166 protein-coding genes, 1 tRNA gene, 1 other RNA gene, 1 pseudogene and 1 other annotated feature (1 of these 170 only partly in view) are annotated in these 163,211 nt (G+C 41.7%); of the genes and pseudogenes, 34 read left to right on the top strand and 135 right to left on the bottom strand.

Annotated features, from left to right (window positions below; translation table 11 throughout):
* Positions 1-346 precede the first annotated feature (346 nt).
* The 4 genes from copZ to AMR95_RS03615 form a co-directional block, all read right to left on the bottom strand.
* A complete protein-coding gene (gene copZ / locus AMR95_RS03630) occupies positions 347-553 on the bottom strand; it encodes a copper chaperone CopZ (protein WP_024423475.1) in 207 nt (68 codons plus the stop codon).
* A gap of 72 nt (positions 554-625) precedes the next feature.
* Entirely contained in the window at positions 626-931 is a 306-nt protein-coding gene (locus AMR95_RS03625; RefSeq protein ID WP_012011272.1) for a metal-sensing transcriptional repressor, read from the bottom strand.
* Positions 932-1,032: 101 nt separating this feature from the next.
* Positions 1,033-1,488 carry a DUF6376 family protein gene (locus AMR95_RS03620; RefSeq protein ID WP_058837615.1) on the bottom strand — a complete coding sequence of 152 codons (456 nt, stop codon included), beginning with the start codon at positions 1,486-1,488 and terminating at the stop codon, positions 1,033-1,035.
* A 256-nt stretch (positions 1,489-1,744) separates the two neighbouring features.
* Complete coding sequence (locus AMR95_RS03615) at positions 1,745-3,346, bottom strand: histidine kinase N-terminal 7TM domain-containing diguanylate cyclase (protein WP_047202777.1); 1,602 nt, start codon at positions 3,344-3,346, stop codon at positions 1,745-1,747.
* A gap of 239 nt (positions 3,347-3,585) precedes the next feature.
* Here AMR95_RS03615 and AMR95_RS03610 point away from each other — a divergent pair, with 239 nt between their 5' ends.
* Positions 3,586-3,825, top strand: a complete 240-nt coding sequence (locus AMR95_RS03610) for a hypothetical protein (RefSeq protein WP_058837614.1) — start codon at positions 3,586-3,588, stop codon at positions 3,823-3,825.
* Between the two features lie 91 nt (positions 3,826-3,916).
* Here the strand turns inward: AMR95_RS03610 and AMR95_RS03605 are convergent, their stop codons facing one another.
* From AMR95_RS03605 to AMR95_RS03570, 9 genes are all read right to left on the bottom strand, one after another.
* Positions 3,917-4,486: a hypothetical protein gene (locus tag AMR95_RS03605; RefSeq protein WP_039181445.1), complete on the bottom strand. Its 570-nt coding sequence runs from the start codon at positions 4,484-4,486 to the stop codon at positions 3,917-3,919.
* A gap of 7 nt (positions 4,487-4,493) precedes the next feature.
* On the bottom strand, positions 4,494-4,967 hold the full coding sequence (locus tag AMR95_RS03600; RefSeq protein ID WP_039181448.1) for a hypothetical protein: 474 nt from the start codon (positions 4,965-4,967) through the stop codon (positions 4,494-4,496).
* A 297-nt stretch (positions 4,968-5,264) separates the two neighbouring features.
* Positions 5,265-5,628: a transfer-messenger RNA gene (gene ssrA / locus AMR95_RS18725) on the bottom strand.
* A 173-nt stretch (positions 5,629-5,801) separates the two neighbouring features.
* A complete protein-coding gene (gene smpB / locus AMR95_RS03595; RefSeq protein WP_012011279.1) occupies positions 5,802-6,272 on the bottom strand; it encodes an SsrA-binding protein SmpB in 471 nt (156 codons plus the stop codon).
* Between the two features lie 139 nt (positions 6,273-6,411).
* Positions 6,412-8,754 (bottom strand): ribonuclease R, encoded by a 2,343-nt coding sequence (gene rnr, locus AMR95_RS03590; protein WP_058837613.1) that lies wholly within the window; start codon positions 8,752-8,754, stop codon positions 6,412-6,414.
* A 19-nt stretch (positions 8,755-8,773) separates the two neighbouring features.
* On the bottom strand, positions 8,774-9,520 hold the full coding sequence (locus AMR95_RS03585) for an alpha/beta hydrolase (protein WP_058837612.1): 747 nt from the start codon (positions 9,518-9,520) through the stop codon (positions 8,774-8,776).
* Between the two features lie 124 nt (positions 9,521-9,644).
* Positions 9,645-9,878 (bottom strand): preprotein translocase subunit SecG, encoded by a 234-nt coding sequence (gene secG / locus AMR95_RS03580; RefSeq protein ID WP_003212746.1) that lies wholly within the window; start codon positions 9,876-9,878, stop codon positions 9,645-9,647.
* A 186-nt stretch (positions 9,879-10,064) separates the two neighbouring features.
* Positions 10,065-10,355 (bottom strand): AbrB/MazE/SpoVT family DNA-binding domain-containing protein, encoded by a 291-nt coding sequence (locus AMR95_RS03575; protein WP_039181465.1) that lies wholly within the window; start codon positions 10,353-10,355, stop codon positions 10,065-10,067.
* Between the two features lie 29 nt (positions 10,356-10,384).
* Positions 10,385-10,618, bottom strand: a complete 234-nt coding sequence (locus AMR95_RS03570) for a helix-turn-helix domain-containing protein (RefSeq protein WP_024719830.1) — start codon at positions 10,616-10,618, stop codon at positions 10,385-10,387.
* Between the two features lie 154 nt (positions 10,619-10,772).
* Here AMR95_RS03570 and AMR95_RS03565 point away from each other — a divergent pair, with 154 nt between their 5' ends.
* The 3 genes from AMR95_RS03565 (at position 10,773) to AMR95_RS03555 (ending at position 12,111) form a co-directional block, all read left to right on the top strand.
* Entirely contained in the window at positions 10,773-11,177 is a 405-nt protein-coding gene (locus AMR95_RS03565; protein ID WP_034660010.1) for a helix-turn-helix domain-containing protein, read from the top strand.
* A 130-nt stretch (positions 11,178-11,307) separates the two neighbouring features.
* Complete coding sequence (locus AMR95_RS03560) at positions 11,308-11,709, top strand: helix-turn-helix domain-containing protein (RefSeq protein ID WP_039181476.1); 402 nt, start codon at positions 11,308-11,310, stop codon at positions 11,707-11,709.
* A gap of 81 nt (positions 11,710-11,790) precedes the next feature.
* Positions 11,791-12,111: a winged helix-turn-helix transcriptional regulator gene (locus AMR95_RS03555; RefSeq protein ID WP_024423485.1), complete on the top strand. Its 321-nt coding sequence runs from the start codon at positions 11,791-11,793 to the stop codon at positions 12,109-12,111.
* 80 nt (positions 12,112-12,191) lie between these two features.
* Here the strand turns inward: AMR95_RS03555 and AMR95_RS03550 are convergent, their stop codons facing one another.
* Genes AMR95_RS03550 through AMR95_RS03535 form a run of 4 tightly spaced genes read right to left on the bottom strand, consistent with a single transcriptional unit; the run spans position 12,192 to position 15,649 of the window.
* A complete protein-coding gene (locus AMR95_RS03550; protein ID WP_058837611.1) occupies positions 12,192-12,881 on the bottom strand; it encodes an ABC transporter permease in 690 nt (229 codons plus the stop codon).
* Positions 12,882-12,902: 21 nt separating this feature from the next.
* A complete protein-coding gene (locus tag AMR95_RS03545) occupies positions 12,903-13,820 on the bottom strand; it encodes an osmoprotectant ABC transporter substrate-binding protein (protein WP_058837610.1) in 918 nt (305 codons plus the stop codon).
* A gap of 13 nt (positions 13,821-13,833) precedes the next feature.
* Positions 13,834-14,487, bottom strand: coding sequence for an ABC transporter permease (locus AMR95_RS03540; protein ID WP_025094045.1), 654 nt, complete (start codon positions 14,485-14,487; stop codon positions 13,834-13,836).
* 13 nt (positions 14,488-14,500) lie between these two features.
* Positions 14,501-15,649 (bottom strand): betaine/proline/choline family ABC transporter ATP-binding protein, encoded by a 1,149-nt coding sequence (locus AMR95_RS03535; RefSeq protein ID WP_039181485.1) that lies wholly within the window; start codon positions 15,647-15,649, stop codon positions 14,501-14,503.
* A 268-nt stretch (positions 15,650-15,917) separates the two neighbouring features.
* On the opposite strand from AMR95_RS03535, the gene AMR95_RS03530 reads away from it, so the two are divergent.
* On the top strand, positions 15,918-16,454 hold the full coding sequence (locus AMR95_RS03530; protein WP_024426065.1) for a GbsR/MarR family transcriptional regulator: 537 nt from the start codon (positions 15,918-15,920) through the stop codon (positions 16,452-16,454).
* Positions 16,455-16,509: 55 nt separating this feature from the next.
* Here AMR95_RS03530 and AMR95_RS03525 read toward each other — a convergent pair whose 3' ends face one another.
* The gene (locus AMR95_RS03525) at positions 16,510-17,142 is read right to left on the bottom strand and encodes a MarC family protein (RefSeq protein ID WP_058837609.1); all 633 of its coding nucleotides are present in this window, start codon (positions 17,140-17,142) and stop codon (positions 16,510-16,512) included.
* 111 nt (positions 17,143-17,253) lie between these two features.
* On the opposite strand from AMR95_RS03525, the gene AMR95_RS03520 reads away from it, so the two are divergent.
* A complete protein-coding gene (locus AMR95_RS03520) occupies positions 17,254-17,724 on the top strand; it encodes a hypothetical protein (protein WP_058837608.1) in 471 nt (156 codons plus the stop codon).
* 14 nt (positions 17,725-17,738) lie between these two features.
* The gene (locus tag AMR95_RS03515; protein WP_058837607.1) at positions 17,739-18,203 is read left to right on the top strand and encodes a GNAT family N-acetyltransferase; all 465 of its coding nucleotides are present in this window, start codon (positions 17,739-17,741) and stop codon (positions 18,201-18,203) included.
* A 22-nt stretch (positions 18,204-18,225) separates the two neighbouring features.
* Here the strand turns inward: AMR95_RS03515 and AMR95_RS03510 are convergent, their stop codons facing one another.
* The 13 genes from AMR95_RS03510 to AMR95_RS03445 all read right to left on the bottom strand — a co-directional run bounded on the left by AMR95_RS03510 (position 18,226) and on the right by AMR95_RS03445 (position 31,708).
* Positions 18,226-18,507: a hypothetical protein gene (locus AMR95_RS03510; protein WP_039181498.1), complete on the bottom strand. Its 282-nt coding sequence runs from the start codon at positions 18,505-18,507 to the stop codon at positions 18,226-18,228.
* Entirely contained in the window at positions 18,504-18,872 is a 369-nt protein-coding gene (locus tag AMR95_RS03505) for a hypothetical protein (protein WP_058837606.1), read from the bottom strand. The genes AMR95_RS03510 and AMR95_RS03505 overlap by 4 nt, the downstream gene beginning before the upstream one ends.
* Positions 18,869-20,266, bottom strand: coding sequence for a hypothetical protein (locus AMR95_RS03500; RefSeq protein WP_058837605.1), 1,398 nt, complete (start codon positions 20,264-20,266; stop codon positions 18,869-18,871). Before AMR95_RS03500 ends, AMR95_RS03505 begins: the two co-directional genes overlap by 4 nt.
* Entirely contained in the window at positions 20,238-21,005 is a 768-nt protein-coding gene (locus tag AMR95_RS03495) for an ATP-binding cassette domain-containing protein (RefSeq protein ID WP_047202985.1), read from the bottom strand. Before AMR95_RS03495 ends, AMR95_RS03500 begins: the two co-directional genes overlap by 29 nt.
* A gap of 58 nt (positions 21,006-21,063) precedes the next feature.
* Positions 21,064-21,333 (bottom strand): hypothetical protein, encoded by a 270-nt coding sequence (locus AMR95_RS03490; protein WP_058837604.1) that lies wholly within the window; start codon positions 21,331-21,333, stop codon positions 21,064-21,066.
* A gap of 242 nt (positions 21,334-21,575) precedes the next feature.
* On the bottom strand, positions 21,576-22,868 hold the full coding sequence (gene eno, locus AMR95_RS03485) for a phosphopyruvate hydratase (RefSeq protein ID WP_003212752.1): 1,293 nt from the start codon (positions 22,866-22,868) through the stop codon (positions 21,576-21,578).
* A gap of 30 nt (positions 22,869-22,898) precedes the next feature.
* Positions 22,899-24,434, bottom strand: a complete 1,536-nt coding sequence (gpmI, locus tag AMR95_RS03480; RefSeq protein ID WP_039181511.1) for a 2,3-bisphosphoglycerate-independent phosphoglycerate mutase — start codon at positions 24,432-24,434, stop codon at positions 22,899-22,901.
* Positions 24,427-25,188, bottom strand: a complete 762-nt coding sequence (gene tpiA, locus AMR95_RS03475) for a triose-phosphate isomerase (RefSeq protein WP_017359213.1) — start codon at positions 25,186-25,188, stop codon at positions 24,427-24,429. The genes gpmI and tpiA overlap by 8 nt, the downstream gene beginning before the upstream one ends.
* A gap of 30 nt (positions 25,189-25,218) precedes the next feature.
* On the bottom strand, positions 25,219-26,403 hold the full coding sequence (locus tag AMR95_RS03470) for a phosphoglycerate kinase (RefSeq protein ID WP_024426073.1): 1,185 nt from the start codon (positions 26,401-26,403) through the stop codon (positions 25,219-25,221).
* Positions 26,404-26,616: 213 nt separating this feature from the next.
* On the bottom strand, positions 26,617-27,624 hold the full coding sequence (gene gap, locus AMR95_RS03465) for a type I glyceraldehyde-3-phosphate dehydrogenase (RefSeq protein ID WP_012011304.1): 1,008 nt from the start codon (positions 27,622-27,624) through the stop codon (positions 26,617-26,619).
* Positions 27,625-27,655: 31 nt separating this feature from the next.
* Positions 27,656-28,693: a sugar-binding transcriptional regulator gene (locus AMR95_RS03460; protein ID WP_039181517.1), complete on the bottom strand. Its 1,038-nt coding sequence runs from the start codon at positions 28,691-28,693 to the stop codon at positions 27,656-27,658.
* A 309-nt stretch (positions 28,694-29,002) separates the two neighbouring features.
* Entirely contained in the window at positions 29,003-30,376 is a 1,374-nt protein-coding gene (locus AMR95_RS03450) for an amino acid permease (protein WP_058837626.1), read from the bottom strand.
* A 138-nt stretch (positions 30,377-30,514) separates the two neighbouring features.
* Entirely contained in the window at positions 30,515-31,708 is a 1,194-nt protein-coding gene (locus tag AMR95_RS03445; protein ID WP_039181526.1) for an ornithine--oxo-acid transaminase, read from the bottom strand.
* Between the two features lie 209 nt (positions 31,709-31,917).
* On the opposite strand from AMR95_RS03445, the gene AMR95_RS03440 reads away from it, so the two are divergent.
* Entirely contained in the window at positions 31,918-33,360 is a 1,443-nt protein-coding gene (locus tag AMR95_RS03440) for a sigma-54 interaction domain-containing protein (protein ID WP_058837602.1), read from the top strand.
* Positions 33,361-33,387: 27 nt separating this feature from the next.
* Here AMR95_RS03440 and AMR95_RS03435 read toward each other — a convergent pair whose 3' ends face one another.
* Both AMR95_RS03435 and rpoN read right to left on the bottom strand, forming a co-directional pair.
* Positions 33,388-34,125, bottom strand: coding sequence for a FadR/GntR family transcriptional regulator (locus AMR95_RS03435; RefSeq protein WP_058837601.1), 738 nt, complete (start codon positions 34,123-34,125; stop codon positions 33,388-33,390).
* Positions 34,126-34,297: 172 nt separating this feature from the next.
* Positions 34,298-35,596 carry an RNA polymerase factor sigma-54 gene (gene rpoN / locus AMR95_RS03430; RefSeq protein ID WP_058837600.1) on the bottom strand — a complete coding sequence of 433 codons (1,299 nt, stop codon included), beginning with the start codon at positions 35,594-35,596 and terminating at the stop codon, positions 34,298-34,300.
* Positions 35,597-35,666: 70 nt separating this feature from the next.
* Here rpoN and yvfG point away from each other — a divergent pair, with 70 nt between their 5' ends.
* A complete protein-coding gene (yvfG, locus tag AMR95_RS03425; protein ID WP_024423509.1) occupies positions 35,667-35,882 on the top strand; it encodes a protein YvfG in 216 nt (71 codons plus the stop codon).
* 21 nt (positions 35,883-35,903) lie between these two features.
* Here yvfG and AMR95_RS03420 read toward each other — a convergent pair whose 3' ends face one another.
* The 19 genes from AMR95_RS03420 to AMR95_RS03330 form a co-directional block, all read right to left on the bottom strand.
* Positions 35,904-37,229, bottom strand: a complete 1,326-nt coding sequence (locus AMR95_RS03420) for an MATE family efflux transporter (protein WP_058837599.1) — start codon at positions 37,227-37,229, stop codon at positions 35,904-35,906.
* Positions 37,230-37,289: 60 nt separating this feature from the next.
* Entirely contained in the window at positions 37,290-38,105 is an 816-nt protein-coding gene (gene nikE, locus AMR95_RS03415) for a nickel import ATP-binding protein NikE (protein ID WP_039181539.1), read from the bottom strand.
* Positions 38,106-38,118: 13 nt separating this feature from the next.
* Positions 38,119-38,934 (bottom strand): nickel import ATP-binding protein NikD, encoded by an 816-nt coding sequence (nikD, locus tag AMR95_RS03410; protein WP_180272444.1) that lies wholly within the window; start codon positions 38,932-38,934, stop codon positions 38,119-38,121.
* A 4-nt stretch (positions 38,935-38,938) separates the two neighbouring features.
* Positions 38,939-39,772 carry a nickel ABC transporter permease subunit NikC gene (gene nikC / locus AMR95_RS03405; RefSeq protein WP_039181542.1) on the bottom strand — a complete coding sequence of 278 codons (834 nt, stop codon included), beginning with the start codon at positions 39,770-39,772 and terminating at the stop codon, positions 38,939-38,941.
* Positions 39,769-40,713: a nickel ABC transporter permease subunit NikB gene (gene nikB / locus AMR95_RS03400; RefSeq protein ID WP_039181545.1), complete on the bottom strand. Its 945-nt coding sequence runs from the start codon at positions 40,711-40,713 to the stop codon at positions 39,769-39,771. The genes nikC and nikB overlap by 4 nt, the downstream gene beginning before the upstream one ends.
* An 18-nt stretch (positions 40,714-40,731) precedes the next feature.
* Positions 40,732-42,354: a nickel ABC transporter substrate-binding protein gene (nikA, locus tag AMR95_RS03395; RefSeq protein WP_058837598.1), complete on the bottom strand. Its 1,623-nt coding sequence runs from the start codon at positions 42,352-42,354 to the stop codon at positions 40,732-40,734.
* Positions 42,355-42,503: 149 nt separating this feature from the next.
* Complete coding sequence (locus AMR95_RS03390) at positions 42,504-43,682, bottom strand: DegT/DnrJ/EryC1/StrS family aminotransferase (RefSeq protein ID WP_058837597.1); 1,179 nt, start codon at positions 43,680-43,682, stop codon at positions 42,504-42,506.
* On the bottom strand, positions 43,682-44,368 hold the full coding sequence (locus AMR95_RS03385; RefSeq protein WP_058837596.1) for an acetyltransferase: 687 nt from the start codon (positions 44,366-44,368) through the stop codon (positions 43,682-43,684). The genes AMR95_RS03390 and AMR95_RS03385 overlap by 1 nt, the downstream gene beginning before the upstream one ends.
* Positions 44,331-44,924 (bottom strand): sugar transferase, encoded by a 594-nt coding sequence (locus AMR95_RS03380; protein WP_082672200.1) that lies wholly within the window; start codon positions 44,922-44,924, stop codon positions 44,331-44,333. Before AMR95_RS03380 ends, AMR95_RS03385 begins: the two co-directional genes overlap by 38 nt.
* 20 nt (positions 44,925-44,944) lie before the next feature.
* A complete protein-coding gene (locus AMR95_RS03375) occupies positions 44,945-46,459 on the bottom strand; it encodes an MATE family efflux transporter (protein WP_058837595.1) in 1,515 nt (504 codons plus the stop codon).
* Between the two features lie 28 nt (positions 46,460-46,487).
* Positions 46,488-47,510: a polysaccharide pyruvyl transferase family protein gene (locus AMR95_RS03370; protein ID WP_231746862.1), complete on the bottom strand. Its 1,023-nt coding sequence runs from the start codon at positions 47,508-47,510 to the stop codon at positions 46,488-46,490.
* 11 nt (positions 47,511-47,521) lie between these two features.
* Positions 47,522-48,544: a glycosyltransferase family 2 protein gene (locus AMR95_RS03365; protein WP_058837593.1), complete on the bottom strand. Its 1,023-nt coding sequence runs from the start codon at positions 48,542-48,544 to the stop codon at positions 47,522-47,524.
* A gap of 27 nt (positions 48,545-48,571) precedes the next feature.
* A complete protein-coding gene (locus AMR95_RS03360; protein ID WP_058837592.1) occupies positions 48,572-49,675 on the bottom strand; it encodes an EpsG family protein in 1,104 nt (367 codons plus the stop codon).
* 14 nt (positions 49,676-49,689) lie between these two features.
* Entirely contained in the window at positions 49,690-50,820 is a 1,131-nt protein-coding gene (locus tag AMR95_RS03355) for a glycosyltransferase family 1 protein (RefSeq protein WP_058837591.1), read from the bottom strand.
* Positions 50,813-51,652: a glycosyltransferase family 2 protein gene (locus tag AMR95_RS03350; protein WP_058837590.1), complete on the bottom strand. Its 840-nt coding sequence runs from the start codon at positions 51,650-51,652 to the stop codon at positions 50,813-50,815. The genes AMR95_RS03355 and AMR95_RS03350 overlap by 8 nt, the downstream gene beginning before the upstream one ends.
* The gene (locus AMR95_RS03345) at positions 51,645-52,793 is read right to left on the bottom strand and encodes a glycosyltransferase family 4 protein (protein ID WP_058837589.1); all 1,149 of its coding nucleotides are present in this window, start codon (positions 52,791-52,793) and stop codon (positions 51,645-51,647) included. The genes AMR95_RS03350 and AMR95_RS03345 overlap by 8 nt, the downstream gene beginning before the upstream one ends.
* Positions 52,759-54,633 carry a polysaccharide biosynthesis protein gene (locus tag AMR95_RS03340; RefSeq protein ID WP_058837588.1) on the bottom strand — a complete coding sequence of 625 codons (1,875 nt, stop codon included), beginning with the start codon at positions 54,631-54,633 and terminating at the stop codon, positions 52,759-52,761. Before AMR95_RS03340 ends, AMR95_RS03345 begins: the two co-directional genes overlap by 35 nt.
* 165 nt (positions 54,634-54,798) lie before the next feature.
* A complete protein-coding gene (locus AMR95_RS03335) occupies positions 54,799-55,482 on the bottom strand; it encodes a CpsD/CapB family tyrosine-protein kinase (RefSeq protein ID WP_024423527.1) in 684 nt (227 codons plus the stop codon).
* Positions 55,472-56,203 (bottom strand): YveK family protein, encoded by a 732-nt coding sequence (locus AMR95_RS03330; protein ID WP_024423528.1) that lies wholly within the window; start codon positions 56,201-56,203, stop codon positions 55,472-55,474. Before AMR95_RS03330 ends, AMR95_RS03335 begins: the two co-directional genes overlap by 11 nt.
* Positions 56,204-56,460: 257 nt before the next feature.
* Between AMR95_RS03330 and slrR the strand changes: the two genes are divergently transcribed.
* The gene (gene slrR / locus AMR95_RS03325; RefSeq protein ID WP_058837587.1) at positions 56,461-56,931 is read left to right on the top strand and encodes an HTH-type transcriptional regulator SlrR; all 471 of its coding nucleotides are present in this window, start codon (positions 56,461-56,463) and stop codon (positions 56,929-56,931) included.
* 86 nt (positions 56,932-57,017) lie between these two features.
* On the opposite strand, the gene AMR95_RS03320 is transcribed toward slrR, so the two are convergent.
* The 4 genes from AMR95_RS03320 to AMR95_RS03305 form a co-directional block, all read right to left on the bottom strand.
* The gene (locus tag AMR95_RS03320; protein ID WP_024423530.1) at positions 57,018-57,242 is read right to left on the bottom strand and encodes a phage holin; all 225 of its coding nucleotides are present in this window, start codon (positions 57,240-57,242) and stop codon (positions 57,018-57,020) included.
* 144 nt (positions 57,243-57,386) lie between these two features.
* Complete coding sequence (locus AMR95_RS03315) at positions 57,387-58,286, bottom strand: iron-hydroxamate ABC transporter substrate-binding protein (RefSeq protein WP_058837624.1); 900 nt, start codon at positions 58,284-58,286, stop codon at positions 57,387-57,389.
* Between the two features lie 17 nt (positions 58,287-58,303).
* On the bottom strand, positions 58,304-59,305 hold the full coding sequence (locus AMR95_RS03310) for a FecCD family ABC transporter permease (protein WP_039181585.1): 1,002 nt from the start codon (positions 59,303-59,305) through the stop codon (positions 58,304-58,306).
* Positions 59,302-60,330 (bottom strand): FecCD family ABC transporter permease, encoded by a 1,029-nt coding sequence (locus AMR95_RS03305; protein WP_197412107.1) that lies wholly within the window; start codon positions 60,328-60,330, stop codon positions 59,302-59,304. Before AMR95_RS03305 ends, AMR95_RS03310 begins: the two co-directional genes overlap by 4 nt.
* A gap of 323 nt (positions 60,331-60,653) precedes the next feature.
* Here AMR95_RS03305 and AMR95_RS03300 point away from each other — a divergent pair, with 323 nt between their 5' ends.
* Positions 60,654-62,063 (top strand): polysaccharide deacetylase family protein, encoded by a 1,410-nt coding sequence (locus AMR95_RS03300; RefSeq protein ID WP_058837586.1) that lies wholly within the window; start codon positions 60,654-60,656, stop codon positions 62,061-62,063.
* Positions 62,064-62,078: 15 nt separating this feature from the next.
* Here AMR95_RS03300 and abc-f read toward each other — a convergent pair whose 3' ends face one another.
* The 8 genes from abc-f to AMR95_RS03260 form a co-directional block, all read right to left on the bottom strand.
* Positions 62,079-63,638 carry a ribosomal protection-like ABC-F family protein gene (abc-f, locus tag AMR95_RS03295; RefSeq protein ID WP_197412108.1) on the bottom strand — a complete coding sequence of 520 codons (1,560 nt, stop codon included), beginning with the start codon at positions 63,636-63,638 and terminating at the stop codon, positions 62,079-62,081.
* 332 nt (positions 63,639-63,970) lie between these two features.
* On the bottom strand, positions 63,971-64,741 hold the full coding sequence (locus AMR95_RS03290; protein ID WP_058837584.1) for an ABC transporter ATP-binding protein: 771 nt from the start codon (positions 64,739-64,741) through the stop codon (positions 63,971-63,973).
* Positions 64,735-65,553 (bottom strand): ABC transporter ATP-binding protein, encoded by an 819-nt coding sequence (locus AMR95_RS03285; RefSeq protein ID WP_058837583.1) that lies wholly within the window; start codon positions 65,551-65,553, stop codon positions 64,735-64,737. Before AMR95_RS03285 ends, AMR95_RS03290 begins: the two co-directional genes overlap by 7 nt.
* Entirely contained in the window at positions 65,516-66,403 is an 888-nt protein-coding gene (opp1C, locus tag AMR95_RS03280; RefSeq protein WP_058837622.1) for a nickel/cobalt ABC transporter permease, read from the bottom strand. Before opp1C ends, AMR95_RS03285 begins: the two co-directional genes overlap by 38 nt.
* Before the next feature lie 5 nt (positions 66,404-66,408).
* Positions 66,409-67,338 (bottom strand): nickel/cobalt ABC transporter permease, encoded by a 930-nt coding sequence (gene opp1B / locus AMR95_RS03275; RefSeq protein ID WP_058837582.1) that lies wholly within the window; start codon positions 67,336-67,338, stop codon positions 66,409-66,411.
* 14 nt (positions 67,339-67,352) lie between these two features.
* Positions 67,353-68,996, bottom strand: a complete 1,644-nt coding sequence (gene nikA, locus AMR95_RS03270) for a nickel ABC transporter substrate-binding protein (RefSeq protein ID WP_058837581.1) — start codon at positions 68,994-68,996, stop codon at positions 67,353-67,355.
* A gap of 320 nt (positions 68,997-69,316) precedes the next feature.
* Positions 69,317-70,486 (bottom strand): macrolide family glycosyltransferase, encoded by a 1,170-nt coding sequence (locus tag AMR95_RS03265; RefSeq protein ID WP_058837580.1) that lies wholly within the window; start codon positions 70,484-70,486, stop codon positions 69,317-69,319.
* 242 nt (positions 70,487-70,728) lie between these two features.
* The gene (locus AMR95_RS03260; RefSeq protein ID WP_058837579.1) at positions 70,729-71,280 is read right to left on the bottom strand and encodes a hypothetical protein; all 552 of its coding nucleotides are present in this window, start codon (positions 71,278-71,280) and stop codon (positions 70,729-70,731) included.
* A 100-nt stretch (positions 71,281-71,380) separates the two neighbouring features.
* On the opposite strand from AMR95_RS03260, the gene AMR95_RS03255 reads away from it, so the two are divergent.
* On the top strand, positions 71,381-71,563 hold the full coding sequence (locus AMR95_RS03255; protein WP_012011344.1) for a hypothetical protein: 183 nt from the start codon (positions 71,381-71,383) through the stop codon (positions 71,561-71,563).
* 218 nt (positions 71,564-71,781) lie between these two features.
* Here the strand turns inward: AMR95_RS03255 and AMR95_RS03250 are convergent.
* Positions 71,782-71,857, bottom strand: a tRNA-Arg gene (locus tag AMR95_RS03250).
* A 253-nt stretch (positions 71,858-72,110) separates the two neighbouring features.
* On the opposite strand from AMR95_RS03250, the gene clpP reads away from it, so the two are divergent.
* Positions 72,111-72,707: an ATP-dependent Clp endopeptidase proteolytic subunit ClpP gene (gene clpP, locus AMR95_RS03245; RefSeq protein ID WP_007500118.1), complete on the top strand. Its 597-nt coding sequence runs from the start codon at positions 72,111-72,113 to the stop codon at positions 72,705-72,707.
* A gap of 58 nt (positions 72,708-72,765) precedes the next feature.
* On the opposite strand, the gene AMR95_RS03240 is transcribed toward clpP, so the two are convergent.
* Positions 72,766-73,344 carry a TIGR00730 family Rossman fold protein gene (locus AMR95_RS03240; RefSeq protein ID WP_058837621.1) on the bottom strand — a complete coding sequence of 193 codons (579 nt, stop codon included), beginning with the start codon at positions 73,342-73,344 and terminating at the stop codon, positions 72,766-72,768.
* 133 nt (positions 73,345-73,477) lie between these two features.
* Between AMR95_RS03240 and AMR95_RS03235 the strand changes: the two genes are divergently transcribed.
* Complete coding sequence (locus AMR95_RS03235; protein WP_058837578.1) at positions 73,478-73,819, top strand: MazG nucleotide pyrophosphohydrolase domain-containing protein; 342 nt, start codon at positions 73,478-73,480, stop codon at positions 73,817-73,819.
* A 27-nt stretch (positions 73,820-73,846) separates the two neighbouring features.
* Here the strand turns inward: AMR95_RS03235 and AMR95_RS03230 are convergent, their stop codons facing one another.
* Positions 73,847-75,469: a SulP family inorganic anion transporter gene (locus tag AMR95_RS03230; protein WP_047203861.1), complete on the bottom strand. Its 1,623-nt coding sequence runs from the start codon at positions 75,467-75,469 to the stop codon at positions 73,847-73,849.
* 37 nt (positions 75,470-75,506) lie between these two features.
* Positions 75,507-76,088 (bottom strand): beta-class carbonic anhydrase, encoded by a 582-nt coding sequence (locus AMR95_RS03225; protein WP_047203875.1) that lies wholly within the window; start codon positions 76,086-76,088, stop codon positions 75,507-75,509.
* A 552-nt stretch (positions 76,089-76,640) separates the two neighbouring features.
* On the opposite strand from AMR95_RS03225, the gene AMR95_RS03220 reads away from it, so the two are divergent.
* Together AMR95_RS03220 and AMR95_RS03215 are read left to right on the top strand one after the other, a co-directional pair.
* Positions 76,641-77,618, top strand: a complete 978-nt coding sequence (locus tag AMR95_RS03220; RefSeq protein ID WP_058837577.1) for a 2-hydroxyacid dehydrogenase — start codon at positions 76,641-76,643, stop codon at positions 77,616-77,618.
* A gap of 345 nt (positions 77,619-77,963) precedes the next feature.
* A pseudogene (locus tag AMR95_RS03215) lies at positions 77,964-78,290 on the top strand (ribonuclease); the annotation flags it as partial.
* Positions 78,291-78,340: 50 nt separating this feature from the next.
* Here the strand turns inward: AMR95_RS03215 and AMR95_RS03210 are convergent.
* From AMR95_RS03210 to AMR95_RS03130, 17 genes are all read right to left on the bottom strand, one after another.
* Complete coding sequence (locus AMR95_RS03210; protein ID WP_058837576.1) at positions 78,341-79,084, bottom strand: arylamine N-acetyltransferase family protein; 744 nt, start codon at positions 79,082-79,084, stop codon at positions 78,341-78,343.
* A 37-nt stretch (positions 79,085-79,121) separates the two neighbouring features.
* Positions 79,122-79,379 (bottom strand): HPr family phosphocarrier protein, encoded by a 258-nt coding sequence (locus AMR95_RS03205; protein ID WP_024423549.1) that lies wholly within the window; start codon positions 79,377-79,379, stop codon positions 79,122-79,124.
* Positions 79,380-79,405: 26 nt separating this feature from the next.
* Positions 79,406-80,356 (bottom strand): DNA-binding protein WhiA, encoded by a 951-nt coding sequence (gene whiA, locus AMR95_RS03200; protein ID WP_024423550.1) that lies wholly within the window; start codon positions 80,354-80,356, stop codon positions 79,406-79,408.
* A gap of 17 nt (positions 80,357-80,373) precedes the next feature.
* Positions 80,374-81,333 carry a gluconeogenesis factor YvcK family protein gene (locus AMR95_RS03195; RefSeq protein WP_034281026.1) on the bottom strand — a complete coding sequence of 320 codons (960 nt, stop codon included), beginning with the start codon at positions 81,331-81,333 and terminating at the stop codon, positions 80,374-80,376.
* On the bottom strand, positions 81,334-82,221 hold the full coding sequence (gene rapZ, locus AMR95_RS03190) for an RNase adapter RapZ (protein WP_039183329.1): 888 nt from the start codon (positions 82,219-82,221) through the stop codon (positions 81,334-81,336).
* Between the two features lie 39 nt (positions 82,222-82,260).
* Positions 82,261-82,725 (bottom strand): 8-oxo-dGTP diphosphatase, encoded by a 465-nt coding sequence (locus AMR95_RS03185; protein ID WP_024423553.1) that lies wholly within the window; start codon positions 82,723-82,725, stop codon positions 82,261-82,263.
* 357 nt (positions 82,726-83,082) lie between these two features.
* Positions 83,083-84,033 carry a thioredoxin-disulfide reductase gene (gene trxB, locus AMR95_RS03180; protein WP_039183330.1) on the bottom strand — a complete coding sequence of 317 codons (951 nt, stop codon included), beginning with the start codon at positions 84,031-84,033 and terminating at the stop codon, positions 83,083-83,085.
* Between the two features lie 234 nt (positions 84,034-84,267).
* Complete coding sequence (locus tag AMR95_RS03175) at positions 84,268-85,662, bottom strand: C40 family peptidase (RefSeq protein ID WP_058837575.1); 1,395 nt, start codon at positions 85,660-85,662, stop codon at positions 84,268-84,270.
* A 363-nt stretch (positions 85,663-86,025) separates the two neighbouring features.
* Positions 86,026-87,486, bottom strand: coding sequence for a tetratricopeptide repeat protein (locus AMR95_RS03170; RefSeq protein ID WP_058837574.1), 1,461 nt, complete (start codon positions 87,484-87,486; stop codon positions 86,026-86,028).
* A 131-nt stretch (positions 87,487-87,617) separates the two neighbouring features.
* Positions 87,618-88,247, bottom strand: a complete 630-nt coding sequence (hisIE, locus tag AMR95_RS03165; protein ID WP_058837573.1) for a bifunctional phosphoribosyl-AMP cyclohydrolase/phosphoribosyl-ATP diphosphatase HisIE — start codon at positions 88,245-88,247, stop codon at positions 87,618-87,620.
* Positions 88,244-89,002: an imidazole glycerol phosphate synthase subunit HisF gene (gene hisF, locus AMR95_RS03160; protein ID WP_047201833.1), complete on the bottom strand. Its 759-nt coding sequence runs from the start codon at positions 89,000-89,002 to the stop codon at positions 88,244-88,246. The genes hisIE and hisF overlap by 4 nt, the downstream gene beginning before the upstream one ends.
* Positions 88,999-89,736 (bottom strand): 1-(5-phosphoribosyl)-5-[(5-phosphoribosylamino)methylideneamino]imidazole-4-carboxamide isomerase, encoded by a 738-nt coding sequence (gene hisA / locus AMR95_RS03155; RefSeq protein ID WP_058837572.1) that lies wholly within the window; start codon positions 89,734-89,736, stop codon positions 88,999-89,001. Before hisA ends, hisF begins: the two co-directional genes overlap by 4 nt.
* The gene (gene hisH / locus AMR95_RS03150) at positions 89,733-90,371 is read right to left on the bottom strand and encodes an imidazole glycerol phosphate synthase subunit HisH (RefSeq protein WP_058837571.1); all 639 of its coding nucleotides are present in this window, start codon (positions 90,369-90,371) and stop codon (positions 89,733-89,735) included. Before hisH ends, hisA begins: the two co-directional genes overlap by 4 nt.
* Entirely contained in the window at positions 90,371-90,955 is a 585-nt protein-coding gene (gene hisB / locus AMR95_RS03145) for an imidazoleglycerol-phosphate dehydratase HisB (RefSeq protein WP_024423560.1), read from the bottom strand. Before hisB ends, hisH begins: the two co-directional genes overlap by 1 nt.
* Positions 90,955-92,241, bottom strand: coding sequence for a histidinol dehydrogenase (gene hisD, locus AMR95_RS03140; RefSeq protein WP_058837570.1), 1,287 nt, complete (start codon positions 92,239-92,241; stop codon positions 90,955-90,957). Before hisD ends, hisB begins: the two co-directional genes overlap by 1 nt.
* Positions 92,238-92,885 (bottom strand): ATP phosphoribosyltransferase, encoded by a 648-nt coding sequence (gene hisG / locus AMR95_RS03135; protein WP_058837569.1) that lies wholly within the window; start codon positions 92,883-92,885, stop codon positions 92,238-92,240. The genes hisD and hisG overlap by 4 nt, the downstream gene beginning before the upstream one ends.
* Positions 92,878-94,053: an ATP phosphoribosyltransferase regulatory subunit gene (locus AMR95_RS03130; RefSeq protein ID WP_058837568.1), complete on the bottom strand. Its 1,176-nt coding sequence runs from the start codon at positions 94,051-94,053 to the stop codon at positions 92,878-92,880. The genes hisG and AMR95_RS03130 overlap by 8 nt, the downstream gene beginning before the upstream one ends.
* Positions 94,054-94,286: 233 nt before the next feature.
* Between AMR95_RS03130 and AMR95_RS03125 the strand changes: the two genes are divergently transcribed.
* A complete protein-coding gene (locus AMR95_RS03125) occupies positions 94,287-95,078 on the top strand; it encodes a C39 family peptidase (protein WP_058837567.1) in 792 nt (263 codons plus the stop codon).
* Positions 95,079-95,118: 40 nt separating this feature from the next.
* On the opposite strand, the gene AMR95_RS03120 is transcribed toward AMR95_RS03125, so the two are convergent.
* From AMR95_RS03120 to hprK, 8 genes are all read right to left on the bottom strand, one after another.
* Positions 95,119-95,751 (bottom strand): DsbA family protein, encoded by a 633-nt coding sequence (locus AMR95_RS03120; RefSeq protein ID WP_058837566.1) that lies wholly within the window; start codon positions 95,749-95,751, stop codon positions 95,119-95,121.
* A gap of 45 nt (positions 95,752-95,796) precedes the next feature.
* Entirely contained in the window at positions 95,797-96,438 is a 642-nt protein-coding gene (locus AMR95_RS03115) for an NAD(P)-dependent oxidoreductase (protein ID WP_058837565.1), read from the bottom strand.
* Between the two features lie 87 nt (positions 96,439-96,525).
* Positions 96,526-96,954, bottom strand: coding sequence for an Rrf2 family transcriptional regulator (locus tag AMR95_RS03110; RefSeq protein WP_024423567.1), 429 nt, complete (start codon positions 96,952-96,954; stop codon positions 96,526-96,528).
* A 69-nt stretch (positions 96,955-97,023) separates the two neighbouring features.
* Positions 97,024-97,542, bottom strand: a complete 519-nt coding sequence (locus AMR95_RS03105) for an acyltransferase (RefSeq protein ID WP_058837564.1) — start codon at positions 97,540-97,542, stop codon at positions 97,024-97,026.
* A gap of 1 nt (position 97,543) precedes the next feature.
* Positions 97,544-98,194: a pyrophosphatase PpaX gene (ppaX, locus tag AMR95_RS03100; RefSeq protein WP_058837563.1), complete on the bottom strand. Its 651-nt coding sequence runs from the start codon at positions 98,192-98,194 to the stop codon at positions 97,544-97,546.
* Entirely contained in the window at positions 98,191-99,135 is a 945-nt protein-coding gene (locus tag AMR95_RS03095; RefSeq protein ID WP_039181688.1) for a nucleoside recognition domain-containing protein, read from the bottom strand. The genes ppaX and AMR95_RS03095 overlap by 4 nt, the downstream gene beginning before the upstream one ends.
* Positions 99,136-99,154: 19 nt before the next feature.
* Positions 99,155-99,979 carry a prolipoprotein diacylglyceryl transferase gene (gene lgt / locus AMR95_RS03090; RefSeq protein ID WP_039181691.1) on the bottom strand — a complete coding sequence of 275 codons (825 nt, stop codon included), beginning with the start codon at positions 99,977-99,979 and terminating at the stop codon, positions 99,155-99,157.
* A gap of 11 nt (positions 99,980-99,990) precedes the next feature.
* Positions 99,991-100,923 carry an HPr(Ser) kinase/phosphatase gene (gene hprK, locus AMR95_RS03085; protein WP_024423572.1) on the bottom strand — a complete coding sequence of 311 codons (933 nt, stop codon included), beginning with the start codon at positions 100,921-100,923 and terminating at the stop codon, positions 99,991-99,993.
* A gap of 177 nt (positions 100,924-101,100) precedes the next feature.
* On the opposite strand from hprK, the gene nagA reads away from it, so the two are divergent.
* The 3 genes from nagA to AMR95_RS03070 are packed head-to-tail and all read left to right on the top strand — an operon-like array spanning position 101,101 to position 103,760.
* Positions 101,101-102,291, top strand: a complete 1,191-nt coding sequence (nagA, locus tag AMR95_RS03080; RefSeq protein WP_058837562.1) for an N-acetylglucosamine-6-phosphate deacetylase — start codon at positions 101,101-101,103, stop codon at positions 102,289-102,291.
* On the top strand, positions 102,291-103,016 hold the full coding sequence (nagB, locus tag AMR95_RS03075; protein ID WP_058837561.1) for a glucosamine-6-phosphate deaminase: 726 nt from the start codon (positions 102,291-102,293) through the stop codon (positions 103,014-103,016). Before nagA ends, nagB begins: the two co-directional genes overlap by 1 nt.
* A gap of 18 nt (positions 103,017-103,034) precedes the next feature.
* On the top strand, positions 103,035-103,760 hold the full coding sequence (locus tag AMR95_RS03070) for a GntR family transcriptional regulator (RefSeq protein WP_058837560.1): 726 nt from the start codon (positions 103,035-103,037) through the stop codon (positions 103,758-103,760).
* A 30-nt stretch (positions 103,761-103,790) separates the two neighbouring features.
* Here the strand turns inward: AMR95_RS03070 and AMR95_RS03065 are convergent, their stop codons facing one another.
* From AMR95_RS03065 to AMR95_RS03045, 5 genes are all read right to left on the bottom strand, one after another.
* Positions 103,791-107,645: a metallophosphoesterase gene (locus tag AMR95_RS03065; protein ID WP_058837559.1), complete on the bottom strand. Its 3,855-nt coding sequence runs from the start codon at positions 107,643-107,645 to the stop codon at positions 103,791-103,793.
* Between the two features lie 94 nt (positions 107,646-107,739).
* Positions 107,740-108,126, bottom strand: coding sequence for a phage holin family protein (locus AMR95_RS03060; protein WP_024423577.1), 387 nt, complete (start codon positions 108,124-108,126; stop codon positions 107,740-107,742).
* Positions 108,127-108,321 (bottom strand): PspC domain-containing protein, encoded by a 195-nt coding sequence (locus AMR95_RS03055; protein ID WP_024423578.1) that lies wholly within the window; start codon positions 108,319-108,321, stop codon positions 108,127-108,129.
* Positions 108,322-108,327: 6 nt separating this feature from the next.
* Positions 108,328-109,419 carry a DUF4097 family beta strand repeat-containing protein gene (locus tag AMR95_RS03050; RefSeq protein ID WP_058837558.1) on the bottom strand — a complete coding sequence of 364 codons (1,092 nt, stop codon included), beginning with the start codon at positions 109,417-109,419 and terminating at the stop codon, positions 108,328-108,330.
* 11 nt (positions 109,420-109,430) lie between these two features.
* Positions 109,431-109,766: a membrane protein gene (locus AMR95_RS03045; protein WP_041088094.1), complete on the bottom strand. Its 336-nt coding sequence runs from the start codon at positions 109,764-109,766 to the stop codon at positions 109,431-109,433.
* 197 nt (positions 109,767-109,963) lie between these two features.
* Here AMR95_RS03045 and AMR95_RS03040 point away from each other — a divergent pair, with 197 nt between their 5' ends.
* Entirely contained in the window at positions 109,964-110,194 is a 231-nt protein-coding gene (locus tag AMR95_RS03040; RefSeq protein ID WP_034281058.1) for a hypothetical protein, read from the top strand.
* Positions 110,195-110,228: 34 nt separating this feature from the next.
* On the opposite strand, the gene uvrA is transcribed toward AMR95_RS03040, so the two are convergent.
* From uvrA to AMR95_RS03025, 3 genes are all read right to left on the bottom strand, one after another.
* A complete protein-coding gene (gene uvrA, locus AMR95_RS03035) occupies positions 110,229-113,105 on the bottom strand; it encodes an excinuclease ABC subunit UvrA (protein ID WP_058837557.1) in 2,877 nt (958 codons plus the stop codon).
* Between the two features lie 7 nt (positions 113,106-113,112).
* Positions 113,113-115,098, bottom strand: coding sequence for an excinuclease ABC subunit UvrB (uvrB, locus tag AMR95_RS03030; protein ID WP_058837556.1), 1,986 nt, complete (start codon positions 115,096-115,098; stop codon positions 113,113-113,115).
* Between the two features lie 279 nt (positions 115,099-115,377).
* A complete protein-coding gene (locus AMR95_RS03025; RefSeq protein ID WP_025093987.1) occupies positions 115,378-115,623 on the bottom strand; it encodes a CsbA family protein in 246 nt (81 codons plus the stop codon).
* 280 nt (positions 115,624-115,903) lie between these two features.
* Here AMR95_RS03025 and AMR95_RS03015 point away from each other — a divergent pair, with 280 nt between their 5' ends.
* The 8 genes from AMR95_RS03015 (at position 115,904) to AMR95_RS02980 (ending at position 127,163) form a co-directional block, all read left to right on the top strand.
* The gene (locus tag AMR95_RS03015; RefSeq protein WP_058837555.1) at positions 115,904-118,435 is read left to right on the top strand and encodes a PEP/pyruvate-binding domain-containing protein; all 2,532 of its coding nucleotides are present in this window, start codon (positions 115,904-115,906) and stop codon (positions 118,433-118,435) included.
* An 80-nt stretch (positions 118,436-118,515) separates the two neighbouring features.
* Positions 118,516-119,088, top strand: coding sequence for a TetR/AcrR family transcriptional regulator (locus tag AMR95_RS03010; protein ID WP_058837554.1), 573 nt, complete (start codon positions 118,516-118,518; stop codon positions 119,086-119,088).
* 40 nt (positions 119,089-119,128) lie between these two features.
* Positions 119,129-120,463 carry an MFS transporter gene (locus AMR95_RS03005; RefSeq protein WP_058837553.1) on the top strand — a complete coding sequence of 445 codons (1,335 nt, stop codon included), beginning with the start codon at positions 119,129-119,131 and terminating at the stop codon, positions 120,461-120,463.
* A 277-nt stretch (positions 120,464-120,740) separates the two neighbouring features.
* Positions 120,741-121,724 (top strand): hypothetical protein, encoded by a 984-nt coding sequence (locus tag AMR95_RS03000; protein ID WP_058837552.1) that lies wholly within the window; start codon positions 120,741-120,743, stop codon positions 121,722-121,724.
* Entirely contained in the window at positions 121,721-122,407 is a 687-nt protein-coding gene (locus tag AMR95_RS02995) for a response regulator transcription factor (RefSeq protein WP_058837551.1), read from the top strand. The genes AMR95_RS03000 and AMR95_RS02995 overlap by 4 nt, the downstream gene beginning before the upstream one ends.
* Positions 122,404-123,819 carry a sensor histidine kinase gene (locus AMR95_RS02990; protein ID WP_058837550.1) on the top strand — a complete coding sequence of 472 codons (1,416 nt, stop codon included), beginning with the start codon at positions 122,404-122,406 and terminating at the stop codon, positions 123,817-123,819. The genes AMR95_RS02995 and AMR95_RS02990 overlap by 4 nt, the downstream gene beginning before the upstream one ends.
* A gap of 205 nt (positions 123,820-124,024) precedes the next feature.
* On the top strand, positions 124,025-126,139 hold the full coding sequence (locus AMR95_RS02985) for an ArnT family glycosyltransferase (protein ID WP_058837549.1): 2,115 nt from the start codon (positions 124,025-124,027) through the stop codon (positions 126,137-126,139).
* A 31-nt stretch (positions 126,140-126,170) separates the two neighbouring features.
* Complete coding sequence (locus AMR95_RS02980; RefSeq protein ID WP_058837548.1) at positions 126,171-127,163, top strand: glycosyltransferase family 2 protein; 993 nt, start codon at positions 126,171-126,173, stop codon at positions 127,161-127,163.
* A 44-nt stretch (positions 127,164-127,207) separates the two neighbouring features.
* On the opposite strand, the gene AMR95_RS02975 is transcribed toward AMR95_RS02980, so the two are convergent.
* Together AMR95_RS02975 and AMR95_RS02970 are read right to left on the bottom strand one after the other, a co-directional pair.
* Positions 127,208-128,557 (bottom strand): amino acid permease, encoded by a 1,350-nt coding sequence (locus tag AMR95_RS02975; RefSeq protein ID WP_047201859.1) that lies wholly within the window; start codon positions 128,555-128,557, stop codon positions 127,208-127,210.
* 74 nt (positions 128,558-128,631) lie between these two features.
* Positions 128,632-128,856, bottom strand: a binding site (T-box leader).
* An 89-nt stretch (positions 128,857-128,945) separates the two neighbouring features.
* Positions 128,946-129,620 carry an NAD(P)H-dependent oxidoreductase gene (locus AMR95_RS02970; protein WP_039181741.1) on the bottom strand — a complete coding sequence of 225 codons (675 nt, stop codon included), beginning with the start codon at positions 129,618-129,620 and terminating at the stop codon, positions 128,946-128,948.
* A gap of 228 nt (positions 129,621-129,848) precedes the next feature.
* On the opposite strand from AMR95_RS02970, the gene AMR95_RS02965 reads away from it, so the two are divergent.
* Complete coding sequence (locus tag AMR95_RS02965) at positions 129,849-130,214, top strand: winged helix-turn-helix transcriptional regulator (protein ID WP_024423595.1); 366 nt, start codon at positions 129,849-129,851, stop codon at positions 130,212-130,214.
* Between the two features lie 9 nt (positions 130,215-130,223).
* Here AMR95_RS02965 and AMR95_RS02960 read toward each other — a convergent pair whose 3' ends face one another.
* The 3 genes from AMR95_RS02960 to ctpB all read right to left on the bottom strand — a co-directional run bounded on the left by AMR95_RS02960 (position 130,224) and on the right by ctpB (position 133,626).
* Positions 130,224-131,411, bottom strand: a complete 1,188-nt coding sequence (locus AMR95_RS02960; RefSeq protein ID WP_024426241.1) for a PDZ domain-containing protein — start codon at positions 131,409-131,411, stop codon at positions 130,224-130,226.
* A 68-nt stretch (positions 131,412-131,479) separates the two neighbouring features.
* Positions 131,480-131,833, bottom strand: coding sequence for a swarming motility protein SwrAA (locus AMR95_RS02955; RefSeq protein ID WP_003212923.1), 354 nt, complete (start codon positions 131,831-131,833; stop codon positions 131,480-131,482).
* Positions 131,834-132,177: 344 nt separating this feature from the next.
* Positions 132,178-133,626, bottom strand: a complete 1,449-nt coding sequence (gene ctpB, locus AMR95_RS02950) for a carboxy-terminal processing protease CtpB (protein WP_039181746.1) — start codon at positions 133,624-133,626, stop codon at positions 132,178-132,180.
* Between the two features lie 153 nt (positions 133,627-133,779).
* On the opposite strand from ctpB, the gene AMR95_RS02945 reads away from it, so the two are divergent.
* On the top strand, positions 133,780-134,520 hold the full coding sequence (locus tag AMR95_RS02945; RefSeq protein WP_024423598.1) for a sulfite exporter TauE/SafE family protein: 741 nt from the start codon (positions 133,780-133,782) through the stop codon (positions 134,518-134,520).
* 49 nt (positions 134,521-134,569) lie between these two features.
* Here the strand turns inward: AMR95_RS02945 and AMR95_RS02940 are convergent, their stop codons facing one another.
* The 5 genes from AMR95_RS02940 to AMR95_RS02920 all read right to left on the bottom strand — a co-directional run bounded on the left by AMR95_RS02940 (position 134,570) and on the right by AMR95_RS02920 (position 139,122).
* Positions 134,570-135,832, bottom strand: a complete 1,263-nt coding sequence (locus AMR95_RS02940; RefSeq protein ID WP_039181752.1) for a murein hydrolase activator EnvC family protein — start codon at positions 135,830-135,832, stop codon at positions 134,570-134,572.
* A gap of 110 nt (positions 135,833-135,942) precedes the next feature.
* On the bottom strand, positions 135,943-136,833 hold the full coding sequence (ftsX, locus tag AMR95_RS02935; protein ID WP_039181755.1) for a permease-like cell division protein FtsX: 891 nt from the start codon (positions 136,831-136,833) through the stop codon (positions 135,943-135,945).
* Positions 136,826-137,512, bottom strand: coding sequence for a cell division ATP-binding protein FtsE (ftsE, locus tag AMR95_RS02930; protein WP_024423601.1), 687 nt, complete (start codon positions 137,510-137,512; stop codon positions 136,826-136,828). The genes ftsX and ftsE overlap by 8 nt, the downstream gene beginning before the upstream one ends.
* 383 nt (positions 137,513-137,895) lie before the next feature.
* Positions 137,896-138,225 carry a cytochrome c551 gene (gene cccB / locus AMR95_RS02925; protein WP_058837547.1) on the bottom strand — a complete coding sequence of 110 codons (330 nt, stop codon included), beginning with the start codon at positions 138,223-138,225 and terminating at the stop codon, positions 137,896-137,898.
* A 48-nt stretch (positions 138,226-138,273) separates the two neighbouring features.
* The gene (locus AMR95_RS02920) at positions 138,274-139,122 is read right to left on the bottom strand and encodes a YitT family protein (RefSeq protein WP_047201865.1); all 849 of its coding nucleotides are present in this window, start codon (positions 139,120-139,122) and stop codon (positions 138,274-138,276) included.
* Positions 139,123-139,311: 189 nt separating this feature from the next.
* Here AMR95_RS02920 and AMR95_RS02915 point away from each other — a divergent pair, with 189 nt between their 5' ends.
* Complete coding sequence (locus AMR95_RS02915) at positions 139,312-140,046, top strand: alpha/beta family hydrolase (protein ID WP_058837546.1); 735 nt, start codon at positions 139,312-139,314, stop codon at positions 140,044-140,046.
* 16 nt (positions 140,047-140,062) lie between these two features.
* Here AMR95_RS02915 and AMR95_RS02910 read toward each other — a convergent pair whose 3' ends face one another.
* The 24 genes from AMR95_RS02910 to AMR95_RS02795 form a co-directional block, all read right to left on the bottom strand.
* On the bottom strand, positions 140,063-141,856 hold the full coding sequence (locus AMR95_RS02910; protein ID WP_058837545.1) for a M3 family oligoendopeptidase: 1,794 nt from the start codon (positions 141,854-141,856) through the stop codon (positions 140,063-140,065).
* A gap of 124 nt (positions 141,857-141,980) precedes the next feature.
* Positions 141,981-143,082 (bottom strand): peptide chain release factor 2 gene (gene prfB, locus AMR95_RS02905; protein WP_098677688.1). Its coding sequence is split into 2 segments (ribosomal slippage): positions 141,981-143,009 and positions 143,011-143,082, totalling 1,101 coding nucleotides; the frame shifts between segments, so codons are not numbered across the junction.
* Positions 143,083-143,149: 67 nt separating this feature from the next.
* The gene (gene secA, locus AMR95_RS02900) at positions 143,150-145,675 is read right to left on the bottom strand and encodes a preprotein translocase subunit SecA (RefSeq protein ID WP_034281086.1); all 2,526 of its coding nucleotides are present in this window, start codon (positions 145,673-145,675) and stop codon (positions 143,150-143,152) included.
* 198 nt (positions 145,676-145,873) lie between these two features.
* Positions 145,874-146,437 (bottom strand): ribosome hibernation-promoting factor, HPF/YfiA family, encoded by a 564-nt coding sequence (gene hpf / locus AMR95_RS02895; RefSeq protein ID WP_024423608.1) that lies wholly within the window; start codon positions 146,435-146,437, stop codon positions 145,874-145,876.
* 188 nt (positions 146,438-146,625) lie between these two features.
* Positions 146,626-148,311 (bottom strand): methyl-accepting chemotaxis protein, encoded by a 1,686-nt coding sequence (locus tag AMR95_RS02890; protein WP_047201869.1) that lies wholly within the window; start codon positions 148,309-148,311, stop codon positions 146,626-146,628.
* A 33-nt stretch (positions 148,312-148,344) separates the two neighbouring features.
* Positions 148,345-148,725: a hypothetical protein gene (locus AMR95_RS02885; protein ID WP_039181775.1), complete on the bottom strand. Its 381-nt coding sequence runs from the start codon at positions 148,723-148,725 to the stop codon at positions 148,345-148,347.
* A gap of 13 nt (positions 148,726-148,738) precedes the next feature.
* Entirely contained in the window at positions 148,739-149,080 is a 342-nt protein-coding gene (gene fliT, locus AMR95_RS02880; RefSeq protein WP_058837544.1) for a flagella biosynthesis regulatory protein FliT, read from the bottom strand.
* Positions 149,077-149,481 carry a flagellar export chaperone FliS gene (fliS, locus tag AMR95_RS02875; protein WP_058837543.1) on the bottom strand — a complete coding sequence of 135 codons (405 nt, stop codon included), beginning with the start codon at positions 149,479-149,481 and terminating at the stop codon, positions 149,077-149,079. The genes fliT and fliS overlap by 4 nt, the downstream gene beginning before the upstream one ends.
* Before the next feature lie 17 nt (positions 149,482-149,498).
* The gene (locus tag AMR95_RS02870; protein WP_058837542.1) at positions 149,499-151,028 is read right to left on the bottom strand and encodes a flagellar hook-associated protein 2; all 1,530 of its coding nucleotides are present in this window, start codon (positions 151,026-151,028) and stop codon (positions 149,499-149,501) included.
* 20 nt (positions 151,029-151,048) lie between these two features.
* Positions 151,049-151,390: a flagellar protein FlaG gene (flaG, locus tag AMR95_RS02865; protein ID WP_039181788.1), complete on the bottom strand. Its 342-nt coding sequence runs from the start codon at positions 151,388-151,390 to the stop codon at positions 151,049-151,051.
* A 161-nt stretch (positions 151,391-151,551) separates the two neighbouring features.
* The gene (csrA, locus tag AMR95_RS02860) at positions 151,552-151,776 is read right to left on the bottom strand and encodes a carbon storage regulator CsrA (RefSeq protein WP_008360181.1); all 225 of its coding nucleotides are present in this window, start codon (positions 151,774-151,776) and stop codon (positions 151,552-151,554) included.
* Positions 151,770-152,204: a flagellar assembly protein FliW gene (gene fliW, locus AMR95_RS02855; RefSeq protein WP_041088051.1), complete on the bottom strand. Its 435-nt coding sequence runs from the start codon at positions 152,202-152,204 to the stop codon at positions 151,770-151,772. Before fliW ends, csrA begins: the two co-directional genes overlap by 7 nt.
* Positions 152,205-152,232: 28 nt before the next feature.
* Positions 152,233-152,811, bottom strand: a complete 579-nt coding sequence (locus AMR95_RS02850; RefSeq protein ID WP_058837541.1) for a DUF6470 family protein — start codon at positions 152,809-152,811, stop codon at positions 152,233-152,235.
* Positions 152,812-152,857: 46 nt separating this feature from the next.
* Entirely contained in the window at positions 152,858-153,766 is a 909-nt protein-coding gene (gene flgL, locus AMR95_RS02845; protein ID WP_058837540.1) for a flagellar hook-associated protein FlgL, read from the bottom strand.
* A 9-nt stretch (positions 153,767-153,775) separates the two neighbouring features.
* Entirely contained in the window at positions 153,776-155,296 is a 1,521-nt protein-coding gene (gene flgK, locus AMR95_RS02840) for a flagellar hook-associated protein FlgK (RefSeq protein WP_058837539.1), read from the bottom strand.
* 15 nt (positions 155,297-155,311) lie between these two features.
* Positions 155,312-155,794 (bottom strand): flagellar protein FlgN, encoded by a 483-nt coding sequence (locus AMR95_RS02835; RefSeq protein ID WP_024423619.1) that lies wholly within the window; start codon positions 155,792-155,794, stop codon positions 155,312-155,314.
* Positions 155,795-155,812: 18 nt separating this feature from the next.
* A complete protein-coding gene (gene flgM, locus AMR95_RS02830; protein ID WP_024423620.1) occupies positions 155,813-156,076 on the bottom strand; it encodes a flagellar biosynthesis anti-sigma factor FlgM in 264 nt (87 codons plus the stop codon).
* Between the two features lie 79 nt (positions 156,077-156,155).
* Positions 156,156-156,575 carry a TIGR03826 family flagellar region protein gene (locus AMR95_RS02825; protein ID WP_039181808.1) on the bottom strand — a complete coding sequence of 140 codons (420 nt, stop codon included), beginning with the start codon at positions 156,573-156,575 and terminating at the stop codon, positions 156,156-156,158.
* A 56-nt stretch (positions 156,576-156,631) separates the two neighbouring features.
* Positions 156,632-157,288, bottom strand: a complete 657-nt coding sequence (locus AMR95_RS02820; protein WP_231746861.1) for a ComF family protein — start codon at positions 157,286-157,288, stop codon at positions 156,632-156,634.
* A gap of 26 nt (positions 157,289-157,314) precedes the next feature.
* Positions 157,315-157,608 carry a late competence development ComFB family protein gene (locus AMR95_RS02815; RefSeq protein WP_058837538.1) on the bottom strand — a complete coding sequence of 98 codons (294 nt, stop codon included), beginning with the start codon at positions 157,606-157,608 and terminating at the stop codon, positions 157,315-157,317.
* Between the two features lie 49 nt (positions 157,609-157,657).
* Positions 157,658-159,055 (bottom strand): DEAD/DEAH box helicase, encoded by a 1,398-nt coding sequence (locus tag AMR95_RS02810; RefSeq protein ID WP_269434996.1) that lies wholly within the window; start codon positions 159,053-159,055, stop codon positions 157,658-157,660.
* Between the two features lie 120 nt (positions 159,056-159,175).
* The gene (locus AMR95_RS02805; RefSeq protein WP_058837536.1) at positions 159,176-160,018 is read right to left on the bottom strand and encodes a DegV family protein; all 843 of its coding nucleotides are present in this window, start codon (positions 160,016-160,018) and stop codon (positions 159,176-159,178) included.
* Between the two features lie 216 nt (positions 160,019-160,234).
* Positions 160,235-160,924 carry a two-component system response regulator DegU gene (gene degU / locus AMR95_RS02800; RefSeq protein ID WP_008348273.1) on the bottom strand — a complete coding sequence of 230 codons (690 nt, stop codon included), beginning with the start codon at positions 160,922-160,924 and terminating at the stop codon, positions 160,235-160,237.
* Positions 160,925-160,988: 64 nt separating this feature from the next.
* Positions 160,989-162,164: a sensor histidine kinase gene (locus AMR95_RS02795; protein ID WP_003213166.1), complete on the bottom strand. Its 1,176-nt coding sequence runs from the start codon at positions 162,162-162,164 to the stop codon at positions 160,989-160,991.
* A 221-nt stretch (positions 162,165-162,385) separates the two neighbouring features.
* On the opposite strand from AMR95_RS02795, the gene AMR95_RS02790 reads away from it, so the two are divergent.
* Together AMR95_RS02790 and AMR95_RS02785 are read left to right on the top strand one after the other, a co-directional pair.
* Entirely contained in the window at positions 162,386-163,054 is a 669-nt protein-coding gene (locus tag AMR95_RS02790) for a YigZ family protein (RefSeq protein WP_012011434.1), read from the top strand.
* A protein-coding gene (locus AMR95_RS02785; protein ID WP_058837535.1) for an LCP family protein crosses the window boundary here: on the top strand, positions 163,039-163,211 show its 5' end (the start). The gene runs 919 nt beyond the window's last position; 173 of the gene's 1,092 nt are visible here — the first part of the coding sequence; its start codon is at positions 163,039-163,041; the stop codon falls past the right edge of the window. The genes AMR95_RS02790 and AMR95_RS02785 overlap by 16 nt, the downstream gene beginning before the upstream one ends.

The following is a 163,211-nucleotide window of genomic DNA, read 5'->3' as shown; positions in this document are numbered from 1 at the left end:
AGGAACAGCCGACTTGAAAACTTTTGGTCTTGGAATCGGTCTATTCTTAGTAGGTATTTTGCTTTATCCATTCATGTCAAAAGGATTTGCCAAAGGAACGGTATAAGAAAGACGTTTCTCCATTTCTGGAGACGTATCAGATTGTGACAAAGGGTTAAAATGATCTTTATTTTACCCCTTTGTCTTCCTTCTTTTCAGCGTGATAGAAAACCTTTGCAGTCTAGAAAGGACGAGTACCGGCGCGGAGCGAATTTGACATTCGTGAGCACCGGCACGCAGGACTGACAACGAATGCAAGGGTTTGTCTACACGCTGAGACGTGCTGTCATGCAGCACGTATGTTCATTTATACGACATCATATCCCTGTTCTTCAATCACATCAGAGATACGGTGTAATGTGACTTGATCCGGGTGAAATGAAACCTCCACCTGTCCTTTGTCTAAATGGACTTTCACAGATTCAACACCTGCTAATTCTCCTACATTTCCTTCGACTGCTTTCACGCAATGTCCACAAGACATGCCCTGCACTTGAAGTGTTGCTTGTTCCACTTCTCATCGCCTCCATCAATCATTTTCTACAACTTACTATACCCTAGTAGGGTATCAATGTAAACATAAATGCTACGATTTTGTCAGTTTCGTAAAGACCGTCATTAACTCTTCAATGGCTTCATCCCCATTGCCGCTCTTGATAGCATCTGCTACGCAATGATGTGTATGCTTTTCCATCAAATGCAGACTGACTTTTTTCAAAGCCGCATTGACTGCGGAAATTTGATTCACAACATCTATACAGTAACGATCGTTTTCAATCATTTGCTGAATCCCGCGAACTTGTCCTTCCACTCGTTTCAAACGATTGATCAATTGATCTTTTTCCTTCTCGGCTCTTGGCGAAGCCATATGTCGTTCTTCATGTTCTGTCATGTGTGATCACCTTTTTTCTATTATGACTTGTCATTACTTAAATTAAAGCATATCTCCACCGGAAAAGGCAAAGATATGCGGCATATAAAGCTATGTTTGTCCTAATTTGTTAATTGTTCGATATCCTGCAAAAGATTGACGGATTGTTGAAGCTGTTTCATCAATCCCTGCTGATCCTCCAGTATGGAGGCAGCATCGATATCGCCTGCTTTCAATTGCTGTAAATACGTTTGGATTTCCTCTGACAGCACTTTATTTTTTTCAATGATTTGTGCATGCAGGTCTTCTGCCATTTTTGGCGCTGTGACTTCATTAAAATCTTGAATATCTGCCTTCAATGATTCAAGCTGCTGCGTTAATTCTGCTTTTTTGGCGGCATTTTGCACAGCTTCTTCAGCGAGTTTTGGAAAGTCCTCTGTAAATTGCTGAATGTCTGTCACATAGTCATTTGCCTCAGTGACATATGTCGTTGTATCGTTGACCTGATCAAGCAAGCCGGAGCACCCGCTTAATACAAGCGTTCCGGAAAATAGGAAAGCCAGCACATATTTTTTCAAGATCGATCATCCTTTCATCTGTAGGATTAAAAGCATCATTTGTTCCGCTTCTCTATCACACAGATGCAAAAAGACCTTAAAAATAGCCAGACCTTTGCCTCATGTGTGATAGGCAAAGGTCTGGCTAACATTGTTCATGCCGGAATGGCCGAGAAACAACGAATGTTTCTGTAATGACGACCAGACCGTAAAAGCTACTCCCCTTTAGGAAACCGTTCAAATGTTATGTTTATCATATCGAATGTCGGGACAACAGTCAATTCGGGAGATCCTGCTCTTGATACAGCACATGACCCTTTCCAGTTGATGCATAAATCCGGTTCCGTCCTTGGCGTTTTGACATATACAAGGCCTGATCTGCTTCAAATAGAAGCGTTTCCAGTACACAAGGATCATTGGCTGTATGAGCAATTCCAAAGCTCGCTGTCACTCGCACTTTTTCCTCATCATTCTGAAAGAAACTTGTTTCAAACGAATGTCTGATTTGTTCCGCAATATGACAGGCCTCTTTAAATGACTGATGCGGCAGACAAATGGCAAACTCTTCTCCCCCGTATCGTCCAAATAAATCATCCATTTGTAAATGCTGCTGACAAATAGCAACAACATGACGCAGCGCTTCGTCCCCAATATGATGTCCGTGTGTGTCATTAATTTGTTTAAAGAAATCAATATCAAACAGCATAACCGCCGTATCCTGCGCATCCTCTTCCAAAATCAGCTGCGTTCGTTCGATGAAAGAAGAACGATTGAAAATATTCGTCAAACCATCGATATACGCACGACGTTCCAGCTCTTCCTGCAGCAAACGCTGCTCTGTTACATCACTGATCACTATTTGCCTGCCCTCGATCTCTCCTCTTTTATTAAATAGAGACGAAGCGGTCAGGTGATAATAGCAGGACTGGTCTTTTTCCTTTTTCCACATTAGATCATATTGCGAATGATCCTGCGGAGAGCGCAGCCACTGAATGAACGCTGAATCTTTGATGATTCCAGAGAAAATATCGTCGACTTTATAGCCAATTCCCTTTTTATTCGCAAGTGTCGGAATGATCGATGCTGCAGCGGGGTTGTAATCAATGAGTGTCCGATATCGATCTAAAATCAGAACCCCTTCAGACATATGCTCAAACACACGCTCCATTGCAATGGGAGAGATTTTAAAGAGCTGGAACGACATAATCGCCCATAAATAGAGTGCGTTAGTCAGAAACATCACCACAGGGACCGGATCAATATGAAAAGGAGTGACGCCTAATAAATAGATAAAAGAAGTCATAATGGGTAATAACATTCCCACTAACAGTATCAGAATCTGCTTTAAATATTCTTTTTTTGTGACACGTAAAAACCAAACCAGCATAAAAATAGCGAGCATCGAACAGCCAAACGTATAAACGCCATGGATGATATACCAATAGCCAATCGTAAAATCAGCCAATAAAAAACCATCTACTGGATTTATCGTGATGTCTCGATAAAAGAGCGAATGTAAAGAGTTGGTGAACACCAAAATGGTTGTGAGAGTTGGAATCAATAAGATGAGAAGCACGCGGCGCTTTGTGAAATATTGATGGAATCCCGTAAATTGCAGCACAATCAGCAGACTGAGCGGTGCGATAAACGGAAGACCTATGTATTGAAAACAAACCCAGAACATGATTTCTCCAGGGGTACGAGCCAATAATTCAAACGTATGCCCAAAGATATAAATCGCAGTTGCTCCAGACATGTACATAAACAATTGACAGCCAATATACCGATGGCGGTTTGCATGAGCAATGATTGATAATATCACGGACAGAATGCCAGAAACACTCATGATCACAATAAAATGTAAAACAATCGAATCCATGTAAACGCCCCAATTTCAGTCATTTAGAACTAGTCTAATCTTACTATATATGAGGAAGTCTCAAATGGGAAGATGTGATTTTGAATTGGTTGGAGGTTTTTTGTAAAATTTCAGGCGTTACCTGTTCGTGCCCCCTTATATTTTCACTACTTTTTGCTTAATTTGAGGGAGAAGTATGTTGCGCCCAGAAAAATATATGTACAATGTGGGGATCAATGGAGAGGAGACTCGAAAGGCATATGACTTTTTGGATCATCATGATGGGGCTGTTTATGCTGATTCTTTTGGAAAAACCGTTTGAAAAGAGAAGTTCTGGATTATTATTTTTGATCAGTTACTTGCTGCTGATTGCGATTTATGTGATTCAGACAACATTTGTGGAACTTGTGTCAGATGAATTTTTGATGATGTTTGCGGTGGTTGTCGTATTTCCTTTGTTTGTTCGGTTGGTGGTGTCTTCTATGAGAAAGGGTACATAAGAAAAGAGATGCCAGATATGGCATCTCTTTTTCTGTTGTGATCCAAGTTCGGTGTATCTCCCTTAAAAAGTTCCAGCATCATTTTTTAAAATCAAGATTTTGATTTGTCTTTTGGTGTATCTTTAGCTTTCTCATCTTCAATTTTACTAACTTCTGTTTTTGCAAGAACCATCTCTTCTAATGCTTTCTTCATTCTAGAATCTATGAAATTCAAATCATCATCAACGACCTTATCTTGCTTTGTAACCTTTATGATATCTTTGAAAACCGGTTCTAATTTGTCATCTGTTTTTACTAAGTAACTATTTACTTTTTTATACGTATCAGGAACTTTGTTTTCGTTTTCTTTGGCTTCGCTAAGTAATTCTCGCAGGCTATCAATTTTCTTCTCAAGTTCACTAGCCCATTCTTTATCATAAACATTATCCATTGGAACTAATGAAAAAAAGAAAGGCATAATTCTATCTTCAAAACGTTTTAAATACCCCTTATACCATGCAGCATATTCTTTATCGGTCATCTTTTCAATTTTTTCTTGTTTTGCCGGCGTTTTATTTGACGATGAACCGTTTGCTGCTTCATTTTTACCGCATGCTGTGCTCATCATCAATGTAAATACTAGAAGAAATACTGAAATCATTGTCCTTTTATTTGTCTTCATGTGTGAATTACTCCTTATCCTTTGAGACTTTTTCTACTTCGTCATCGGCTTTGGCTGTTTGATCGTATGCTTTGTCGAGACTTTTCGAAATGTTATCCAATGATTCAAGATCAAGATTTTCAAGTGCTTTCGGTGTTTCTTCTACGGCATATTGATATCCTTTGTTTGCTTTTAGCAAATACTCATGTGCTTTTTTATAAGCACCAGGAACGTTTTTCTTTTCATTACCCTCATCAATGACTTTTTGTACATCAAAAAGTGACTTCTCGACAGATCCAAGCCATTCATCATTACCTGCATCAATGGCCACCATCTTTTTAGCAAACACGAGCATTGTGTCTTCGATATCACTTCTGTAGTTCTCATACCACTCGGCATATTCTTTTTCTGCTTTTTGGTTGCTGCACGCTGTACCGAATACCATCAGCACAGCAAGCATGATCATCGTTGCGAATAGTGATTTAGTCTTTACTTTGTTCACTAAGATAAACTCCTTCTGCATTCCTGCTGTTATTTTCAAGCTTTAAATTTAATGAAATTGCCACTTGTATATGGTGTAACATTCCTACATTTCATCGGTTAAATAGTAGTTATATTTAGCTATTCATTCAATTTATTAGTAAATAGATCCTCATTTGGCTTTTCTGTTAAAAAATTATAAAAAGCATAAAAAAAGACGCTATCAATAGCGTCTTCTTGTATTTAATCTCAATTTTCATGTTGCCAGTCACGCATCAAGAGCTTTCAAACCCTTGATACGACTGCATTCTAAAAGTTTTGATGGAGACGGTGGGAGTCGAACCCACGTCCAGAGACATCGATTACTTAAGCGTCTACGAGCGTAGTCAACATATTTACGTGTTCACTCATCCTCATGCCTGCTGACGGGCGCTTGGAGAGCTAGTCTGATGGATCTCTTCTTACGTCCTCAGACGGAAACGTAAGCGTAGCCTACTTCATTGGGCTCCTCACAGACACATAGGCGATGTCAGGAAGAGCTCGCTGCGCTTATTAGGCAGCTAGTGCTAAGTTTTGGTTAAAACTTTTAGTTTTGCCAGTTACATTTAAGTGCGTGTTAACGAGATCGCCTCTCGGCTCGCAGCCTAAGCTCGAACCATCCCTGTCGAATCCGTAACGTCCCCTTGTAAAAGGGATATACGGGATGGAAGTTCAGCTTCACTGCTTCCGTATATAACTATTATAACAATCTCATCGCTCGAAACAACTGGTGGTTTCTGTCAAAACAGCGATGATTGTTTTCTGCATAACATATTGTAGCATAATGCTTCCGCTCTCAGCAAGCCATCTGCTCAGGCTAGAATTGCTTTTGACGATCGCGGAAGGCACGTTCGATTTCACGTTTTGCATCTTTTTTCTTCAGATCTTCACGTTTATCGTATTTCTTCTTCCCTTTCCCAATTCCAATTAACACTTTGGCAAAGCCATTTTTCAAATATAGTTTCAGAGGCACAAGTGAGTAGCCTTCTTCCTTTGTCGCACCAATCAATTTGCTGATTTGCTTGCGATGAAGCAGCAGCTTTCTTGTTCTCAGCGGATCATGGTTATAACGGTTCCCCTGTTCGTATGGGCTCACGTGCATGTTGTGAAGAAACACTTCTCCTCGCTCGATTTTGGCAAAGGAATCTTTTAAATTCACTTTTCCAGCACGAATCGATTTGATTTCAGTTCCTTGTAATACAAGGCCGGCTTCGTAAGTTTCTTCTATAAAGTAATCATGATTTGCTTTTTTGTTTTGGGAAACAACCTTTCCCTCTCCCTTTGGCATTGGCGTACACCCTCCTTTTGACACAGACACGGTCCAAATCGTACGGATTATTTTATCAAACAATCCACCTTTCGACAATGCTGACGCCATGTGGTCAAAAAGCAAATAGAGCGTGATGCCCTATTTGCTTTTTGGCACGTTACTTTTTCTTTTTCCGTTTTTGTTTCGGTGCGTTTTCAAATACACGTTTTTTCTTTTTCTTCTTCTTACGGCTTGTGAACCAGTCACTTCCGCTTTTATCCTCTTTGCCTTTTTCCCCAGAGGCTTTTTGACCTCCACGCCCTTTTTTCGCTGGTGGATCTGTCCGTTTTTTGAACTTGAAATCTTTTGGTGATTTACGGCGAGTGCCCTTCATACCGACGATTTCAAAATCAATCGAGTGCTCATCTTTATTGACATTCACGACTTTGACAGTGATTTCATCACCGATACGGTAGACATTTCCTGTCCGTTCACCGATCATGGCAAAGTGCTGCTCATCAAAGCGATAATAGTCGTCAGTCATGTAGCTGACATGGACAAGACCTTCTATCGTATTTGGCAGTTCAACGAATAGTCCGAAGTTCGTCACGGAACTAATCATGCCATCAAACTCTTCACCGATTTTATCTAGCATAAACTCTGCCTTCTTCAGATCATCTGTTTCACGCTCTGCATCGACTGAGCGGCGCTCCATCGTAGATGCATGATCTGCGATTTCAGGCAGCAGCTGGCCCCACTTTTCTAAGGTCGCTTCATCTGTCTTTTTCTGAATCAAATAGGTTCTAATCAGTCTATGCACGATTAAATCCGGGTAACGTCGGATCGGTGATGTGAAATGTGTATAGAATTCCGTTGATAATCCAAAATGGCCAATGCTTTCTGGATCATACTTCGCCTGTTTCATAGAGCGAAGCATCACAGTTTGAATGACGACTTCTTCTGGTTGATCCCTGACAGCATCGAGGACACTTTGAAGTGCGCGCGGGTGAATATTCGTTGACGTTCCTTTTACAATGTAACCAAACGTCGTCACGAACTCTAAAAAGCGCTGAAGTTTCTCAGGATTTGGTTCTTCGTGAATTCGGTAAATGAACGGAACATTCATCCAGTGGAAATGCTCTGCAACCGTTTCGTTTGCAACAAGCATGAATTCTTCAATTAATTTCTCTGCAACGGAACGCTCACGAATGACAACGTCTTTCGCTGCTCCTTCATCATCTACAAGTACTTTTGCTTCCTTGAAATCAAAGTCTACAGCTCCGCGCTCCATTCGTTTGTCACGTAGAATCTCTGCAAGCTTCTCCATCTCTTGGAACATCGGAACAAGCGGCTCATATTTGTTTAGAAGCTCTTCGTCTTGGTCGACTAAAATCTTATTTACATCGGTATAGGTCATTCTCTCTGTCGTTTTGATCACACTTTGGAAAATCTCGTGTTTGACGACTTTCCCGTTACGATCAATGACCATTTCACAAGACAGGGTGAGACGATCGACCTTGGGATTCAATGAACAAATACCGTTTGACAAACGATGCGGAATCATCGGAATGACGCGATCGACGAGATACACACTCGTTCCACGTTCATAAGCTTCCTGATCAATCGGCGAATTCTCTGTGACATAATGAGAAACGTCTGCAATGTGCACGCCGAGCTTATATTTGCCATCCTCCAGCTTTTGCACAGTTACGGCATCATCTAAGTCCTTCGCATCTGCACCGTCAATTGTCACGATCGTTTCATTGCGCAGATCACGTCTGCCTTCAAGGTCCTTTTCATCAATCGTTTCCGGTGTGTCCGCTGCCTGCTGAAGCGCTTCTTCTGGGAATTCACCTGGCAGACCGTGCTTATGAATGATCGACAAAATATCAATGCCAGGGTCATTTTTATGACCAAGAATTTCAGTCACTTCGCCCTCTGCACTCATTCTTCCTTCAGGGTAGCTTGTCAGCGTCACAACGACTTTATGACCTTCGACCGCTCCGTTTTTAGCGGATTTCGGAATGAAGATATCGTTTGTGATTTTTTTATCATCAGGAATGACAAAGCCAAAGCTTTTCGTTTCAGTATAGGTACCGACAACCGTCTGAGTATTACGCTCCAGAATGCGGATGACAGTTCCTTCTTTTTTCGTGCCGTTTGATTTGTGGCTGACACGAACCATGACAGTATCGCCATTCATCGCTGTGCCTAACTCATTTGGGGGAATGAAAATATCATCCTGTCCAAACTCTTCTGGCGTCACAAATGCAAATCCTTTTGCATGAGCAGACAGCTTTCCTTTTACTAAATTCATTTTTTCTGGTACACCGTAACGGTCGCTGCGCGTGCGAACGATGAGTCCTTGATCTTCCAGCGTCACAAGTGCTTTGACGAGCTCTTTATAATCATCAGGATTGGTAATCTCCATCATGACTTCCAGCTCTTGAACTGTTAACGGTTTATACGCTTCTTCTTTCATAAAAGCGAGTAATTCATCCATAAATTCTTCTTTTTGCACACTCTAACCCCCTATATATTTAAATTGACCAATCAAGTGATTCTAAGAATGCATAGACATCCTGATGAACCTTCTCCCGCTCTTTATCAAGCGTGATGACATGGCCTGATTCTTCATACCATTTCAGATGCTTATCATCTGTCTCTACTTCGTTATAAATGATATTCGCACTGTCTGTATTAATCATATGATCGTGACGTGCCTGCACAACAAAAGTAGGTGAATAGATCATGTCGACATTGTTTCTGACATCTGCAATCAGTTCTTGCAGGCTCTTGAGAGTATCCATTGGTGTCTTCTTGAACGCTTCCATTTCTTGTTCAATTTGATTCTCTGACTTACCCTCAAATTTCTTATAGTTACGGGCATAATCTAGTACACCCTGGTACATGACTTCTTCACTTTTTATGTACATAGGTGCACACATAGGTACAATTCCCTTTACAGGTACAGTGTAACCTAATTTCAATGAAAAAACTCCTCCGAGGGATAGTCCGCAAACCGCAATCTCCTCATAGCCCTCATCTTTTAAGAATTGATAGCCTTCTTCTACATCTTTCCACCAGTCAGACGGGCCTGTATGAACAAGCTCTTCTGGCGGCACACCGTGACCTTTATATTGAGGTGCATGGCATGTATATCCTCTTTCGTTCAAATAACGACCAAGCATTCGAACATCGGCTGTATTCCCAGTAAAACCGTGAAGAAGAAGCACCGCCTTTTCTCCACCTTTAAACGTAAATGGTTTTGGTGTAACAACTTTCATGATGTGACTTCCTTTCCTTCTGATATGGTTTATATTTTCCACTTGTATGTATGAAACAAACACAAAAGAGTGCTGATAATAAAAAAAGGTCTGAAAAAAGATCAGACCTTCTGTTACTCGCGCTTTACACGCCTAAATATGCCAATGCAAGTGTTAAGATGAAGAAAAGCACTGACAAAATAACCGTTAATCGGTGAAGAATCAAGTCAAGGCCTCTCGCTTTTTGTTTACCGAAAAGCTGCTCGGCTCCACCTGAAATAGCGCCTGACAGTCCAGCACTTTTACTTGATTGTAGTAATACAACGATGATAAGTGCGATACTGACAATTACGAGTAATGTGATAACAAATGCGTGCATGAAAACACCTCCAGACAAACTGGTACACATAACTTTATTTTACATGAAAACAAGGTGCATGTCACGAAACATCAAAATAAAGATTTCCTATATATTGTCGACTTGATTCGTTATTTTGATACAATTTCGTTCCAAAGTGCTGGCTGCAGCATTTTTATATGCAATTTTTCGGTTAAAAACTCATTTTTAATGAGTTGCTTCTTCCTTCAATAGCTGTTTTAATTCTTCTAACAAACGTTCAGCTCCTTCAGGACTCAGCATCACGCTTCCATTTCCATAGCTTTTGTTGTACTTCGTCACTTGTCCCGTTAGCAGGCAGCTCTTATCTGCATCATATTTTTTCAGCATAATGGTTTGATCTTCAATGAAAATTTCTAACAGCTGCTCTTCTTTAATATTGAGTACCTTGCGCATTTCTGACGGCAGAACAATTCTGCCGAGAGAATCAATGTGTCTGACCATCCCAGTCCTTTTCAATGACATTTCCTCCTTGATGATGATATCAATCATTGACTTTTGTCAACATTTTCATAGTAAAATAGATCTTCAAATTTTTTATCAAAGTAATGAATCATTTTGCCAATGACAAGCTGTCCTGGTTTCCGGTGACCATTTAATACCCTGCTAAGAGTGGCAGGAGAGATGCCAATTTCATCAGCGAGCTGATTTAAAGACATATCGTTCTCGATCATATACTGCATGACAAAAGCCCGCCTGATCTGAATCTTTTCGACCATCATTACAACCTCCTATGGAATCAATATGTACAACATGTAAGGCTCTCACATCAAGCAGATCCATTAACTTATGTCAACACTTTTACCCCTCCGCTATTCCCTTTGGTCAATGATCATACTAAAATAAGTCATATACTGAAATGTGAGGTTCGATGTCATGAATCACTTTGGTGAACAATTACGCATTTTAAGAGAAAATAGAAAAATGTCGGTCAATCAACTTGCCATGTATTCAGGTGTAAGCGCTGCTGGTATTTCTCGTATTGAAAATGGAAAGCGCGGTGTGCCAAAGCCTTTAACCATAAAAAAATTAGCACACGCCTTGAAGGTGCCTTATGAGGATTTAATGCTGCTTGCCGGTCATATTGAACAGGAACAAGTTCATGAAATGAAACCGAAATATGAGTCCATGTTAAAAATCTATCAAACGGCGCTTCAAAAGGATGTAGAACATCTTCCCATTTTTGACGGGGACAAATGGGAAAGGCTCTCCGCACAAGACATCAGCCAGCTGAATGAATACTTTCTCACGCTCATCAACCAAAAAAAGGCGAACAAATAGCGGGGCATAAACCTAATGTACATCCACCATTAACTAATGTCAATATTTTCATGGTATGCTTATTGCCAATAGTCAACAAATCAAGTAAAATAGACATATCGAATCTATAACCATGTGAGGTTTTGCGTTGATGAACTTTGGTGCATATTTAAGAGCATTACGTGAAGAAAAGAAGCTGTCAGTGAACCAATTAGCGATGTATTCTGAGGTCAGCGCTGCCGGTATTTCTCGTATTGAAAACGGGAAACGCGGCATTCCGAAACCTCCTACGATTAAAAAGCTAGCTGGTGCGTTAAAGGTACCTTATGAAGACATGATGCAGGCTGCGGGCTATATTGAGGAAGTCTCTCCTGTCCATCAGATCAAGGAAGAGGATCTGGCTTTATCCAAAATAAAGGAAGCCGCAGCGAAATATGAACTTGATGATCTCGAAATATTTGATGGTGACATATGGTCGACCCTTTCGAAAAAAGAAATAGAGGACCTCAACCGCTATTTGTTATTTATGTTAAACAGCCGATCATCCTCATAAATGTTTTCATCATTAACAAGCTTTTTACGCCGATTTATGACAGATTTACGGTATAATGGGTTCAGATTGGAGTGAAGGAAGATGAATCAATCTGACATGTGCCCGCGGTTTGAAAAAGCAGTTGAGTTATTGAGCAAACGCTGGGTGGCACTGATTGTTTTTCAGCTTCTCTCAGGTCAGCAGCGCTTTAGTGAAATTGAGGCAGCCCTGACAAATTTAAGCGGTAGAGTATTATCTGAGAGATTAAAAGAGCTGGAGGCAGCAGGTATTGTAAAACGGGAGGTTTTTGCTGAAACACCCGTGCGCATTGAGTATTCTTTAACAGATATGGGGCGTTCACTTGCACCCGTTTTTGAAGAAATTGCGAAGTGGTCCTCTGAATGGATCACGCTTGAATCATAAAATACATGCATGTGAACTGCCTGATCATCATAAAACAACCTCCCTTACAGATGTAAGGGAGGTTTTGTCTTTTCAACCGCTTAAGCAGATGTGATGTTTTTTTCAGCTAACGCTTTTCTTTCTTTTTTCTTGTTTGTCGGGCTTAAATAGCGTTCGAGCCAGCCCATGACAAGGTCAGCAACGATAGCCATGAGTGCAGTTGGAATCGCACCTGCTAAAATGATGGCTGTTCCGTTTGTGGCGTTTGATCCTCTGATGATGATATCACCAAGACCTCCCGCGCCCACAAATGTTCCAATCGCTGTAATACCGATGGCGATGACCAGTGCGGTTCTTAAACCTGCCATAATGACTGATAAAGCAAGCGGTAATTCAACCATTCTCAGCACTTGCCATTTCGTCATGCCCATCGCTTTACCTGATTCTAAATAGGCATGTTCAATGCTGACAATGCCTGTGTATGTGTTTCGGACGATCGGCAGAAGCGAATACAGAAAGAGTGATAGGATGACTGTATTTGCGCCAAGTCCTAATACAAGCATCAACACGGAAAGCATCGCTAATGCCGGTATCGTTTGAATGACGTTGGTAATGGCGAAGACCCAATTGCTCAGCTTGCGGTAATGCGCCACAAAGATGCCTACTGGAATCCCGACAATCGCCGCAAACAACACCCCATATGCCGACATGAGAAAATGCCGATAAAATTCTTCTAACACATATGACCCGTTCTGCTGATAATACGTCCATAATTGCTGCAGTGTGTCCATCAGCCGTGACACCTCCCCATCTTACTCAAAGTAATTGTGCTTTTTCAGGAAATTCTTTGCAACGGTTGCTGGTTCTTGAAGCTCGCCGTCGACTTGGTAGTTCAGCTCTTGCATTTGTTCTGTATCGATTTTTCCGATCAGCCTGTTGATTACCTTATTAAGCCCTGGATTTTCTTTTAAAACTTTCTCCGGGACTACTGGCGATGCATCGTAAGGCGGGAAGAACCGCTTATCATCTTTTAAGATTTTAAGGTTATAGGCCTTGATTCGTCCATCTGTAGAATAGGCAAGCACAATATCCATTTTTTCATTTTTTAATGCATCATAGACTAAACCAATTTGCATCGGATATGTGCTGCCAAATTTTATTCCGTATGTTTTCACAAATCCTTCATAGCCGTCGCCTTTCTTTTTGAGCCATACGTTATCGACACCAAAACGGTAATTGTTCGCATTCTTTTTTAAATCAGAAACCGTTTCTATCTTGTTTTTCTTCGCCATCTTCTGCGTCACGGCAAAGGCATACGTATTATCAAATCCATAAGAATCAAACCATTTGTAATCATATCGTTTCTTAAATTCTTTTTGGACGATCTCCATCGCACGCTCTGGGTCTTTTTCTGCATCCATTCCAAGCGTACTTGTTAAATCCGTGCCTGAATATCTTGTGGCAGAGATGTCAACGTCTCCGTTTTCCATTGCTTTCTGCTGCACAGTGTTGGAACCTAGGTTTTTCACAATGGTCGTCTTTTTATCTGTGTAATGTTCAATCATATCGCCAACCATATAGGCCATAATTTCTGATTCGGTAAAGTTTTGTGCTCCGATTCGCAGCGTGCCCCCTGAGGAGCCGGCTAGTCCAGGAAGTGAACAGCCGCTTATCAATAGCAAGCATCCGGCAAGCAGTGCACTGATCCATTTTGTTTTTCGATTCTTCACATAAGCCAACTCCTTATGAAACTTCCTTCAATCCTTTTAAGCCTTCTGGTGTTACTTTTTTCTCCAGCTTCATTAATGATAGGTCGATGATGACTGCTAAAATCGTGACTGGGATCGCACCCGCAATAATAAATTCAGGCTGATACAGCTGAAGTCCAATCAAAATGTAGTCACCTAGACCGCCTCCACCGATAAAGGCTGCAAGTGTTGTCCAGCCAATCAAATAAATCGTTGACGTTCTGACACCTGCCATAATGACCGGTACAGCAAGCGGGAGTTCAACAAGACGAATTTGTTCCCATGTTGTCATCCCGATTCCTTTACCGGATTCAAGCAAGTTTTTGTTCACACCTTGGACCCCGGCATACGTATTTCTTAAAATAGGTAAAACCGAATAGAAAAAGAGAGCAACGATTGCAGGTATTTTCCCAACCCCCAAAATAGGAATAAAAAAGGCAAGAATCGCCAAACTAGGGAGTGTTTGAAAGATATTCACGATACCGATGATAAAGCCTGCGCCTCGTTTCATTCGTGTGAGAACCACACCTAAAGGAACGGCAACGATAATACCAAGCACAACAGCAATTAAGGAAATATATAAATGCTCCCACATTTTTGTGAGGAGTTCCCCACCATTTTTCTCTAGAAAGTCGATGATTTGATCCATGTGTACACCTCCCTTAATTCATTTCAGTGACAGCCGCCGGCGTATCGTCTCCCCAAATGGAGTCGTACACAACATCTACAAGACTTGCACGTGTCACAATGCCTTTTAAGTGCCCTTCTGCATCCACAACCGGTACATATTTAATGCCGCGTATTAAGATTTTCCGGACAGTGTCTCTTAGAAGTGCGCCTTCTTGTACGGTATAGAACTCTGTATTTAAAATATCACCAACGAAAGCTGCTTTTCTGCGGTTCGCATCGATTGTTTCAATGTCGATATAGCCTTTTAGCACATGATGTTCATCTACTACAAGCAAGGAATCGACCCGCTTTTCTCTCATGATGTAGATGGCATCTGTTAATGTTTTTTCAACTGTAATGGTGACTGGTGACGTGTTCATCATTTGTTCTACACGTTCCATGTTCGGATTTGATTGAAGCAGACGTTCTTTTCCAATGAATTCTTCTACGAATTCATTGGCAGGGTTCCGCAGAATATCGTCAGGCGTACCTACTTGAACAATCTCTCCATCTTTTAAAATCACAATTCGATCAGCTAGTTTAATGGCTTCGTCCATGTCATGTGTGACGAATACGATGGTTTTATTTAACGTTTTTTGCAGTTTCTTAAATTCTTCCTGCAATGAATCTCGTGTGATTGGATCAAGTGCTCCGAATGGTTCATCCATGAGGATCAGAGGGGGTTCCGCTGCTAGTGCGCGAAGAACACCGATGCGCTGCTGCTGTCCTCCGCTGAGTTCATGAGGGTAGCGTTCTAAATATTCTGGTCCCATGTCGACAAGCTTCAGCAGTTCACGTGCCCGTTCTTTTCGTTTTTCTTCCGGCCATTTTAACAGCTTTGGAACAAGTGAAATGTTTTGTGCGATGGTCATATGGGGGAACAGTCCAATTTGCTGAATCACATAGCCAATTTCTCTTCTTAATTGAACTGGATCTTTTTTCATAATATTTTCTCCCTCGATGAAGATGTTTCCTGAGGAAGGTTCGATGAGTCGGTTGATCATCTTCATGGTTGTTGTCTTACCACAGCCACTAGGTCCAATAAAACAAATAAATTCTCCTTTTGCTATTTCTAAATCAATATTTTTGACAGCTTTTTTTCCGCCTTTATACGTCTTAGATACATTCTCTAGTTTCAGCAAATGAGACACCTCCATTAGTCGGATTAATATTTTCAGAAAATTTACACCTTATTTATTATAGTGCAAACTTTATAAAATAAAAAGTTTATGATGTGTTTGTATTGCATAACATTTATTTAAAATTTTCAGTTAACGTCCTGCTAGATAGAGATCTCTCCTTTTTCCTCCAAATTACGAGCAAATACTCAATATTTATTGTTTTCATCAACAAACAGGTATATGATATATTGTGTTACAAATTGTCAGTCGTGAAGGGATGAATCGGGGAGTGGACAAGCAAGCGTTAGGCGCCATTCAAAAAGCACAGGATCATTATATTGAAAAAGCTGCCGAGAACATGAATGCCTTTGGTCTTTCTTCTACAGTAGGTAGAGTGCTTGGTATCATTCACATGAACCGTAAACCAATGACGCTTGGAGAGCTATCAGAGGCGACAGGCATGAGCAAAACGAGAATGAGTCAAGTCGTTCGAGAAATGCTCGATTTGAATATTGCGGAAAAGGTTTATGAAAAAGGAATACGTAAAGATCTTTATGACGTTGAGCAAGATCAATACCAAACGTTTATTTCCTTGTTTGCAGCCAATTGGTCCCGAGTTGTCAGCAAAAACCGCAAAGCACATAAGAAAACGTGCAAGGAATTGCTGGAATTGCTTGAACAGGACGACCTGCCAGAAGAGACAGAGGATAAAATCAATCTGCTTCTTTCAGAAATCAAGGAAAGTCTTGATTACTATGATTGGATTAGCCGCTTAATTGAATTCTTTGAGAGTGAAGAAGTATTTAAGCATGTGCCGAAACCTTAAAAAAAGCTGTTTTATTTTACATCATTGTAGAAAAAAACAGCTTTTTTATATACACTTATGACATAAACATCGGAAACATCCCTTTTAAGCCCGCACCAATCATTTCAACTGCCACTACAGCAAGAATTAATCCCATTAAGCGCGTCACGACATTCATCTCTGTTTTCCCCATTTTTCGCATAATGAAACTTGAATAATGAAAAGCATAAAAGGTCATCGCCAGTACGATGACAATGCCGATTAAAATCGCAAACATGTGAAGCATCACTTGACTTCCCGGGGTTAAGCTCATCACTGTAGCGATTGTACCGGGACCAGCGATGATCGGGATCGCAAGCGGCGTAACAGATACATCAGCCTTTTCTTTGCTTTCTGCCTTTTCCTCAGAATGAGGGTTTTGGACATGTGACTCCTTTGCATTCAGCAAATTGTAAGCGATACCAAAAATGAAAATACCTCCGGCGATGCGGAGTGCATGAATATCGATCCCAAACAATTTGAAAATGAGCCTCCCTGCCAATAGAAAGGCAACCAAAATAATGAAAGAGACCACAATGGCTTTTTTGGCTGTTTGGGAGCGTTCTTTCTCTGTATATCCTTCAGTTAAGGTGATAAAAAGAGGCACGTTTCCAATAGGGTTTGATACAGCAAATAATGAGACCACGACATGAATCATAAAGGAAATCAACAGACACCCTCCTTTTTTCATAGTGTCTGCCAATCTGATGTGAATATTCCCTTAGGATGTTAAAACCTGTATATATTTAACCGATGATAATAAAGGTTTAAAGAAAGGGGAATGACACATGAAGAAACGATCACCATCATCCTTTTATGTGCTGTGGTTTTAGGAGCAGCCGGCTGGATTGTTTGGCAGCAGCAGTCCATCAAAGCAGCAGAGGAAAAACATCAGCAAGAAAGCAAAACGAACACTGAGCAGCTTTCGAAGTTAAAATCAAATCAAGCAGATATGAAGCATAAAAACGAAGATCAAAAAAAGAAACTGTCTACCATCACGAAAAAGCTCAAAAAAGAAAAGAAAGCCTATCAAAAAGAAGTCCAACAGCGTAAAGCGCTTGAGGCAAAAATCGACCAGCTTCAAAAAGAGCTGACAGCAGCGAAAGCCACTGCTCAAGCGAATAAGCAGACTTCACAGACTCCAAGGAAAACAACTGTCAAAAAAGACCCAAATGTCACCCACAATCATCCCTCACAATGGGTACAGGATCAATATGATTGGGGTGTGAAACAAGGATATATTAAAGAATAGAAAGGATGAAAAACATGATACAAATTCGGCCATTGTCAGGTGATCATTCTGTCCCTATGGATCTTTTACTCTTAGCTGATCCTTCAAAGGAAAAGGTACTTGAATATGTGCAATCCGGTTCTTGTTATGCCGCTTATCATGAACAGGACGTGATTGGTATCTATGTGCTTTTATCTCTGTCTCAGCAGACAGTCGAAATTATCAACGTCGCCGTGAAGGAATCATGGCAAGGAAAAGGAATTGGAAAGCAGCTGATCCGCCATGCCATTGCTGAAGCGAAAGCCTCCGGCTTTCACACGATTGAAATCGGCACAGGTAACTCGAGTATCCAGCAGCTAGCACTTTATCAGAAATGCGGCTTCCGCATGACATCTATTGACCACGATTTCTTTCTTAAGCATTATGATGAACCGATTTTTGAAAATGGCATTCAGTGTATGGATATGGTACGGCTCTCACTCACTTTGCAAGCAGACTGATGTTTTGTTCCGTCTGCTTTTTTTATGTTCTACGCTTTTTCACCACATGCTTCACATATTGAATGAAAAAATAGAGCACGGCGCCAGCTAAAAAGCAGACCACACATCCAAAGAGCGTCGCCTCTGAACTGAATTGATACTCTTCAATTTTCATGATATAAAATGGCATGCCAAACATTGATGGACTTGATTCAACATGATTGACCTCTAGCAGCAGTAAAAAAACAGGGGTCATAAACACAGCAAACACATACAGCATCGCAAGTGTTAAACCGCTGGAAAACGAATGAAATACTTTAATCATCTCTTTCTCTCCTTCATCTCTTTTAAACTGGCTGTGATATTTTTCCCGTCTGGGCAAGCTGGATGCAGCATCACCGTATTTAGTAAAGAAAAAAACAGCAGTTGATGACTTACCGGATGTTTCCATATCATAAAAAGCACAATCGAACAAAGCACCGGAAAGAGCGGGCCTGCAAGTGCCACCATCATATTGAAGCTCGGCCGGACAAATTTCTCATGGACGACCGCCACATGCTTCCAATCAATCGTTATCACAAAATCAAAGAGCGGTCTTTTTTCAATTTTGTTACATACCAACACCATCATCATATGACCAAGTTCATGTATCAGCACAACCGCTAGGAAACTACACACAAGCTCTATCATCGCAAGACAGGCCTCTTTAACATGACCGCATATATACAGCTAAAAAATGCAAGTGAACCTAACAGATAGACGGTGGCGAGAAGATACACATCTGTTGAAAGCCACTTCAATAAAAGCATATCGATGAAGCTGAATACAGCAATCATCATTACGATGACAAACAGTTTATTAAACTCACTGATCTTCACGATAAATCCGGTACAGGCCGCCATGGCAGTGATCAACAAAATGGACAAACTTGCAAGGACGTGGCCTTCACTTTCAATGCCTATCACTATAGATGCAAACCCAATAAACACAAAATATATCAACAAATTAATAGCGTAATAAAATAAAATTCTCGACAACAAATAAGCGCCCTTTGATGTATTTAACATAAAGATGGCCCTTTGATTCATATGATATTCTCTGCCAATCATCAGCGGAAGCATGATCAATATTTCCTTTAACGCATACTGCACGATAAAGGCATACAGCCAGCCGATTTCTACCGGTGTAAAAACAAAAGGCAGCCCCGCCGTCAAACAAACGAGAAATAAAAACAAAATGCCCTGTTCTTTAAAAACAGATGAACGGCTGAAATAGACCAATTCCTGCCGCAGGTGCGTCAGAAAGGAAGATTTCGTTCTGATTTTCTTATAAGAAAACGACTTCACCTCTGTTTTCAGCTGCAAAAACATCCAATGGACATAAGAAGCCGCTACCCCCTTCAGCCATAGCCAGCCTGCGCTTAAAAGGATCATTAGAAATATGAGATAGACTGGTGGCCATACGCGGATCATCTCCATTGCTTTTTGCAAAAGGAGAAACACCAATAGATTCAGCACCGCAAAGCCAAGCGTTTGCAGCAGCAAATGCTCTTTTGTTTTTGATATGAAATGGCTCACAGCAATCCGCATTAACACCCAAGAAGCAAGCGCAAGCAGCGCCAGTACACAGCAAGTCATGCACACAACCGTTATCCAATACAGAGATGGCGTAACACCGCTGATCAAAAGGCCTAATACAATCGGTAAAAAAAGCAGTCCAACCACGAGGAAACAAAAGAGCATCGGAAAGAAATATACACAAAGGACAAATGGCACACTTTGTATCGCACTATTCAAAAAGTAGAATTGATATTCCTGGCGCTTTAATTTATTGCGGGATAACACAATGCCTACGCTTAAAAGTAAAAGCGTCATTTTCATCAATTGGAGGTATAGAGCAGCAGGCTCGCTTTCTCCTGCCTGCATGAAAAAGCGCAGGCTGATAACGACGTATATCGCATACATGAGCAAGAAAAAAGCCACGGCTGCGAGAAGCTGTATAGGGTACTTTTTTGCAAGCTGTTTTCCTTTTGCTGTCAGCATCCCCCATTCTATTTTATGAAGAACGTGTCGTGTCCAGATCATTGAGTAACCTCTCCACCTGCATATAGTAATCTCGATTCACTTCTTTATAAATCTCTTCAAGTGCCTGATGAGGAAATGTCTGATTCGTTTCTTGGCGGGACATATCCAGCTTGACGTCACCATTTCTCAAGATCATGAGATGGTCATAAAGCGTATCACCAAAACTCAAATGATGGGTTGAAATGAGAATGCCAGCGCCTTGCTCTCTCAGCTTCATGAGCACCTTTTTTAAGATGATCATCATATCTGGATCAAGTCCGTTCGTTGGCTCATCAAACACATAATAATCACATGGCCTGAGGAGCTGGGAAATGATCTGCGTTTTCTTTTGATTGCCATGAGACAGCTGAGCGATAGGCTGATCCATATACGACCCCAGCTCAAACAGATCAATAAACGTCTCTTCCCGTGTGACATCTTGCTCATTTGGCAGCTGAAGTAATTGAAAGTATTCCCTCGGCGATAAATAATCGAACAACGAATGGTCATCAGGAATATAGGAAACATGTTTTTTCAATAAGGAGATATGTTCTGAGGATTGAAGGTTCAGCTGTTTACCATGTAAAGTGACGCATCCTATAAATGGCGTCAGCCCAAACATGGATTGGATCATCGTTGTCTTTCCCGCACCATTATGCCCCAAAAGCAGTAGCATCTGCCCTTTCTCGACACTTATTTGAATATTGCGGAGAGAGAAGGTGCGGCTATATGTTTTTTCTTTTAATTGTAATGTCAGCATCATATCCCTCCGTTTGATTCAGATAGAACAGATGACCTTGCATCTGTTCTCATCCCTGTTAATAACCACACTGGATTTTAACGTACATGCCTAATAATTTGAACTCTCCTAAAAATTTCGAGCCCTGTCCAAATGTCTTGCATGCCCAAATCAATGCTCCAAGTGAAATAATGCCCAATATAGCGGCAAGGACATAAATCCAAAATGCGTTTTTCTGTACATTCTTAGAAGTTAGAATTCGTTGCTTCCTTTCATCATATGCCGCCAATAGGTGAAGAACATACATATACACACCTACTGGAAAACGAAGGCCAAAAGGATTCAGCATCTCATCACCCCCTAATATATGTAAAATGATACCACCCCCTTACAGAAAGCATAAGTTCATTTCAGATCATATTTTTAGACGAATTTTCATGATTTAGTGCTTATAAATGAAGGGGATGTTGACTTCTTCTCTAACTGAAGGAGGAGGTTTTACAGAAATAGGATAAGTCAAATGAATTAGCCAACAAAAAAAACGCTGCGTCCCGCTCTCATAAAAGAGTGGAACGCAGCGCATAGCTGACATTATTTATTCAAGTTATAGAATGTTGCAATGCCGTGATATTGTGCTGTTTCAGCCAATTGATCTTCGATGCGAAGTAATTGGTTGTATTTCGCCACACGGTCCGTACGAGACGGAGCACCTGTTTTGATTTGTCCAGCGTTTGTTGCAACAGCGATGTCTGCAATTGTGCTGTCTTCAGTTTCACCAGAACGGTGAGAAATAACAGCTGTGTATCCTGCGCGTTTTGCCATTTCGATTGCATCAAATGTTTCAGTTAATGTACCGATTTGGTTTACTTTGATCAGGATTGAGTTACCAACGCCGTTTTTGATTCCTTCAGAAAGCTTCTTCGTATTTGTAACGAACAAGTCGTCTCCTACTAACTGAACCTTGCTGCCAAGGCGCTCAGTTAATAGTTTGTGACCTTCCCAGTCGTTTTCATCAAGGCCGTCTTCGATAGAGATGATTGGGTATTTCGATACCATATCTTCATACCAGTCAACCATTTCAGCAGATGTTTTCACAACACCTTCGCCTGATAAATGATATTTACCGTCTTCTTTGTTGTAGAACTCAGAAGATGCAGCATCCATTGCAAGTTTCACTTCTTCACCTGGTTTGAAGCCAGCTTTTTCGATCGCTTCAACGATTGTTTGAAGTGCTTCTTCGTTAGAACCAAGGTTTGGAGCGAATCCACCTTCGTCACCTACAGCTGTGTTTAAGCCTTTTGCGCTTAATACAGATTTCAGGCTATGGAAGATTTGAGCGCCCATGCGAAGTGCTTCACGGAAGTTTGGAGCACCTACAGGCATAATCATGAATTCTTGAATGTCTACGTTGTTATCCGCATGCTCTCCACCGTTGACGATGTTCATCATCGGTACTGGAAGCGTTTTGGAGTTGAATCCACCAAGGTATTGATAAAGTGGAATTTGTAAGAAATCAGCAGCCGCACGTGCTACAGCGATAGATACGCCAAGGATTGCGTTTGCGCCTAATTTCCCTTTGTTTTCTGTTCCGTCAAGTTCGATTAACATTTTGTCGATCGCTACTTGTTCTGTTACATCAAAGCCTAAAAGCTCTGGTGCAATGATTTCGTTTACGTTGTTTACAGCTGTCAGAACACCTTTTCCAAGGTAACGGTCTTTGTCTCCGTCACGTAGTTCTACTGCTTCATATTCACCAGTAGAAGCACCACTTGGAACAAGCGCACGGCCAAAGCCGCCAGATTCTGTGTAAACTTCTACTTCAACTGTTGGGTTACCGCGAGAGTCTAATACTTCGCGTGCATATACGTCAACAATGTATGGCATTTTTAATTTCTCTCCTTTTGAATCAATTTGTTATTTTTGAATCAATGATGTTCCTGTCATCTCTTTTGGTTTTTCAAGACCAAGTAAGTCTAAAAGCGTTGGAGATAGATCGGCTAAAATGCCGCCTTCTCTAAGCGTCGCACCTTTTTTCGTCACGATGACTGGCACAGGATTCGTTGTATGTGCAGTATGCGGCTTTCCTTCTTCGGTAATTAGCACGTCTGCGTTACCGTGGTCTGCCGTGATGATGGCATGTCCGCCTTTTGCCAGGATTGCGTCGACTACAGCTCCTAAACACTCATCTACTGCTTCAATAGCTTTGATTGTTGGCTCAAGCATACCTGAATGACCAACCATATCCGGGTTAGCAAAGTTCAGAATGATCGCATCATGCTTGTCAGCATTGATGTCTGCAACAAGTGCATCCTTTACCTCATAAGCGCTCATTTCTGGCTTAAGGTCATAGGTTGCCACATCTGGTGAATTGATTAAGATGCGGTCTTCACCAGGAAATTCTTCTTCACGGCCACCGCTCATAAAGAACGTCACGTGAGGATATTTCTCTGTTTCAGCAATCCGCAGCTGTTTCAATCCGTTTTGAGCAAGCACTTCTCCTACTGTGTTATCCAAATTCACTGGTTTGAAGGCAACATAGCCGTCAACCGTTTCACTGAAGTGTGTGAAGCAAACGAAGTGTAAATTCTTCGGATGAGCTTCTCCGCGGTCAAACGAGCGGAAATCTGCATTTGTGAAAGTGTTCGAGATTTGGATGGCACGGTCTGGACGGAAGTTATAGAAAATCACAGAGTCACCGTCGTTTACTTTGGCAACCGGCTCACCATTTTCTCTCGTAATGACAGATGGAATAACGAATTCATCGTAGATTCCATTTTCATAGGAGTCATCAACGACATCATAGATGTTTTGATAACTTGGGCCTTCACCATACGCCATCGCGCGGTACGCTTTCTCCACACGATCCCAGCGTTTGTCACGGTCCATTGAGTAATAGCGTCCAGAAAGTGTTGCCACTTCACCGACACCGATTTCTTTGATTTGTTCTTCCAGCTGTTTTAAGTACACTTTAGCTGTCTTCTGACCAACGTCACGTCCGTCCAAGAAGCCATGAATGTATACTTTTGTTAAGCCTTCTTTTTTCGCCAGCTTCAGCAGGGCAAAAAGATGCTGGATGTGACTGTGCACACCGCCGTCTGACAAGAGACCAAATAAATGAAGCGCCTTGTCATTCTCTTTTGCATAAGTCATTGCATCTAGGAACGTTTCGTTTTTCTCAAATTCCCCATCACGAATGGCAACATTCACTCTTGTTAAGCTTTGATACACAATGCGTCCTGCACCGATGTTCAAATGTCCCACTTCAGAGTTCCCCATTTGACCTTCCGGGAGACCTACTGCCTCACCTGAAGCTGTTAAGGTTTGATGCGGAAATTCGTTCCAGTAGCGGTCAAAGTTCGGTTTTTTTGCTTGTGCGACAGCGTTACCGACTGTTTCGCCTCTTAAACCGAACCCGTCTAAGATGATTAATGCTGCTGGTTTCTTACTCATATTGACCTTCCTCCAATAATTGAACGAAAGACTGAGGTTCTAAGCTTGCGCCGCCTACCAAAGCACCGTCAATATCGGATTCTGCCATATATTCTTTAATATTTGCCGGCTTCACGCTTCCGCCATATTGAATGCGAAGGCTGTCTGCCGCTTCTTGACCAAATTCGCTTGCAACGGTTTGGCGGATGTGTGCGCAAACATCGTTTGCATCTTTCGCTGTAGAAGATTTTCCTGTACCGATAGCCCAGATTGGCTCATAGGCAATCACAGATTCAGCCACTTGCTGCTTCGTTAAACCAGCTAGTGCTTTCTTCACTTGATCAGCGACAAGTTCATTTGTTTTGCCAGCTTCACGCTCTTCAAGCGTTTCACCTACACAAATAATTGGAACGATGCCATGCTTGAATGCAGCATGTGCTTTTTTGTTCACTGTTTCATCTGTTTCTGCAAAGAATTCACGGCGCTCTGAATGCCCAATCACTGAATAGCCAATGCCTAGATCTTTTAGAGCAGCAGGGCTGATTTCACCAGTGAATGCACCATTTTCTTCAAAGTGCATGTTTTGTGCACCAATTTTAAGGTCTGTTCCGTTTGAAAGGCTGTTTAGCTTTTCAAGGAAAAGAGCTGGCGCACAGACAATGGATTCCACTTTGTCAGGAGATGGAATAGATGACTTAACTTCTTCAACGAAGCTGACTGCTTCGCCAAGTGTTTTGTTCATTTTCCAGTTCCCAGCTATAATTGGTTTTCTCATGATTGACACTTCCTTATAGCAGTTTTGGTCTTATTTATCGTTTAATGCAGTAACACCAGGAAGTTCTTTGCCTTCCATAAATTCAAGTGAAGCGCCGCCGCCTGTAGAAATATGGCTCATCTGATCGGCAAGACCAAATTTCTCAACAGCTGCTGCTGAATCTCCACCGCCAATGACAGAATATGTATCTTTTGCTTCTGCCAGTGCTTCTGCGATAGCTTTTGTTCCTTTAGCGAATGCATCGATTTCAAATACACCCATTGGCCCGTTCCAGACAACAAGTTTGCTGTTTTTAATAACGTCAGCATACTTTTCTCTTGTCTCTGTTCCAATATCAAGTGCTTCTAGATCACTTGGAATTTCAGAGATTGGCACAATGCTTGTATTCGCATCATTTGAAAAGTCGTCGGCTACCAGAACATCTGTTGGAATCAGGAAGTTCACGCCTTTTTCTTTTGCACGGTCCATAAAGGATTTCGCTAAATCGACTTTGTCTTCTTCTAATAGAGATTTCCCTACCTCGTGGCCAAGTGCTTTCACAAATGTGTAAGCAAGTCCGCCGCCGATGATGAGGTTGTCTACTTTATCAAGAAGACTTTCAATCACACCGATTTTATCCTTTACTTTTGCGCCGCCGATAATCGCTGTAAATGGGCGATCAGGATTTGAAATGGCTTTTCCTAACACCTCAAGCTCTTTTTGCATGAGGAAGCCTGAAACAGCCGGAAGATAAGCTGCAATACCTGCTGTCGATGCATGTGCACGGTGTGCAGCACCGAACGCATCATTGACATACACATCGGCTAAATCAGCAAATGCTTTTGATAATTCAGGATCGTTCTTTTCTTCACCAGGATAGAAACGAACGTTTTCAAGCACTAGCACATCTCCTTCTTTTAAGTCAGAGATTTGCTTTTTCACGTTGTCGCCGTAAGCTTCATCTGCTTTTTTCACTTCTTTTCCAAGAAGCTCTTGCAGACGTTTTGCCACAGGTGTCAGACGCAGTTCTTCAGTAACTTGACCCTTCGGACGACCCAAATGACTAGCTAGCAGTACCTTTGCGCCTTGTCCTGTTAAATACTCAATCGTTGGTAATGCTGCGCGGATACGAGTATCATCCGTCACTTCTCCGTCCTTCATTGGAACGTTAAAATCTACGCGGCAGAACACAACTTTACCTTTTACGTCAATGTCTTTTACTGATTTCTTATTCATGCTCGTCAGGAGATCCTCCTTTATTCTGGTTTCCTTACGCATTGGACAAGACTCTCTTTATCCTTTTCCCATTTTGCCCTCATCAAAACGAGAAATCGTGCAGAACGGATAAAAACAGAGAAAAAGGGAAAGGGATGCTTCCCCTTCCCTTGTCCGTCTTCATTATATCGTGTCTCTAGGAAAGAACCAAGTGAGTTCCTTCAGTGTGAGAAATTAAAGACCTTGTTTTGCAATGTAAGCTGCAAGGTCAACAACGCGGTGAGAATATCCGCTCTCGTTATCGTACCAAGAGATCACTTTCACCATGCTGCCTTCCATCACCATTGTAGAAAGAGCATCGATTGTTGAAGAGTTTGCATTACCATTGTAGTCACCAGATACTAATGGCTCTTCACTGTAGCCAAGGATTCCATTAAGTTCTCCTTCAGCTGCTTCTTTAAGTGCTGCATTTACGTCTTCAGCAGTTACATCTTGGTTTAATTCAGCAACAAGGTCAACTAAAGAAACGTTAGGTGTTGGAACACGCATAGCGCCACCGTTTAATTTACCTTTAAGTTCAGGCAATACAAGTGAAACAGCTTTCGCAGCACCTGTAGAAGTTGGGATGATGTTTTCCGCAGCTGCACGAGCACGACGGTAGTCTTTGTGCGGAAGGTCAAGAATTTGCTGGTCATTTGTGTATGAGTGAACAGTTGTCATCATACCGCGTTTGATACCAAATTTATCGTTAAGTACTTTTGCAAATGGTGCTAAGCAGTTTGTCGTACAAGATGCATTAGAGATGACATCGTGGCTAGCTGCATCGTATTTGTCTTCGTTTACACCCATAACGATTGTGATATCTTCTTCGTTAGCAGGAGCAGAGATGATGACTTTTTTAGCTCCAGCTTCTAAGTGTTTCGCAGCGTCTGCACGTTTTGTGAAGAATCCAGTAGATTCAACAACGATTTCTACGCCTTGTTTACCCCAGCTTAATTTCGCAGGGTCACGCTCAGCTGATACTTCGATTGTTTTACCGTTCACTACTAAGTTTGTACCGTCTACAGAAACCTCTGCATCTAGTTTTCCGTGAACAGAGTCATATTGTAAAAGGTGTGCAAGCATGTTAGCATCTGTTAGATCGTTAACCGCTACTACCTCAACTTCAGGATTATTTAATGCTGCACGAAATACGTTACGTCCAATACGTCCAAATCCGTTAATACCGACTTTTACTGCCATGATGTTTCCTCCTTTTATAGGTCACAATGTTTTATATTGAGGGATCAATTGACTCCCTTAATAACTCTTTTGCGGCTCCTTCGTCTGTGACGAGAACCGTTCGGCGTGGTTTTTTGAAATAAGCTTCAATCGCCCCCGCCTTTGATGATCCACCTGCAACAGCAATGATGTGTGGAATGCTTTCTAGATCATCTAGCTGCATGCCGACGGAGTGCACTTTGTGTACGACCTCACCATCACGATTAAAGTAATAGCCAAAGGCCTCTGTCACTGCGTCATGCTCATCAATCTTTTTTAAATCTTCAGCTGGTGTATTTCGTCTCATCGCCATTGTTTTTGCTTCACCAATACCATGAATGAGCATCGTGGACGATTTAATCGTTTGAAGCACTTCTTTGACGGACGGCTCTTCAATAATGGAAGAGTAAGCACCTTCTGACAGCTGTCCTGGAACAAACAGCAGTTTGTAAGTACCGGAAGCTTTTTCAGCCATGTGGGCACAAATGGTGTTTGCCTGATTTTTTACATTCTCCCCAAGACCGCCTCTCGCAGGGACAAACATCATATCGCGGTTTTTGGCATCAGGGGTCATCATTTCGGCAACGGCTTCCATCGTCGTTCCGCCAGTGACGGCGACGATATTATTTCCAGTAAACCTTTTTTTCATACATTGGACAGCAGCTCTTCCCATTTCTTGCTTCACCCACGGGGATTCGTCACTGTCACCAGAAACGATAATGACTTCTTCCAGGCCTAACTTTCTCTTTAGTGTATTTTCCAAAAAGGTTAAACCTAAAACGTCCTTCATCATTCCTTCAAGCATTTCAAGCAAAGCGTGACCCTCACTCGTCAGCATCATGCCGCTCGTTTTGACATCCAGCAGATTTTGTTCTTTTAGAAACTGAACTTCAGCACGTAAGATGCGCTCACTGAGACCAAGACTCGTCGCAAGACTTCTGCGGCCAATTGGTTCAGCTAATCTGATGTACTGCAAAATGTCGTAGCGTTTTTGCATAACAATGAGAAGATCTGGCAATAATTTTTTTTGAGCTTCCAATAAACGATTCATGGCTAACGACCCTTTCTTTTCACGTTGGACTAAAAACGTCCCACTGTGACAAAAAACGTCCCGCCACAGCCAAAAAAAATCAATCCCTGCTTTCTTTAATTATTTTAACAGGATAATCTTGCATTTTCAACTCTTAGAAACACATTTAGACAAAAAATAGACACATTTTCACCGAAAGCCTGCTTGTCATCAAGGTTCTTGCGATGATATTTCTTTTCAAAATATTTATTTCCCTTTATATAGAATGAATACACGATTGAAAATGTGCATGCTGGTGATATCAGCATGCACATTTTTTTCAGGACCTGCTTATGTTTTTGTGATGGTTCCAAACTGTTTTGCCTCTTCCTTCGGTTTGATTTTAAGATAATAAATGATGTAGCAGGCGGCCATGAACGGGATTCCGCAATAAAGGCCGATCCGCTGATCCTCGATAAAAAATAAGCTGATGAGGACGATGCCAAATGCGATAAAGCCTGCTAATGGAACAAATGGATAGAGCGGTGTTCGGAAGACGAGATCCTTTACATCTCCGCCCTCCTTTATGAATTGTTTTCTAAAGAAATACTGAGACAAGCAAATGGACATCCACACCACAACAAGGACCATACCAGAAATCGAAATGAGCCACACATACACCGTTTTTGGTGCTACAACACTTGTAAGCAGAGATAGTGCAGATACACCCATTGTCACCAATAATGCATTGATCGGAATTTTACGCTTGGACAGTTTTTTCGTAAAGTTGGGTCCTTTTCCGTCTTTCGAGAGCGCCCAGAGCATACGTGATGATGCATATAACCCAGAGTTTGCTACAGATAAGACGGCTGTGATGATGATAAAATTCATGATATCTGCAGCATATGGTATGCCGACCTTGTCCAGCACGACGACAAACGGACTGTCGACGGTGCCTGCTGTCTGCCACGGAAGAAGAGCGGCCAGAACCGCAATGGATAAAACGAAGAAGACCATCGTTCTCCAAATAATATTTCGTATAGATCGCGGCAATGTTTTTTCAGGGCTTTCACTCTCTCCTGCGGCAATCCCTACAAGTTCTGTTCCTTGAAAGGAGAAATTGACCGTGACCATGGTTAATAAAATAGCAAAAACACCGTTAGGAAATAGTCCGCCATGATCCGTCAAATGACGAAATAGAGGGGCTGGTTCTCCATCTTTCAGATGAATCATTCCGAAAATTGCGCCAATTCCAATGATAATAAATAATAGGATGGCAGCGACCTTAATGGCTGAAAACCAAAACTCGGTTTCAGCGAAGCTGCGAGCTGAGATGGCATTCACGGCAAATAAAATCACACTAAATGCAAGACACCACAGCCAAACAGGGATATCTGGGAACCACCTTTGGAGCAAAATGCCTGCTGACGTAAACTCCAGTCCAATTGTACATGCCCAACTAAACCAATAAAGCCAGCCGATCATAAAGCCTGTGGACGGGCCTATATATTTGGTTGCATACTCTTGAAAGGAACCCGCTGTCGGCATCGCCACTGCTAATTCTCCAAGACAGAGCATCACCAAATACATTAACAATCCGCCAATGATAAAGGAGAGAATGGCTCCCCCGGGTCCAGCCTGATGGATAATGAGTCCTGATCCAAGGAAAAGACCAGTACCAATGACGCCGCCTAAGGCAATCATAAAGAGATGCCTGCTTTTCATGGAACGTTCTAGTTCATTATGCTGTTCTTGCTTCAAATCCGCTTCCCCACTTTCACTCTTCTATTCATCATCCTTTGACAAAATTCGCTGTTCGTGGAAAGAGAAAGGGAGAAAGTGATGGTTCTCCCCCTTTGACATTTATGCTTGAAATAATGCTTCAATATGACCAATCGCCCAGTCTAAATCTTCTTTAGAAATAGTGAGAGGCGGTGCAAAGCGGATGACGGTCTCATGGGTTTCCTTACATAACAGTCCTGCTTGTTTCAGCTTCTCACAATAAGGTCTCGCAGCCTCTGTCAGCTCCATGCCGATAAATAATCCGCGGCCGCGCACTTCCTTGATAACAGGACTTTGAATGCGAGACAGTTTGTCTTTTAAGTATTCGCCAAGCTCCATAGAACGCGCTGCAAGGTTTTCGTCGATTAAGACATCTAGTGCAGCCAGCGACACCGCACACGCAAGAGGATTGCCGCCAAAGGTAGAGCCGTGAGACCCAGGGTTAAACACGCCTAATATATCGCGGTTTGCTACTACACACGAGATTGGGAATACACCGCCGCCTAAAGCTTTCCCAAGAATCAGCATATCTGGCTCAATGTCTTCCCAGTCGCATGCAAACATCTTGCCTGTTCGCGCTAATCCGACCTGAATTTCATCTGCAATGAACAGCACATGTTCCTGTTCACAAAGCGCCTTCGCTTCCTTCAAGAAGCCCTCTGGCGGCATGACAATTCCCGCTTCCCCTTGAATAGGCTCAATCAGAAAAGCCGCTGTTTGTGGTGTGATGGCTTCACGTAACGCTTCAATATCTCCGTAAGGAATCAGTTTGATGCCTGGAAGCATTGGACCGAAACCTCTTTGATATTCTGCTTCAGAAGAAAGGGAAACAGCCGTCATTGTTCTGCCATGGAAATTTCCGACGCACGCAATGATTTCTGCGCGATTGTCTTCGATTCCCTTGACGTCATAGCCCCAGCGTCGTGCTGCTTTTACAGCTGTTTCTACAGCCTCAGCTCCAGTATTCATAGGGAGTGCCATCTCTTTATTCGTCAGTTGACAAATTTTCTCATACCATGGTCCAAGCTGATCATTGTGAAAAGCTCTTGAAGTCAGTGTCACACGGTCTGCCTGTTTTTTGAGCGCCTCAATAATGCGGGGATGGCGATGGCCTTGGTTCACTGCGGAATACGCACTCAGCATATCCATATATCGATTGCCTTCAGGGTCTGTCACCCAAACTCCTTCAGCCTCTGAAATCACAATTGGCAGCGGATGATAGTTTGCCGCACCGTATTGTTCCGTTTGTTGAATCAATTCATTTGTCTGTGTCATCGTCTATTCCTCCTTCTATAAGCTAGCCTTTTTTAAATTAGGTTCATCTACACACATATGATATGCAAGGATCGTGCCAACTTTCTGCCTGCATCATGGCGATGATTGAGCAGGTTATTTGTGCAAAATATCTTTGCGCATGCCAAATTTTTTAGAGGAAACCGCAAAATTTTTCATGTAAAATAGAGGTAACGTCTGGAGGTGTAGCAATGAAAGAAGATTCATATACTGCAAAGCTGATAAATGAGATTGATTTGTATAAGCAAATGCTCGATTTAATAGATGTCGGTGTTCATGCAATTGACGAGAATGGCAATACTGTTGTTTATAATAAAAAAATGATGGAGATTGAGTCTTTGAAACGCTCTGATGTTCTCCATAAAAATGTATTAGACCTCTTCGTCTTCCAAGACGAAATGCACAGTACGCTCGTCCAAGCACTGCGAACTGGGAAACAAACCGTTCATGCAAAGCAGACGTATCATAATTACAACGGAAAAGAAATCACAACGATTAATCATACATACCCGCTCGTTCGAGATGGCCTCATCCAAGGAGCGGTTGAAATTTCGAATGATGTGACCAAGCTGGAGCGGCTGATTCACCACAATATGAAGAAAAAAGGAAGCACGCGCTTTACCTTTGATTCCATTATTGGACAAAGCCCTGCGTTTTTAGAGGTGATTGAGCATGCAAAACGAGCAACACGCACCTCTTCCTATGTGCTCATTGTGGGAGAAACAGGAACAGGAAAAGAACTATTTGCTCAAAGCATTCATAACGGCAGCAGCCGGTCATCTGGACCATTTATTACCCAGAATTGCGCGGCACTGCCTGATAATCTCATTGAAAGTCTGCTCTTTGGTACACAAAAAGGGGCTTTTACCGGCGCAACTGATCAGCCCGGTTTATTTGAACAGGCGCAGGGTGGTACACTTCTGCTTGATGAGATCAACTCATTAAATCCTGGTCTTCAAGCAAAACTGCTGCGCGTATTACAGGAGAAGCGGGTGAGAAGGTTAGGCAGCACAAAAGAAATCGCCGTTGATGTAAGAGTCATTGCTAATATGAATGAGGACCCTGTGGATGCTATCGCAGGCGGACGCATGCGCAAGGATTTATTTTATCGGTTAGGTATTGTCACCTTATTTATTCCACCGCTTTCTGAGCGAAAAGAAGATATTCCTACGTTTGTCAGTCATTTTATTCAAAAATATAATGAGCTGTTTCAAATGGAGGTGAAGGCGGCTGACGAAGAGGTACTAGCCCTTTTTCAAGCGTATGATTGGCCGGGGAATGTACGGGAACTGGAGCATGTGATTGAAGCGGGAATGAATATGATGATGGATGAGGATTACTTAAGCATGCATCACCTTCCGTATCATTTTAGATTTAAGCACGGGGAAGGTCGTCCTGCAGCGCAATTACAGACGAATCCTTTGCAGCATACCACAGCAGCTGACACGTTTATTTATACAAGCCCAGAACATACGACTGATTTTCAAACCCAAATGGAACGATTCGAAAAACAATACATCGTCCATTACTTAGAAAAAATGGACGATAATATTTCACAGACTGCAAAGATATTGGGCATGAGCAGGCAAAGTCTGCAATATCGCATGAAGAAACTGCATATTTCTCGGTCATAATAGAGCTGTGCCCTCATTCGGCACAGCTTACTGTGGTTCTGACTGTCCTGCCGGTTCTTGACTCACATCACTCAGCAGTTTTTCTACATTTTTTAAATGCGTGAGCATCGCTCTTTCTGCTTCTTCTGGCTGTCTTGCCATAACAGCTTTGTAAATGTGTTCATGTTCTTTGTAAAGCTGCCGAATGGAGGCTTTCCTTGAAAACAAGACGACTTTTCTCGTTTCCCGCATTGTTTCTACCAGCAAGGTGGAGACCTGATTCATTAACGCCTTTAATAAATCATTCTTTGAGGCTTTGGCTAAAGCAAGATGGAAGGAGAGGTCTGCCTCTTCACCAATTTCTTTATGTGCTTCTGCGAGTTTCATTTGTTCGAGTGCCTCACGCAGCTGATGAAGGTCATCGTCCGTTCGCAAAAGCGCTGCCTTTTTGACAGCACCCGTCTCAATAATGGTTCTTAATTCAAGGAGCTGCGTGATATCATGCTGCTTCATCAAAAATGCAGGAGACAGACTAAATGTGAGCTGCTCAGGATCGAACTGCTTCACATACGTGCCTTCCCCTTGCTTCATCTCTATTAATCCGATCGCTTTAAGAGCAGACAGTGCCTCTCTTACAGCGGAACGGCTGACTTGAAAGCTTTCTGAGAGCGCTTGAACCGAATCTAATTTTTCCCCTGGAAGAAGCTCACCTGTACGAATGGATTCAATTAATGCATCCGCAATTTCTTCATATATTTTTTTCGTTTTGATTTGTTTATATTTCAATTGGTCTCACCTCATCACTGTTGTCTATCCCTATCGGCTCATGCCCTATCTTATACTTTACCCCAAAATTTCAGATCACACGTCTCCCCTCTTTAATTTTCAAGAAATCTTCGAGCTGCCTTGCTTTCAACAAAAAAAGAAGCACGAGCCATGTTCTGGCAAGTACTTCTTTTTAATCGTAGCGCTTCCTCAGCGTTGAGGCTGGAAGATTCATTTGTTCGCGATATTTTGCAATGGTTCTGCGCGACACGCGGATGCCAAAGGTTTGCTGAAGCAGCGTCATGATTTGCTGATCTGAATACGGTTTTTTCTTATTTTCCGTTTGAATGAGCTCTGCAATGTGCGTTTTGACTGTGTAGCTGGACGCCTCTTCTAGCGAATGCCCTTCTAATTTTGCTTGGAAAAATTGTTTCATTTCCATGAGACCATAAGGGGTTTGCACCATTTTCCCTTTTACAGTACGGCTGACTGTTGACTCATGGACTTGCAGTATATCTGCGATCCGCTTCATGGTAAGCGGTTTCATTTTATGTTTCCCTGTTAGGAAAAAATCCGTCTGATGTGAGATAATCTCACGAACGACATGAGTCATCGTTTGCTTTCTTTGCCTCAGCGCTTGGACAAGCCAATTGTACTGCTGCTCTTTTTCCTTTAAATACGTGTATGCTTCGTGCCGCTTTTGGTCTTGAATCATGGCGAAGTAGCCTTCATTCATTTCAACGTCTGGAAAAGCGCGCTGATTTAGCTCAAATGTGATGTGATCCTGCACCACAGTAATCGTCACATCAGGCTCGATATACACATGCTCTTCATCAGATGAGAAATGAAGGCCTGGTCTTGGTTCAAGCTGAGACACTTCATCTTGTACCGCTTGGAGTGTTTTCATTGAAACACCTGTTTTCGCCGCAATTTCCTTCCAAGCCTTTCTGGCAAAAAGAAAGAAATGCTCTTCGATGATCAGCTCGGCTTCATACCAGCGCTCCCTTTTTCTTCTCAGCTGCAGGAGGATGCATTCCTGCAATGATCTTGCGCCAATCCCGGCAGGCTCTAGTGATTGCAGCTGATGAAGGACGGCTTCTACTTCTTCAGCTGGCACCTTTAAGACAGCTGCCATTGTGTCGATCGGTTCATTTAGATAGCCATTGGAATCAATGGACTCAATCATAAAATGAAAGATTCTTTGATTCTTTTCACTTAAATTCAAATCAATCGCCTGTCTTTTTAAAAACATTTGCAGGCTTTCTTTTTGATGCGTTCGATACGGCTCTGTCATTCGATCTTGTGATTTTTTATGATAAACTGGTTGATAGCTGTCCGTGTCTTTCCGCTCAATCAGAGGGTTCTCAAGCGCTAACTGGTCAAGATACTCGCCGAGCTCTGCGCAATTCAGCTGCAGCAGCGTAATGGCCTGCCTGAGTTCTTGTGTGAGCACCTGCTTTAATACCTGTTCTTGTTGCAGTTTAAGGCTCATTGTCTCCCCTCCCTCTCATCATTTTACATGAAGATTGACGGACCGTATATACGAAATAGGAGTGATTTCTATGTCTGAACTTTTTTCCGTTCCATACTTTGTCGACAACTTGAAACAGCACATCGCCATGAACCAAAATGAAGACAAAGTTCATGCGATGAATGCCTATTACCGCTCAGTGGTGTCAACGCTTGTTCAAGACCAGCTGACCAAAAATGCGGTTGTATTGAAGCGAATTCAGCATCTTGATGAAGCCTATCAAAAGGTGAAAAAAGAAAGCGAATGAACGAAAAAGAACACCCTTTTGTCAAGATGACAAAGGGTGTTTATCATATGCAAAAAGCTTCTGATCCAGCCTCGATTTATACATCATTAAAAAGCCAGACCGCCCTACAGTATAGATGATAAAGGCAAACCATAGGCCATGATTGTGCCAAATGGGCGTGACCACGGTTTGAACTACGATAAACAAAATCATTGCAAACAGCATCGAATTTCTAACAGGGGCAATTTCTGTCGCACCTGTAAATACGCCGTAAATGACCAAACCGAAGCAAGCCGCAAACGGATAAAGTACAAGCCAGTCTGCATAGCGTAATGTCACGTCAAGCAGCTGAGGGAGATTTGTAAAAAGGCTCAATATCGGCTCTTTTAATAGAAAATAAACCGCCGCAATGACACATGCCATAACAAGTGCCCACTGCCTTGAAAGGGTTAAAGTTTTTTCATAAAGAGAACGGTCATTTGCACCAACTGACCGCCCAACAAGGATGCTGGAAGCATTGGCAAAACCATCGAACAAATAAGCCATGATGTAGTGAATTTGAAATAAGATGGCATTAGCAGCCAGCAGCTCCGTACCAAAAGAAGCCCCTTTTGCCGTAAACATGTTGATGACCACTAGCAGACAGATCGTCCGGATAAACAAATCTTTATTCACATGAAACATTTTCTGCATTGCGTGAGTATCCATGATTTTCTTAATGGAAGGCATCTGGAATCCGTTTGACGAATGCTTCATGATGATCCATGCCCCTAACACAAAAGCGGTTAATTCAGACATCAATGTCGCAGCCGCAACTCCTTTGACTGCAAACGAAAACACATGAACAAGCAGAAATGCAAGCGCCATATTCATGACATTGATCAAGATTTGTAAAGAAAGGGCTTCTTTCATTTTTGCCATCCCCATCAGCCAGCCCAATATGACATAATTCATTAAAGTAAAAGGCGCTCCCCAAATGCGAATATGAAAATAGTCTGCGGCAAATTGACGGACATCAGCATCAGGAGAGATCACTAGAAAAGCAGATTGAATAATCGGCCATTGCAGGGCAATAAAACAAAGTCCGACGATGATGGCGACGAAAAAAGGTCTTAGAAAAGCAAGAACACCCTGCTCCTCATTCTGCGCCCCGTTTGCCTGGGCGGCAAAAGCAGATGTACTTACCCGCAAAAAACCAAACAGCCAATATAATGTACTGAAAATGAGACTGCCGACCGCAACGCCTCCAATATAAGCAGGATTTGCGAGCTGACCGACAACCGCTGTATCAACAGCTCCAAGTAAAGGAGTGGTCATCGTTGAAATCGTTAAAGGAATGGCCAAAGCTAAATACGCTCGATGGTTCACGACGCCACCTGCCTTTCATGAAAAATAGCCTCTTCTCAAAGAGGCATTGATAATAAAGCTTTACCGAACCGGTCTGCCAATCGTTCGTGACAAAGGATGGTCTGCGAGCATTGCATCTCTCATTTTCCGCACCGCTTCCTCTTCTGATGAAAAGAATTCTTCCTTTGATTGAAATTGGGCGACAAGCTTTCCTTGATCAAGAATCGCCAATTGATCACTTAAGTGATAGGCTGCTGTCATATCATGTGTAATAAATAAGTAAGCCACACCCAGCTCCTTCTTTAATTCTACTAATAAATCTAAAATGACAGCCTGTGTGACCATGTCTAAGCTGCTGACAGATTCATCAAGTACAATGAGCTTTGGCTGGAGCAATAAAGCTCTAGCAATGTTGATCCTTTGCAGCTGGCCGCCGCTGAATTGGTGCGGATATTTAGACAAATCTTTTTCACTGAGCCCGACTCTTTCCAACCAATGAATCAGCACGTTTTTACGTTCCTTTCGGCTCATGGTTTCATAGTTTTCAAGCGGTTCAGATAAAATTTGTTCAACTGTCCATCTTGGATTTACCGCCGAATAGGAATCCTGAAATACCGCTTGCACATGCCTGCGAAAATGCTTACGTGTTTGCTGATCTGCACGATAAACATCCTGACCTTCAAAAAGAACCTGTCCAGCTCTTGGTTTCTCTAAACCAAGTATGATGCGGCCAAGTGTACTTTTTCCTGCACCGCTTTGTCCCAGCAGTCCAAGGCAAGTGCCTTCTTCAATGTTCAAATCGACGCTTTTCAGGACAGGGGCTGCGCCTTTATTTCTCATTAGAAACGACCGGCTGTTGTATGCATGACTGACTGCTTTCACTTCTAATAAATGCAAGGGCCTTCTCACCTCAAATCGGGCAAACAGCTGGGATAGATGGACGAGCTGCTAATAGTTTTTTTGTATAATCATGCTTTGGTTGTTCAAAAAGTTCAAGAACTCCTGCCTTTTCCACAATTTCTCCTTGTTTCATGACGACAACTTGATCTGCCATTTCAGCAATGACACCAAGATCGTGGGTAATGAGTAAAATGGCCGTTCCATAGTTATGACGAATTTGGTTCAGATGCTGAAGCACCCGTTTCTGATTGTGTACATCTAAAGCAGTTGTCGGCTCATCTGCAATGATGAGGGGCGGGTGCATACAGGCAGCCATGGCGATCATGACACGCTGCAGCATCCCTCCGCTTAATTCAAAGGGGTATTTGTTGAACAGTTCGTCTGGCTGCGGCAGATTCATTTGCGCTAAAGCATCCATTGCCTGTGCTCGTGCCTTCTTTTTACTAACAGCAGAATGCCGGCGGATGGTTTCAACCAGCTGATGGCCGATTGTCCATACCGGCGTAAAACTGTTCATTGGATTTTGCATAATATATGAGATGTCTTTGCCTCGAATGGACCGCATATTCTTTTCACTTATACCGATCAATTCTCGTCCCTGTAATGTGATACTGCCAGTGACTTCAGTTGTTTTTCGATCAAGCATACGTAAGATCGACATACTTGTAACTGTTTTCCCGCAGCCGCTCTCACCAATTAATCCAAGGATTTGACCGCGCTCTACTTCAAACGATACTTCTTGAATAAGAGGGGTTGTCCCTTGAGGTGTTTTCGTATGCACATGCAGGTTCTCTATTTGTAAAATGGGCTCTTGCACATTGATCATTCCTTTACACACGGCGTTTGATACCATATTTCTCTGAAAGGGCTTCTCCTAGTAAATTAAACAGAATCACCACAGTCATGATCACAAGACCCGGGTACAGCATCAATTGAGGATTCGTTTGAATATACGATTTCCCTTCATGAATCATTGCTCCCCATTCAGGCATAGGAGGCTGAACCCCTAATCCGAGGAAAGACATCGCAGAAATGTCCATAATCGCCCAGCCCATTTCGAGTGTTCCAATGACTGCTAATGGCGGCAGGACATTGGGAATCATATGCTTTCTCATGATGTTCCAGTGCGAGGTCCCACTGATTTTTGCAGCTGCAATAAAGTTCTGTTCTTTTAAACTGAGCACCATCCCTCGGAAGACGCGGGCATAATACACCCATTGCACAAGCATCAAAGCAAGTACGACTTGAGAAAGTCCCGGACCGAAAATGCCGACTAACCCAAGGATCAGCACCAGGTTTGGAAATGCCATGACACCGTCACAGATTCTCATCAAAACATGATCAATCCAGCCGCCTTTGTATCCTGAAAACAGGCCGACAATTAAACCAATGAATAACGAAGAAAGAAAGATTAATAACGCACAGCCGAGCGAAACACGCGCACCATATAAAATACGAGATAAATTGCACCGCCCTAATTGATCTGTTCCAAGAGGATACTCCCACGAAGATCCCTTTAGCTTCATCGCTAGATTGACAGCTGCCGGATCATGCGGGGCGATCCATGGCGCACATATTGTCACAATCAGCAGGAGACCGAGCAGCAGAGCGCAGATCGAGATCATCTTTTGATGAGAGAAGAGATGTTTTACTTTTGTCATCATTGCTGGCGGCCTTCCTTTCTAGAAATACGAGGGTCAATGATCAATTGAATCAAGTCAACCATCAAACTGCTCAAGATAAAAATACAGGCTGACATGAGGACATAAAATTGAATGACTGGCAAATCACGGTTAAAGATCGCTTCAATAAAAAAGCGGCCAAACCCCGGCCATGAGAAAACGGCCTCTACAATAATGGTTCCGGTTAACAGCTTGCCGAGGTTCACCCCAAGTCCGGTCAGCATCGGCGATATCGCGATTCTGAACACATGCTTGAACATGATCGATTGTTCCTTCAATCCTCTCATTCTCGCATATTGAACGAAAGGTTCTTGAAGCGCCTCACTCACACTTGAACGTAACAGCCTTGTATACGTAGCAATTAAAGGGACTGCCAGTGTGATCGACGGCAGGATGAGATGCGCCCATGTTCCGACCCCTTCAACTGGTAAAAGGTCGAGCTTCACTGAAAAAAAGAAGATGAGCAAATACCCCAAAACAAACGTTGGGATAGATGCTCCTAAGAAAGAAATGAGCCGGCTCACATGATCAACGGCACCATTTTTCCTCATGCCGCTGAAAAAGCCGAGCGGAATGCTGACACAAATAGCGATCAGCAGACTGGTCAGTGCCAATTGAATCGTCGCCGGTATTCGATACATCACCTCATCAACGACAGGCTGATTGGACATATACGACCGGCCGAAATCAAGATGAATGACTTTTTCAATGGTATGAAGATATTGCATATAAAATGGCTCATCTAAGCCAAATTCACTTCGTTTTTGCGCTAATATTTCATCCGTAGGCTGGATATGAGCCGCTGCTAAATATGCCTCAGCCGGGTCAACTGGCGAAAGGTGAATCATACCAGTTGTGAGCAGTGTGGCTAATAAAAATACAGGAATAATTGATAGCAATCGTTTGACGATATAGCGGCCCATTTCCTTACCTTCCTTCTGTTACTTCAGCTTAATGCCTGTGAAAGGTTGTTCATCACGATTCGCAGGGAATTCAAAGTCTTTCACAGCTTTTTGATAAACGGCTGTCTTTTTAAAATAAGAGATTGGCACAATTGCCCCTTGATCCTGTAAAGAGGATAAGACAGACGAATACAGTGCTTTACGTTTCTTTTCATTTGTTGTTGATGGAATTTCCGTCATTTCTTTGATCAGCTTTTCCTTATTTGGGTAGGCTGAAATGGCTTCTTTGAATCCAAATCCATCTGATGAGAGAACGTTCATAAACGTATGCGGATCATACGGCGCTCCGTAGTTGCTAAAGAAGTTCATATCAAACTTATTGGCTTTAAAGCGCTGAACCTGTGTGGCCAAATCCACACCCTCAAGCTTGACGCCGACACCAACGGCTGCCCATTCGGCTTGCAGCGTTTCTGCCATCGCTTTTTGAATCGATTCTGCCGAGTCATACATCATGCTGAACTCAAGCTTTTTCCCATCTTTTTCACGAACGGATTTTCCTTTTGGAAGTGTCCAGCCCGCTTCATCCAGCAATGCTTTGGCTTTATCCACATCATATTTGAAAGACTTCACCTGAATGTTTGACGTATACGGCATGTTTGTCGGCAAGATGTGATCTGCTTCATCCTCTAAACCAGAAGTGACCCCTTCTACCATTGATTTTTTATTGAAGGCATATTGAAGGGCATGACGCACTTTCTCATCTGACAGCTGATCCACTTTTGTGTTCATGACAAGCTGTCTCGTTGCAACAGGCTCTGACATTTTCGTTTCATACTTGCCGCTTGCCTCTAGCTGTTTGTAGGAATCAAGGCTAATGGTTCCTTCTCCGTAAAGTAGATCCACATCACCTTTTTCAAATGCCATGACTCTCGTTTCCGCATCTGGGATAACCTTTACCTTGATTTCTTTTACCTTTGGTTTTTCTCCCCAATAATGATCGTTTCGTTCGAAAATAGCATAATCATCTTTCTTATATGTTTTTAAAATCCAAGGGCCTGTCCCCACTGGTTTTTCAATTCCTTTTGACGTATCTCCGTTTTTAGGGAAGCCTGCTTCACCTAAGAAACGAACTGGACGAACAACGGCTAATTCTTGAACAGTTGGATAATATGGTGCTGTTAATGTGAGTTTAAATGTCTTTTTATCAACGGCTTCTGTCTTTTTGATTTTCTTAATGACACCTAACCAGCTATGTAAATCTTTATTTTTTAAAATCGTATCAAAGTTCTTTTTAACAATATCCGCATTAAATTCAGAGCCATCTGAGAATGTTACTCCGTCTCTTAAATGGAACGTATACACCTTGCCATCCTTTGAAACATCCCATGATTTCGCTAATTCTGGTTTCAGCTTTCCATTCTTTTGATAGCTCACCAACGGCTCATAAATCATTGATTGTGCAAACAATTGTGATGGGTTGTATACGTGTGGATTCATTTCACCAATATCTCTTGGCCACGCCATAGTGATCATGTCAGGGTGATCCTTGTTTCCATCCGCTCCATTGTTTGTTTGAGAGCATCCTACTAATAAAAAGAAAATAAGCAGGAAGGGTAACACAGTATTTATTTTAATTTTAGGGAAATAATTCCAAATAGTCATAAGTTGCTCCTCCTAATTGATGCTGATAATCATTTTCATTTTAAGGAGGAAGGGAGCCCTTGTCAATATCATATTTGAAACGAAATGACAATACTTATTCCTAATTATTCCACAAAATGAGGAATTTGATAGAAAGAGAGGAAGGCTGCTTACGAATGAGCAGCCTGTGAAGAGGTAAATGTTTTTTCTCGCAGCATGTCATGAAGTATATGGATGATACGCTCCTGATCTGCATCTGTCATGCTCGTTCCAGACGGGAGACAAAGCCCCCTCTCAAATAACAGCTCGGATACAGGCGTCCCTTTTTCCGCAGTATAAAAAGGGCAATGACGAAAGAGCGGCTGCTGGTGTAGCGGCTTCCATACATGCCTTGCTTCGATTTGTTCTTTTTCTAAAGCAAGAATGATATCTGCTGGAGACAATTTTGTATCACGATCAATGGTCAATGCCGTCAGCCAGCGGTTGGATTTCGTTTCTTGATATTCTGGCATCAAATGAAGACCATCCGCTTCTGATAAAGCGTCCTGATAACGCTGGAAAATGCGGCGCTTTTGATCAACACGCTCGTCCAGCACTTCCATTTGAGCAATCCCGACCCCTGCTAAGAGGTTGCTCATGCGATAGTTGTAGCCCATCTCTTGATGCTCATAGTGCATGGCTTGTTCTCTGGCCTGTGACGCAAGAAAGCGGCATCGTTCAATCGCAGCTTCATCATCACTCACAAGCATTCCGCCCCCTGATGTTGTAATGATTTTATTTCCATTAAAAGAATAGATACCGAACCTGCCCATTGAGCCGCTTTTTCTTCCTTTATACAGCGCACCTAACGATTCAGCCGCATCCTCAATGACGGGTACATCATATGCTTCACACAAAGTCATGATCTCGTCCATTTTTGCACTTTGCCCATATAAATGGACGACAATGACCGCGCGAGGTTTTTTCCCAAGACGTTTTGTTTCAACAAAGGCTTTCTCTAAAGCGAGCGGGCACATATTCCACGTCTCCCTTTCAGAATCAATAAAAACGGGCGCCGCTTGTTCATATAAAATCGGATTTGCCGTTGCAACAAACGTGAGGGTGGAACAAAAGACAATGTCTTCTTTTTGTACACCTATCAGCTTTAAAGCAAGGTGAATCGCCGCTGTTCCTGAGGATAAAGCCGCGCCTGTCTTCACTCCTGCATAGTCCGCTACTGTCTGCTCAAATTCATTCACAAGCGGTCCAAGCGGCGCAATCCAGTTGCTCTTGAAGGCTTCCTCTATTTTGAGATACTCTTTTCCGCTCATATGCGGAGGAGATAAGTAAATTCGCTTCTTTTCTTTCATCACTTTCCACCTTCTTTCCGATCTTTGATTTCCATTGCAGGAATTCCTACCGCAACCTTCTGATCATGTATATCTCTTGTCACTGCTGCTCCAGCGCCAATGACCGTCCAGCTTCCAATCGTTGTACCCGGTGTCACGACGGCACCTGCCCCAATATGGGCACCCTCCCGCACGGAAACACCGCCAGTCAGAACCGCGCCTGGTGACAGGTGCACAAACGATTCGAGTATGCAGTCATGCTCCACGATAGATCCTGTATTCATAATCGCATGCTCACCGATGGCTGCATCCGCTTGTACCACTGCCCTTGCCATCACAACAGTCCCCCTTCCAATGACAGCTGACGGACTTATGACCGCCTCTGGATGAATGAGTGTGGCGTACGCTGTGTTTTCAAATGAGAGGCGTTCCTTCATGAGCTGTCTGATCTCATTTTGTCCGATCGCAATCAGCCATTTCATATGTGGCATGGTCTTTCTCAGCTGCTCACTCATGTATATCGGTCCATACAAAATCCCGCTTTGAGTGACCACCTCTTCAAATTGATCATCTAACACCGCACATAATGAGTAATCGGAATGTGCAAAAATGAGATCTTGGATGACTTTGCTATGTCCTCCAGCCCCAATTAAACCAATGGTTTGCTTCTTACATATCGGTTCCTTTGAATTTTTCAGCTGTGGCATGATCCGGCTGCTGCACCCCCTCTGTTTTCATGACTTTCAGCAAGGTCATCCATAGAATTTTCATATCGAGCCAAAACGATTGATGCTCGACATACCAAAGGTCATAGGTGAATTTCTCCTCCCAGGAAAGCGTGTTTCGGCCGTTCACCTGTGCCCATCCTGTTATGCCGGGCTTTACAAGATGACGCCTTGCTTGTTCCTCTGTATACATAGGCAAATACTCCATCAAAAGCGGTCTTGGCCCGACGAGACTGAGCTCTCCTTTGAGTACATTGACAAGCTGCGGCAATTCATCAAGACTAAGCTTTCGAATCAAGGCGCCGGTTTTTGTTAAACGCAGATGATCTGGCAGCAGCTGCCCATGTTCGTCGCGTTCATCGGTCATTGTCCGAAATTTATAGAGCATAAAAGGCCTGCCATACAGACCAGGCCGCTTCTGCCGAAACACCACAGGCGTTCCAATTTTCCATCTAATCAGTCCATAGATGAGAAGAAAAAGAAGACTGCCTGCGATGAGCAGCGTCAATGCCACCATCACATCGATCATTCTTTTCATCATTGCATCTCCTTTTCATATTAGCGGGAGACCGCATGTTTTACCTTACGCATCAGCTGCATCCGCTCTCGTTTCGTTCCTGCAAACAGGTACAAGTAGCCCATATAGAGAATGAAACAAAGCCCGCCAATACAAAACAGCTCCCACCATGAAGTCACGTTATATACCGCTTGAATTCCTGCGCAGACGCCCCAAATAAATAGCGCTCCTGCAAGCGGAACCAGCGTATGCTTGTAAAAGATGGTGCGTTTCTGATTCGTGATGCTAGCCGTATAAAATGGCAGAAACACAATATTTTTGATCAATAAAACCATTGCCCCCGCGGATGCAATGCCATATAAACCGAGCTGCAGCATATGAGTCAATCCATAGGCAAAAAGCACATTAGACACACCTAATATAAGGGTGACAACCGCAGGAACTTTAAAACGATTAAACACGGTTGGCACATATGTGAGCGGTAAAAACATCAAGGTCAAACATAAATAAGCCGCATGAATCATGAGAAGCCATTTCAGCTCCTCAAAAGCAGGGCCAAGCCATAGAAGCATGAGCGGACCAGCGAGACCTCCTAAAAGCGCGGCTGGGAACGCAACAAATAAGCCGCTCCACTTAATAGCATTTGCAGCATATTGAATAAGTCCCTCTTTGTCCTGATTCGAATAAAATTTCGTAATTGTTGGTGCAAACACAACGGCCAGTGTCCCTGCCAGTGTGCGTAATAATAATGGAAACTGTAAAATCGCCGCATATTTGCCTGTCGCTTCAGCTCCAATGAGCAAGTTGGTCATCAATAAATCAATTTGTAAAAACAACAAAATCCCCATTTGCTCAAATGAATGCCAGACCCCTGACCGAACAAGAGTGAGACTAGACGATAATGAGACATGCCGCCACTTAAACGAAAACCAAGGGATGAGTTTCTTAAAATAATAGATACCGATCCCCATAGCCGCTAAGCTTCCAATGACGGCCGCAAGTGGAATATGCCAAATGGCTGGTGTCGTCCATGTAAACAGGATGACAATCATCAGTGCTCTCAGAAACATTTGAATTGCCTGTCCAACACTTGATACATAGAGCTTATTCGCATAAAACGGTGCAGCCCCAATGCCAGACATGACGAAATTGAGCATAAATAAAAGACCCCCTAAAATAAAGGCGGTCTGTGTGTCTTTTGCGAGATGATCGGGCACATGAAGCCACTCAACCAGCTGATGAGATATGAAAAGACAAAGCAAAAAGAGACTAATAGATAGTAAAAACGAACTGACGAAATAGGAAGCGAGATAGCGCTGCGCCTTCTCCATCTCTCCTTTATGAGCCGCCACAGAAAAAAAACGCACAACAACCGCACTTAACGAAGCGGTAATGACCGATAAATAGTTGATCATATTTTGCGTCAGATGGATTAAGCCGAATGCTTCCACTCCAAGCGTATGAACAATATAAGGTGTTAAACAAACAGACATGAGCATCATCAGGACAAATGTGATTAAGTTCGCACTGGCATTATAAAGAAATGCTCGATTCATTGTGCTTTCACGCAGCGTTTAAGAGCCCTCATCCAGCTTCCTCTCCCTTTTGACCACTTGTTTTCATCAGCTGATGAACGGCCTCTTTCACAGCGGTCTCATTTGGTTCTTTTAAAAGGGTCATAAACGGAAGGTGAGCCACCCATTCAAATCCTTCCATTACCTTATGATCAAACGATCTCAGGACAACACACGGTGTATGAGTGATCGCACAAAAGATCATGCCATGCAGACGATCTGTCACGACGACCTGTGCTTGTTTTAACTCCGTCCATAAAGCCGTTAATTCATCTAAGCGAGTTGTTCGATCGACCCGTCTGCCAATTGTCGTTGTGATTAAACCGACTTGATCATATGTCTCTTGAATATACTGCTGTAGCTGTTGGCGCTCCTCCTTTGTGAGATATGCTTCTTGATCCTCACGCAGACAAAGCAAAACCCCTTCACGTGTTTCATCCTTTGATGATTCGTCTAATGACAGCACCATATCAGGCTGTTTCCACACATCTTGATCAGGAAAATGCTGCTTCATCCATTCATAGGTTGTTTGATCTCTTGCCATGAGGAGCAGTCTTGGGTGCTGCTTATACGTGTGTATGGCGCGTCGCTCCTCCCGTTTCCCTTTCTTTGTTTCTGTAAAATGAACAGTAGCAGGCAGCTGGATCATGGGATAGGACTTGAAGGTCTTGATGATAAATTGTCTCGTCCATTCTTCGTACCGGTATAAATCCCCCATATTGCCCCCACCGATCATACAGACGATGTCTTCTGGGTGCCGGCTGCGCTTTAGCGGACGGGCAAGGCGATAGATCTCTTTCATGTCCACTTCTATGATGTCATAGGCTGGAAAGTGTTTCTTTAAAAAACAATAACTCGCATAGGCAATCGCATGATCCCCCAAATTATCATGTCCCGGCAGCAGCGTGAGAATGATTTTCTTCTGATGACTCAGCTCTGGCAGCCTTTGGCGGCTCAGTCTATACTCAAGCGGATATTTGACCTTTAAGAGCAGCCACTCTGCGACGTTCGCCTTCAATTGCTGCAATGTCAATCCCATCACCCCTATTTCCTTGTCTGATATTCGATCCATTTTTGATAGCTAGAAGCCGCAGCAGAAAGCGGATAAATCAATCGGCACTTAGCAAGAAATAAAATCATACGCTTTCGAACTGTGAGCTTCGATGGTTCCACTTGTTTAACGGCATGCTGGAAAGCATCGTGTGTCACCATTTCCCGCATGTGATCAAGCTTTTCCCGAATGGAGAGGTCATTTTGGCTCTTCCATTCGTTGAGCATACAATGAAGCGTATGATTGACGATAAAAAAGTCTAATGCTTTCTCATACAGAGAGATGTCATCATACTCTTTTAAAAACGAGTGCTGTGCATGATAATAGGTCAGTCCATGATGAAAATACTGCTTCTGATATCGCTGCACAATAGATGACAGATGAACCCTGTAGTAATAAAGGGGCTCATGAACAAAAGCGATGCTGCGTGATAAAGAAAAACAGCGCAGCGTCACATATTGATCTTCAATGTTCTCAAGCTCCCCCCGCAGCGGAAATCGAATGTGATGTTCTTCCATAAAGGCACGCCGATACAGCTTATTCCATGAGAATCCAGTCAAGTCTCCGTGTAATAACGCTTTGATTAAATCCGTTTTTTCGGCTGACCGCTTCTCTAACAGCGTTGTTGGTATCGTTCGCTTTGACTGTTCAAATTGAATCCAATATTCACTCACAACAAGATCTGCCCCGGTCATTTCGGCTTTTTCGTACATGGCTTCACAGTAATGAGGAGCGAGAATATCATCTGAATCCACAAAGGCGAGGTACGTCCCTTTCGCTTCCTCGATGCCCCGGTTTCTCACAGCGCCTAACCCTTGATTGGATTGATGGATTACCCGGAAACGCTCATCACGCTCAGCAAATGCTTCAAGCCATTCACCGCTGCGGTCGGTCGATCCATCATTGATAAGAATGACTTCTATATCGGAAAAGCTTTGATCTGCAATTGATTGAAGACATTGCTCCACATATTGACTCGTATTGTAAACTGCGACCAATAGACTGATAGCTGGCATTACAGCATGCCCCACCTTTCTTCAAATCTATTTATTAAATATCGTTCTATACGGCAAAACCGAAGAATCGAACGGCATCAGCATGATGCTGTACAGAATATAGCAAACAGCAATCCCTACATACATAAACACATTAGACCGCTGATCAAAAATGCGTGTGAAATATGGCAGTAAAATGAGCTGATACAAGCCAAAGTAAATATGAAATCTTGCATAAATGACATCTTTCGTTGCAAGGATGCCAAACAAGAAACCAAGCAAACAAAAATTCACAATGTAATCACTCTCAGGTGTCAGCTCACGAAGTCGTTTTCGATAAAAGAAAGCGAGCAGAAGCGGCAAAATCAAGACACCGATTTTTGTCACATTCATTCCATTCGTATTCGTTGTGAGCCATTCCTCGTAATGACCATATGAACTTCCTTGCAGCATCACGACAAACACTGAGACAAAACGGTCATAAAGCGCGGTTAAGCCTAAGAAAATCAGGCATAAGAACAGCATCATCCAAGACCAAGCCTTTGTCCTCACAATAAAATACACAGGAATCATGATGAGAGCCGATGAATGAAACAATGAACATACAAGGACGAGAGGAAAATACAATTTCCACTGACCATTGATCACCAACCGGATGGCATAAAAAAGAATCGCTGCCACCATATACTGACGCATGCCATTAAATGACGCATAATAATGAAAGGTCCCAAGAAAAAGCAGCATACTGAGCTCAAATGGACGGCCATATTGAATAAGCGTCTTGATAATAAAAAAATAAGTAATGGCTCCGACTGAGATATACATGATTTGCGGATCATGAGTCAGTTGATTAAGCATCCATAAAATAAACGTAAACCCTGGATCCGTTGCGGCTTTATCCACACCGAATCCAAATATATGCCAAGGCTTTTCATAGTTAATGGAGAACTCATACATCTGTCCATATGTGACAAAATCGGTTCCTACTTTATACCGAATACCAGACACGATACAAAGAAACAAAAACGGAAAAAACACAAGAAGCTTGTTAGGCCGCCATCCGCTTTGAATGGTATCATCACGTCTGCCGTAAAATGCGGCAAAGCTCGACCATAAATAGACCATGATCATGTTCACCAAATAAACCGCCATCTGCCATTCCTTCCTTACAGTCCATATAGATTCATCACACGTGTAATATTCTGTTTCACATCAAATCCTCTTTGTTCAAGCTGTGAGGTAATGGTCTCTTGAAGAGGAGGTTCTGCATGATATGCTTCAAGCACCGCCTTCATCCATTCATGCGCGGAATCTCGCAGCGACATCCTTTTCACAAGCCCGCAGCCTAAATCTACTTCCTCTGTAATATGATCTGAAATCACACAAGGCAGCCCAGATGCCTGTGCTTCCACTAATACAAGCGGAAGACCTTCAAACAAGGAAGGCATCACAAAAACATCAAATGCTTTCATATACTGTGGAACGTCTGATACGACGCCTGTAAAGACAATGTCCTCCATCAGGCCTGCCTTCTCCGCATACGATTCGACTACTTGCTTCAGCGGTCCATCTCCTACGAGGACAAGCTGAAATGAAACGCCTTGCTTCTTTAAGGTCTGGGCCAGCTCCATAAAAAAAACATGATTTTTTTGCTCATGGAACCGCCCAATATGACCGATGATCATGTTTTTTTCGCGAAGATAGAGCTGCTTTTTGATCTCCGCCTTTTCGTCTGGATCAGGCTGAAAAAAAAGGGATAAATCAATCCCATTTGGCAGCACCTCAACTTGCCCGTTCTGCATTTTTTTCTGTCCAAATAAAAAGACTCCGGCATCCTCGCCGCATGCAACAAGCTGTGTAGAGAATGCAAAGATCAGCTGGCGAAACCCTTTGAGCATCATATGATCCAGCCAGTTTGGCGACTGCTTCCACGCTGTATTATGCGAATGGCAAATGCGCACCTTCACACCCGCTAGTTTTGCAGCAAGTGCGGAGAAGCCTGTCTGAAAATCCGTATGTGCATGCACGGCCTGATAGGGTCCTGTTTGCCTAATTGTCTTTGTCAATGTTTTCACAAAAGCAACCGGAGAGGACGCCCCAATACTCGGGACATAAAAGATGCGTCCCCCAAGCTCGCGAATTTCCTCATCATAATCACAGACGTCCTGCCGGTGGGTAATGAAATCAAATTGAAGGACATTCCTGTCGAGTGCACGATAAATGTTCATAATCATCGTTTCAGCTCCGCCGCGGTTCATCCCGCCCACAATATGAAGCACGCGCTTTGGCTCACTCATCCCGAACAGCCCTCCTCTTCAGCATAGACGACGCCAGCTTCCGGCGATGATAAAGCTTCATGACCTTCGGTGACAAGCAGGCACGGACCACCGGTTTTAGAGCAAATAAATAGTCAAGCGGCGATAGCTTTAATAGCCAGCATGCTTTCAAAACGAGCCAGGCATTATCCATCGAATATCGAAACTTTCGCCGCTGAAAGGCTGCTTCATCCTCTCTCACAAGATATAACGGCTCTTGTAAATTAAAGCCTTTCCTCCCAGCAGCAAAAAAGCGGATCCAAAGATCGATATCTTCCATCCGCCTTGTTGTTTTCACAGAGCGATATCCATTTAAAGCTTTGTAAGCAGAAGCCCTCATCATAATGGTCCCATGACAAAAAGGAGTCCCTCTTGCCATCACCTTCCGATCAGGCTCTGAAACAAGTGCCCGTACACCCTTTGTTCCCGTTTCATCAAAAACCGTCATCGCCGTACCGACCACATCGTATTCAGGATATGTATCGAGGAAATGAACCTGTTTTTCTAAACGAACAGGCACCGATAGATCATCGCCATCCTGCCTTGCAATCAACTCTCCCCTCGCTTCAGCCAGACAGCGATTGAGACTGGCAGCGAGCCTTTGATTTTCTTGATTACGGATCAGGCGAATTCTTTCAGGATCTCGTTTTGTATAAGACAGCACCTTCTCATAAGTGCCATCTGTTGATGCGTCATCACATATGATGAGCTCCCAGTTTTCATATGTTTGATGAAGAATGGATTCAATACTTTCTTCTACTGTCTCTTGGCAATTGTAGACGCCCATGATAATTGACACCTTTGGTTTACGCATGCTGTATCACCTTCTCTGCTTGATCCATATAAATTGTATAAATTTCTTCCATTGCACTGACCGTCTGCTCCTGTGCAAATGCATGAGCGATAGAGCGTCCCGCTTTTCCCATGAGAAGCAGCTGATCCTTTTTGTCATAGAGCTGCTGCAAGTAATCAGCTAAACCATTCACATCCTGCGGTTTAACTAAAAAACCATTGACGCCATGTTTGACAAGCTCACAATGCCCTCTATTCTCCGTTGCAATCACGGGTTTTTCTGCCGACATCGCTTCAAGCAGGTTCATGCCGAGCCCTTCTCTCAAGCTGGTGGAAACACACACATCGCTCAAATGCATCCATTCCTCCATTTGTTTGCAAAACCCAGCAAAGTGAACATGCTTTTCAAGCTGGAGCTGGCGGGTAAGCTTTTCATAGTTTGGTCTCATTGTCCCTTCCCCGGCAAACACGATCTTTATATTTGGTATTTTCCTAGACAGTTGTGCACATGCTTTGATGAGCATTCCTTGATTTTTATTCATGTTTAATTCGCCAGCACACAGTACGATAAAATCTTCCGCAGAAAAGCCGTAGGCTGCGCGGAGACGCTGTTTCTCTTTTTCATCAACTGGTGCGAACCGTTTCATATCCACACCCATACCGGGCACATAATAAACAGATGTCCGCTCTTTTGATAGACGGTCTGCTCTTTTAAAATCCTCCCCATTAATGGTGATCAGTGCGTCTGTATAGCGGGCAAGAAATCTCTCAATTGGATAATAGAGCAGCCAGTTTTGAAGCGGCGCCCCCTGCCAAAAGTGAAAGCCATGTGCCGTGTAAAGAACCTTCGTTCCTTTTTTGCGCGCGCCCTTGGCTGCAAGCCTGCCAATGACACTTCCCATTGGTGTGTGGCAATGGATGAAATCATAGTGCTCTTTCGCTAACAGCTTCTTCAGTTCTACATACGCAAGCCGGTTGCGGACATGAAAAGGAGAGCGCTGAATTGGAATCGAGTGAGCTTGATTCACATAGGGCAGCTCAAGCTGGCCATTTGCCGCTGTATGCACTTCCCATCCTTTTTCCTGAAACCACCGGAAATATGGAAGATGAAAGGCCTTAAAGTGATAATCAACCGTTGCGCAAAACAAGACTTTTTTCTTCATTGGCAAGCGGCTCCTCCTCTCGTTTCATCTGTTCGGACAACATATCATGCGACTCAATGGCCGCAAATAATGCTTGTCTCATTTGCTCTTCACTCATCATGTCAAATTCATGGATAAAGCGGTTCAGCACATATGGGTCACCATCCAGCGCATGGCCGATATGAATTTTCGGGAAGATTTGTTCCTGTGCTTTTTCATGCTGGTTCAGTAGTTCTTCGTACATTTTCTCCCCAGGACGAATGCCTGTGAAAGTGATCGGAATCTGGTCTGTGGTGTAGCCTGAGAGGTGAATGAGGTTTTCTGCGAGGTCTACGATTTTCACTGGCTCCCCCATATCTAAAACAAAAATCTGTCTTCCTTCTGCCAGTGCACCTGCCTGAATCACAAGCCTTGATGCTTCTGGGATGGTCATAAAATATCTTGTCATGGCTGGGTGCGTGACTGTCACCGGCCCGCCTTGCTCGATTTGTTTCTTAAAAATAGGGATGACGCTCCCTCTGCTTCCAAGTACATTTCCAAATCGAACGGCGACAAATTTTGTTTCGCTGCTTGCCCCCATTTGCATAATCAGCATTTCAGCAAACCGCTTAGTGGCTCCCATCACATTGGCAGGGTTGACTGCTTTGTCAGATGAGATGAGGACGAATGTTTCAATGCGGTGCTCGTGTGCGGCTTCCGCGACATTTTTTGTGCCGATAATATTGTTTTTCACAGCTTCTTTCGGACTGATCTCCATGAGCGGAACATGCTTATGTGCCGCAGCATGATAAATCATATCCGGTTGAAACTGACCAACGATTTCACTCATTTTCTGTTTATCTTGAATATCCGCAATTTGTGGATAGAGTCTGATGCTGTCTCCATATAATTCTTTCAGCTCTAGTAAAATAGAATGAATGCTAAATTCTCCATGTCCCACAAGTACAATCGCTTGAGGAGCAAACACACAAATTTGACGGCAGATTTCTGACCCAATTGATCCGCCTGCCCCTGTGACCATGATCGTTTTTCCTTTTAAATGAGCAGATAGACGGCTCGTATCTAATTGAATCGGTTCTCTCCCTAGTAAATCCTCTGGCTGTACATCCCGTAATTGATTCAGCGCATGGGTTCCTTTTAAAATCTGCTCCATTTCCGGCATGATCTGTGTTTTGACTCCAGTCGCTACACATTCCTTATACAGCCCTTTTAAGGTGTGGCTGCTTTTAGATGGAATGGCAATGATGATCTTCTGAATATCCATCATCACGACAGCTGTTTGAATTTGTTCTTTTCCTCCTATGACAGGCAGACCCATAATTTCAAGCCTATGTTTCGTCTTGTCATCATCGATGAAGGCGACTGGCTCAATATGTACATCACTCGATTGCTGTAGCTGACGAACGAGCATGGTCCCCGCTGATCCGGCGCCAATGATTAATGCCCGCTCCTTTTCTGCCTGAAGCCGCTTTGCTCCGTCATGAAATAGCCTGGAAGCCATCCGAGAGGCACCGATGAATAAGATATGAAAAAGCCACACGATGAATAAAAACCGAAATGGCCATGTCTGCACGAAAAGGTACAGCATCGTCATCGAAAATAAAAAAGAACACACAAAGGTCTTCATTAAAGAAAATAACTCTCTTACTCCTGTATAAGCCCATACTTGCTTGTACACATGAAATATGCAGGCAAATAGATGGTGCCCAATGAGCAGACTGAGTGAAGAAATGGCGAGCATTTCAAATGTATAAACGGTTAAAGCCGCCTCTTGGACAAATTGAAAACCAAAAAAGACGGCAACTAAGATGAGATATGAATCTAGTGCTACGATGATTGATAATCTTTGGGCGTAAGTCAACGCTCCTCCCCCTTTTTAAAGCATCACTATTCTTACGTAACATGGGCATCAAACCCGTCCTCACATCCCACTACTGATGACGAGCATCTAAGGCACCGGTTGTGCCCACAGCAGGATCGAGTGCCTCCATTGTTAAAGATTAGGAGACATCACCTATCAATCTTTTTAATACATGTACAGCCTGCCCTTTTTCTCTTTCTTGCCATTTAGCATAGCTCCAAGCAGTTTACTTGTTGTTCCCTCTAATACTTCTTTTGATTTCTTCACAGCAGCAATCTTTGTTTTGCCGCTTAAGACAACGAGAATGCTCCCATCCGTCCGGTTCGCCAAGATCTTTGCATCTGCAACTGGCAGAAGCGGCGTGGAATCAACAATCACCATGTCATATTGCTGTTCAATCTCATAAAATAGCTGCTTCATCACAGAAGAGGAGAGCAGCTCTGCTGGATTCGGCGGAATGGTTCCGCTCGGAAGCAGCTCTAAATGCTCAATCGGTGTCGGTAAAATAGCTTCTTCCAAGCTGCAATTATTTAATAGCACATTTGTCAAACCGGTGTGATGACTCAGGTCAAAATATTCATGAACGGCCGGCTTTCGCAAATCAGCGTCCATGAGCAGCACCCGCTTGTTCTGCTGTGCAAAAACAGCTGCTAAGTTTGCAGCCGTAAATGATTTCCCTTCCTTCGGCAAGGAGGAGGTCACTAATATCGATTTCAGCCTTGTTTGGATCGATGTGAATTCGATGTTTGTTCGGATCGTACGGAATTGTTCCGCAATGACAGAGTGAGGATTTAATACAGAAATACAGGATAAATCTCTCTTTTCTCTCTTCTTCCTCTTAAAGATCAATGTTCTGTCCTCCCGTTATGACGGACTGCTTGTCTTTTTTGGCCCTCCTGTCTGCCTGCATCTGATAGACACTGCCAAGGGACGGCAATCCGATCTCTTCTCTTATTTGATGTGTTCGTTTTACAGTATCATCGAGTAAATTCATTAAGAAAATGAGTGTCATTCCCCCTAATAAAGAGGCGCCTAGTGCCAGAACGATATGAACGAATTTTCTCGAATTCATCAGAATCGTGTTGGACAGCTTGGCTTCAGACAAAACATTAATGCGATCCATATTCATTGTTTTTTTGATTTCTTCTTGCAGCACCTCTGTTGCAGTATTCGCAATGGCGACTGCCTTCGCGCGATCCTCATCTTGTACAGAAATATTGATGACCTCAGACTCATTTTCTGTACTTGTGGCAATTTTGTGTTTTAGTCCTTCTGCTGATTCTGTGAGATGGAGTGTTTCTTTTACTTTTTCAATGACAATTGGGCTTTTTAATAAAACTTGAAAGGTACGTGTATATTGAAGGTTCATCTGAATATCGTTTAAATCTGCTTGTGCGTCATTGCTGCGTTTATGAACAAGAATTTGAGTGGTTGCCTGATATACAGGAGTCGAGACATAGAACTGATAATAGGCTGAAATGCCCGTTACGATCAGGACAATCAGGATCAGAAGGGCCATTTTCTCTTTAATGACAGAAAACAGCTGCTTAAAACCTATATTCTCATTCATAGATACCTCCCGATTTCATCATAAAAAGGTTATATATGGTTTCTTTTTGTTAATGATTGGATTATAAAAGATAATACCCGCAAAGAAAAATGTCATAATAGGTCTTATAGTTCTTTTTAAAGAACGAAATCGTTCGTTTTCTTTTGTTTACTTCCTGATTCTTACGTTTTTGAATTTTATAAAGAACAATTTATTTCTTATAATGAACGAAAAGGTCGCAGAACTATTCGCCGGGGAGAAGGGAGATCATTGATCGAATGATAGGCAAGGTGATACGCATTTACCGAAAGAGAAAAGGATACTCGATTCAGCAGCTGGCTGAGGATGCTCATGTCTCTAAGTCATATTTGAGCAAAATTGAGCGTGGTGTCCACAGGAATCCATCTGTCCAGTTCTTAAAAAAGGTATCCTCTTCATTAGAGATTGATTTACAAGAGCTGTTTGATGCAGAGACGATGATGTTTCATTACACTGAGGGTGATGAACACGAATGGCGGGAGCATATCGTCAATGCCGTCCAAGCCGGCATGCCTAAAGAAGAGCTCTATCAGCTGCTCCAAACGTACCGAAAGGAGCAGGAAGAAAAGTCAATACATGTCACCCATAGAAAGCTGACTGACTCAAATATTGCAGAGTGGAAGCGTCTAATGAGTGAAGCGAAGGCAATTGGCTTAAGCATTGAGGAAGTAAAAGCTTTCCTCAACAACATGGGAGAACGCCGGGCGTAAGCCTTTCAGGAAGAATGATTGCGGGGAGAGGCGTTTGACGCTTCGATGAAAAAGAGCCTTTGATTCATGAAAGGCTCTTTTTTCTCTTATTCTTCTTTTTTTGTTCGTGCTTTTTTCGTTATATCATTGTTTTTCCAATAGGCCCATAGTGATGTAATCCCCAGAAAGGCCAGCGTGATGAATTGCTGAACGCCTTCTTCATCAATAGGAATTGGGCTTTTTCCCGCAGCGGTTAGCGCACTGTTAACAAGCGCCAGTAAAAGCAGCACAAGCCTTGCAATGGTACCTGCACTAATTTTTTGAACCTCCAACTTTAACCCCTCCCTTTCCTCTTCTCACGGGCGGTATTGCTCGTTCTCTCTCATATGTATGCAGCGGCCGAATGAATAGAAGAACGAATCAAAAAAAGAGACATCATTCCTATATGCGGAATGATGCCTGATTTCATTTGCTATTTATTTAGAAAACATCTCTTTTGCTTCATCCAATGCCATTTTATTGCCTAAAGCTGAGTAATCGAGCCATGGCTGATCGGCAATCGGATAAACTTGGTTTTTCTTCACTGCTTTTAGACCCTTCCAAATTGGAGTCTTTTCTAATTGCTTGAATGCCTGCTGTGCTTTATCATCACGGTTGACGACAACAAAGATCGCATCAGCATCATAGTCAGGAAGAACCTCTTGAGAAATCACTTCAAATGGGCGCTTGCTGTCCAGCTTTTTCACACCATCGACAGGTGTCAGGCCTAAATCATCGTATAAAATAGGACCCATTGGGCGCTTCATGCTAAATACGCGAAGCTCCTTTGCTGTCACACGGATCGCCATGACTTTTCCGTTTCCAATCTTTTTCTTGATGAGCGATTTGACTTCTTTTGCTTCTTGATTGTAATTCTTAATATATTGGTCCGCTTCTTTTTCTTTATTGACGTGTTTGGCGATTTTTTTCAAATGATCCCGCCATGTGCCATCATTTAAATTAAACACTTCTGTTTTGGCGATCTTCTTATATTTCGATAAGTCTTGTCCGGCTAATTCTTCATCAACATAAATAACATCTGGTTGTAACGCAAGCAGTGATTCCATATCTGGATCAGCTGCAATGCCGAGTTTCTTCGTGTGACTCAGCTGCTTTTTCGCATGTGGAAGGAAATCTTTTAAGTCTCCTCCTACAACAGAGCCCGCTGGTTTGATACCGAGTGCTAACAAGTCATTTGTTAAATGAATGGACAAGGAAGCAATCTTTGGTGTTCCATTGGTCTTTTCATTTGTTGTATTCTTTGTTTCCTGTTGTCCGCAAGCGGCAAGCAGCAAGAAACAGAGCGTTAATCCAAACACTAGTAGTTTTTTCATGATGAGTTCCTCTTTCATGTTTATTTCGTTTTAGTTAATAAATAGAGAAAATACGGGGCACCGATAAAGGCCACGACCACACCCGCTGGTATGGCATTTGGAGCAAAGATGGACCGCCCGATTGTATCGGCACTGACCAAAATCAACAAGCCAAGCAGCGCACTCACTGGTAAAAAATACTGATGCAGTGACCCGACCAGCCGCCTGGCCAAATGCGGGGCGACGAGGCCAATAAAGCCAATACCGCCTGTCATCGAAACACTTGCACTGGCGAGGCCAACCGCTAAGGTCAGCAAGAGGAGGCGTTTACGCTGGACTCGCACACCTACACTTGAGGCGACAGCATCTCCTAATGTCAATGCATTGAGCGTGTTTGACTGCATCAGCGTAAGCGGCACAAGGCATACAATCCAGGGCAGAAGTGCCAGTACATGAATCCAGTCTCTCCCCCATACATTGCCCACAAGCCATCTCGAAGCAAACGTGTATGTATCTTCATCCAGCTTCAATGACAAATATAAGGTGAGTGCACTAAATCCCGCAGCAACCGCAATGCCAACTAAGATCAGACGGATAGGAACAAGCCCTTCATGCCGGTCATATGCAAGAAGTACAATAACCGCTGCCGCCAGCAGTCCGCCGCCAAACGTAAAGAGCGGAATAAGAAGAGACGGATTGCCTTCAAGTGCATGAAAATATGTCACAAACACAATTAAGCCAAATGCTGCCCCTGCATTCAGTCCAATGATTCCAGGATCGGCCAGAGGGTTACGGGATAAGCTCTGCAAAATGCCGCCAGCAATGCCAAGACCAATACCAGCTAACATCGTCACCACGATTCGAGGCAGACGATAGTCAAACAGCACCGTTTCACTTTGGAAATCTCCAAAGCCAAATAACGTTTTGACGACCATAACAGGGCTGAGTTTCAGCGTACCGGTATTTAAACTATACAGAACAACAGCCGCACTCAGGCAAAGCAAAACGACTGTCACGGCAAGAGCACGCTGTTTCTCTCTCATGACAAGTTCCTCCCTTCTTTTCTGGCAATGTATAAGAAGAAAGGAACACCAACAAGTGCCACCATCACGCCAATGGCAAGCTCTCTTGGCGGATTGACTGTACGGCTGGCAAGGTCTGCAAAGACAAGCAGCATTGCGCCTAATATCGCTGACATCGGAATAACGAAACGATAATCTACACCAACAAGCTTTCGTGCAATATGCGGGATGACGAGACCGACAAACCCAATCGACCCGACTGCTGATACAGAAACCCCTGCTAATAACACAGCAGCGGTCATGCCTAGTATTCGCACTTGTCGGGTTTTCACCCCTAAATTCGCCGCTGTATCTTCACCGAGCGATAGTAAGGAAAGTGACCGGCCTAATAGTATTGCCCATACGATCACAATCAGAATGACCGGAGCAAGAATCGTCAGCTGCGGCCATTTCACACCAGCTACCCCGCCTGCATACCAAAAAGCCAGATCCTGACTCAGATCAAAATAAATCGCGATCCCAGAGCTGAGCGCATGAAGCAATGCGGCGACAACCGCTCCTGCTACAGTGAGGCGCATCGGTGTCAATACGCCGCCAGCCGCCCCAATCGCAAAGATCAGTAGCGTACTGAGCACAGCACCAATAAAGGAAAAAAACATCAGTGCCGAATAAGGCATTCCTGGGAAAAAAGCAAAACAGAGAGCGACCACAAACATCGCACCGCCATTAATACCCAAAATCCCCGCATCTGCCAGAGGATTTCTTGTGATGCCCTGCATAAGAGCACCCGCTACGGCAAACGCCGCTCCCACTAGAGCTGCCCCTAAAACACGGGGAAGTCTTAATTCATGGATGATCTGCTGCTCTGTGACATTTGACTGGTAGTCAAATACAGCTGTCCAAACCGTTTGCAGAGACAATGTTTTTGCACCGTATGACACAGCAAAAAACATGGCAGCCGCTAAACCACTAACGGCGAGAAAAAATATTAAAAAGAACAGAATATGTGATGATCGCTTTTGTTGAGGTTTTCGCTTATCCTGCAAAATCGGTGTCATCCTTTTCTTCATTAAAAGTCAGTTTGAAAATGAGAATCATAATCAACAAAATTATAGCCGCCAGCCTCTAAAAAATCAATGTACACCCTATTTTTTAATTAATGAAGGTATGTGCGGAGCAGAGAAAGGCGGGGTTCTTTTTGCCTCACAGAACGACCTATCATGTTTTCTCATATTTTAATAGGAAAATAGTTGACATTTTGCATGAATATCCACTAAAATTACAAAAGTGAGTCAAATGTTATAAAAATATTACAAACAGATGTCAAAATAATAAAGAATGACCCGTCATGAGAGGAGATTTGAAAGTTGTGTCAGTAAAGGGAAAATGGAGTATCGTCCTATTTGCGCTTGCAGTCGTCATTGGAGCAGTTGCTTTCTTTCAAAATCAACAAGCAAGCGGTACAGAAAAGAAAAATGTAAAGCAAGATACGAACTATAAAAACGTGGAAATTGTCACTCTCGTAAATGACGGGAAATTTATGAGATATGCAGTCAACTATCCTCTTTTTCATCAAAAAGAGCTAGATGACAAGATTCAAAGCTATGCCAATTCAGCATTAGAGCATTTCAAAAAAACATTCAGCGAAGCAAAGGATATCAATGAACATAAACGCTATGAACTGAATATTGATTATGAAATGGTGCATTATGCAAAGCAGTCTGCTGCCATTCGCTTTACGACCTATACGTATACTGGTCAGCAAAATGGAACCACCAATCATCTCACGATTAACTTTGATTTTCAGAAAAAAACCTTTCTTGACACAAAAGATCTATTTCTGCCTAAAACCAATTATTTAAAGAAATTATCCTATATTACATATACGGAGCTTCGAAAGGATAAAACCTTATCTAAGGATCAGCCTCTCCTTCAGAAAGGAACAGCCCCTGATGCTCAAAACTTCAGTCAGTTTGCCTTGAAAGACAAATATGTAGAATTTTATTTCCCTGCATCTCAAGTAGCCGCAGAGGATCTTGGGCCGCAAACACTTGCAATCAAAAAGACATTGCTGAAGGACATATTAAAGCCAGAATATATGGATAAAATCAAAAATAAAAATGAAATGAAAGAACCGAACCCAAAAAGAAAAGCCGTCAAGCTTCCGCAAAAATCAAAGCTTGACCCGAATAAAAAAGCCATCGCACTCACATTTGATGATGGACCGAATCCAGCGACAACATCAAAAATTTTAGATGCGCTGAAGAAAAATAAAGGACATGCCACCTTTTTCGTCTTAGGCAGCAGGGTGCAGTATTATCCTGGAATGCTTGCCGACATTCTAAAAGGCGGGAATGAGATCGGAAACCATTCCTACAATCACCCTTTATTAACAAGACTGCCTTTAGAAGAAGCCGTGAAACAAGTGAAGGACACCCAGCAGCTGATTGAGAAAGCAAGCGGATATACACCTACGCACTTTAGACCGCCATATGGCGGTACAAATCAAGACATCAATGAGGCGATTGGGATGAAGGTCACTTTGTGGGATGTTGATCCTGAGGATTGGAAAATCCGCAACAGCCAGCAGATCACAAACCGCGTTCTCTCACATGCAGCAGATGGCAGAACAGTGTTAATGCACGATATTTATGAAAGCTCAGCTCAAGCAGCAGTAAAGATCATCCGTGAACTCACCAAACAAGGCTACCAGCTCGTCACAGTGAGTGAACTTGAACAATTAAAAAAAGAACGACATGAACAAACCCCTGTAAAGTAAACAGGGGTTTTTGTTTTATGACTCCAAAGACTTCTTTTGCTTCAATAATGCTTGAAATCTCTCTTCAAGCTCTTGCGACGGCTCAATACTTAAACGGCTGAGCACTTCAGACAGCTCCATATCAATTAACAGAAGCTCCTCTTCTCTATTTGTCACAGCTGGTTTTTCTTCCTTTTGTTTATATGCTTCATATGTGCCGTCAAATCCTTCAATACGTTCCTCATGAATATGGAAAATACGAGTGGCAACCTCCTCAATCAGCCTGCGATCGTGGGAAACAAATACAACGGTACCTGGATAATCCTTCAAGAGACCTTCAAGTGCTTCAACTGCGGCCAGATCTAAAAAGTTCGTCGGTTCATCCAGCATGAGAACATTGGCATCACTGACAAGTAAGGACGCAAGCATCGTTTTCACCCGTTCTCCCCCGCTTAATACGCCAACAGGCTTATGCACATCATCCCCTCTAAATCCTAGTCTCGCCAAAACCGTTCGAACCACTGTCTCTTCTTGAACCGCCTCTTTCAGCGCATTTTGTAAAATCGATTCATCTACCTTCAGTCCTGAAAGATCCTGACGGAAGTACGCTAGCTTGACGGCCTCTGAACGAGTAACTCCGGGATATCCATTCACTAACATACGGAGAAATGTCGTTTTGCCGCTCCCGTTCTTTCCGATAATAGCAACCTTGTCTCCGCCCCTCACTTCCACATTCGCCTGCTTCCAAAGCACTTTATCGCCCGCCTTGCCATCTACATTTTCCACGCGCAAAATGGTACGGCTTGCTACTTCCTTCATCGTATGCTGAGTCATTTGGATCGGCTGAATGTCCTTTACTTTCTCAACCTTTTCTAATTTCTCCATCCTGGTTTCAATGGATTTGGCTGTTTTTTGCAGCTTTTTTTGCTTATTTGCATAGTAGGGCTTTGCAATTTTAGGTCCTGAGGATTTCACCTTTTGGGATGGCTTTGTCGCTTTGTCCGCCTTTTTCTTTTTCTTTTCCAGTGCATGCTCTAATTGTTTTTTCTTTTGTGTATAAGCTTCGTACGCTTCCACCTGCTGACGATGTGCCAGCTCTTTTTGCTGTGCAAAATGTGTGTAGTTGCCTTTGTAATGATGAAGCTTCCCATGATCTAGCTCCCAAATCTCCGTACATATTGCATCTAAAAAAGCACGATCATGTGAAACAACAATGAGAGCTCCTTGATAATGACGCAGCTTATCTTCCAGCCACTCAATATGCTCTGTATCCAAATGAGTTGTCGGTTCATCTGCTAATAAAAGGGCTGACGGCCGGCTTAATGCTCTTTCAATATAAGTCTGGGTCATTTCACCGCCACTCTGTCTGCCATCTCCTTGTTTCAATTGTGGAAGCAGGGTACAAGTCGCAGTGGCGGCCACCGTGCCGCTGTCTGGTGTTTCCTGCCCCGCCAGCACATGTAATAAAGTCGTTTTGCCGCTGCCATTTGTCCCTACAAGACCAATGCGATCATCTTGATGGATGGCTAGTTCCTCAATATCAAATAACAAGCGATCTTTTCGAAATACCTTTAACTGATTGGCTTTTAATAACATCCAATCCTCTCCTTTCGTATCAGGAGACATGAAAAAGCCTCCCATTCTCAGAATAGGAGGCAAAATGGTGTACAAAAATAAGCGGATTGATCCAGTATGGTGTGCCGTTCCAATTTGAACACACACATCCCACGTATCAATCACCTCATTCTTTGATTCCCAAGCTGTACCATCCTATTCCGAAGCTAAAAAATGAAAACGCAGCAAACATGGCAAACCGATCGTTTGCTCACTGCCTTCGTTCGTTCATTTTGCTTACAGGTCATAGGATTAGTACTTCATTGCATTGGGTCACCCTTCCGTCGTTTGTTACGTATACGATAAAAGATTGGTTATTTTTTGTCAAGCTGAAAAGGCATAAGTGAGTCGATTAACTGGAGTGTAAATGGATGGGACACTTCAAACAATTCGTCCTTTTTGCATTCCTCCACTAGGCTTCCTTCATGTAAAAATAGAAGACGGTCACATAGATACACCGCTGCTTCTACATCATGGGTAATGAGAAGGATCGTCATGTCTAGCTCTTGTTTTAATGTCTCAAGCAACTCCAATATTTGTACTTGAACAGAAACATCCAGTGAACTCAGGACTTCATCTAGTATGAGAATGGATGGGTGCGTTGATATAGCTCGTGCGATGCACACTCGCTGAAGCTGACCGCCGCTTAGCTGATGAGCATATTGATTCAGTACAGACGAGGGCAGCCTGACTTGCTGAAGTAATGACAAAACTTTCTGATCCAGATTCTGATTCTGCTTTAACAAACGCATCGGTTCTGCTACGATCTCTTTCACCGTAAAGGAGGGATGAACAGAAGATAGATAATCCTGAAAAACAACACTCATTTTTCCCCGATTCACCCTCCGCCACTTGTCAGCTGGCATGCCATCAATCTGTACCTCGCCTCTATCTATTTTTTCTAAACCGAGCAGGATACGTGCCAATGTACTTTTGCCACTGCCGCTCTCACCGACTAATCCGGCACATTGTCCTTTTTCAATTTGAAACGAAACGTTTGATATGCGGTCTTTTTGTTTCTTTTGATGTGAAAAAAGACCTTTCTTCTCACCGTGTTTGACTAGATTTATAGCTGTGATCAACATGGAAACGCCTCCGCTCTCTTCTGCTGCCGCAGTGCTTTAATAGGAGCAGATAATCGAAGCCTCGTCTCCAGTAAATGCTTTGTTTGGGGATGCTCGGGTGATGTGAACACTTCCTTGGCTGACCCATGCTCAAGCATTACTCCTTGGTGCATGACCATCAACTCATCGGCGATTGCCTGAACGATGCCTAAATCATGCGTTATGACGATCAAGGTAACACCGGTTTCTTCCTTTAGCCTGTGTAATTGTCTGATGACTTCACGCCGATTAAAGGCATCAAGCGATGCAGTTGGCTCATCTGCAATGATCACGTTAGGAGAAAGCATCATCGTGATGCCAATCATCACACGCTGAAGCATTCCTCCAGACAGTTCATACGGATATTTTTTCATCAAATCATATGGATTTTTTAAATGAACACATGCAAGCCCAGCCATAGCATGTGCTTTTGCTTCTTTCCCGCGTAAGCCCAAATGCTGCTGAAATGTTTCCATTATTTGATGACCAATCGTTTCGATGGGATTGAATGCATTCATAGCATCTTGTGAGATGAAACCTATTCGTTTCCCCCGCCATTGATGCGCTTCTTGATTTGTCAATGTTTTGCCGTCAAAAATGATCGTTCCTTCCACTTCTAGCGAAGGGGCGACAAGGTCAATTAACGCTTTTGCGACAGTTGATTTTCCACTGCCACTTTCTCCAATGACGGCTAAACAGCGTTGTTGGTGTAAAGAAAATGTGATATTCGTCACTATATTCTTTTGCTTCTGTGGATCATGTACGGACAGATTTTTTACGTCGATTAAAGGCAAATGACCTCCCCCCTTTCTTTCTGGTATGATGCATGGCAGGATTCGCGGCATGCTGAAGGCTGTCTCCTAAAAAGTTCAACGCCATGACCACAAACAAGATGGCAAGTCCAGGCGCAAGCATATGGGCAGGATGTGTCACCATGACATTCTTCGCCTCGTTGAGCATCATACCCCATTCTGGTGTAGGTGCACTCACACCTAACCCAAGAAAAGACAGTGCTGATATATTTAAGATTACCCAGCCCGCATCAAGTGTCGCAAAAACAGCAATTTCTCCTGAGATGCGAGGAAATAGATGTCTCCTCAATATGTAAAAGGGTGTGCCGCCAGACACCTTTGCAAATTGAACAGAAGGTTCATTCGCATATTGAAGGACAGACGAACGAATCATCCTTGTATACCAGGCCCATTTCGCTAGGACATTCGCCAAAATAATATTGAATAGTCCAGGTCCGAGGATTCCCACAACCGCAAGGATCATCACCTCTGCTGGAAAGGAAAGCATGACATCACACAGCCTCATCAAAACCCCATCCACCTTTCCTCGAAAGAATCCCGCCATGAGTCCAAGTACACTGCCAATGAGCATCGTGATACACATCGTCAGCATGGCCGCAAGCATTGTTGTCCGAATGCCATATAAAAGGCGAGACAATACACATCTCCCTAGATGATCCGTTCCTAGTGGATAAGTAAGACTGATACCGGCATATTTTTGAAGAATGTTCGTATTTGTTGGGTCATGTGGTGCTAACACTGGTGCAAACAGTCCAGCTAATGCGACAAGTACTAACAGCCAGATTGAAAGAATCGCCATACGGTCTTTTCTTAATTGATGCCACCCTATCATCGTTGTCAGACCTCCTTTCGCAACTGCGGATTCATGGTCATTTGGATCACATCAGCGATGAGATTGCACATAACAAACAGGAACCCCATCACAAACAAATAGGCTTGAATAATAGGGAAATCAGCATGGAAAATAGCTGTTACACACAACCGGCCAACCCCTGGCCAAGCAAAAAGGTTCTCAATAATAACAGTTCCTGCAATGAGCTTTGGAATAGACATGCCAAGTGCTGTCACCGCTAATTGCAGGGCATGCCTCATGACCTTCAGTTGAACGGTTCGTTCCTTTAAACCACGTGCTCTTGCGTAAAAAACAAAGGGCTCGTGCTGAAATTTTAGAATTTGATTGCGTATCAGTCTCACATAGGTCGATAAGTAGCCAAATGATAATGTGACAGCTGGAAGAAGAATCGATTTGAACCCTTCCATTCCACTCGTATTGACCCAATTGAATTTGACAGAAAAAAGCCAAATCAACAATATCCCCAGCCAAAAACTAGGCATTGAAGCGGCGATAAACACAAAGGCTCTCAAGATCCGGTCCACCCAGGAATGAGCAGCATATGCACAAATCACCCCGAACAACAAACTGAGCAATATGATCAAAAAGAGCGCTGCTCCTGCAAGCTGCAATGTAGCAGGCAGCGCCTCCATGATAAGATTAAAAACCGGCTCCTGTGTGACATAGCTCTTACCAAAATCACCTGTTAATCCATCTTTAAGCCATGTGGCATAGCGGATGAAAAACGGCTGGTCTAAACCTAACTCCTGACGCATCGATTCAATCATTTCTTCTGTTGGAGTGACTTGATTCACCCGCAAAGCGACCTCAGCTGGATCACTTGCCCGCATCGTCAGCAGGACAAAAGCAAAGAAGGTGATGAAGATCATAAGCGGAAAAAGCATCAGTATTCGTTTTAAGAGATAGCGAGTCATGTCTCTACCTCGTTTTATGACGCAAAATACATACGGTCAAATGGGATTTCATACTGAGACACATGAAAACCTACGCCTTTCAGGCGCTTATTATAAACGGCCTTTGTCACAGAATAAGAGATTGGGATGTAGACATTTTCATCATGGATATACGTCAATATTTCTTGATACATTTGTTTCCGCTTTTGCTCATCTGGTTCTACTAATACTTCCGTAATCGTCTCATCCAGCCACTTTTTCTTTTTCAGTCCTAATTGGGCTTGATAATCAGCATGGGATGCTACACGGAATGAAGAGACATAAGTTTGTGGATCATATGGGAGTCCCCAAGACAGCGAGTACATCAGATCGAACTTTCCTGTTTTTTGGCGATCTAAAAATGCCTGTTTTTCTTCTCCTCTAATATCCAGCTTGATCCCCACCTGCTTGAAATCTTGTTGAATTGATTCGCTGATCGTTCTTTCCCCTGCATTATCGGAATTATAGTAAATAGCCACACTCAGCAGTTTGCCATTTTGATAGCGATACCCGTCTTCTTTCATCCTCCAGCCTGCCTCATCCAATATTGCCTCTGCTTTCTTCTTTTGATAAGTTTTCTTTTTCAATGGAATATTTGCGTATGGGACAGAAGGAGCAAGCAATGTGTGTGCCACCTTTTCCGTTCCATTTAAAATGCCTTCTGTGATCATGTCCTTTTGAATGGCGTATTGAAACGCTTCTCTTACTTTCGGATCTTTTGTGATTGGCTGGTTTGAATTAATGACTATCGATCTTGAACCAACAGGAGGACTCACGGTTACACCATATTGACCTGCTTCTTTTAAAGCCTGGAATGAGTCTCCATCGATCATGTCACCATCTGCTCCAAATAAAAGATCTATCTCTCCTTTTTGGAGCGCAAGTAAGATGGTCTGGTGATCCGGCATGACTTTCCATTTCACGGTTGAAATTTTCGGCTTTTTCCCCCAATAGTGGTCATTCATTTCAAAAACGGCATATTGATTTTTCTTATGTTCCTTTAGAACATAAGGACCTGTACCTGCATAGCTTTTGACTCCTTTTGCAGTCGTTCCATCAATGAAGCTTTTTGGAGAAATAAAACGGAAGGGGCGTGTTAAGCCCAGCTCTTCTAACGTAGGATAATAAGGCTCTTTCAACGTGAGAACAAATGTATCGTCATCTAACGCCTTTGTGGATTTGATTTCGGATACGAGATTAAGCCAAGCGTTCTTTTCAATATTTTTGACGACAGCATCAATATTCAATTTCACTGCCTTTGCATTAAAAGGCTCACCATCTGAAAAAGTCACACCTTTTCGAAGATGAAAGGTGTAGGTTTTTCCATCTTTTGAAATGTCCCAGCTTTTCGCTAAGGCAGGCTGAACGCCCTTCTCTGTATTGACGACAAGCGATTCAAACACCATATTTTGAGCAGCCATCTCTCCGCCGTATAGATGGGGATTGATGTCCCTGATATCTTTTGTACTTGCATACACGAGCTCATCTTCTTCTCTATCATTCATGCTGGAAGATGCTTTGTTTCCAGAGCATGAGGCCAATAAAAAACAAGCCATCACTGAAAACAGCATCAAGGTGTATGTCACATAGGGATGCTTTTTCTCATATTTCTTCTTTATGTAAACAGGTTGATCACTCATATGTATTTCCTCCAATTCAACATTATCGTAATCATTACGATTATTAATCGAAATGATTACGAATTGAATACTAGCATACAGAAATGGGAAATACAACATCTTTTCATAAAAAAACAGACTCATGATTGAGTCTGTTTCAGATTGTTGACAAAGGGCTAAAATGATCTTGATTTTAGCCCTTTGTCTTCTTTTCAGCGTGATAGAAAACCTTTGCAGTCTAGGAAGGACGAGTACCGGAGCGGAGCGAATTTAACATTCGTGAGCACCGGAGCGCAGGACTGACAACGAATGCGGGGGTTTGGCTACACGCTGAAACAGACTCATGATTGAGTCTGTTTCGCTTGTATGAATTGATCGATCACCCTTAATGCTTTTTCTGTTCCACCTGCTGCTTGGAAGCTTTCTTCAATTTTCTCAATCCCCGCCCGGTACGTATCACTGCCTAAAACCGTCTCAACGGTCTCTCTTAGCTGCTCTGCTGTCAGCTGATCTTTATCAAGTGCACAGGCAGCAGATAATTCAGTCAGTCTTTGTGCCACCATCGGCTGATCTTTGTCGACTGGAATGACGACCATCGGAACGTGGTAATGAATACCTTCATTGACACTGTTCATTCCGCCGTGCGTTACAAACACATCTGTCAATTCGAGCACTTCAAGCTGCGGCACATAAGACTCGATCAGAAAATGAGCAGGCGCCTCTTTTAAGAGAGAACGATCTACTTTTTCACCTGTTGCGATGATTACTTTTCCGTCAAAGTCTGCGAAGGCATCTATACACATATTAAAAAATGCTTCTGTATCCCCAAGAACGGTGCCCATGGAAATAAAAACGACTTTTTCTTGCTCAAGTGCTTCCAGCGGGAAATCATGCTGGTCGGCTCTTTTTAGAAAGCTCGGTCCAATGAAGACAAACGAATCGTTTAATGAATCAACAGAAGGCTGGAAATATTCACTTGTATAGACGATATTCAGTTCTCCACGGTTTTTCATAAATTGCATCAAACGCGTTGGCTGAACGCTAAAACGCTCTTGTATTTTTTCTAACAGATGCTCAGCTTTCTCATCCTTCCTGTATAGCGGTGTATCAAAATGCGCCTCTTGCAGCACAAAAGATGGGTTGGATCCAATGCTCGGAATGCGCAAGTAATCTCGAACAAGCTCTCCTGCCCCAAACATATCGTAGTAGACCAAATCAAATGAATGCTTATCGGAAAGTGTTTCCACTACCTCTAAAATATCATATGATGTTTGCAGCATGGCATGAAAGAACGGCTGCATGGAATCTAAATCTCCTTCTTCCACATGTAATGTCCGAATATAGTCTGGATGTATATGTACGTGAGCGCCTAAGCGTTTGATTCGTTCCTGATAATGTACAGTTGTAACCGCATGCACTTCATCGCCTCGATCCGCCCATGTTTTGATCATTCCTAACATAGGGTTCACGTGTCCTTCAGCTGGAAACGTAATCAATAAAATCTTCGCCACAAGAAATCCCTCCTCATTGTCAATTCCCTTCCATGTTAATCATATACAGCAAGCCGGCTCAACAAATACGCCTGAAAAGGGAAGAAATGAGTCTTATGTCCAGTATTTCATCATAAAGTGGCAGAAAAAAAGACAAAGTCTCCTAATAAGCACTTTGTCTTTTTCACATTATGATTTGAGCAGCATTTTTTTAAATGCATCAGACTGTTTTTCAATGGAGATCGGATCTGATGTTTTGATATTTATTCAAAGCACGCTGAATACACATTTCCTATATTGAAAAATTCAAGCAGTGCTCTTTTTGCTTCAGGACTAGCATTTTTCGCTGCTTTATTTACAGCTGCTTTTACAGCATTCCACTTACTTTTCCCCGCCTGTCTGGCGGCTTTATACGCTGGAATCAATGTTTTAACAAATTTTGTCGCGCCTCCTGCAGCTTTTATTGCGGACTTGACTTTTGCGATTTTTGCTATTGGTATAACATTGGTTATAATGGCAGTTCCAACCGCAGAAATACAACCAACTACACCCATAGTAACAACCTCACCATGTCGTTGAAGAGGGATATTAGAGTTCTCTTTCAACCATTTAACTACGGCTTCATCTCCTTTTGCAATAACGCTGTCAGGTAAAGCTTCAATCGCCAATAAAACCTCTAGCAACTCTTGATACTCTTCATCCACTTCTGAATTAGGACTAATTGCTGTTGCATTCGCAGTAAAAATCGTTGACAATAACATGAAAAGAGCTGTTATGAAGCATATAACACTCTTCTTATGAAAAATAGTTGTCATCCAATATACCCCTTTCTTGTTTATTTTTTGTATATGAGGTAAAAATATCATATTATAATAATTGTTTCAATTTTATAGATTCATATTGGAGGGATATTTTGTGAAAGTCTTGGAGAAATACAGTTATTTAATCATCATTCTTTGTCTGGCGGCAATGATCGTGACAAACTTCACTGTGAATGACAATACAATAAAAAATACTGTATCCGTGATTGGATTTATCATTGTTCTTCTTACAATTATACCTGCGGCTATTTACAGGAAAGGCCAAAAAGGCAGGTAACCCCTTTATAGCAATAACCCCCATCCTTATGTTAAGAGTGGGGGTTATTTTATTATATTCGGATAGATGTTGCTGTTTTGCAACAAGATCGTTTTTTCACTTGCTTACCCTAGCTTTATTAGAAGAGAACGATGAATCCGATTGAACATACAAAAACCCCTCTTCTAAATGAAGAGGGGTTCATGAATAACCTTTATCATCGTAAACAAGGTCAAGTACGCGCTCGGAGGGATTCGAACCCCCGGCAGACGTGGTACCGGAAACCACCGCTCTATCCAACTGAGCTACGAGCGCACGATATGTTTTTTGAACGTCAGCATATCAAATTATAAGGGAAATGCTGCGAGAAAGCAATGATTAATCATTCGTCATGATGATGTATTTTCTTACTTTGGATACATAAACTAATATGATGGTTTGAAGTGGAATGATTTTGGGGAAAATGGATAGGGGTATTTGAATTTAGGTCAGCGTTTTGTTTGACCTTTATTGACCAAAAATGTATCATTGAATTACATACTTACCTAAAAGGTGAAGGAGGAACATTATGAATTTAATACCTACAGTCATTGAGCAAACAAATCGTGGGGAAAGAGCTTACGACATTTATTCTCGTCTTTTAAAAGACCGTATTATCATGCTTGGTTCTGCGATCGATGACAATGTTGCCAACTCCATCGTGTCACAGCTGCTTTTCTTAGAAGCTGAAGATCCAGAAAAAGATATTTCTATCTACATTAACAGCCCTGGCGGTTCAATCACAGCTGGTATGGCCATTTACGATACGATGCAATTTATTAAACCAAAGGTATCAACTATTTGTATTGGTATGGCTGCATCTATGGGTGCGTTCCTGCTTGCTGCTGGTGAAAAAGGTAAGCGTTATGCTCTTCCAAACAGTGAAGTCATGATTCACCAACCACTAGGCGGTGCCCAAGGTCAAGCAACAGAAATTGAAATTGCGGCAAAACGAATCCTTTCTTTACGCGATAAACTGAACCAAGTACTTGCTGAACGTACTGGTCAGCCAATTGAAGTCATTGAGCGCGATACAGATCGTGACAACTTCAAAACAGCGGAAGAAGCACTTCAATACGGACTCATTGACAAAGTCTTGACCCGTAATACAGAAGAACAAAAATAATGATCACAACACAAACCGTCTGCTCCTTGAACAGACGGTTTTTTGTTTTAATCCTACTTTAAGACAGCTCCGTCCATTTCTGCTGAAGAGACGGTGTTTGATAAGAAGCCATCTGCGTGATTAATTCCTCCGGTTCGCTCGAAGCATGTAACAATTGAAGGTGTGATTCATTTGAAAAGCCTTCCTGTACACTAAACTTCACCATGTCCATAAGCGGGTTGAAATAGTTATTCACTTGATACAATCCAATCGGCTTTTGATGGATGCCGATTTGTGCCCAGCACAGCACCTCAAATAATTCTTCATATGTACCAAAGCCACCTGGCATCGCAATAAACCCATCGGCCAGCTCGCTCATTTTCGCTTTTCGTTCATGCATGCCTGTTACCTCAATTAACTCTGTCAGCTCTTGATGCACGACTTCTCCTCTAAAAAGCCCCTTAGGCATGACCCCGATCACTTGTCCGCCATGTCTCATGACCTCATCGGCAATCGCGCCCATTAACCCAATACGCGATCCGCCGTAAACAAGACGAATGCCTTGCTTCGCCATATAAGCCCCCAGCTCTACAGCCTTTTGTTTGTAGACATCATTTACACCTGGATTCGAACCAGCAAACACACAAATCGTTTTCATCAAAACAGCTCCATCTCTCTCTATGATTTCTTCACTCATTCTACTATAATGATTTGTAAAAAAACAGCCGTTTCTTCTATATATAGTGTAAAATCAAAAGAGTGAACACCATATAAGGAGCTGTATAGAGAGAATGCAAACAACTGAAATGGAGAAGTGGATCAAGGATTTTTATCAAATGAGAAATTGGACAGAATATGGACCGTTTATCCGGTTAGGCTTCTTAATGGAAGAAACGGGAGAACTCGCTCGTGCTGTTAGAGCAATAGAAATTGGACGAGACCGGCCTGATGAGCAGAGACAGGAATCATCTGAGCTGAAGAAAGAACTCATTGAAGAAATGGGAGATGTCTTAGCAAACCTCCTCATTTTAGCGGATCTCTATGACGTCACAGTAGAAGAGGTCTTCAGCGCTCATCAACAGAAACTCACAAAACGTTTTTCTGGAGAAAAAGAGTCAGTAAAAAACACGTGACCAAGCTGTCACGTGTTTTTCTAAGCCTTAAAGATGCTGTGGTGAGATGTCATCTGTTCGTTCAAAGAAATGCTGCTTTCCGATATGATGGAAAAGACCTGTTCGATGCAAAAGCTCCTTAGGCTGTGATTGAAGCCCAACGATCATCAGCTTTCCATTATGATGCTTTAACCGATTGGAGATATTCATGAGAACCGCTTCTGCCGACGTGTCCATATAATTGACTTTATTCATAAGCAGAATGAGTGTTTTCGGTTTTGTTTGAACATGGTCCAAAATCGAATTTTCCAATGAATCTGTTGTTCCGAAAAAGAGCGGCCCTTCGATGGAATACATACTGATCCCTTTCTCGTCTACCTGTTTTTCTAAAGCAGCTGCTGTTTCCATCTGAGGAACAGCGACATTTGTATGGATATTGGTCGTCTGGCTCATTTTTTTGATAAAAGCGATAAACGCTAAAATGAGACCAGCGGTGACGCCAATAATCAAATCACCGATCACTGTGAGCAGGAAGGTCACGACAAGTACAAGCGAATCGGCATTTTTCACTTTCACAATATTGATAAATTCTTTTCTCTCACTCATATTCCAAGCAACAAACATTAAAATTGGTGCCATTGCAGCAAGTGGAATCATTGACGCATATGGCGCAAATACCATTAAAATTAACAAAACGACAACGCCATGCACAACACCAGAAATCGGACTTGCTCCGCCATTTTTTATGTTCGTTGCCGTGCGGGCAATAGCGCCCGTCGCTGGAATTCCTCCGAAAAGCGGTGCCGCCATATTGGCAATTCCTTGCCCAACAAGCTCTTTATTGCTGTCATGCTTAGAGCCTTTCATATTATCAGCAACCATTGCGGACAAAATCGATTCCACGCCGCCTAAAAGTGCAATGATAATTGCTGGAGGCAGGAGGTATATCATTTTTTCAATCGTCAATTCAGGAAAAGCGAAGGTTGGCAGCTGACGAGGGATTTCACCATATGCAGAGCCAATCGTTTCAACTTGTCCTTGAAAGAAAAGAACGGCGAGAAACGTAGAAGCCAATAGACCTAATAGAGCACCAGGTATTTTGGGAATGTATTTTTGTGCCGCCAAAATCACAATGAGCCCGGTGACGGCTGTGATGATGGCGAGACTGTTTGTGGTACCGAGATGGACCACGATTTCTCTCATATTGAGGAAAAAACTTTCATGTTTTTCAACACCCTTTAATCCGAGGAAGTTGGCAATCTGTCCTGAAAAAATAATGACAGCAATGCCAGCAGTAAAACCGATGATAACCGGACGAGGAATAAACTTCATGAGCTTTCCTAGTTTGAATATTCCGAATAATACAAGCATACAGCCTGCCATAAAACCGGCAATAAGCAAGTTTTCAATACCGTACTGGCTGACAATCCCGAATAAAATTGGAACAAACGCCCCAGTCGGCCCGCCGATCTGATACTTTGAACCACCAAACAATGAAATCAAAATGCCGGCAACGATGACTGTGTATAATCCATATTCTGGTCCGACACCAGATGCAATGGCAAATGCCATGCCTAAAGGAATTGCCACAACCCCCACGACAAGCCCAGCGATTAAATCGCGTCTAAACTTTGATGAATTGTACCCTTCAAATCTTCCATAAAAACGCATGGTATGTGTTGGCCTCCTTTAAGTATGTGTAGATGATTTAGGTATACTGCGGGTCAATCAGTTTATCTTTCACAACGACATCCAGCTTTCCTGTTGCTGGATGAATCACCAGTCCATGAACAGCCACATCACTTGGCATCAGTGGATGCTCTTTCACTAATTTCACACTTTGGGCCACGCTCTCTTCAACTGAATCAAAGCCTGTCAGCCAGCCCTTTAAATCGACTCCTGAGTTTTTTACAATGCTTAAGCATTTCTCTTCGATTCCACGTGCTTTCGCCTTTTCAAGTAAAGGATCCGCCGCAAGACCTGCCATTCCGCATTCATGATGACCTACAATGCATACTTCCTCTGCCTTTAGCTCATAGATAGCTAAAAGGATACTCCGCATCACACTGCCGAACGGATGTGTCACGATAGCGCCCGCATTCTTAATGATCTTTGCATCCCCGTTGCGCAGCCCCATAGATTGCGGCAATAATTCCAAAAGACGGGTATCCATGCACGTTAAAATGACCAATTTTTTCTCAGGAAATTTCCCCGCTTTGTAAGGCTCATAATGTCTCTCATTCACAAACTCTGAATTGTGCTGAAGAATCTGTTCTAATTTTGATCCCATTTTGCCATCTCCCATCTTTTTTAAGTAACGTAAGCTCGTGCCTGTCCTCCTTTTCCTTCTCGTGTTCTCAAGAATAGAGAAGAAAAATGATAGAAAAAAAAGAAAAAAATGAGAAAACGATGAGAAGAAATATCATTATTTTCTCTATTTTACGCTGCATCCCAGCGGATTCGCGGGTTTGTTTTCAATCTATTGTTCTCATCACACTAAAAGACAATAAAATGGTTTAGTAGAAAATGACCATCCCGTTTAATACATTTCAAATATAATAAATTTTCTATCAAAAAGTCTCGATCTATTTTCCATTTTGTCAGATAATCTCTCGTAAAATCTTGCAAATTCACATGTCTCCTCTACTATCCGCTTATTTTTATATAGATAAAAAATGCATCAGATGGCATATGAATCTACTTTTTCACTAAGAAAATGTCTTTCTTTACCGTTATTTTAGTATATTAAATATTGAGCTGATAACATTCAAACGTGTTCTGCCGAAATGGTTGCTTTATAATAAAAGGAGTAAGATGACCATGTGAAAGGAGCGAATTGACTGTGATACCACACATTTTTGTCGCCAAACCCTTACCTGCTTCTTTTGAGGAAATGCTAAAGGAACATTGTACATACGAGGTTTGGCAATCCAAAGACCCTATTCCAAGAGACATTTTGTTTGAAAAGCTGCAGCACGCTGATGGTCTTTTAACGTCTGGAACGAAAATCGATCAAGAGCTGTTAGATCACGCACCAAAACTCAAGGTAGTGAGTAATAACTCTGTCGGCTATGACAATTTCGATATAGAAGCGATGAGGCAAAGAGGCGTGATTGGTACGCACACCCCTTATACGCTCGATCATACCGTGGCTGACCTTGCCTTTTCGCTCATTCTCTCCTCTGCGCGAAGAATCGCCGAGCTTGATCGTTTTATCCGTGAAGGAAAATGGACAAAATTCGTACAGGAAGAAGAGATCTTTGGCATCGATGTACATCACCAAACGCTCGGTATTATTGGCATGGGACGTATTGGAGAACAAGTTGCCAAACGGGCAGCACATGGTTTTGATATGAATGTTCTTTATCATAACCGAAGCCGGAATGAAAAGGCTGAATCGGCGTATGGCGCTGTCTATTGTGCACTTGATGATCTTTTAAAACAAGCTGATATCATTGTGTTGATTACACCGCTGACCGAGGAAACGTATCATATGATTGGGGAACGAGAATTGAAGTTAATGAAGCAAACGGCTTTATTTGTAAACATTTCCCGCGGGAAAACAGTGGATGAAAAAAGCCTCATTCAAGCACTTCAGAAGGGATGGATCAAAGGCGCTGGTCTTGATGTGTATGAGCAGGAACCGCTTCAAGAGGATCATCCTTTCAAAGAGATGAACAATGTCACCCTAGCCCCTCACATCGGTTCCGCTACTGAAACAACAAGGGATCTCATGCTGAAACGAGCCATTCATAATGTGATTCATGGAATAGATGGGAAGGCGCCTGTTGATGTTGTGAAGGAGCTTGCTTCCTCTTGATCAAATAAGACGCAGGGAACTGAACTGCGTCTTTTTATTTATTTCTTTAAGAGGATTCAGGAGAAAAGTCTCATTTTAGCAAAGATCCTGATTCTTTACATTTCCTTCATGTTCGGGTGCTATAATATGAGGTAGACAAGCATCAAGAGGACGGCATCGGATTTCCTTAATAGGAGGATGAAGATGAAAAGATTGAGTTCAGTTTTGACTATGTTCGCTCTGATCGCTGCTATTCTGTTTTCTGGATTTATCCCGCAGCAAGTTCATGCAGAAACACCTCTTACACCAACAGCCACAACTGAAAATGCTTCTATTCAGCTCACGCCAGATGTACGTACCCTTGCCGTCATTAATACGTTTGATGGTGTAGCAGATTATTTAATTCGCTACAAACGACTGCCTGATAACTACATTACGAAATCACAAGCAAGTGCTCTCGGATGGGTGGCATCTAAGGGAAATCTAGCAGAAGTGGCGCCAGGTAAAAGCATCGGTGGAGATATTTTCTCAAACCGGGAAGGACGTCTTCCTTCAGCAAGCGGCCGCACATGGCGTGAGGCAGACATCAACTACGTTTCAGGCTTCCGCAATGCTGACCGTCTTGTGTATTCAAGCGACTGGCTCATTTACAAAACAACAGACCATTATGCGACTTTCACACGTATTCGATAATCAATACAAAAGACAGCCCTGTTTCATCTGGGGCTGTCTTTTAGTATGGTTTACGGTATAAGATTTTTCACATAATCCTCAAAAGGAACCGGAAGCGGCTTTTTCGACACTTCTTCATGTTCATGTGTGGTGACATGATCCTCAGTAACGACCACACGTCCTGTTGGCGTGAGCTTTGACGCAAGTGGTCTTTTGTTAAAAGTAGAGGATTCATTTTCATAAATCTCGTGTCTCAATTGGACCAATGCAGCCTCGTCCACCTCGTTCAATGTGAAAGCATAGCCTGTTTCAGCACCATCTCCCCTATCTAATTGGAGTAGATGTGTCCCCTTTTCGGTTTTCTCTGCTTTGACGCGAAACCGAATAGACGCTCCTTCCACCCAATCTTCTGTAAAAGGCACAGGCTGAAGAGGTAAATTCACACCAAATCCCCCATCAATGAGAAAGCGTTCGTTATGATGCTTCAACATAATGGCTACATGCGTGCCATCAATGGCCCACGTGTCCGCTTCTTTGATATACACTGTCCCTTGAAGAAGCTGTACAGAGAGCCCAGCCTCTTTTAACACATAGTATAAGAGAGGATTGAGATCGTAACAAAGACCTCCTCTGTTTTCTTCAAGAAGATGCTGCTTCAACCCTTCTTGATTCAAAGCGTAGGATTGTTTGTTCAGAACAGATCTATTTTCAAATGGAAAGGTATAGGCCATTTTTTTTAATAATACAGGTAAGTCATTAAAGGTGATCGACTGGCCTTCATATCCGATCTTCTGTAAAAAAGCTGATTGAATCATGACATTCCCTCCTAAAAAACTGAGCCTTTGAAGAGACTCAGTTTTCTTGATTGATAAAATCTGTTAACGCCTCAATGGCTTCTTGTTCGTCCGCACCATCTGCAATCAGTGTGACAGTAACCCCAGAGCTGATCGCTAGACTCATGAGACCCATAATGCTTTTCGCATTGACTTTTTTCCCATCTTTCTCTAGAAAAATATCAGCTCCAAAGCGATTAGCCTCTTGTACGAACAAAGCAGCTGGACGTGCCTGCAAGCCTGTTTTCAGCTGGATGGTGACCGTTTTTTCCACCATATGATCTGCCTCCCTTTTTCATTCTCCTATTTGAGTGTAACAGCTTGTCCGTTTCGTAATTGTTCTGCGATTTGATCTAGTTTTCTTAAACGGTGGTTAATCCCTGACTTGCTGATCTTGCCGCTTTCCACCATTTCTCCAAGTTCCTTCAGCGTGACCTCTTGATAGTCGACTCGCAGTTTAGCAATTTCACGAAGCTTTTCCGGCAGGGCATCAAGTCCAATTTTTTCATCAATAAATTGAATGTTCTCGACCTGACGCAGTGATGCACCAATCGTTTTATTCAAGTTTGCTGTTTCACAATTGACGAGCCGGTTGACGGAGTTCCTCATGTCTCGGACGATTCGCACATCTTCAAAGCGAAGCAGTGAGTTATGAGCGCCCACAACACTTAAAAATTCCGTGATTTTTTCTGCTTCCTTCATGTACGTAATGTACCCTTTTTTGCGCTCAAGTGTTTTACTATTGAGATGAAATTGATTCATCAGCTCACAAAGGGCATCATTATGTTCTTTATATAGTGAAAAAATCTCAAGGTGATAGGAGGACGTTTCTGGGTTATTCACAGAACCGCCTGCTAAAAAAGCACCTCTCATATAGGAGCGCTTGCAGCATCTTTTCTTCACGAGCTCTTCTGAAATATTGCGCTCAAATACAAATTGCTCACCTAATATTTTTAAATCCTCTAAAATGGTTTTCGCTCGTTCTACCAGTCTGACAATATACACGTTATTCTTTTTCAATCTCATTTTTTTACGGACGAGCAGTTCGACTGTCACATCGTATTTCTTTTTGAGCAGCGTATAAATACGTCTTGCAATGGCTGCGTTCTCTGTCTGTATATCTAAAATCAATTTTCGATTAGAGAAAGATAATGAACCGTTCATACGGATGAGGGCAGAAAGCTCTGCTTTTGTGCAGCAGTCCTTCACGTCCAGATTAGTCAGCTCTTTTTTTGTTTCGGATGCAAATGACATCCTTGCCACCCCCATTCCTATTTTTTCTGATGCAGCAGATCGACAAGCAGCGAGGCTACTTTCAGCGTGTCATGACGAATGACATGCTGGTCGTATGTAATGATTTCTCCAGGAATCACTTCTAGTCCCATTGCTTTCAGTGCATCTGTGTCGAATTGGACAGGCTGTGCCTGTTCTTCTGCATATTTTGCTTTGATTTCTTCTGGAATTTCTTTATTGTTCACAAAAATCGTATCGATAAATGGACGATCCATATGATCATTTAATGCCTGAACATGATCAGCTGCACTGTAGGAAAGCGTTTCCCCCGGCTGCGTCATGACATTGCAAATATACACTTTTTTCGCCTTTGAGCGAATCACTTCTTCTCCAATATGCGGCACAAGCAAGTTTGGCAAAATACTTGTATACAGACTACCAGGCCCAATGACGATCAAATCCGCCTCACGAATGACTTGAATAGATTCTGGCAGCGGTTCAATCGTATCGGGTGTGAGAAACACTCGTTTAATTCGCTCACCATAGGTGGGAATTTTCGATTCTCCTGTCACCATTTGCCCATTTTCTAATTCCGCATGAAGAACAACACTTGAATTTGCTGCTGGCAATACTTTTCCTCTCACATTTAAAACCTTGCTCATTTCAGTGACGGCATGAAAAAAATCACCGGTTATATTTGTCATGGCCGCAAGAATGAGGTTGCCGAGTGAGTGGCCTGTTAAGTCATTCCCTTTGTTAAAACGGTGCTGAAATAAATCTTCTACAAGCGGTTCAACATCAGAGAGAGCTGCAAGGACATTTCGAATATCACCTGGAGGGGGAATATTCAAATCATGCCGCAGTCTGCCTGAGCTGCCTCCGTCGTCAGCAACCGTTACTATAGCGGTAATGTCCACTGGCTTCGTTTTTAGCCCTCTGAGCAAAACAGATAAGCCAGTGCCACCGCCAAGAATGACCACCTTTGGTAGTGTCGTCATCTATTTTCTGCTTCTCTTTTCAATGTCCCGGTGAGTGACATGTGTATAGTAATCGTTTTTAAAATACTCCGATAAATAGTTGGCCAGCGTCACAGATCGATGCTGCCCGCCTGTACAGCCGATGGCGATCACAAGCTGACTTTTTCCTTCCCTCTTATACGACGGAAGCATAAAGCTGAGAAGATCGATTAATTTCTCTGTGAATTTTTGCGTTTCACTCCATTTCATCACATAGGAGCGCACTTCTTCATCGTTTCCAGTCTGTGGACGCATACTCTCAATATAGTAAGGATTCGGCAGGAATCTCACGTCAAAGACAAGATCAGCATCAATCGGCAGACCGTATTTAAAGCCAAAGGACATCACGTTTACTGTAAACACCTGACCTTGGTTTGTCGCAAAGTGCGTGACGATTTTTTCTCGCAGCTGTTTTGGTTTTAAATCCGATGTATCAAAAATCATTTGAGACCGGCCTTTTAATTCCTCTAACAGCTCGCGCTCCATTGCAATTCCTTCAAGCGGCAAACCTGTTGTCGCAAGGGGATGCGAACGTCTCGTTTCTTTGTATCTTGAGACAAGTACCTTATCATTTGCATCTAAAAATAGAATTCTTGGCGTGATCCAGTCAAGATCACTCATTTCATCTAATGCCGCAATTAAGCTGTCAAAAAATTCGCGTCCGCGCAAATCCATCACAAGAGCGACCTTGCTCATCTTGGAATTCGATTCCTTCATGAGCTCTAGGAACTTCGGTAAAAGTGATGGCGGCAGGTTATCAACACAAAAGTAGCCTAAATCTTCAAAGCTTTGAATGGCGACGGTTTTCCCCGCACCTGACATTCCTGTAATAATCACAAGCTGAATATCTTCTTGTTTGTGTGTATTCATGCCTGCTTCCTCTCCTTCTTTATGAAAACGGTTCATGTATTATTCTCCCTGAGGATCTAACCGATAAGCAATCAGCTCAAAATCGGGTGTATACGTAAAAGTGCCGTGCAGAAGTCCTTTTCCTTTGAGCATGAAATCAAGAATATGGGAATCTCCTGGAGCCATCGGCAAATGAGGCACATCCTTTACGTCATGCCATTTTAAAATGCCTTCCTCTGACTCTGTTACGTTTTTTCCGGTAAATGAATCTGCCATAAAGGTGAACATCATCCACTCTTGAACGATTTGATCGCCTTCTTTTATGATAAAGGTAAAAACACCTTTCAGCTGCGGATTTAAAATATAAATACCTGTTTCTTCTCTATATTCTCGAACGACTGAATCCTTGACCGATTCTCCGCTTTCCATTTTGCCGCCCGGTGCTACCCACCAGCCCCGTCTTGGCTTTTGCAGCAAGAGAACTTGATCTTCGTGATGCAGCACACAATTGGTTACTCGTTGCATCAGCTGTCACCTACTCTTTTATGTCTTTAACTTATTATACAGGTTCAACCTGACTCCCACAATGAACATGCCCGTTCTTCCCCGAAAACAGACCGGTTTTCGTTTGAATGATGTAACGAGCCATTTCTCAACTCTTTATTTTACAGCATCTAACGGTTCTCCATGCGTCATTTGTGAACATCTGGTGAATTTCTGATTTTAGGCAAAAAAAAGGACACGGATTCACATCCGTGCCAAACATGTATTCCTTATAAAAGGGGGTCAATTACTAGTTTTATCATAACGGAAAATTATTTCACCCGTGTTACATTCCAGTTAAAAGCCCATGACGCTATATTAAGGATTTACGACAGCCAATTATTTCGTTGCTTTGAGTTTTTCAGCAAGCTCTTCTACATAATGCTGTGCGCTTTGTGCTGCAATACTTCCGTCTCCTGTTGCTGTGACAATTTGACGAAGTGTTTTTTCACGAATGTCACCCGCTGCGAAAATACCTTCCACTCTCGTTTCCATTCTTTCGTTTGTCTCGATGTAGCCTTCTTTATTTGTAATGCCGAGATTTTCAAATGGTTTAGACAGTGGCAGCATTCCGATATAGATAAAGGCGCCGTCTGTTTTAAACTCTTCTTCTTCACCAGTCACCGTATCAACCAATGTCACACTGCCGACTTTCCCGTTTTCTTCATTGATCTGTTTGACGGTTTTGTTCCACATGAAGTCAATTTTTTCATTATCAAAGGCACGTGCTTGTAAAATGCTTTGTGCACGAAGCTTATCGCGTCTATGGATAATCGTTACTTTAGAAGCGAAGCGTGTGAGATACACACCCTCTTCTACAGCAGAATCTCCGCCGCCAATGACGACAAGCTCTTTGTTTTTAAAGAATGCTCCGTCACATACTGCACAATATGATACGCCGCGGCCGCCAAGTTCTTTTTCACCTGGTGCACCGATTTTTTTGTATTCAGCCCCTGCCGCGATAATGACAGAGCGTCCTTTGTATTCTTTTGAGCCGGCTTTGACGATTTTGTATTCTTCACCGTTCACGATTTCTTTGATATCGCCATACGCATACTCTGCACCGAATTTCTTCGCATGCTCAAACATTTTATTTGAAAGTTCCGGCCCCAAAATGCTTTCAAAGCCAGGATAGTTCTCGACATCTTCCGTATTCGCCATTTGTCCGCCTGGAATTCCTCTTTCAATCATTAATGTTGAAAGATTTCCCCGTGATGTATAAACAGCGGCTGTCATTCCGGCAGGACCCGCTCCAATGATGATCGTATCGTAGATTTTTTCTTCTGACACAACTGTCACTCCCTCTTCAATTGCTGCTCGCATTTCTTATTAGAATGCCCTTGGGTGATGCTTCCATTCATGACAGAGAGCATCATTTCCACTCTTAGTTTTTATTCCTTACCCATATCCTATTAAATCTGCGGGGAATAAGCGAATCATTTGCTCATATCTTCAAAAAAAGAAAAAGCTTCCTTAAACTGCTGTTTAAGGAAGCCTGTTTACGGTTATATAAAAAGTAATGATTTATTCAACGACTCTTCTTACAACGCCTTTGAATGCTTTTTTCCAGTATACGTTGCTCATTGAGTCAACTGAAACACCGCGAGAGCTGTTATCGTTCAAGAATGTACCGTTTCCTAAGTAAATACCAACGTGTCCATTTACTTTATACGTATCAAAGAACACAAGGTCTCCGCGTTTCATGTCAGATGCACTTACAGCTCTTCCTTTACCTACAAGCGAATCTGTTGTTGTACCGCCAACTGGTCCAAGGTTGATACCTGCTGATGCAAAAGCCCAGCGAACGAATGAAGAACAGTCAAAACGACGTGCGTCAATATCGGCTTGTGATCTGCCGCCGCCCCATTTATATGGAGATTGTCCAACAATAGTAGAACCTGTGCTGATTGCACCTTCAATTCCGCCTACGTTACTGCTGACAGGTGATCCACCGCCAGTAGATGGCTTCTTGCTTGGTGAACTGCTGTTGCTGTTATTATTGTTATTGTTATTATTAGATGACCCGCTGTTACTTGAAGACGGGCTGCTATCGTTATTTGAGCTGTTGTCTTCCGCTTGAACACTAGCTTGACGCTGCTGCTGTTGTCTTTGCGCTTTTTCTTCTTTTGCTTTTTGAGCTGCTTCTCTAGCTTCTTTTTCAGCTTGTTTTTGTGCAGCTACTGTTGCGTCCTTTTCAGATGCAATGCTGTTAGCCTCACTGTTTAACTCGCTGATTTCAGAAAAAGCACTTCCTTTTTGCTTTTTCACTTGCTTGAATAGCTTGTCTTTTTCATCAAGCTGTTTATTCAAGTCTGATTGAAGTGTTTCAAGCTTTGCAAGTGTGCTTTGCACATTTTCAAGCTTTGTGTTTAATTCGTTTTCAGACTTTTGAAGCTCTGCTTTGTCTTTTTCCTGCTCTTTAATGATTTCACTGTCTGCGTTGATTAGTGTAGAAACTGCACCTGCACGGCTGATGAAATCGCTAAAGCTTTTTGCTCCTAGTAATACATCTATGTATTTCGTAGAACCGCCGCTCTCTTGAAGGGCACGTACACGCTTTTTCAAGAACTCGTTTCTTTCTTCAATACGTTTTTCTGTATCAGCAATTTCTTTTTTCAGTGCTTTGATTTCTTTTTTTGTTTTTTCATTTTCTTTTTGTTTTTCTTCGATTTGATCACTTGTTTTTAAAGCTTTCTCATCAATATCTTTAAGCTTTTGTGCAAGTGCCTCTTGTTTTGCTTCAAGCTTTGAAAGCTCTTCTTTTTTCTTTTGAAGATTCTTGTTTACCTCAGATTGCTTGCTGTCTAGTTCTTGTTTCTTTTGTTCAAAGTTCTGTGCGTTTGCTTCATGTGTAAATGGAATAAATAAACCGCTCGCTCCGATCACCGAAGCTAAACCGAAAGTAATAAACTTTTTCACAAATAGTTCCTCCTTTGACAATTTCCCAAGCGACATTAGAAAGCAGCAAATTCTCTGCGACCAATCTGTGCTCTCTATGTCTTTCTTCCTGATTGTTCAGTCAGATGTTGACCAGATTGTTTCATCACTGGGTGTTTCATTATGTATAGTAAAATATTTAAATATCTATCTTTGTTTTAATCCACGATTTTCATTATACATGAGACATCGACAAAATGAGCTAATATTTTTATTACATTTATGTTTCAAAAACATGTCGTGATTGTCATACTTCGCCAATTCCTTGCAAATCCCACCTTTTTATCCAAGAAAAAAGCATGACCTTTTCGGCCATGCTGGGATGTTCTGAATCTATTTACCTATTTAATCAATTAACGTACAGATTTCTCGTTCGTATTTTGACAGTGTTTGAACACTGATTTGAAAAGCAGACGCAATGTCTTTTTTGCTGACAGCTGATTCTTCTTGTTCATTCATCCATAGATAATAAGATGCTGCTGCCCAGGCAGGCGCATTTTTCTTATCAATACCAGAAGCACGTGCCTGCTGAATAATATGGAATAACCAAAAATAAGGCATATGGCTGTCAGGCTGAACGGCTTCCTCTAAACTGGATGCCGCCTGTTTTGCAAAAACTGCATCTTCTGAAAAAGACTTTTCTTTCATTTCATCTTCATACAAAAGCAGTTCTATGAATTGCTGTTCAAAGGCCGTTTTCGCTGCACGTGCATCAAGGACAGACTGCAGAACGTCACGTTCTCCTTTTTGCTTACTGACATAATACGCAGTCAGCCGTTCCTCAATTGAGACCATTGGCTCAGTCACCTCAGGTTTATCCTGCCACGGCTTGATTTCATCTGCGTCGATGTCTTCTTCGACCATCTTATCCCAAACCGTTTGGGCGAGCGTCTTGTGGCCTGTATGATAGGCTGCGCTTGCAAGCCAGTATAAAAATGTACTATCTCCCTGAAAGCCTGTTTTGTACAAAGAATAAAGCCATTTAAAGGCCCATTCAAATTCTCCTACAAGGGCAAATGTTGCACCAAGCTTATAACGCTGTTCACTTAGTATTGGATACACGTGCGTTAATTGCTTCGCTAACTTGTTGACCTTCTCTTCTTCTTTTTCATAATGGTAGAAGACTAGCTGATTGCAAAGGGCATGCAGATTACCGGGATTTTCATGAAGGACCCGGTTCAACATTTCTTTCGCCTGATGGATTCGACCAGAATAAAAATAGGCCAAAGCGAGATTATTATACGCTGACCAAAATTCTGGATACTCAACAATCATCTGTTCCAGCATCTCAATGGCTTCATCGAGTCTGCCGCTTTCTAGCAAATGGTTTGCTTGATCCTGCTTCACAATCAGGTCATCCTGATCATAAGGAAAATCTTCGTCCTCTTCGTCGCTCATATCGAGCAGGTCCAGGAGATCGTCATTTTCATCCGCAAATTCCCCGTTCTCTTCCAGTGCGGCATAAGCAGTAGCTGATTTATATGCCTCTTGAAATAGTCCGAGATTGGCATAATTATTGGCTTTAAAGTAGTGACACTCAGACATGTTTTCATCGATGTGTTCGAGGATGAAATCAAGCAGTTCGTTTGATTGCTGGTAATGACCCATTTCAGTATAAATAATGGCAAGCTGTGACAGCATTTCTACATTTTCAGGCTCAAGTACGATGGCCCGCTGTATTAGCTTACTTGCCCTAGACAAATTTCTTTCTCTATATGCTTTAAGACCTTTATGAAAAAAGTAATGCCCATCTTGAAAAAGCTGGACGACTTGTGTGTGATTATTTTGAGAAGTGTATTTACTCACCGATACCCTCCATTTCGAACAGTGTACCGTGTGTAGTATAACATACTTCACCAGTCGTCACATAGAACAAAAGGAAAGGAAGGATTTGTTTTTCATTTAAAAATAAAAAGCCTGGGATATCCCCCGGCTTTTCATTCACCTTGATGACGCTTTTTTAATACCTTTAATACATCATCAAGCGGTAATTGCTGTTCACGTAATAGCACAAGAAGATGATAGAGGAGGTCCGCTGTTTCCCATTTCAATTCTTCTTGATCCCGGTTTTTCGCTGCAATGATCACCTCAGACGCTTCTTCCCCTACCTTTTTCAGGATTTTATCGACCCCTTTTTCAAATAGATAGGTAGTATAAGCACCTTCAGGCATTTCCGCCTGACGCTTTGCAATGACCTGTTCAAGTTCATTTAATATCGCAAAACGATCCTGCTCTTCGCTTTGACGCTTTACGCCTTCTTCCGAAAAACAGCTATAGCTGCCAGTATGACAGGCTGGGCCGCTTGGCGCGACAAGGACAAGCAAAGCGTCCTTGTCGCAGTCATATCGGATAGAACTCACTTGCTGGGTATGTCCGGAGGTGGCGCCTTTGTGCCAAAGCTCGTTTCTCGACCGGCTATAAAACCATGTTTCACCTGTCTCCAGCGTTTTTTCATAGGATTCTTGATTCATATATGCCAGCGTCAGTACTTCCTTACTTTGAGCATCCTGTACAATCGCAGGAATCAGGCCTGCTTCATTAAAAGTTAATTCATTTGCCTGTTTCATCTGACCTTCACCCCGTGTTCTCTCAAATATGTCTTTACCTCGTGAATGGAGGTTTCTTTGTAATGGAAAATGGAGGCTGCTAATGCTGCATCAGCTTCTCCTTTTGTAAATGCCTCCAGCATATGCTGGGCATTGCCAGCGCCGCCAGAAGCGATAACTGGCACAGTGACTGCCTCTGATACAAGCTTTGTCAATCGATGATCAAAGCCTGTCTTTTCACCATCGGCATCCATACTTGTCAGTAAAATCTCTCCTGCACCTCTTTGCACAGCTTCCTTCGCCCAGTCGCTAACCTCTAAATCTGTTTGACGGCGTCCCCCGTGTGTATAGACCATATATGCTTTTTTCTCTTCATCGTATTTTGCATCAATTGCGACAACGATACACTGGGAGCCAAAAAAGTCAGCACCTTCTGAAATCAGTTCTGGCCTTAACACAGCTGCTGTATTGACAGATACTTTGTCTGCACCCGCTCTTAATATACGCTTCATGTCATCAAGGTGGTTAATCCCGCCTCCTACCGTAAATGGTATGGCAAGAGTGGACGCGACTTGTTTAACCACATCCACCATCGTTTTCCGGCCTTCATGCGACGCAGAAATATCTAGAAAGACAAGTTCATCCGCCCCTGCCTCATCATAGATCTGCGCTAATTCTACCGGATCACCAGCATCCTTTAAGCCTAGGAATTGCACTCCTTTGACAACACGCCCTTCCTTCACATCAAGACATGGGATGATTCGTTTTGTCATCATATGCGGTCAAGCCCTTCAAATGCTTCCGCTAAAGTAAACTGCTTCGTGTAAAGTGCTTTTCCAATGATCGCACCAGACACACCAGTTTCTTTTTGCGCTGACAGCTTTTGAAGATCAGCTACCGCGCTGACACCGCCTGAAGCAATCACTTGTTTGCCGGTTGCTTCTGCTAAGCGAACCGTGCTTTCCACATTGGGACCAGACAGCATGCCATCCATTTGAATATCGGTGAAAATAAAGACCTCTGCGCCTTCCTTTGCCAATTCCCTGCCGAGCTCCTCTGCCTTCACTTTAGACGTTTCAAGCCACCCTTCAGTCGATACAAAGCCATTTCGCGCATCAATCCCAATTGCGATTTTCTCTCCATATTGCGCCAGCATTTTTTTCACAAAGGCTGGGTTAGATACAGCTGAGCTGCCAAGTATCACTCTATCGACGCCGCTCTTTAAATAAAAAGCAACGTCTTCTTCTGTCCGAATACCGCCGCCGATTTGTACCTTCACATCTAAAGAAGATGCAATCGCCAGCACATGCTCATGATTGACACGTTTCCCTGCTTTTGCACCATCTAGATCCACAAGATGAATCCACGTTGCTCCATCCTTCGCAAATTTCGCGGCCATGTCGAGCGGTGAATCTCCATAAATGGTTTCTTGATCATAATCACCTTGTACAAGACGTACACATTTGCCATTTCTCATATCAATCGCTGGATATAATGTAAACTCACTCATTTGCTCACCCTCTGTTCGTTTGCTAATTGAATAAATTGTTTGAGCAGCGCCATTCCCGTTGTACTGCTTTTTTCAGGGTGAAACTGTGCACCAAGCACATTTCCCTTGCCAACGATTGCTGGTACTTGAACACCATAGTCCGCGCTTGCTAATTGCTCATCTGGGTTCATATCACTCACATAATAAGAGTGAACAAAGTATGCAAATCCTTCTGGTACACCGTCAAACAATGGGGAGGGCTGATGAAATGTGAGCTCATTCCACCCCATATGAGGTACCTTCAGCCTTTTCCCGTCCTGATCACGATCTTTTAAAAGAACGACACGCCCTTTTAACAGCCCCAATCCTTTTGTGCGGCCTGCCTCTTCGCTTTCTTCAAATAACAGCTGCATGCCAAGGCAAATGCCGAATAACAGCTTTCCTTCCTGCACAACTTGATGAATAAACGCCTCAAGTCCAGTCTCTTTTAACAGCTGCATTGCATCACGAAACGAACCAACTCCGGGCAAAATATAAGCATCTGCTTTTTTCAGCTCCTCCACATCAGAGGAAACGATATAACGGGCACCTGCTCGTTCCAGTGCTTTTGATACGCTGAACAAATTTCCCATTCCGTAATCAATGACTCCGATCATTAGAGCATCCCCTTTGTCGAAGGAATTCCTTTCACACGTGGATCAATGGTTGTTGCTTCATCTAAGGCACGTGCCATCGCTTTAAAAATGGCTTCAATCATATGGTGTGTATTCGTTCCGTAGTGAACAATGACATGAAGGTTGATCCGGGCTTCAAGTGCAAATTTCCACAGAAACTCATGTACTAGCTCTGTATCAAAGGTACCTACCTTTTGACTTGGAAAGGCCGCTCTCATTTCCAAATGAGGACGATTGCTTAAATCGACCACGACCTGGGCAAGAGTTTCGTCCATCGGAACAAAGCTTGAACCATACCGCTTAATTCCCTTTTTATCGCCTAACGCTTCCTTAAACATTTGCCCGAGCACAATGCCGATATCTTCTGTTGTGTGGTGATCATCAACATCCGTATCTCCTTTCGCATCGACGGTCAAATTAAAGTGTCCATGCTTCGTAAATAAATCAAGCATGTGCGTCATAAAAGGGACGTCTGTTTGAATATCCGCTTTTCCTTCTCCATCAATTTCTAGCGCTAATGAAATGTTCGTTTCATTTGTTTTTCTCGCTGTTTTCGCCTGTCTCATTACGATTCCTCCCGCTTTCTCGCTTCAATCGACCTTGCATGTGCTTCAAGCCCTTCTAATCTGGCAAAAGCGGCAATGCTTTCCCGGTGTGTTTCAAAGGCCTCTTGACTATATGAAATAATGCTCGTTTTCTTTTGAAAATCAGTCACACCAAGCGGGCTGGAGAATCGAGCTGTTCCGTTTGTTGGCAGCACATGATTCGGCCCTGCAAAATAATCGCCCACCGGCTCTGGACTATAGCGTCCTAAGAAAATCGCACCCGCATGCTTGATTTGACCAAGAAGTGATTCTGGATATGCTGTCAGCACCTCTAAGTGCTCTGGTGCTAATTGATTGACGACGTCTACTGCACGATCAATTGATTCTGTCACGTAAATATGGCCATGATCTTGAATGGATTGTGCTGCGATTGATTTTCTCGGCAAAGTATCAAGCTGCTTTCTGACTTCAGCCTGCACGCTTTCAGCAAGTGTCTTAGACGGTGTTACCAAAATACTAGATGCAAGGGCATCATGCTCTGCCTGCGAAAGTAAATCCGCCGCTACCTCATGCGCGATTGCTGTTTCGTCTGCTAGAACTGCAATTTCACTTGGACCTGCAATCATATCAATATCTACCTGACCAAATACTTCCCTCTTTGCCAGCGCTACATAAATGTTCCCTGGACCTGTGATTTTATCAACAGGCTTGATGCTTTCCGTTCCATAGGCAAGTGCCGCAATCGCCTGTGCACCGCCCATTTTATACATCTCAGAAATACCAAGCTCCTTCGCCGCAGCTAAGACAGCGTCAGAGAGACGTCCATCTTTCCCAGGGGGTGTCACAAGAACGATTCGTTCAACGCCAGCAACTAGCGCAGGGATTACATTCATTAAGACGGATGATGGATAAGCAGCTGTTCCACCCGGGACATACACACCTACCGCATCAAGCGGTGTCACCTTTTGACCAAGCATTGAGCCGTCCTTTTGGTGATAAAACCAAGAAGAGGTCAGCTGGCGCTCGTGGTATGTGCGAATATGCTTGATAGCCGTTTGGATAATCTGAACCATCTCTTTATCCAAACGTTGGTAAGCTTCTTCCATTTCACCTTCTGTGACAAGCGGATGTTCAATCAACACGCCATCGAATTGCTTTGTAAAAGACCGTACAGCTTCATCACCATTTGTTCTCACTTCTTGTATAATGCGCTGAACAGCCTGACGCTGCTCTTCTGTTCCTGTATCTAAAGTCCGTTTGAGTGAGAGAGTATCTGTCTCACCTTCTTGTATGCAGGTGATGTTCATGATGATTCCTCCTCTTCTCCTTCAATAATTCTTGCAAGACGCTGTGCCATTTCATCGATCACCGTATCCTTCATCCTGTAGCTCACAGGATTGACAATAAAACGTGACGTGATATCACAAATATGCTCCGTTTCCACAAGTCCATTTTCCTTTAGTGTTTGACCTGTAGAGACAATGTCAACAATGCGATCGGCAAGCCCAATGAGCGGTGCTAATTCAATGGAACCATTCAGCTTAATGATCTCCACCTGCTCCCCTTGCTCTCTAAAATAGGACGATGCGACATTTGGGTACTTTGTTGCCACACGCGGTGCGACACCACCCCAGCTCGCTCCTGGCAAACCAGCAACAGCTAAATGACATTTACTGATGTTTAAATCGAGCACTTCGTACACATCACGAGCTTCTTCGAGCATGACATCCTTCCCTGCAATGCCAACATCCGCCACACCGTGCTCTACGTAGGTGGTCACATCCATTGGCTTAGCTAAAATAAAGCGGAGGTTTTCTTCTGGTACATCTATGATTAATTTTCTTGAATCTTCGAATTCCTCTGGCAGCTGGTACCCCGCCTGTCTTAACAGCCCGGCTGCTTCTTCAAATATCCGGCCCTTTGGCATCGCCATCGTCAACACTTTACCCATTTCGCTCTTCCTTTCTAGCGCCGATAAAATAAGTCACCTGTTCAAATGCCTTGGTCATCGCGTCAATATTTTCAATCCCCGCTAAGTCTTGCAGGACGATCTTTTTCCCTTTTGACCGCTCCTTTTCTGCAAAAGCAAAAGCTTCAAGTCTTTGTTCTTTGCTAAAAATCACAGCTTCCTGCGGCTCATTGATCTCTTTCGCATCCAGCGCTTCAAGAAGACGGTCTAGTCGAAGTCCGAACCCTGTAGCTGGTGCGGGTGCATTAAAATGAGCAAGTAATTGATCATATCTACCGCCACTTCCGATGACCGATCCAACATGATCAGCAAATACTTCAAACAAAATACCCGTATAATAGCTCATATGACTCACCATGCTTAAATCTAAACGGATATATTCTGTACAGCCGTAATCTTCAAGTGTCTCCCATAGCGACTTTAGCTGTGCGAGCACCTCTTTTCCTTCTTGTGAAACGACGATTTCCTCTGCCCGCTCTATCACTTCTTGGCCGCCTCTTAACTCTAAAAGCTGTAACAGCCTCATTTTATCGATGGAGGAAAGCGGTAATTGTTTCACATGCTGACGGTATCCTACATAATTCTTTTCATATAAGAAGCGGCGAAGGACGTTTGCACGCTCTGTATTTCCGAGTACATCGACAAATAACGTCTCTGCTAAAGCGACATGCCCGATCGCGATTTTGAAGGACCTTAGCCCGGCATTTTTTAAGGCAAATACGGCAAGTGCGATGACTTCAGCATCTGCACTAATCGAACCATCACCAATCAATTCAATTCCGACCTGCTCAAATTCTGATGGTCTTCCGCCTTCTCTTTCCTGCGCACGAAACACACTCGCTGCATACCCGACACGAAGCGGATACGCCTGTTCATGAAGCTTAGAAGCCGCCACCCTTGCAATCGGACCTGTCATATCAGGTCTCAGTACAAGGGTTTGCCCGTTTTGATCAAGAAGTTTAAAAAGTTGTGTATCAGTAATCGCCGATTGCACACCGACTGTATCGTAAAATTCAAGCGTTGGTGTCTCCATTAAACGGAAACCCCAACCATTCATGACCTCTGTTAAAGAATGTCTCACTTTTTTCTTCGTCTCATACAATCCAGGTAATGAATCCCGCATACCATATGGTTTCTCAAACATAAACATGTTCTTCCGCACCTCCAACACATTAAAACAAAAAATTCCGAATCCTTTAGTTCGCTAATATGATAATATGCTAACAAAATAAAGTGATTAAATCAATCATTTTTATTTCTCTCTATTTTCATCAACATATTCTGGAATTATTACATTCAAGTGACACCTGTGCCTTTTCTGCATGTTCGGTGAAGGAACGTGCTATAATACTTAAAAATATTGAATAACACAGGAGATTAACAGTGAAGTTCATCCAGACATTAATCTTAACTTTGTTGTGCGCATGTCTTGTTTATTTCGGCTTTATATACGTTTCACAAATCGACCAAGTCAAGAAAACAGCTTCGCCGCAAGAAGCAGCAAAAAAAGAAAACGATACGGCACTCGCGGCTGAAGAAACTCGTTCAACAAAAAAAGCAGAAACCACACATCATTCACTAAAAGGAAGCAAAAAAGCCATGGACGTCATTCTCTACAATCAAATGGATGCACCAAGGCTTTATAATGGATGCGAAGTCACGAGCTTAGCGATGCTACTTCATTACAGCGGCTATGAACACGTAACGAAAAACGCATTGGCAAATGAAATCAAACGTGTTCCGCTCAATTATGAAAATGGCTTAAAAGGTGACCCTCATGACGGATTTGTAGGCGATATGGAGAATGGACCGGGTCTTGGGGTTTACCACGAACCGATTTATCAGCTTGCGAAAAAATACGCGGGCGATCAAGTTGTCGACTTAACCGGAAAGCCTGTTAAAAAGGCCATCTATCAGTCACTTGAAAAGGGCTATCCCGTCTGGGTGATTACGACATCCACCTTCGACAAAACCGATAACATCGAAACTTGGAATACACCAAATGGCAAAATAGATGTAAGCTTTAATGTGCATAGCGTAGTCATCACAGGCTATGACAAGGAGCATGTCTACTTGAATAACCCATATGGAGAAAAGAATCAAAAGGTCGACCGTGATCAATTTGAAGATTCTTGGGAACAGATGGGCAGTCAGGCGATTATCATTAAAGCGTAAAAAACAACCTCTATCCGCATAGAGGTTGTTTTTAAATGATTTATTTTTCTAGAAATTCCTTCAGGCGGTCTTCAAGCTTTTCAGCCGTCATTGCACCTCCGCCCAAGCTGAAGTATTCATCCCCTCTTTTTAATAAAAGTGTAGGATAGCCATTCACATGAAGTTGATGAACCTTCGCAAAGTCAGCATATGCATCATTGATCGCTTCTTTTGTTTTCATACGTTCAATGACTGCGTCAGGATCAAGATGATGCGCCAAAGCGATCTCCCGATACGTTTCCTCATCACTCAGACTTTTTCCGTCTTGATAAAAAGCCTTTTGCATCGATGAAGCCAAGTACAATGAATGCTCAGGTGCGATGGATCTTAATGCAGAAAAACCAATGGCCGCAGCCTCAGAGTCTAAAAGAAACGTTCCGTTTGCTAGCAGCTTCTGATAACGTTCACCAAACTCGACACCAGTCAGCTGACTAATACGCTGATTTGCTTCTGGAATGTGCGGATAATCCTTTATCCGAAGACTCCTTTCCCCTACAAATAAACCACCCGACACAAGTGTTAGTGATATATCCGGATGATTTTCATGCAAAGTGCGGATACTGTTTGAAAATCCATAACACCAGCCACAATACGCATCCCATACATAAATGAAAGACAATTCTTGCTCGTTCATACGTTAGACTCCCCATTTATCATTTTTAGGCGGCCATGAACCTGCTTATTCAGCTTCAGATACGACGGTAAAACGTTCTCCAACATGGGCTGCCTGCTCCACTTCATCAACCAGTGCAATGGCGTAGTCAGCATAGCTTACATAGCTGTCACCTTTAGAATTGACAATCAGATTGTCTTTCCCTTTCACGTATGAACCTGTACGTTTGCCAGCTGGATTAAAGAATGCGGCTGGACTGAGGAATGTCCATTTTAATCCCTCTGACTGTTGAAGATCTTTTAGATTTTCTCCTTGCTGAGAAGCAGTAGGCACATACTCCTTCGGAAATTCTGGTGTGTCCACAAGTCTTGTTGTTTTCGCCTCATCTACAAATAGACTTCCTGCTCCGCCAACAACGATTAAACGAGTCTCAGGTGTTTCTTTTAAAATATCAATCAGCTTTTTCCCTGCTTCTACGTGAAGATGCTCCTGTCCAGGAGGTGCGCCAAATGCATTCACAATCACATCAAATCCTTTGATGTCATCTGCTTGCAAGTGAAACACATCCTTCTCAAGAACAGCTAGTGATGAATCAGTCACTTTTTGTGCATCGCGGACGATTGCCGTTACTTCATGTCCTCTTGATTGAGCCTCTTTCACAATTTCTTGTCCTGCTTTTCCTGTTGCGCCAATAATTCCAATTTTCATGTTAACTCCTCCTGCAATATGGTTTTATGTTGATAAAGAAAGGTGTAACCAATACAGTTACAACAGAGGTAAAAAAAATTGAATTGATCATCCAATTTTTTTGATTAGCACATGCGTTAGTTCACTTAATTTGATCTCAGCAAGTACTTGCTCCATCGCACTTTGAGCGCGGCATAAAATTAATTCAAGCACCGCTTGAATATTTGCACCGATCGGACAGTCAGGATTTGGGCTTTCATGAATTTGAAACAATTCACCCTCATCTACGACTTCAACCGCTTTATACACATCGAGCAATGTGATGTCGTCTTCACTGCGGTTCAGCTGAGAACCACCTTTGCCAAGACTCGTTGAGATTAGGCCTGCTTTTTTTAATTTACTCATAATGCGGCGGATGACCACTGGGTTTGTATTCACACTTCCTGCGATATCCTCCGATGTCTGTAAAGATCCTTTTTCAAGTGATAGCAAGGCCAGAATATGGACAGCGACAGTAAATCTGCTGCTGATTTTCATGTTTTCTCACCTCTGTTGTAATCATTATAGTTACACCATGTCACATTGTCAACAAAAAAGTCTGCCGAGCTACTCAGCAGACTTAGATTGACGTGCTTCCATTTCTTCCTTCGTATAAATCATGCGCATTGGATTTCCTCCAACAAATGAGCCTGCTGGCACATCCTTATGAACAAGTGTGCCAGCCGATACAATTGCTCCATCCCCAATGGTCACACCAGGTAAAATAGTGGAATTAGCTCCAATTAAGACTTCATCACCAATATAGACTTCCCCAAGTCTGTACTCTTTAATCAAATACTCATGGGATAAGATGGTCGTGTTATAACCGATTACACTATTTCGACCGACGGTGATTTTCTCAGGAAACATCAGATCAACCATCACCATTAAGGCAAACGCCGTATCCTCGCCGACCTTCATACGAAGAAAGGTTCGGTATATCCAATTCTTCATTCCCATAAACGGCGTGTACCTTGCTATTTGAATAAAAATGAAATTTTTCACCACTTTGAAAAAGGGAACTGTCCGATAGACTTGCCGCAGCGAATTGACCCCTTTTACAGGATATCGATCTGTTTTTCTCAACTTAATCAGCTCCAACAATCGCCAGGAGATCACTCATTTTCTTCAGCATGAAGTCAGGGCGATGCTTTAAAAGGGCCTCTTCTCCCTTAATAGACCAAGCCACACCTGCCGTTTTTGTCCCTGCCGCTTGACCAGACAAAATGTCATGATAATTATCACCGACCATCACCGCTTCATGCGGATCACTTCCAAGCTTTGATAATGCAAGCTGAACAGGCTCCGGATGCGGCTTCTCATTTTGTACATCATCGAGCGTCACAATGACCTCAAAGAACGGCTCTAAACCGGTCAGCTTCAATCCCATTAAAACCGTATCCCGTATCTTCGTTGTGACAATACCGAGCTTAAATCCTCGATCCTGCAGGACTTTCAATGTGTCTAAAACGGTCTCATATTCAGTCACAAGCTGATCATGCTGCTTATGATTAAACGTGCGGTACATCTGAATCATGTCATCCGTCAACTCAGGATCCATCGCAGAGAATGTATCAAACAAGGACGGACCAATGAAATGAAGAATATCCTCACGGCTGTACTGACCAGGGTAATAATGATCCAGCGTATGCTGAAATGAAGCAATAATTAATTCATTTGTATTGATTAATGTGCCATCTAAATCAAATAGCACTGTGTTGATCGTCGATTCGTTCATATGGCTTCCTTTCTAACAGCTGCATGTTCCCGCTTCCGCCAAATATAGCTAATGGCAGCTGTCAATAAAATTGCAGAAATCAGGCGGATCACAAGAAGCGGCCATACTGGAATACCAAGTGGAATAAAAACCAGCGTATCTTCGACCACCGCATGGCAGGCAACGAGGAAAATAAAAGCAAGGGTTAAGTCCTTTTTACTCACACCGTCCTCTTCCACTGCCTTCATCATCACGCCGGCTCCATACGCCAGACCAATCGTTAATCCAGCCACCATTGTCATAGACGTATTTTCTTTCATTCCAAGCATTCTAGTAAAAGGTGACAGCCACTTAGACAGTGTATGAAGCCAACCTAAATCTCTCATGAATTGAATGATGATCATGAGCGGGATAACGATACAGGCAAGCTGCAGCACACCGAGTACTGCTTTTTGTATAGCAAGCAGAACAATCATGTACCAGCTGGAAGGCACATCAGCCGCCTGAGCTGCACTCAAAAGTCCATATTGCGCCGGCTCCTCGCCTCCCTGCCAAACGAGATGAATGACAATAGCAGAAATAACAGCAAGACTGATTCTAACCAGCAAAATCACAGATACTCTCAGTCCAACCTTTGCTGCCACTGTCGATTCGATGATCAGGTTATGGCAAAAGGACAACATCACTGCCAAAATAAACACTTCCTTCACAGGAAGCTCTAATGTCAAAATGGCTGCAATTCCCGCATACAAATTCAGCATGTTTCCTAATACAAGCGGAATCGCTGCTTCCCCCGAAAGACCAAACAGCCCCATAAATGGCTGAATGAATCGGATGATCCAATCCATGACAGGCGTATGCTGCAAGATACTGACGAGAATAGTTACTGGAAAGATAACTTTGCCAAGAGTCCAAGTTGTCGATAGCCCTGCTTTCAAGCCGTTTTTCCATGTCTCTCTCATCTCTTCTCATCCCCCCTGCTTAATTCGATGAATTGTTCTCTTTATACGGAATTGATGCGTATCCTTTCATTCTTCTAAAGAAAATCAGTAGAACAGCCACTGCGAATATCGCAATCGAAATCATCTGTGCGATTCGAAGATGTTCTGTCAGCATTAAGCTGTCTGTTCTCATCCCTTCAATGAAGAAACGGCCGATTGAATACCAAATTAAATAAGACAAGAAGATTTCGCCTCTGCGCAGCGAAGTTCTTCGTAATAAAATCAATATGACAACACCGGCAAGATTCCATAATGATTCGTATAAGAACGTCGGGTGATAATAGGTACCATCAATATACATTTGATTAATGATAAACTCAGGCAGATGCAAATTTTCTAAAAAGGCTCTTGAAACCGCCTCACCATGCGCTTCTTGGTTAATAAAGTTCCCCCAGCGTCCAATTGCCTGCCCTAGTAAAATACTTGGTGCTGCGACATCAGCTATTTTCCAAAACGATACCTTTCTCACTTTTGTAAAAACGATGGCTGTCAGCACGGCACCAATCAGCCCGCCGTGAATCGCAATTCCACCATTCCAGATTTTAATGATTTCGTTTGGATGCTGCTGATAGTAATCCCATTCGAAGGATACATAATAAATTCGGGCACAAATAATCGCGATTGGAATGGCAAATAAGATTAAGTCAATAAACAGATCTTTATTGATTCCTCTTTTTTCACATTCTCTCAGTGCGAGCCAGAGTCCAAGCAAGGCTCCGACCCCAATAATCACACCATACCAATGAACCGAAATAGGTCCGAGCTGAAAAGCGATCGGATCAATTGGCTGAATTGCTTCGTTCATATAGTCAACTCCTATTCATCTTGGCCATTGTCTTCAATGACATCGGCAAGTTTACTTGTAAATTGTTCTGCTGCATTATGTCCCATACGTTTCAGCCTGAAGTTCATCGCAGCCACTTCAATGATAACCGCTAAGTTTCGACCTGGCCGCACAGGGATCGTCAGCTTCGGCACATCTGTATCAATAATTCTCATTTTCTCTTCTTCAAGTCCTAAACGATCATACTGTTTGCCTTGTTCCCAAAGCTCCAGATTCATCACAATCGTAATTCTCTTATAACTTCTGACAGCGCCTGCTCCAAATAAGGTCATCACATTAATAATGCCTAACCCGCGGATTTCTAAAAGATGTTCAATCAGCTCTGGTGCACTTCCGACTAACGTATCCTGATCCTCTTGACGGATTTCCACGCAATCGTCTGCAACGAGGCGATGTCCCCTCTTCACTAATTCTAAGGCTGTTTCACTTTTTCCTACTCCGCTTTTCCCAATTAATAATACACCTACACCATATACATCGACGAGCACACCATGAATGGCAGTCGTTGGTGCCAGCTTACTTTCTAAAAAGTTGGTCAATCGACTCGAAAGTCTTGTCGTTTTTAGGCTAGATCGTAAAACGGGCACGCCATTTTCATTTGATGCTTCGATTAATTCCTTCGGCACATCACGATCTCGAGACAGAATAATGGCAGGGGTAATATCTGTACAAAGAGACATCATTCTCTGCTTTCGTTCGCGTTCTGGGAGCTGTTCAAAAAAAGAAAGCTCTGTTTTCCCTAAAAGTTGAACTCTTTCTTTTGGGTAATATGTAAAATAACCAGCCATTTCAATACCTGGTCTGGAAAGATCACTGATTGTAATGGGACGATTAATCCCTTCTTCCCCACTTACCAGTTCAAGATGAAATTGTTCCATTATGTCCTTCGTACGAACTTTCGGCACGCTTCTTCCTCCTTTTATCACAGGCGATTCAGAAATACAGCTCTATTTTATCACTTTCAATGATGAACCCAAAACAGTATTTTATCCTGTTCCTGTTTCACCGCCCTCACTGGTATAGACAACTATACTTAAAAAGAGTAAACTTAAATGAAAGATAACGAATAAGGGGGCTCAAACATGAGCGGTTCTTTATTGCTCTCCAATATTCATATTGTGACAAAGACAAAGATCATTGAAAACGGTTTTGTCGGTTTACGCGATGGCAAGATTGACTATATTTCAACATCACCACCGACAGGAAATTATGAAAAAGTATATATTTCCCGGGAAAACTTTTATTTACTCCCTGGAATGATTGATATTCACATCCATGGTGGATATGGTGCAGACATGATGGATGCGACAGCAGAAGCGATGAATACACTCGCTGACAACCTTCCATCAGAAGGAACGACAAGTTTTTTAGCGACAACCATTACACAAAACCATCATGAGATTGAGCAGGCACTTAAAAATGTCGCTCAGTGGAAACAAAGTAATGAAGAACATGCAGGAAGTCAGGCGCAATGTCTAGGAATCCACCTAGAAGGTCCATTTATTTCTAAAGATAAGGCAGGGGCACAGCCTGTTCAATGGATTAAACAGCCCGATATTCCGCTTTTTAAAAAATGGCTGGATGCATCTGAACAGCTAATTCGAATTGTCACGTTTGCGCCTGAGGAAGACACAGATTTTGCTTTTCTGTCCCTGTTACAGGAAAAGAACATGATCCCTTCTATTGGACATACGAATGCCCAACATGACATGATTAATTTAGCAGCTAAGCATGGTGCACGCCATGTAACGCACCTTTATAATGCACTGAGTTCGTTTCAGCATCGTGAACCGAACGCTGTAGGTGCTGCTCTTACGAATGAGAACCTTTATACCGAGCTGATCACAGATGGGGTTCACTCCCATCCTCTTTCCATCAAGCTTGCGTATTTGGCAAAAGGAAGTGATCGTTTAATCATGATCACAGACTCGATGCGTGCAAAAGGGCTCGGTAATGGAACATACGAATTTGGTGGTCAGACGGTCACAGTCAGCGGCGAAAAAGCATTGCTGGAAGATGGTACACTTGCAGGATCGATTTTGCGAATGAAAGATGGCGTCAAACGGATGAAACAGCTCACAAATTGTGAGTGGACAGAGATTGCGAAAATGACCTCAACCAATGCAGCCGCTCAGCTGGGACTTGATCAACAGCTCGGTTCCATCGAAATTGGAAAACTAGCAGATTTGGTGATTTGGGATGAATCTGGTGAACTGATGATGACGATCTGCCGTGGACAAATCGTCTTTGAAAAAAAGGAGGCCAACCACTAATGAACATCATCGAATTTGAAAGCAAGGAGCAATTAGGAAAAGAAGCAGCCGCCATTATTGCACATGCAATAGCTGCTAAACCCGATGCCGTACTCGGCCTAGCAACGGGCGGTACACCTATTGATACTTACAAAGAGTTAATTCAACTTCATCAAGCACATCAATTGTCTTTCAAGCAAACAAAAACAATCAATTTAGATGAATATGCAGGGCTTGATCCAGAACACGAAAATAGTTATATGACCTACATGAAACGTCATTTATTTGACCATATTGATCTCCCTCAGAGTCAGTATTTTCTTCCAAATGGCAATGCAGCTCACTTAGAAAAGGAATGCTTAAGATATGACCAGCTTATTGAGGATGTAGGTGGCATCGATCTTCAGCTCCTTGGAATCGGTCAAAATGGACATATCGGTTTTAACGAACCTGGTACCCCTTTCAACTCAAAGACTCATGTCGTGCAATTAGATGAGAACACGAGACAGGCTAACGCAAGATACTTTTCTTCTATTGATGAGGTACCTACTCATGCGATCACAATGGGAATTGCGAGCATTCTTTCAAGTAAAAAGATTCTCCTTCTTGCTTCGGGAAAATCAAAAGCGAAAGTGATACAATATTTAGAACAGGCAGAGATTCATCCAGACTTCCCAGCATCTGCACTGAAACTCCATGAAGATGTAACAGTTTTGATTGATCGAGAAGCTGGATCACTACGCTAAAAACGAGAGGATTTTCACATGTTTATTGATAAGCAGTCACCTATTCCGATGTACCATCAGATTATGGAGAACTTGAAAAAGCAGATTGAGGATGGAACATTAGCACCTGATACACTCATTCCTTCTGAAAGAGAATATGCCGAACGCTTTGGTATTAGTCGAATGACTGTCAGACAAGCCTTATCGAATCTTGTGAACGAAGGATATTTGTATCGACAAAAAGGTAAAGGCACTTTTGTTAGCCGAAAAAAATTTGAACAGCCGCTTCAAGGCTTAACAAGCTTTTCAGAGGATATGCGGCAGCGAGGGCTCAAAGCATCAAGCCAGCTGATTGACTTCAAAAAAACCGTATGTCCAGAGCACTTGCTGACAGCCTTACAACTGTCAACTAGTGATGATGTCTTTGAACTAAAACGGATACGCCTTGCAAATGATGAACCGATGGCGATTGAAACGAGCTATATACCTGAAAGATTTGCAGGAGATTTAACAAAGGAACATTTAACTGGCTCTTTATATGAATATATAGAAACTCACACTGGTCATGTCATTGCTCATGCCAAACAGGAGCTTGAAGCCAATGTTGCCTCAAAGGAAGAAGCACACTTGCTGTCTATTTCAACAGGCGATCCTGTACTGTCCATAACAAGAACGACTTTTTTTCAACAAGACGTTCCATTTGAGTATGTAGTTTCCGTTTATAGAGGGGATCGTTACAAGCTCATTCATACAATGGAAAGATAAACAGTGCCCCTGACACGGAGCACTGTTTTTTTATTTCCTAAGAAATTTTGTTTCATTATCATTTTTTGTATGAATTTTCCATATTGGTGAAATGGCTTTTCCTTGGAAACGATCTTTTGCTACAGTGTACCAATAATAATCTTCATTTGGCTTTAAGCCCTTCCACTCAAAGCTCGCTTTTTTGCCGCTTTTTACGCCGCGCGCTTCTCCTAGAAGAACATTCGTATACACATTGAGTTCAAAATAATTGGTTTTGACAGATTTCATTTTCGGTGTCAAATCCACATCGATTGAAAATTCATCTTGATCTCCATACGTTTTAGGATCGTAAAAATGCTCTTTATTCAAGTAAGGTGAATATGTCGTAAAATGAAGCTGATTTTTTTCTTGATCGGCTGTTATGACCCTCATAAACCCTTGCCCACCTTCAGGTCCTGACTGATAATCGGCGAGTATTTGATATACTTTCCTGTCTGCTTTTCCATCATGGTCATCATCAAGCTCATCTACTTTCCTGCTGGCTCCATGGTAGTGGCCGCTAAATACTGCCACAATATTAGGATGGCGTTTCACCACTTGGTGGAAGATGAGCTCGCCAATCGGGCTTCGGTTGCCGCTCACTAACAAATACTCATGGAAATTTAAAATGACAATACGATCTGGATGCTCAGAAATCACGCGGTTTAACCAATCAATTTCATCCTGCTTAATCCCCCAGCCCATGTACACCATCATATAATCATTGCCGCCGGCAGAGATGAGATCATAATGACCTTTATTGTTTCGATAGGATTCACCATAGTAAGGCTTATCAGCAAAACGTTTTTCCCCGAAATATTTCCCGTATTCCGCATATAAACCGTCCTTGTGTCTAACATCATGATTTCCTGCTAAAACACCATAGGGAATGTGATTCTCATCTAATACACGCATAAATGTATCAGCACGGTGCCATTGCTTATCCTTTGAATCATCCACAATATCGCCTGTATGGAACACATATTGAATGTTTAATTTCTCCCTCTGATCTCTGATCCATTCGACCATTTGTTTAAAGATATGAGGATAGCTCTTTGCATAATATTGAGTGTCAGACATCCACACCATCTTATATGGCTTTTGTGATTTGCTGATTTCATCCTGTACTAGCAAATCAAACGTTTGATTCTTCATGTACTGTCTCACTGACAGCAGCCCTTTTAGGTAAAATTCCTTTTGATCCTTGGCAAAGTGATGAGTGATTTTATCCCACTTTTCCTGCTGGTGATTCCATGCGTACATTGTCACCTTTCTCCCCGACAATGAACTCCCTTTCCATACAGCTTCGACGACATCCTTTTCGCGCACATCATGATGAACCTTAATTTGAAAACGATGATAAGGAAAACGTTGTAAATCCTTCGTTTCAACTGCCTTCCCATCAACAAATGCAATGCGGTTCCTTTCTTGATCAGAAAAAATCATTTCTCCTTTTTGAAGAAAACTCTTTGGCGGCTCTGTCTCTGCTGCATACTTAAAAATCTTCATTGAAGGATGCAGCGATGTATATTGATAGGCACGATAAAAAGAGTAATCTAACTTATCATTGGTTGGATCCTTGGTTAGCACAGTTTGCTTTGATGATTTCATTTTCGTCTTATCTGCCACCCGTTCTGGTGTTTCTGGATGCTCATGTACGGTCTTGAACTCTTTTTTCAACGTCGACATGTTCCCAGCAGCGTCTTTTGCTTTGATCATAAACGTGTGCTTCCCAGGCTTTAATTCACTAGAGGACGTCTGATATGGCAAAGAAACTGGTTTGCCATCTACATACGCCTTCAACTCCTCTATGTCACTCCAGCGATCCGTTACTTTTGCTTTTAATGTAAAGGCGCCTTTATATTGATCCTTTGCTTGTACGTTGGTCTTAATTCTCGGCCCAGTGTTATCAACTTTCACACGTACTGAAGCATGCTCGTCTGAGGTTTTGGCCTCAATTAGGTGTGGCCCTTCTTTCAGCCTTTTTGTATCCCACTTTATATAGGTTGAGACATAAGCCTCTTTTGGAATCTCAAATTGAAACGTTCTAACCTTTTTTGCGTTCCCGCTGTCTCCCATTCTCCATTCCTTTTGCGGCTTCGCATTGATTGGCTGAATTTGTGTTCCATTCGATAAGATCATCCTGACGTTTTTCAATTCAAAATCATCATGATTCTCTCCAGGGAGCCTGTCTATCGGAGAAGACTTTGTGCCAGCGTGGAATGAGATCGTTTGGAGACCTGCCTTTTTTATCTCTTCTTCTGGTATTGGCATTGTATAGGTACGGTACACTTTTGTCGAATCATCAAAAACAGAAAGTAAACGCTTACCTATAGACACCCCATTTTTAAAATATAAATTTGTTCCTTTGACATCAAATGCGATATATGGATCTGCTTCAAGGGCAGCGGATACTTGCTGATTCCGTTTTCCATCAATCCGTAATTCGATGCTTTTTTTCTGATCAGACGTTGCCTTTAATGAAAATAACCCTGAAACCGTATCTCCCTCTTCTACATTGAATCGGAGACCGTGGGCTTTGCTAACCTGCTCAACATCAACCGTTTTTTTCAACGTTTTGGCTTCATTTTCGCCATCTGACGCTTCAAGCTGATATTCCAATTGTTCCTTCCCAATCAACTCAGGTGAATAAATAATATGATGAAATAACCGGTCATTTTGGTCTTTTTGCAGCAGTATTTCCTTGAACGCTTCTTTTCGATTCGTTCGATAACGCAGCTTGACGGTTTTCACGGCCTGATCATCCTGGACATCTGCTTTAATCTCTACGCTTTCAGTTGGTTTCACCGGTTTCCTTATCGTCATATCTTCAATCACAGGTTTATGGATATCTTGAGAAATTTCCTTTTTCTCAGATGGAATTTGTGCTTTTAGCACTTTACCTGGAGTGGGCTCTTCCTCAATTTTCGAAATCAGCTTCGTCTGCGTCGTACCATCCATTGGATACTTAAACAGCAAGGATTTATGCTCGCTAAACCATGATGGCTTCAAACGAAATGCGGCAGAAGAAATCTCTTCACCTATATTTGTTGTGATCGAAACAAGACGAGATTTAGAGTTGGACAGCCCTTTGCTCTCGATAATGGTTAGATGCTCGCCCTCTTTTAATTGGGTTTTGTACATGGCATTAAAGTCCGCTACAGTTAAATGCTCCTGCCCTTTTTTTCTCAGCCAAAAAACATAAGGTTTTCCAGGTGAAATGGTGATTGGATTTTTATGAAAGGAATATACATCATCCAATTCGATACCCTGCGTGGGATTGCGGTAGCGGAGCTGATAATGTTTAAGTGAGATAGGCGCATGTGTCGTGTTATACACTTCGATAAACTCAAAAGCATCTTTGCCTTTTCGGTTTTTTGAATTAACGACAATTTCTGTGATGAATAAGTCCGGAATATGCGAAAGATCCTCTTCAAATCCATTTAAATGAACCGATTTCTCTGCTGTTTTGATCACTGATTTTTGCGTAAGGAACTCTGTATAGTAATGAACGGTTGGATTCCATAATTGATCTGGCGGAATTTTCGCTGTAAATTCTGGCTTCATTCCGGGCAGCCGTTCCATTGGAATCAAGCGATACCCCAGTTCATCACTTTGTTTATAATACAAGTTCGCAGACAAAATCTGTTCTTGGTCACTAATGGACGCACGAAACTGAAGGTCATGGCTTTTTCCTTGAACCGGGCGGACATCCACATGAAATTGATCAAAGATAAAAGGCGAAAAAGGCTTGTCCGGTACATTCACTTCTGTTTGAAGAAAAGGCCTTGCTGAAGCAGGCTGACTGAAACAAAAAAGAATGATAAAAAAACATAAAAGCATGATTTGTCTGCTCACGTTCACCATCTTGCACCGCCTCCCTTCGGATATTGTGTCTCCTGAAGGTGGTTTTTATGTCAGATGGAACGGAGAAACGATACAAATTTGCACAAAAAAACCGTTAGCTTTTTTTCGCTAACGGCTCTACGATTCCTTTTTGTATCAACAGATGGAAAATGGACAAAATGACAGCCATCCAAATGGCCGTTCCGAATCCATCAATGTTAAAGCTATCTCCCATAAAGCTCGATGTCATCATGAGTGTAATGGCATTGATGACAAATAAGAACAATCCTAGAGAAAGGACGGTCACTGGAAGCGTTAAAATGATCAAAAACGGCTTCACTAAAATATTGAGCAAGGACAAAATGATACTTGCCACAATGGCTGCGCCAAACCCTTCAATATACACGCTCCCGAGCCCAGGCAGAATGCCTGAATCAAAATATCCAGCAATGACGATTAAAAGTAATGCATTTACTAAAATACTGACGATCCATCTAAGCATTTATTTAGTGCCTTCTTCCGGAACAACAAAATACCAGATGAAGTAGATCAGAAAGATCGGCATAAATGCTGTCAAAAATCCGATGATGACGGTTAAAATGCGAAGCAGCGATGCATCAACACTTAAATATTCCGCAAGTCCACCAACAACACCCGCTATTTTTTTATCTGTTGCTGAACGATAAAGTTTCTTCATGTAGAATCACTCCTTGTCTGATTGGTGCTTTACTTGTATTGAGCCTGTTTTTGTTTCTGCAAAAATGGATATACTGTGCGCCGCTTGTTGATTGGCTTTGATCATTTTCTCTTTTTGTAATGTTTCATTTTTTTCTTTAATCATCTCTGCATCAAGTAAATCATGAGAGATAGACCCGAGATTGCTTTTCAGCTCAGCGGTCACTGCACATGCGCGCGGGATCTGAACGTCCACACTGCCTGTTGTCGTTTTCGCATAGATGGAACGGCACTTTTCATCTGACAGCTGAACCGCAATATTTCCGTTAAAGCTTTGGGCATCAATTGATTCACTTTTCCCGCGCAGGTCTATGAGCCCATTGATGGTTTCTACTTCAATCATACCACACTCGTGATCTGCCAGTTTGATTTGTCCGTTTGCTGTTTCAATTCCGACTTTTTCTGCCTGTAACGAGGCAAAAGAGACAACACCATTTGTGGTTTTCGCGGCAAGTTCTTTTGTCTTTAGCTTTTCCCCGCGAATCGGCCCATTAAACAGCTTGACCTTGATCTTATCGTATTGGATACGCGGTACGTATAAAGTAACATTGACTTTCATCGTCTTCTTTTCGGTTCGAATAAAAAATTTATCTCCTTCAAGCCCGCAGTCCAATTGATTGAGAAATTGCTGCCTTGCCTGCTCTCCATCCTCTGCACGGTAGATTTTCGCATGACACTCTGCTCGAATATCTCGATCGTCCCAAGGCATCACGTTGAGGCTGCCGTTCGCTAATTGAATATCTAAATGAGAGAGCGATGCGTCTTTGAACTGAAAAATATGCTCAACATCAACGGACTGTCCAAAGTTCAAATCAAGATCCACGTCTTTTACCTTTTTCACCGCAGTATCTAACCAGCCAAACAGCTTTGCCCCAAGATTTTCGGTGCCGTTTCCTTTACTCTCTGCTCCAGCTTTTTCTTCATGAAAGGTGTGATCATCCGTAGACTTTTCTAATGAGACGGACTGACCTTCTTCTAATTTTTCTAACAGCGTAATTGCTTCTTTTGCTGATAATACCCCGTCTTCTACTAATTTTAAAATTCGTTCTTTTTCATTCATACAAAGCCCTCCTAAGATTTGATGGATTGAAGTACTTTAATACCTTGAATGATATTCCAAATGACAGAGATCAAAAAGCCAATGGCTACTAAAAAAGACAAGATGAACACCGTCATGACTGGAATGAGCGAGTCGCCTGCCTGTGTCGCCAATAAAAACGGGATAGACCCAAAAACCAATAGAATGCATGCTGCGACCGGCAAAAGATGTGACCATAATGCCCGCATCGCATGCCGTTTCGTTTCCTTTTGGTCTACTACAAAAACCGCCACGATCGGTACGATAAACGGCATAAAAAATACACTAAAGTAACAAATAGAAGCAATAATCGACTGATCTCTATTCATATATATTCGCTCCTTCATAACGAAAATTCCTTTCTAACTCATACGTTTATTGCGTATAAAAAGTTTCAAAATCATTCGATTTACATATGACCTTAGACACAAATTATTTCTTTTTGCACCTAAGAGTAGATTCTTCACAGATTACCCTTTAAAATATGTTGAAAAGATGGTGATTATCATTATAGGGGGTAATTATTTTGACAGATCATCATAATTCAAACCACACGGCTCAAACGCTTTTAGACCTTATACAGAAACAGAAAAGCATGAACAGCGATATGATCAAGGAGCTTGAGACCATTCATCCGTCTCATCCAAAGTATGGTGATATCCGTTATTTAAAGGTACTGCTCGACAGCAGCAGCACGCATATTTTAAAGGATTTAACGCACCTCAGTAATTTAATGCCGAAGGAAGATGTGCAATAAAAGAAAAACCCCTCGATAAAAAGAGGGGTTTTCTTTATGAAGAAGTCACACTTTCTGTTTCTTTGACCAGCTGTTTCATACGCTTACGGTCACGCTCTAAAATAGGCTTCAAGTATTGGCCTGTGTAAGATGCTTCTTCTTTTGCAATGTCCTCAGGAGTGCCAGAGGCAATGATCGTTCCGCCGCCTGCACCGCCTTCTGGTCCGAGATCAACGAGGTAATCAGCAGCCTTGATAATGTCAAGGTTGTGCTCAATGACCAGCACCGTATCACCGTTCTCAACCAAACGCTGAAGCACTTTTAATAAACGGGCAATATCATCCACATGCAGACCTGTTGTCGGCTCGTCCAAAATGTAAAGAGACCTTCCGTTTGAACGGCGGTGAAGCTCAGATGCCAATTTCACGCGCTGCGCCTCTCCTCCGGACAATGTCGTTGCAGGCTGTCCAAGTGTAATGTATCCAAGCCCCACATCATAAATCGTTTGAAGCTTCCGCTTAATTTTCGGGATATTCTCGAAAAATTGGAGTGCGTCCTCCACCGTCATTTCCAGCACATCAGCAATGTTCTTCCCTTTATATGTGACCTCAAGAGTTTCACGGTTATAACGTTTCCCGTGACACACTTCACAAGGTACATACACATCTGGCAAAAAGTGCATTTCAATTTTAATGATGCCATCCCCGCGGCACGCCTCACAGCGCCCGCCTTTGACGTTAAAACTGAATCTGCCTTTTTTATAACCTCTTACCTTTGCTTCGTTGGTTTGTGCAAACACATCCCGCACATCATCAAAGACACCTGTATACGTGGCAGGGTTCGATCTCGGTGTACGGCCAATTGGAGATTGATCAATATCAATGACCTTATCCAAATGATCCATTCCTTTGATTTCTTTGTGCTGCCCTGGCTTTGCCTTCGCTCTGTGCAATTTTTGTGAAAGTGATTTTAATAGAATTTCATTCACAAGCGTACTTTTCCCTGAGCCGGATACTCCGGTCACAGCTGTAAAGACGCCAAGAGGAAACTTCGCATTCACGTTTTTCAGGTTGTTTTCTTTTGCACCTTTTATCTCAATATAGCGGCCGTCAGGCTTTCTTCTCTCAATTGGCAGCGGAATAAATTTCTCACCAGATAAATATTGCCCTGTTAATGATTTCGGGTCCTTCATGACTTCTTCTGGCGTTCCAGCTGAAATCACTTCTCCTCCATGAACTCCTGCTCCAGGTCCAATATCTATTAAATAGTCAGCGGCTAGCATGGTATCTTCATCATGCTCGACGACAATCAGTGTGTTCCCGATGTCGCGCATGTTTTTCAACGTCCCGATCAACCGGTCATTATCGCGCTGATGCAGACCAATGGATGGTTCATCTAATATATAAAGAACACCTGTCAGCCTTGACCCGATTTGAGTCGCCAGACGAATCCGCTGCGCTTCTCCACCTGATAGTGTGCCAGCTGACCGGCTCAAATTCAGATAATCTAATCCCACATTATTTAAGAAAGACAGGCGCTCTTTTATTTCACGCAAAATGAGCTGGGCAATCTGCAAATCTTTCTCAGACAACTCGATTTTTTCATAGAAATCAAGGGCATCAGAGACAGACAAATCGGTGATTTCTCCGATATGCTTGCCATTGATGAGAACCGCCAGCGTTCCTTTTTTCAGACGATATCCTTTACATGTCGGACATGGCTGATTCGCCATATATTTTTCCATTTGCTCACGAATATAATCAGAGCTGGTTTCTTTATAGCGTCGTTCAATATTACGAAGAACACCTTCAAACTCAATTTCATTTTCACGTACCTGTCCAAAATCATTTTCGTATTTAAAATAAATCCGTTCAGATCCGCTTCCATATAAAATTTTATCAAATAAATGCGATGGGATATCTTTCACAGGAATGTCCATGTCGATGCCATAATGTGTACATACGGCCTCAAGAAGCTGAGGATAGTATTGCGAGCTTTGCGGCTCCCATGGTGCAATGGCATGCTGACGTAAAGTCAGATCCTTATTAGGAATGACAAGCTCAGGGTCGACTTCTAGTTTGGAACCGAGCCCATCACAGCTCGGGCAGGCACCAAAAGGACTATTAAATGAAAACATTCTCGGCTCAAGTTCACCAATAGAGAACCCGCAATGCGGACAAGCATGATGTTCGCTGAATAACAGCTCTTCTTGTCCAATCACATCAATCATCACTCGGCCTTCGCCCAGCCGCAGCGCGGTTTCAAGTGAGTCAGACAGACGAGCAGCCACACCTTCCTTCACCACGATACGATCAATAACCACTTCAATGGAATGCTTCTTGTTCTTTTCAAGCTCGATATCTTCTGAAAGGTCTTCCATCTCTCCATCGACTCTCACTCGCACATAGCCCTGCTTCCGAATTTGATCAAGTACTTTCACATGTGTTCCTTTGCGGCCGGAAACAACTGGCGCAAGCACTTGTAATTTCGTTCTTTCAGGATACTCTAAAATACGATCTGTCATCTGCTCAATCGTTTGTGACGTAATTTCAATCCCATGTATAGGACAAATCGGTTTTCCGACTCGAGCATACAAGAGACGCAAATAATCATAAATTTCAGTGACAGTACCAACTGTTGATCTAGGGTTTCGGCTCGTCGTTTTCTGGTCAATACTAATCGCCGGAGAAAGACCTTCAATGGCATCTACATCCGGTTTATCCATTTGCCCAAGAAATTGGCGTGCATACGCTGAAAGAGATTCAACGTACCTGCGCTGACCTTCTGCATAAATGGTATCAAAGGCAAGCGACGATTTTCCTGAACCAGATAATCCCGTAATGACCACTAGCTGGTCACGCGGGATATTCACATCAATATTTTTAAGGTTGTGGGCTCTAGCACCTTTCACCTCTATTCGTTCCATAGCCATCAGGCAATCATCCTTCCGCTTTTAGCTCTAGCAATAGATCTCTTAATTCTGCTGCTTTTTCAAAATCAAGCGCTTTTGCTGCATCTTTCATTTCCATCTCGACTTTTTCGATCACTTTTTCTCTTTCTTTTTTGCTCATTTTCGAAAGCTTTGGTGCTGCTTTTGTTTCGTATTCTTCCGAATCCTCATGTATCTTTGTTGCCTTAATAACATCTCGAATTTTCTTATGGATGGTTTGTGGGGTAATCCCAAATTTCTCGTTATATGCTTCTTGCTGTTCTCGTCTTCGCTTCGTTTCTTGAATCGCAATGTCCATCGATTTCGTCATATTGTCTGCATACATAATGACCCGGCCTTCTGCATTTCTCGCTGCACGGCCAATCGTCTGGATGAGGGATCTTTCAGAGCGCAAAAAGCCTTCTTTATCCGCATCTAAAATGGCCACGAGCGACACCTCTGGAATATCCAGTCCTTCACGAAGAAGGTTGATTCCAACAAGCACATCATATTTACCGAGACGCAAATCACGGATAATCTCAATCCGCTCAAGGGTCTTAATTTCTGAATGCAGGTAATTCACCTTGATTCCGATTTCTTTTAAGTAATCTGTGAGATCCTCAGACATTTTCTTCGTTAGTGTGGTCACAAGCACACGCTCATTTTTCTCAATTCGTGCATGAATTTCTCCAATTAAGTCATCAATTTGTCCTTCAATTGGGCGCACCTCAATAATTGGATCAAGTAATCCTGTTGGACGAATAATTTGTTCCACAACCTCAGGCGTTTTCTCAAGCTCGTATGGACCAGGCGTTGCTGATACATGCACGATATGATTGATATGCTTTTCAAACTCATCAAAGGTGAGCGGTCTGTTATCAAGTGCTGATGGCAGGCGGAATCCGTGATCAACCAACACTTGTTTTCTCGCTTGGTCTCCGTTGTACATGGCGCGGATTTGCGGAATCGTCACATGCGACTCATCGACAACAATCATAAAATCATCTGGGAAATAATCAAGCAGTGTGTAAGGTGTTGAACCAGGAGGACGCAAGGTCAGATGTCTTGAATAATTCTCGATCCCTGAACAAAAGCCCATCTCTCTCATCATCTCAAGGTCATATCTTGTCCGCTGCTCAAGGCGCTGCGCCTCAAGTAATTTTCCATTTTCGCGAAGCTTTTCAAGCTGTTCTTCTAGCTCTTCTTCAATATTGATAATGGCTTTTTCCATTTTTTCTTCTCTTGTGACGAAGTGAGATGCTGGGAAAATGGCCACATGGTCACGATCACCAAGTATTTCTCCAGTCAGCGCATCCACTTCACGAATACGTTCAATTTCATCACCGAAAAACTCCACTCTGATACAATGCTCATCTCGTGAAGCAGGAAAAATCTCAACGACGTCTCCTCTGACTCGGAAGGTTCCGCGCTGAAAATCTATATCATTACGAGAATACTGAATATCCACCAGCTTACGAAGGAGCTGATTGCGTTCAATCTCCATTTCAGTGCGCAAAGACAGCACAAGCTCTCTGTATTCCTCTGGCGAACCTAAGCCATAAATACAGGACACACTGGCAATGATGATGACATCCCTTCTCTCAAATAACGAGGAAGTAGCCGAGTGTCTCAGCTTATCAATCTCATCATTGATGCTGGCATCTTTCTCAATAAATGTATCGGTCTGAGGTACATATGCCTCTGGCTGATAATAATCATAGTAACTCACAAAATATTCAACAGCATTATTCGGGAAAAACTCCTTGAATTCACTGTATAACTGACCGGCAAGTGTCTTATTATGCGCAATGACAAGCGTCGGTTTGTTCACTTCTTTGATCAGGTTGGAGACTGTAAAGGTCTTTCCCGTACCTGTAGCACCTAACAGCGTTTGATGCTGTTTCCCCTGATGGATCCCCTCAACAAGCTTTTCAATCGCCTTTGGCTGATCTCCTTGGGGCTGATAGTTAGAAACTAATTCAAAGCGGTCACTCACATCAAAGCCTCCGTTTCGTTACGAAATCTATCTAATGAATATATTATCATAAAAGAACACAAAAATACGAACTAAAGTTCGGCTCTCACTTGATTTTTATTTCCAATACAGTCATACCCTCTCTCCCTTGGCAAATAACCCTCTTAAGAAAACCTTCCTTTCAGTATGGAACATTTTGGAGTGAGATATTCGATGAGCAGAAAAAGAAAGCTGTGCTTACTAGAAATCGTAAGCACAGCTCTTGTTTAAAACATGTCAGCTTTCAGCATTGAGATAACATCATTGATGTTTTTCAGCTTTTTCTCTCTTTTCGATTTCTTTTTTAGCCATAAACAAAGCCCCAGCTACTAAAGAAATAATATCTAATCCCACAATAAAGTAGGTTTCTGTATAGCCTTTCATATACGAAGCAAATAAAAGCGCTGCTGTTAACGCAATGCCTACGTAATGATTATAAGTAACCTTTGAAAATAAAATAACGAGCAGGAAAGGAAAAACTAGTGCAAATATGGCTTTTGTAATCACAAAAACCCTCCCTCTTCATGGTCTACTTCCTTGATTATAGTAAAGATTGGCATATTGAACAATTCACAGTTTTCAATTTTGCCTTTTTTCTTCATGTTCGGAGACTTTTGTTTTAGAAATAGAAGAAAATTAGTGAGATTGTCCCCTTTATAAAGATAGGTCTTTCCGTCTTTGACAATAACATCCAATCAATCCTATGATTAAAATGATAGTGCGCACTATCATTTTAATCATAGAGACACATACAAACCATTGGCTATTTGGATAAGGGGGCATTCCCATGTATTCAGTTTTATTTCATGCGGCTGAAGAATCCGCATCACTCGCAGGGGCAAAAGGCCTAAATTTAATCAAATTAAACAATCACGGTCTGCCAGTCCCAGATGGATTTATTATTAAAACCAACAGCTTTGAAAGCTTTCTTTCATATCACAATCTGCAGCCAGCAGAACAAAATCTTTCTCAAAAAATCAAAGAAGCATCGTTTCCTTCACAAATGGAAGCAGAGCTGCTTTCGTCCTTTCAATCATTGCGGAAGACTTATCCCTCAGTTGCAGTCCGCTCCTCTGCTGTTGCTGAAGATCTCGAAGGGGCCTCATTTGCAGGACAGTACGAGACCTATTTAAATATCAAATCAAATGAAGAATTTTTACTAGCTGTCAAAGAATGCTGGTCTTCTTATTTTGCAGCGAGAGTCGCAGACTATAAGGAAGAGATGAATGAAAACGAAGAAGAGATTCCACTTATGGCCGTTGTCGTTCAAGGATTGGTCCATTCTGACGTCTCCGGTGTCATCTTTAGTGAGAATCCCATATCGGGAAAAACAAATGAAATGATGCTGACCGCAAGCTACGGCTTGGGAGAAGCAATTGTCTCCGGTCTTGTGACACCGGACACGTTTATTGTAGATAAAGAGAACTTTTTCATTGAAAAAACACTTGGGGCGAAAGAGCTGCAAATTGTTCCTTTCCAAGAGGGTGTCATCGAGGAGCCAGTAGCGGAGGAAATGGCTGGCCAGTTTTGCCTGAACGATGATCAATTGAAAGAAATCGCACAAATCACAAAACAAGTAGAAGCACTTTACGGACATGGAGTCGATATCGAATTTGGTATAGCAAATGGGTCGTTTTATTTACTTCAAGCAAGGCCGATTACGACAGCTCTCTCAAAATCAGCAAATGAAACAGCAGGTGCTTCTTTTCTCATGCAGTCAGAAGAGCTGCAGGATTTCTGGATTTCAATGGACGATCATATGCCTGGTCCAACAAGCCCTCTTTTCTCAAGCCTGATCATACCAGCCTTAAAAAGCGGGATGAAGAAAAATGGAGAAAAGTATCAAGTACCTGATATGAACATCAAAGATATTAAGCTTTACAGGGGACACCTATACTCGGCACCGGAAATGTCTCAAGTGGGAGAGACAGCTGCACCCATTTTTAATGAAAGTATGTTTGAGTTATTTCCACATCTAAGTGAACGGATGTATAAGATTCTTGAAGAAAACTTCTTTCCATTTTACGAAAAACTCGATCGCCAAATAAATGAGCCTATAACCATTGAAAAAGCAATCGAAGGCTTTGAAGAATTAAAGGCTTTTTATATACGAGCATATGATGATCATTTTGATATCATCATGCCACAAGTCATTCTGTCATCCATAATCGAAGACATGCTTGTGACGTATACCGGTGATCAAACACAAGTCGTCTTGCTGCACGAAATGATGATAGGCGTGATGAACAAATCTCTTGAAATAGATAAGATGCTATCGGATATAGCAAAGGAAGTCCTTCAAGATCCAGAACTTCATCAAGCATTTATTCAGCATGAAAAGAACCCAGAGCTGTTGTATGCACTCAATCACTCGAAAAAAGGAAAACACTTCATTTCGAAATTAGAAGAATTTCTCCAAGTTTACGGCTGGCGATCTGTTAAAAGTCATGACTTTACGGAAGAAACATGGATAGAGAACCCTGAATATATATTAGATATCATTAGAAATAACATTCAGACCCAATGTGATTTTGATGAAGAATTTGCAAAAGCAGTGATCAAAAGACAAGAAACGTATAAACATTTTATGAGTCAAGTGAAGGATGAGTCGTTTAAAACAAAATTTGAGACGCTGTATCAATATGCCCTTCAAGCAGCGAATATCCGAGATGACCACCATTTCTACATTGATGCCATGTTAGATGCTAAAGCCCGGGTATATCTATTAAAAATTGGTGAACTTCTTACACAAAAAGGAGCAATTCCTCATCAAGATGATATATGGAATCTCTATGATGAAGAGGTATACAAAGCACTCACAACGTCTACCTCATTCGAATCGGTTGTCCAGCAAAGAAAAATAGAAATGAAAGAAAATGAAGACATTCAACTCCCAGCTTACACCGGCACACCAACTGAAGCTGAATTGCAGCAAGTGGAAAGAATGCTTGGTTCGTTAAGAGAAAACGAAAACAACACAAACGATGTGATCCATGGAATTGGCGCATCCAGTGGTATTGTTTCTGGAAGAGTAAAAGTCATTACATGCGCTGAAGAATTCTCACAATTTCAAAAGGATGATATTTTAGTTTGCAAATCGACTACACCCTTATGGACGAGCTTATTTAGAGATGCAAAAGCAGTCATCACAGATGCTGGAGGCATTTTATCCCATTCAGCTATTATTGCTAGAGAGTATATGATGCCAGCTGTCTTAGGGACTAGAATAGCAACTGAAACACTCCAATCCGGTGACCTTGTGACAGTAGATGGCAGCAATGGACGCGTTCAGATATTAAATCAGCATTCACGTTCATGAACTAATCGTATTGGCGGTCATAGATTTTATCGGTATACTTACTTTGTTGCAAACACATTCATAACCTGAGGTGAGTATGCTTGTTAAAATCTACAAATCAACGAATCATTCGCGCAACAATGGATTTATTAACTGAAAAGGGCTATCAAAAAACAACAACCAAAGAAATAGCGACAAAAGCGAATGTGAGTGAAGCAACTATTTTCCGCAACTTTAAAAACAAACGCGGCGTCATTGCTGCCATTATGAAGATGAAATCATTACCGACAAAAACCCTAGAAGCAGAATTTAAAGGCGATTTATACACCGATTTAAAGTTTCTCGGTACCTATTTCCTTGAAAATTTGACTTCCAAAAAAGAATTTATTTATATCAGCATGCGAGAACCGGATATGTTTAAGGATTTAACGAATCATGAAAAGTTATATCCTCAAGAACTGAGAGAAATGCTGATACAATATTTCAAAAAGATGGGTGCCAAGCATCGTGTATTAAAAGAAAAAGAAGACATTTATGCAGACATCTTCATTAGTACGTATTATGGATTTTTCATTCAGCAACTAGAGCAAGATTTCCAACTCGTGCTCACACAAAAAGAAGATTTTATTGAGACATGCACACACATTTTCATGAGAGGAATTTCTCCCGCTTAAAGGGTGAAATTCTTCTTTTTTACAAAAGGTGGTATACACATTGAAGTTAAACAAAGAGAGCCTCATCATCTATTCTTTGTTGCTTGGGGCTATACTAGTTCCAGTCAACTCAACGATGATCGCAGTTGCTCTATCATCCATATCAACGTATTATGATCAATCCCTTTCAAACATCACTTGGGTTGTCACAATTTATCTTATTGTCATGGCAGTCACACAGCCTATCGCTGGTAAGTTAGGAGATATATACGGACACCGGCGAATGTATTTAATTGGGGTCATGCTCTTTTTAATTGGCTCGATCGGATGTGCTTTAGCACCTAATCTAGCTTTTCTCATCATTTTTCGTTCCATTCAAGCAGCTGGTGGTGCTATTTTAACACCGAATAGCATTGCATTGATTCGTGCAACAGTATCCCCCGAAAAACTGTCTAAAACAATGGGATACTTTGGGTTTGGAGCCGGTATTGGTGCCGCACTTGGACCTTTTATTGGTTCGATTCTTATTCAGAGTTTTGATTGGCACTCTATATTCTTTGTAAATATCCCATTCTTGTTCCTTACACTTGTTACCGGCGTATTACTCATTCCAAAAATAAACCATACACGCTTACAAGTAAATGTGGACATCATTGGTTCATTGTACTTAACCATCGGGATTGCCACACTCATTCTATGCACAAAAAGCCATTTGCTAAATGAATACTTGATCTATGGAATTCTAGCGTTGATCGTCATTCCATTATTCTTTATACATGTACGGAAAGTAAAGAATCCGATCATCGATTTATCGCTTTTTAAAAACAGTTCATTTACAAATGCTAACCTGTCGATCATGCTAAGTAATTTTGTCATGTATGCCATCCTTCTAATTATGCCGCTGTTTATGGAACAACAACTTTCACTGTCTCATACACAAAGCGGTATCATTCTATCAGTATTTTCTCTTTGCATGTCTATTAGCGGCTTGCTAGGGGCAAGACTCCATCCGAAAAAAGGCGCTAAAAAAATGATTGGCTTTTCATTTATCTGCCTCACTTTATCAGGGATCATGTTAATCACACTCAGTCAGTACCCTACCTTACCACTGCTTATCGTGACACTTATCGCAGGTGGAATTTCATCAGGGATTGGAATGACTAGTATGCAGATGGCTTCTTTAACGTCTGTTGATCAAAGCTTATCCGGTTCAGCATCTGGTATTTTCTCTACCTTTCGATATTTTGGCAGTATCATTTCGTCTACATTGATTGGTGTCATGAGTGGTTTTCAATCTTTATTTATTGTATTAATGGGTGCAGGCATTCTTGGTTTCTTTTTATCTCAACGTGTAAAAACAAAATCAACCTCCCCATCATCTGAACATTCCGCCTAATGGCTCCCTTGCTCTATGTCTATTTAGAGCGGGGGAGTTTTTCATCATTTGTATCACTGTAAGCTATAGCAAGTGCATCCATCAAATCCTGAAAATCATCTTTTAAAGAAGGAAAAATGGCATACGACCAGACAAAAAAGGAACTTCAAGTACAAATTGTCTCCCCTCACTTCACCTAAAAACTCTTTTTCATTCTTTTCAGCATAGATAACTTCAATTTTTTTTCACAATTTTTGTGGTATGATTTTGAAAATAGAGAACGCAAAGGAGCGGAAGAATGGAACGTATGAAATATGTTTTAATCTGTTTATCAGCTCTACTTTTATTCTTGACAGGCTGTGGAAAAGAACAGCAATTTACACCGCCAGGCAGCTCTCAATCGATCGCTGTCATCTCTCAATTAAAAAAAGCCTCCTTTTCAATAGTTGATATACAAAAAAATAAAATGCTCTCTTCTGTGGATTTAAAACACCCACTTACTGATCTTATTCAAATTAATAAAGACGTCATCATCGCTACAAGTAAAGAGGGAGAATCCCTTATCGAAATCAATCTAAAAAATGGGACAGCAACAGATTATATGAATGTGGATAAAGGACTGACTTCCCTTACATATGATGCAGCTTCTCATACATTAATTGCTGCAAATTCGCAGAAAAATGTCGTTTATTTTATTGATACGAAGAGTAAAAAAATAAAATCAACTGTGAAAACCGGAAAATTACCTTCTTCTATGACAATTTCTTCATCAGGTGTTTTATTTGTTTTAAATGCAGAAAGTCATACTGTCTCAGTCATAGATATTGAAAAGGAAAAAAATATACGTACGTTTTCTGTACTTGAACGGCCTTCTGGGATTCATTTTGATGGGCAGTCCATTTGGATCGGCGGCCATGGTAAACAAGGTACCTTAAATAAGAGTATTCTTGCTTATGACCCTAAAACTGGCAAAAAACAGCGAGAAATAAAGCTAGGCGTTATGCCTGTTGCATTTTTTCCAGAGAAAAATTCTTCTACTTTATATGTACTATGTCATGGAGATCATACGCTATACAAAGTAGATACCAAAACAAATAAGCAACTTGCTTCTGTTGAAACTGGTCAAAATCCGAATTATATCACCGCTGATACGACATCAATTTATGTGAGTAACTTGGATGACAACTCAGTATCCATCATCGATAAACACTCACTTATTATGAAAAATCAACTAAATGTCCCATCAGGACCTTATGCTATCGTGTTGGAGGAAAAGAAATGAAGGAACAAATGCGTATTTTAATCGTAGATGATGAGCTTGATATGCTTGAGCTAATCGGGTCTTTTTTAAAGAGACATGGCTTTCACATTACTACTGCGAATAATGGAAAAGATGCCTTGCATCAGCTTGAAAAGGAATCTATTGACCTTGTTGTATTAGATATCATGATGCCTGACATGGATGGATTTGAAGTCTGTCAGCGTATTCGACAAACATCTCAAATTCCAATTTTATTTTTAACAGCAAGGAGTTATGAGGAGGACCGAATTAGAGGACTTGAAATTGGAGCAGATGACTACATCATGAAACCTTTCAGTCTGCGTGAGCTTGCAGCAAGAATTGAAACAACCCTGAGACGAATTAGAGGTCTTTCGCTAAAGCGCAGCCGAATACAGATTGGTGACATGGAGATTGATCAAGATGGCAGACAAGTTTACCTCCATCAACAGCCCGTTAATTTAACAAGAAGAGAATTTGATTTACTCATGTTTCTTTTGCTCAACCAAGGACAAGTGTTTTCAAGAGAACACCTTTATCAAAAATTGTGGGAATCACATTCAACGAGCGGCTCTTTAAGAACAGTCGATACACATATCAAAACGCTGCGACTGAAATTAAAGGAAGCAGAACGATATATTAAAACCGTTTGGGGTGTCGGCTATAAGTTTGAGGAGGAAGGATGAAGCCATTATCGATTAAAAAGAAAGTACTCTTCTTAATCCTTGCAGTGATCGGAATCGTTGCAGCCTCAGCGCTTGCCCTTACTTTTTACTTATACCAGCATTTATATATTGATAAACAGATCGATTCCTTAAGTTTGCAAGGTAAGAAGCTGGCAGAAATCTATCACACACACGGGAAAGACAAGTATTTTACCGACAGAATGAAATGGGCAAATGACTCAAGTCAGGCGAACGTTATTTTTACAGATGATCCAATGGAACTTTCAAGTGGACTTCCTTTTGATACGGACACAAATGACAATCTCATTACGTTCAAGGAACGCCAAAAGCTCCTTCAAGGTGAAACCGTCGTGTTAATTAGAGAACACCCAAAGTTTCACCAAGATATTCTTGGCATCGCCATTCCTGTTTTCTCAAGCAATGATGATCTATCGGGAACTATTTTCCTCTCCATGCCCTTATCAGATGTATATGAACCCTTTGTTCAAATTAGATTGACGCTTGGTATATCCATCTTTTTGATTATGCTCCTGATATTCTTGATCGGATATAAGAGCTCCAATAAAATTGTGCAGACCATTAATAAAATGAAAGAAATTGCAATAGAAATGGAATCTGGTGATTTCTCAAAACGAATGGTCGTAACCAAAAAAGGAGATGAATTAAACCAGCTTAGCCGCTCCTTTAATAAACTGTCTTCAACTCTCGAAAAAGTTGAACAGCACCGCAGAGAATTTCTTGCGAATGTCTCTCACGAACTTAGAACGCCTTTAAGTTATATGAAAGGCTATGCAGAAGGAATTGAAGAAGGGATCATTGATCAAAAGAAAGGGATGCAAATCATCCAAGATGAGGCCACACGTTTAAGCCGTCTTGTGCACGATCTTTTAGATCTTGCACAGTTAGAAGGAGACTCTTATCCACTAACGATGGAGCCAATTGTCTTTGCACAGCTGATCCACGATGTTCTTGATCAAATGGCATTCGTCGCAGGCAATAAAAGCATTACTTTCAAACGAATGCTTGAAGAGGATTGTATTGTTTATGGTGATAGCGACCGTCTCCAACAAGTGATACGTAATTTACTGGACAATGCCATTCATTACACGCCATCTGGGAAGTCAATATCAATTGAATTACAAGTTCACCAAAGTGTTGCTGAATTGAGAGTGACTGACGAAGGCAATGGTATTCCAAAAGAAGATCTTCCACATGTTTCTGAGCGATTTTATCGTGTAAATAAAGCACGAACAAGAAAAGATGGCGGCTCTGGCCTTGGATTAGCCATTGTCTATCAAATCATCAAAAAGCACCATGGGACATTCAACATTCAATCTGAGCCTGGCTTTGGTACAACAGCCATCATTCAACTTCCCAATGCTCCATTCAATGAGAGCTCACCTACTCTATAGCTACTCACATATTTTACTCTCATTGGAATCACTATTTTATCTGATAAATTCAGTATCCATAGAACTTTCTACAACTTGAACAGCTCTTTTCATTAAGAGCTGTTTTTATTTCTAAAAAATAAAAAAATGGCCTTTTTTTATTAACATTTTATTCATATTTGCTTGTTACACTTTTTTCAAGTGAAGAAAAAGGAGTGACATGCTTTTGATCAGACGTTTTCAGAAATTTGATATTTATTTATTTTTCATATTGATCTTATCTGCCATCTTAAACATTTATAACATTTGGGAAGATGATACGGTGAATGCGTATTATACTGCGGCTGTCACAAGTATGATGCAAAGCTGGCATAATTTCTTCTTTGCTTCATTTGATCCAGCAGGATATGTCACGGTGGATAAACCCCCGCTCACCTTCTGGCTGCAAACAATCAGTGCCAAAATTTTTGGTCTCCATGGATGGAGCGTCATCTTGCCTCAAGCTTTAGCAGGCATTGGATCTGTTTATCTGATCTATCGTCTTGTCAAACCAACTTTTGGTCAAGCAGCGGCAAGATTAGCGGCACTTATCATGGCGTCTACACCTATTGCGGTTGCTGTATCTCGAACAAATAATATTGACAGCTTACTTGTCTTTATACTTTTACTAGCAACAGGAATGATGTTCAAGGCTGTAAAACAGCAAAAGGTTCTTTGGGCGATTGTTTCGTTTGCGATGATTGGCGTCGGCTTTAATACAAAAATGCTACAAGCCTATATGATCGTACCAGCACTCCTTCTTTTTTACATCATTGCCTACCGAACAACATGGAAGAAAAAGTTGTTATCACTGATGATTTCAATGATTCTTCTTTTAGGTGTATCTGCTTCTTGGTCTATCGCTGTTGATCTCACTTATAAAGACAATCGCCCTTATATGGGATCAAGTCAATCGAACTCAGCACTAGAATTAGCCTTTGGTTACAACGGTCTTCAGCGGTTGACTGGTCAACAGTCTGGCGGGGGAGGCGGCACAAATCAGGGTGAGGGACAGCCACCTTCACAGCAGGGTGATCAGCAAAATGACAATGATTCATCCACCATGCCTCAGCCGCCATCTAACGGAAATCAAAACAACTCAGACAATTCAAACCAATCATCCAGTCAGGAACAGCCTTCAATGCAAGGACCACCAAGCAGAGCAAACGGCACAACACCACCTGATATGCCTTTAGGCGGTAATGGTGATGGACCGCCAAATGGCGTGGGCGGAAAAATGGGAAATGGCTCCGGCATGTTTGGTACAGGAACCAAGGGACCGCTACGTTTATTCCAATCTGAACTATCCGATCAAATCAGCTGGCTGCTTCCATTTGCAATCTTCGGTGCGATTGGTATCTTCTTCTCGACTGCCTTTGAAAGAAGACGTCTCAATACAAAACAAAAAGAAACTCTATTTTGGTTAGCTTGGCTTATACCTGTTGCTGCATTTTTCAGTGTAGCAGGATTTTTCCATCATTATTATTTGATCATGCTGGCACCGCCTATTGCTGTATTAGCAGGAGCCGGATGGGTTTCTATGACACAATTATTTCAAACAGGAACTGGGTTAAAAAAATGGCTGCTTCCAATTGCGATATTCGTTACAACAGCATTTGAAATCTTTATCCTATCCACCTTTACAAGCACGATCGGTCTTGGGCTAAGCATTGCAGTCGGTATCATTGGTGTTGGAACAATCCTTTCTCTACTTTTGATAAAAGGAAAAGAAAAACGAAAACAATTCGTGTCTCTCATCGCCATCCTTGGCATGCTGATTGCACCACTATACTGGGCAAGTACACCTCTTCTTTATGGAGGAAACAGTATGCTTCCAGAGGCTGGGCCTCAGCTTGCCACTTCAAGTGGCAGCATGAGTTCACAAGTCAATGAAAAGTTGATCAGCTATCTTGAGAAAAACAATACGGGAGAAGAGTTCCTATTCGGAACAACAGATGCAACCACTGCTTCACCTTACATTATTAAAACAGGAAAAGCTGTTATGGCATTAGGTGGATTTAGTGGATCTGATAACATTCTCACGCTTAGTGAATTCAAACAGCTCGTCAAAGACGGCAAAATCAAATATTTCTATCTTACTGGTATGAGAGGCGGCAGTTCTGACATTCTAACTTGGATTCAAAAAAATGGCAAAGAAGTATCTGCTTCTAAATGGCAGAACAGCTCTACATCCAAAACGAACCAGCAAACAGACAGCCAACAATCAGAACAAAATGATCAGTCAAATGGACCAATGGGCGGAATGGAGAGCGGCACTCTTTATGAACTATCCGTTGATTAATTCATCTATTAAAAGGGAGGAACGATGACTGATGGAAAAGAACATACGATATTCTATTGTAGTCCCAGTCTATAATGAAGAACTTGTGATCCATGAATCCTATCAGCGACTGAAAACAGTCATGGATTCGACGGGAGAAGCATACGAGCTTCTCTTCGTCAATGACGGTAGTATGGATCGAACAGCTGAACTAATTAAAGGGTATTCCCAAAACGATCCGAATGTAAGACTCATTGATTTCTCACGTAACTTCGGACACCAAATTGCAATTACAGCTGGGATGGATTATGCAAAGGGTGAAGCTGTCATCGTGATAGATGCAGACCTACAAGATCCGCCTGAATTGATATTAGAGATGATCGCAAAATGGAAAGAAGGCTATGAAGTCGTATACGCCGTGCGCACCAAACGAAAAGGTGAAACTTTTTTCAAAAAGCAAACCGCTTCTCTTTTCTATCGCGTTTTACGTCAGATCACCGAAGTAGATATCCCAATTGACACCGGTGACTTCAGGTTAATAGATCGTAGAGTGTGCCATGAAATGAGAAAAATACGAGAAAAAAATCCATTTGTTCGCGGCCTAGTCAGCTGGGTAGGTTTCAAACAAATTGCAGTAGAGTACGTTCGAGATGAACGTCTAGCAGGAGAAACAAAATATCCGCTCAAAAAGATGCTTAAGCTCTCGATGGATGGAATCACTTCCTTTTCCTATAAACCTTTGAAGCTAGCGAGTTTAGCAGGAATTGCCCTTTCCGCTATCGGATTCATTTCAATGTTTCTTGTACTTTACTTAAAGCTTTTTACAAACAGCACCATTACAGGATGGAGTTCATTAATTGTCATACAGCTGTTCTTTAGCGGCATTATCCTCTTTATGCTGGGAATGATTGGGGAATACATCGGCCGAATCTACGACGAGGCAAAAGATCGACCACTTTACATCATAAGAGAGAGTTACGGGCTTCAATCAAAGCCACATCCTGTTCAACCCCCTGTTCATTTCAAGCAATACAAACAGCATTAAAAAAGCGTGTGAGACCTCTTTCAAGGTCCCGCACGCTTTTTGTATTAAGCAGCTGTTTCAAACCGCTTTCTGTTAATGAAGAAAGAAAGAGTAATAATCAGATAAATGCCCATTGTGACCATTGTTTGGACAATTGGAGTTGTTGACACAACGCCGATGAAAATGGCAATGATCGCAATCACAGAAAACCATGTTGTAAAAGGATACAGCTTCACACGATATCCTCCTGGTTCTGCTACACTTCGAGATTTCAAATGCCCGACAGCAATAATAAACCAGATGAATAAGACCGTATAGCTTAAAGATCCCATTAAATAATTAAAAGTTTGACTGCCTACAAAAAGAGAAATCAATACAGCGGCATACAATGTAGATGTACACACTAGGATTGCTCTAACAGGCACCTGCTGTTTTGATAGCTTTGAAAAGCCCTTCCATACTCGTCCATCCATCGCTTGCGTATAAAGTACCCTTGAGGATGCGTACAGTCCAGAGTTCATAGAAGACAAGATCGCTAGTAAAATGATACCGTTCATGATATCACTTGCGTATGGCACGCCAATTGTTGCAAACACGGTGACGAATGGACTCACTTGCTCATTGTTTACTTGATTCCAAGGAATCAAACTGACGATGATGAAGAACGGCAGTACATAGAAACCAATGATTCGTACAAATGTACTTTGAATGGCCTTTGGGATGACTTTTTCAGGGTTTTTTGTTTCTGCTAATGTGACCCCAATCATTTCAGTCCCGCCATATGAATACACCACAACAAGCATGGCCGCAATTAAGCCGCCCGTTCCATTCGGGAAAAATCCTCCGTGACCGGTTAAGTTGGATAATCCCGGTGCTGCATGCTGTCCGAATGAGACAAACAACATGGTTAACCCAATAATAATAAATAAAATAATAACAGCAATTTTAATAGAGGCTAACCAGTACTCTGTCTCAGCAAACATTTTAACAGAACATACATTGATCAATGTCACAACTAGTGAAATGATTAACACAAGTGTCCAAATCGGCACCTGTGGGAACCAGTACTGAATAAAGATCGCAGACACGATCGCTTCTGCTGCAATGTTCAGCACCCACATTTTCCAGTATATCCAATCTAAGAAATAGGCCGGATATTTGCCTAACACAGGTTCAATTAAATCACGAAATGTTCTTGCACCAGGTCGTGCAACCGTCATTTCAGCAAGTCCTTGCATAATAAATAATAAAATAAGACCACCAATCATATATGCCAAAATGACAGCAGGACCTGCGATATCAATAGCAGAGCTGCTTCCTTTAAAAAGACCAGCACCAATTGCACCGCCAAGTGCGAGCATCATAATATGCCTTGACGTCATTGTTCGTTTTAACTGCACATGTTCCTTTTCCATTTTCTTTAGCTCCTTTAAATTTGAATCTTCAGACAAATATAAGATAAAAGCATATAAAAAGGCCAGTCATCTCCTGAAGAGACGACTGACCTTGCAACCGCGTTACCACTCTAATTGATTCAACCCTAGCTGAATCCAACTTAAAACCCGTTAACGGAGGTCACACGTAAAGACTTACTATTCATTCAGTCTTACCGCTCTTTGAGCGAGTTCAATGATTCGTTTTACTGCGTTGCACCAACCCGCAGCTCTCTTAAAAAACGGATGTTCATCTACTATTCTCAAGTCAAAGCGTTTATAGTCAATTTGTATATTCATCAAAGATTTTATTTTTTAAATATACTGACTAACCACGCAATTGTCAACATCCTTTTTCAGACATTCTCTTTTAACGAATCCAAACAGCTACTTCATCCATCGGACGGCGCGTTTTGCCGCGCTTCGGCTCGGTCACACGATAACCAAAGGCTGCCATGACAGAAATATCATACTGACCATCCTCAAGCAGCCCTTCTTCATCTAGAATGCGATGAATCTCATCGTAGCTGAATCCCTCGACTGGACATGAATCAATACCAATTTGCGCAGCGGCTGTCATCATGTTTCCAAGGGCAATATACGTTTGTTTTGAAGCCCAATCAAAGAGCGTACGTTCATTTTCTAACAAATGAAGATCATTCTCTTGGAATTCTTGGTAGCGTCCCTTCACCATCTCGAACGTTTCGTCTGTCATTCCTTTGATTTGCTTGTTGATGTATTCTGCATATGCTGAATCATAACGGGCATCTGTTCTTGCCAAGATGATCACAAAATGGCTCGCAGTCGGAAGCTGCTTTTGCGCTCCCCATGTATACTCTTTTAATTTTTCTCTAAATGCTTCATTTTGAACCACGAGGAACTTCCAAGGCTCAAACCCTACAGAGCTTGGGGAAAGTCTTCCTGTTTCTAAAATAAACGCAAAATCATCCTCTGATATTTTTTTCGCTGGATCAAACTCTTTTGTCGCATGGCGGAACTCATACGCCTCAATGATTTCTTTTTTTAATTGTTCTTTGTCTCGCATTGTATTCATCCTTTCTATTAACCAATTAGGGTGTGTGTTTCATCAATCCAATTTCTTTCCATTCACATATAGAAATTGTTATGATAAGAAAACAAACAGCCCGAATGTGTGATGTGATATCTATATGGTATAAGAAAAGCTTCGGGTGATTCAAGTACGCACATTTTTGTTCGTTAGTTACCATCTTGTTCGTATATCACCAAATTTGCCTTAGAAAGGAGTCTTAAGATGAGTGCACCATCCAATCCAGTCAGTATTGTCAATCATGGCTGTCCCGTTTCAGTGACGACAAGTGTCATCGGAGGGAAATGGAAAGGAGTGATCCTTTATCATTTGACTTGCGGACCAAAACGCTACAATGAATTGCGCCGGCTTCTGCCAAGAATTTCTCAGCGTGTCCTCACACTGCAATTGCGTGAGCTTGAACAAGACGGCGTTGTTCATAGAGAAGTCTATGAGGAGGTCCCCCCTCGTGTCGAATATTCACTCACTTCTCTCGGAAATACCTTAAAGCCTATCATCTTCGCCATGCGTGAATGGGGCGAATCCTACGGGAAAGAAGCGCGCCCAAAAGAAAAAAGCTGCCATCTCTAGCAGCTTTTTTTAAGATGAAATTGCCGTTGGTTCTTGCTGTGGATCATCCTTTACAAACAGGATGCCAAGCTGATGATGCTCCCCTTCATAAGAAGCCCGTTTCTCAAATCTTGTCTGACCATTTAAGCCAATGATCTCGAGCTTTGTTAGAGCACGATTGGTTTGAAGGGCTTCATAAAATTCCGAAACGGTTTTTACCTCAATTCCATTCACTTTTGTAATGACCTCTCCGATCTCAAGCTTTAAATCAGCCGCTGGTGTATTTGGAATAATTCCTAGCACCATCAGCCCTTGATTACGCTTAGAGAAGTAGAACGGGGCAGCATTGTCATTGACCCTCTGCTTCCATGAGAGAAAGGCTCTTCCTATCACCGCAATCAATACAGCTCCCCAAGCAATCGGTTCAAACCAAATACTTGCAGCACCTAATAAGGCGACAGCGAGTCCGAGCATGAGAATACGCCGCGCTGTAATTTGAATACTAACAATTGGCAGTGAGCCTTGAATTCTCTGACCGAATCCGATGATATAAGGAATCAAAATAAATGAAAAGCTTTGATCATGCACTTGAAGCACCGGCCACCATGGCAGAGAAGAAGTGAATTCACCTGCTGGCATCAGCAAAACAAGCGGTAAAAGCCACAGACGGTTTGCCCGCTGCTGACCAATTAAAAGTCCTCTCGCACTCATCACCATAGCAGGCGATGTACGTAAATGCGCCGTTCGATAGGCTAGGATCCCCTCGGTCATTAATAAAAGTCCTAGCAGAATGACAACGGCTGATGCATTCATCATTGAGAGCTGCGGCAGCCAAGAATGACTCACTTGGAAATGCATCAGTCCAAGTGCCGCAATAAAACTGAAACCGAGTGTGTATGCAGACGAAAGCGCACTCGCCTTAAAGAATAAAGAGAAAACGATGGTCATCGCTGCAATCAGCACGATGAATCCAGGGGGGAGGGCAATCCCTAAGCCTACTGAAATGACGGATAGGCATATCCCTAGAATCCATCCCTTTGAATATGTAAATTTAAGTTCATCGTATACATCTTCTATTCTTGTTTGAAACGCTTTTCTCTCCCGCTTTACGCGGATGTAGCCATGCAATAGGCTGATTAATATCATGAAATAAAAAAGAGGATGGATTAAAAACAGACCGACCGCTTTTAATCCGGCTCCCATCCACTCCGAGCTCATTATCGTTCACCGCCCAAGTCAAGCATTTTCTCTTATTCTATCAAATAAATCGATGCTTGACATCAGGTTTATTTCTCCTGATTCATCCAAAGTGTGACATTCGACAGTGAAAAATCTTTTAAGTAGTGATTGACATCTACATCTAGTATGCCGCCGAGCAGCTGCATCGACCTCTTGATGTCGGTTAAGTTTATACCAAGTCTCTTATGATTATCCATTAAATAATTGAAGTATATCTCAGCACAGTCTTCATCGATTTCGTCGACTGATTCTACCGTTGTGTAATTGACCAAGTACCTGCTTAACAGCATGAGCAGACTTAATGCCTTTGTAGCGGAAAACGTCACATCTTTCGAACGACTCTTAAGTTCCTCTACCAACTCGTAATATTTTTTCTCTCTCACAATACTTGCCCTTTTCAATTGTGTACCCCCATTTACTAGTTCTTTTAAGAAAAGCGCAAACCTCGGTACAGCTTAATGCTCAAGCTGAATATCCGCAAAAAATAAAATATTTAAAATGAGTGCTACTTTTTATTGTAAGAATTATTTATGTAACATACAACTTTCAAAAGTTTCATTTTCATGACATGTTTAAATCAACAGAAAGTCTCTTATATACATATGTTATCGGGTAAAATCGAAGGAATGTTATGTTTTTTGTAAAATAAATGAATATATTTCTCGATATAATTTATTTTTAATCATAAATTATTACATGTTCATGACACTTATGAACCAAAAAAAAGAGGCTATTATTCGCCTCTTTATTTTTTAAGATATAGTGCTTTTAGTGCAGTCTGTAATTGAAGGTCATTTTTTTCGTATGATTTCACTTCATCCACCATTTTGTTCATCATTTCCGCTGTTTTCAAATCAATGACACCTGATTTATCGAGATTGTATGTGCTTTGGAAGGCAAGTACGGCCTTTTTCGTTTCTTCATCAAAGTATCCATCTACTCTGCCAGGGTCAAATGACAATCCCTTTAACAGCGTCTGGGCTTGTCTCACTTCCTCATTGTTCATATCAAGCTGAAGCGGTTCTTTTAGCTGAAGCGGACCTGCGGTAAAGTAATCTGGCTGATGAATTGCAATTGTCGGTACGACGCCTTTTTTGTGAATCCAATTGCCTTTTGGGGTGAGCCATTTATACAGCGTTAATTTAATATTACTTCCATCTCCCATCGGAACCGCCTGCTGCACAGTTCCTTTTCCAAAGGAGACATCACCGACGACTTCATACTTTCCGGCTTCTTTCATGGCTCCAGCAAGTATTTCCGAAGCGGAAGCACTGCCTTTATCAATTAAGACGTTGACTGGGTAAGGCTTTTGTTCTTTCAGTTTTGAAAAATATCGCTTCCGGTCGCCATTCCGTTCTGCGATTTGAATATAGGGCTGATCCTTCGTAATAAAATGCTTCAAAATATCTTCCACACTTTGCAGATAGCCGCCAGGGTTTCCTCTCACATCCAGTACAAGGCCTTCTATGCCCTTTTTCTCGAGCTGTTTCAGGCTTGACGTGAAATCCTTCGCCGTATCTTCAGAGAAGCTGGAGATCGCAATATAGCCTGTTTTATGCCCATTGACCTCTTTTACAGAGGAAGTCACTGTTTCCAGCGGGATTTCCTCTCGTTTGATATGGAACGTTAGCTCTTTTTCAATCCCATTTCGTTTGATTGTTAAGGCGACAGACGTTCCTTTTTTCCCTCTTATTTTCAGCACAGCATCGTTTAAGCTTTTTTCTTTCATCGGTTCACCGTCAATGCTGATGACTTCATCTTTCGGCTTTAGACCCGCTTTTGCCGCAGGGGATTTTTTAAAGGCTGAGACGATAATGATTTTTCCTTCATCCATCCCCACTTCTGCCCCAATTCCCTCAAAGGAAGAATCAAGCGAATCAGAAAATTGCTTTGCGGTTTGCTTGTCCATGTATACTGAATATGGATCGTTTAACGTCGAAAGCATTCCTTGGATCGCGCCTTCAAGTAGCTTTTGCCGATCCACTTCCTCTACATATTCATTCGAAATAAGGTCATAGGCTTTCTCGATCTTTTCCATCCCATTCTCTTTCGCCTTATCACTTGATTGAGCTTGTCCAGCCATTGCAGCAGCTGCTTGCGGTGACTCCGCATGAGTTCCTTCTTTATGCGTCATCACACCTGCACTTATTAAGAGAACGACACTTGCCATAATAGATGCGATTTGTTTTTTCATATTTGGCCTCCTTCTTCAACTCTTCCTGATGACCTGAGTTATTATATGCCAGAAGAAGGGATTTCATGTAAAGACATTCTCCCGTGAAGGCTTGACGAATCATTTTATTAGGTGTAATTTTTATTTTGTTATGATTGAGAAGGAGTCTTCGCTATGTATATTATCTTGACGATGCTTTTATTAGGAATTTTATTAGGTTTTGTAGGAGCAGGCGGGGCGGGATTTGTCATCGCATTGCTTACATTAATTTTTGATATCCCTATCCATACAGCACTCGGGACGTCATTAGCCGCTATGGCATTTACGACACTATCAGGTGCATATAGCCACTACAGGGAAGGGAACATTCAGTTGAAATCTGGTTTGATTGTCGGGGCTCTGGCTTGTATTGCTTCTTTTGCCGGGGCTAAGGTCGCTCCTTTTATTCCAGAAGAGAGTCTGCACTATTTAACAGCAGGGATGCTTTTTTTATCCGCTGTTTTTATGATGATCAAACTATTTGTTCTTAATGAAGAGGCTGAGCAGCAGCCGCTTTCTTCACGCCAGCTGATGACAAGAGGCATTATTTTAGGCCTTGTGTCTGGAATGCTGTCAGGCATGTTTGGTATCGGGTCTGCACCGTTTATTCAAGTAGGACTTTTGATTTTACTGAAGCTGTCGATTCGGCAAGCTGTTGGCACGACGATGCTTGTCATTATTCCGATTTCCATCGGTGGTGGAATTGGATATATTTCAGAGGGCTATGTTGATTTTATCTTGCTGATCCAAATATTAATTGGAACCGTCTTAGGCGCATTTATAGGCGCGAAATTCACACGCCTTGCACCGAAGCTCTTATTGAAATCAGCTGTTCTGTTAACACCTATTATTGCCGGGTTACTGCTGTTATTTTAATTCTATCTAGACAAAAAAAGCCGATAACGTCATGTTATCGGCTTTTTGATTAGCGGATATATTGCGCTGGATTGACTGCATTTGATTTCGCGCCATTCCATAATCCTTTATGAATTTCAAAATGAAGATGCTGACCATGCGATTGGCCGGTATTTCCCATATAGCCAAGGAATTGTCCTTGTTCAACTCTCTGTCCTGTTGACACACTTCTTGTAGACAGGTGGGCGTATACAGTTTGATATGTCTGTCCATTGATATTGTGCGTAATGAACACAACATTTCCGTAGCTCGATGAGTAGCTTGAGTTTGTGACGGTTCCAGATGCTGCTGCATAGACAGGAACTGTGCCTTTTGCTGCAATATCTAATCCGAAGTGGTTTCCGCCAGAACGTCCGCCAAAGCCAGATGAGAAACGCCCTGCAGCTGGTTTAATAAAGCCTGAGCTGCTTGCTGGTGTATCAGATACTTGATCTGATCCGCCGCTACGAGGTGCAGGTGCATTTTTTTCAGCTGCTTGTTTTGCTTTCGCCGCTTCTTCCTTTTGACGGTGTGCTTCCTCAGACTTCACAGCCGCTTTTTGGTTCGCAAGAATTTCTTGTTCATTCTCAAGCTTACCTAGTTCATCATGTGCATGATTTTTTTTATCTGTCACATCACCTAAAATGTGTTCTTTTTCTTTGTGCTTCTTAGATAAATCTTTTTTCAGTGCTTCTAACTCTTTCAGAGATGTTTCAAGTCCACTTAGCTGATTATTTAGCTCTGCTTCTTTTTGCTCCACCAGCTTTAAATCATTTTCATGTTCTGTAATCATGTCTTTGTCTGCTTCGACAATCGTTGTGACAGCCCCAACACGACCGACAAAATCACTAAAGCTGCGAGCACCTAGCAGCACATCTAAATAGTTGATCGTACCGCCGCTTTTTTGCATAGAACGAATTCGGTCTTTGAAAATGGCTTTTCTTTTTTCAATTCGCTCATTGATGACTTGAATGTCTTTTTTCAGCTGTTTGATCTCTTGCTTCGTTTTTTTAACTTCTTTCTCTTTTTCAGCGACTTTTTCAGTTGCAGTACTTACCTTTTGGTCAATTTGTTCAATTTCTTTCTTGAGCTTTGATTCTTTCTTTTCAAGCTTTGCCAGCTCTGACTTCTTCTTCTTCAAGTTTGATTCAGTCTTCGATGTTTTCTCTTCGATTTGTTGACGTTTTTGATCTAGGTCTTCGTATGCGAATGCACGATTCTCGTTCCCTGGAATGTATAGCCACGTTGTTCCAATAAACGCTGCCATTCCAGCCATCATTAGCTTTCTTTTCAAAACGATATTCCCCTCCCATGACAACTGTCGACATGAAGAGCCGACCGGATGAATCGGATCAACCGGTCACATCTTCTATAGAATCCTCGAATGCTGCCATCAAAATATATTTATACTTTTAAGAATTTACGGATAGACGTTAAGCTTCCCCATACCCCAATGATTGCACCGATCACTAGCAGGATCAGTGATACTTGATAGACAAATGGGTTGTATGGAAGCATTGAAATAAATGAGCCCTGTACTCTCGGTGCGACCCAGCCCACTGCATATTGATACGTGCCAAGCAATAGAGCAATAGGTATAATGGAGCCAAATACACCAAGCAATAATCCTTCAATGAAGAATGGCCAGCGGATAAACCAGTTCGTTGCACCTACCAGCTTCATAATCTCAATTTCTTTACGTCTAGCAAAGATCGTAATTTTGATCGTATTGGAGATTAAGAACATAGCTGTAAATAACAGCCCAATAATGAGCACAATGCCGACATTACGCGCTACTCCGACTACATTAAAGAGTCGGCTGACCTCTTCTTTCCCATAGGTTACTTTATATGTACCCTTTAGGTTTTCTAATTTCTTCGCTACTTTTGGTGTATCGTGAGGATCTGTTGTTTTCACAATGAACGCATCGTTTAATGGATTTTCTTGATCAACAAGTCCCATGGATTGTCCATTTTCTCCGAAGCTTTTAATCAAAGCTTTCAGTTCGTCATCCTTAGATGAGTACTTCACATTACTGATTTCAGGAATCTTTTCAATTTCTGCTTTTAATTCATCCTGCTGCTTTTGATTCGCCGTTAATTCGATTAATACTTTTACTTCTACTTCTTTTTCAGCGTTCGATGCCATGTTATTCAAGTTGAGCATAATCACAAGGAAAACCCCAACTAAAATCAATGTGACAGTAACCGCACTAATTGATGCAAAAGTCATCCACGTGTTTCTTCCTAGTGAACGGAAGCTCTCACGTAAATGCCGCGAGAGAGTTTTAATCATAAATTCCGTACTCCCCTCTTGCTTCGTCACGCACAATCATTCCATCTTCGATTGCGATGACGCGTTTCTTCATGGTGTTTACAATTTCTTTGTTGTGTGTCGCCATAACCACTGTTGTTCCGCGGTTATTAATCTCTTCGAGCGTCTTCATGATTTCCCAGGAAGTGTCTGGATCAAGGTTTCCTGTCGGCTCATCTGCAATGACGACCTCAGGGCTATTGACGATCGACCGAGCGATAGATACCCGCTGCTGTTCACCGCCGGACAGCTGGTCAGGAAATTGGCGCGCTCTGTGCTTTAGCTGGACTAGATCGAGAACGTCAAGCACTTTTTTCTTAATGATATGAGGCTGTTCACCAATCACTTCAAGAGCAAATGCAACGTTCTCAAACACTGTAAGAGTTGGAAGCAGCTTGAAATCTTGGAATACTACGCCAATTTCTCTTCTTACGTAAGGAATTTCTTTTTCCTTCATTGAACCTAAATCTTTGTTATTAATTAAGATTTGCCCTTTGGTTGGCTTCTCTTCACGATACATCATTTTGATGAAAGTGGATTTACCAGCACCACTGGGACCAACAACATACACAAACTCTCCTGGATGGATAGAGACATTGATTCCATTGATCGCCTTTACGCCATTAGGATAGATCTTGTAGACTTCCTTCATTTGAATCATGTAATCACCTAATCTTTTCTTATTCGCTGACTAACAGCTTATCATGATGTTTTGACACTTCTCGTCAAAAAACGTTATGTATGGTTACGCACATACCCTTCGATACTTACTAGCAATTTATGTCCTTTTCATCCAAAAAGATGAAAAAATTGAATCGTCTCATTTTCAACAACTCCAATTATACGTCATGAATCGACGCAATGGTATTACATTTATATTTCAAAACTTATAAATAAAAGGTAAATAGAACAATCAAAACCGAAAAACATGCCTTTATACCCTTATTTTTTAAATAAAAATTTAATATAATGCGTTTTCATACTATCCAAAAGTCTTTTTCTACATATAAAAAACAAAAAAACCTTGTCGATTAGACAAAGGTTTTATTTTTTCTCTGCAAGCCATTTTGCTACTTCTTTTGCTTGCTTCTCATCTACCATTCCGCTTGGCATAGAGCCTTTACCGTTTTGCGCAATATCTGCGATTTGGCTTTCATTATATTTCTTCCCTACTTCTTTCAGGCTTGGTCCGCCTCCGCCAGATAGGTCTTTCCCATGACAGCCAATACAGTTTTGCTGATAGATCTCCTCACCACTGCTCACAGATGAAGCACTTTTGCTGCCTTCTTTTTCGCTGCTGCTTGAATTTCCTCCACAAGCCGCCAGAACAAGAAGCATTGCTGCAAATAGCATCGTTAATCCGCTTTTTTTCATCTATTTCCCTCCCTTACGATCATTTGGTCAACGCTATTATATCCTTGTTTATGCCCTTTTAAAACCCTCACCAAGCACCTCTTTTGCATCCATTACAATGACAAATGCTGATGCATCGATTGCTTTCACCACTTGTTTCAACTTTGTGAATTGTGACTGCCCAACGACACACATCAAAATTGGGCGGTCATGATCGGTATATCCTCCGACTGCTGAGATCTTCGTCACACCGCGGTCAATTTGGTCAAAAACTGCCTGTCTGACCTCATCTTCATGCCCGGTAATGATCATCGCCATTTTCGAATGACTGAAGCCAGCCTGTACCACATCAATCGTTTTACTCGAAATAAACACACCAATGACCGCGTATAGCCCCTCTTCGATTCCAAAGACCGTCATTGCAGCCAGAACAATCAAACCATCCATCATCGCTAAGCAAGTGCCTAGCGTGAGTCCGGTGTACTTATTAATGATTTTGGCAGCGAGTGCCGTTCCACCTGTTGATCCATTCCCAAGGAACACGAGCCCTATACCGATTCCAATGACCACACCGCCAAAAATAGCTGCCAGCAGCGCTTCGTGTGTGACAGGTGCAATATGTCGTGTGACAAACACCATGAAAGGTAAAAAAATCGAGCCAACGAGTGTTTTCACTCCAAATGTACCGCCTAATAAATAAAAGCCAGCGATAAACAGCGGAATATTGAGCCCCCATTGCACATACGCTGCTTCAAAGCCGAATGACTGCATAATGGTACTAATTCCGCTCACACCGCCTGCTGCAATCTGATTCGGCAATAATAACGTATTAAATCCAATCGCCACAATGGCAGATCCGATTAAAATGAACAAATAATTTTTCACTTCAATCCAAAATTGTGAATATCCCTGCTTCATGTCTTTCTTCCTCCGTTACTTCTGAATGCACACCTATTTTAAGCCCTCTTAAAACGATTGTAAATAACAGCCAAATGCAGTGCTAATGGATTAACACTTTATCACACAGACGGATCAGCGTACTTGCCAGTTGGCATAGGAGTAAATGATGGTATATTTAATATGTACATGAGAAAGAAGGGGCATGCGATGAAGAAAATACTGAAGATAACAGGTATGACATTACTTGCACTGATCATCTTAGCTTTTGGTGCTTTCTATATATGGAGCCGCTTTACATACGGACCATCAGAAGCATTAAAAAAACAGGTGAACATGGAGCAAGTGGAACATAAAAACAATGTTTATAATTTTGAAGCATCAAAAAGTGATACTGGCATCATTCTCTATCCTGGGGCAAAGGTGGAACCACTTGCGTATGCCTATATTGGGGATACGCTGATGAAAAAAGGCTACTCTGTCTTTATCCCTGACATGCCATTTTCCTTTGCGATCTTCAATCCAAACAAAGCGCAGGACATCATCAAAGATCATCAAACGATCAAACACTGGTATATTGGCGGACATTCACTTGGCGGGGCAGCTGCCGCTATGTTTGCAGAAAAAAATCAGAGCAAGCTAGATGGACTCTTTTTCCTAGCATCTTATCCAGCATCAGATGACCTGAAACAATCGTCACTAAAAGTCCTCTCTATTTCAGGTGAAAAGGATGGGCTGGCAACACAAGAGAAAATCAAGAAATCGAAAGCAAATCTGCCGTCTCAAACCGTTTATTATGAAATAAAAGGCGGGAATCATGCGCAATTTGGCATGTATGGCAAACAAAAAGGGGATCAGCCGGCGGACATTCCAGCCCTGTCGCAGCAAAATGATCTCATTCAGACAATGCTGGATTGGCTGAAGCCAGCAAAAAAGCTCCCATAACGGGAGCTTTTCACTTTTATTTTTTCGTCACTTCTAAAAATTCTTCAGCATCTGCTACAGCCAAACGAATGGCTTCTTCCCAAAATGCTTTTTGGGTAAGGTCAACGCCTAGATGCTTTTTAGCTAAATCTTCCACTGTCATTGAAGCAGTATCTTTTAATAATGCAATGTATTTCTCTTCAAACGATGTACCAGCCTGCAATGCTTTTGCATAAATTCCTAACGAGAACATGTATCCAAAGGTGTATGGGAAATTATAAAATGGAACATTCGTGATATGGAAATGCAGCTTAGACGCCCAGAAATGAGGATGGTATTCATCTAATGAGTCACCAAACGCTTCCTTCTGCGCTTCGACCATCAATTCATTCAATCGGTCAGCCGGCACTTCTCCTTGTTTACGCTCTTCATAAAATCGCTGTTCAAATAAGAAACGAGATTGAATGTTCATGAAGAATGCTACACTGCGCTGCAGCTTATCCTCTAACAAGCTGAGACGCTCCTCTTCATTTGCCGCTTCTTTTAATGAAGCATCAGCTACAATCATTTCTGCGAAGGTGGACGCTGTTTCAGCTACATTCATTGCGTATTTGCGATTCAGAATGCGAACATCCTGCATCACGTCCTGATGGAATGAATGACCAAGCTCATGCGCTAGTGTCGCCACATTGGATGGACTTCCTGAGAAGGTCATAAAAATGCGTGATTCTCCGCTGTCAGGGAAATTTGTACAAAAGCCGCCTACCCGTTTGTTTGGACGGTCCTCAGCTTCTACCCAGCGTTCGTTAAAGGCTTTTTCTGTAAAAGCAGCGAGCTCTTCTCCAAATCCAGCGAAATGTTTCACAATAAAAGCAGCTGCTTCTTGATAAGGATAGATTTTGGTCTCACTGCCGATAGGAGCCCCAACATCGAACCAGCTCAGCTTATCCACTCCAAGCATCTCAGCTTTTCGGTGTAAATAATCAATGAATGGCTGCTTATGTTCATCAATCACAGACCACATTGTATCAAGGGTTTCTTGTTTCATACGGCAAATTTCAAGCGGCTCTTTTAAAATGTGATCCCAGCCTCTTGCTTCATACACTTGCAAACGAAAACCAGCTAGGTGGTTGAGCGTACTTGCAAATAAATGTTCATCCTGCGTCCATGCATGCTCTAGGTTGTGGTAAACGGCTTTTCTGACTTCACGATCTGAATCATCCATAGCATTTTCCGCTTGGCCTACAGAGATCATCTGCGTTTCACCATGCTGTTCAAACGGAATGGTAATTTTATTCACTAAGCTGGAATAAAGCTCATCCCACGCATGGTACCCATCTACAGCCAGCTTTTGGATCAGTGTTTCTTGTTCAACAGGTAATTGATCCTTCACACGGTCTCTTCGCTCATTTAATATGTAGCGGACATCTGAAAAGGCTGCTGAATTCATCAGTTCTTCCCACTTGTTTGCAGGAATAGCAGCAAGCGCTTGATCAAACAGTGCAAGGATGGTTCCTAAATCCGCTTCTAGCTTGGCAATCGTACCTCGAAGGCTGCCTGCTTTCATATCCTTCGTATTTTGAGCTTGGAGGCAGGATACAAATGAACCTGCTTGAGACAATTTTTTATATGTAGTTTCATACGTGTCAAGGACAGACGTTAATTTGCTTTCAATGTGTGTATCTTCTTTTGAAAAGGCATCCACCTTTTGTCGTAATTCATCTAATAGCTGCTGAATGGTTTGCAGGTATGTCTTAAATTCTGGTGAAGAACTGCCTCCTTTAAAAAAGGCATCTAAATCCCACGTTTCTTGCAATGGTGTTAATCCCAAAATATTTCCCCCTTTATTTGCTAATTTCATCATACAAAGGATATAGAATCAGTATGTCGTAAGTATTCCTTTATATTCATTATATTTTCTCACAATTAAAAAAACCCGGCAAGAAGCCGAGTTTTTATGATAATTTCGAACGTAGGTATGCATCGATAAATGAATCTAAATCTCCATCCATCACCGCTTGAACATTTCCCATCTCCGTATTGGTTCGATGGTCTTTCACAAGAGAATAAGGGTGGAATACATAAGAGCGAATCTGGCTGCCCCAGCCAATTTCTTTCTGCTCTCCTCTGATTTCATCCAATTCTGCCTGCTGTTCTTCGATCCGTTTTTGATAAAGTTTCGATTTCAACATTTTCATCGCACGTTCTCTGTTTTTGATTTGTGATCTTTCTGTTTGGCACGTCACGACGACATTGGTTGGAATGTGTGTAATACGAACAGCAGAGTCCGTCGTATTAACGTGCTGTCCGCCTGCACCGCTTGCACGATACGTATCTACCTTGATATCCTCTGTGCGAATATCAATATCAATTTCTTCATTGAATTCCGGCATAACATCACATGAAACGAAGGATGTATGTCTACGGCCAGATGAATCAAAAGGAGAAATACGGACCAAACGATGGACACCTTTTTCTGCTTTTAAATAACCGTACGCATTATGCCCTTTGATCAGCAATGTCACCGACTTAATTCCTGCCTCATCACCTGGAAGGTAATCAAGCGTTTCAACCTTAAAGCCTCTGCGCTCTGCCCAGCGAGTGTACATTCTCAAAAGCATTGAACCCCAGTCCTGTGATTCGGTACCGCCTGCACCTGGGTGAAGCTCCAGAATGGCATTGTTTTTATCATAAGGTTCGCTTAAGAGAAGCTGCAGCTCAAATTCGTTAAATTGCTTCGTTAAGTTCTTCAGCTCTTTTTCAAGCTCTGCATGAAGCTCTTCGTCATAATCTTCCTTTAATAAGTCATGCGTCATTTGCAGCTCTTCATGCGATTCACTGAGCTCATGATAGGAATTCACAGAATCCTTCAGTGCATTGGCTTCATTGATAACGCCTTGAGCCTTTTGCTGATCATTCCAAAAATCAGCCTCTGACATCGTCGCTTCAAGCTCTGCGATTTTGGCTTCTTTTGTTTCTAAGTCAAAGAGACCCCCTAAAATCAGCTAGCCTGCTAGCCATATTTTCAAGCTCTTGTCTAATTTCTACTAATTCCATATCCTTCACCTCATAGATGTATGGGGGCTGACATGAATAGAAAGAGGTTTTCACCTCTTTCCATTACTTATTCTGTCTTCCCATGACAATTTTTATATTTCTTGCCGCTTCCGCAGTGACATGGAGAGTTTCGTCCAATGTCTACGACTTTACGTACCGGCTTTTTCTTCACTGTCTTCTCCTCATCGCCCTCTTGTGGCTGATGAGCCGTTGTTTGACCTTGAACCACTTCTTCGCGTTCTAGGTTGTTTTGGATTTCTGATTTCAAGACATACTTGGCCACATCATCTTCAATTGAAGCAACCATATGCTCAAACATCGCAAATCCTTCCATTTGGTATTCACGTAGCGGATTCGTTTGTGCATACGCACGTAAATGAATACCTTGACGCAGCTGATCCATTGCATCGATATGGTCCATCCACTTCGAATCCACCGCACGAAGAACGATGACTTTTTCAAATTCACGCATTTGTTCTTCGCCAAATGTTTCTTCTTTTGCATCGTATTTTTCTTTAATACGATCCATGATGAAAGTTGTGATTTCATCTGCTTCTTTACCGAAGATATCTTTGACCGTGATGGCACCTTCGTCTAAATAGTTCGTGTTGATTAATTCAACAAGACCATCTAGTTTCCATTCTTCAGGCAGCTCTTCTTTTGGCGTATAAGATCCCACAGCACGCTCAATTGAAGATTGGATCATATTGATGACAATTGATTTTAAGTTGTCGGAATCGATGACTTCAAAACGCTGTTTGTAGATCACTTCACGCTGTTGACGAAGCACATCGTCATATTGCAGAAGCTGCTTACGGGAATCAAAGTTGTTCCCCTCTACACGTTTTTGCGATGATTCAACGGCTTTAGACACCATTTTACTTTGGATTGGTGTAGAGTCATCCATGCCAAAGCGGTCAAGCATTGCCATCGTTCGCTCTGCACCAAATCGGCGCATCAATTCATCTTCCATGGATAGATAGAATTGGGTAATCCCTGGGTCTCCTTGACGTCCAGAACGTCCGCGAAGCTGGTTATCAATCCGACGTGATTCATGACGCTCTGTCCCGATAACAGCCAGACCTCCAAGTTCTTTTACACCTTCGCCAAGCTTGATGTCTGTACCACGTCCTGCCATGTTTGTCGCAATGGTCACAGCACCTTTTTGACCAGCCTCTTCAATAATTTGTGCTTCACGCTCATGGTTTTTCGCGTTTAACACTTGATGAGGAATGCCTTTATTTTTAAGCAGCTTAGAAATAAGCTCAGATGTCTCAACTGCTACTGTTCCGACAAGAACTGGCTGTCCTGTCATATAGCGCTGCGCAACATCCTCAGCCACTGCTTTAAATTTACCATCCATTGTGCGGTAAATTAAATCAGGTCGGTCATCACGAACTACTGGTTGATTGGTCGGGATTGACACAACCTGCATGTTGTAAATGTTACGGAATTCTTCTTCTTCCGTTTTTGCTGTACCAGTCATACCAGATAACTTTTCATACATACGGAAGTAGTTCTGGAACGTAATTGTTGCTAGTGTCATGCTTTCGTTCTGCACTTCAAGACCTTCTTTTGCTTCGATGGCTTGATGCAGACCTTCACTATAACGGCGTCCTTTCATTAAACGTCCTGTGAAGGAGTCAACGATGACTACTTGGCCTTCTTCTACCACGTAATCCACGTCTTTTTGCATCGCAACATGTGCTTTCAGCGCCTGAGCGATGTGATGGTTGAGCGCGACATGTTTGACATCAAACAGGTTCTCGATGCCGAATGCTTTTTCCGCTTTCGTCATTCCGCTTTCAGTCAGCTGCACACTTTTTGTTTTAATATCATACGTGAAATCATCTTCAATTTTTAAAGTGCGGACAAATGCATTGGCTTGTACGTAAAGCTTTGTTGATTTCGCAGCTTGTCCAGAAATAATAAGAGGTGTTCTCGCTTCATCAATTAAAATGGAGTCAACCTCATCGATCACAGCATAATGAAGTGGTCTCTGAACCATCTGCTCTTTGTAGAGCACCATGTTATCTCGTAAATAGTCAAAGCCGAGTTCATTGTTTGTTGAATACGTGATATCAGCGGCGTACGCTTCTCTTTTTTCATCTTTGTCTAAGCTGTTTAAGTTTAAACCGACCGTTAAACCAAGGAATTCAAAAATTTTGCCCATTTCCTGCGCATCACGGCTTGCCAAATATTCGTTGACTGTCACGATGTGGACGCCTTTTCCAGAAAGAGCATTTAAGTAAACAGGCATCGTGGATGTCAATGTTTTCCCTTCACCTGTTTTCATTTCAGCGATGTTGCCTTCGTGAAGCGCGATCCCCCCCATAAGCTGCACCTTAAATGGGAACATTCCTGTTACGCGGCGGGAAGCCTCGCGAACCGTAGCAAATGCTTCAACCAACAGGTCATCCACGGATTGTCCTTTTTCAAGTTTTTCTTTAAATTCAATCGTTTTATTTCGTAAAGCCTCGTCAGATAATTTTTCAAAATCTTGAGCGAGAGCTTCGATTTCATTTGCCTTTTTTTCATATCGGCTGATCGTACGTTTCGTAGGATCAAACACTTTGTTTAAGATTCCAAGCATATAATAACGCTCCTCTATTTCATGCAATTTTTCGGCATGTCCAAAAGTTTGACAGGTCCATATTTACCTGCATTTATCATACCATACCTTCTTTCATTTCCAAAGAATTTGCCATAATTTCGCACAAAAAACCCGCCCCTTATGAAAGGAACGGGTTTACTTTATTTAGGTTGTTTTTGAATCAGCATAAACTGATATTTAAGCGTTTGGCTCAATGAGTCCATATTTACCGTCATTTCGGCGATAAACCACATTGGTCAAATTTGTCTCAGCATTTGTGAAAACGAAGAAACTATGACCTAACATGTTCATTTGGAGAATGGCCTCTTCGCTATCCATCGGCTTTAAGTTGAAACGTTTTTGTCTGACGATTTCTGTTTCATCAATCTCTTCGTCATCTTGAACTGCTACTTCAGCCGTACCATTTCCTCCAGCAAATAAGTGCTTTTTGGCACCTTGCTCGCGGAATTTACGGTTTACTTTTGTTTTGTGCTTTCTAATTTGACGTTCTAATTTACTGGCTGCTAGGTCTACTGCATTGTACATATCCTCATTATGCACCTCAGCTCGAAGTGCTAGATCAGTCATTGGAATGGTAACCTCAACTTTAGATTCTTGATCGTTGTAAAACTTCAAGTTCACGTTGACTGAAGCATCAACATCTGTCTCAAAATAACGCTCCAGCTTTCCAATTTTTTTCTCGACATGATCTCTTAGTGCAGGTGTTACGTCGATGTTTTCTCCTCTGACATTGTAATTCATGTAAAGAACGCCTCCTTTAAAATTAAGGATATGTAAACCTATTTCTACTTTTCCCTCCTTTTCTCCTGCTCAAACGTAAAAAAAATGTGAATATTTATTGAAATTTGTCGAATTTTGCGGTGCTTCAACTGTTTCTTGATAGGTGATGAATATATATTCGGCTGATTCTTGAAAAAGACCAGCGCACATTAAATGGTAAAAGATGATATCGATGTTTTCAGCGATTGAGACAAGGATTTTAAATCCTCCGCAGCGGCTTTCATTTCTTCATTTGCCGCTAATGATTCTTCAACAGCAGCAGACATATACTCTGTTTCTTCTGAGTTTCGTTTCGCACCTTCTTCAATGACACCAACCGTTTGAGAAATTTCCTCTGTACTAGCAGAAATCTGTTCTGCAGTGGCTGACAGTTCTTCGGCTTTCATTGAAATATCACGAATAGATTCCAAGATTTCATGGAAGCTCTGTTCAGATAATTGTGATACTTTTACACCCTCTGCTACATCCCGCTCAACCTTCGTCATCGATTGCGATGACCTTTCTGTATCTTTGTTCACGTTCTCGAGTAATTGACTAATTTGATCTGTCAGCTGACTAGATTCTTCTGCCAGCTTCCTCACTTCATCTGCTACAACTGCAAAACCTCTTCCATGTTCTCCCGCTCTTGCTGCTTCTATTGCTGCGTTTAAAGCAAGTAAATTCGTCTGGTCAGCAATGGCATGGATATGACCTAACAGACCTTGAATGCCTGTAAACTGCGCTTGTACATTGGCCATTGTGGAATGGTGTTCATTCACAGACTCTTTAATAGAACTCATTTGTTTCACAAATTGTTGAATAAGGGCGGCACCCTCTTCGGCCTTTTCAGTCACTGAAATTGAGTGACCCGAAACATCGGACGTGTGTACAGCTGCATTTTGCATCCCAGTCGATACTTCTTGAATGGCAGAGGCGACTTTTCCGACCGCATCTGATTGTTCACGTGAAGCTTCACTGACCTGTTCGATCGAGCTAGATGTCTGCTCACTAGCCGATATCGTTTGACTGATGGTTTCCTCAAATTGAGCAGCAGAATCAGCAAGCTGTCTTGATCCGCTTTGCACCTGCAAAATAAGCTGACGCAAATGAGCCGTCATTTGATTAAAGGCTGTGCCGAGCTGACCAATCTCATTTTTAGAGGTCACTTCAATCTCTTCAAGGGTCAGGTCACCATCTGCCATCCTTCTTGCGGCATTTGTGACAGAAACAATTGGTTTTGTCATGCGATGAACGAATCTGACACCAATCACCAGAAAGCCAACAATAATCGCTGCACTGACCAAAATGAGTGTAAGCAATAATTGATTACTATCTTGATTGAGCTGATTGATTTTTTGATCACGTTGTTTTAGCTGGTTTTGAGCGAATTCTTTTGTAAAGGTATGTATTTCTTGTTCGATAGGTTGTAATTCTTGAGTGAGGCGGGTGTTGAATTCTTTTTGATTTTGCATATTTAATGAATTAAATAATCGATTCGTTGAGGTGTAGTAGAGATAATTTTTTTCTGAGATTTGATCTAATAGATTTTTTGCTTGTTTGACCGTACTTAATTTTGAAGCTTCTGTTGTTTTCTTATTAATATCTTCATATGTTTGCTCAATTTTCTGCAAATTTTCAGCATCTTGGACGACAACATATGTTTTAATCTGTGCTTCCTGCTTTTGCAGAAGCGCCTCTAATTCCAGCGAGGTCTGATAAAGCTTCACTTCCTTGCTTAATAACGCTTTATAGGATTGATCTGTTTTGTAATAGAGAAAGCTTGAGAATCCTAACATACTGACAAACAATACACATATGACAATAAGCCCAAATAAAAATTGATTTTTTAGTCTCATAATTTCCTCCGAATGGTCTGAATTGGACAAAAATTAATGAATGACATACGGCCTCATACAGGCATGTATTTCATCCATCCACTTTCTATATTCAGGTATAAAATATGATTTCAGGAATGATTGGAAGTGATTTGAAGGGAATGTATAGAAAGCTAGTATATCAAAACTTAAAAATATTTGATCAAACGAACGAATCGTTTTGGCAAAGTGTTCATTTTCAATAATTGAAAGCAGAAGGGGGTGTGTTGTGTCTAAATGAAAGAAGGCATGGATCAGATCATTAAAGATCCGATCCCCTTCTGTTTTGTCAAAATCCTTCTCAATTTCATCTAAATATTTTAGACTCTCTTCTATCGTGTATAGAAGTTCATAATATGTGGTTAATAAAATATAGTCATTTGAACGATACGCCACAGGTCTCACCTATTTATTTCCGTTTATCGTAGTATACGCCGTCACTTGTTATGGGCTGGTATGGATTTTGATAATTCAGCTGTTTTGTTTTCTTTTTTTGAATGGCTTGAATATCTGCTTTTATCCCATTTTGGATAACCGTTAATTGCTTCGCCATCTGTTGATCTGTTTGTATGATTTCTCGGATTTTCTCTTTTTCTTGATCCGTCAATTCATGCTGTATATCTCTCATTAATTCGTCTCTCTCGATTAAAAAGGCATCAAAGTCTTCAACCAGTGTCTCACTTTGCGGATTTTCCGATATTTCTGCTGCCATTTTTAATGTTTGATCATGTAGCTGGTCCACAATACTCATAGAGAGCCCCCGATAGAGTGGTGACGGCCTTTTCGATCGGTTTGAATGACTTCCTTCCACGCATCACGGAAATCAGTTACGTACTCTTCTACTTCATTCAATATCTCTTCGTCATTTTGAAGATTAGCTTCTATCAGTCTGCGATAAATGTAATCATACATACTTGCCATACTCTTTGATACGTCATAGGAACGATTTAAGGTGACATTTAATTCTTGAATGATGTTTTGAGCCTTTTTCAGGTTCAAGTTTCTCGTTTCTGCATCCTCTTTTTGAATGGCATGCTTCGCTAGTCTGATGAACTTTAAGCAGCCTTCATAAAGCATAAGCGTCAACTCGGCAGGTGTTGCGGTCTCAATAGAATTTTTCTGATAGGCGGCATAAGGGTTCTGTATTGCCATATGTTATAAACCTCCAATTATTGTCCAAGCAGTTGAGAAAGATAGCCAGATTGGTTGTTTAGCTTTTGAATTGCGCTATCCATGGCATTAAACTTTTTGTAGTAACGGGCTTCAACCATTTTTAAGCGATCTTGGAATGTGCTCATTCGTTTTGTCAAAGAATCAAGGTCCTTACCAAGTCCGTATTCCTTTAATTCCATTGTTGTGCTGCCCGCCTTTTTTTGAATACTTTTCGTTAAGGCTGATAAGGAATTTTTGACACGATAAATGATTCCTTGTTCTTGATATTGCTGCTGCGCTTTGTCTTTATCTTTTGAATCCACATTTAAACTACCCGAGACGAACATTTGTCTGACCTTCTCCGGGTCTTCTTCAATGGCTTTTTTTAATTTCTCTACTCCATCACTACCCTTAATAAATTCAAGCTTCCCGCCATCTTTATAGCTGGATGATGTCGAAATACCGATTTGTGTGAGTTGGATTTTATCCCCATCACTTGTCGTAATATTAGCATACAAATCACTTCTTATTTTAGAGGCACCAGATCGTAAAATGGAATCACTTCTCAGCAAGCCAGACTTCGCGGTCGTTTCCCATAGCTCTATTTCTTTTTCAGACATCGCTTTTTTCTCTTCAGCCGTTAATGGATGATAGTCTCTGTTTTTCTTTTCATTGACTTTTCCATTAATCTGCTCAACGAGTTCGTTATATTTATCAACAAATTGTTTAATTTTATCATATATGGCATCAACATCTGTTGAAACGTTTAAGCTGACGGGCTTATCTGTGGTTGCTTTAAGCTCGTACGTAATATCAGCCTGTGTGAATGTATTGTTGTTATTCTCCATTTTCAGACCATTAATCTCGTATTGCGCCTTCTGTCCTTGAGTGGTCGCAACTAATTCGTTATCTCCATCTACTTGGAATCCTAATTGCGTTAAAAATGAAGCCGAATTGCCATCAGCTGCTTTAATACTGACGCCTTCACCCGTTGTCCGAGAAGTAAGAGCAATTGTATCCACGTAGTTAGTGCCATCAGAGATTTGGCCTTTGTAAGCCGTCACACCTAATTGTGCGCTGTTCAGCTTTTTCACGATGTCATCAATTGTGTCGGTATCAGAAGTATTGATTGTCACCATTTTTGGTTTTGTCGAATCTGGTGTCGTCACTTCAAACGTAAACGTTCCGTTTGTTGGTGTAAATCCAGATGTACCAGAAGATTTGAAGACGGAAGCTGTCGCTAGCTGAGTGACATGAATAGAGCCAGAGGTCGCATTTGTTGATCCAGTTGCTGTGACAGCAGATTCATTAGAGCTTGTCACCTTTTTGGCACCATATGTGCTTGGAAGATTTAACTTTAAACTGTTGATCAAATCATCTAATTCTTTAATTTTCGAATTAACCTCGCGATAGCTGTCTCTTTGCCATTCAAGTGTTTGTTTTTGGCGCGTCATTGTATCAAGTGGTGCCTGCTCCGTTTTCATCAGCTTTGATACGATTTCATCAATATCGAACACATTTGAAAATCCAGTAATACGATTGACCATTGTTTATGTTCTCCCTTCATTTACATCCTTTTATCTACAAATAAACCGACAATTTCTGTCATTGCCGCATAGAAATCAAGCCATTCCTTGGAAGGAATTTCTCTAATAACTTCTTCTGTTTGGTTATCTACGACTTTGACATAATATTCATTGAGTTTTTCATGTAATTCAAATTGAAGATGAAATTGAGTAGGCTCAATCAGCTTGTTTGCGCCTTGAAGCGTTTTTTCAATTTCTTCTTTTGAAACAGCCCTGCCATTTGCTTGTGAGTCAGAGTTTACATTGTCATTCTGGTTATTAGAAACACGGGTTTGAAATGCATCGATAATTGGCTCTAGCGATGTCAACTTACCAACAGACATAGTTATTCAGCTCCTGTGCTTTAATCTATCTTTTATATCGGCTTTGAATTTGCAAATTAAATATAGATGGACCGATTTGTTAAAGTTTCCTATAGATCATAAACATCTGTATCGGACCACGTTCACACGGAGAAGGACAGCTGAATGCAATAAAAAAATCCTCACTTTTTTTGTGAGGATAATTGAGAGAGGAGATCTAAGGATAAGCTCGCAGCACGATTGTTCTCTTCTTGAATAGACAGGTACACTTCTTTCCTGTGAATATCGATGTGCTTAGGAGCCTCAATCCCGACTTTCACTTGATCGCCCTCGATTGAAATAATCTTGACTTCAATATCATCGCCTATTTGAATTGACTGGTTTAATTTACGAGACAGCACTAACATGAGGATGCCACCTCTAACAAATGTTTTGTATGATAGGCTGAATCATGCAAAATCACCTGCTTGGCTTTCATGTTTTTCCGGTTCACAATAATAGGCGCTCTTAAATTAGCTGTTGTTTTTTCAATAGATGATTCCATTGTTAAAATAACCATTACTTCCACATCATTGGCATCTTCTACTTCCAGAATGTCTACAACCGTTTCGTCTAAATCAAATTCGTATTGATTGAAGAATAAAAACGGACTGCTGACGATAAAGCCTAATGCTGCGTTTTTCAATGATTGAAGAACTAAAAACGGAGATTCTTCTGATAAAGGCAAAATGACAAACTGTTTTTGATCCAGAAATCCTGGTATCCCGTTAGAGAAGTTGATGATTTGCTCCTCTTTGATTGTCACTTCACCATGGTATTTTGTTTGAATGATCATAATTCACGACCTTTTTCGTTTTTCTTAACTATACCTTATCACCATTTTGGCCCGTCTCGTCAACTTCTATTTTTAATTCTGGGTATTGTAACATATCAATATTGACCTTACCTGGCAGGTAGTTAACGATTGGTTTATGAGGTGTTGCCTCTATGACAGCTTTTTGCGGCTCCACATCAATTTGAAGCTCAGAAGGCTGATAGTGAATTTTCACACTAAAGAATGAAGGTATCACACCAATGGTGAATTGTTTTGCTGGAGGACTGCCGTTGATCTTGGCAAACTCAGCAATCGCATTCCCGCCATTCTCGATCTTGATAAGTTCACTTCCTTCTTCCGCTCTTCGGCCCATTCCTTCTCCAACAGCACGCTTCCCCTCAGCTGCCCATTCCTCAGAACGTCTAAAAATCGACTTGATGTCCATATCGGCAAATGCCTCGGTTTGATCAATGGTTAATTTCGATGGTGTCCTTTTGATATTCATGACAGCTCGCGGTTGCTGAATCTCAAGGTCCGCTCGTGGCTGCTCTACTTCTTGGCGAGAAGGAGTTGTCGACATTTGAAGCTTTGCATAGGTTTGCTGCATTAACAATCTAGGGATTTGCATATGTTCACCTCCATGATGCAAAAAAGCACCCTACGGATGCTTTTTATTATCTTAAGAAATCAACAAGGGATGGCTGAATGACTTTAGCTGTTGTCGCTAAAGCAGCTCTATTCACCGTCTCTTGTTGAAGAAGATCAAGAATTGCCTTTTCACTTTCAACATCTTCATTATCTGATTTAGCATTTTTCAATACTTGGTATTGTGAAGTCAAACGGCTTGCTACTAAGTCAACACGATTTGAACGCGCTCCTAGGTCAGATCGCTCAGCACTCATCACTTCTTTAAACTGATCGATACTTCCTAATGCATCATCAGAATTCGCGAATGTTCCATTTTTCAATGAATTTTCTAAATCAGTCAGCATTTCAATGACATTTTGACCGTTGGCCTGTCCACCAAACGCTGAGATTGGATTTGAGTTTACATTTAAAGTAATCCCATCAGAAATATTCGCTTGAACAGCATTCGCATCTGTATAATTTTCGAAGTTAAATGTATACGTTCCGTCTGCATTCTCAACAACTGGTTTAACATTTGTATTCGTCCCATTAAATACGAACTTACCTAGCATTTGAGTGTTCATTGCATCGATGATTTGATTTTTCATCTGACCAATTTCCACTCCGATAGCTTCTAAATCTTCTGGCTGCTTTGTTCCATTTGCCGCATCAAGCACTTTATCTCGTATATTTGACATAATATCAATGATTTCAGTGACACTTGTTTCAGATGTATCAATCCAGTTTTGTGCTTCATTTAAGTTATTTTTATATTGTTCATTTCGAAACAAGGCAGTACTATATTGAAGGCTTTTTACTGCTGCAACAGGATCATCAGACGTTTTCGTGAAACGTCTTCCTGTTTGTGCCTGCTCATTAATTTTAGAAAGTTTTTCGTAACTTTTACTAATATTTCGAAGTGAGTTTTGAGAAATCATACCTTGTGTGACTCGCATCCGTTATCCCTACCTTCCTACGACACCCATGCCGTTTATTACCTTATCCAGTACTTCATCTTGTAATGTCATAATTCTCGCAGCCGCATTATATGCATGCTGGAATTGGATCATATTCGTCATTTCTTCATCGATGGAGACAGCACTAGTCGACATTCTACGTTCATTGGCTGAATTGACAAGAGCAGCTGAACTGCTTTCAAGCGTCATGTTCTTTTTCCCTTGTACCCCCATCTCAGCAATAACATTTTGGTAATAATCCTGAATGGTCGTTGTATTTCCGCCGATTGGTAATTTTAAGTCTTGTATATTAGCTAATTTCGTAGCATTCGAACCGTCACCTTGAGTTTGATTGAGAGATGCTGCAATATTATCTGTTGATGCTAAAATGACATCGCTCACTTTAATACGAGCTGCCAAACCTTTATTCAACTCATTGTTATTCTCGATATCAAAAAAGTCTTGTCCACTTGCACCAGTTAACGTGTACCCCTGTTTATGTACATCGTTAAATGTATCCATGAATACTTGTGCTACTTCATCCAGTTCTGCAAGCATATCTGGATACATGCCTTTTTCAGCACCGTTTGACATGTAGCCATAAGCCTCAACAAGTGCTTTTACTTTACCGTTTACTTGTAATTGATCCGCTGCAATAGTTGTTGTTCCGAATTGAAGTGAGTTAACAAGTCCCGTAGTATTATCGTAAGAGATTTGCAGTTCAGACTTTTCATTTGTAATACCATTCAAAATGTTTCCAGCAGATTGTCCATTTGCACCGATAATGTCGATGTTGACAGTTCCTTCAGCAATTTTAAGTGCATTACCGCCAGGTGGATTGTAGCTGACCTTAATATCAACAAGTGAGGATAATTGATCTACCAAAGTATCACGTGTATCATAAAGATCATTTGGAAGATATCCATTTGGCTCAACAGCTGCAATCTGTTTGTTCACTTCATCTATTTGAGATAATAGAGTGTTTACATCTTTGGCTGTTGAATCGAGTTCCGTTTTCAAATTCTTTTGTACCGTTGTTAAAGAAGAATTGAGCAGACGGAATTGGTCAACTAGAGCCTGTGCACTTGTTTTAACAACTGTACGTGCAGAAGCTGTATCAGCATTTTTTGTTTCTGATAAGACCTGTAATGATTTCCATAGGTTATCAAAAGCTCTGTTCAAGCCTTCATCCGTCAAATCATTCATAACCCCTTCCATCTGTGAAAGGGCATCTGACTTCGTTGAGTAGTAAGACAAGTTGTTGTTATGATCTCTATATTGTAGATCTAAAAAGCTGTCTCGAATTCTTTCAACCGTTCCAACTTGTACACCTGTTCCCATTTGACCATACGTCTTTCCATCATAAACAGAAAGGACTGGATAAGGATTTTCTGCTTTAAAGGTCACTCTTTGTCTTGAGTAGCCATCCGTATTTGCATTGGAGACGTTGTTTGATGTGACATAAAGCCCTGCTCGCTGGGCTGTGATTCCTCTTTTTGCCGTTTCTAGTCCCATGAATGTAGAACCCATTGGTATCCTCCTTGTTTACGCCTTTGAATCAAACAAAGCCCTTTGCTGTTTAGGCTTTGAACTCTCAAGACCATTTTGTCCGTAATTCATATTTTCTTTATTGGGGTTAACGAGATCGAATGTCAGTGAAATAAATTGAAGTGACTGCTGAATAAGCTGCTTGTTCAGTTCATTTACATCTTTTAGTTCCACCATGATGTCATTTAGTTTCTCATATAATGAAATGAGCTCTTCTTGATCTGTACCTTCAGCCTTTTCGATACATGCAGTGATGGTTGGTGATTGATCACTTTGTAAAAATTGAACGGTCGCTTCAATTCGTTTTTCTTCTAATTGAGAAATGGCCTGAATATACTTTTGCTCTAAATTCAGAACCTCTGAAAGAGCATCAATCTCATTGCTTTTCAGCATTTCTGTTTTATCCTTAGACAACTTTAATAGCTGTTCATGCAATCCATAGAGACGATGCAGTTCTTCAATAATTATTTTAACTGACATTCACGCTGCTCCCTTTTGTTATTGTTGTTTATAAAAATTCAGCATTTTATCTGCAATGCCTTTTGTATCTACTTGATATGTTCCGGCTTCAATGCTTTTTTTAATTTGGTCAATTTTATCTTGACGTTCTCTCATAATATTCGGCACCTTTTGCATTTCGATTGCCTTTTTAGAAATTTCGACTTTATCAGTTGATTTTGCTTGATTCGATTGCAACGTTTGTTTCTCATATGTTTTCTTGTAAGGATTTACTGGTTGTGTTCCATATCGATTAATTTTCACGGGATTCCTCTCGCTTTCCGTTACAGTCTGTCTTGATTCTATCCATTTTATCGACCAAACTGCAACTTAGTTTAGGGAATCAGTCGTTTTTAGGATTAATGGCATAATAGGTGTCTTTTTTCCTAGATTCAATCTCCCTTTTACGCTCTTCTTCTTGGTTCATTTGGCTGATTTGCGAATGAATATCCTGTTCACATTGGCTACATAGCTTGTTTTTCCTGATCGCTTTGCCACATCTTTCACAAGGATAATTAATATTCGGAAATTGACTAATTTGCAGTCTTTTCAAACGAATAAATTTCAAGATTAATTCTTCATCAACTTCAGTTGCATCTACTATTTCAGCGATGGTTGATTGTCTATTACTTTGTTTTCTTAAGAATTTATATACGATATCAAAAGAACGTTCTTCTTCTTCATAGCATTTGTTACAAACCGTTTGGATGGTGGTTTTTAAAAATAGCTGATTACATTGTGGACAGTTTGCCAATTGATTCATAACCAAAACCCCTTACGTTATTTTCTTTTCTTATTATCGGTTAATTATCATGATTTTTAACTACGTATCAACGTAAAAGAAGAAACACTTTTGGCACCTGCGTCTTTTAAAATTCTTGCTGCATCATAAATGGTTGCTCCCGTTGTATAGATATCATCAACTAATATAATATCCCTTTGAACAATCACATCTGTATGCTTTATTTGAAACAATCCTTTTTGATCTAGGCGTTCATTTTTCTTTTTTTTGGACTGCTTACTTTGATGTATTTTCACGAGTGGCTGCAATATTGGCTTACCTATCAAAGAAGCGATGATGACGGACTGATTAAATCCTCTTTCTTTTAGTCTTTCATGACTTAAAGGGATCGGAATCAGTAATGGTTCTTTTATGCTGAAGGAATGTTTAAATGCTGCTTGTACATCTCGTTTAAACAGCTCAACTAAAGCCGTATCACCCCGAAATTTAAAGCGGGCAAGGACATCTTTCATCAACTCATTGTAAGTATAAACTGACCTATTTTTCACAAGAACTTTAGTAGAATCAGGGCGTTCATTCCATCTAACACAGTCTTGGCACATTTGGTCATTTGACTGCGCCCTTCCACACGTTGGACAAATAGGACGCTCAATCTTTACTAAGTCATTCTTACATGCTACACAAAGACGATCATCATTTAATAGTAGGAATGATTTCCATGTAAAAGCCGGCACAAAATGTCCCTCACAAATTTGGCAATTCAATTGGTTTTCTTGTTCAGCAGCAGACGATTTTCACACCTTGGAAATGCGGAGACCTTGGAAGCTGCTTCTGTCAGAATAACTAGCATAGCAGTATTCTTCTGTTTATCCACCATCTCAGATTTACTGTAAGATATTTTATCGATGTCTGTTATATATTGTGGTTTCACTTGATTCAGTGAAATTGCTAATACATCTTCCATACACTTTTCACAATGACAAATCATGTTTAATTGGTTGAGATATTGATAGAGAATTTCCTTGAGTAGTATTTCTTTTGCATTGAGTAGCATATTTTGTCTCTCCTGCCATTTGTGTATTGTGAATATAATGTACCATGATTTAGTTGAACCCACACTGTTTTTCAGAAAACTCATTTGCAGCCGTATCATTCATTTTAACGATATGCTTCTTTGCTTGTTTCATACTTCTCGTTAAACCAAAATGAAAAAGGAAAACGTCTCCTGTACAATAATCCGGGTGTCTGCCTACTCTTCCAGAAATCTGAACAAGTGCACTCTCTGTAAAAATAGTAGATTCCGAACCTAATACCCCCACTTGAACATTTGGAATGGTTACGCCTCTTTCTAGAATAGTGGTTGTAACTAGTACATCGTATACGTAGTCTCTAAAGTGCTGAACCTTTTGTTTCCTATCTGGATCATCAGCAGATACTCCCTCAACGTTTAAGGAGTGTTCTCGAAGAATTTTCGTTACCTTCTTCATGGTAGCAATTGAAGGAACAAAAAGTAATACTCTTCTTTTATTTTCAATATGTCTCTGCATCCAATTCATCACTTTACGGGGCAGCTGATTCTTTTTTAATTTCTTTTTCCAATGTCCAATCCAATGAAAGGTTGGTACGGGTAATGGTTGTTTATGAAAACGCAGAGGAATTTTTATCGCTTCCAGTTTTCCACTAGAAACCTTTCTCGTCATTTTTTTAGAGGGTGTCGCACTTAAATAAATCCTAACCCCTCCGTTCTTTCTCATCGCCTTTAGAACAGCAAATTGGAGACGTTCATCCATTGAATAAGGAAAGGCATCGACTTCATCTACAATGAGCACATCAAATGCATTTTTGTACCTCATCAGCTGATGGTTTGTAGCGATCACAAGCGGTGCAATCTGAAACCTTTGAGAACTGCCTCCATAAAGTACGGTAATTGCCACCCCCTGAAATGCTTTTCTAAGCCGTGGTTCGAGTTCAAGCACAACATCTGTTCTAGGTGTCGCAATGCAGACACTCATTCCTTGATTTAACGCATATTCGATTCCGTGAAACAGCACCTCCGTTTTCCCTGCCCCGCAAACCGCCCAAACAAGTAGATCAAATTTGCTTTTGATAGCTTCAATCATTCTTTCTGACGCTCTTTTTTGTCCTTTAGACAGCTCTCCCTGCCATGTTAATTCAGCTCGATATGTTTCTACCATTTGTGGACCTGTCCATTCATAAAGAAACCCACATTCAGTTGCTTTTCCCATCATGATGCATGATCTACAGTACACACAATCCTTTTGACACACTTCACATGGAGAGTGAGCAAAGTACCGCTTGTGTGATACACCGCACCGACAGCATGTAAAACCATTTGCTTTTCTCTCAATGGCAGGTGTTCGATTGACTAAGCCCTTCTCCTCCAGCCAATCCAAATTGGACTGTGGGCACCTTGTTTCGGCGGTGAGCAGATGGCGTGAATGCAGCTGCCGCATTAGTTCCATTGCTTTATCCATATTCAACTTCACCAAACACCTTTCAATTGATGTTTGCCTATTATGCGCAAAGACATGACCTTTCGTCCAACAGGTAAAATAGAAAAACAAAACCCCTTTTCCATACGAAAAGAGGTTTTTTAGGAATTATCTTATTACCCAGCCAAGAGCTAAAGAGCCTTCACCTAGATGGGTGCCGATCACGGCACCAAAGTAGCTTTTATAAAATTCAACATGAGGATATTTTTCTGATAAGTGCGCAATTAATTCTTCTGCTTCTTCTTCTCTATTACCATGTATCAGTGTTGCTCTCATCGGAACACCACGTGATGCATCTTCATCGAATAATTCAAAAATACGTGAAATGGCTTTTTTACGTGTGCGAATCTTCTCAAAAGGGACAATTAGCTTGTTGTCAAAATGCAGAATAGGCTTTACCTTTAAGAGGCTTCCAATAAAAGCCTGTGCACCATTTAATCTGCCGCCTCTTTGCAAATGAGTTAAATCGTCTACCATAAAATACGCCCGCTGACTTTCTTTCAGGTAATTTAGATGTGCTAACACTTCTTCTAAAGAAGCACCTTCTTGGATTTTTTCAGCAGCTTCTAACACATAAAAACCTTGTGCCATACAGCTTGTTTCTGTATCAAACGGGTAAATATCAATCCCTTCAACTAGATCATTCGCTGAGGCAGCACTATTATACGTTCCACTAATTCCACTTGAAAGGTGAATACTAATCACAGCGTCGTATGTTTCACTTAGTTTTTCATATAAGGCTATTAATTCACCGAAAGCAGGCTGAGAGGTTGTTGGAAGATCTTTGTGTTTTTTGATTTCTTCATAATATGTCTTCCAGTCCATTTCTATTTCTTCACGGTATGATTCACTGCCAAAGATGACGTTGAGGGGGATCATATGAATATTATGTTTATCACGTAGCTCTTGTGGTAGATAAGCAGTACTGTCTGTTACAACGGCTATTTTCATTCTTAAATACCTTCCTTATTTGTTAAGTTACTCTTTTTTATTTTAAAAGAATGATCATTTTTTCATTAGATTTATAATAGTAATCAAAAAAGCCTGCCTAATCAATAGGCAAGCCCGCTATATCCGAAAAAGACTCCTTACCCTGTCTATCATTTCCCTCCAGCTAAAATGTGAGAGAACAAAAAACAGGCGAAAAAGGAGTACTTGTCCGGAACATTATCTCATTTCTACCCAGCCGTTTTTAATAGCTACAACAACAGCTTGTGTACGGTCGTTTACATTCATTTTTTGCAAAATGTTACTCACGTGGTTTTTGACTGTTTTCTCACTAATAAAGAGCGATTCACCAATTCCTCTGTTGCTCTTTCCGTCAGCTAACATTTGAAGAACTTCGCATTCACGTCTAGTTAAGATATGAAGTGGTCTGCGAATTTCAGGATATACCTCGTGCTGTGGATGTGCTGAAACGCCGCTAGTTGCTAGGCGTCGGAATTCATTTACTAAATTATGAGTGACTTTCGGATGTAAATAAGAGCCTCCGTCAGCTACAACTTTCACTGCTTCGATAAGTGTGTCTGCATCCATTTCTTTTAACAGGTAGCCTCTCGCTCCTGTTTTCAATGCATGTGTTACATAGTTTTCATCGTCATGAATAGATAGAATAATGACTTTTGATTCGGGATAAAGCTCAACAAGCTGCTTTGTAGCCTCAACACCATTTACATTCGGCATATTAATGTCCATAATGACAACATCCGGATGATAGTGTTCTACGATACGTGCAGCTTCGTCACCGTCGTCTCCTTCTGCAACTACTTCAAAAGTAGGTTCAAAATCTAAAATCCGTTTGACACCTTCACGGAATAATTGGTGGTCATCAATAATTACAATATTTACTTTAGTCACAAGCTACGCCTCCCCATGTTTATTGTTCTACACCTGAACTTTATGGTCAATATGTCTTTTGACTCTATTTTACAATTTTATTTTGCAATGTTAGCGGCACGCGAATCATGATGAATGTCCCTAGACCTATTTTTGAGTCTATGGTCATTTTACCTTCCAGTAAGTCTACGCGTTCTTTCATGCCAAGTAAACCGAAGGATTTGTTTTTGTTTGTTTTCACATCTTTCATATCAAAGCCTTTTCCATCGTCTTTAATAATTAAGGTCACAAAGTCTTTCGTTACTTCTACTTTGACAGAGATTTCTTCAGCTTCTGAATGCTTTAATGAATTTGTGACAGCTTCTTGGGCTAGTCTAAACAGTGCTACTTCAAATTGAGAAGCAATTCTTTCGCTTTCTGTATCACCTAGGCATTGGAACGTAATTTTGGTTTTCCCATCATATTCTTCAATTGTGTTTAAGTATTTTCTCAGTGTTGGAATCAGACCCAAATCATCTAAAGCCATCGGTCTTAAATCATAAATGATTCTTCTTACTTCGTACAGTGCATTTCGCACATTCTGTCTGAGACTTCTAATTTCTTTAAAGCCTTCTTCTGTACCGCGGTCTCTAAAAATCCGTTCAATTAATTCGGAACGCATCATCACGTTTGCCAGCATTTGAGCAGGGCCGTCATGAATTTCCCGAGACACTCTTTTGCGTTCTTCTTCTTGGGCTTCAATAATTCTGAGCCCAAAATCTTGTTTTGCCTGAGCATCTTCAAGTAAAACGCCGACCTGGCGTAAATCCTGGTTGAGATAGTTGAGAACAACTGTAATCTGACTCACAAGGGTTTCAGAGCGTTCTATGACGTCTTGCAAGCTTAGTAATCGTCTTTCCAGATCGTCTCTTCTTTCTCTCAGCTGCTTCTCGCGCTGCTGAATCATGGTGAGTTCGACCTGCAAGTTATGTGCTTTTTCGTAGGCCTCCCGTATTTCTTCTTCGCTGAATTTGTTGAAGTTTCTGCTGACCTCAGATAAGCGATTTCTAGCATGTCTTGTATGGACTTCCAGCTTATCCCCAAAATCAATTACTTCGTTTACTTGCTGCTTGATTTGCTTCAGCTCTTCTACTAGGCTTTCATATTGTTGACGGGACTGTTCGCCTATTCTAAATACTTCGTCCTTGCTGCCATCAACTGTACTTAGCATTTTCATGATGATTGAATCCAATAATTTCGGATCCATTTTGGGTGTTGTCATGGCTTTTCCCTCCCGTAACAGTGATGTCATCTTTTTTTATTATAAATGTCATTGATCTGCATTTTATGTCGAATTATAATGAAAGAATGCGTATAAATCTTGAAGTTTTTATGACGACCCTTTTTCCGCTCCTATCATCATAACAAAATACGCTGTAAAATTCTAAAACCAATGCAAATTTTCACTAGTCTTACAATTTGCTTGTCAGGAGGGTGTGTCTTTTGCTGAATCGCTATCTTACAGTAAAAAGTCGTGGCGAGCATGAGATCGTCATTGAAAAATCACGTTTTATTTGTCATATACAGCGTGCTGTCTCAGAAGAAGAAGCACAAGCATTTATACAATCCATTAAAAAACAACATTGGAATGCCACACATAATTGTTCAGCCTATCTCATTGGTGAACATGACCTCATTCAAAAAGCGAATGATGATGGTGAACCAAGTGGTACAGCAGGTGTGCCAATGCTTGAAGTGCTAAAAAAACGGAAGCTGAAAGATACAGTCGTTGTGGTCACTCGTTATTTCGGCGGTATCAAGCTAGGTGCCGGTGGATTGATTCGTGCCTACGGAAAATCTGTATCAGAAGCTATCAACCATGTTGGAATGGTAGAGCGTTGTTTAATGCGTACAATGCACACAACAATAGATTATACATGGCTTGGAAAGGTAGAGAATGAGCTTAGAGCCTCATCTTTTCAGTTAAAAGAAATCCATTATGCAGAAGATGTTATTTTTGAGACATATGTCGAAGAAACACAAACAGAGCAGTTCATTGAGTGGATGACTGAGCTGACAAATGGAAAGAGTGTTACAAAAGAAGGCGAATTGATTTATTTAGAAAAGGACATTGGTCCGATAAAGGAGACAGATGAATGGCACAACGAGTAAAAGTGCGTGTACGAAAGAAAAAGAGTAAGAAGAAGAGAATTATCAAACGTATTCTGGTCTTATTTTTGCTACTTATCATCTGCATGGGCGGATTCGCAGTATATAAAATCGTCAATACTCTTCAAGCTGCTGACAAAACATATGATGAACTAAACCG

Source organism: Bacillus sp. G1(2015b) (assembly GCF_001482475.1).
Lineage (GTDB): Bacteria > Bacillota > Bacilli > Bacillales > Bacillaceae > Bacillus > Bacillus safensis.
The sequence above is the reverse complement of the archived record's forward strand: the minus strand, read 5'-3'. Positions and strand labels throughout refer to the sequence as shown.

Excerpts from the sequence above, each read along its gene's own strand:
- AMR95_RS03205 (WP_024423549.1), bottom strand. The coding sequence starts at position 79,379 with ATGGTGGAAAAAACGGTCACCATCCAGCTGAAAACAGGCTTGCAGGCA.
- AMR95_RS03290 (WP_058837584.1), bottom strand. The coding sequence starts at position 64,741 with ATGTTGATCACAGCTATAAATCTAGTCAAACACGGTGAGAAGAAAGGT.
- AMR95_RS02890 (WP_047201869.1), bottom strand. The coding sequence starts at position 148,311 with ATGAGACTAAAAAATCAATTTTTATTTGGGCTTATTGTCATATGTGTA.
- AMR95_RS03390 (WP_058837597.1), bottom strand. The coding sequence starts at position 43,682 with ATGAAAGAAAAGAAGCGAATTTACTTATCTCCTCCGCATATGAGCGGA.
- AMR95_RS03015 (WP_058837555.1), top strand. The coding sequence starts at position 115,904 with ATGTATTCAGTTTTATTTCATGCGGCTGAAGAATCCGCATCACTCGCA.
- opp1B (WP_058837582.1), bottom strand. The coding sequence starts at position 67,338 with ATGACTCGCTATCTCTTAAAACGAATACTGATGCTTTTTCCGCTTATG.
- AMR95_RS03540 (WP_025094045.1), bottom strand. The coding sequence starts at position 14,487 with ATGGATCAAATCATCGACTTTCTAGAGAAAAATGGTGGGGAACTCCTC.
- AMR95_RS03000 (WP_058837552.1), top strand. The coding sequence starts at position 120,741 with ATGGAACGTATGAAATATGTTTTAATCTGTTTATCAGCTCTACTTTTA.
- AMR95_RS03070 (WP_058837560.1), top strand. The coding sequence starts at position 103,035 with ATGTTTATTGATAAGCAGTCACCTATTCCGATGTACCATCAGATTATG.
- AMR95_RS03515 (WP_058837607.1), top strand. The coding sequence starts at position 17,739 with ATGATACAAATTCGGCCATTGTCAGGTGATCATTCTGTCCCTATGGAT.
- AMR95_RS03610 (WP_058837614.1), top strand. The coding sequence starts at position 3,586 with ATGACTTTTTGGATCATCATGATGGGGCTGTTTATGCTGATTCTTTTG.
- AMR95_RS03120 (WP_058837566.1), bottom strand. The coding sequence starts at position 95,751 with ATGAACGAGCAAGAATTGTCTTTCATTTATGTATGGGATGCGTATTGT.
- nikD (WP_180272444.1), bottom strand. The coding sequence starts at position 38,934 with ATGATCAATGTGCAAGAGCCCATTTTACAAATAGAGAACCTGCATGTG.
- AMR95_RS03520 (WP_058837608.1), top strand. The coding sequence starts at position 17,254 with ATGACACATGAAGAAACGATCACCATCATCCTTTTATGTGCTGTGGTT.
- AMR95_RS02965 (WP_024423595.1), top strand. The coding sequence starts at position 129,849 with ATGAGTGCACCATCCAATCCAGTCAGTATTGTCAATCATGGCTGTCCC.
- cccB (WP_058837547.1), bottom strand. The coding sequence starts at position 138,225 with ATGAAAAAAAGCGGATTAACGATGCTATTTGCAGCAATGCTTCTTGTT.
- clpP (WP_007500118.1), top strand. The coding sequence starts at position 72,111 with ATGAATTTAATACCTACAGTCATTGAGCAAACAAATCGTGGGGAAAGA.
- AMR95_RS02975 (WP_047201859.1), bottom strand. The coding sequence starts at position 128,557 with ATGGAAAAGGAACATGTGCAGTTAAAACGAACAATGACGTCAAGGCAT.
- yvfG (WP_024423509.1), top strand. The coding sequence starts at position 35,667 with ATGTCTGAACTTTTTTCCGTTCCATACTTTGTCGACAACTTGAAACAG.
- AMR95_RS02945 (WP_024423598.1), top strand. The coding sequence starts at position 133,780 with ATGTATATTATCTTGACGATGCTTTTATTAGGAATTTTATTAGGTTTT.
- AMR95_RS02805 (WP_058837536.1), bottom strand. The coding sequence starts at position 160,018 with ATGAAAATAGCCGTTGTAACAGACAGTACTGCTTATCTACCACAAGAG.
- AMR95_RS02795 (WP_003213166.1), bottom strand. The coding sequence starts at position 162,164 with ATGACAACACCCAAAATGGATCCGAAATTATTGGATTCAATCATCATG.
- AMR95_RS03355 (WP_058837591.1), bottom strand. The coding sequence starts at position 50,820 with ATGAGTGAGCCAAAGCGCGTGCTTCATATTGTGGGCGGGATGAACCGC.
- rapZ (WP_039183329.1), bottom strand. The coding sequence starts at position 82,221 with ATGAATACACACAAACAAGAAGATATTCAGCTTGTGATTATTACAGGA.
- AMR95_RS02870 (WP_058837542.1), bottom strand. The coding sequence starts at position 151,028 with ATGGTCAATCGTATTACTGGATTTTCAAATGTGTTCGATATTGATGAA.
- AMR95_RS03560 (WP_039181476.1), top strand. The coding sequence starts at position 11,308 with ATGAACTTTGGTGCATATTTAAGAGCATTACGTGAAGAAAAGAAGCTG.
- opp1C (WP_058837622.1), bottom strand. The coding sequence starts at position 66,403 with ATGATAGGGTGGCATCAATTAAGAAAAGACCGTATGGCGATTCTTTCA.
- AMR95_RS03550 (WP_058837611.1), bottom strand. The coding sequence starts at position 12,881 with ATGGACACACTGCAGCAATTATGGACGTATTATCAGCAGAACGGGTCA.
- AMR95_RS03445 (WP_039181526.1), bottom strand. The coding sequence starts at position 31,708 with ATGACACAGACAAATGAATTGATTCAACAAACGGAACAATACGGTGCG.
- AMR95_RS03585 (WP_058837612.1), bottom strand. The coding sequence starts at position 9,520 with ATGAAAGTTGTTACACCAAAACCATTTACGTTTAAAGGTGGAGAAAAG.
- AMR95_RS02990 (WP_058837550.1), top strand. The coding sequence starts at position 122,404 with ATGAAGCCATTATCGATTAAAAAGAAAGTACTCTTCTTAATCCTTGCA.
- ftsE (WP_024423601.1), bottom strand. The coding sequence starts at position 137,512 with ATGATTCAAATGAAGGAAGTCTACAAGATCTATCCTAATGGCGTAAAG.
- tpiA (WP_017359213.1), bottom strand. The coding sequence starts at position 25,188 with ATGAGAAAACCAATTATAGCTGGGAACTGGAAAATGAACAAAACACTT.
- AMR95_RS02970 (WP_039181741.1), bottom strand. The coding sequence starts at position 129,620 with ATGCGAGACAAAGAACAATTAAAAAAAGAAATCATTGAGGCGTATGAG.
- slrR (WP_058837587.1), top strand. The coding sequence starts at position 56,461 with ATGATAGGCAAGGTGATACGCATTTACCGAAAGAGAAAAGGATACTCG.
- AMR95_RS03505 (WP_058837606.1), bottom strand. The coding sequence starts at position 18,872 with ATGATAGAGCTTGTGTGTAGTTTCCTAGCGGTTGTGCTGATACATGAA.
- AMR95_RS03195 (WP_034281026.1), bottom strand. The coding sequence starts at position 81,333 with ATGACGACACTACCAAAGGTGGTCATTCTTGGCGGTGGCACTGGCTTA.
- fliT (WP_058837544.1), bottom strand. The coding sequence starts at position 149,080 with ATGAGTATTGTGGACCAGCTACATGATCAAACATTAAAAATGGCAGCA.
- fliW (WP_041088051.1), bottom strand. The coding sequence starts at position 152,204 with ATGATCATTCAAACAAAATACCATGGTGAAGTGACAATCAAAGAGGAG.
- AMR95_RS02920 (WP_047201865.1), bottom strand. The coding sequence starts at position 139,122 with ATGAAGCAGGGATATTCACAATTTTGGATTGAAGTGAAAAATTATTTG.
- whiA (WP_024423550.1), bottom strand. The coding sequence starts at position 80,356 with ATGTCATTTGCATCCGAAACAAAAAAAGAGCTGACTAATCTGGACGTG.
- AMR95_RS03360 (WP_058837592.1), bottom strand. The coding sequence starts at position 49,675 with ATGGCGGTTTATTTGGTGAACATGATCATGGTCTATTTATGGTCGAGC.
- AMR95_RS02915 (WP_058837546.1), top strand. The coding sequence starts at position 139,312 with ATGAAGAAAATACTGAAGATAACAGGTATGACATTACTTGCACTGATC.
- abc-f (WP_197412108.1), bottom strand. The coding sequence starts at position 63,638 with ATGTTATTAAAAGCCAATCAGTTAAAGGTATTTCGAAAAGATCGCTTG.
- AMR95_RS03330 (WP_024423528.1), bottom strand. The coding sequence starts at position 56,203 with ATGAATGAGAATATAGGTTTTAAGCAGCTGTTTTCTGTCATTAAAGAG.
- AMR95_RS03115 (WP_058837565.1), bottom strand. The coding sequence starts at position 96,438 with ATGAAAATTGGAATTATTGGCGCAACAGGAAAAGCAGGACAAGAAATT.
- AMR95_RS03500 (WP_058837605.1), bottom strand. The coding sequence starts at position 20,266 with ATGATCTGGACACGACACGTTCTTCATAAAATAGAATGGGGGATGCTG.
- lgt (WP_039181691.1), bottom strand. The coding sequence starts at position 99,979 with ATGAACGAAGCAATTCAGCCAATTGATCCGATCGCTTTTCAGCTCGGA.
- AMR95_RS03565 (WP_034660010.1), top strand. The coding sequence starts at position 10,773 with ATGAATCACTTTGGTGAACAATTACGCATTTTAAGAGAAAATAGAAAA.
- AMR95_RS02980 (WP_058837548.1), top strand. The coding sequence starts at position 126,171 with ATGGAAAAGAACATACGATATTCTATTGTAGTCCCAGTCTATAATGAA.
- rpoN (WP_058837600.1), bottom strand. The coding sequence starts at position 35,596 with ATGAGCCTTAAACTGCAACAAGAACAGGTATTAAAGCAGGTGCTCACA.
- secA (WP_034281086.1), bottom strand. The coding sequence starts at position 145,675 with ATGCTTGGAATCTTAAACAAAGTGTTTGATCCTACGAAACGTACGATC.
- csrA (WP_008360181.1), bottom strand. The coding sequence starts at position 151,776 with ATGTTAGTGCTGTCTCGTAAATTAAACCAGTCAATTCAAATAGGCGAT.
- AMR95_RS03460 (WP_039181517.1), bottom strand. The coding sequence starts at position 28,693 with ATGAATCGTTTATTGGAAGCTCAAAAAAAATTATTGCCAGATCTTCTC.
- eno (WP_003212752.1), bottom strand. The coding sequence starts at position 22,868 with ATGCCATACATTGTTGACGTATATGCACGCGAAGTATTAGACTCTCGC.
- gap (WP_012011304.1), bottom strand. The coding sequence starts at position 27,624 with ATGGCAGTAAAAGTCGGTATTAACGGATTTGGACGTATTGGACGTAAC.
- AMR95_RS03470 (WP_024426073.1), bottom strand. The coding sequence starts at position 26,403 with ATGAATAAGAAATCAGTAAAAGACATTGACGTAAAAGGTAAAGTTGTG.
- AMR95_RS03240 (WP_058837621.1), bottom strand. The coding sequence starts at position 73,344 with ATGAAAACGATTTGTGTGTTTGCTGGTTCGAATCCAGGTGTAAATGAT.
- hisF (WP_047201833.1), bottom strand. The coding sequence starts at position 89,002 with ATGATGACAAAACGAATCATCCCATGTCTTGATGTGAAGGAAGGGCGT.
- AMR95_RS03570 (WP_024719830.1), bottom strand. The coding sequence starts at position 10,618 with ATGATGGTCGAAAAGATTCAGATCAGGCGGGCTTTTGTCATGCAGTAT.
- AMR95_RS03065 (WP_058837559.1), bottom strand. The coding sequence starts at position 107,645 with ATGGTGAACGTGAGCAGACAAATCATGCTTTTATGTTTTTTTATCATT.
- AMR95_RS03310 (WP_039181585.1), bottom strand. The coding sequence starts at position 59,305 with ATGAGAGAGAAACAGCGTGCTCTTGCCGTGACAGTCGTTTTGCTTTGC.
- AMR95_RS03375 (WP_058837595.1), bottom strand. The coding sequence starts at position 46,459 with ATGAATCGAGCATTTCTTTATAATGCCAGTGCGAACTTAATCACATTT.
- nikC (WP_039181542.1), bottom strand. The coding sequence starts at position 39,772 with ATGATGACAAAAGTAAAACATCTCTTCTCTCATCAAAAGATGATCTCG.
- AMR95_RS03495 (WP_047202985.1), bottom strand. The coding sequence starts at position 21,005 with ATGCTGACATTACAATTAAAAGAAAAAACATATAGCCGCACCTTCTCT.
- ftsX (WP_039181755.1), bottom strand. The coding sequence starts at position 136,833 with ATGATTAAAACTCTCTCGCGGCATTTACGTGAGAGCTTCCGTTCACTA.
- AMR95_RS03440 (WP_058837602.1), top strand. The coding sequence starts at position 31,918 with ATGAAAGAAGATTCATATACTGCAAAGCTGATAAATGAGATTGATTTG.
- AMR95_RS03350 (WP_058837590.1), bottom strand. The coding sequence starts at position 51,652 with ATGCGTAAACCAAAGGTGTCAATTATCATGGGCGTCTACAATTGCCAA.
- flgL (WP_058837540.1), bottom strand. The coding sequence starts at position 153,766 with ATGCGAGTCACACAAGGTATGATTTCTCAAAACTCACTTCGAAATATT.
- hisA (WP_058837572.1), bottom strand. The coding sequence starts at position 89,736 with ATGAGTGAGTTTACATTATATCCAGCGATTGATATGAGAAATGGCAAA.
- AMR95_RS03230 (WP_047203861.1), bottom strand. The coding sequence starts at position 75,469 with ATGCGTTTTTATGGAAGATTTGAAGGGTACAATTCATCAAAGTTTAGA.
- AMR95_RS03385 (WP_058837596.1), bottom strand. The coding sequence starts at position 44,368 with ATGCCACAGCTGAAAAATTCAAAGGAACCGATATGTAAGAAGCAAACC.
- AMR95_RS03055 (WP_024423578.1), bottom strand. The coding sequence starts at position 108,321 with ATGAAGAAACTTTATCGTTCAGCAACAGATAAAAAAATAGCGGGTGTT.
- AMR95_RS03045 (WP_041088094.1), bottom strand. The coding sequence starts at position 109,766 with ATGAATAGAGATCAGTCGATTATTGCTTCTATTTGTTACTTTAGTGTA.
- AMR95_RS02815 (WP_058837538.1), bottom strand. The coding sequence starts at position 157,608 with ATGCTACTCAATGCAAAAGAAATACTACTCAAGGAAATTCTCTATCAA.
- AMR95_RS03380 (WP_082672200.1), bottom strand. The coding sequence starts at position 44,924 with ATGAAAAGAATGATCGATGTGATGGTGGCATTGACGCTGCTCATCGCA.
- AMR95_RS03625 (WP_012011272.1), bottom strand. The coding sequence starts at position 931 with ATGACAGAACATGAAGAACGACATATGGCTTCGCCAAGAGCCGAGAAG.
- ctpB (WP_039181746.1), bottom strand. The coding sequence starts at position 133,626 with ATGAAAAAACAAATCGCATCTATTATGGCAAGTGTCGTTCTCTTAATA.
- AMR95_RS02825 (WP_039181808.1), bottom strand. The coding sequence starts at position 156,575 with ATGAATCAATTGGCAAACTGTCCACAATGTAATCAGCTATTTTTAAAA.
- AMR95_RS03555 (WP_024423485.1), top strand. The coding sequence starts at position 11,791 with ATGAATCAATCTGACATGTGCCCGCGGTTTGAAAAAGCAGTTGAGTTA.
- AMR95_RS03260 (WP_058837579.1), bottom strand. The coding sequence starts at position 71,280 with ATGACAACTATTTTTCATAAGAAGAGTGTTATATGCTTCATAACAGCT.
- AMR95_RS03345 (WP_058837589.1), bottom strand. The coding sequence starts at position 52,793 with ATGAAGAAAAAAGTCTTGTTTTGCGCAACGGTTGATTATCACTTTAAG.
- AMR95_RS02835 (WP_024423619.1), bottom strand. The coding sequence starts at position 155,794 with ATGTCAGTTAAAATAATTATTGAAGAACTGCATCGTCTCTATGGATTG.
- nikB (WP_039181545.1), bottom strand. The coding sequence starts at position 40,713 with ATGGGCCGCTATATCGTCAAACGATTGCTATCAATTATTCCTGTATTT.
- hisG (WP_058837569.1), bottom strand. The coding sequence starts at position 92,885 with ATGGGTAAAGTGTTGACGATGGCGATGCCAAAGGGCCGGATATTTGAA.
- AMR95_RS03060 (WP_024423577.1), bottom strand. The coding sequence starts at position 108,126 with ATGCTTAGATGGATCGTCAGTATTTTAGTAAATGCATTACTTTTAATC.
- AMR95_RS03615 (WP_047202777.1), bottom strand. The coding sequence starts at position 3,346 with ATGGATTCGATTGTTTTACATTTTATTGTGATCATGAGTGTTTCTGGC.
- AMR95_RS03450 (WP_058837626.1), bottom strand. The coding sequence starts at position 30,376 with ATGAAAAGCAGGCATCTCTTTATGATTGCCTTAGGCGGCGTCATTGGT.
- nikA (WP_058837598.1), bottom strand. The coding sequence starts at position 42,354 with ATGACTATTTGGAATTATTTCCCTAAAATTAAAATAAATACTGTGTTA.
- AMR95_RS03225 (WP_047203875.1), bottom strand. The coding sequence starts at position 76,088 with ATGGGATCAAAATTAGAACAGATTCTTCAGCACAATTCAGAGTTTGTG.
- flaG (WP_039181788.1), bottom strand. The coding sequence starts at position 151,390 with ATGTCTGTTGGTAAGTTGACATCGCTAGAGCCAATTATCGATGCATTT.
- uvrA (WP_058837557.1), bottom strand. The coding sequence starts at position 113,105 with ATGGCTATGGAACGAATAGAGGTGAAAGGTGCTAGAGCCCACAACCTT.
- AMR95_RS03365 (WP_058837593.1), bottom strand. The coding sequence starts at position 48,544 with ATGCCAGCTATCAGTCTATTGGTCGCAGTTTACAATACGAGTCAATAT.
- AMR95_RS03095 (WP_039181688.1), bottom strand. The coding sequence starts at position 99,135 with ATGAGAGAGACATGGAAAAACGGCTTGAAAGCAGGGCTATCGACAACT.
- flgK (WP_058837539.1), bottom strand. The coding sequence starts at position 155,296 with ATGGGTTCTACATTCATGGGACTAGAAACGGCAAAAAGAGGAATCACA.
- secG (WP_003212746.1), bottom strand. The coding sequence starts at position 9,878 with ATGCACGCATTTGTTATCACATTACTCGTAATTGTCAGTATCGCACTT.
- ppaX (WP_058837563.1), bottom strand. The coding sequence starts at position 98,194 with ATGAACGAATCGACGATCAACACAGTGCTATTTGATTTAGATGGCACA.
- AMR95_RS02995 (WP_058837551.1), top strand. The coding sequence starts at position 121,721 with ATGAAGGAACAAATGCGTATTTTAATCGTAGATGATGAGCTTGATATG.
- hisB (WP_024423560.1), bottom strand. The coding sequence starts at position 90,955 with ATGAGACAGGCGAAAACAGCGAGAAAAACAAATGAAACGAACATTTCA.
- fliS (WP_058837543.1), bottom strand. The coding sequence starts at position 149,481 with ATGGCAATACAGAACCCTTATGCCGCCTATCAGAAAAATTCTATTGAG.
- gpmI (WP_039181511.1), bottom strand. The coding sequence starts at position 24,434 with ATGAGTAAGAAACCAGCAGCATTAATCATCTTAGACGGGTTCGGTTTA.
- nikA (WP_058837581.1), bottom strand. The coding sequence starts at position 68,996 with ATGAGTGATCAACCTGTTTACATAAAGAAGAAATATGAGAAAAAGCAT.
- nagB (WP_058837561.1), top strand. The coding sequence starts at position 102,291 with ATGAACATCATCGAATTTGAAAGCAAGGAGCAATTAGGAAAAGAAGCA.
- smpB (WP_012011279.1), bottom strand. The coding sequence starts at position 6,272 with ATGCCAAAGGGAGAGGGAAAGGTTGTTTCCCAAAACAAAAAAGCAAAT.
- hisIE (WP_058837573.1), bottom strand. The coding sequence starts at position 88,247 with ATGAAACAGGCAAATGAATTAACTTTTAATGAAGCAGGCCTGATTCCT.
- hpf (WP_024423608.1), bottom strand. The coding sequence starts at position 146,437 with ATGAATTACAATGTCAGAGGAGAAAACATCGACGTAACACCTGCACTA.
- AMR95_RS03185 (WP_024423553.1), bottom strand. The coding sequence starts at position 82,725 with ATGCAACGAGTAACCAATTGTGTGCTGCATCACGAAGATCAAGTTCTC.
- AMR95_RS03110 (WP_024423567.1), bottom strand. The coding sequence starts at position 96,954 with ATGAAAATCAGCAGCAGATTTACTGTCGCTGTCCATATTCTGGCCTTG.
- hisH (WP_058837571.1), bottom strand. The coding sequence starts at position 90,371 with ATGATCGGAGTCATTGATTACGGAATGGGAAATTTGTTCAGCGTATCA.
- AMR95_RS03490 (WP_058837604.1), bottom strand. The coding sequence starts at position 21,333 with ATGCTGAATCCTTTTGGCCTTCGTTTTCCAGTAGGTGTGTATATGTAT.
- AMR95_RS03510 (WP_039181498.1), bottom strand. The coding sequence starts at position 18,507 with ATGATTAAAGTATTTCATTCGTTTTCCAGCGGTTTAACACTTGCGATG.
- AMR95_RS02850 (WP_058837541.1), bottom strand. The coding sequence starts at position 152,811 with ATGCAAATCCCTAGATTGTTAATGCAGCAAACCTATGCAAAGCTTCAA.
- hisD (WP_058837570.1), bottom strand. The coding sequence starts at position 92,241 with ATGAACATCACCTGCATACAAGAAGGTGAGACAGATACTCTCTCACTC.
- AMR95_RS02960 (WP_024426241.1), bottom strand. The coding sequence starts at position 131,411 with ATGAGCTCGGAGTGGATGGGAGCCGGATTAAAAGCGGTCGGTCTGTTT.
- AMR95_RS03235 (WP_058837578.1), top strand. The coding sequence starts at position 73,478 with ATGCAAACAACTGAAATGGAGAAGTGGATCAAGGATTTTTATCAAATG.
- AMR95_RS03210 (WP_058837576.1), bottom strand. The coding sequence starts at position 79,084 with ATGATTCAATCAGCTTTTTTACAGAAGATCGGATATGAAGGCCAGTCG.
- AMR95_RS03605 (WP_039181445.1), bottom strand. The coding sequence starts at position 4,486 with ATGAAGACAAATAAAAGGACAATGATTTCAGTATTTCTTCTAGTATTT.
- AMR95_RS03050 (WP_058837558.1), bottom strand. The coding sequence starts at position 109,419 with ATGAATGAAAAAGAACGAATTTTAAAATTAGTAGAAGACGGGGTATTA.
- nagA (WP_058837562.1), top strand. The coding sequence starts at position 101,101 with ATGAGCGGTTCTTTATTGCTCTCCAATATTCATATTGTGACAAAGACA.
- AMR95_RS03130 (WP_058837568.1), bottom strand. The coding sequence starts at position 94,053 with ATGTTTATGTTTGAGAAACCATATGGTATGCGGGATTCATTACCTGGA.